The 230,686-nt window shown below is 39.8% G+C and carries 205 protein-coding genes, 2 pseudogenes and 1 riboswitch (1 of these 208 cut by a window edge); of the genes and pseudogenes, 128 read left to right on the plus strand and 79 right to left on the minus strand.

Features of this window, described 5'->3' with window-relative positions; all coding sequences use genetic code 11:
• Positions 1 to 754: 754 nt before the first annotated feature.
• Positions 755 to 1,678 carry a glutaminase B gene (glsB, locus tag MTF67_RS06975; RefSeq protein WP_248519121.1) on the plus strand — a complete coding sequence of 308 codons (924 nt, stop codon included), beginning with the start codon at positions 755 to 757 and terminating at the stop codon, positions 1,676 to 1,678.
• Positions 1,679 to 1,693: 15 nt separating this feature from the next.
• Here glsB and MTF67_RS06980 read toward each other — a convergent pair whose 3' ends face one another.
• Positions 1,694 to 2,998: an inosine/guanosine kinase gene (locus tag MTF67_RS06980; protein WP_010556927.1), complete on the minus strand. Its 1,305-nt coding sequence runs from the start codon at positions 2,996 to 2,998 to the stop codon at positions 1,694 to 1,696.
• A gap of 178 nt (positions 2,999 to 3,176) precedes the next feature.
• Between MTF67_RS06980 and tadA the strand changes: the two genes are divergently transcribed.
• Entirely contained in the window at positions 3,177 to 3,674 is a 498-nt protein-coding gene (gene tadA / locus MTF67_RS06985; RefSeq protein WP_248519122.1) for a tRNA adenosine(34) deaminase TadA, read from the plus strand.
• Positions 3,675 to 3,682: 8 nt separating this feature from the next.
• On the opposite strand, the gene MTF67_RS06990 is transcribed toward tadA, so the two are convergent.
• On the minus strand, positions 3,683 to 3,850 hold the full coding sequence (locus MTF67_RS06990; protein WP_006791597.1) for a hypothetical protein: 168 nt from the start codon (positions 3,848 to 3,850) through the stop codon (positions 3,683 to 3,685).
• A gap of 179 nt (positions 3,851 to 4,029) precedes the next feature.
• The gene (gene mltF, locus MTF67_RS06995) at positions 4,030 to 5,445 is read right to left on the minus strand and encodes a membrane-bound lytic murein transglycosylase MltF (RefSeq protein WP_248519123.1); all 1,416 of its coding nucleotides are present in this window, start codon (positions 5,443 to 5,445) and stop codon (positions 4,030 to 4,032) included.
• Positions 5,446 to 5,656: 211 nt separating this feature from the next.
• Here mltF and purL point away from each other — a divergent pair, with 211 nt between their 5' ends.
• The 4 genes from purL to MTF67_RS07015 all read left to right on the plus strand — a co-directional run bounded on the left by purL (position 5,657) and on the right by MTF67_RS07015 (position 12,677).
• Positions 5,657 to 9,547, plus strand: a complete 3,891-nt coding sequence (gene purL / locus MTF67_RS07000; RefSeq protein WP_248519124.1) for a phosphoribosylformylglycinamidine synthase — start codon at positions 5,657 to 5,659, stop codon at positions 9,545 to 9,547.
• A 133-nt stretch (positions 9,548 to 9,680) separates the two neighbouring features.
• On the plus strand, positions 9,681 to 12,137 hold the full coding sequence (locus MTF67_RS07005) for a YdbH domain-containing protein (protein WP_248519125.1): 2,457 nt from the start codon (positions 9,681 to 9,683) through the stop codon (positions 12,135 to 12,137).
• Between the two features lie 2 nt (positions 12,138 to 12,139).
• Complete coding sequence (locus MTF67_RS07010; protein ID WP_010556932.1) at positions 12,140 to 12,337, plus strand: YnbE family lipoprotein; 198 nt, start codon at positions 12,140 to 12,142, stop codon at positions 12,335 to 12,337.
• A gap of 10 nt (positions 12,338 to 12,347) precedes the next feature.
• Complete coding sequence (locus MTF67_RS07015; protein ID WP_006791592.1) at positions 12,348 to 12,677, plus strand: YdbL family protein; 330 nt, start codon at positions 12,348 to 12,350, stop codon at positions 12,675 to 12,677.
• Positions 12,678 to 12,707: 30 nt separating this feature from the next.
• Here the strand turns inward: MTF67_RS07015 and MTF67_RS07020 are convergent, their stop codons facing one another.
• Both MTF67_RS07020 and waaA read right to left on the minus strand, forming a co-directional pair.
• Positions 12,708 to 13,256, minus strand: coding sequence for a DUF1415 domain-containing protein (locus MTF67_RS07020; protein WP_248519126.1), 549 nt, complete (start codon positions 13,254 to 13,256; stop codon positions 12,708 to 12,710).
• Positions 13,253 to 14,536 (minus strand): lipid IV(A) 3-deoxy-D-manno-octulosonic acid transferase, encoded by a 1,284-nt coding sequence (gene waaA, locus MTF67_RS07025; RefSeq protein ID WP_248519127.1) that lies wholly within the window; start codon positions 14,534 to 14,536, stop codon positions 13,253 to 13,255. Before waaA ends, MTF67_RS07020 begins: the two co-directional genes overlap by 4 nt.
• A gap of 182 nt (positions 14,537 to 14,718) precedes the next feature.
• Between waaA and MTF67_RS07030 the strand changes: the two genes are divergently transcribed.
• Together MTF67_RS07030 and hldE are read left to right on the plus strand one after the other, a co-directional pair.
• A complete protein-coding gene (locus tag MTF67_RS07030; protein WP_006791589.1) occupies positions 14,719 to 15,309 on the plus strand; it encodes an SIS domain-containing protein in 591 nt (196 codons plus the stop codon).
• Positions 15,309 to 16,748 (plus strand): bifunctional D-glycero-beta-D-manno-heptose-7-phosphate kinase/D-glycero-beta-D-manno-heptose 1-phosphate adenylyltransferase HldE, encoded by a 1,440-nt coding sequence (hldE, locus tag MTF67_RS07035; protein WP_039037690.1) that lies wholly within the window; start codon positions 15,309 to 15,311, stop codon positions 16,746 to 16,748. The genes MTF67_RS07030 and hldE overlap by 1 nt, the downstream gene beginning before the upstream one ends.
• 85 nt (positions 16,749 to 16,833) lie before the next feature.
• On the opposite strand, the gene MTF67_RS07040 is transcribed toward hldE, so the two are convergent.
• Positions 16,834 to 18,381, minus strand: coding sequence for a capsule assembly Wzi family protein (locus tag MTF67_RS07040; protein WP_248519128.1), 1,548 nt, complete (start codon positions 18,379 to 18,381; stop codon positions 16,834 to 16,836).
• Positions 18,382 to 18,550: 169 nt separating this feature from the next.
• On the opposite strand from MTF67_RS07040, the gene MTF67_RS07045 reads away from it, so the two are divergent.
• Both MTF67_RS07045 and MTF67_RS07050 read left to right on the plus strand, forming a co-directional pair.
• Positions 18,551 to 19,624, plus strand: coding sequence for a glycosyltransferase family 1 protein (locus tag MTF67_RS07045; RefSeq protein ID WP_248519129.1), 1,074 nt, complete (start codon positions 18,551 to 18,553; stop codon positions 19,622 to 19,624).
• Positions 19,621 to 20,706 (plus strand): glycosyltransferase, encoded by a 1,086-nt coding sequence (locus MTF67_RS07050; protein ID WP_248519130.1) that lies wholly within the window; start codon positions 19,621 to 19,623, stop codon positions 20,704 to 20,706. Before MTF67_RS07045 ends, MTF67_RS07050 begins: the two co-directional genes overlap by 4 nt.
• Here MTF67_RS07050 and MTF67_RS07055 read toward each other — a convergent pair.
• Positions 20,695 to 21,417, minus strand: a complete 723-nt coding sequence (locus MTF67_RS07055; protein WP_248519131.1) for a 3-deoxy-D-manno-octulosonic acid kinase — start codon at positions 21,415 to 21,417, stop codon at positions 20,695 to 20,697. The two genes, MTF67_RS07050 and MTF67_RS07055, sit on opposite strands and share 12 nt — an antisense overlap.
• Positions 21,418 to 21,540: 123 nt before the next feature.
• On the opposite strand from MTF67_RS07055, the gene MTF67_RS07060 reads away from it, so the two are divergent.
• The 6 genes from MTF67_RS07060 to glpG all read left to right on the plus strand — a co-directional run bounded on the left by MTF67_RS07060 (position 21,541) and on the right by glpG (position 26,802).
• Positions 21,541 to 22,602: a glycosyltransferase family 9 protein gene (locus tag MTF67_RS07060; RefSeq protein ID WP_248519132.1), complete on the plus strand. Its 1,062-nt coding sequence runs from the start codon at positions 21,541 to 21,543 to the stop codon at positions 22,600 to 22,602.
• Positions 22,599 to 23,159 (plus strand): D-glycero-beta-D-manno-heptose 1,7-bisphosphate 7-phosphatase, encoded by a 561-nt coding sequence (gene gmhB, locus MTF67_RS07065; protein WP_248519133.1) that lies wholly within the window; start codon positions 22,599 to 22,601, stop codon positions 23,157 to 23,159. Before MTF67_RS07060 ends, gmhB begins: the two co-directional genes overlap by 4 nt.
• A gap of 168 nt (positions 23,160 to 23,327) precedes the next feature.
• Positions 23,328 to 24,524, plus strand: coding sequence for a glycine C-acetyltransferase (locus MTF67_RS07070; RefSeq protein ID WP_006791581.1), 1,197 nt, complete (start codon positions 23,328 to 23,330; stop codon positions 24,522 to 24,524).
• Between the two features lie 43 nt (positions 24,525 to 24,567).
• Entirely contained in the window at positions 24,568 to 25,593 is a 1,026-nt protein-coding gene (tdh, locus tag MTF67_RS07075; protein WP_006791580.1) for an L-threonine 3-dehydrogenase, read from the plus strand.
• A gap of 67 nt (positions 25,594 to 25,660) precedes the next feature.
• Complete coding sequence (gene glpE / locus MTF67_RS07080; RefSeq protein ID WP_004588558.1) at positions 25,661 to 25,978, plus strand: thiosulfate sulfurtransferase GlpE; 318 nt, start codon at positions 25,661 to 25,663, stop codon at positions 25,976 to 25,978.
• On the plus strand, positions 25,975 to 26,802 hold the full coding sequence (glpG, locus tag MTF67_RS07085; protein ID WP_248519134.1) for a rhomboid family intramembrane serine protease GlpG: 828 nt from the start codon (positions 25,975 to 25,977) through the stop codon (positions 26,800 to 26,802). The genes glpE and glpG overlap by 4 nt, the downstream gene beginning before the upstream one ends.
• A gap of 2 nt (positions 26,803 to 26,804) precedes the next feature.
• Here glpG and MTF67_RS07090 read toward each other — a convergent pair whose 3' ends face one another.
• Positions 26,805 to 27,203, minus strand: a complete 399-nt coding sequence (locus MTF67_RS07090; protein ID WP_248519135.1) for a flagellar basal body-associated protein FliL — start codon at positions 27,201 to 27,203, stop codon at positions 26,805 to 26,807.
• A gap of 167 nt (positions 27,204 to 27,370) precedes the next feature.
• Here MTF67_RS07090 and MTF67_RS07095 point away from each other — a divergent pair, with 167 nt between their 5' ends.
• Entirely contained in the window at positions 27,371 to 27,910 is a 540-nt protein-coding gene (locus tag MTF67_RS07095) for a chorismate lyase (protein WP_006791576.1), read from the plus strand.
• On the plus strand, positions 27,907 to 28,785 hold the full coding sequence (ubiA, locus tag MTF67_RS07100; protein ID WP_248519136.1) for a 4-hydroxybenzoate octaprenyltransferase: 879 nt from the start codon (positions 27,907 to 27,909) through the stop codon (positions 28,783 to 28,785). The genes MTF67_RS07095 and ubiA overlap by 4 nt, the downstream gene beginning before the upstream one ends.
• A 5-nt stretch (positions 28,786 to 28,790) precedes the next feature.
• On the opposite strand, the gene MTF67_RS07105 is transcribed toward ubiA, so the two are convergent.
• The 3 genes from MTF67_RS07105 to MTF67_RS07115 all read right to left on the minus strand — a co-directional run bounded on the left by MTF67_RS07105 (position 28,791) and on the right by MTF67_RS07115 (position 31,174).
• Positions 28,791 to 29,411: a 2OG-Fe(II) oxygenase gene (locus MTF67_RS07105; protein ID WP_248519137.1), complete on the minus strand. Its 621-nt coding sequence runs from the start codon at positions 29,409 to 29,411 to the stop codon at positions 28,791 to 28,793.
• Positions 29,412 to 29,507: 96 nt separating this feature from the next.
• The gene (locus tag MTF67_RS07110; RefSeq protein WP_006791573.1) at positions 29,508 to 30,392 is read right to left on the minus strand and encodes a LysR family transcriptional regulator; all 885 of its coding nucleotides are present in this window, start codon (positions 30,390 to 30,392) and stop codon (positions 29,508 to 29,510) included.
• A 350-nt stretch (positions 30,393 to 30,742) separates the two neighbouring features.
• On the minus strand, positions 30,743 to 31,174 hold the full coding sequence (locus MTF67_RS07115) for a DUF2721 domain-containing protein (protein WP_006791572.1): 432 nt from the start codon (positions 31,172 to 31,174) through the stop codon (positions 30,743 to 30,745).
• Between the two features lie 80 nt (positions 31,175 to 31,254).
• Between MTF67_RS07115 and MTF67_RS07120 the strand changes: the two genes are divergently transcribed.
• From MTF67_RS07120 to tsaD, 3 genes are read left to right on the plus strand one after another with little or no spacing between them, the layout of a single operon-like run.
• Complete coding sequence (locus MTF67_RS07120; RefSeq protein ID WP_006791571.1) at positions 31,255 to 31,602, plus strand: DUF2007 domain-containing protein; 348 nt, start codon at positions 31,255 to 31,257, stop codon at positions 31,600 to 31,602.
• Positions 31,595 to 32,185 carry a YjaG family protein gene (locus tag MTF67_RS07125; protein WP_008130596.1) on the plus strand — a complete coding sequence of 197 codons (591 nt, stop codon included), beginning with the start codon at positions 31,595 to 31,597 and terminating at the stop codon, positions 32,183 to 32,185. Before MTF67_RS07120 ends, MTF67_RS07125 begins: the two co-directional genes overlap by 8 nt.
• Positions 32,186 to 32,242: 57 nt before the next feature.
• Entirely contained in the window at positions 32,243 to 33,256 is a 1,014-nt protein-coding gene (tsaD, locus tag MTF67_RS07130; protein WP_039037702.1) for a tRNA (adenosine(37)-N6)-threonylcarbamoyltransferase complex transferase subunit TsaD, read from the plus strand.
• An 8-nt stretch (positions 33,257 to 33,264) separates the two neighbouring features.
• On the opposite strand, the gene plsY is transcribed toward tsaD, so the two are convergent.
• The gene (plsY, locus tag MTF67_RS07135) at positions 33,265 to 33,876 is read right to left on the minus strand and encodes a glycerol-3-phosphate 1-O-acyltransferase PlsY (protein ID WP_006791568.1); all 612 of its coding nucleotides are present in this window, start codon (positions 33,874 to 33,876) and stop codon (positions 33,265 to 33,267) included.
• 244 nt (positions 33,877 to 34,120) lie between these two features.
• Here plsY and folB point away from each other — a divergent pair, with 244 nt between their 5' ends.
• From folB to MTF67_RS07150, 3 genes are read left to right on the plus strand one after another with little or no spacing between them, the layout of a single operon-like run.
• Positions 34,121 to 34,480, plus strand: coding sequence for a dihydroneopterin aldolase (gene folB / locus MTF67_RS07140; RefSeq protein WP_248519138.1), 360 nt, complete (start codon positions 34,121 to 34,123; stop codon positions 34,478 to 34,480).
• Entirely contained in the window at positions 34,481 to 34,969 is a 489-nt protein-coding gene (folK, locus tag MTF67_RS07145; protein ID WP_248519139.1) for a 2-amino-4-hydroxy-6-hydroxymethyldihydropteridine diphosphokinase, read from the plus strand.
• Complete coding sequence (locus tag MTF67_RS07150; protein WP_006791565.1) at positions 34,966 to 35,766, plus strand: undecaprenyl-diphosphate phosphatase; 801 nt, start codon at positions 34,966 to 34,968, stop codon at positions 35,764 to 35,766. The genes folK and MTF67_RS07150 overlap by 4 nt, the downstream gene beginning before the upstream one ends.
• A gap of 52 nt (positions 35,767 to 35,818) precedes the next feature.
• Here MTF67_RS07150 and MTF67_RS07155 read toward each other — a convergent pair whose 3' ends face one another.
• Positions 35,819 to 36,607, minus strand: coding sequence for a hypothetical protein (locus MTF67_RS07155; protein WP_248519140.1), 789 nt, complete (start codon positions 36,605 to 36,607; stop codon positions 35,819 to 35,821).
• 246 nt (positions 36,608 to 36,853) lie between these two features.
• Here MTF67_RS07155 and mpl point away from each other — a divergent pair, with 246 nt between their 5' ends.
• From mpl to MTF67_RS07180, 5 genes are read left to right on the plus strand one after another with little or no spacing between them, the layout of a single operon-like run.
• On the plus strand, positions 36,854 to 38,209 hold the full coding sequence (gene mpl / locus MTF67_RS07160) for a UDP-N-acetylmuramate:L-alanyl-gamma-D-glutamyl-meso-diaminopimelate ligase (RefSeq protein WP_248519141.1): 1,356 nt from the start codon (positions 36,854 to 36,856) through the stop codon (positions 38,207 to 38,209).
• Position 38,210: 1 nt separating this feature from the next.
• The gene (locus MTF67_RS07165; RefSeq protein ID WP_006791563.1) at positions 38,211 to 38,831 is read left to right on the plus strand and encodes a flavin prenyltransferase UbiX; all 621 of its coding nucleotides are present in this window, start codon (positions 38,211 to 38,213) and stop codon (positions 38,829 to 38,831) included.
• On the plus strand, positions 38,831 to 39,760 hold the full coding sequence (locus MTF67_RS07170; protein ID WP_138740093.1) for an ABC transporter ATP-binding protein: 930 nt from the start codon (positions 38,831 to 38,833) through the stop codon (positions 39,758 to 39,760). Before MTF67_RS07165 ends, MTF67_RS07170 begins: the two co-directional genes overlap by 1 nt.
• Positions 39,761 to 40,528 (plus strand): ABC transporter permease, encoded by a 768-nt coding sequence (locus MTF67_RS07175; protein ID WP_006791561.1) that lies wholly within the window; start codon positions 39,761 to 39,763, stop codon positions 40,526 to 40,528.
• On the plus strand, positions 40,528 to 41,196 hold the full coding sequence (locus MTF67_RS07180; RefSeq protein ID WP_039037707.1) for an SAM-dependent methyltransferase: 669 nt from the start codon (positions 40,528 to 40,530) through the stop codon (positions 41,194 to 41,196). Before MTF67_RS07175 ends, MTF67_RS07180 begins: the two co-directional genes overlap by 1 nt.
• A 59-nt stretch (positions 41,197 to 41,255) precedes the next feature.
• Here MTF67_RS07180 and MTF67_RS07185 read toward each other — a convergent pair whose 3' ends face one another.
• Positions 41,256 to 43,139, minus strand: coding sequence for a GGDEF domain-containing protein (locus MTF67_RS07185; protein WP_248519142.1), 1,884 nt, complete (start codon positions 43,137 to 43,139; stop codon positions 41,256 to 41,258).
• 276 nt (positions 43,140 to 43,415) lie between these two features.
• On the opposite strand from MTF67_RS07185, the gene panP reads away from it, so the two are divergent.
• Positions 43,416 to 45,044 carry a pyridoxal-dependent aspartate 1-decarboxylase PanP gene (panP, locus tag MTF67_RS07190; protein WP_248519143.1) on the plus strand — a complete coding sequence of 543 codons (1,629 nt, stop codon included), beginning with the start codon at positions 43,416 to 43,418 and terminating at the stop codon, positions 45,042 to 45,044.
• A 55-nt stretch (positions 45,045 to 45,099) separates the two neighbouring features.
• On the opposite strand, the gene argE is transcribed toward panP, so the two are convergent.
• Complete coding sequence (argE, locus tag MTF67_RS07195; RefSeq protein WP_039037709.1) at positions 45,100 to 46,245, minus strand: acetylornithine deacetylase; 1,146 nt, start codon at positions 46,243 to 46,245, stop codon at positions 45,100 to 45,102.
• Positions 46,246 to 46,466: 221 nt separating this feature from the next.
• On the opposite strand from argE, the gene argC reads away from it, so the two are divergent.
• From argC to MTF67_RS07265, 14 genes and pseudogenes are all read left to right on the plus strand, one after another.
• Positions 46,467 to 47,477 carry an N-acetyl-gamma-glutamyl-phosphate reductase gene (gene argC, locus MTF67_RS07200; protein ID WP_248519144.1) on the plus strand — a complete coding sequence of 337 codons (1,011 nt, stop codon included), beginning with the start codon at positions 46,467 to 46,469 and terminating at the stop codon, positions 47,475 to 47,477.
• Complete coding sequence (argB, locus tag MTF67_RS07205) at positions 47,477 to 48,244, plus strand: acetylglutamate kinase (RefSeq protein ID WP_248519145.1); 768 nt, start codon at positions 47,477 to 47,479, stop codon at positions 48,242 to 48,244. Before argC ends, argB begins: the two co-directional genes overlap by 1 nt.
• Before the next feature lie 7 nt (positions 48,245 to 48,251).
• On the plus strand, positions 48,252 to 49,184 hold the full coding sequence (locus MTF67_RS07210) for an ornithine carbamoyltransferase (protein WP_248519146.1): 933 nt from the start codon (positions 48,252 to 48,254) through the stop codon (positions 49,182 to 49,184).
• Complete coding sequence (locus MTF67_RS07215) at positions 49,181 to 50,383, plus strand: argininosuccinate synthase (RefSeq protein WP_008130621.1); 1,203 nt, start codon at positions 49,181 to 49,183, stop codon at positions 50,381 to 50,383. Before MTF67_RS07210 ends, MTF67_RS07215 begins: the two co-directional genes overlap by 4 nt.
• A gap of 48 nt (positions 50,384 to 50,431) precedes the next feature.
• Positions 50,432 to 52,297 carry an argininosuccinate lyase gene (argH, locus tag MTF67_RS07220; RefSeq protein WP_248519147.1) on the plus strand — a complete coding sequence of 622 codons (1,866 nt, stop codon included), beginning with the start codon at positions 50,432 to 50,434 and terminating at the stop codon, positions 52,295 to 52,297.
• Positions 52,298 to 52,555: 258 nt separating this feature from the next.
• Positions 52,556 to 52,762: a hypothetical protein gene (locus MTF67_RS07225; protein ID WP_010556958.1), complete on the plus strand. Its 207-nt coding sequence runs from the start codon at positions 52,556 to 52,558 to the stop codon at positions 52,760 to 52,762.
• A 16-nt stretch (positions 52,763 to 52,778) separates the two neighbouring features.
• Entirely contained in the window at positions 52,779 to 53,312 is a 534-nt protein-coding gene (locus tag MTF67_RS07230; protein ID WP_248519148.1) for a hypothetical protein, read from the plus strand.
• A gap of 353 nt (positions 53,313 to 53,665) precedes the next feature.
• A pseudogene (locus MTF67_RS07235) lies at positions 53,666 to 54,171 on the plus strand (hypothetical protein).
• Positions 54,172 to 54,705 carry a hypothetical protein gene (locus MTF67_RS07240; protein ID WP_248519149.1) on the plus strand — a complete coding sequence of 178 codons (534 nt, stop codon included), beginning with the start codon at positions 54,172 to 54,174 and terminating at the stop codon, positions 54,703 to 54,705.
• A complete protein-coding gene (locus MTF67_RS07245) occupies positions 54,705 to 55,235 on the plus strand; it encodes a hypothetical protein (RefSeq protein WP_248519150.1) in 531 nt (176 codons plus the stop codon). Before MTF67_RS07240 ends, MTF67_RS07245 begins: the two co-directional genes overlap by 1 nt.
• Entirely contained in the window at positions 55,235 to 55,765 is a 531-nt protein-coding gene (locus MTF67_RS07250; protein ID WP_006791546.1) for a hypothetical protein, read from the plus strand. Before MTF67_RS07245 ends, MTF67_RS07250 begins: the two co-directional genes overlap by 1 nt.
• Complete coding sequence (locus MTF67_RS07255; protein ID WP_248519151.1) at positions 55,765 to 56,295, plus strand: hypothetical protein; 531 nt, start codon at positions 55,765 to 55,767, stop codon at positions 56,293 to 56,295. Before MTF67_RS07250 ends, MTF67_RS07255 begins: the two co-directional genes overlap by 1 nt.
• Positions 56,295 to 56,825 carry a hypothetical protein gene (locus MTF67_RS07260; RefSeq protein WP_248519152.1) on the plus strand — a complete coding sequence of 177 codons (531 nt, stop codon included), beginning with the start codon at positions 56,295 to 56,297 and terminating at the stop codon, positions 56,823 to 56,825. The genes MTF67_RS07255 and MTF67_RS07260 overlap by 1 nt, the downstream gene beginning before the upstream one ends.
• Positions 56,825 to 57,340: a hypothetical protein gene (locus MTF67_RS07265; protein ID WP_248519153.1), complete on the plus strand. Its 516-nt coding sequence runs from the start codon at positions 56,825 to 56,827 to the stop codon at positions 57,338 to 57,340. Before MTF67_RS07260 ends, MTF67_RS07265 begins: the two co-directional genes overlap by 1 nt.
• 59 nt (positions 57,341 to 57,399) lie before the next feature.
• Here the strand turns inward: MTF67_RS07265 and coaD are convergent, their stop codons facing one another.
• Positions 57,400 to 57,891: a pantetheine-phosphate adenylyltransferase gene (gene coaD / locus MTF67_RS07270; protein WP_006791542.1), complete on the minus strand. Its 492-nt coding sequence runs from the start codon at positions 57,889 to 57,891 to the stop codon at positions 57,400 to 57,402.
• Between the two features lie 188 nt (positions 57,892 to 58,079).
• Between coaD and MTF67_RS07275 the strand changes: the two genes are divergently transcribed.
• Both MTF67_RS07275 and thiI read left to right on the plus strand, forming a co-directional pair.
• Positions 58,080 to 58,733: a TetR/AcrR family transcriptional regulator gene (locus MTF67_RS07275; protein WP_006791540.1), complete on the plus strand. Its 654-nt coding sequence runs from the start codon at positions 58,080 to 58,082 to the stop codon at positions 58,731 to 58,733.
• 98 nt (positions 58,734 to 58,831) lie between these two features.
• Complete coding sequence (gene thiI / locus MTF67_RS07280; RefSeq protein ID WP_008129371.1) at positions 58,832 to 60,289, plus strand: tRNA uracil 4-sulfurtransferase ThiI; 1,458 nt, start codon at positions 58,832 to 58,834, stop codon at positions 60,287 to 60,289.
• Positions 60,290 to 60,327: 38 nt separating this feature from the next.
• Here the strand turns inward: thiI and MTF67_RS07285 are convergent, their stop codons facing one another.
• Entirely contained in the window at positions 60,328 to 61,230 is a 903-nt protein-coding gene (locus MTF67_RS07285) for a 2-dehydropantoate 2-reductase (protein ID WP_248519154.1), read from the minus strand.
• Positions 61,223 to 61,573, minus strand: a complete 351-nt coding sequence (locus MTF67_RS07290) for a VanZ family protein (RefSeq protein ID WP_006791537.1) — start codon at positions 61,571 to 61,573, stop codon at positions 61,223 to 61,225. Before MTF67_RS07290 ends, MTF67_RS07285 begins: the two co-directional genes overlap by 8 nt.
• 152 nt (positions 61,574 to 61,725) lie before the next feature.
• Between MTF67_RS07290 and MTF67_RS07295 the strand changes: the two genes are divergently transcribed.
• Both MTF67_RS07295 and MTF67_RS07300 read left to right on the plus strand, forming a co-directional pair.
• Entirely contained in the window at positions 61,726 to 62,208 is a 483-nt protein-coding gene (locus MTF67_RS07295) for a YajQ family cyclic di-GMP-binding protein (RefSeq protein WP_248519155.1), read from the plus strand.
• A gap of 178 nt (positions 62,209 to 62,386) precedes the next feature.
• Positions 62,387 to 62,550: riboswitch (cobalamin riboswitch) on the plus strand.
• A 32-nt stretch (positions 62,551 to 62,582) separates the two neighbouring features.
• Positions 62,583 to 64,409, plus strand: a complete 1,827-nt coding sequence (locus MTF67_RS07300; protein WP_248519156.1) for a TonB-dependent receptor — start codon at positions 62,583 to 62,585, stop codon at positions 64,407 to 64,409.
• A 45-nt stretch (positions 64,410 to 64,454) separates the two neighbouring features.
• Here the strand turns inward: MTF67_RS07300 and msrA are convergent, their stop codons facing one another.
• The 3 genes from msrA to MTF67_RS07315 form a co-directional block, all read right to left on the minus strand.
• Positions 64,455 to 64,991 carry a peptide-methionine (S)-S-oxide reductase MsrA gene (msrA, locus tag MTF67_RS07305; RefSeq protein ID WP_248519157.1) on the minus strand — a complete coding sequence of 179 codons (537 nt, stop codon included), beginning with the start codon at positions 64,989 to 64,991 and terminating at the stop codon, positions 64,455 to 64,457.
• Positions 64,992 to 65,073: 82 nt separating this feature from the next.
• The gene (locus MTF67_RS07310) at positions 65,074 to 68,172 is read right to left on the minus strand and encodes an efflux RND transporter permease subunit (protein ID WP_006791532.1); all 3,099 of its coding nucleotides are present in this window, start codon (positions 68,170 to 68,172) and stop codon (positions 65,074 to 65,076) included.
• Between the two features lie 3 nt (positions 68,173 to 68,175).
• Positions 68,176 to 69,228 (minus strand): efflux RND transporter periplasmic adaptor subunit, encoded by a 1,053-nt coding sequence (locus MTF67_RS07315; protein ID WP_008129354.1) that lies wholly within the window; start codon positions 69,226 to 69,228, stop codon positions 68,176 to 68,178.
• Between the two features lie 247 nt (positions 69,229 to 69,475).
• On the opposite strand from MTF67_RS07315, the gene MTF67_RS07320 reads away from it, so the two are divergent.
• From MTF67_RS07320 to MTF67_RS07345, 6 genes are all read left to right on the plus strand, one after another.
• A complete protein-coding gene (locus MTF67_RS07320; protein WP_248519158.1) occupies positions 69,476 to 70,183 on the plus strand; it encodes a DUF2982 domain-containing protein in 708 nt (235 codons plus the stop codon).
• Positions 70,184 to 70,205: 22 nt separating this feature from the next.
• A complete protein-coding gene (locus tag MTF67_RS07325) occupies positions 70,206 to 70,538 on the plus strand; it encodes a hypothetical protein (RefSeq protein ID WP_039037724.1) in 333 nt (110 codons plus the stop codon).
• A gap of 67 nt (positions 70,539 to 70,605) precedes the next feature.
• Positions 70,606 to 72,261 carry a DUF1566 domain-containing protein gene (locus MTF67_RS07330; RefSeq protein ID WP_248519159.1) on the plus strand — a complete coding sequence of 552 codons (1,656 nt, stop codon included), beginning with the start codon at positions 70,606 to 70,608 and terminating at the stop codon, positions 72,259 to 72,261.
• 9 nt (positions 72,262 to 72,270) lie between these two features.
• Complete coding sequence (locus MTF67_RS07335) at positions 72,271 to 72,786, plus strand: DUF1566 domain-containing protein (protein WP_248519160.1); 516 nt, start codon at positions 72,271 to 72,273, stop codon at positions 72,784 to 72,786.
• A gap of 173 nt (positions 72,787 to 72,959) precedes the next feature.
• The gene (locus MTF67_RS07340) at positions 72,960 to 73,877 is read left to right on the plus strand and encodes an AAA family ATPase (protein WP_010556976.1); all 918 of its coding nucleotides are present in this window, start codon (positions 72,960 to 72,962) and stop codon (positions 73,875 to 73,877) included.
• A gap of 11 nt (positions 73,878 to 73,888) precedes the next feature.
• Positions 73,889 to 74,911, plus strand: a complete 1,023-nt coding sequence (locus MTF67_RS07345; protein WP_248519161.1) for a general secretion pathway protein GspB — start codon at positions 73,889 to 73,891, stop codon at positions 74,909 to 74,911.
• Positions 74,912 to 74,961: 50 nt separating this feature from the next.
• On the opposite strand, the gene MTF67_RS07350 is transcribed toward MTF67_RS07345, so the two are convergent.
• Positions 74,962 to 76,155 (minus strand): HD-GYP domain-containing protein, encoded by a 1,194-nt coding sequence (locus MTF67_RS07350; protein WP_248519162.1) that lies wholly within the window; start codon positions 76,153 to 76,155, stop codon positions 74,962 to 74,964.
• Between the two features lie 118 nt (positions 76,156 to 76,273).
• Complete coding sequence (gene putA, locus MTF67_RS07355; RefSeq protein WP_248519163.1) at positions 76,274 to 80,077, minus strand: bifunctional proline dehydrogenase/L-glutamate gamma-semialdehyde dehydrogenase PutA; 3,804 nt, start codon at positions 80,075 to 80,077, stop codon at positions 76,274 to 76,276.
• 168 nt (positions 80,078 to 80,245) lie between these two features.
• Between putA and MTF67_RS07360 the strand changes: the two genes are divergently transcribed.
• From MTF67_RS07360 to MTF67_RS07370, 3 genes are all read left to right on the plus strand, one after another.
• Positions 80,246 to 80,728, plus strand: a complete 483-nt coding sequence (locus MTF67_RS07360; RefSeq protein WP_033035753.1) for a winged helix-turn-helix transcriptional regulator — start codon at positions 80,246 to 80,248, stop codon at positions 80,726 to 80,728.
• Between the two features lie 258 nt (positions 80,729 to 80,986).
• A complete protein-coding gene (locus MTF67_RS07365; RefSeq protein WP_010556981.1) occupies positions 80,987 to 82,339 on the plus strand; it encodes a magnesium transporter in 1,353 nt (450 codons plus the stop codon).
• A 21-nt stretch (positions 82,340 to 82,360) separates the two neighbouring features.
• Positions 82,361 to 83,428, plus strand: a complete 1,068-nt coding sequence (locus MTF67_RS07370) for a CNNM domain-containing protein (protein ID WP_006791520.1) — start codon at positions 82,361 to 82,363, stop codon at positions 83,426 to 83,428.
• Positions 83,429 to 83,546: 118 nt separating this feature from the next.
• Here MTF67_RS07370 and MTF67_RS07375 read toward each other — a convergent pair whose 3' ends face one another.
• On the minus strand, positions 83,547 to 84,155 hold the full coding sequence (locus MTF67_RS07375; RefSeq protein ID WP_248519164.1) for a TIGR04211 family SH3 domain-containing protein: 609 nt from the start codon (positions 84,153 to 84,155) through the stop codon (positions 83,547 to 83,549).
• A gap of 214 nt (positions 84,156 to 84,369) precedes the next feature.
• Between MTF67_RS07375 and MTF67_RS07380 the strand changes: the two genes are divergently transcribed.
• Together MTF67_RS07380 and MTF67_RS07385 are read left to right on the plus strand one after the other, a co-directional pair.
• Positions 84,370 to 85,893, plus strand: a complete 1,524-nt coding sequence (locus tag MTF67_RS07380; protein ID WP_248519165.1) for a CYTH and CHAD domain-containing protein — start codon at positions 84,370 to 84,372, stop codon at positions 85,891 to 85,893.
• On the plus strand, positions 85,893 to 86,585 hold the full coding sequence (locus MTF67_RS07385; protein ID WP_248519353.1) for an START domain-containing protein: 693 nt from the start codon (positions 85,893 to 85,895) through the stop codon (positions 86,583 to 86,585). The genes MTF67_RS07380 and MTF67_RS07385 overlap by 1 nt, the downstream gene beginning before the upstream one ends.
• A 74-nt stretch (positions 86,586 to 86,659) precedes the next feature.
• Here MTF67_RS07385 and MTF67_RS07390 read toward each other — a convergent pair.
• A pseudogene (locus MTF67_RS07390) lies at positions 86,660 to 88,184 on the minus strand (carboxypeptidase).
• A 378-nt stretch (positions 88,185 to 88,562) separates the two neighbouring features.
• Between MTF67_RS07390 and MTF67_RS07395 the strand changes: the two are divergent.
• From MTF67_RS07395 to MTF67_RS07405, 3 genes are all read left to right on the plus strand, one after another.
• Entirely contained in the window at positions 88,563 to 89,786 is a 1,224-nt protein-coding gene (locus tag MTF67_RS07395; RefSeq protein ID WP_006791513.1) for a response regulator, read from the plus strand.
• Positions 89,787 to 89,998: 212 nt separating this feature from the next.
• Positions 89,999 to 90,337, plus strand: coding sequence for a P-II family nitrogen regulator (locus tag MTF67_RS07400; protein ID WP_004587162.1), 339 nt, complete (start codon positions 89,999 to 90,001; stop codon positions 90,335 to 90,337).
• A 9-nt stretch (positions 90,338 to 90,346) separates the two neighbouring features.
• On the plus strand, positions 90,347 to 91,576 hold the full coding sequence (locus tag MTF67_RS07405; RefSeq protein ID WP_008130095.1) for an ammonium transporter: 1,230 nt from the start codon (positions 90,347 to 90,349) through the stop codon (positions 91,574 to 91,576).
• Positions 91,577 to 91,715: 139 nt separating this feature from the next.
• On the opposite strand, the gene MTF67_RS07410 is transcribed toward MTF67_RS07405, so the two are convergent.
• Positions 91,716 to 91,913: a hypothetical protein gene (locus MTF67_RS07410; protein WP_248519166.1), complete on the minus strand. Its 198-nt coding sequence runs from the start codon at positions 91,911 to 91,913 to the stop codon at positions 91,716 to 91,718.
• Here MTF67_RS07410 and mrcB point away from each other — a divergent pair.
• Positions 91,888 to 94,062 (plus strand): penicillin-binding protein 1B, encoded by a 2,175-nt coding sequence (mrcB, locus tag MTF67_RS07415; RefSeq protein WP_248519167.1) that lies wholly within the window; start codon positions 91,888 to 91,890, stop codon positions 94,060 to 94,062. The genes MTF67_RS07410 and mrcB overlap by 26 nt on opposite strands.
• A gap of 72 nt (positions 94,063 to 94,134) precedes the next feature.
• Here the strand turns inward: mrcB and MTF67_RS07420 are convergent, their stop codons facing one another.
• The 5 genes from MTF67_RS07420 to MTF67_RS07440 all read right to left on the minus strand — a co-directional run bounded on the left by MTF67_RS07420 (position 94,135) and on the right by MTF67_RS07440 (position 100,735).
• Positions 94,135 to 95,976, minus strand: coding sequence for a methyl-accepting chemotaxis protein (locus tag MTF67_RS07420; RefSeq protein WP_248519168.1), 1,842 nt, complete (start codon positions 95,974 to 95,976; stop codon positions 94,135 to 94,137).
• Positions 95,977 to 96,155: 179 nt separating this feature from the next.
• Entirely contained in the window at positions 96,156 to 97,436 is a 1,281-nt protein-coding gene (gene hemL, locus MTF67_RS07425; protein WP_248519169.1) for a glutamate-1-semialdehyde 2,1-aminomutase, read from the minus strand.
• A gap of 33 nt (positions 97,437 to 97,469) precedes the next feature.
• Positions 97,470 to 98,486, minus strand: a complete 1,017-nt coding sequence (locus MTF67_RS07430; RefSeq protein ID WP_006791507.1) for an aspartate carbamoyltransferase — start codon at positions 98,484 to 98,486, stop codon at positions 97,470 to 97,472.
• A gap of 116 nt (positions 98,487 to 98,602) precedes the next feature.
• Positions 98,603 to 99,037: a CopD family protein gene (locus MTF67_RS07435; RefSeq protein WP_006791506.1), complete on the minus strand. Its 435-nt coding sequence runs from the start codon at positions 99,035 to 99,037 to the stop codon at positions 98,603 to 98,605.
• Between the two features lie 15 nt (positions 99,038 to 99,052).
• On the minus strand, positions 99,053 to 100,735 hold the full coding sequence (locus tag MTF67_RS07440) for a chloride channel protein (RefSeq protein WP_006791505.1): 1,683 nt from the start codon (positions 100,733 to 100,735) through the stop codon (positions 99,053 to 99,055).
• Between the two features lie 321 nt (positions 100,736 to 101,056).
• Here MTF67_RS07440 and erpA point away from each other — a divergent pair, with 321 nt between their 5' ends.
• The gene (erpA, locus tag MTF67_RS07445) at positions 101,057 to 101,395 is read left to right on the plus strand and encodes an iron-sulfur cluster insertion protein ErpA (RefSeq protein ID WP_006791504.1); all 339 of its coding nucleotides are present in this window, start codon (positions 101,057 to 101,059) and stop codon (positions 101,393 to 101,395) included.
• 44 nt (positions 101,396 to 101,439) lie between these two features.
• Here erpA and MTF67_RS07450 read toward each other — a convergent pair whose 3' ends face one another.
• The gene (locus MTF67_RS07450; protein ID WP_006791503.1) at positions 101,440 to 101,628 is read right to left on the minus strand and encodes a hypothetical protein; all 189 of its coding nucleotides are present in this window, start codon (positions 101,626 to 101,628) and stop codon (positions 101,440 to 101,442) included.
• Between the two features lie 448 nt (positions 101,629 to 102,076).
• Between MTF67_RS07450 and MTF67_RS07455 the strand changes: the two genes are divergently transcribed.
• On the plus strand, positions 102,077 to 102,316 hold the full coding sequence (locus MTF67_RS07455; RefSeq protein WP_006791502.1) for a helix-turn-helix transcriptional regulator: 240 nt from the start codon (positions 102,077 to 102,079) through the stop codon (positions 102,314 to 102,316).
• Positions 102,317 to 102,390: 74 nt separating this feature from the next.
• Here MTF67_RS07455 and MTF67_RS07460 read toward each other — a convergent pair whose 3' ends face one another.
• Genes MTF67_RS07460 through MTF67_RS07475 form a run of 4 tightly spaced genes read right to left on the minus strand, consistent with a single transcriptional unit; the run spans position 102,391 to position 106,145 of the window.
• Positions 102,391 to 103,770, minus strand: coding sequence for an MFS transporter (locus tag MTF67_RS07460; protein ID WP_006791501.1), 1,380 nt, complete (start codon positions 103,768 to 103,770; stop codon positions 102,391 to 102,393).
• A gap of 46 nt (positions 103,771 to 103,816) precedes the next feature.
• Entirely contained in the window at positions 103,817 to 104,437 is a 621-nt protein-coding gene (locus tag MTF67_RS07465; protein WP_248519170.1) for a peptidylprolyl isomerase, read from the minus strand.
• A gap of 2 nt (positions 104,438 to 104,439) precedes the next feature.
• Positions 104,440 to 105,000, minus strand: coding sequence for a YajG family lipoprotein (locus MTF67_RS07470; protein WP_248519171.1), 561 nt, complete (start codon positions 104,998 to 105,000; stop codon positions 104,440 to 104,442).
• Positions 105,001 to 105,002: 2 nt separating this feature from the next.
• Entirely contained in the window at positions 105,003 to 106,145 is a 1,143-nt protein-coding gene (locus tag MTF67_RS07475; protein ID WP_248519172.1) for a methyltransferase, read from the minus strand.
• Between the two features lie 42 nt (positions 106,146 to 106,187).
• Between MTF67_RS07475 and MTF67_RS07480 the strand changes: the two genes are divergently transcribed.
• The 11 genes from MTF67_RS07480 to nqrM all read left to right on the plus strand — a co-directional run bounded on the left by MTF67_RS07480 (position 106,188) and on the right by nqrM (position 116,238).
• Positions 106,188 to 106,781: an alpha-ketoglutarate-dependent dioxygenase AlkB gene (locus MTF67_RS07480; protein WP_248519173.1), complete on the plus strand. Its 594-nt coding sequence runs from the start codon at positions 106,188 to 106,190 to the stop codon at positions 106,779 to 106,781.
• Between the two features lie 78 nt (positions 106,782 to 106,859).
• Entirely contained in the window at positions 106,860 to 107,171 is a 312-nt protein-coding gene (locus MTF67_RS07485) for a BolA/IbaG family iron-sulfur metabolism protein (protein WP_006791496.1), read from the plus strand.
• 113 nt (positions 107,172 to 107,284) lie between these two features.
• Positions 107,285 to 108,478, plus strand: coding sequence for an enoyl-ACP reductase FabV (fabV, locus tag MTF67_RS07490; protein WP_006791495.1), 1,194 nt, complete (start codon positions 107,285 to 107,287; stop codon positions 108,476 to 108,478).
• 510 nt (positions 108,479 to 108,988) lie between these two features.
• Positions 108,989 to 110,332 (plus strand): Na(+)-translocating NADH-quinone reductase subunit A, encoded by a 1,344-nt coding sequence (locus MTF67_RS07495; RefSeq protein WP_006791494.1) that lies wholly within the window; start codon positions 108,989 to 108,991, stop codon positions 110,330 to 110,332.
• 1 nt (position 110,333) lies between these two features.
• Complete coding sequence (locus tag MTF67_RS07500) at positions 110,334 to 111,548, plus strand: NADH:ubiquinone reductase (Na(+)-transporting) subunit B (protein ID WP_006791493.1); 1,215 nt, start codon at positions 110,334 to 110,336, stop codon at positions 111,546 to 111,548.
• A complete protein-coding gene (locus tag MTF67_RS07505) occupies positions 111,541 to 112,290 on the plus strand; it encodes a Na(+)-translocating NADH-quinone reductase subunit C (RefSeq protein WP_010556997.1) in 750 nt (249 codons plus the stop codon). Before MTF67_RS07500 ends, MTF67_RS07505 begins: the two co-directional genes overlap by 8 nt.
• Positions 112,290 to 112,922: an NADH:ubiquinone reductase (Na(+)-transporting) subunit D gene (locus MTF67_RS07510; RefSeq protein ID WP_006791491.1), complete on the plus strand. Its 633-nt coding sequence runs from the start codon at positions 112,290 to 112,292 to the stop codon at positions 112,920 to 112,922. The genes MTF67_RS07505 and MTF67_RS07510 overlap by 1 nt, the downstream gene beginning before the upstream one ends.
• A 10-nt stretch (positions 112,923 to 112,932) precedes the next feature.
• Positions 112,933 to 113,541: an NADH:ubiquinone reductase (Na(+)-transporting) subunit E gene (gene nqrE / locus MTF67_RS07515; RefSeq protein WP_006791490.1), complete on the plus strand. Its 609-nt coding sequence runs from the start codon at positions 112,933 to 112,935 to the stop codon at positions 113,539 to 113,541.
• Between the two features lie 17 nt (positions 113,542 to 113,558).
• Complete coding sequence (gene nqrF, locus MTF67_RS07520; RefSeq protein ID WP_010556998.1) at positions 113,559 to 114,782, plus strand: NADH:ubiquinone reductase (Na(+)-transporting) subunit F; 1,224 nt, start codon at positions 113,559 to 113,561, stop codon at positions 114,780 to 114,782.
• 113 nt (positions 114,783 to 114,895) lie between these two features.
• Positions 114,896 to 115,924 (plus strand): FAD:protein FMN transferase, encoded by a 1,029-nt coding sequence (locus MTF67_RS07525; RefSeq protein WP_248519174.1) that lies wholly within the window; start codon positions 114,896 to 114,898, stop codon positions 115,922 to 115,924.
• Between the two features lie 101 nt (positions 115,925 to 116,025).
• Positions 116,026 to 116,238, plus strand: coding sequence for a (Na+)-NQR maturation NqrM (gene nqrM, locus MTF67_RS07530; RefSeq protein WP_010557000.1), 213 nt, complete (start codon positions 116,026 to 116,028; stop codon positions 116,236 to 116,238).
• Between the two features lie 985 nt (positions 116,239 to 117,223).
• Here nqrM and MTF67_RS07535 read toward each other — a convergent pair.
• From MTF67_RS07535 to ettA, 5 genes are all read right to left on the minus strand, one after another.
• Positions 117,224 to 117,889, minus strand: a complete 666-nt coding sequence (locus MTF67_RS07535) for a hypothetical protein (RefSeq protein ID WP_248519175.1) — start codon at positions 117,887 to 117,889, stop codon at positions 117,224 to 117,226.
• 90 nt (positions 117,890 to 117,979) lie between these two features.
• Positions 117,980 to 118,477, minus strand: coding sequence for a TlpA disulfide reductase family protein (locus MTF67_RS07540; RefSeq protein WP_248519176.1), 498 nt, complete (start codon positions 118,475 to 118,477; stop codon positions 117,980 to 117,982).
• A 62-nt stretch (positions 118,478 to 118,539) separates the two neighbouring features.
• Positions 118,540 to 119,448, minus strand: coding sequence for a histone deacetylase (locus tag MTF67_RS07545; protein WP_248519177.1), 909 nt, complete (start codon positions 119,446 to 119,448; stop codon positions 118,540 to 118,542).
• 53 nt (positions 119,449 to 119,501) lie between these two features.
• Entirely contained in the window at positions 119,502 to 119,870 is a 369-nt protein-coding gene (locus MTF67_RS07550) for a PilZ domain-containing protein (RefSeq protein WP_248519178.1), read from the minus strand.
• Between the two features lie 136 nt (positions 119,871 to 120,006).
• Complete coding sequence (gene ettA, locus MTF67_RS07555) at positions 120,007 to 121,680, minus strand: energy-dependent translational throttle protein EttA (RefSeq protein WP_006791482.1); 1,674 nt, start codon at positions 121,678 to 121,680, stop codon at positions 120,007 to 120,009.
• Positions 121,681 to 121,856: 176 nt separating this feature from the next.
• Between ettA and MTF67_RS07560 the strand changes: the two genes are divergently transcribed.
• From MTF67_RS07560 to MTF67_RS07600, 9 genes are all read left to right on the plus strand, one after another.
• Positions 121,857 to 123,158 carry a M24 family metallopeptidase gene (locus MTF67_RS07560; RefSeq protein WP_248519179.1) on the plus strand — a complete coding sequence of 434 codons (1,302 nt, stop codon included), beginning with the start codon at positions 121,857 to 121,859 and terminating at the stop codon, positions 123,156 to 123,158.
• 175 nt (positions 123,159 to 123,333) lie between these two features.
• Entirely contained in the window at positions 123,334 to 124,281 is a 948-nt protein-coding gene (gene metA / locus MTF67_RS07565) for a homoserine O-succinyltransferase (RefSeq protein WP_006791480.1), read from the plus strand.
• The gene (locus MTF67_RS07570; RefSeq protein ID WP_248519180.1) at positions 124,271 to 125,341 is read left to right on the plus strand and encodes a homocysteine S-methyltransferase family protein; all 1,071 of its coding nucleotides are present in this window, start codon (positions 124,271 to 124,273) and stop codon (positions 125,339 to 125,341) included. The genes metA and MTF67_RS07570 overlap by 11 nt, the downstream gene beginning before the upstream one ends.
• A gap of 10 nt (positions 125,342 to 125,351) precedes the next feature.
• Positions 125,352 to 127,985, plus strand: coding sequence for a methionine synthase (metH, locus tag MTF67_RS07575; protein WP_248519181.1), 2,634 nt, complete (start codon positions 125,352 to 125,354; stop codon positions 127,983 to 127,985).
• 242 nt (positions 127,986 to 128,227) lie between these two features.
• On the plus strand, positions 128,228 to 128,596 hold the full coding sequence (locus tag MTF67_RS07580) for a hypothetical protein (RefSeq protein ID WP_039037748.1): 369 nt from the start codon (positions 128,228 to 128,230) through the stop codon (positions 128,594 to 128,596).
• Between the two features lie 80 nt (positions 128,597 to 128,676).
• Complete coding sequence (locus MTF67_RS07585) at positions 128,677 to 129,027, plus strand: hypothetical protein (protein ID WP_248519182.1); 351 nt, start codon at positions 128,677 to 128,679, stop codon at positions 129,025 to 129,027.
• 79 nt (positions 129,028 to 129,106) lie between these two features.
• Positions 129,107 to 129,802 (plus strand): aspartate/glutamate racemase family protein, encoded by a 696-nt coding sequence (locus MTF67_RS07590; RefSeq protein ID WP_248519183.1) that lies wholly within the window; start codon positions 129,107 to 129,109, stop codon positions 129,800 to 129,802.
• A 196-nt stretch (positions 129,803 to 129,998) separates the two neighbouring features.
• Complete coding sequence (locus MTF67_RS07595; RefSeq protein ID WP_024034278.1) at positions 129,999 to 130,496, plus strand: (2Fe-2S)-binding protein; 498 nt, start codon at positions 129,999 to 130,001, stop codon at positions 130,494 to 130,496.
• Positions 130,493 to 132,754, plus strand: coding sequence for a molybdopterin cofactor-binding domain-containing protein (locus MTF67_RS07600; RefSeq protein ID WP_248519184.1), 2,262 nt, complete (start codon positions 130,493 to 130,495; stop codon positions 132,752 to 132,754). Before MTF67_RS07595 ends, MTF67_RS07600 begins: the two co-directional genes overlap by 4 nt.
• Positions 132,755 to 132,821: 67 nt before the next feature.
• Here MTF67_RS07600 and MTF67_RS07605 read toward each other — a convergent pair whose 3' ends face one another.
• Positions 132,822 to 133,019: a CsbD family protein gene (locus tag MTF67_RS07605; protein ID WP_055016803.1), complete on the minus strand. Its 198-nt coding sequence runs from the start codon at positions 133,017 to 133,019 to the stop codon at positions 132,822 to 132,824.
• Positions 133,020 to 133,292: 273 nt separating this feature from the next.
• Between MTF67_RS07605 and hrpB the strand changes: the two genes are divergently transcribed.
• The 6 genes from hrpB to MTF67_RS07635 all read left to right on the plus strand — a co-directional run bounded on the left by hrpB (position 133,293) and on the right by MTF67_RS07635 (position 140,677).
• The gene (gene hrpB, locus MTF67_RS07610; protein WP_248519185.1) at positions 133,293 to 135,719 is read left to right on the plus strand and encodes an ATP-dependent helicase HrpB; all 2,427 of its coding nucleotides are present in this window, start codon (positions 133,293 to 133,295) and stop codon (positions 135,717 to 135,719) included.
• A 94-nt stretch (positions 135,720 to 135,813) separates the two neighbouring features.
• Positions 135,814 to 136,278 (plus strand): nuclear transport factor 2 family protein, encoded by a 465-nt coding sequence (locus tag MTF67_RS07615; protein WP_248519186.1) that lies wholly within the window; start codon positions 135,814 to 135,816, stop codon positions 136,276 to 136,278.
• Positions 136,279 to 136,387: 109 nt separating this feature from the next.
• Positions 136,388 to 137,503: an HDOD domain-containing protein gene (locus MTF67_RS07620; protein ID WP_248519187.1), complete on the plus strand. Its 1,116-nt coding sequence runs from the start codon at positions 136,388 to 136,390 to the stop codon at positions 137,501 to 137,503.
• A gap of 9 nt (positions 137,504 to 137,512) precedes the next feature.
• Positions 137,513 to 138,064 (plus strand): heme NO-binding domain-containing protein, encoded by a 552-nt coding sequence (locus MTF67_RS07625; RefSeq protein WP_006791471.1) that lies wholly within the window; start codon positions 137,513 to 137,515, stop codon positions 138,062 to 138,064.
• Positions 138,057 to 139,028: an ATP-binding protein gene (locus MTF67_RS07630; protein ID WP_008132344.1), complete on the plus strand. Its 972-nt coding sequence runs from the start codon at positions 138,057 to 138,059 to the stop codon at positions 139,026 to 139,028. Before MTF67_RS07625 ends, MTF67_RS07630 begins: the two co-directional genes overlap by 8 nt.
• A gap of 98 nt (positions 139,029 to 139,126) precedes the next feature.
• Entirely contained in the window at positions 139,127 to 140,677 is a 1,551-nt protein-coding gene (locus MTF67_RS07635; RefSeq protein ID WP_248519188.1) for a diguanylate cyclase, read from the plus strand.
• Between the two features lie 61 nt (positions 140,678 to 140,738).
• Here the strand turns inward: MTF67_RS07635 and MTF67_RS07640 are convergent, their stop codons facing one another.
• Positions 140,739 to 140,954: a hypothetical protein gene (locus MTF67_RS07640; RefSeq protein ID WP_006791468.1), complete on the minus strand. Its 216-nt coding sequence runs from the start codon at positions 140,952 to 140,954 to the stop codon at positions 140,739 to 140,741.
• A gap of 167 nt (positions 140,955 to 141,121) precedes the next feature.
• Here MTF67_RS07640 and MTF67_RS07645 point away from each other — a divergent pair, with 167 nt between their 5' ends.
• The 4 genes from MTF67_RS07645 (at position 141,122) to MTF67_RS07660 (ending at position 146,364) form a co-directional block, all read left to right on the plus strand.
• The gene (locus tag MTF67_RS07645; protein WP_248519189.1) at positions 141,122 to 143,029 is read left to right on the plus strand and encodes a DUF1800 domain-containing protein; all 1,908 of its coding nucleotides are present in this window, start codon (positions 141,122 to 141,124) and stop codon (positions 143,027 to 143,029) included.
• A gap of 10 nt (positions 143,030 to 143,039) precedes the next feature.
• Complete coding sequence (locus tag MTF67_RS07650; RefSeq protein ID WP_248519190.1) at positions 143,040 to 144,380, plus strand: DUF1501 domain-containing protein; 1,341 nt, start codon at positions 143,040 to 143,042, stop codon at positions 144,378 to 144,380.
• Positions 144,381 to 144,468: 88 nt separating this feature from the next.
• Positions 144,469 to 145,182: a DUF1499 domain-containing protein gene (locus MTF67_RS07655; RefSeq protein ID WP_248519191.1), complete on the plus strand. Its 714-nt coding sequence runs from the start codon at positions 144,469 to 144,471 to the stop codon at positions 145,180 to 145,182.
• Between the two features lie 135 nt (positions 145,183 to 145,317).
• Positions 145,318 to 146,364, plus strand: a complete 1,047-nt coding sequence (locus tag MTF67_RS07660) for an NAD(P)-dependent alcohol dehydrogenase (protein ID WP_282447136.1) — start codon at positions 145,318 to 145,320, stop codon at positions 146,362 to 146,364.
• 58 nt (positions 146,365 to 146,422) lie between these two features.
• Here the strand turns inward: MTF67_RS07660 and MTF67_RS07665 are convergent, their stop codons facing one another.
• Together MTF67_RS07665 and MTF67_RS07670 are read right to left on the minus strand one after the other, a co-directional pair.
• Complete coding sequence (locus MTF67_RS07665; protein WP_248519193.1) at positions 146,423 to 147,625, minus strand: MFS transporter; 1,203 nt, start codon at positions 147,623 to 147,625, stop codon at positions 146,423 to 146,425.
• Positions 147,626 to 147,924: 299 nt separating this feature from the next.
• Positions 147,925 to 149,841 carry a S9 family peptidase gene (locus tag MTF67_RS07670; RefSeq protein ID WP_039037761.1) on the minus strand — a complete coding sequence of 639 codons (1,917 nt, stop codon included), beginning with the start codon at positions 149,839 to 149,841 and terminating at the stop codon, positions 147,925 to 147,927.
• Between the two features lie 242 nt (positions 149,842 to 150,083).
• Between MTF67_RS07670 and MTF67_RS07675 the strand changes: the two genes are divergently transcribed.
• The 3 genes from MTF67_RS07675 to MTF67_RS07685 all read left to right on the plus strand — a co-directional run bounded on the left by MTF67_RS07675 (position 150,084) and on the right by MTF67_RS07685 (position 152,938).
• Positions 150,084 to 150,512: a hypothetical protein gene (locus MTF67_RS07675; protein ID WP_248519194.1), complete on the plus strand. Its 429-nt coding sequence runs from the start codon at positions 150,084 to 150,086 to the stop codon at positions 150,510 to 150,512.
• Positions 150,509 to 150,700: a helix-turn-helix transcriptional regulator gene (locus tag MTF67_RS07680; RefSeq protein WP_006791459.1), complete on the plus strand. Its 192-nt coding sequence runs from the start codon at positions 150,509 to 150,511 to the stop codon at positions 150,698 to 150,700. Before MTF67_RS07675 ends, MTF67_RS07680 begins: the two co-directional genes overlap by 4 nt.
• 108 nt (positions 150,701 to 150,808) lie before the next feature.
• Entirely contained in the window at positions 150,809 to 152,938 is a 2,130-nt protein-coding gene (locus MTF67_RS07685; protein WP_248519195.1) for a TonB-dependent receptor, read from the plus strand.
• Between the two features lie 31 nt (positions 152,939 to 152,969).
• Here the strand turns inward: MTF67_RS07685 and MTF67_RS07690 are convergent, their stop codons facing one another.
• A complete protein-coding gene (locus MTF67_RS07690; RefSeq protein WP_074210153.1) occupies positions 152,970 to 153,140 on the minus strand; it encodes a DUF2986 domain-containing protein in 171 nt (56 codons plus the stop codon).
• Positions 153,141 to 153,310: 170 nt separating this feature from the next.
• On the opposite strand from MTF67_RS07690, the gene MTF67_RS07695 reads away from it, so the two are divergent.
• The 4 genes from MTF67_RS07695 to MTF67_RS07710 all read left to right on the plus strand — a co-directional run bounded on the left by MTF67_RS07695 (position 153,311) and on the right by MTF67_RS07710 (position 163,375).
• A complete protein-coding gene (locus MTF67_RS07695; RefSeq protein WP_248519196.1) occupies positions 153,311 to 154,798 on the plus strand; it encodes a dipeptidase in 1,488 nt (495 codons plus the stop codon).
• 365 nt (positions 154,799 to 155,163) lie between these two features.
• On the plus strand, positions 155,164 to 155,799 hold the full coding sequence (locus tag MTF67_RS07700) for a DUF1449 domain-containing protein (protein ID WP_248519197.1): 636 nt from the start codon (positions 155,164 to 155,166) through the stop codon (positions 155,797 to 155,799).
• A 62-nt stretch (positions 155,800 to 155,861) separates the two neighbouring features.
• Positions 155,862 to 157,964, plus strand: a complete 2,103-nt coding sequence (locus MTF67_RS07705) for an SPFH domain-containing protein (RefSeq protein ID WP_058429577.1) — start codon at positions 155,862 to 155,864, stop codon at positions 157,962 to 157,964.
• Positions 157,965 to 158,047: 83 nt separating this feature from the next.
• Positions 158,048 to 163,375 (plus strand): DNA repair ATPase, encoded by a 5,328-nt coding sequence (locus tag MTF67_RS07710; protein WP_248519198.1) that lies wholly within the window; start codon positions 158,048 to 158,050, stop codon positions 163,373 to 163,375.
• Between the two features lie 87 nt (positions 163,376 to 163,462).
• Here MTF67_RS07710 and MTF67_RS07715 read toward each other — a convergent pair whose 3' ends face one another.
• The gene (locus MTF67_RS07715; RefSeq protein WP_006791452.1) at positions 163,463 to 164,227 is read right to left on the minus strand and encodes an EAL domain-containing protein; all 765 of its coding nucleotides are present in this window, start codon (positions 164,225 to 164,227) and stop codon (positions 163,463 to 163,465) included.
• Between the two features lie 218 nt (positions 164,228 to 164,445).
• Here MTF67_RS07715 and MTF67_RS07720 point away from each other — a divergent pair, with 218 nt between their 5' ends.
• Entirely contained in the window at positions 164,446 to 164,625 is a 180-nt protein-coding gene (locus MTF67_RS07720; protein WP_006791451.1) for a 2TM domain-containing protein, read from the plus strand.
• 69 nt (positions 164,626 to 164,694) lie between these two features.
• On the opposite strand, the gene MTF67_RS07725 is transcribed toward MTF67_RS07720, so the two are convergent.
• From MTF67_RS07725 to MTF67_RS07735, 3 genes are all read right to left on the minus strand, one after another.
• Entirely contained in the window at positions 164,695 to 165,132 is a 438-nt protein-coding gene (locus tag MTF67_RS07725; RefSeq protein ID WP_248519354.1) for an OsmC family protein, read from the minus strand.
• Positions 165,133 to 165,257: 125 nt separating this feature from the next.
• Positions 165,258 to 165,395 carry a DUF2256 domain-containing protein gene (locus MTF67_RS07730; RefSeq protein ID WP_248519199.1) on the minus strand — a complete coding sequence of 46 codons (138 nt, stop codon included), beginning with the start codon at positions 165,393 to 165,395 and terminating at the stop codon, positions 165,258 to 165,260.
• Between the two features lie 2 nt (positions 165,396 to 165,397).
• Complete coding sequence (locus MTF67_RS07735) at positions 165,398 to 166,927, minus strand: deoxyribodipyrimidine photo-lyase (protein ID WP_248519200.1); 1,530 nt, start codon at positions 166,925 to 166,927, stop codon at positions 165,398 to 165,400.
• 185 nt (positions 166,928 to 167,112) lie between these two features.
• On the opposite strand from MTF67_RS07735, the gene MTF67_RS07740 reads away from it, so the two are divergent.
• The 4 genes from MTF67_RS07740 to MTF67_RS07755 all read left to right on the plus strand — a co-directional run bounded on the left by MTF67_RS07740 (position 167,113) and on the right by MTF67_RS07755 (position 172,020).
• Entirely contained in the window at positions 167,113 to 167,721 is a 609-nt protein-coding gene (locus tag MTF67_RS07740) for a flavin reductase family protein (protein ID WP_248519201.1), read from the plus strand.
• Positions 167,722 to 167,764: 43 nt separating this feature from the next.
• Complete coding sequence (locus tag MTF67_RS07745) at positions 167,765 to 169,690, plus strand: S9 family peptidase (RefSeq protein ID WP_248519202.1); 1,926 nt, start codon at positions 167,765 to 167,767, stop codon at positions 169,688 to 169,690.
• A 141-nt stretch (positions 169,691 to 169,831) separates the two neighbouring features.
• On the plus strand, positions 169,832 to 171,274 hold the full coding sequence (locus MTF67_RS07750; protein WP_248519203.1) for an ATP-binding protein: 1,443 nt from the start codon (positions 169,832 to 169,834) through the stop codon (positions 171,272 to 171,274).
• A gap of 74 nt (positions 171,275 to 171,348) precedes the next feature.
• Complete coding sequence (locus tag MTF67_RS07755; protein WP_248519204.1) at positions 171,349 to 172,020, plus strand: response regulator; 672 nt, start codon at positions 171,349 to 171,351, stop codon at positions 172,018 to 172,020.
• A 33-nt stretch (positions 172,021 to 172,053) separates the two neighbouring features.
• On the opposite strand, the gene MTF67_RS07760 is transcribed toward MTF67_RS07755, so the two are convergent.
• Positions 172,054 to 172,908 carry a PA4780 family RIO1-like protein kinase gene (locus MTF67_RS07760; RefSeq protein WP_008132303.1) on the minus strand — a complete coding sequence of 285 codons (855 nt, stop codon included), beginning with the start codon at positions 172,906 to 172,908 and terminating at the stop codon, positions 172,054 to 172,056.
• Positions 172,909 to 173,200: 292 nt separating this feature from the next.
• On the opposite strand from MTF67_RS07760, the gene MTF67_RS07765 reads away from it, so the two are divergent.
• Positions 173,201 to 173,476, plus strand: a complete 276-nt coding sequence (locus tag MTF67_RS07765) for an EF-hand domain-containing protein (protein ID WP_008132299.1) — start codon at positions 173,201 to 173,203, stop codon at positions 173,474 to 173,476.
• Positions 173,477 to 173,488: 12 nt separating this feature from the next.
• Entirely contained in the window at positions 173,489 to 173,944 is a 456-nt protein-coding gene (locus MTF67_RS07770; RefSeq protein ID WP_248519205.1) for a hypothetical protein, read from the plus strand.
• A gap of 57 nt (positions 173,945 to 174,001) precedes the next feature.
• Here MTF67_RS07770 and MTF67_RS07775 read toward each other — a convergent pair whose 3' ends face one another.
• The 5 genes from MTF67_RS07775 to MTF67_RS07795 form a co-directional block, all read right to left on the minus strand.
• Positions 174,002 to 175,378 carry a VCBS repeat-containing protein gene (locus MTF67_RS07775; protein ID WP_248519206.1) on the minus strand — a complete coding sequence of 459 codons (1,377 nt, stop codon included), beginning with the start codon at positions 175,376 to 175,378 and terminating at the stop codon, positions 174,002 to 174,004.
• Between the two features lie 223 nt (positions 175,379 to 175,601).
• Positions 175,602 to 176,903: an MFS transporter gene (locus MTF67_RS07780; RefSeq protein WP_248519207.1), complete on the minus strand. Its 1,302-nt coding sequence runs from the start codon at positions 176,901 to 176,903 to the stop codon at positions 175,602 to 175,604.
• Positions 176,904 to 177,062: 159 nt separating this feature from the next.
• Positions 177,063 to 177,905 (minus strand): glutathione-dependent disulfide-bond oxidoreductase, encoded by an 843-nt coding sequence (gene yghU, locus MTF67_RS07785; protein ID WP_248519208.1) that lies wholly within the window; start codon positions 177,903 to 177,905, stop codon positions 177,063 to 177,065.
• 41 nt (positions 177,906 to 177,946) lie between these two features.
• Positions 177,947 to 178,528 (minus strand): rhomboid family intramembrane serine protease, encoded by a 582-nt coding sequence (locus MTF67_RS07790; RefSeq protein WP_248519209.1) that lies wholly within the window; start codon positions 178,526 to 178,528, stop codon positions 177,947 to 177,949.
• A gap of 130 nt (positions 178,529 to 178,658) precedes the next feature.
• On the minus strand, positions 178,659 to 179,342 hold the full coding sequence (locus tag MTF67_RS07795; protein ID WP_006791436.1) for a type 1 glutamine amidotransferase domain-containing protein: 684 nt from the start codon (positions 179,340 to 179,342) through the stop codon (positions 178,659 to 178,661).
• Between the two features lie 165 nt (positions 179,343 to 179,507).
• Here MTF67_RS07795 and MTF67_RS07800 point away from each other — a divergent pair, with 165 nt between their 5' ends.
• A complete protein-coding gene (locus MTF67_RS07800; protein ID WP_248519210.1) occupies positions 179,508 to 180,431 on the plus strand; it encodes a LysR family transcriptional regulator in 924 nt (307 codons plus the stop codon).
• Positions 180,432 to 180,450: 19 nt separating this feature from the next.
• Here MTF67_RS07800 and MTF67_RS07805 read toward each other — a convergent pair whose 3' ends face one another.
• The 4 genes from MTF67_RS07805 to MTF67_RS07820 form a co-directional block, all read right to left on the minus strand.
• Complete coding sequence (locus MTF67_RS07805; protein ID WP_248519211.1) at positions 180,451 to 181,185, minus strand: dienelactone hydrolase family protein; 735 nt, start codon at positions 181,183 to 181,185, stop codon at positions 180,451 to 180,453.
• 81 nt (positions 181,186 to 181,266) lie between these two features.
• On the minus strand, positions 181,267 to 182,592 hold the full coding sequence (locus MTF67_RS07810) for a glycerophosphodiester phosphodiesterase family protein (RefSeq protein ID WP_248519212.1): 1,326 nt from the start codon (positions 182,590 to 182,592) through the stop codon (positions 181,267 to 181,269).
• 74 nt (positions 182,593 to 182,666) lie between these two features.
• Positions 182,667 to 183,515 (minus strand): DMT family transporter, encoded by an 849-nt coding sequence (locus MTF67_RS07815; protein WP_248519213.1) that lies wholly within the window; start codon positions 183,513 to 183,515, stop codon positions 182,667 to 182,669.
• A gap of 101 nt (positions 183,516 to 183,616) precedes the next feature.
• Positions 183,617 to 185,758: a M3 family metallopeptidase gene (locus MTF67_RS07820; RefSeq protein ID WP_248519214.1), complete on the minus strand. Its 2,142-nt coding sequence runs from the start codon at positions 185,756 to 185,758 to the stop codon at positions 183,617 to 183,619.
• Positions 185,759 to 186,068: 310 nt separating this feature from the next.
• Between MTF67_RS07820 and MTF67_RS07825 the strand changes: the two genes are divergently transcribed.
• The 6 genes from MTF67_RS07825 to yegD all read left to right on the plus strand — a co-directional run bounded on the left by MTF67_RS07825 (position 186,069) and on the right by yegD (position 193,066).
• Entirely contained in the window at positions 186,069 to 186,929 is an 861-nt protein-coding gene (locus MTF67_RS07825) for a mechanosensitive ion channel domain-containing protein (protein ID WP_006791430.1), read from the plus strand.
• A 416-nt stretch (positions 186,930 to 187,345) separates the two neighbouring features.
• Entirely contained in the window at positions 187,346 to 189,628 is a 2,283-nt protein-coding gene (locus MTF67_RS07830) for a TonB-dependent receptor (protein WP_033018864.1), read from the plus strand.
• A gap of 114 nt (positions 189,629 to 189,742) precedes the next feature.
• Positions 189,743 to 190,042, plus strand: coding sequence for a hypothetical protein (locus tag MTF67_RS07835; protein WP_006791428.1), 300 nt, complete (start codon positions 189,743 to 189,745; stop codon positions 190,040 to 190,042).
• 63 nt (positions 190,043 to 190,105) lie between these two features.
• Positions 190,106 to 190,762, plus strand: coding sequence for an HAD family phosphatase (locus tag MTF67_RS07840; RefSeq protein WP_248519215.1), 657 nt, complete (start codon positions 190,106 to 190,108; stop codon positions 190,760 to 190,762).
• Between the two features lie 33 nt (positions 190,763 to 190,795).
• On the plus strand, positions 190,796 to 191,638 hold the full coding sequence (locus MTF67_RS07845) for a DNA ligase (protein WP_248519216.1): 843 nt from the start codon (positions 190,796 to 190,798) through the stop codon (positions 191,636 to 191,638).
• Between the two features lie 63 nt (positions 191,639 to 191,701).
• Positions 191,702 to 193,066 carry a molecular chaperone gene (gene yegD, locus MTF67_RS07850; RefSeq protein ID WP_248519217.1) on the plus strand — a complete coding sequence of 455 codons (1,365 nt, stop codon included), beginning with the start codon at positions 191,702 to 191,704 and terminating at the stop codon, positions 193,064 to 193,066.
• 10 nt (positions 193,067 to 193,076) lie between these two features.
• On the opposite strand, the gene MTF67_RS07855 is transcribed toward yegD, so the two are convergent.
• The 4 genes from MTF67_RS07855 to MTF67_RS07870 all read right to left on the minus strand — a co-directional run bounded on the left by MTF67_RS07855 (position 193,077) and on the right by MTF67_RS07870 (position 197,551).
• A complete protein-coding gene (locus MTF67_RS07855; protein WP_006791424.1) occupies positions 193,077 to 193,541 on the minus strand; it encodes a methylglyoxal synthase in 465 nt (154 codons plus the stop codon).
• Positions 193,542 to 193,607: 66 nt separating this feature from the next.
• Positions 193,608 to 194,252 (minus strand): LysE family translocator, encoded by a 645-nt coding sequence (locus MTF67_RS07860; protein ID WP_248519218.1) that lies wholly within the window; start codon positions 194,250 to 194,252, stop codon positions 193,608 to 193,610.
• 92 nt (positions 194,253 to 194,344) lie between these two features.
• The gene (locus MTF67_RS07865) at positions 194,345 to 196,189 is read right to left on the minus strand and encodes a S8 family serine peptidase (RefSeq protein ID WP_248519219.1); all 1,845 of its coding nucleotides are present in this window, start codon (positions 196,187 to 196,189) and stop codon (positions 194,345 to 194,347) included.
• A gap of 186 nt (positions 196,190 to 196,375) precedes the next feature.
• Positions 196,376 to 197,551: a multidrug effflux MFS transporter gene (locus tag MTF67_RS07870; RefSeq protein ID WP_203986427.1), complete on the minus strand. Its 1,176-nt coding sequence runs from the start codon at positions 197,549 to 197,551 to the stop codon at positions 196,376 to 196,378.
• Between the two features lie 182 nt (positions 197,552 to 197,733).
• On the opposite strand from MTF67_RS07870, the gene MTF67_RS07875 reads away from it, so the two are divergent.
• Positions 197,734 to 198,207, plus strand: a complete 474-nt coding sequence (locus MTF67_RS07875; protein WP_006791419.1) for a hotdog fold domain-containing protein — start codon at positions 197,734 to 197,736, stop codon at positions 198,205 to 198,207.
• Position 198,208: 1 nt separating this feature from the next.
• Here MTF67_RS07875 and MTF67_RS07880 read toward each other — a convergent pair whose 3' ends face one another.
• From MTF67_RS07880 to bcsR, 12 genes are all read right to left on the minus strand, one after another.
• Entirely contained in the window at positions 198,209 to 198,685 is a 477-nt protein-coding gene (locus MTF67_RS07880) for a polymer-forming cytoskeletal protein (RefSeq protein WP_010557060.1), read from the minus strand.
• Positions 198,675 to 199,835 carry a peptidoglycan DD-metalloendopeptidase family protein gene (locus MTF67_RS07885; protein WP_248519220.1) on the minus strand — a complete coding sequence of 387 codons (1,161 nt, stop codon included), beginning with the start codon at positions 199,833 to 199,835 and terminating at the stop codon, positions 198,675 to 198,677. The genes MTF67_RS07880 and MTF67_RS07885 overlap by 11 nt, the downstream gene beginning before the upstream one ends.
• Before the next feature lie 142 nt (positions 199,836 to 199,977).
• Complete coding sequence (fahA, locus tag MTF67_RS07890) at positions 199,978 to 201,291, minus strand: fumarylacetoacetase (RefSeq protein ID WP_248519221.1); 1,314 nt, start codon at positions 201,289 to 201,291, stop codon at positions 199,978 to 199,980.
• Positions 201,292 to 201,426: 135 nt separating this feature from the next.
• Positions 201,427 to 202,473, minus strand: coding sequence for a 4-hydroxyphenylpyruvate dioxygenase (gene hppD / locus MTF67_RS07895; protein WP_248519222.1), 1,047 nt, complete (start codon positions 202,471 to 202,473; stop codon positions 201,427 to 201,429).
• Positions 202,474 to 202,778: 305 nt separating this feature from the next.
• Complete coding sequence (locus tag MTF67_RS07900) at positions 202,779 to 205,532, minus strand: metallophosphoesterase (RefSeq protein ID WP_248519223.1); 2,754 nt, start codon at positions 205,530 to 205,532, stop codon at positions 202,779 to 202,781.
• Between the two features lie 175 nt (positions 205,533 to 205,707).
• A complete protein-coding gene (locus MTF67_RS07905) occupies positions 205,708 to 207,192 on the minus strand; it encodes a peptide MFS transporter (protein WP_006791412.1) in 1,485 nt (494 codons plus the stop codon).
• 248 nt (positions 207,193 to 207,440) lie between these two features.
• Positions 207,441 to 211,259 (minus strand): cellulose synthase subunit BcsC-related outer membrane protein, encoded by a 3,819-nt coding sequence (locus MTF67_RS07910; RefSeq protein WP_248519224.1) that lies wholly within the window; start codon positions 211,257 to 211,259, stop codon positions 207,441 to 207,443.
• Positions 211,250 to 212,380 (minus strand): cellulose synthase complex periplasmic endoglucanase BcsZ, encoded by a 1,131-nt coding sequence (bcsZ, locus tag MTF67_RS07915; protein ID WP_248519225.1) that lies wholly within the window; start codon positions 212,378 to 212,380, stop codon positions 211,250 to 211,252. The genes MTF67_RS07910 and bcsZ overlap by 10 nt, the downstream gene beginning before the upstream one ends.
• Positions 212,380 to 214,626: a cellulose biosynthesis cyclic di-GMP-binding regulatory protein BcsB gene (gene bcsB / locus MTF67_RS07920; RefSeq protein WP_248519226.1), complete on the minus strand. Its 2,247-nt coding sequence runs from the start codon at positions 214,624 to 214,626 to the stop codon at positions 212,380 to 212,382. The genes bcsZ and bcsB overlap by 1 nt, the downstream gene beginning before the upstream one ends.
• Positions 214,619 to 217,291, minus strand: a complete 2,673-nt coding sequence (gene bcsA, locus MTF67_RS07925; RefSeq protein ID WP_248519227.1) for a UDP-forming cellulose synthase catalytic subunit — start codon at positions 217,289 to 217,291, stop codon at positions 214,619 to 214,621. Before bcsA ends, bcsB begins: the two co-directional genes overlap by 8 nt.
• Before the next feature lie 2 nt (positions 217,292 to 217,293).
• Positions 217,294 to 218,007 carry a cellulose biosynthesis protein BcsQ gene (gene bcsQ, locus MTF67_RS07930; RefSeq protein ID WP_248519228.1) on the minus strand — a complete coding sequence of 238 codons (714 nt, stop codon included), beginning with the start codon at positions 218,005 to 218,007 and terminating at the stop codon, positions 217,294 to 217,296.
• Positions 218,008 to 218,022: 15 nt separating this feature from the next.
• Positions 218,023 to 218,217: a BcsR/BcsP family cellulose biosynthesis protein gene (bcsR, locus tag MTF67_RS07935; protein ID WP_058429545.1), complete on the minus strand. Its 195-nt coding sequence runs from the start codon at positions 218,215 to 218,217 to the stop codon at positions 218,023 to 218,025.
• A gap of 115 nt (positions 218,218 to 218,332) precedes the next feature.
• Here bcsR and bcsE point away from each other — a divergent pair, with 115 nt between their 5' ends.
• The 4 genes from bcsE (at position 218,333) to tyrR (ending at position 223,434) form a co-directional block, all read left to right on the plus strand.
• Complete coding sequence (gene bcsE, locus MTF67_RS07940; RefSeq protein ID WP_182724986.1) at positions 218,333 to 219,949, plus strand: cellulose biosynthesis protein BcsE; 1,617 nt, start codon at positions 218,333 to 218,335, stop codon at positions 219,947 to 219,949.
• A gap of 3 nt (positions 219,950 to 219,952) precedes the next feature.
• Positions 219,953 to 220,129, plus strand: coding sequence for a hypothetical protein (locus tag MTF67_RS07945; protein WP_006791404.1), 177 nt, complete (start codon positions 219,953 to 219,955; stop codon positions 220,127 to 220,129).
• On the plus strand, positions 220,126 to 221,706 hold the full coding sequence (gene bcsG, locus MTF67_RS07950) for a cellulose biosynthesis protein BcsG (RefSeq protein WP_248519229.1): 1,581 nt from the start codon (positions 220,126 to 220,128) through the stop codon (positions 221,704 to 221,706). The genes MTF67_RS07945 and bcsG overlap by 4 nt, the downstream gene beginning before the upstream one ends.
• A gap of 171 nt (positions 221,707 to 221,877) precedes the next feature.
• Positions 221,878 to 223,434, plus strand: a complete 1,557-nt coding sequence (gene tyrR, locus MTF67_RS07955) for a transcriptional regulator TyrR (protein WP_006791402.1) — start codon at positions 221,878 to 221,880, stop codon at positions 223,432 to 223,434.
• Positions 223,435 to 223,460: 26 nt separating this feature from the next.
• On the opposite strand, the gene MTF67_RS07960 is transcribed toward tyrR, so the two are convergent.
• Positions 223,461 to 223,955 (minus strand): hypothetical protein, encoded by a 495-nt coding sequence (locus MTF67_RS07960; RefSeq protein WP_008127581.1) that lies wholly within the window; start codon positions 223,953 to 223,955, stop codon positions 223,461 to 223,463.
• Positions 223,956 to 224,062: 107 nt separating this feature from the next.
• Between MTF67_RS07960 and MTF67_RS07965 the strand changes: the two genes are divergently transcribed.
• Complete coding sequence (locus MTF67_RS07965; protein WP_006791400.1) at positions 224,063 to 224,599, plus strand: thioesterase family protein; 537 nt, start codon at positions 224,063 to 224,065, stop codon at positions 224,597 to 224,599.
• A 31-nt stretch (positions 224,600 to 224,630) separates the two neighbouring features.
• Here MTF67_RS07965 and MTF67_RS07970 read toward each other — a convergent pair whose 3' ends face one another.
• Complete coding sequence (locus MTF67_RS07970; protein ID WP_008127583.1) at positions 224,631 to 224,939, minus strand: EscU/YscU/HrcU family type III secretion system export apparatus switch protein; 309 nt, start codon at positions 224,937 to 224,939, stop codon at positions 224,631 to 224,633.
• A 2-nt stretch (positions 224,940 to 224,941) separates the two neighbouring features.
• Positions 224,942 to 227,569 (minus strand): flagellar hook-length control protein FliK, encoded by a 2,628-nt coding sequence (locus tag MTF67_RS07975; RefSeq protein WP_248519230.1) that lies wholly within the window; start codon positions 227,567 to 227,569, stop codon positions 224,942 to 224,944.
• A gap of 113 nt (positions 227,570 to 227,682) precedes the next feature.
• Here MTF67_RS07975 and ccmA point away from each other — a divergent pair, with 113 nt between their 5' ends.
• The 6 genes in view from ccmA to MTF67_RS08005 are tightly spaced (at most 2 nt apart) and all read left to right on the plus strand, a layout consistent with a single transcriptional unit that may run on beyond the window.
• Positions 227,683 to 228,303, plus strand: a complete 621-nt coding sequence (gene ccmA, locus MTF67_RS07980) for a cytochrome c biogenesis heme-transporting ATPase CcmA (RefSeq protein WP_086007393.1) — start codon at positions 227,683 to 227,685, stop codon at positions 228,301 to 228,303.
• Positions 228,303 to 228,989 (plus strand): heme exporter protein CcmB, encoded by a 687-nt coding sequence (gene ccmB, locus MTF67_RS07985; protein WP_248519231.1) that lies wholly within the window; start codon positions 228,303 to 228,305, stop codon positions 228,987 to 228,989. The genes ccmA and ccmB overlap by 1 nt, the downstream gene beginning before the upstream one ends.
• Positions 228,989 to 229,726, plus strand: coding sequence for a heme ABC transporter permease (locus MTF67_RS07990; protein ID WP_008127600.1), 738 nt, complete (start codon positions 228,989 to 228,991; stop codon positions 229,724 to 229,726). Before ccmB ends, MTF67_RS07990 begins: the two co-directional genes overlap by 1 nt.
• 2 nt (positions 229,727 to 229,728) lie before the next feature.
• A complete protein-coding gene (gene ccmD / locus MTF67_RS07995) occupies positions 229,729 to 229,932 on the plus strand; it encodes a heme exporter protein CcmD (RefSeq protein WP_006791394.1) in 204 nt (67 codons plus the stop codon).
• Complete coding sequence (ccmE, locus tag MTF67_RS08000; protein ID WP_248519232.1) at positions 229,929 to 230,408, plus strand: cytochrome c maturation protein CcmE; 480 nt, start codon at positions 229,929 to 229,931, stop codon at positions 230,406 to 230,408. Before ccmD ends, ccmE begins: the two co-directional genes overlap by 4 nt.
• A 2-nt stretch (positions 230,409 to 230,410) precedes the next feature.
• Positions 230,411 to 230,686, plus strand: partial view of a heme lyase CcmF/NrfE family subunit gene (locus MTF67_RS08005; protein WP_008127604.1) — the start only. Its footprint extends 1,695 nt past the window's final position; only the first 276 of its 1,971 coding nucleotides appear in the window; it begins with the start codon at positions 230,411 to 230,413; its stop codon lies off the right edge, out of view.

Genomic DNA, 230,686 nt, shown 5'->3' on the forward strand with positions numbered 1-230,686 from the left:
TGCCGAACTCAGTAGTGAAACGAAACAGCGCCGATGATAGTGTAGCATTTGCTATGTGAAAGTAGGACATTACCAGGATTTAATTAAGAGAAACCCGTTACAGCTATGTAACGGGTTTTTTGCTGTCTGGGGTTTAGCAAATTGGCGTTAAGCATACCGAGCTCAGTAACAATACCAATTCTAAAGTGAGCTTATATAAGACCGACCAACACAATGAAAGTATGCTATCAGCGATGTGACTTTTTATCCCTCGGGTATTCAAGTGAGTGGTGCAACGACTTTAATTAAGTGAAGCCTGTTGCAGTAAAGTGACGCTTTTTGTATTTTGAAATGAAGTAAATCAATTAAGTTACAATTTCAAGGTGAGCTTTACTAATTCGTATAATTAAAGGATCTAGTCTTAAGTAAGGTAATAATATAAACAACAAGGTTATATTATTTATCTCTGTCTATTAACTGATACCTTTAACCCTATAAGCGTCAGCTTTTCTATCAGGGGTTGATTAAATATTACTGTTAAAGAGTTTAAGGTTTGGTGAATAATAGCCTTATGTTTAGGTGATATAAATAGGTTATTGAATTTGCCAATTAGTGGTACTTATCATTAATTGTTTTTTCTTGTCGTTTGACCTCGCTTTAGAATGTTTATTGCGAATATAATTCACAATACAATTAATTTCATCTAACTAAACTAGCTCGTTTAATCTGAGGCATGGTAATATTTTCATTTAGCTAAATCTATTTGAGGTGTTAATTGCCTACTACAGATTACCAACGTGTATTAAATGAAATTACTCAAGAAGTCGCCCCTTTACTGTCTAAAGGGAAAGTAGCCGATTATATCCCTGCACTTGCTGAGGTTGACCCTGAGCAGTTTTCTATTGCCATATACACTACTGAGGGTGAAATCATTTGCGCAGGTGATTGTTCTCAGCGATTTACCATTCAATCAGTATCTAAAGTGATGACATTAACTATGGCGTTACAGCGTTATGGTGACGAACTTTGGGGCAGGGTAGGTAAGGAGCCCTCTGGTACAGCGTTTAACTCGCTTACACAACTTGAATTTGAAAAAGGTGTACCGCGTAACCCATTCATAAATGCGGGTGCTATTGTTACTTGTGATGCGCTTTATAGCCGATTGTCTGCACCTATGCACTCGATGCTCGAAACATTCAGATTACTATCAGGTAATCGCGGCATTGTGATTGATAAAAAAGTGGCTAATTCTGAGTATGAATTTAGACACCGCAATGCTGCTATGGCGCATTTGATGAAATCGTTTGGTAATTTTGAGAATGACGTTGATGATGTGCTTTGGTCATATTTCAATTTTTGCTCTATTGAGCTTAATTGTGTTGAACTTGCTAAGGCATATAGCTTTTTGGCAAATAAAGGAGTTGATCAGCTATCTGGTGAGCAGGTTTTAAGTAGTCGTCAAAATAAACAGCTTAATTCATTATTATTTACCAGTGGTTTATATGATGCTGCGGGTGATTTTGGGTATAGGGTCGGTATGCCAGGTAAATCAGGGGTGTCAGGGACTATTCTTGCGGTATTACCTAATAAGTTTACAGTAGCCGTTTATTCCCCAGGTCTTAATTCGTTTGGTAACTCAGTGGCAGGAATAGCAGCATTAGAGCTGCTATCTAAAAAGCTTGATATTTCTATCTTTTAGAGAGATGAAGGGAGCTTATTGCTCCCAATAAACCTGTTCTAAACAATCTTCACGCTCAGGTAATCCACGCGATAAGCGGGGAGAGTGCTGAACAAGTACTTCATAACTTGCTCTGTTTGCATATTTACTAATTTGTGCAAGAGATGAGTATGTAATAGCTTGTTGATCGTGCTTTGCTGAGTTAGCGACATTAAGCTTATGATAAACATTTGCTGATAAGTCATGTAGTACAGCAGCGAGTGCACAGTCGCCAGCGCCATTAGTATTTTTGATTGAGTCAGGTCCGCCCATAAAAGGAGCTGTATGGCTGTATGCTCTTATAGGGTTTTCGCAATCAGCTTTACGCATAGCGCGTGAAAATTCATAGCGATTAAAGTCTGCAATAGCACCAGGCAGTAGTGGATATTCGGTTTCACGTTTAAAGCTGTCGTCAACATGGCCTGCCATGAATAGCCCTTTTTCACCTGCAGTGCATATAACAAGATCTACCCAGTCTAGTGCTTTGTCTGCTGCTAAAAGCGGGTCTTCAAACCCTGTAATAGCAAAGCCTTCTTCTTCGTTCATAGCAAGAATATCTACATGCTTTTCAACAAAGTTTGCCCACCAAGCAGGGTCTTGCTCAATTAAGAATTTAGTGCCGAGTGTAAGAACAACAGGTACGCCAGCATCGTTAGCATATTTAACTGCTTGCATAGTTGCATCTGTCATGGTTTCGTCATCTTGTGTTCGCATAAGGTATGCACTAATGACTAAAGCCGATGAGTTTTCTATCAACGATTTATCTATTGATTCTGGGCGTAGGTAATTCATTAAACCCGCACTGATTGCAAAGGTGCGTTCGCCTGTTTCATCAATAAGAGTGAAACAACGGCCTATTGGACCATCAACAGGTTGTAAATAATCTAAGTCTACACGGCTTGAGGTATTACATAAAAAGCGGTATGCGTAACTGCCAATTTTAATGTTTTCACTCATTACGCCTAATAAAACAGAGCGATCATCTGCAAGTACAGAATAGTTGTGCATTGTGTTACCAATGGTTCCACCTGCAAATTCATAATCAACCATGTCGTTTAATTTTAAGCGGTCGTATAGAGCATTTGTTATGTCACTGTCAATAACCTGTGACATACCTCTGCGTAGTTGAAACTCATCAAGGAAAGCTTGATCAACTTTTGCTTCTATATCAACAACGATTTGATCGATACCCGTAATATAGCTACGTTGTAATCTATCTGTTGCGTTAAGTTGATTAGTTAGTGGATCTTTGGCTTCCACTGGAAAATAATGTTTATGCCTGCGGCGTCCAGGAAATTTCATTCGCTACCCGTGTTGTGAGCTAAATAAAAAAAGCGAGAGATTATAACGTAAATCAGCGTCAGTGAGCCATTATTAACAGCTAAATAGTGTTTTATTTTTGCAATAAAGTAATCATTGCCGCGCTTTAGGATGTTAACTAGGTATAATTAAAGCATAAAACGTAATTAAAGAAGAAATAATGAACAAGCCATTTGACGACGATTATTGGATGGGACAAGCGCTTTTGTATGCAAAACAAGCCGAGCAGCTTAATGAGATCCCAGTAGGTGCTGTTTTAGTAAAAGATAATCAACTTATAGCATCTGGATACAATCGTTCTATAACTGATAATGACCCTTCAGCTCATGCCGAAATGATTGCAGTACGAGAAGCTGGCAAAGCACTCAATAATTATCGCTTAATTGACTGCACGTTATATGTAACACTTGAGCCATGCTCTATGTGTGCAGGATTATTAGTGCATAGCAGAATAAAGCGTTTAGTATTTGGAGCTCCAGATGCAAAAACTGGTTCAGCTGGCTCTATTATGAATTTACTGCAGGAGCCAAGGCTTAACCATCAAGTTGAAGTTATTGGAGGAGTATTAGCCGATAAATGTGGTAACACTATATCTGAATTTTTTAAGCGAAGAAGGGCGCAAATTAAAGCAGCCAAGAAGGCTGCTCGTGGGGCTTAGAAATATTATTAATTGCCCGCTGGTATAGTGTCTTGTGCTTCCATTTGTTGCATAGCAAACATACGGCGACGCCAAATTATTTTTTTGTGTAAACCACGTAACATGATACGACGACGTGTTGCCGTTGAATAAATAACGTTTCTTTTTAATTTTTGTGTGCGTCTACGTTTTAGCATGTGTTCTCCTAATGCGTGAGAGTGAGAAAGGCACAAGATATATCTTTGAAAAAATTGAAATATACAATTACCACACATTAGTGATCATTTAATGACAAGTAAACAGATATTTTAGTTACCCACTACTTTGAAGCCGTAAACTTTCATAATTAATAAATATCGCATTAATCCATAATCCGCTATGGCGATTCATCTTGTTTTATATTGCTGGTGTCATCACGCTCTGTAGTGATATTTTCTTCGGTCATCGCATTGTTTTCATCAAGCCATACCAGCGCGTCGTAGTATCTGCGAATATTATCAACATATTTTACAGCCACATCGCCACGGGCATAGCCATAACGTGTATTACGGTAATATCGTTTTTTGATTAATAGCGGTAAGCGTTTTTTTACATCGGCCCATTTATCTGGGCTTGCCCCTTGTTGTTGGGTGATAATCCGCGCGTCGTTCACATGACCCCAACCAACATTATAAGCAGCCAAAGCAAGCCACGTCCTGTCTGGTTGAGGAATTCTATCAGGAATACGGGTTATTAATTTGCTTAGATACTGAGCACCGCCACGAATATTTTGTTCAGGCTCGAGACGATTTGTTACACCAACTTGTTTAGCTGTAATGCGTGTAAGCATCATAATACCGCGAACTCCCGTTGGTGATTTAGCGCGAGGGTTCCACATCGACTCTTGATAACTTAATGCAGCTAATAAACGCCAATCAAGATCTCCTGCGTATTGTTCAAACCATGGCTGATATGTAGGTAACGTTTCTTTTATTGCCTCTATGTAAGCTAATGTATTTACGTAGTTAAACTGGCGTACATGACCAAAATATTTTTCTTCGAGTACATAAAGTTGGTTGTTTTGTTTTACTTCACCAAAAAATGGCACGAGCAGCGCATATAAAGAATCATCTTTTGACTTGCGAAGTATCCACGCAATTGGGTCATTATGACTTACTGAGAAGCCAATACTTAAATTAGGGTGATACCGGCGAAATAACGAAAGAGTGTGGGAATCAGCAAGGGTGTAGTCTATTTCACCATCTATAACCGCTTGCAAAAGTTCTTCTTCGTCAAATTCTTCACTTTCTATCCAGCTGAGTGATGGGTTGTTCTTTTGAGCTTTTTGCAGGGTAAGTGAGTGGCTACTTTTTGCTATAACCGTAAAGTTTCCATCTAGATCGTCAAACTTACGAGGACGAACGCGGCCTTGTTTATATACTAATTTTTGACTGATTGTTCTGTAAGTTGGGCCATACCTATATTGCTGCGCACGCGTTTTATTGTAAGTAAGTCCTGAGGCAATTAAGTCTAAGTCACCACTTTCAAGGCGATCAAACATATCAGATAAATTAAAAAAGGGGACTATTTCAAGTTCAACACCTAAGTAATCAGCAAAAGCCTGAGAAAGCTCATATTCAAAGCCTTGCTCGCCCTGAACTGCTTGATAATAATTGCTCGCACTTGCTAACGTGCCAACACGTATTTTGTTTTGCTCTTTGATGTGGGCAAGTTGAGTTGGCTGTTCTTGCATATTACATGCACATAACAGTATAACTAAAGTGATGATTATTATTAGCTTTTCTTTGAACATTGAGTGCCCCTTTAACACGCTAACACCCGTTATAACAAAACTTAGCCATTTCGTCACTTTCCCTTTTATTTTATTAGCTAAAACGGATTATAAATAAAGCTAAAAAGTTAATTTTATGAAAAGCTAAATTTGGAGTTAAATATGATGGCTAATTGGACTATAATGCGTGCCTAAAATATCGTTCAATCCCTAACCCCGGATGAAATTATCTATGTTGATCCTTCGTGGTGCACCAGCACTGTCAGAGTTCAGAGTTAATAAAATTTTAGCGCGTTGCAAACAATCGCAACTTCCAGTCACCAACGTATATGCCGAGTATGCTCATTTTGCCGATTTAACATCGCCTTTGAGTATTGATGAGCAGACCAAGCTTGAAAAGCTATTAACTTACGGTCCTACTATTGCCGAGCATACCCCAGCTGGCACACTTATTTTAGTTACACCTCGCCCTGGTACCATTTCTCCTTGGGCATCTAAAGCAACCGATATAGCGCATAACTGTGGCCTTAAACAGGTTCACCGTGTAGAGCGTGGTATTGCTTATTATATAGAAGGTGAACTAAGTGCAGAGCAACTTGCACAAGCAAAGGCGTTATTACACGACCGTATGACTGAAGCTACACACACTGAGCTTGAAGCTGCAGCACAGTTGTTCCGTAATGATTCTCCTCGTGAAATGTCATCAGTTGATATTTTAGGTGGCGGACGCGAAGCATTAGCTGCCGCAAATATTGAGCAAGGTTTTGCCCTTGCCGATGACGAAATTGACTACCTAGTAGAAAACTTTAAAAAGCTAGGTCGTAATCCTAACGACATAGAATTATTTATGTTTGCCCAAGCAAACTCAGAGCATTGTCGTCATAAAATATTTAATGCTGATTGGACAATTGATGGCATTGAACAGCCAAAATCGCTGTTTAAAATGATCAAAAATACATTTGAGCACAATCCTGAAAATGTATTGTCGGCGTATAAAGATAACGCGGCAGTAATGAAGGGCTCAAAAGCGGGTCGCTTCTTCCCGAATGCGCAAGGTGAATATGCGTATCATCAAGAAGACATAGAAATATTAATGAAGGTAGAAACGCATAACCACCCAACGGCTATTGCACCGTTTTCGGGGGCGGCTACCGGCTCAGGTGGTGAAATTCGTGACGAAGGTGCAACAGGTCGTGGTTCTAAGCCAAAAGCCGGTTTAGTTGGCTTTACGGTTTCTAACTTACGTATTCCGGGTTACGAGCAACCGTGGGAAAGCGATTTTGGTAAGCCAGGTCGTATAGTCAACGCGCTTGATATTATGATGGATGGCCCACTGGGTGGTGCTGCATTTAATAATGAGTTTGGTCGTCCTAACTTATTGGGTTACTTCCGCACGTATGAAGAAAAAGTAACAAGCCACAATGGTGAAGAGGTACGTGGTTACCACAAACCAATTATGCTTGCCGGTGGTTTAGGTAATATTCGTGCTGATCATGTTCAAAAAGGCGAGATTCCAGTAGGCGCAAAATTAATTGCGCTAGGCGGCCCTGCTATGAACATTGGTTTAGGCGGTGGTGCTGCATCAAGTATGGCGTCGGGCCAATCAAACGAAGACTTAGACTTTGCTTCTGTACAGCGTGAAAACCCTGAAATGGAACGTCGTTGCCAAGAAGTCATCGACAAATGCTGGCAGTTAGGCGACGAAAACCCAATTGCGTTTATACATGATGTAGGCGCCGGTGGTTTATCAAATGCGTTTCCTGAACTGGTAAACGATGGTGGCCGTGGTGGTAAATTCCAACTACGTGATATCCCTAACGATGAGCCTGGCATGGCACCACATGAAATTTGGTGTAACGAATCGCAAGAGCGCTATGTACTTGCTGTAGGTATTGAAGATTTTGATCGCTTTGAAGCAATTTGTAAGCGTGAACGTGCACAGTATGCAGTAATTGGTGAAGCAACTGCTGAACCTCATTTAACTGTAGCAGATAACCATTTTGATAATAACCCTGTCGATTTACCGCTTGATGTTTTATTAGGTAAAGCGCCTAAAATGCACCGCGATGTAACATCTCAGCAAGTAAATGGTACTGCCATAGATGCAAGCGCTATTGACGTAGCTGATGCCGCGCAGCGTTTGTTACGCTTACCTACTATTGCAGAAAAAACATTCTTAATTACCATTGGCGACCGCTCGGTTACCGGTTTAGTAGCACGGGATCAAATGGTTGGCCCTTGGCAAGTACCTGTAGCTAACTGTGCGGTTACTGCGGCAACGTACGACACTTACCACGGTGAAGCTATGTCTCTGGGTGAGCGCACGCCGGCGGCACTATTAAATTATGGAGCTTCGGCGCGTTTGGCTGTGGCTGAGTCACTCACTAATATTGCTTGTGCAAACATTGGCAGCCTTGAGAACATTAAGCTATCTGCTAACTGGATGGCTGCAGCGGGTCACCCAGGTGAAGACGCCGGCCTTTACGAAGCCGTAAAAGCGGTAGGCGAAGAGCTTTGCCCAGCACTTGGTTTAACTATACCTGTGGGTAAAGATTCTATGTCGATGAAAACGACATGGAAAAACGAAGACGATAGTGCTGAGCAATCAGTAACGTCGCCGTTATCGCTTATTATTACAGCCTTTGGCCGTGTTGACGATGTACGTAAAACAGTAACGCCACAGTTACGCACTGATAAAGGCGACACTTCGCTTGTTTTAGTTGATTTAGGTGCTGGCAAAAACCGCATGGGTGCATCAAGCCTTGCACAGGTTTATAAGCAACTTGGTGATGTTACTCCTGATGTAGACAGCCCTGAATTACTGAAAGGCTTTTACAATGCCATGCAAGCACTAGTAGCAGATAGCAAACTACTTGCTTATCATGACCGTTCAGACGGTGGTTTATTTACTACCGTAACTGAAATGGCATTTGCAGGGCATACAGGTGTGACTGTTGATTTAGCTGGTTTAACAGGCTCAGACTTAGAAGCACTTTATAACGAAGAGCTTGGCGCGGTAATTCAAGTGGCTAACAGCGATTTAGATGCCGTAAATGCTGTATTTGAGCAACACGGTGTTGCTGCAATTAGCCACGTGATTGGCTCGCTTAATAGCGACGATAGCATTGTATTTAACCGTGGTGAGCAAACAGTACTTAATCATACTCGTACTGAATTACGTACTATTTGGGCCGAAACAACGTACCAAATGCAAGCACGTCGTGATAACCCTGATTGTGCTAAGCAGGAGTTTGATGCCAAGTTTGATGCAAAAGATCCAGGCTTAAACGTAAAACTTAACTTTGACTTAAACGAAGATATAGCCGCACCTTACATTGCAACGGGCGCTAAGCCGCAAATGGCTATTTTACGTGAGCAAGGCGTTAACTCGCATTTAGAAATGGCTGCTGCGTTTAACCGTGCTGGTTTTGCCGCTGTTGATGTACACATGAGCGATATCCTCGAAGGGCGTTTAACTCTTGAGCAGTTTAAAGGCTTAGTGGCATGTGGTGGTTTCTCTTATGGTGACGTATTAGGCGCCGGTGAAGGCTGGGCTAAGTCTATATTGTTTAACGATATGGCACGCGATCAGTTCCAAAACTTCTTCCACCGTGAAGACACCTTTAGCTTAGGTGTGTGTAATGGTTGTCAAATGTTATCAACATTGAAAGAGTTAATTCCGGGTACTGAGAATTGGCCACGTTTTGTAACAAATAAGTCAGAGCGTTTTGAAGCACGCTTTAGCTTAGTTGAAATACAAGAAAACCCGTCTGTGTTCTTTAATGGAATGGCTGGTTCGCGTATGCCAATTGCTGTATCTCATGGTGAAGGCCATGCAGAATTTGCAAACGATGCCGCCACTCAAGCTGCACTTGAAAGCGGCACTGTTGCGGTTAAATTTGTAGATAACTATGGTAACCCGACAACGCAATATCCGGCTAACCCAAATGGTTCACCAGAAGGTATTACGGGTATTACCTCTACTGATGGCCGTGCCACTGTAATGATGCCGCACCCTGAGCGTGTGTTCCGCGCTGTTGCTAACTCGTGGCACCCAGATGAGTGGAAAGAGGATAGCCCATGGATGCGTATGTTCCGCAACGCACGTAAAAATGTAGGTTAAAAACGACATATACAAGTTAGATTCATAATCTAGCTGTAAAATAAAAAAGGCTGCACTGTGCAGCCTTTTTTGATTGCGTAGATTTAAAATTACGATAGTTTGTAAGGTATGAATAAAAGCTTATAAGGATAGTATGTTAAAGCGCGTTGGTTTAATTATGGGTGCTGTATTGCTAAGTATAGTTTTGCTTGGCTATGTATTTCGTTTGCCACTATTACAATGGGTTGTAGCGCCTGAACTTGAAAAAGCAGGTGTTACCTTAAGCTGCTTAGATTTTTCGCTTACGAGCAAGTTAAATGTGCACGTACAAAAAGCCTGTTTAAGTTACCAAAATCAAGAGTTTGCTCTTACAGGTATTACTGCTAATACCAAGCATGTTAAAGTTAAACACGCAGTACTTAATGTAAATCCATTTCCTCAAAGTAGTAAAACAAGCACTCCTGCCACAATTTTAGATTTAGCACTTCCTAAAAAAAGGCCAACAATTACAGTTGAGCATTTAACTATAAACAGTGCGTTTTTAAAGCGCCCGCTAATGCTAAATATCACCGAGCCCACGCTTAACCAGTTTGTAGTCAATGGTGACTTAAACGTAAGCGCAACGCTTTACAATAATAAGGTACAAGGGCAGCTTAAAGTTAATGATGGATCATTAAAGCAATTACTTAAAACAGATAATGAGTTATTAAGTGGACTTAGCTTTAATGCAGCGCAGGCATTTAGCTTCAACGGAGTAGAGGCAAGCCTTACTGGTGATTTACAAGCCCAGTATGACTATAAAATACAAAGCTGTGGTATAACAAATAGCTCAAAAGGTGTACTAAGCGCTACATATAACTTAAATAGCCAAAAGCTTGATATAGACCCAAGCCAGCTTAAAAACAATGTAACGATTAGTAATAACTGCCAATCTCTTATTCCTGAAAGTGCCTACAAGTCATTTGCTATAAAGCAGCTTCCACTTAATTGGCAATGGGCTTTAGCTAAACCAATTAATTTTGCACATAACAACCTAACCTTACCGTTAATAACGCTCAAAAACGCAGAGCAAGCCAAGCAAAATATAGATATGAGGTTTACAGATACGTTTATAAATACTGCTGCACCGTTACAAAGCGCACGCACGCAGCTAAAGGTACAGCTACATACAGATGAAATAGACGCTATAACGCTAAATACGCAGCTTAAAAACTCTCAATTAAGTGGTAATTACGATATTACGCTTACCTCTTTGCCTGAATTTTTACCGGCTGAGGCTAATAATATTAAAGCCAAAGGGGATTTTACAGTTATTCAACTTATTGACTTTAAGCCCGTTGGAAACGCACGTATTGAGTTTAGCGTTGATAGCGCAGCTGCTTATGGCAGCGCTTTTAACGGCTACACAGGTAACCTTGAAGCAAGTATGAATGAAAAGCTCGATGCAAAAGTAACGCTTAAAAGTAAGCTTAAAAGCGTGCAATACAACGAGTATAAACTCACCGGTATTAATAACACTCTTAGTGCAAGAGCAAACTTAGGTGTGGGTGAGTTATTTGCAAACTTAAATGCAAACACCCAAATAAATACACTGACAAGCCTAAATGTCGATTTAAATACAATAAACGTAACGTCAACCGGGCTGCAAAGTCGCGCGCTTACGGCGTCTCATCATGTGTTTGTAAATGGTGTTGAGCTGGTGGCCAATCACCATGTTTCAAAGGTAGCTCATCCGTTTGAAGTGATTATACCGCAGCAAAATGTGCCTTCGTTAAATTCACTCGTTAGCCAATTTGAACCGTTAGCTCAACTTACTCAGGGCAAGTTTGGTGGGCGTATTAGTGGTGATGTGAATTTACAAAAAGCCAATTTTAATTTAACTATTGATGATACCAGCGCGCTTTATAACGATTACTTAGCTAATCAGTTTAAGGCGCAACTTAGTGGGCAATATGATTCAGGGCAGCTTAATGTTGAGCCAACTACCTTTAACCTCAATGAATTAAGAGCGGGCGCAGTAGTTAATAATATCAACGGTAAAATAAAAGTGGTTAACAATAGCGCGCAAGCATTTGATATAAGCGGTAATGTGTTTGATGGAGTTTTTGAATTAGACAAATACACGCTTTTAAAGCAACAGCAAACAGCCAATGTTACTTTTAAAGATATTGATGCGAGTAAACTCATTACCCTTGATGATAAGTCGGGAATTACCTTAACGGGCCGATTAAAAGGGTGGCTGCCACTTCATTTTAGTGACAGTGGCGTAGAGGTTACAAACGGCAACTTATTAAACCAAGGTGAAGGTAAGCTTATTATTAGCAATAACACAGCGTTTGACTCTGTTATGCAACAGCAGCAAGAGTTACAGCCTGTACTGAGCTTACTTAAAAACCTTGATATACAAAAACTTAATAGTACAGTAGCACTTAACAGTGATGGTTGGTTAAATTTAGGTGTTAATTTACAAGGCTTTAATGAGCCACAACAGCAGCAAGTTAATTTTAATTATAATCACGAAGAAAACGTGTTTACGCTACTAAGAGCGCTAAGATTAAGTGACGAAATAACACAAAAAGTTGAGCAGCAATATTCTCAAAAAGGAAACTAATGATGAAAAATTCGTTAAGCATTAAGGCAATCATAGCCCTTGCTGCTATCAGCGCATTGAGCGCATGTACACACAGAGTAGAAGTAGCAGCTAAAGAGCCAATAACTATCAACCTCAATGTAAAGGTTGATCACGAAATTCGTGTAAAGGTAGATAAAGAACTCGATACCCTGTTCAGTGACGACAGCGAATTATTTTAGGAGCTAAATGATGACTATAAAAAATAAATTAAGTATTGCCACTTTAATTGGTGCAGTGTGTATGTCGTTTTCGGCGTGGGCGATTAGTTTAGATGATGCTAAAAGCCAAGGATTAGTGGGTGAGAACAGTTCGGGTTATTTAGGCTTAGTAGTACAAAATAGCGAAGCTAAAGCCGTTGTTGAAGAAATTAACGCAAAGCGTAAAGCTCAGTATTTAAAACTAGCTAAAAAGAACAATCTATCGCTCGCCCAAGTAGAAGCACTCGCAGCGGCTAAAACAATCGAAAAAACCCAAAGTGGTCATTATGTTGAAGTAAATGGCAGCTGGGTTAAAAAGTAACATTGAATTTGATACTTAAAAGCCGAGCCGTTATGCGCTCGGTTTTTTTATGCCTTCTAAAAGTTGCTGCCAAAAGTCGAATCCTTTGCGCCTTGCAAGTTTTATATTGTGCTCTGGTATAGATTCTGGTTCGTTATAGTTATCAAGCGCTTCGCTCATACTTAATTCGCGAATTAAATGCAATGTAGGGTAGGGAGCTCGGTTTGTGTAATTTGCTGCATCATCTTCGTCGCTGTCGGCAAACACGTAATCGGGATGAAAACTAGCAATTTGATATTTACCTTCAAAGCCTTGTGCAACCAGTAGCGCATTGGCTAAATCAACTAAATCTAAAAAGTCTTCAAAATCGCTAAAGCCGTTATCAAACAGTATTAATGTGGTTTCGCGCTCTGGATTTTGATTAAGCTGTGTGCATTGCTCAAGCATATCCATTACCGCATCATCAATTTTTACTGCTGGGCTAAGTACATAATGAATGCAGTTGTTCTCAACTTCTTTGCGGGCAAATGGGCAAAAGTTATATTTTACAATAACAGACGATACCCACTCACGGGTTTGAGTAATAGCTAAATTGGTCATGCTTGTGGCTCTAAATACTGATTAATTATGGTTAATGTTTTTTTAATGGCGCCTTGGTTTTTTAATACGCACTGCTGCGCTTTATTCCCTAAAGTTTGGCAAGCTTTAGTGTTTTGGCTTAAGTTAATTAATTGTGTAGCAAGTTCATCGGTATTTTCAACAGCCACAGCGCCTTTTAATTTTATAAGCTCAGGGTAGATATGGTCGAAATTATACGTATGTGGGCCAGTTATAACACCGACCGAAAAAGCAGCCGCTTCAAGTGGGTTATGCCCGCCGCGGCGAATTAAACTGCCGCCTACATAACTGACATTACCAGCCCCATATAAACATTGCAGCTCGCCAAGTGTATCAGCTAATAGTACTTGCTCGTTTTGATAGTTGTTGTTGCTGCGACGACTAAAGCTAAGCGTGCTTTGAGCTAACGTATCGGCTACTTTATCAAATTGCTCAGGGTGTCTAGGGGCAATAACTAAAAGCGAATTAGGGTGTTTTTTTAATAGTTGCTGGTGGGCATTTAATATCATTTCGTGCTCAAGCGGATGAGTAGAGCCTGCTACCCATACAAAACGCTCTTGGGTTTTATATTGTGCTTTAAGGTTTGCAACTGAGGCTAGTTGCTCATTGCTTGGGCTTATATCAAACTTAATTGAGCCTGTAACATGGCTTTTTGAGGAGGTTAAACCGAGCTCAATAAACCGCTCGGCATCTTTTTTATTATGGCTTGCAAGTACCGTGATTGAACGCATAATTATTTGCGTTAACTTGGGCACCTTTTGGTACCCTTGTTGCGATTTTTCGCTCAAGCGAGCATTAAGTACCAGTACCGGAATATTCTTTTTATGGCTTATTGCCATTAAGTTTGGCCAAAGCTCGGTTTCTAATATGCATAGCGCTTGTGGGTTTATACGTTTTAAAAATCGGGCGGTCGAAAACGCAAAGTCCATAGGTAAATAACTACACGCCACGGTATTTTTAAACTGATTAATTATTTGCTCGCGACCTGTAGGGGTATTGCAGGTTATGAGTATATTAAGCTGTGGGTGTTGTTTTTGCAGCGCTTTAATAAGAGGTGCAGCTGCAAGTACTTCACCTACAGAGGCGCAGTGCACAACTAACGGTTTGCCTTTGATTGTAAATAAGCTTTTGCTCACAAAGCCAAAACGCTCTTTAAAGTGTGCGCGATAGCCCTTGTTTTTTTTACCTCTTAATACATATAAGTAAAATACAATCAGCGGGCTAATTAAAATTAAAGCGAATGAGTAAAAAATGCGTGCCATACTGAACTTTTATTGAGGTAAGTGCCCTTAGTTTAACGCGAAAGTGATAATTTCTGAACATGTGAAGCACTAAATTATGTTCCAGTTCAGCTATATTCCTATAAAATACACACAACTAAATAAAACTGTGGAATAATGGATTTAATTTTTTCCTGCCATTTCAGTTCCTAGAGGAATTTTTCATGTCAATTATCGATTCTGTGGCAACAAGCTACGTTGAAAGTTTAAACCGTCATCAAGCCTTATTTGAAACGATGGAGGCTTATCATCAAGAGTCTATGCAGTTATTAGAAGTATGCCATAGTGCATTACAAGCTGGTGGTAAGGTTATTTGGTTTGGTAACGGCGGAAGTGCAGCGGATGCTCAGCATTTGGCGGCCGAATTTGTAGTACGTTATAAATTAGAGCGTGGACCGCTTGCGTCTATGGCACTCACAACCGATACGTCAATTCTTACTGCGCACAGTAACGACTACCATTTTGATACCGTGTTTGAACGCCAAGTTCAGGCACTGTGTAAACCAGAAGATTTAGTGATTGGTTTAACAACCTCAGGTACCAGTGCAAATATCAATTTAGCACTTGAAGCGGCTAATAAAATTGGCGCATTTACAGTTGCATTAACAGGCCGTGATGGCGGAAAAGTAAAAGACATTGCCAAGCTGCCAATTATTATCAAAAACGATGAAACAGCACGTATTCAAGAAGCGCATATGTTTATTGGCCACTGGTTATGTGAAGCCATAGATATGGTTGTTGCGGAGCAGCAGTAATGGATTTATCGCTATTAAAAAACTTATCTAAAGCGCGTATTTTAGTGGTGGGCGATGTAATGCTTGATCGCTACTGGTACGGTGACACTGGGCGTATCTCGCCTGAAGCGCCAGTACCTGTTGTTAAGGTAAGCAAGTTTGAAGACAAAGCCGGTGGCGCCGCCAATGTTGCTAAAAACATTGCTAGGCTTGATGCCAAAGTAGGGCTACTTGGCTTAATTGGGGAAGATGAAAGCGGGCAAATTTTAGAAACAATTTTAAAAGGTGAAAAAATAAGTTCACAACTTGTGAGTGTATGTGATTTACCGACTATTTCTAAAATGCGTGTTATTAGCCGCCATCAACAACTTGTACGCCTTGATTTAGAAGAAACCTTTAGCGAGCAGCATAGCCAACTGTTATTAAATCGCTTAGAGCTGGTGCTTGATGAATACGACTTTGTGGTGTTTTCTGATTACAGTAAAGGCTCGCTCAGCTTAATTAAAGAAATGGTTAGCGTTGCTAAAGCGGCGGGTAAAACTGTACTTATAGATCCTAAATCGCCAGACTTACACTTATACGAGGGCGCAGACTACATTACGCCTAACTTGCATGAGTTTAATTTAGCAGGTGGTAAAACCGGCTCTGAGGACATTTTAGCGCAAAGTGCCCGTGAGCTTATTAGTAAAAATGGTATTAAAGCCATGCTACTTACACGCTCAGAGCAAGGTATGTCGTTAATTAATGCCGATGAAAAACACGACTTTGCAGCTCAGCAATTAGAAGTGAGCGATGTAACTGGCGCAGGCGATACCGTAATTGCAACTTTAGCTGTAATGCTTGGTGCAGGTATGGAGCCTAAAGATGCAGTAGAAATTGCTAATTTAGCCGCCGGTATTGTAGTAAGTAAGCTTGGGGCAGCCACAGTGTCACCAGAAGAGCTAAGCCAAAAGCTAGGCCAATACTTACACACTAATGGCGAGCACTACCAAACTCCGTTTGATGACGTACTGCAGCATATTGAGTTTGCAAAGCAAAACGGCGAAACCATTGTATTTACCAATGGTTGTTTTGATATTTTACACGCAGGTCACGTGCGCTACTTAGCACAAGCTAAAGCGCGTGGAGATAGGCTCGTTGTTGGACTAAATAATGATGATTCAATCACTCGCTTAAAAGGCCCCGAGCGCCCGATAAACCCGCTTGATGAGCGCGCAATGGTATTAAGTGCACTTGCCTCTGTAGATTGGGTTATTCCGTTTGGCAGCGCTGAGGAAAACGACACACCCGCTAAATTAATCGAGCAAATAAGCCCTGATATTTTAGTGAAAGGTGGCGATTATACCGTAGAGCAAATAGCCGGTGCCGATCATGTACTGCGCCATGGCGGCAAAGTAGAAGTGCTGACATTTTTAGATGGCTGTTCAACGTCAAAAGTGATTAGCAAAATAAAGCAATAAGTATATTTTGCGTATTAAAAAGGGATGAAAGTGTTGCTTTCATCCCTTTTTTTAAAGCCTGAATAAAGTGTATTTAAAATACTGGCTAAAAGTTATATTCGTATTTAGCAAAGGCAGATGTGTCATTTTCTGCATCGTCATTTTGAGATGCAAAAGCACCTAATGTTAAACGCCCACCCATAGTGATTTTTCTATAGCGAAGCTCAAGCTGTTTAGAACTGTAGCCAGTCTTGGTTATTGAATTACCAATGTCAGGATTGTTCGGGTATAAATCACTGTTGTCGCTGTTGTAATCAACGCTACGTACTTTTACTTGCCAATCATCACCGTTTGAAAGTTGCCCAAGTATTGTTAACACCACTGATTGCGCATCGTTATCAAACGTTGAGCCTATGGTGCGGCCATGGTAACGGTAACCTGATTTATAATCTGAGTGTTCGTAATAACAGTTTTCATTGGTTGATTCTGCTGCGCACGAAACACCCGTATCTATGTATTCTACATTCACTAATACATTTTGATCGTAAATACGTTGGGTCGTTTGGACACCAAATAAATAAGCTCGGTCAGCAGGTTTAAATTGTGAGCTGGCATCCTCACCTATGGTGCTGGCATAAATGGCGTATGGGTGGCTAAACAATGTGTCAGACCAACGAATATCGAGGCCTGCAAGTTGATTTCCAATTTTAGACTCTAGCTGACTGTCGCAATTTTCATTACCATTAATGCAAGTTGTTTGCCCTGTAATGACATCAATAAAATCACCAGCAGAACTTGGCTGACCTTCACCTGCCCACTGCGCCGACCAACTTACTGCAATTTCTAATTGTTGTAGTGGGCGTATATTTAAGCGACTACTCCACAGCAATGCATCAGGAATCACTCTGGTTGATTCGAGCTTTGCCATTTGTGCTGTAAAACTCCATTGGCCTATCCAGTTTAACCAAGGTGTTTTAAAGGCGGTGCTTTGTTCACGCGTAATACTTAAAGCGGGAAGCGGCTTAGCATTGCTAGACATTATCAGGCTATTGTCGATACCAGGTCCCCAAAATTGTTCAACAGCACCGCCTCTAAATATCCAATTACCTAGCCTATAGGCTACGTAACTATCATCAAATGAGGTATCGTCACAATCAGTTAATGCTTGCTCATCTTTTACAATGTCATCGTTAGTTTTTCCGTTAATGAAGCATTTTTTACCGTCTTTTCTAGAGCTTAGTGCAATTTTGGCGGCAAAATTATCACCTAGGTAGGCATACGCTGCCGAAAGCGCTGATTTTTGAGTGTTGGTCGCGCCAAAGCTCGTTGTATGTATTGGATCTGTGGCTGCATATGCTGATAGTTGCACACTATGTGAACTTGCGTTTTCAGATTTATAACGATGCTTTACACGCAGCAGTGCGTCTTGCAAGCTTGGAGATAATTGCTCGATGGGCATACTGTTAACATCATTAATAAAGCTCTTCCACATTAATGGGTATGTTGTTACCGGCGCTAAAATAATACCGGCGTCGGCTAGCTGTTGTATGTCAGCTTTTAGTCCGTAGTCATCTGGTTTAACCCATGGTTCAGCATTAACAGATAAACTGATAGCACTAAATAATGTTGAAAGAATAAAAATTCTGTGTCGCAAAGTTCAGGTCCTTGTGATTAAGATTGCTGGCAAGTTTACCAATCTAAGTATGTTATTGCAGTAAATATTCAAATTTATAGGGTCAATTAAATGTATAAAAATGTAACCTATCTATCGTAACAAAGGCCTGATTGATATACTAAAGATCAAATAGGAAATTGAGAATGCAATGAGCAACAAACGACTTTTATTTATTCCAGTATCGTCACCAGAAGGAATTGGTGAATATATGCGCTCGTTGCTGTTGGCTAATGGGTTGCTCGCTGAGTTTGCTGGGATGCTTGATATTCATTTTATTTTAAACAAGCACACAACTTACGCCGATGTTTGCCCTTTTGATACCACTTTACTTGAGAGCTCAGCAACCAAAGAAGTTGCATTAGTGTGTGACTTTATCACTGCATACAAACCCGACGTTGTTGTTTTTGATTGTGCTGGGCGCGCAGCACATATGAAAGCGGCAAAAGAGGTGGGTGCTAAAGTTGTTTTTATTTCTCAACATGAAAAAAAGCGCGCAAAAGGGTTAAAGCTCAATCGTGCAAATTTAATTGATGTACATTGGGTTGTACAGCCAGACTATTGTATTGCGCCTTTAAGTTGGGTGGAAACTACAAAGCTAGACATGTTTCCCCTTGCTCATCCACGCAATGTTGGGCCTTTTGTTGCACACGCTTCAGAGGAGCAAAAAAAGCAAGTGTTGAACAAGTACGGGCTTGAAGAGAATAATTACTTACTAGTAAATGCAGGTTCTGGTGGGCATACATTTAATAATTTAAATTGTGCAGATACCTATTTCGATACCGCGCTCAAAGCGGGTAAAAAAACGGGTTTAAAAACAGTGGTTGTGTTTGGTTCTAATTATACAAAAATATTACCAAAAACAAGCGAGATTATTTGTTTAACAAGTTTAGAGGGAACTGATTTTTTAGCTTTATTGAGTCAAGCAAAGTTAGCTTTATTGAGTGCTGGTGATACTTTGTTGCAGGCTATTGCATTGCAAACTCCTGTTATAGCTTGTGCTATTTCAAAAGACCAACATACCCGCTTAGAAAATTGCGTTAATGCAGGCGTAGCAATCAAAGCAAGCCTTAATCCTGATGATATAGTGTCTAAAATTGAATACGCAATAGATGACAGGCACTATAAACCTCTCTTGGCTAAATATCGTAAATTAGACAGTCCTCAAAGTTATAGTGTAATTACAAGTGCGGTAAAAAATATGCTTGCAGGAAGCCGTGCATGAACATTGTGATTGTTATTGACTCCCTTGTTGGCGGTGGCGCAGAAAAAGTTATGCTTACTTTAGCTGAGCAACTTGTTGAACTTGAGCATCACGTTACTTTATTGTCACTTGCAAGCTCCATTGAATATGACATCCCTGAATGCATTAATGTCGATAGTTTATTTCCTGATAGGGCTTCAAAAGTCGATCGCTTTTGGAACATAAATAAAAGCGTTGCGAAGTTAGAAGCCTGGTTTAACAATAAACAAAAAGATATAGGTACTATAGATTTAGTACTTTCAAACCTTGATAGAAGCAATAATTTACTCGCTAAAAGCACGGTTAAAAATGTGCATTTTGTTGTGCATAACTCAGTAAATTCAGAGCTTGCTAGGCAAAAAAAGTTAGGTCCGTTCTCTTATCGCTATCTTAAAAAATCAAAGCAAAACTTAAATGGTAAGTCACTCGTTTGTGTATCTAAAGGGGTAGAGCAAGAAATCACTCAAGGCGATTTAATTACGCCAAGTGAAATAACCACTATTTATAACCCCTTTAATTTAGCCGAAATAAAACGCCAATCTGATGACGTTAATATAGCTATTCCGCAGTCGCCTTATTTGATTCATGTAGGACGCTTAGCGAAACAAAAACGCCACGATATTTTATTTTCGGCATTTGCCAAGCTTGATAAAAAATACAAATTGGTTCTTTTATGTAACAAGCCTAGTAAAGCATTTAAGCTTGCAAAAGAGTATGGCATTGAAGAGCAGCTGATTGTCCCTGGGTTTGAACAAAATCCGTATAATTGGATTAATCAGGCTGAAGCATTGGTGTTGAGTTCTGACTTTGAAGGGTTGCCAACAGTATTAATTGAAGCATTAGCTGTTGGCACGCCGGTAGTAAGTACTAATTGTACGTTTGGGCCCAGCGAAATACTAACAGGCGAGCTGGCTAATTACTTAGTACCTATAGGAAATAGCGAAGAGCTATCGGCTAAAATAAAACACGTTTTAGCAAATAAGCCGAGTGTGGAAAGCGCCGATATTTTGCAAAAAGTGGATGCTAAGCTAGTAGCTCAGCAGTATTTGGCTCTACGCAGATAGTTTTTGGCTATAAAGGGCATTTAACGTTGCCCAATCATTGCTTTGCCAATTAAAGACGCTATTACGGCCTTGTTCTTTTGAGAATGAACGCTTTAAGCGCGCCATATTATTTTGTTGCCATTGCGGATTAGGTATTTTTAACTCCCCGCGATCAAAGTCGATAATATATACGTCGCCGTCTTCATTAAATAAAATATTATTTATATTTAAATCGGCGTGATACACCCCTTTGTTATGAAATAGCGCAATAGTGTTAGCTATGCTTTCAAGCTCACTACTATTTAAAGGGCGCTCAATTAGAACGTCGAGCAGGCTTTTAGCCCCTTTTATAGCCTCTGTAATTATATCGCCTCGATAAATTAAGCCTGCGGTTGTTACCTTGGCGGCAATGGGTTTTGGCACATTTAAGCCAAGCTCAATAAGCTTTACCATTAAGCTGAACTCTTTATACACGCGGGTGTTTTTAAGGCCAGGGTAGAGGTATTGATCGCTTAATACCTTACCAACTAAACCGCCACGCCAATAATGCCTAAGTACAGCAGTTAAATCATCGTGTTTAAAAAACCATGCTGTAGCGCGGCCTTTTTTAGCGCCCACTATTTTATTTTGCTTTTGCCAATAAGTTGCATCAAACCAGTTTATATCAACAAGGTTAAAATAATCTGGGTGACTTAAAATAGTGTGCTTGCCGTGCGTTAGTGTTTTAAACATAGCTCGTTAAAATAATTCAATAATAGGTATATATTAACGTGTTTTATGGCGCAGGATAAGTGCTTGCATTAACGCGAGTATAATTTAAGATCCCAGCATATTATTTAAAGCCTAACGGAATGCGTGACTCAAGTGCCTAACTACTCCTCTATTTGTATTTTAAGACTCTCTGCTATTGGTGATGTATGTCATGCTGTTAGTGCTGTTCAAGCAATTCAAAAAGCGCACCCTAATGCAAAAATAACCTGGGTAATGGGTAAAGTAGAGGCTATGTTACTTGCTGATTTACCGGGAGTAGAGCTGGTGATCTTTGATAAAAAAGAAGGTAAGGCTGCGCTTAAAAAATTAAAAAACACCTTTAATGGTAAGCAGTTTGACGTGCTTCTTAATATGCAGGTGGCATTAAGAGCAGGCTTTGTAGCACGCTGTATACCTGCAAAAGTAAAAATAGGCTTTGATTGGGCACGCTCAAAAGAACTACACAGTTTGTTTATAAATAAACGTATAGCCCCACAAAAAGAAGCGCATGTGCTAGAGGGATTTAAAGGCTTTGCGGGTGCAATTGGTGTAGATGATTACACACCTAGTTGGCAAATCCCTTACAGCGCACAAGATCAAAACAAAGCAGATGAGTTACTAGGGCAAGAGTATTTAGCCAACAAGCTATTTGTAATTTCGCCAGCGGCTAGTAAAGCTCAGCGAAACTGGTTGCCTGAACGTTATGCTGTACTTGCTGACTACGCGCGCGAGCAAGGCTTTAATGTTGCTTTAACCGGCGGACCTACTGAGCTTGAAGTAAATTTAGCGAATAACATTATAAAACATAGCAATAGCCCAATTTTAAATTTAGTTGGTAAAACAAAGCTTAAAGAGCTGCTATGTGTTTTAAAAAGAGCTGATTTAGTCCTTGCCCCCGATACTGGCCCTGCTCATATGGCAGTAACCGTTGGCACACCAGTTGTTGGTTTATATGCTCACTCGAACCCTGCACGCACTGGCCCTTATTTATATCAAGATTATGTGGTAGAGGTCTATCATCAAAATTTACTTGAGCAAACGGGTAAAACTGCGCAGCAAGTCCCCTGGGGTACCCGAGTTAAAGGGGATGATTTAATGAGCCAAATAACGACAGATAGCGTAAAAACAATGTTTGACCATGTTGTGAACAAAGAGGGGCTTGAATGAGTATTAAACTACATAAAGCGCTTTTTTTAGACCGTGACGGCGTGGTTAATGTAGACCACGGCTATGTATATCAAAGTGAAAAGTTTGAATTTATTAAGGGCATTTTTAGCACCTGTAAAAAGTTTTATGATGCAGGCTACAAAATTATAGTAGTGACTAACCAATCAGGTATTGGGCGTGGTTATTATACCGAAGCTGATTTTTTAGCGCTCACCCAGTGGATGAAAACGCAATTTAGTAACCACAACATTGAAATTGCCGATGTTTATTTTTGTCCTCATCACCCTAAAAAGGCTTTACCAGAATATTTAAAGCAATGTGATTGCAGAAAGCCAGCCCCAGGCATGTTGCTGCAAGGCATTAAGGAGCATAATATCGATCCTGAGCAGAGTATTATGGTTGGTGATAAGCTCAGTGACATGCAAGCAGCTCAAAAAGCCGGTATTGCAACCCAAGTATTAGTGCGGTCGGGGCAAAGCTTTGACGAAAGCGCAAAGCAAAATGCCGATTTAGTGATTGATTCAATAGATGATTTAACTAAACGTTTACCGTTATAAAAACACGCTTTATTTAAGCGTGTAAACTGGCACATATTCCTTACATTGAGCGCGTTTGCGACGAACTGCAAACCGTGCATTTTTCTCGTTAAACTTTTACAATACACACCATCATAAACAGTGGCATAAACGTTGTTGTTTACCCGTTCAATTAAATGGAGACTACAGATGAGAGCATCTGCTTTTTTTAGCCAATTACAAGAGCAAATTGAAGACGTTAAAGCCCAAGGCCTTTATAAAAGCGAGCGTATAATTACCTCGCAGCAACAAGCTCAAATTGAAGTAGCATCTGGCGATAAAGTTATTAACTTTTGTGCTAACAACTACTTAGGTCTAGCAAATAGCCCTGAGTTAATTAAAGCAGCGCAAGGCGGTTTAGACGACCACGGTTTTGGTGTGGCCTCTGTGCGTTTCATCTGTGGTACGCAAGACATTCACAAAACACTTGAGCAAAAAATTAGTGCATTTTTAGAAACCGAAGACACCATTTTATACTCTTCTTGTTTTGATGCTAATACAGGCTTGTTTGAAACCATTTTAGGTGCTGAAGATGCAATTATTTCTGATTCACTTAACCATGCTTCGATTATCGATGGCGTTCGTTTATGTAAAGCTAAGCGTTTTCGCTATGCAAATAACGACATGGCTGACCTAGAAAAGCAATTAATTGCCGCAGACGAAGCTGGCGCTAAAACAAAGTTAATTGCCACTGACGGCGTGTTTTCTATGGACGGGGTAATTTGTAATTTAGAAGCCGTGTGCGATTTAGCAGATAAGTACGATGCGCTTGTTATGGTTGATGACTCTCACGCTGTAGGTTTTGTTGGCGAAAACGGTAAGGGTACACCTGAATACTGTAACGTACTTGACCGTGTAGATATAATTACTGGTACATTGGGTAAAGCGCTGGGCGGCGCATCAGGTGGTTACACCTCAGGTAAAAAAGAAATTGTTGAGTGGTTACGTCAGCGTTCTCGCCCATACTTATTCTCAAATTCATTAGCGCCTTCAATTGTAACTGCATCAATTAAAGTACTAGAGATGCTTGAAAATGGCGGCGAACTTCGCGCTAAGCTTTGGTCAAATGCGAAGTACTTCCGTGAGCAAATGGAAGCAGCAGGCTTTACCTGTGCAGGTAAAGATCATGCCATCATTCCTGTAATGCTAGGTGACGCTAAAGTAGCCTCACTTATGGCTGATAAATTACTTGCAGAAGGTATTTATGTGACTGGTTTTTCATTCCCTGTTGTACCAAAAGGCCAAGCACGTATTCGTACGCAAATATCAGCAGCGCACAGTATAGAGCAGCTAGATACAGCTATTGCAGCCTTTACCCGCATTGGTAAAGAAATGGGCGTTATTTAATTTTTAAAACTAAGAAATGACTTGGTTTTTGTGAGCGTAAATTATGAAAGCATTATCTAAATTAAAAGCAGAACCGGGTATCTGGATGACAGATGCACCTAAGCCTGAAGTGGGCCATAACGATCTGTTAATTAAAATACGTAAAACAGCGATTTGTGGCACCGACGTTCATATTTATAAATGGGACGAGTGGGCGAGTAAAACAATTCCTACACCAATGGTTGTTGGTCATGAGTACGTTGGTGAAGTGGTTGATATGGGTCAAGAAGTTCGCGGCTTTTCAGTGGGTGATCGGGTATCTGGCGAAGGTCATATTACCTGTGGGCATTGTCGAAATTGTCGTGCTGGGCGTGTGCATTTATGCCGTAACACCACAGGAGTTGGTGTTAACCGCGAAGGCGCGTTTGCTGAGTACTTAGTCATTCCAGCATTTAATGCATTTAAAATTCCAGACAACATATCTGACGAATTAGCCTCTATTTTTGACCCATTTGGCAATGCTGTACACACAGCACTTTCGTTTGATCTAGTAGGAGAAGATGTACTAATTACTGGTGCCGGTCCTATAGGTATTATGGCTGCAGCTGTTGCAAAACATGTAGGCGCGCGTCATGTAGTAATTACTGATGTTAACGAGTACCGATTAGAGCTTGCCCGCAAAATGGGCGCAACTCGCGCGGTGAATGTTGCAAATGAAAAGCTTGAAGATGTTATGACCGACCTAGGCATGACAGAAGGCTTTGATATTGGTCTCGAAATGTCGGGTGTGCCAAGTGCATTTAATTCGATGCTTAATAATATGAACCATGGTGGAAAAATTGCCATGCTCGGTATTCCACCATCAGACATGGCAGTAGATTGGAACCAAGTTATTTTTAAAGGTTTAGTGATTAAAGGTATTTATGGTCGCGAAATGTTTGAAACCTGGTACAAAATGGCAAGTTTAATACAGTCAGGTCTTAATTTAAGCCCAATCATTACACATCAATATTCTGTAGATGACTTCCAAGCTGGCTTTGATATGATGATTTCAGGTCAGTCAGGAAAAGTAATTTTAAACTGGGATTAATTCCAAAAAAATTGCAAGAAGGGCGGCTATGGCCGCCTTTTTTATTTTATTTATTAAAGAGAGTTCAATGGCATTTAAACATATATCTATTGCGCAAACGCATGAGTTATTAGACAAAGAAGACGTAGTAATTGCAGATATACGCGATCCTAACTCATATCAAGCAGGTCATATTCCGGGGTCCGAAGCACTATCGAACGCAAATATTGCCCAGTTTATGATGGAAAAAGAGTTTGATCAGCCCATTATTATTGTTTGTTATCACGGCATGAGTTCGCAAGGTGCTGCTAGTTACTTAGTTGAGCAAGGTTTTGAGGATGTATACAGCATGGATGGTGGCTTTACAGCCTGGGAAGCGGCCTACAGCGAGAAAGTTGAACGATGATAGAGCTTGGCAGTTTAAATAACCCGCGTGCCGCACAAGGCTTTATAGATTATTTAAAAAGCCAAGGTTTAGACGGGCAATTACATTCAACTGATGGTAGCCACGTTATTATTAGCGTATCTGAAGAGCATTTTCATCAGGTACAGCCGCTTTGGGCTGAGTTTACTCAAAACCCAGGCCATTCTCGTTACCAGCAAGCTTCTTGGAGTGTAGGTAGTACGCAATCACCTTTAAAATACCAAGGGCAATCGCTTAACCTTAAAGCGCGGTTCAAAGCGCTGAGTTGGCTTAATCAATCGGTAAGTGTACTCAGTATTGTTATTTATATTGCATTTTTACTGGGTGGTTTCGAGAGCATTTATTCTGCATTACAGTTTAACCCCTCATACCCATTGACGTGGTTTACGCCAGCCTTGGTTCACTTTAGTGCTATACATATTGTGTTTAACTTAATTTGGTGGATATCGCTTGGTGACAATATTGAAAAACAATGCGGAAAATTGAGCTTAATTGGCCTGTTTTTTATTACTGCTTTAATTAGTAGTTGGGCGCAATATTTAATTGTTGGGCCTAATTTTGGTGGGCTAAGTGGCGTGGTATACGGCTTACTGGGGTATTGCTGGATCCATAGCTTTTTAAATCCAGAAAAACCCGCATTGGTGAGTACCTCAATTATAGGTTTTATGCTTGTTTGGTTAGTACTTGGTTTTGCTGATGTGTTGTTTATTGGAATGGCTAATTGGGCACATTTAGGGGGGCTAGTGAGCGGAATGGCGTTTGCCTACACCGCTCAACTGTTTACTAAAAAGCATACAAGTAGTTGAATTTAGTGGTACAAATACTTTGTAAATAGTACTTCACGTATAATTTCTTGGCCTGTTTCTTCTTTTAACAGGCTTTTTAATTTTTCTATACATTTTGCGCGAATTTCTTCTCGACCAGTCAATGACTTTATTTTTTCTTCTGGCTCTTTCGAAAAAATCTCTACAATAGCATCTCTTAATAAAGGGGTATGATGTTCAACAATGGCAATGTCTGAATTGTTACTAAGCATTAGGTCAACGGTAACGCGCACGTAACCCATTTTTTTACTTGATGCGCCAATATAGTTAGTAATTATGTCAGGTTCAAAACCAAAATAACCAACCGTTGACTCTGCACGGGCACTTAGGCTCACTAAATTCATAATTAATGTAAGAAGACCTACGTATACTATTTTTTTCATATTTAAAGCGTTTCCGAAAACCTGTTGTAAATAGTTTATACTTAATAATAGGTAATAAACAGCGCCAAGCAATTATTTATATTAGTTACTTAGGTTGGTGAATAGGTACTTTTTCAAATGCTTAGGCAATGTTATCATTTGCTTGGATTATATTTTATTGAGTTATTGTGACAACTTTTCCTTTATCTTTATCAGCTAACTGGCTATCGGATATACAAACCGATGACTTAACACCTACAGAGCAAGAATGGCTTTTTGAGCCGCATTCTTTAACCGCTAAGCTAAAAAGTAAAGCAACCTCTTTTAGTGTAAAAGTACTCAGCGAACAGGCGTTTAATTTAAGTCATGAACAACAGCAATTACTAGGCTGTAAAACGTCATCGGCGTTAAACCGAGAGGTGCTTTTGTTGTGCGATAATAACCCCATGGTTTACGCTCAAAGTTGGCTGCCAAATAACCAAACGCACAACTCGCTTCATAATATGGGGGAGCGCCCTTTAGGCGATGTTATTTTTCAACAACCTGAGCTTGTTCGTCAAAATATTGAAATTGCGCGTTTTGATAGCAAACATTCATTACAGAATTTGGTTACCCAGCTAAATTTACCAACTCAAACTCTATTAGGCAGGCGTAGCGTGTTTTCGTTAAATGATTACCAATTTTTGGTGGCGGAAGTATTTTTACCTGGGGCGTACCTTTACTCATGAAATTAGCAGGTTTAAAAGCAAAACATTTTTCTTATTATTTACAGCTTATGCGTGTTGATAAGCCCATAGGTACTTTATTGCTTTTATGGCCAACCTATTGGGCTTTATGGCTCGCAAATAGTGGGATGCCGAGCTTAATTAATTTTATAGTGTTTACTTTGGGGGTTGTAGTAATGCGTAGTGCAGGCTGCGTGATAAATGATTTTGCAGATAGAAAAATAGATGGTTCTGTAAAACGCACAGCCCAACGTCCTCTTGCATCTGGTACTGTCGCAAGCGGCGAAGCGCTAAGTCTATTTTTATTACTGATCACTTTAGCGTTTATTTTGGTTTTAATGCTGAGCGTTAACACTATTTTATTGTCTGTTGGAGCACTTGCTCTCGCGTTTTGCTATCCGTTTATGAAGCGATATACCCAGTTGCCACAAGTCGTGCTGGGTGCAGCATTTGGTTGGGCAATTCCTATGGCTTATATGGCATCTATTGATGCATTACCTCTTCAGGCTTGGTTGCTGTTTGTTGCTAATGTATGCTGGACGGTTGCGTACGATACCATGTATGCCATGGTCGATAGAGATGATGATATTAAAATTGGTGTTAAATCTACCGCTATTTTATTTGGTCGCTTTGACCGCCATATCATTTTTATATTAAATGCTCTATTTATCGCACTTGTTGCTTATATTGGGTTAATTAACCAGTTAAATATGGCTTTTTGGGCTGGATTACTTATAGCCACAGCATTACTCGCTTACCAACAAGTATTAATTTTAAAGCGTAATAGAGACGCATGCTTTAAAGCTTTTTTAAATAATCATTATGTGGGTATGGCTATTTTTATTGGTTTATTGCTCTCGTACCCCATTAGCATTTAGTTATATTAACGAGGTGGATCAACTATTCCGCTAATGGATGCGTTTTTTCTAAACCAGCCAGCAATTGAATACCGATTATCTACTGCTGGTAATACTTCGTGAACAAAGCGTTCGCTTTCAAATAAAACTAATGTCCCCGCTTCTGGCGAAATGCTCACTTCAACCACTTTGCTTTTGGGTTTATAAATAACAAGCTCACCGCCCTCATTGGGCGTGTTTAAGTATAAAACGCTAGTAAATACCCTATTAGAGCGCCCTTTAAATGCATCGACATGTTTTTTATAAAAATCACCGTGAGTGTATTTTGCGTAGTGGCATTCGTAATCAAACAGCCCCATAAAAAAAGTGCGATTGAGCGTTGTGCGAATACTTTCCATAACAGCTAGGTAGGTTAATTGTGCTTGGGACGAACCATCAAACCAATAAGTTTTATCTTTTCGAATATTATCGTCAATTTGTAAATGATTTAAGCGACCAATACCAGCATGGCTAAAATGCGGATTTATGCGATAACAATCAGCCATTAAATTAGCTATCAATTCTTTGTTTAAGGCATCAGGAATAACTGTATAACCGCGGCTTTCAATATCGTTATAAAACGGGCCATCGGTTGAAAAGTTGATCATTTAGGAGGTTCTTTTTTTGAAGGTGCGCCAGTTTAGCCGAAAAAGAGTAAAAAGCTATTGTTTTGTGTCGCACCTGTCTCAAAAAAGAACGCTGAATTAATTAAGGGTTGTGGCTGCTTTTTTAATAAGCGAAAGCAAATGTGCTAAGTGCTCCGTAACTGTGGTTTGTTGGTTTGTTTGAACAATTAGTTGCTCATGGCTTAAATCTTTATTTGTTTTTAACTGAACAAGGTCGGTGTGTTCTGCCACAGTGTTTGCATGCTCAATGCTGGCGATTGCAAAACTATCGGATTTAATAATGCCAGAGATAACCTGTTCAATACTGCCCATTTTGATAGTTGATGATTTATTTAAAGAATCAATGGCCTCGTTCAGCATGCTTTGAACTTGTTTTGATTGAGAGAAACAACCAAAGGCTGAATAGGAGTCTAGTTGGTGTTTGCTTATGTCATTTTTTTGGGCAAGCGGGTGATGCTTAGATACAAATAAAATAAGTTGATCAGGCAAATGAATATCACTACCAATACTATTTACAGCTTGAGAATAAACGCTAATGTCTATTTCACCTTCCTGAAGCTTGCGTGTTAACTCATGCTGTTCTTGCAATTGCATTTCGATTTTTACATGTGGGTATTGCGCTAAAAATTGACCGCATGAAATAGGCACAATGTTACTCGCTTTATTAGTGTAACCAATAATGAGTTTTTCATCGGCATTGCCATGAACAGACTGAAACAGGCGTTTTTTGGTGTTTTCTAATTCGCCAAGTGTATTTTTGGCGTAATCTAAAAATAGTTCGCCTTCAGGAGTCAGTTTTACTGAGCGGGTTGAGCGCGTAACTAACTCATAGCCCATTTCATCTTCTAGGGTCTGAATACTGCGGGTAAGTGCAGAAGTACTAATTTTTGTTTTTTCTGCGGCTTGTCTGAAGTGGCGTAACACACCCAGTGCTACAAATTGTTCTAATTGGTCAAATCTCACTTTATAGTCCCTTTTTATAAGTAAGTTGTGATGTACTAACACATCAATTTTCTGTCTGTCTAAGCTATTAATAAATATATGTAAATTTAAAAAAGATAAACTACACAATATATTTGTTTGCACAATAATAAAAGTGTAAAGATGTTAAAAAGTATTAACCTTTAGACTAAAGACTAATAATTTTTTATTTACCTAACATCCTTATCTGGCAAAGTTAATACTAAAAAGCAGGTATAAATCTATAAATAAAAATATTAGGTAAATTTATTATGCTAATTAATGAAAAAGTATGCCACAAAGTAGGGCATTGATTAAGCAATAATTAAAATATTTGCACGAATTTTAGTCTTTTAGCTTGTTTTATTATCAAAGTTTTTGTTTGCTCTGTTACTTAATGGTTTGTTTTCAATATTTTGAAGTTCAATTTCTATTGCATCACATGAAATATGAATTTCAAATAAAGACGTTAGTAAAGATAAACTTAAACAGGTTAGGCTTACGCCAAATAAAATAATTCCTGTGGTATTAAACTCAATAAAAAGAGCAAACATAGACAAGGTACATAATAAAAAAGAGCCTACACCGTAAACTTGCATGGTTCTTATGAGCTTTATGCGCTTTCTTAAATTGGTAATTTGCGCAACCACCACAGGGCGAATTGACTCGCCTTCTCTGGCATTTAACTCTCTTATTAATTGCGCAAGTACTAAAAATCGGTTTGTATAAGCAAGAAGTAACAAAGATATAGCTGGAAAAAGTAGACCCGGAGTTGTAAGTGTCATGCTTGCGCCTTTTTGAATATTGTTTAATAAATTTCTCAATACCTCAAGGTATTGTACACACAAAATAATCGAGGTCGATATTGCAAACTTATAAAAACACAACAGATAGTGCTTTTAATTGGATAACAATTTATAAGGCAGCCAACACGTTAGAGGCTAATATTGTTAAGGGGTTAATTCAAGCGGGTGGAATAGAGTGTAAAGTTGTAGGAGAAATGCTTCAAGGTGCACTTGGGGAAATTCCTTTCGATCAGGCGCAAGTGAGTATACAGGTTTATGCGATAAAAGAGCGCCATGCGCGACAAATATTGGTAAACTATCAGCAAGTAAAACAATCCGCTCCAGATTGGGTTTGTCCTAACTGTAATGAGCATAATGGATCAACATTTGATTTTTGTTGGTCATGTGAGACGTTAAAGAATGACTAAAGCAAATAATTTTCAGCGTATTAGAGAGCTAAACTATTTACAAAAAGCGGTATTAGCAAGTGCGCTAATTGAACGTATGTTGCCAAATTATGGCTTATTTAGTGAGGCTACGGGGTTTGGTGATGAAACGTTACTTCGTAATGCGCTTAATGTTTGTTGGGAAAAAATCTTACTGCCAAAAAGTAAGATTGACTTAGAAAAGCAAGTTGAAAAAGTGGAACCTAATGTTCCAGAACTCGCTGATTTTGATATGTTTGGTACATACCCAGCTATTGATGCGGCAACGTCATTACTGAGCTTGATGCATGGTTTAATGGCACAAGACGATAAAGAGTTTGTAAGTGTAAGTAAAATTTCGCAAGCAACCGTTGCGCGCTTTATTGAATACCAGATGACAGTTGAAGGTGAAATTGCAGACAACACGGCTGTTAGGGAGCACCCTTTAATGCAGTACGAAATTGAAGTGCTAGCCGAGCTTATTGACTTTGTTGAAAGTATGGGGCGTATTACTTCAGAAAGTGTAAAGGCGCTGAAAAAATTTGCTGTTGTTGATGGTCAAACAAATATTGGTTTGGCGTTATAAACAAATTAAGTAACTTGAACTTTGGTTAAGTAGTGATAAAAAAGCAGGAGAAGTACAGTGCGAATTTTAGGCATTGAGTCGTCATGTGATGAAACAGGTATAGCAATATATGATGACGAGAAAGGCTTATTAGCTCATCAGTTATATAGCCAAGTAAAAGTACATGCTGACTACGGTGGCGTGGTTCCCGAACTGGCGTCACGCGATCATGTTCGTAAAACGCTTCCGCTTATTGATGCTGCTTTTGCTCAAGCGGGTTGTGGTCCTGAAGACATAGACGGTATTGCTTATACAGCCGGCCCTGGTTTAGTTGGGGCGCTATTAGTGGGTACTTCAATTGGTCGCTCATTGGCTTACGGATGGGATATCCCTGCTGTTGCGGTTCATCATATGGAGGGGCACCTACTTGCTCCCATGCTTGAAGACAAGGTGCCAGAGTTTCCGTTTATTGCTTTACTCGTTTCTGGTGGCCACACCATGATGGTAAAAGTTGAAGGAATTGGCCAATACGAAGTATTGGGCGAGTCTGTTGATGACGCTGCAGGTGAAGCCTTTGACAAAACAGCTAAGTTATTAGGTCTTGATTACCCGGGTGGTCCCCGCTTAGCAAAATTAGCAGAGCAAGGTATTCCAAAGCGATTTATCTTTCCTCGCCCAATGACTGATAAACCCGGGCTTGATTTTAGTTTTAGTGGATTAAAAACTGCGGCGTCGATTACCATTCGTGAAAATGACGATGACGAGCAAACTAAAGCTGATATTGCGCATGCATTTCAAACCGCTGTTATTGATACCTTGGTTATTAAATGTAAGCGAGCGCTAAAGCAAACAGGTATCAAGCGTTTAGTGATTGCGGGCGGTGTAAGTGCAAATACCCAGCTTAGGCTTCAGCTTGAAAGAGTCATGCAGGGTATGAAGGGCGAAGTGTATTATCCGCGTACGGAGTTTTGTACTGATAACGGTGCAATGATTGCTTATGCCGGTATGCAACGTTTAAAAGCAGGGCAGTTTGCAACCCTTGATATGAAAACTAAGCCTCGGTGGCCAATAGACAGCCTCGAGCCTATTTAAGTGCTTGGTTATGTTGGTTTGTTTTCATCAGTGGGGGCTTTTTTAGCTCCCACTTTTGGTTCTTCACCAGCAAATAGTCTCACTATGTTTGTTCGATGGCGAAAAATAATAAGCACCGTAATAAAAACCACTGGCAGCGTATAGAGTGGCTTAATTAACCACGTATAAAGCGGTGCGAGTAAAACGGTGACTAGGGCGGCAAGAGAAGAATAGCGACTCACTGCGACTATAATTAGCCAAGTAGTAATTAATAACCCAGCTAGGGATAAACCTATTGGGAGTAAAGCCCCAAATGCTGTTGCAACGGCTTTACCTCCTTTAAAATTAAAAAATACAGGGTACATGTGGCCTAAACAGGCGCCAACGGCAACTAAGCCAAGTACCAAAGGCTCAAGTTGTAAAAAATAAGCCCCCCACACGGGTATCGTGCCTTTTAAAATATCAAAAACAAGAACTAAAACAGCAGGAAAAGCGCCACCTAAGCGGTAAACATTAGTTGCGCCTGGATTATTTGAGCCATGTGTACGGGGATCTTGAAGTTTAAATAGACGCGACACTAAGATAGCCGATGAAATCGACCCAAGTAGGTACGCTAAAACAAACATCAAAATAGCTAACACATAGTTCCTTATATTTTTATCGTTATACCCATTACATTTAATGCAATTAACATCGTTTTTGGGCTATTATTGGCGGCAAAATTTATCGTGAAAATTAATATACTTCTACCAAATTTAGCTAAACGCGTTATTTTGCTATTGTAGAAGGAATTTTTACATATTTAAACACTGATTAAAGCATATACAATATTAATTTTTAATTAGTTTATGTGGTTAGAACAGTTGTTGGTCTTTTGGAGTATCAATGGATAAGGTATTTATATCTCAATTGCACGTCGACACTATTATTGGAGTGTACGACTTTGAAAAAGAAAGTAAACAGAGCCTTTATTTTGATATTGAAATGCTAAGTGATATTAAACCAGCCGCCGCAAATGATGACATTAATCTAGCACTTGATTACGCAAAAGTAAGCGAGCGTGTCATTGCGCATAGCACAGCTAAACCTGTTGAGTTACTTGAAACACTTGTTGAACAATTGGCAGACATTATTTTAACTGAGTTTAATACAACACAAGTTAAAATAAGAGTGTGTAAACCTGCTGCAGTTGCGCAAGCGCAAACTGTTGGAGTAGAAATAACACGTAATAAGGCAAGCGTTTAAATGGCGCAAATATTTATTAGCCTTGGGTCAAATATCAACAAAGAGCACTATATGCAAAGTGCCTTAAAAGCACTTAAAGTTCACTTTAAAAATATAGAGCATTCGTCTGTTTTTGAAAGCGAAGCTGTTGGTTTCGTAGGTAATAACTTTTATAATTCGGTCGTTGGGGCAAAAACAGACAAGCCGTTAGCTGAAGTGTGTGCATTACTAAAAAAAATAGAGCGTGATAATGGTCGCACACCAAACGATAAAAAGTTCAGCCCAAGAACCCTTGATTTAGATTTATTGTTTTACGACGATGTTATTTGCGATAGCCCCGCGCAATTACCACGTGACGAAATAACTAAAAATGCATTTGTATTACAGCCCCTCAGTGAGGTTGCCCCCGGTTTTTATCACCCTGTAGCTAAGCAAACAATTGCTCAATTATGGAATGCATATAATAACCCTCAACAAAAACTATGGAAGGTGGAGTTTTCTAACCCATGAGTATTTTAGAAATAATAATTTTAGCGCTAATTCAAGGTTTTACTGAGTTTTTACCCATATCTAGCTCGGCACATTTAATTTTACCCTCACAAATATTAGGGTGGGAAGACCAAGGACTTGCTTTTGATGTTGCAGTGCATGTAGGGACATTAATAGCGGTTGTTATTTATTTTCGTAAAGAGGTGGCTGACATTCTGAGTGCGTGGTTTAAATCGTTTGGCACACAAGGCAAAACAGACGACAGTAAACTCGGCTGGTGGATTATTTTAGGGACAATACCAGCGGCTGTATTTGGTTTGTTACTTAAGGATTTTGTTGAGTTATACCTACGAAGTGCATGGGTCATTGCAGCCACAACGATTATTTTTGGCCTATTGCTTTGGTACGCCGATGCTAAAGGGAAACAAGTTAAAACAATTTATCAACTTAATTGGAAGTCGGCTTTAATGATTGGCTTAGCGCAAGCCGTTGCTATGATCCCGGGTACCTCTCGTTCAGGTATTACAATGACAGCGGGTTTAATGCTAGGCATGAATAAGCAAAGTGCAGCGCGCTTTTCGTTTTTACTCGCTATTCCTGTAATTTCAATGATGGGGCTTTATTACACAATAGAACTTGCATTGGGTGACCACGTTGTTGAATGGGGTACATTGCTGCTAGGTGTGGTACTGTCTTTTTTATCTGCTTATGCGTGTATTTATTTATTTTTAAAAGTGATTGAACGAATGGGAATGTTACCTTTTGTAATTTACCGGTTAGTTTTAGGCTTGGGTTTAATTGTTTTTTTAAGTATGTAATTTAATAGCCTCAGCATTATGAAAAAAAAGCACCGTTAGGTGCTTTTTTGACTTATAAATTAAGTAGATAAGCCTCAATAAATTGACTTTGATTAGGTGCTTTAGGTGATGTTTTAAACGTTAATACATCGTCGTTTTGGCGAAGCTTTAGTTTATCGCTAAATTGACAGTTGATTGTGTTGAAGTGCGCTATATCTTTTTTAAACTTTATATCTTTTTTACACATATTAACCATTTCATCTGCTACTTGAGCACAAAAGGAACCAACCGCATAAGTCTGCAGAAGAGTGTCATCAATTGAATCCCATTGTATAGTCGTTTTAATACTTAGGCCGCACTGATTTGTGACTGAATCGTTTGCGGTATCTATTTTTGATTGTTGATACTTTAAATGCTTTTGACGGTTAAAAAGAGCAAGTTCGGCTTGAGTCCCTTTATTGATATGCTGTTGATACTGAGCCTTCAAATCTTCAACAATAGCAGGGTTAGCCCCTTCTTTTTTTGCTAAATAAATACCTTCTCTCGTGTCTGGTATGTATAAAGTATAGCTGCAACAACGGTAACCCTTATCAATGCTTATTAAGCTTCGCTCAGTTCCATCGTATGTAAATTTATAAGCTTTATTACTCCCTCGTGGCTTTAGATCCATTAAAAATGTGATGCCATCAATATCGTGGTTGATCCCGGTTACTTTAACAAGTGCTTGTTTTTGATCTTTAGTAGGAGCTATGACAACACTGTAGCCTTCTTGAGAAGTAAGCTCTATAGGATATTTTGCAAGATCGAGGGCAAAACTCTGCGACGATAAAAATAGAAAGGTCAAAAATAATAACTTCTTCATAGAAAATCCTTTTCAATAATTAAAAACGTATGCGCATATGAGTTTATAGCATTGATACAACTTGATCAAAAGTGAGTACAGTTAGCTAAGTTGAACGAATAACAGTTAAAAGTTAAAGGCGATGATATGCACTTTTTAACCCATCGAAATACCTACATATAATGGTAAGTAAGCGCGAAGTTTGGCATTATAGCGCCATTAAACTTTGCACAGCTGCAAAGTGAGCATACGGTTTAAGGAAAGTATATGCATATTCATATTTTGGGCATTTGCGGTACGTTTATGGGTGGTATTGCAGCCATTGCTAAGTCGCTTGGCCATAAAGTAACAGGTTCAGACCAAAACGTTTACCCACCTATGAGCACCCAGCTTGAAGATCTTGGTATTGAGCTCACTCAAGGTTACGACGTATCTCAATTAGAGCCAAAACCCGATATGGTAGTGATTGGTAATGCGATGAGCCGAGGTAATCCGTGTGTTGAATATGTGTTAGACAACAGCTTACCTTATACCTCAGGTCCAGAGTGGTTAAAGCATAACTTATTGCAAAACTCGTGGGTGCTTGCGGTAGCTGGTACGCATGGTAAAACAACCACAGCGAGTATGCTTGCCTGGATATTAGAATATGCTGGTTTAAAACCGGGGTTTTTAATTGGCGGCATAGTGCAAAATTTTGGTCTGTCGGCAAAGGTAGGTGAAACCCCTTTTTTCGTTATTGAGGCAGATGAATACGATACCGCTTTTTTTGATAAGCGCAGCAAGTTTGTCCATTACTTACCGCGTACATTAATTTTGAATAATTTAGAGTTTGATCACGCCGATATTTTTGATGATTTAAACGCAATTAAAAAACAATTTCACCACTTAATGCGTACACTACCTCACAGCGGTAAAGTAATTTGGCCAAAACAAGACAAAGCACTTGAAGACGTTATATCGCAAGGGTTATGGAGTGAAAGCGAAACGCTAGGAATTGATTGGGGTTACGAACTAATTAAACCCGATGGCAGCGAGTTTAATGTACTTTTGAATAACGAACGGCAAGGTACGGTTAATTGGGGCACAATTGGCGAACATAATGTTAAAAATGCGATTATGGCAATTGCTGCAGCGCGCCATGTAGGGATTGCTGTTAGCCACAGTATTGAGGCACTTGCCGAGTTTATAAGTCCGAAAAGGCGAATGGAACTCAAGGCCGACATAAACAGTATTAAGGTTTATGACGATTTTGCTCATCACCCAACAGCGATTAAAACAACCTTAGCGGGTTTACGCGCTAACGTTGGCGATGAAAAAATTATTGCTATTTTAGAGCCCCGCTCAAACACCATGAAAATGGGTGTACATCAGCATACGCTACTCGCTTCATTAGCTGATGCTGATGACGTACTTTTGTTTGAACCAGATAACTTAGGCTGGTCGCTTAACGAGCAAGCTCAAAAAGCGGGCATGCAGTGCTTTAATAGTACGCAAGCTATTATAAATACGGTGCTTGAAAATGTGCAGCCTGATCAACATATTTTAATTATGAGTAATGGCGGTTTTAACGGCCTTCATCAGCAACTAGTAGATGGTTTGGCTGATAAATTCAGCGGAGAATAATTTGCAATTTAAAGATAAAATCACCTTAGCGTTTAGTGGTGCCTCTGGCGCACCATATGGTTTAAAGCTGCTTGAAGTGTTACTGGAGCAGCAATACCAAGTGTATGTACTTATTTCTAGCGCAGCCCGGGTTGTGCTTGATACTGAGTCAAACATAAAGCTCTCGGCAAATGAAGACAAAGCCACTGAGCAGTTAAATACGCTATTTGATGCACAGCCACAACAATTACAAGTATTTGGTAAAGATAACTGGTTTAGTCCTGTAGCCTCTGGCTCTGCAGCGCCTAAAAAAATGGTTGTGTGTCCATGCAGTGCGGGGTCAGTATCGGCGATTGCTGTAGGCGCATCTGATAATTTACTAGAGCGTGCGGCCGATGTAGTGATTAAAGAACGTGGCCAGCTTATTTTAGTACCGCGTGAAACGCCTTTTAGCGAGATTCATTTAGAGAATATGTTAAAGCTATCGCGTTTGGGCGTTACCATTATGCCTGCAGCGCCGGGCTTTTATCATAAGCCGCAAAGCATAGAAGATTTAGTCGATTTTATGGTGGCTCGCATTTTAGATCATTTAAACATTGAGCATACACTAACAAAACGTTGGGGTTATGGTGAGGGTAAGTAATGAGTAAGCAAAGTATTGCATTAAATATTGAAGGCCTTACCAAGGTATACAAAAACGGCGTAGAGGCCGTTAAAGGTGTTGATTTACAGGTAGAAGAGGGCGACTTTTTTGCATTACTTGGGCCAAATGGCGCAGGTAAATCAACAACGATTGGTGTTATTTCGTCTTTGGTCAATAAAACTGAAGGTAAAGTGGAGGTATTTGGTTACGATATAGATACCCATCTTGAAGCTGCCAAGGCGCATTTAGGCTTAGTACCACAAGAATTCAACTTCAGCCAATTTGAAACGTTGACCCAAATATTAGTAAACCAAGCCGGTTATTACGGTGTACCGCGTAGCGAGGCACACAAGCGTGCTGATAAATATTTAGCCCAGCTTGGTTTGCTTGAGAAAAAAGATAAACAAGCGCGTACTTTATCAGGCGGTATGAAGCGTCGTTTAATGATTGCACGCGCACTGATGCACGAGCCAAAGCTACTTATACTTGATGAACCAACAGCGGGTGTAGATATAGAGTTACGACGCTCTATGTGGGAGTTTTTACGCAAAATTAATGAACAAGGCGTAACTATTATTTTAACTACCCATTACTTAGAAGAAGCAGAACTGTTGTGTAAAAACATTGCGATTATCGATACCGGTCGCATTGTTGAAAACACGACGATAAAAGCACTGCTTGCAAAGCTTGATAAAGAAACGTTTGTACTTGATTTAAAAATGCCAGCTAAGCCAGTCACGTTGCAAGGTTATAAATTTACCATGACGGACGATCACACTATTGAGGTTGAAGTGGCTAAATCACAGGGCTTAAATGCAGTGTTTAGTGCGCTTACAGAGCAAGGCAATACTGTATTAAGTATGCGTAACAAGGCCAATCGATTAGAAGAGCTATTTGTAGGATTACTAGAGCAAGGGCGGGGCGAATAAATGTTTAAATATGGCGTAGCGCTAAAAAGTATATGGATTAAAGAGTGTATTCGTTTTCTACGTATTTGGGTGCAAACTCTAGTACCACCTGCCATAACAATGAGTTTGTATTTTGTTATTTTTGGTAACCTCATAGGTTCGCGCATTGGTGAAATGGGTGGATTTAGTTATATGGAGTTTATTGTACCGGGCTTAATAATGATGTCGGTTATTACAAACTCATATTCTAATGTAGCTTCTAGTTTTTACTCAACTAAATTTCAAAAAAGTATAGAAGAGCTGCTTGTTGCGCCAGTGCCTAATTACATAATTGTACTTGGTTATATGGGCGGTGGTATGACGCGTGGCATGATGGTGGGCTTTATTGTTACCTGTGTATCGCTGTTGTTTGTTGATATTCAAATACACAATATATTTGTAATTATGGCAACGGTAATTTTAACCTCGGCGGTGTTTGCGCTAGGTGGTTTAATTAACGCTATTTATGCTAATAGCTTTGATGACATTAGTATTATTCCTACATTTATACTTACTCCGCTAACGTACTTGGGTGGCGTATTTTATTCAATTACTTTGCTACCTGAGTTTTGGCAAAATGTATCGCAAATAAACCCCATCATCTATATGGTTAACGCATTTAGGTACGGGTTTTTAGGTGTATCGGATGTTGATTTAACCGTCGCATTAGGTGTGATTTTAGTGTTTATTACCGTGCTATTTACTGTTGCGCTTACATTAATCAAAAAAGGTGTGGGGCTAAGGCACTAATGAGTGATGCAAATTCTCGAAGTATTGTATCTAATCAGGCCGGTATTCACGAAAAGCTTGATGAAATAGTAAATAAGCATTTAAGCGCCGAGTTTAAAAAGCCCATTGCAGCACACACGCAAGCGGCATTTGATGAGGTTAATGAAAAAGTTAAGGCATTCAATGGCCCTCTTATTTTAGACTCTTGCTGTGGTGTAGGTGAAAGTACAGCTAACTTAGCTAAGCTTCATCCTGATGCTCTTGTGGTCGGGATTGATAAGTCGTCGCATAGGCTTGATAAACACGACGTTCAATATAAGCAAAGCGATAGTGGTCAGTATATTTTGGTACAGGCTGATTTAAATGATTTTTGGCGCTTAGCAGTTGCAGCAAATTGGCAGCCTAGCCACCACTATTTGTTGTATCCAAATCCATGGCCTAAATCTAAACATATTCAACGCAGATGGCACGGTGCAGCTATATTTCCTTATATTGTTAAGTTAGGTGGCTTATTAGAAGTACGCAGTAACTGGGACATATATGTTAAAGAATTTGCAAGGGCGCTTGAACTAACCAGCCATATTTGTGAAGTGCAGCCTTATCACAGCGACGATGCAATCACCCCGTTTGAGCGAAAGTATTGGGCCAGTGGTCAGCAAAGTCACCGGCTTGTTATTGATTTAACCTAAGTTATTTTTAAGCGTTTTTCTATCGGCTAAAAATAGCTTTACCACTAACGTTTGGTTAATTAACTGATTAAGTCGGCATTTTCTGGTGTAGCAAATTGTGGCGCAGGTTGGGCAAAATGGTTACCCTGCATTAGCGTCACATTTGCTTTTTCTAACGCATTTACGATGGCTGCATTTTCGACAGATTCAGCTATAAGCAGTAAATCTAATTGGTTAGCAAATGCTGCTATATGCTCAATAAATAAGTAAATGTCGTTATCGTGTATTATCTGTTTTATCAATCCGCCATCTAACTTAATACCGTCAACTTCAAGTTTTAGAACATTTGAAATATTTGAATAACCGCTACCAAAGTCATCAATTATTACCTTAACCCCTTTACTTTTAACCATAGAAATAAATGCTTTAACTTCAGAATAATTTGCAATCGCTTGGGTTTCTATTAACTCTAAAGTGATATTGCTTGGGTGCGGATAGCGTTTTAGCTCTTTAGTGATGAACTCATTCAAGCTTGGGTCTAACATGTCTTGCGCTGTTATATTTAAGCTCCAACAAATGTTCGTTTTTCTAAAGCGGCTAATGCACTGTGAAAATATAGTGCGGGTTAATAACCCGTCCATTCTGGAGCGAGTAACTACATTTAAAAACGCATCGGGTTTTAAAATCTCTCCGCTTGCGGTAACCATTCGCGCCAAACATTCGTACTGCACTATCTGATTTGTTTTGGTATCTATTATTGGCTGAAAGTAAGGCACAATGCGGTTGTTATCAAATGCATCATGCACTTCTTTGGCCATTTCTACATTATATTGATATTGAGTTTTAACATCGTGAAGTGCTTTAGAATAATTAATAACTGTGTGTCTACCTTGCTTTGCTTGTAGTGCAGCAATATGAGCATTTTCAAGTAATAGCGATTTATTACCCGTCGCAATACCAGCACACAATGTAATGTATATAAATGGATCAATTAATAAAGGCGTATTGGCATTATAGGTTTCGATTAAATCGCTCAGCTCTTCATAAGGTGTTTCTTTAGGTGATAGCAGCACCAATTTATTGGTGGCTAAGCGGTATAAATGACAGTTGGCAGAGCAGCGGCTCTTAAAATGCATAAGCAAGTTTTTCATTACTTTGTCGCCGATTTCGGTGCCGTAAAAGCTATTTATATCTTCAATTTCATTAACCCAGACAACAGCTAACTGCATATGATGACTGTTACTTTTTTTAAGTAAGTACTCCAACGCAATGTGGTTTTCAAACCCAGTACTGGAGTCGGTTGCTAATGAGCGCTTAAGTAAGTAAACATAAATAGCGGCAACGAGTACAGCTATAAAAAAGAAGAAGCTTGCCATAGCTGCTGCTTTGGAGACGCTTTCGCTTAGCTTTTGGTTAAGATCAAGAATCGTTATATCAGCGCCAGTAAGGTAAGTTTTACCTGTTTTATCGTCAACAAAAGGGATAAATATAGTTTTAAAGTGTCCCCATTGATCGGCCGACACTTCAAATACCGGCTCAGTGGAGTAAAAAGCGCTTATGTTGAGATCGGTTGCTTCTGGGTATATATCTAAATATTGCGTTATTTTGCCATTGTTCATATCGTCTTGCGTATAGCTTGATGCAGTAAAGTATACGCGGTTGTTTTTTAATATCATTGCATATACATATGCCACATCTAGCGCTTGTGCAAACTCAGAAAGTTGCCTGCTTTTGACTTCATAGTCAAAAAAATTAATTTGACCGTTTTGGTTCATGGTATTTAGGTAGTCATCACCGAGTATATGCTTAACACTGGCTGCGGCATTAAGAAGGCGCGCATCAACAGATTCCATAATTTCAGCGCGGGTTGTGTGGTAGGTGTAGTAAATATAGACCACTAAACTGACTAAAAATAAAGCAAAACCAGCCACTAACCAGCTCACTTTCACTCTTCCCTTAAGCATTGCCTGTCCCTTTTTTGTTGTTTTAATGATTATACTTAAAATACAAAATTGCCCAATAAATAATTAGTATTTATTAGATTAAATAAAATTTTAATTAAATTAACACTTTTTTGTCATGCGTGGTGTTGCTTTTAAGGCTTTTAACGAGACATTTTACTTATATTGCAGTACAGTTAGCGCAATTATTTAGAAACACTATTGCTTAACTTACCGCCATATTTGGGCGTTTTTACTAGTTAAACAGGTGTTTTAGCAACACACACACTAGGTATTAAGATGGATCAAAAGCGTTGTGCCGTCGCCTCTAAAGAAAGCCTCAAGCGTATATTTACTGTACCTGAAGCGCCTGACTCAACTTTAAGCAAAATTGAGCTTGAAATATCGAGTAATTTAGCAGGTTTTTTAAACGAAAATATAGCGGCAATCGAAAAACCATTACATGAAATTGAAAAAGACTTTCAAGCTGCGGTGATCCCAGAAAACCCAACGTTTGTATCTGCTTATGCTCAAGACATAATGGAACAACTTGTTGCTCATTCTGTGCATACGGCTGCACCAAGTTTTATTGGTCATATGACATCAGCTTTACCGCATTTTTTACTGCCACTTTCAAAGTTGATGGTGGGACTAAATCAAAATCTAGTAAAAATTGAGACATCTAAGGCATTTACCCCCCTTGAGCGTCAGGTGTTAGGTATGATGCATCATTTAGCCTATGGCCAAAACGATGCGTTTTACTCTAAATGGATGCACAGCGCTAAAACTTCATTAGGTGCATTTTGCTCTGGCGGTACGGTTGCAAACATTACTGCGCTTTGGATTGCTCGAAATCGTTTGTTAAAAGCCGATGGTGAATTTACCGGTATTGCATCGCAAGGAATTGTGGCAGGTATGCTGCACTATGGATACAGAGGTCTTGCGGTATTAATTTCAGAACGTGGTCATTATTCATTAGGTAAATCGGTTGATTTATTAGGGATAGGGCGCGACAACTTAGTTGGTATTAAAACAACTGATGACAACAAGGTCGATGTAAATGCCATGCGAGACAAAGCCCGCGAGCTTGAGTCTAAAGGCATTAAAGTAATGGCAATTATTGGTGTTGCAGGTACAACCGAAACCGGCAATATTGATCCCCTCAACGAAATGGCTGATTTAGCGCAAGAGATTAACTGTCATTTTCATGTTGATGCGGCTTGGGGTGGGGCAACGTTATTATCTAATACTTATCGTCCTCTGCTCAATGGTATTGAGCGAGCAGACTCAATAACAATTGATGCCCACAAACAAATGTATGTCCCGATGGGCGCAGGTTTAGTGCTGTTTAAAGATCCCGCTGCAACCGATGCAATAGAGCATCATGCTGAGTATATATTGCGTAAGGGCTCTAAAGATTTAGGTAGCCACACACTAGAGGGTAGCCGCCCTGGTATGGCTATGTTAGTGCATGCTTGCTTACGTGTTATTGGCCGTAAAGGCTATGAAATGCTAATCGATCGAAGTATAAAAAAGGCAAAGTATTTTGCTGATTTAATCAAGGAAGACGAAGATTTTGAACTTATTTCAGAGCCTGAGCTATGTTTGCTTACTTATCGCTATGTGCCTAAGCAAATAAAACAAGCGATTGCTGAGGCTGATGAAAAAACACGGATTGATATTTTTGCTTCACTAAATCGTTTTACAGCCAGTATGCAAAAACGCCAGCGTGAATCTGGACGCTCGTTTGTATCGCGTACTCGCTTGACCCCAGCTCAATACGATAATCAACCTACGGTTGTGTTTAGGGTTGTACTGGCTAATCCGCTTACCTCGGGTGTGATTTTAAAAGAGATATTAGCTGAGCAAAAAGAGCTTGCTAAAACAGACCCAGTATTTAAAAAGTATTTAAGCAAATACATGAAATAGTAAATTTAGCATTTATAAAAAAAGACGCTGTTAAGCGTCTTTTTTTATTGCTTAGCTAAAAGCAACAGGCTTTTATAATATTGCTAATGATGTGCTGTGAAGGCTTTATTTTTTCCATTGCTAAAAATTCGTCAGGCTGATGCGCCTGATTAATAGAACCTGGTCCCATAACTATGGTTTCACAACCCAGTTGCTGAATAAAAGGTGCTTCTGTGCAGTAATTAACAGCAATGGCTTTTTGGCCCGCTACCTTTTCAGCTAGTTGAACTAGCGCGCTGTCGGTTCTGCCAGTAAATGCGGGTATTGGGTCATGTAGGTCAATAACACTTACTGAGTTTGGGTATTGCTCGTTTATGTCTTTTGTTGCATCTAGCAGCAGTGCTTGTAGCTCTTGTACGCTCAACCCTGGCAATGGGCGCATATCAATATGCATTTCACAACACCCACATATTCTATTTGCGTTGTCACCACCATGAATATTACCCAAATTTAAAGTAGGATAAGGTATTTCAAAGTGGCTTAGTGAATACTTATTCTTTAATTGCTCTTTTAAGATCAGTAATTTTGAAGTCACTTTATGCATAACTTCAATGGCGTTAAGACCACGTTCGGGATCGGAGCTATGGCCAGAACGACCGACAACTCTTATTGCAGTACTCATATGCCCTTTGTGTGTAAATACTGGTGTCATATCAGTGGGTTCGCCAATAATACAGCGTGCCGGCTTTAAGTTAGGATGTTTGCAAATTTGCTGTGCGCCTGCCATGGTGGTTTCTTCATCTGCAGTGGCAAGTATTAAAATTGGCTGTGTTTGTTGTTTTTCATCTAGTTCGCTTATAGCTTGTAATACGAAAGCAAAAAATCCTTTCATATCAATACTGCCTAGCCCATACAGTTTGTTGTCGAGTTCTGTTAATTTAAACGGATCATGATTCCAGCGGCTGTCATCAAACGGCACTGTGTCGGTATGCCCAGCAAGCATTAAACCACCATCCCCGACGCCACGTTTAGCTAATAAGTTATAACGCCCTTTTTTACCTTCCAGTTCTATTATTTCACAGGTAAAACCGAGCGTTTCACACCAGTGGGCAAGTAACTCGATAACGTTTTTATTACTCATGCATTCGCTGTCTTCAATTGCACTGATAGACGGGGCTGCAATTAATTGCTGGTACATAGAAATAAACGAAGGCAAAGACATAAAAAATTCCAAAATAACTATTCAATTTAATTGCATAACAATATAAAAGTATTTATGATGAATATCAATTCACTTTTTAAGCATAAATATATTAAGTAACACAATGATGATAATGCGACGATAATCAAAATTCATTAACAAAAAAGACTTACTTAGCACCTAAGCTAGTGTAAGCGAACACACAAATAAGTAGTAATAGATTTTAAGATAATGAGTAAATAATGAATGTAGCGATTATTGGCGCAAGTGGATACAGCGGCGCAGAACTAGCAAGCCTTGTGGCTAAACACCCAAATTTAAAACTGTCAGGTAGCTATGTATCTGAAGGAAGCCTAGATAAACAGAAATTACTGAGTGATTTATATCCAGAGCACCTAGGTTTGCTTGATACTCCTTTACTTCCTCTTACAAAGTCAGCGTTCGACGACATTAATGCGAATGCAGATTACGTATGCCTGTGTACCGACCATAAAGTAAGCGTAGATTTAGCCCCGCAATTTTTAGCGATGGGCAAAAAGGTGTTTGACCTATCGGGTGGTTATCGCCTAGCAAGCAATGATGATTACGTTACTTATTACGGCTTTGAACATAAGCACCCTGAGTTATTAAATGAATCGGCCTATGGTTTAGCTGAATGGAATAGCAACGACATTGCAAATGCAAATTTAGTGGCTGTTGCCGGCTGTTATCCTACTGCAGCGCTGAATGCGTTAAAGCCACTACAGCAAGCAGGTTTGTTAAGCGACGACAAAATTATTATTAATGCAGTGTCGGGTGTAACTGGCGCAGGGCGTAAAGCCAGTATAGGTACTCATTTTTGTGAAGTGTCGCTAGCGCCATATGGTTTATTTAATCATCGCCACGGACCAGAAATAGAGCAACACCTTGGTCACCAGGTTTTATTTACCCCTCATTTAGGTAACTTTGCTCGCGGTATTTTAGAAACCATTTACGTGCAACTAAAACCTAATGTTACAAGTGAGCAAGTGGCTAAGGCCTACAGCGTGCTTGAAAACGAGCCTTTAATCCGCTTGTTAGGTAGTAAGATCCCGTCAATTAAGGGAGTTGCAAAGCAGCCTTATGTTGATATTGGTTGGCAGCAGCAAGGCTCTCAACTCATTGTTATGGCAGCCATTGATAATTTACTAAAAGGTGCTGCAGGGCAAGCTCTGCAGTGTATTAATTTATCAATGAATTTAGACCACTCCACAGGCTTAAAAGGAGCGTTTTAATGGCTAAAAAAACGTGGGTAATAAAGCTTGGCGGCGCTGTACTTAACACTGAAAATGCAGCTCATGCGTTATTTGATGTGTTGTCTAATCAGCCAAGTCATAACTTCGTAATTGTGCATGGTGGCGGGGCATTAGTCGATACATGGTTAAAAGAAGCCGGTTTTGTTAGCGCTAAGCATCAAGGTTTACGTATTAGCCCAGCAGAACAAATGCCCCATATAGTTGGTGCACTTGCAGGCTGTGCAAACAAGCAGCTAATGGCTCAAGCTATTGCTGCTGGCCACAAACCTGTGGGTTTAAGCCTTTACGAAGCAGGCGTAACCGCATCGCAAAAGCTCAAAGCATTGTGCCTAGTAGGAAAATGCGAAAGCAACAACGACTCTATTATTAACGATTTACTAAACGTCGGGCGCTTACCAATTGTTAGCTCTATAGGTTTTGACGAGCAAGGGCTTTGGTACAACGTTAATGCAGACGAGGCAGCGGCAGCTATCGCCAATAATTTAAATGCAGAACTTATTTTTATGACTGATGTAGAGGCCGTGCTTGACGCTAATAAGCAGCCATTACATCAATTAGATACAAAACACATTGAGACTTTAATTGCAGAGGGAGTAATTGTGGGCGGGATGGAGGTCAAAGTTAAGACCAGTCTTCACGCTGCCCTACACTTACGACGCGGTGTGTATATTTCCAGCTGGCAAAAGCCAGAAAATTTAACTGCTTTGCTGCAAGGCGAGCATGTCGGAACGAAGATTACACCATAGGGTTACCATGTTAGAGAATTTTTTAACCGGTCTAGAGTTAGACCAACAAGGCGCACTTAATTTATTAAAGCTGGCGCGTGATTTAAAGGCAAAGCCAGAAAAATACAGTCAAGTATTAGCGGGCAAATCAGTTGTTACACTATTTGAAAAGCAAAGCTTACGTACACGTTTATCGTTTGATATTGGCATTAATCGTTTAGGTGGTCATGCGGTTTATTTAGATCAGCAAAATGGCGCTATGGGCGCACGTGAATCAGTAAAAGACTTCGCGCTTAATATTTCTACATGGGCTGATGGTATTGTAGCGCGTGTAAACCAGCATACTACGTTAACCACCTTAGGTGAGTACTCGAGTGTACCTGTAGTTAATAGTTTGTGTGATTTATATCACCCATGCCAAGCATTGGCAGACTTTTTAACGCTTCAAGAAGTACATGGCGATGTGAGCGAGCTTAAAGTAGCTTACCTAGGCGAGGGCAATAATGTAACTCATTCACTTATGTTACTTGCTGCAACACTGGGTACTGATTTTGTGGCAGTAACGCCAAAAGGCAGTTCTCCGGATTCGCAAATTCTTAAAAAAGCAGAGCAAATAGCAGCTATGAATGGCGCATCAGTAATGGTGAGTGACCGTGTAGAAGCGGCGGTTGGCGCAAACGTTGTTTACGCCGATACATGGGTGTCTATGGGCGATGATACGCCTCTTGAGCAAGTCAAAGAAAAATATATGCCTTATCAGTTAAACCAAGCATTGCTAGATCAAACAGGGGCTACTACGGTATTACATTGCCAACCGGCACACCGTGAGTTTGAAATTACCTCTGAGGTAATGGATGGCCCAGCATCAAAAATTATTCAACAAGCAGAAAATCGCATGCATGCGCAAAATGCTCTGCTAGTGACATTACTAAATCCAAATTTTGTTAAGGAACACCTATGAGTTCAATTAAAAAAGTCGTTTTAGCCTATTCAGGTGGTCTAGATACATCGGCTATCGTGCCATGGTTAAAAGAAAATTACGGCTGTGAAGTAATCGCGTTTGTTGCCGATGTAGGCCAAGGCGCAGAAGAGCTTGAAGGCGTTGAAGAAAAAGCCATCGCATCAGGCGCATCAGAGTGTTACGTAGTTGACTTAAAAGATGAAATGGTAAGTGAATACATTTACCCAACGCTTAAAACGGGCTCTATTTACGAAGGTACTTACTTACTAGGTACTTCAATGGCGCGTCCAATCATTGCTAAAGCGCAAGTTGAAATTGCACGTAAAGTAGGTGCCGATGCGCTGTCGCATGGTTGTACGGGTAAGGGTAACGACCAAGTTCGTTTTGAATCGTGCTTTGCAGCGCTTGCACCCGATTTAAAAGTCATTGCTCCATGGCGAGAGTGGGACTTATCAAGCCGTGAATCACTCCTCGATTACTTAGCCGAGCGTGATATTCCGTGTTCTGCTTCAGCAACAAAAATTTACAGCCGTGATGCTAACGCATGGCACATTTCGCACGAAGGCGGCGAGCTTGAAGACCCATGGTGTGAGCCTAGCGATCAAGTATGGACCTGGACTAACTCTCCTGAGCAAGCACCCGATAAAGCCGAGCTAGTAACATTAAAAGTTGTTGAAGGTGAAGTGGTTGCCGTCAATGGCGAAGAGCTTAAACCTTATGATTGTTTAGTTAAATTAAACGACATTGCGTCACCGCATGGTGTTGGCCGTGTTGATATAGTGGAAAACCGTTTAGTCGGCATGAAATCGCGTGGTTGTTACGAAACCCCAGGTGGTACGGTGATCATGGCGGCCCTTCAAGCAATAGACGAGCTAGTACTTGATAAATCAAGCCGTAAGTGGAAAGAAGTATTAGGTGGCGAATTTTCGCACTTAGTGTACGACGGACGTTGGTTCACGCCACTTAAAGACTCTATTTTAGCGGGCGCCGAGGCGTTATCTACATTAGCAACGGGTGAAGTGGTACTTAAGCTTTATAAAGGCCAAGTGACTGCGGTTCAGAAAAAATCACCTAACAGCCTATACAGCGAAGACTTTGCGACCTTTGGCGAAGATGATGTGTATGACCAATCACATGCTGAAGGCTTTATTCGTTTATTCTCGCTTTCAAGCAGAATTTCGGCGTTGTCTAAAAAGTAAATTTTACGCCCCTTGTAAAAGGGGCATTTCAGGGTTTGGAGATATTTCATGGCATTATGGGGCGGACGTTTTTCTACGGGTCCAGACGAGGCGTTTAAGCAATTTAACGACTCTCTTCCATTTGACTACCAACTAGCAGAGCAAGATATTATTGGCTCTGTTGCATGGGCTGGCGCACTTGAACAAGTTAACGTGTTATCAAACGATGAGCACAAAGAATTAGTATCGGCATTATACGAGCTACTCGAAGAGGTAAAAGCAGACCCAACGGCTGTAGCTACATCCGGTGCTGAAGATATTCATTCGCATGTTGAAGCGGCTCTAATTGATAAAGTGGGTGACCTAGCTAAAAAGTTACACACAGGTCGCAGTCGAAATGATCAAGTAGCCACCGACTTTAGATTATGGTGCCGTGATACTGCCGATCATATTTTAAAAGCCATTGCGCAATTAAAAGCTGAATTTGTTGCGTTGGCCGAACGCGAACTAGGTACTATTTTACCTGGTTATACCCATTTGCAACGTGCACAACCCGTACTATTTAGCCACTGGTGCATGGCTTATGTTGAAATGCTAGAACGCGACGAAAGCCGTTTGCAAGACGCTAAAGCCCGTATGAACTATTGCCCGCTAGGCAGCGGCGCATTGGCAGGCACTGCTTACCCAATTGACCGCCAAACACTTGCACAAGGCTTAGGCTTTACAGGTGCAACTAAAAACAGCCTTGATGGCGTTTCAGACCGTGACTTTGTTGTTGAGTTATTGAGTTGTGCTTCCATCTCAATGATTCATTTATCACGTATGTCTGAAGATTTAATTTTTTATAACTCAGGTGAAGCGGGTTTTATTGAGCTTGCCGACAATGTTACATCTGGCTCGTCTTTAATGCCGCAAAAAAAGAACCCAGATGCACTTGAGCTTATCCGTGGTAAAACAGGTCGTGTATTTGGTGCCTTTAGCGCCATGATGATGACCCTTAAAGCACTCCCTCTTGCTTACAATAAAGATATGCAAGAAGACAAAGAAGGCATTTTTGATGCGATGCCAACATGGCTTGCGTGTATTCACATGGCACAAGCGTGTATTAAAGGCGTAAAGGTAAAAGGTGAGCGTACATTAGCTGCGGCAAAAGGTGGCCATGCAAATGCAACCGAGCTGGCTGATTACTTAGTTGCTAAGGGGGTACCTTTTAGAGAGGGGCATCATATTGTAGGTGTGTTGGTGCAGCTTGCAATAAGTGAAGATAAAACGCTTGAGGAGCTCTCACTTGAACAATATAAATCAGTAAATGATGTGTTTGAAGACGATGTTTATCCGGTACTTGAAATAGACGCCTGTATTAAAGCGCGTCAAGCAGTTGGCGGCACCTCCATTGAGCAAGTTACTAGCGCAATTAAAGCAGCCAAAAAAAAACAGCAGATAACGGTTCGTGATGCCAACCTAGACGACGTTGAATCAATTGCAAAACTTATTCAACACTGGGCAACGGTAGGCGAAAACTTGCCGCGTGCTAAAAGCGACATGGTGCATTCGATTAATGAGTTTGCTGTAACCGAAATAGACGGCAAAGTGTCTGGCTGTGCATCGTTGTATATATACGATACTGGCCTTGCAGAAATACGCTCTTTGGGTATTGACCCGCAAAGTGCGGTAACTGGGCAAGGGCGGCAATTAGTTGACCATTTACTAATAAAAGCCAAAAAATTGGCACTTAATCGCGTAATTGTACTTACTCGCGTGCCAGACTTTTTTGAAAAACAAGATTTTGCTTTTTGCAGTAAAGACAGCCTGCCAGAAAAAGTAATGAAAGATTGTGAATTGTGCCTTCGTAAAGAAAACTGCGACGAAGTAGCAATGGAATACATTTTAAAGCCAAGTAATAAAGCGGCGATCCCGTGTAAATTCGTGGCTTAAACTCCCTGGATACAAAAAACGTACGGTTACCCCTGTGCGTTTTTTTATGCCTGAGTTTGTCTGGTCGGAGGTGTTTTGATTGTGTCAATTCCTAGTAATTTACTTAAAAATAAAATTTAAATAAAAGTTGGTACATAGCTTGCAAGTAGCTATGTGGTTATAAATAGCAACTACCGCCATGAGTAGTGCATATACCTACACAATGGTGTGATTTAGTTTTACGCCAATTAAATTTAAACTTTTATAAGGATCAATTACATGCAAATTTCAGCTAATAGCCAAGTGCAAATGCAAGCATACAACAAAACACAACAATTACAGCCTTTGGCTCAACAAACTACTAGCACTAAAACCCTACAATCTGATACAGTGAGTTTCTCGCAAGAAGGTTTGAGTGCAGCGAGTGCTGATTTAAGCCGTTCTGCCATTTTGTTACCAGAATTAGTTCCTAAAAAACCAAAGTGATAATTTAAGGCGTTAGATGTTATTACAAGATTTGTTTGGGCTGTTTTCACTCTCTGCTTTTTTTATGTGGGGATTTTTAATGGCTTTTTTTTTTAATGCATTTGTTTATTCACTGGATGTTAAAAGAGGCACAACCCTCTTACTAAGTTCTTTTGTTATGATGTGTTCATACACCTTATCAGATTACTTTTTTACTTGGCTTTCCCTAAAAAATTCACTCTACTTAAATTTCGCCTTATATGATATAGCTACAATTACCGCTCTTCTGTGCTTATATAAAATAGTAAAAAAAACTACCCAATCATTTTTATATTTAATAATAGGTCTCAGTATCAATACCGTCTTCTTTGCGTTAATGCATATCGATATATACATTTATGAAAACAAACAACATTGGTGGTTGTGGGAGGCATTCTTATACACTGTAAACCTAGTTGATATTACAATGATTGTAGCTTTGATAGTTGATAGAGATATTTTAGGGCTTCATAAACTTAAAAATGCAATCCGCACTTTACTAAATCCAAGCGCTAATTCAAAAATGCCCTAGCTTAAAATTCATTTTTATTTTTACGATGAAAAAACGTCAAAGCATAAATTTAAGGGCGGTTACTTTATTTCTAATAACTGTATTTTTGACAACTATACTTTATAAAGTATTAAGCCACATGTCACTCAGCTTTAGACTGTAAAATAAAAGCATACTCCTAAAACTTGGTAAACAACTAAATCATGAAACGCTTTAAAACTAGCCCCAATTATCTATGTACATTAGTGCATTTTTATAATGGGTATTTTTAATGACTTTTTTATTCAGATTGGTTTCAAACATATGCAAACCTATCAAATTAAACGTGCACTTACCGACCAGAATGACCTGCTCTTATTACATTAGCGATTATTATGTTAGATGACCTGATGTTAAGTCCTGATGTAAGTTTTTATATTGGAGCATTGGTACAGTGGGGGTTTTTAATGGCCTTTTTGTATTCATTCGTTTCTAGCATTAATAAGGCTGACAAAAAGCGTGTTTGGTTATCTTTAGTGATGACTGTTTCATATCTATCAAGCCTTTTTATAGATATTCAAACAATACGGTACCTCGATTTTTTTATTTTGATATAGCCACTATTTTTGCCCTAGTGATGCTTAATTTATTTATTAAAGAGAGGCTTATATCCGCCTATTTATTAACGGGGCTCTCAGTGAATGCCATCCTATTTTTAGGAATGCATTTAGATACCGTGGTTTATAAAAGCTACGAACCGTGGCTTTTTACAGTACTTTACTCTTGGCTAGTTAACTTTAACGACTTTGCCATGGTTGCTGTTTTCTTCATTAAAAAAGACTTCTTGGGTTTGGTTAAAGCAAAATCATACATATACAAACAATTGAGTCGAAGTTTATAAATGCTTGAACATGCCACATTAATGCTTGGTTCAATCAATGCCCATTTGAGTATTTTTATCACATGGTTTTTTGCTGTTGCATTTCTTTATAATTTAACAATAAGCATAAATGTTAAAAACAGAAGCGTTATGTTTCTGTCTTTAATAATGATGGTGTCGTATACGCTGACCTTAATAATGGGAAAAGCGCAGTTAATGATTACGACTTCGTTTTATTTAGATTTTGCTCTATCTGACGTGGTTGCTATTTTTGCAATCGTGACCTTTTCACACTTTTACAAAGCGCCTTACTCAATTGCATATTATTATCTTATTCTTGGTTTGAGTCTTAACGCTATGCTGTTTTTGGTTATGCATTACGATTATGCTGTTTCGGCTAATTATGATTATTGGTGGGGTTGGGGATTGTATGCTATTGGACAGGTTTCTAGTGATATAATAATGGCTTTAGTACTCATTATTAACAAAGATATTTTAGGTTTGGTTAAATTGAAAAATGCTGTGTTGAATCGTAAAACACCGGTGGCTAGGTAATGGGTAGTTTTTTGGAGGACTTCTTTTGGAGTCTCGCTGCAATTAGTAATCTCTTAGGTATACCTATCACATGTTTATTTGTTTTTGCATTTTTATATAATCTGTCTACGGCCATTAATAAATCAGACAATAGCCGTACTCAACTGTCATTAATTATGATGGTTTCTTATACGTTGAGTTTGTTCATTGACATGTCTACTCTATTACTGTTCCTAAAATTATTTGCCTTTGATGTGGTCACTATTGCCGTTATTTTTATTTGGCGGCTGTGCTTAGGTAAAGTGATCCCTATTAGTTTTTATTATTTAATAGTAGGGCTCTGTATTAACGCATCGCTTTTTATGGCCATGCATATCGATACTATAGTAAATCCAACACATGAATTTTGGTGGTTATGGATGCTTTATAGCTTTTCAGCACCTATTGTTGATTTCATAATGGCTTTAGTACTTATTGCCAATAAAGATATTTTAGGGTTGGTTAAATTGAAAAGTGTTGTCTTGAATCGTAAAACACCGATGGCTAGGTAATGGATAGTAATTTGGAAAGTATTTTTTTAAGCCTAGCTGAAATTGGTGATCTACTCGGTATTTTTATTACGTGGCTATTTGTTTTTACTTTTCTATATAATTTATCTGCTGCTATTAATAAACCTGATAATAGCCGAACTCAATTGTCATTCATTATGATGATTTCCTATACGTTGACACTGTACATATATGCATATACGCCATCAGTTTACTTGCAACTATTTGCCTTTGATGTCGCTACCATTATCGTTATTTTTATTTGGCGGAAGTGCTTTGGTAAAATAATTTCAATTGGCTTTTATTATTTAATCGTAGGGCTCACTACTAATGCAATATTTTTTATGGCTATGCATATTGATACAATAATACAGCCTTATGATGGATATTGGTGGTTATGGGGGGTATACGGATTAGTGGTACCACTTGTTGATTTAACGATGGCTTTAGTACTTATTGTCAATAAAGATATTTTAGGGTTGGTTAAATTAAAAAATGTTATGTTGAATCGTAAAACACAGGCAGTTATGTAATGGGGAATAAATTGGAAGACTTTTTCTGGTTTATGGTCTCTATCGGTGAACTTTATGGTATTTTTATAGCTTGGCTATTTGTTTTTACTTTTTTATATAATTTGTCTGCGGCTATTAATAAACCTGATAATAGCCGAACTCAACTGTCATTAATTATGATGGTTTCTTATACGTTGAGTTTATATATAGATATAAGCCAATACTCTGCTCACCTTCAGGTGTTAGCTTTTGATGTAGTTACCATTGCCGTTATTTTTATTTGGCGGTTTTGTTTTGTCAAAGTACCTCCCATTGCTTTTTACTATTTAATTGCAGGGCTATGCATTAACGCATCGCTTTTTTTGGCCATGCATATCGATAATGGAATCAATCAGAATTACAAATTTTGGTGGTTATGGGGGGTATACTGTTTATTGATGCCTTTTGACGAATTAATCATGGCTTTAGTACTCATTATCAATAAAGATATTTTAGGCTTGGTTAAATTGAAAAATGTTGTGTTGAATCGAAAAGCACCGGTGGCTAGGTAATGGGGAGTTTTTTGGAAAACAACTTTTTTAGCCTCGCTGAAATTGCTGAGCCCTTTGGCATACTCATTACATGGCTATTTGTTTTCACATTTTTATATAATTTGTCTGCGGCCATTAATAAACCTGATAATAGCCGCACTCAACTGTCATTCATTATGATGATTTCTTATTCGTTGAGTTTGTACATAGATGTATATACGCCATCAGTTCATTTACAGTTATTTGCCTTTGATGTCGTCACCATTATCGTCATTTTTATTTGGCGACTGTGCTTTGGTAAAATCATACCAATTAGTTTTTATTACTTAATAGTAGGGCTCACTATAAATGCGACACTTTTTATGGCGGTATATATTGAATCAATTGTAAGGCTATATGATGGATATTGGTGGTTATGGGGAGTTTACGGGTTAGTGATGCCGCTTGTTGATATAACGATGGCTGTAGTACTTATTACAAATAAAGATATTTTAGGTTTGGTTAAATTAAAAAACAGTGTGCTGAATCGTAAACCACTGGTGGCTAGGTAATGGGTAGTTTTTTGGAAGATTACTTTTGGATGATGGTTTCAATAGCTGAACCTTTTGGTATTTTTATAACGTGGCTATTTGTTTTCACCTTTTTATATAACTTGTCTGCGGCTATTAATAAAACCGATAATAGCCGAACTCAACTCTCATTCATTATGATGGTTTCGTACACTTTGTGTTTATACATAGATATGTATACACCACTTAGGCATTTACAGTTATTTATTTTTGATGCGGTTACGATTGCGGCTATTATTATTTGGCGTTACAGCCTAGGAAAAGTGATCCCTGTCAGCTTTTACTACTTGGTAGGGGGGTTGTCTATTAACGCCACGCTTTTTCTGGCAATGCATGTTGATTTTATAGTAAACCCATATTGCGGTTATTGGTGGTTATGGGGAGTTTACGGGTTAGTGATGCCGCTTGTTGATATAACAATGGCTGTCGTACTTGTTACTAATAAAGATTTGTTAAAACTGGTGTGGTTAACTAAAAAACTAACCACACGTGCTTAATGTATTATTAGAGGCTTAATACCCCTATATTTTTTGCTTTGGTAAAGCACTCACTAGGCTTAATTAGTATTGCAGCCTACTTTTTCTTTGAGTGCTTTTACAATAATAGGGTCTACAAATTCGCTTACATCGCCATGATGACGCGCCACTTCTTTAACTAAAGTAGATGAAATAAAAGAATTTTTTTCAGCCGGTGTTAAAAATACACTTTCAAGGTCGGGGTTTAGGCGGCGATTCATGTTTGCTAATTGAAATTCATAATCAAAGTCAGACACCGCTCTTATACCGCGAATAAGTACGTGTGCATTGTGATCGCGTGCTAAATCGGCCAGTAATCCAGAAAAACCAATGACCTTTACGTTATCTAAGTGGCTTAATATTGTGTTTGCTAGCGCCACACGTTCTTCAAGGTTAAAACATGGCTGCTTACTTGGGTTATTAGCAACAGCAACCAAAACAGTGTCAAACATTTTGGCAGCACGCTGTATTAGGTCTGTATGCCCATTAGTAAGTGGATCAAAAGTGCCGGGGTAAATTGCAGTAACGTTCATAAGGTTCACAAATTATAATTTTGTAGCAGTTTAACAGTGTTTACAGAACAAATCAGCCCAGTTGCTAGTGCTGCCATTAGCGGTAATTTTAAGCGTTGTTTAGGGCGTGTTTTAATTGTTAATTTTGTTTATACTGCCTATCCAAATTTGAGTGTAATGTAGCCAATAGACTATTTGAGTATTAGCATATGAATACCAAGGAAAAAATAATACACACCAGTATTTCGTTGTTTAATGAAAATGGTGAGCGTGCAATCACAACGAACCATATTGCATCGAGTTTAGGGATGAGTCCGGGTAATCTTTATTATCACTTTAAAAATAAAGAAGACATTATTCGCCATATTTTTGCGCTTTACCGTGATCACTTAAGTACACATTTTAAACCTATTGATAAAGACGATGATGCATTTAGTCATTTAACTGCTTATCTCGACTCGCTATTTGAACTTATGTGGCGTTTTCACTTTTTTTACGACAACCTTGGCGATATCCTCTCTAGAGATACCGACTTAAAACAAGCGTATATTGATTTTCAGCTTGAGTTATTAGAGCAAGTTCGTAACGTTATTTTGGGATTGCGTGATAAAGGCATGATAGCCATTGACGAACAAGACGTGACCGAATTAGCCCACACGCTTAAACTCACTGTTAGCTTTTGGACACCTTACATAAAAGCACGAAGACCCAGTGGCTCGCTTGCTGAGCAAGATATTTATTATGGTATTTTAAAAGTATTGGCTTTATTTAGGGCCTACAGCACAGAAAAAAGCAGCGTACAGATGAACCAACTTCGCGAAAAGTACACGGCACTTGCACAGCAAGCACCGGCAGTAGCATAACGCCTCATTTATTGGCTGTTTCCTAGACGTTAAAATTTTTGCTATAATCGCGCGCCAAATGCCTGGGAGCGCGAATTCCCGCAGTCTAAGAGTGAACTATGCTTAAATTTATCGTCAAACTACACCCCGAAATAGCTATCAAAAGCCGCTCGGTTCGTAAACGCTTTACTAAAGTGTTAGAAAATAACATTAAAATTGTATTGCGTCGTATTGACGAAAAAGTACAAGTAAGAAACAACTGGGATAACATTTCAGTTGTCACCAAATTAACTGACGCGCAAACTCGGTTAGACTTTATTGATGGTTTGCAACGCATTCCAGGTATAGTGCAATTTATTGAAGTGACCGAAGTCGAATTTAGTACGTTGGACGAAATTTATCAAAAAACCTTTGAGTTAATTGGCCACACAATTGCGGGTAAAACATTTTGTGTACGTGCAAAACGTATAGGCCAACACGACTTTACCTCAACTGATTTAGAGCGTTACGTTGGTGGTGGTTTAAACCAACACGTTGAAGGTGCCCGCGTAAAACTTAGCCGCCCAGAGGTGACTATTCGTCTAGAAGTAAAAGACGACAAAGCCTACATTGTAACGCAAACACATTTGGGTATGGCAGGCTTCCCTTTGCCAACTCAAGAAGATGTGCTGTCGTTAATGTCGGGTGGGTTTGACTCAGGCGTAGCTAGCTACCAAATGATACGAAAAGGCGCGCGTACGCACTTTTTGTTCTTTAATTTAGGTGGCGCTGCCCACGAAATTGGCGTTAAACAAGCGAGTTACTTTTTATGGAAAAAATACAGCTCTACTCATAAAGTAAAATTTATTACGGTCGACTTTGAACCTGTTGTTGCCGAAATTTTAGAAAACGTTGAGAACAGCCAAATGGGCGTTGTACTCAAGCGTATGATGATGCGTGCCGGTAGCGCAGTGGCCGAAAAGCTAAATATTCAAGCGCTTGTAACGGGTGAAAGTATTGGGCAGGTGTCCAGCCAAACGTTGGCTAATTTAAGTGTAATTGACCGCGTAACCGAAACCCTTATTTTACGCCCGCTAATTCAGCATGATAAGCAAGAGATTATAAACATTGCGCGCCAAATCGGTACCGCTGAAATGGCCGAAACTATGCCAGAATACTGTGGTGTTATATCTAAAAAGCCAACGGTAAAAGCAAAAATAGACGTGATTAAAGGCGAAGAAGAAAAGTTCGACTTTGATGTACTTGATACCGTTATAGATAACGCGCGTGTTATGGATGTTCGTGATATCGACGTAGAAGCTAAGCAAGAGCTTAAAGAGGCTGAGTCGGTTGCCGATTTACCGCCAGGTTCAGTTGTTGTTGATATTCGCTCGCCAGAAGAAGAAGACGCGGCGCCGCTTGAAATTGAAGGTATTGAAGTAATTCACCTACCGTTTTTCCGCTTAGCTACGAAGTTTGGCGACCTACCAAAAGATAAAGACTACTACCTATATTGTGATAGAGGTGTAATGAGCCAGTTGCAAGCGCTTATTTTACACGAGCAAGGCTTTACAACTGTAAAAGTGTATCGTCCTTAAAGGGTAAGTAAATACGTTAATAGTTTATAAAGCGTGGTTTAAACCACGCTTTTTTTTGCCTGAATTTTAGCAAGTAACTCATTATTAGTTGGGGTTTTGATGTTGTAACGTTTGCCTTGCTCGCTAATATACCCACAAATAGCCATTATTTCTGTTGGCCTGTTATTAGCAATATCTTGCTGCATTGAAGAATAATTTTCAGCGGTAAGCGACATTACGGTGTAAGCGTTATTTAACGCATCAGCTAAAGCAATATTCAACCCTTTTGCGTTAGCAACCCTACAGCCCTCATAGAGTAAACTCATTATCGTTGCGCTAAATGCAGGGGCACGCAATTGGCCGTTTTTTATATTGTGAAGTGCAGTTAGTGGGTTAATAGCCACATTAACCAACAGCTTTTCAAAGCGAAGTTGCTCAATGTTATTGACCATTTTTAAATTCGGAATTGCTTGAAGTAGTGGTGATATAAATTGTGGATTTTTAGCTGCAAGTTTATTACAGCCACCAATCACGCTTTGCCCTTCACCGGTATGTTGCACAATGTACTGGGTAGACTTAAATCCGGCCATGCTGGTGGTTAAAAAGTATAGTGCTTGCTGAGTGTTCAGCTGAGGAATAAGCTCTTCAATATTTCCCATTCCATTATGAGAAACGACTAATATTGAATTTGCAGCAAGATAAGGTTTTACTTGTGAAAATGCATCTTGAACCTGAAAAGCTTTAACTGTAAAAATAACAACATCATAACTAGGTTGTTGCGCCAGATCGCTTAAATTAATAAAGCGTGCATTAATGTTATCTGACGGAGCGTTTTTACGGCTATAAAAACGCGTATTGCAGGTTGGTTTGCGTGTTAAAGCATGAACATTATTTTTGTGACTTAAAAAGTGGCTTAGTAACAAGCCAATAGCGCCATCGCCTACAATTAAAATATTAGTCATAGGGATTCTTTTTTCGAGGTGTAAAAATAACTCTTAGTAAAAAGTAACTAGCAGCACCAGCAAAATCAGCTATAAAATCGCCAATAGAGGCCTGCCTGTAAGGGAGCGCGTCTTGCATTATTTCAATTGATGCGCCGTAACCGGCCAATAACAAAATTTGTGCGTATAAGGGAAGCTTAAACGCTTTATCCATAATGATGGCAAGCACAAAAAAAATCCCAAAATGGGCTACTTTATCAATGTGTGGAAATAGGTTAGCTGCGCCTTTTATTTCTTTGGCAAATAAAAAAGTAAACGCTACGATGCTGAGCAAAAAAACAGCTTGGTAAACACGCCTTGTCACGTAAAATCCTAGAGTCGCTTAAAAAAGAAGCTTAAGTATATCAAACTAAATTAGTATCGCACCTGAACAAGATGCAGAAAAATGTAAAGATTTATAATTTTAGCGTTATAATTGCGCCATAAAATTAAGATTGAATAGTTAGGAGAAAACCAATGCCTTCATTTGATATTGTATCTGAAGTAGAAATGAACGAAGCACAAAATGCGGTAGATAATGCAAACCGTGAACTTGAGACTCGCTTTGACTTTAGAGGTGTTGATGCATCTATTGAGCTAAACGACAAAACAATTAAGCTAAAAGCTGAAGCTGATTCACAGGTTATGCAATTGTTTGATATTTTAGCGGGTAAAATTTCTAAGCGTGGTATGGATGTAGCGAGCTTAGAGTTACAAGATATTAGCCGTGCAGGTAAAAATGTTTTTCGTAACGTTGCGCTAAAGCAAGGTATTGAAAAAGATGTGGCTAAAAAAGTAGTAAAAGCCATTAAAGATTCTAAAGTAAAAGTGCAAGCGGCTATTCAAGGCGAGGAAGTACGCGTAACGGGTAAAAAGCGTGATGACTTACAAGCTGCTATGCAAGTAGTGCGTACTGCCGATTTAGGTCAGCCATTTCAGTTTAAAAACTTCCGCGATTAATTATAAAAGCCTTTTTGGGCGCTTTATAAATAAAAAGCCAAATAGCCGCGCAGGTTATTTGGCTTTTTTTATGAACGCGGCATCGTTTTTGTTTTTAATTGATTTTCTTTTTAGCTGTATAGACGTCCGTTGACATTTTTTATTAAACTCCTCACAATAGCGGCCTATTTTCAAGGTGCTTATTAATCTTTTCAATGGTTTGATTTTTTTAATAAGATAATCGGGAAGTTGGTGCGTTTTCATGATGACTACAATCCCAACACTGCCCCCGCAACGGTAAAGTAATACATAAAGCTATGTATTTACTGAGTCCGGAGACCGGCCTTGATGTAATCTTACTTAGTTCTTTGCGGTGGGCAAAGAAGGGGAACTTCATGTTAAAAAAAACAACTCTTGGCGTTGCAATTACTGCTGCGCTGTCACTATCTGTATCTGCTGCAGAGCAATCAATCGAAACCATTACGGTAACCGCTAATAAGTTTGAACAATCAATTACTAATGTATTAGCGAGTGTAAATGTTATAACTCGTAATGACATTGAAACCAGTAATGTTCGCGACTTACCAACGCTACTAACCACTCAAGTTGGGTTTCAGGTCAACCCTAACGGCGGTTTTGGTCAAAATGCCGGTGTTTCATTGCGCGGTACAGGGTCAGGTGATACGCTCATTTTAATAGACGGTGTACGCACCGGTTCGGCAACGCTTGGTCAAAAAGCATTAAGTAATGTGCCATTAAATAGTATTGAACGCATAGAAATAATTAAAGGTTCACGTGCAGCTATTTATGGCTCTGATGCGTTAGCAGGTGTTATTAATATTATTACTCGGGAGTCAGATAACCTTTCGGTCAGTGCTACGTTTGGATCTGACGCGTACCAAGACTACCAGATTGCTGGTTCTGTAAAAGCAGGCGATGTAACAACGGCTTTTAATGCAGGGTTTGAAAAGACGGACAACTTTGATGTACTTCAGGGCGCAGCACCCGATGAAGACGGTTTTGAAAATAAAAACCTTGGCTTTAAAGTAAACTACACCGACACACATTTCGGCAACTTTAAGTTACTAGGGCAATACAGCGAAGGCTTTGCTGATTACGACAGCCGCTTTAGTCCTGCCGATAGTACGATTGAGCGAGGGGATTTTAAAAATTACCAGCTTTCGGCTGGTTGGAATAAAGACTATAAAAATCAAACTCACAGCCTTGATATAGCATTTGCAACGGATGACTCAGACAATCGTTATGTTGATTTTTCTCAAGGGCCAACAACAAGTACGTTTGTTACTAAGCGCTCACAAATTGACTACAACGGCCAATACCGCTTAAACGACACGTTAAACATTAGTGGTGGTATTAATTGGTACAATGATGACGTATCACAAAGCTCAACCACGTTTGAAGTGCAAGAGCGCGATGTATTAGCTGTATTTGTTGGCGCATATTACGATGCGGATGAGTTGCTTGCCAATTTAACTGTTCGTCAAGATGACGATGAGCAATTTGGTAATGAAACAACGTACACAGCGGCAGCTGGCTATCACTTATCTGAAGACGCAACTTTCAGAATAAGCCAAAGCACGGGCTTTAAAGCGCCAACATTTAATGATTTGTACTTTCCTCTTTACGGCAATGCCAACCTTCAACCTGAAACGTCAGTGAATCGTGAGCTTGGCTTAAACGTCGACTTTGATACTGTACGTGTCGATGTCGCTATTTTTAGAAATGAAATTGAGGATAAAATTGATTATGACGCTAATTTTGCACTCACCAATATTAATGAGGCCCAATATGAAGGTGTTGAATTTAGTTTAGCCAATCAAATTTTGGGTTTTGATAGTAATGTGAATTTTGCTTACCTAAGTGCCGAAGATAAAGAAACAGGCGAAGCGCTTAGAAACGTTGCCAAACGAACCTTTAATTGGGAGCTTACAAAACAGTTTGGTGCATTTGATACAAGCATAGCAATGCAATATCGCGGTGAGCGAGCAGGGGCGGTTTCGCAATTGGGTTCGTATACGCTTTGGAATTTAGCAGGCAATTACCAAGTAAATGATGAAATTACGGTGTCGCTTCGTATAGAAAACGTATTCGATAAGGAATACAACGCAGTCGATTCTAACGCTGATTTTACAACAGGGCAGGTGTATTACTACAACACGCCAGAGCGCCGCTTTTTTGCTGGCATAGATTACCAGTTTTAAATAATCTAAATAAAAAGCTCGGTTTTACCGGGCTTTTTTGTGTTTTTACTCAGCTAAAAACTCTTTAAATACGGTTTCAAACTTATGTAATTTTGGTGCGATTAACATACTGCAATAACCCTGTTGCGGGTTTTCGTTGTAGTAATCTTGATGATAGTGCTCAGCAGGGTAGTAAGTTGTCACCGGGCTGACTTCGGTAACAATAGGCTCACTAACATGGGTTTGTAGCTGTTCAATCATAGTGTTAGTAAGCGAAAGTTGTTCGTCATTATGGTAGTAAACAACACTTCGGTATTGTGTGCCAATATCGTTACCTTGGCGATTTAATTGCGTAGCATCGTGCAGTGTAAAAAACATAGCGAGCAATGTTTCAAAGCTTACAATAGTGCTATCAAATTCAACTTTTACTACTTCGGCATGGCCCGTTGTACCACTGCATACTGATTTGTATGTTGGATTGTCAGTATTGCCACCGGTATAACCCGAGCTTACATCAGACACGCCATTTACACGCCTAAATGCTGCGTCAATACACCAAAAACAGCCACCACCAAAGGTTGCTACTTGCGTTGTTGAACTCATAATTATTCCTAATATTTGACAAAGGTCACGCAAAGCATAAAGCTTAGCGCCATAACAACAAGGTTACGACGCGTTAGCTTGCTTAGATCTCTTCAAGCGGTTTTTCGGCTGCTTGTTTATTAAGTTTTTGTTGTAAATATTCAGGCGATTGTGTGTTACGAGCAAGCGCATAATACGCTGCTGGCACAACAAATAAAGTAAGTAGCGTTGAAACAATAACCCCGGTAAATACCACAACACCAATTACCATACGGCTTTCAGCGCCAGGGCCTGATGCTAATACCAATGGCACTGAGCTCATAACCGTTGTTAGCGATGTCATTATTATTGGGCGTAAACGTTGTGTAGCCGCTTGTAATATTGCTTCGCTAAATTCTACACCTTTGTCGCGTAACTGGTTGGTAAATTCAACAATGAGTATCCCATTTTTAGCGCTTAACCCTATGAGCATAACAATACCAATTTGGCTGTAAATATTAAGCGTAAGTCCGGTAGACCAAAGGCCAAACATCGCGCCCATTAAACCAAGCGGTACTGTTAGCATGATTACAAATGGGTGCATAAAGCTTTCAAATTGCGCTGCCAATACCAAAAAGGTGACTGTTAGCGCTAATACAAATACGTAGGTCATTGCTGATGCGCCTTCGTAATAAAGCTGAGATTCACCTTTGTAGTCTATTGCGCCGTCAATGTCGTTTTCTTCTGCGGCAACATTATTTAAAAAGTTAAGTGCTTGTTCAAGTGTGTAACCATCGGCTAAGTTTGCGCTTAAGGTTATTGAGCGCATACGGTTGTAACGGTTTAAGCGTGAGGCCGTTGCTTCTTCTTTTAAGCTGATTAAGCTGTCTAGCGGAACAAGCTCACCACTGCGTGATTTAAGGTATATATTTGAAATATCGGTCGGGTTATTAAAGTCTTCTTTTGTACCTTTCAAAATGACATCGTATTCTTCACCTCTATCTATAAAGGTTGTCACACGACGCTGACCCAGCATGGTTTCGAGTGTACGACCAACATCAGACACAGACACCCCTAAATCGGCCGCTTTATTTTTATCAATGCTTACTAAAAACTGTGGAAATGTTTCTTTGTAATCATGATCGATTCTAACAAGGCCTGGGTTTTGTTCTGCACGTTTAATAATGCGGTCACGCCAATCGGCAAGCTGAGCATAATCATTACCTTGTAGAACAAATTCAATAGGGCGAGATGAACCGCCACCGCCAATACCTCGGCGCATAATAGCAAACGCACGTACATCGGTGACTTCGCGCATTTTGCCACTAATTTCATCCATTACTTCCCACGTAGAGCGCTTGCGTTTGTCCCAATCAGCCATACCAACAATAGCAACACCGCCGCTACCGCCCCAGCCAGGAACACGAACAAGCACACGGCTTAGCTCGCCAGACTCAGAGTAAGGCATAAGGCGTTCTTCAATTTTTGCCATATTGGCGGCATTATTTTCGTAGCTAGCACCCTCAGGCCCGCTCATCATAATGAAAAAGGTGCCGCGGTCTTCTTTAGGTGTTAGCTCTGATGGCACTTGCAGTAACAGTGAATAACTCACAAAACCCGCTAAAACTAAGCTGACTAACAAGCCCCATTTTTTGGTCATATTTGTTGAAAGTGAATTACGGTAACTGCGCTCTAATTTAGTAAACTGGCGGTCCATCCATTGGCTGAATTTATTAGGCTTGTCGGCGCTTTTTAGAACTTTTGAACACAATGCTGGTGCAAGCGTAAGCGCGGTCACACTTGAGAAAAAAACAGCTGCGCTTACAGCCATTGCAAATTCGGTGAATAACGCGCCTATCCGGCCATCCATAAATACTAAAGGAACAAACACCGAAATAAGCACAAGTGTAGTTGCTACAATTGCAAAGCCAACTTCTCGTGCGCCTCTATACGCTGCAAGTAATGGTGGCTCGCCAAGCTCTATGCGGCGGTGAATGTTTTCAAGCATTACAATAGCGTCATCAACAACTAAACCAATGGCAAGTACTAACGCAAGTAGTGTTAGCAAGTTGATTGAATACCCCATAGCGAGCAAAAACATAAAGCTACCTACCAAAGCTACCGGTACGGTAACAGCGGGAATAAGCGTTGCACGAATGTTGCCTAAAAACAAAAATATCACTAAAACAACTAAGCCCATTGAAATGGCAAGCGTGCTATATACTTCGCTAATCGATTCTTTAATGAATACAGACGAGTCGTAACTGTCTTGAATTGTTGTGCCTTCAGGTAGGTTTCGTTTGATTTTTTCTAGCTCACTTCGTGCGTTGTCTACCACGGTTAATGTGTTTGCTTTAGCTTGTTTTACAATACCCAGGCCAATCATGTTGCGGCCGTTACCACGGAACAAACTTTCGTCGTCGGCGGCCTCTAGTTGAACATCGGCTACTTCGCCAAGGCGAACTAAATAGCCATCTTCACCGCGTTTAATAACTAAATTTTTAAAGTCGCGCTGATCTTTGTAGCTTCGGGCCGTACGTACCGTAAAGTCGCGATCAATTGATTCAATTTCACCAGCAGGTAACTCAACATTTTCTGTGCGCAGAGTGTTTTCTATGTCGCTTGAAGTTATGCCGCGCGCAGCCATTGCTTGGCGGTTTAACCAAATTTTCATAGCGTATTGACGCTCGCCGCCAATTCGTACATTAGATACGCCATCCACAACGGCTAAGCGGTCAACAATAAAGCGCTGTGCATAATCAGAAAGCTGTAATGAGTCCATGGTTTCACTATTAAGCACAAACCATGCAATAGGGCTTTCATCACTGTTTGATTTAGATACCTCAGGCGGACGAACTTGCTCAGGTAGGCTGTCGAGTGCACGTGCAACACGTTCGCGTACATCGTTAGATGCTGCATCTATATCGCGGCTAATATTGAATTCAATAGTAATGTTTGAGCGACCATTACGGCTCGACGAATTAATACTTTTAATACCCTCAATACCCGATATACGGTTTTCGATAACTTGGGTTATTTTAGTTTCGATTATCTCCGCTGATGCCCCGGTATATGAGGTGCTAATATTTACAATCGGAGTTTCAATGTCAGGGTATTCGCGTAGCGGTAACATGCTAAATGCTACTAAACCAAAGGTTAGTAGCAATAAGTTAATTACAATCGCAAAAACGGGGCGTTTAACGCTAGTGTCGGTAATTTTCACGTATTACCCCTTAACGCTAACTTTACTGCCCGAGCGAATTTTAATCAGCCCTTCAGTAATAATTTGCTGGCCATCGGTTAAGCCTTCATCAATAGCTACCCAACCGTTATTTCTGCTTGCAACGTGTACTTCTATTTTGTTTGCTACGCCATCTGTAATTTTAAACACGTAGTGTTTATCTTGCAGTGGTATAACGGCCTTTTCTGGGACCATAAGTGCTTGGCTTGTACTTAACTCAAGTGCGGTATTTAGCAGCATGCCTGGACGTAATAAGCCAGATTTGTTGGCAAAACTAGCGGTTACTTCAATGCTGCGTGTAACGGCGTCAATACGCGAACTAATATGCGTGACTTTGCCTGTAAATGTTTGGCCAGGGTAAGCGTCATTTTGCGTTAATACTTTCATTCCAATGGCTAGTTGCGCTAAATATTTTTCAGGAACTTTAAAGTCTACTTTTATAATACTAATATCATCAAGGGTAGTGAGTATGGTTGCATTATTAACATAAGCGCCTATGGATATTTCGCGTTTTCCTAATAAGCCAGAAAAAGGTGCACGAATGGTCATTTCGCTTAACGTTGTTTTAGCACTTTCTAATTGTGACTTGGTTGCGTCTACGACAGATAACTGCTCTTCTAAAAGCGATTTAGCTGTAGACTGTGTACGTGATAGTTCTGTAAGGCGGTTAAGCTGACGCTTTTCTTCTTGTAAATTGATACTGAGTTCTTCAACGGCCAATTCTTCTTGTCTGCTTTGCAGTTGCACAAGTTTTTGACCTTTACTCACTAAGTCACCATCTTTGAAAAATATGTCGGTAACGTAGTCGTTTTGTGCGCTTTTGATATAAATAGCTTGATTTGCGCGTGCGCTACCAATTGCTTCTATCATTACAGCGTTTTCTTGCGAAGTTACTGTATGTGCAGAAACCTGTGTAGACATGTTAGAAAAATTAGCTTGTTCGCCATGGCTAGAGGGTAAGTATAAATAAACACTAAATATTAAAAGTAGTGTAATAATGAATGGAAAAAGAGCTTTGCCTGATTGTCTAGAGTACATCGTTTTCATACCTGAAAATTAATTATAAGTATTGTACGAAATAAGACCGGATAAAGTCTGTTATGTGTCTCATAATTTTGTGCGTTAAGCGTAAAAATAAGTAATATTAAATATGTGTACCGGTTTTTGTTTAATTAAAGCGATAAATATATGAATTTTAAAACATCTTGCAAGGCCTGTATGACAGCCAGGAAAGTGATTTTATGGGCTATTATTATGTTTATATTTTATATGGTTTTTTATCAATATGGATAAACATACTAAAAAGCGTATTAATTACCGTCCGAAAGGTGCACGCAATGGTATTGAAATATTAATAGTAGGCGCTATTGGCTTAGTATTTATTATGGCATTTAATTTACTAAGATCAGGCACTATTAGCATTGTTGAAATTTTTTTGGTCAGTGCCTGCCTTGGGGCTATTTTTGTGGGTTTTTTAAAAACCCAAGAACCTTATTACAGCTTAATTTTGAGCGAGTCTGCTATTGAATATAGGCATAAATATGGGGGCTGGTGTTTATCTCATAAAAACTTTCATTCTTGCGGTGTTCCAAAAGTAGAAAAAGGCTTTGAGTACTTAGAGCTAAACGCGGTTGGACTAAAACTAAATGATATTGATGAATTTCTAATGAGTATAACCCCTAGAATTGCGGGTAAATTACTTATAGAACAACGACACTTTTTTATGCAGGTTGTTCAAAATCATTGCAAAAATGGCAATTGCCCATCAGAATGGTTAGTAGAAGATACACAACATCGATCTGCGCGCGGAATTAGCTATAATGGTTTAATAGCAATGTTTGCAAACAGAACTAAGCACCTCAAGCTGCTAACAGGGTATGATTTATTACTACCTGCCAGTGTACTAGATACAGATATTTGGGCTTTTAGCGCTAATTTAAATAAGTGGAAGCGCGAGCCACATCAGTTTATAGCGTCGCAGCTTAAAGATTAAACTGCGACTGTAGGAAAAGACAATGAGCCAAGAAAGAGCCTTTTTAAAAAGTGGTCGTAATACCATAATACATAAAGACAAAAAACTTGATTTAGTGATTGTTAACGCTGAAAATCAGCCACGAATTAAAGTGACTCAAAACGGATTAGAGCCGTTTAAAGAGGAGCTACCAAAAAATAGACGCGACGCAAAAGACCGTTACCTAGAAATGGTATATATAAGCAGCGCTGAAGTATTTGGTGAAGAAAAACAGTTAGTATTTATTCAGTCGTTAGATGGTCGTGAATATAAAGTTGATTACAGCAAAGTTGGCACTAAATTGTTCGTTCGTATCCATCAAGACGCCTACATGTAAGCTTTAGTGGCACCTTTTTTGCTTGTGATTACCTCATGGTAATTATTTGACACACAAGGTGCTACGAATGAAAGCGTTAGCGTTAATCCCTCTTTTTTCCTGCATTTTTATTACAGCATGCGGCGGTGGCGGCGGTGGTGACAGTACCACAAATATTGAATCCTCTGTGAATGCTGGCACAGACATACAAGTAATCGAAAAAATTGATTTTACAATTACCGCCCAAGGCTCACCTGCTGACGGTACATTTACGTGGCAGCAAGTAAGCGGGCCAAGTATTGACGGCTTTCCACTTGAAGGCGCAGAGCAAACACTTACGGCACCGGATGTTAAAGCAGACAGTGAAATTGTACTAAGGGTCAGCTATCAAAGCACTGGCAATAGCACAGTAAGTGACGACGTTTTAATTTCGGTTAGCTCTAATAATCAGCTCCCTATTGCTGTAATAACACAAACAGCACCAGATACACTCCCTTCTGTATACCAAGATACCATTATACTGAGCGGCGTTGATTCCAGTGATCCGGATGAAAATGGGATGGTTAATAGCTATTTTTGGGAACTTATATCAGGCCCTGACTTAGATATTTCCAGTTTTGATGATTCAACATTAAGCTTTACTCACCCTTTATTAGAAGCAAACACGACATTACTTTGGCGTTTAACGGTTACAGACGATGAGGGTGGCGAAGCCAGTACTCAATTCACGATGAGCCTTAATAAAACCAATGAATTGGTTGCGGCAAATGCAGGGGATGATCAAAATGTTGAAGAATTTGATCAGGTAACATTAGATGCAAGCAATAGCGAAACAGTAACTGATACATATCAGTGTGAATGGCAACAATTAACTGGGAATGCCGAAACACTCAGCAATAGCAAACAATGTGTATCTAGCTTTTTTGCCTCCGATGTGGACACCAATACCACGCTTAGCTTTGAAGTAACCGTTACCGATTCGAAAGGACGAACCGATACAGATACTGTGTTTATTGATATATCGCCAAAGGCGCTTGGCCTGATAAACGATAGTGGTATGGGAGAATGTTACAACAATACGCAGCGCATAAATTGTGGCAGTGATGACTTTCCTGAGCAAGACGCAGAGCTCGGTCGAGATAGCTTTGCTAACCGCATAGATAAAGCAGGCATAGGTAATCTCGCGTTTGATTATACAAAGCTTAATCAGTTTGCCGACGAGGTGGATGACTCAAGTGAAGACTTTAGCTGTATTCGTGACAACGTCACAGGGCTTGTTTGGGAAGTTAAATCACCGTCGTCTGGTTCTTTACCAAACACAACGTTACGGGATGCACAAAACAGCTATTATTGGGACATTGGCGACACAACTACCGATGCAGACAGTTCAGCAAATACAACATGCCCTAACGATACAAGCTGTGGCCTACAAACCTATATAAATGAAGTTAATGCTATCGATTTTTGTGGGGGAACAAATTGGCGAGTACCCACGTATACAGAGCTTTTGGGGTTAATTGATTATGGGAAACAAGGGCAAAGCGTTTTAATTGACTTAGCTTTCTTTCCAAATATGCCAGAAGCGGGTGCTATCGATAATGTTAATTTACCTTATTGGACATCTCAAACTGCAGCAGATGGCACCAGTTTATCGCAAGCTTATATTATTGATATGAGCAATGGTAATGACCTTGCCTATCCAAAAGAGAACAACGCATATGTTCGTTTAGTCAGAAGCCGATAGGAGAGTGTTATGAAATTAAAATTATTAAATACGTTTATAGTTTTTGGCTTTAGTTTTAATGTAGCTGCGCAAACATGTTATGGCGGTGCTGACACAACAACCCCAACCGATAGGTTTACCGTTAATGCTGATGGTACAGTATCTGACACTGAAACTGGCCTAATGTGGCAGCGTTGTAGTTATTCTCAAACCTATAATACAGAAACATTAGTCTGCGAAGGGTCTACGCCTGCAGTGACGTGGCAAGAAGCTTTACGAGGCGCGACTAACGATACAACTGCAAATTATGATGATTGGCAGGTGCCTAATATTAAAGAGCTAGCCAGTATTTTAGAGCACAGTTGTACAGAGCCAAGCATAAATGAAGTTGTTTTTTTAGGCACTAAATCTCAAAACTATTGGTCTAGCACATCGGGTGTTAGCAGTATGAGTTCGGCCTGGGTGTATCAGTTTGACAGCGGGCTAAATAGTTTACGTCCTAAAACCAGTGATGTTTATTTACGCCTAGTTCGCTACGAAAAATAAAGACCAAATAAGTTTGATTAAAAAGCGTAGTTATTGGAGGTCACTTCTGTAGCTGCGCTTTTTTGTTTTTACATAAATTTACTTTATTTCAACAATAAAGCGCTTACAACGATGTTACTGTGCGCGTTTTTTTGCCATTATAGGCGGTGATTTAATTACGAAGGAACATCGCGGTGTATTTAAGCTATTTTGGCCTGAACGAAAAACCTTTTTCGATTTCGCCTAACCCTCATTATTTATTTTTAAGCGAGCGCCATAAAGAAGCCTTAGCACACTTAACCTATGGATTGGGTGAAGACGGTGGTTTTGTATTACTAACGGGCGAAGTAGGCACCGGAAAAACAACAATTACCCGCAGCATGCTAGAGCAATTACCTGAAAACACACAAGTAGCGATGATTCATAATCCTGCGCTGTCAGAACTTGAGTTGTTAGCCAGTATTTGCGATGAATTGAAAATTAGTTATGACGCACAAAATGCGACGCTTAAAAGTTTAACCGATATAATAAAAAAACACTTAGAGAGTAATAATAAGGCGGGTGGCCATACTATTTTAATTATTGACGAGGCACAGCTTCTTGCCCCCAATGTGCTTGAGCAACTTCGTTTATTAACTAATATAGAAACCGACCACAAAAAGCTATTGCAAATCGTGCTTGTAGGTCAGCCAGAACTTCAAGATTTACTAAAACGTAATGAGTTAAGGCAGCTTGCTCAACGGATCACCGCGCGTTATCACTTATTACCTTTAACACAAGGCCAAACAGTGGCGTATATCAAGCACCGGTTACACATTGCTGGGTGCGATAAAGGATTGTTTTCGATGGATGCAATGCAGATGGTTCATAAAATGACAGGCGGTATACCTCGCTTGATGAACCTAGTGTGTGAACGAGCTTTAGTGGGTACTTTTTCGAAGCAGCAACTTGTTGTAGATGCTGAAATTGTTAAACAATCTGCGCAAGAATCACTACCTTCTGACTTTGTTGCAACAACGAATAAGCCTGAGCAGTCGCCATCGATTTTAATTTATTGCTTTGCTTTCGGCGCTTTGTTTGCCGCAGGTATTGGGCTTTCCTTTATTTTATAGTTAGGTGATTTATGTCTTATTTATTAGATGCGTTAAAGCAATCTCAACAAGCTGATATGAGCGCCGAGCAATACGATTTACAGTCGGAGCAGTTAAAACAGCAACAAGCACTCGCTCGCTACCGCCGTATCGCCTTTGTTTTGGGGGGCAGCTTGGCGGCCTTTGTAACGGTGGCGGCCGGATTTAGTTTTGGTAAATGGGTCCAATCACCTGGCTCTGTTGAACCCTCAAATGTAGTTAGCACTCAAAGTAATGAACAAGTAACGACTGAGTTACAGACAGCAGCATTACCTGCCACTGAACAAGCTGAGGTGAATGTAAAGCCTAAACCTGAAAAAGCGCCAAGCAACACCGCAACTATTGAAGGGCAGTTAGTGCACGTGCAAACACCCACGGGTATTCAGCAAATGTTGTTAACACCAACTGGGCAGTATATTCCAATGCCATCAACAGGTGCAGCCAGTGGCATCCAACAAACTTTTAATCAACCTTCGCTTGTAAATACGCAAAATTATAATCAGCCAAACCAAGGTCAACTTAATTCAAATACACAGCTAACTTATAACCAAGGCGGTTTTGAACAAACTCAAAGTACGTCGTCAGCAACTATTGATATGAGTAAATATAAAGTGTTGGGTAAGCCAATTAGTGGTGTAACGCAAGCTGAACCTAAAAGTGACCCTGAGCTTGATGCTGTGCCAACTACACTAAAAAATGCGTTTGCGCAGGCAGTGCAAGATGTCGATAAAAACCAAGATTATGAGGTAACTCAGGCCTCTAAATCGTCATCTCGAGTAGAGCCTGTAGAATTGTTACCAGATGGCCTACAAGCCATGCTACCTAGCATAAAGTATCAAGCACATATCTATTCATCAAGTGCAGATAAACGCTGGATAAAGTTAAATGGGCGAGAGCTTCACGAAGGTGAGAGCATTGGTGCATTAATGGTAAAAGAAATTACACCTGAGCAAAGCGTAATAGATTTTGACGGTTACGAGTTTAGTTTAAAAGCCTTGCAGGATTGGCCAGAGTAACAAAAAGTATAAGCTCAATGAGTAAGTAACATTGAGCCTATATTGACTATTTAAGGTAATACAGAGTTTTTGTAAAAGCGCTCTAAATCAATGTTGAAGTCGCTGGCTTTTACGGTTGTTTCGAGTGAGTCTTCAATTCGCTTGTTCGACAAATCAATATCGAGCACTTCTGTATAACGACTGTGCTTCGCACTATAAAAGGTTTTAACAATCGGCTTTAATGGCATCGCGGGATTACTTTCTGTCACAAGCCCGACTTTCTGGCTTGAAAGCTTCACTAATGTGCCTACAGGGTGAATTCCAATACACTGAATAAACTTAGTTAGCAACTCGCCGTCAAAGCTATTAGGGCAGCCATCTTTTAATATTTTAAATGCCTTAATGGGTTCCATGCCCGATTTATAAACTCGCTCTGCTGTTAGGGCGTCGTATACATCTACAATAGAGGCCATGCGAACATACTGGCTTATTTCATTTCCTTTTTTACCAAAAGGGTAACCAGTTCCGTCTATGCGTTCATGGTGCATGCCTGCAATATCTACAGCAATACCAGTTAAACCTGACTCTTCCAAAATTTGTTTAGAGTAAACCGCATGCTGCTTCATTATTTCAAATTCGGCTTCGGTTAAGCGCCCTGGCTTATTGAGGACTTCATCTGGCGTTTTTATTTTACCAATATCATGCAGCAGCGCACCTGTGGTGAGCTCTACAATAATGTTTTTTTCAATATTAAGGTGCTTTGCAAAAATCCCCATTAAGATAGATACGTTTATAGAGTGCTCTAGTAAGTAAGCATCTTTTTGGCGCATTTGCGTGAGGCAGGCTAGGGCGTCTTGGTTTCTAAAAACTGAATCCATAAAACCAGTAGCAAGCTCTCTAAATGGAGCAATATCAATGTTCAGGCCGGACTTTATATCTTTAAATGCTTTTATTTGCAGCGTTTTAGCTTCGTCATAAAGCTTTTTAGCTTTATTCATTTCTTGAGCTGCATTATGCGTTTTTTGCCAAGGATCGCGTTTTATTTTTGTGGCAGGTGTTTTGGTTTGTTCTTTTTCAGGTACTGTTTTGGTGAGTGTTTTATCTGGGTCGATTTCGACTTCTAAAATACCCGCTTTAATAAGCTTATCAATACTCGTTTGGGTTTTTACCCAGCCTTGGCTTTTTATTTTTACTCTGCCAGTTTGTTTTGTGACGCTTTGCACAAACATACCAGGGAGTAATTTAGAAACAGGGAGCTTTTTCAATTTAACTACTTAACTAATAAATCTATATTGAAAATAGCAAACTTTACGAACTTTAAATAGAAAAAAGGCACCAAAAGATGCCTTTAATAAACATTATAAGTAATTAGTATTAGCTTAATTAATCATCATCTTCAACTAAGGTCATCAAGGATGTATTACCACCTGATGCCGTTGTATCTACACTAATTGTTTTTTCAGTAATGAGACGCTTGATTAATGTGTCGTAATATTCAGAACTGATCACAGGTAATATAGCGCCCTTACGTTGTGCAAGTTGCTGGCTGAAGTAACCTAAACGCGACGAACGCGCTGCAACAACTGCACCTGCTAAATGAGGGTGACCCAAAATAGCTTGTAACTGATTAGGTTTAGCTACCTGAAATACCCCTTCGGCAACACCTGTGGCAATAAACTTCTCTCTGAATGCTTCAGCTTCTTCGTAAAACATTTCAGAGGCAACTGTAATTACCGTATTACCCGCAGCTAATGCAGTGATAATAGATAACGCCCAAAAGTTAAAAGAGGTACTCTTATCTGCATAACAAACAACACAGCCGCGAGCTTCTAAGTGAAGCGTGTTAGACTCACCCGTTGGCCCAGGCAATGTTGTAAATTTACGCATGTGCTTTTCAAGGCGGTTTAGCTGTGCACGCGCATCGGCTAGCGTTAAAGCTAAATCGTCAGCAAGGTCATCAATAATTTCAACCGTAGCAATTTTGGCTAGTAGCTGACGAACAGCAGATACACGATCGTTTAGCGGGGTTGCTCGCCAAATTTTTTCATCGCGCATTGAATTAGCCATTAGCTTTTCTACTTGAGCATTTGCGCCACTGTAGTGGTGTAAATCAAGCTCATCTGGCGTTAGGTTTGTCATTTGTACGTTTTCTGGCGATGCTTTTTCTTTCACCAAACGTTGTAGATAGTTAGGGCCACCGGCTTTAGGACCCGTGCCCGATAGGCCTCGGCCACCAAATGGCTGCACACCAACAATTGCGCCTATCATGTTACGGTTTACGTATACATTTCCCGCACGAGACATTTTAGCAAGATACTCGCAACGCTCTTCAATACGTGAATGCACACCCATTGTTAAACCGTAACCTGTATTGTTTATTTGATCAATTACGTCATCAAGTTGATTCGCTTTGAAGCGAATAATATGAACACATGGACCAAATACTTCGCGCTTAAGTACAGAAAGGTCTTTTATTTCGTAAAGGCGTGGCGCAAAGAAGTACGCACCATTTTCACTGTTGTCCGGAATTTTACATTCGTAATGAAGTGTTGCGTTGCCTTTTAAATACTCAACATGGTTTGTTAAGTTTTTAAGTGCTTTTTCATCGATTACAGGTCCTACATCGGTAGATAACAATGATGGATCGCCAATGTGTAATTCAGCCAAAGCACCTTTAATCATTTCAATGATGCCGTCGGCTACGTCTTCTTGAATAAACAATACACGTAGAGCTGAACAGCGCTGACCAGCGCTTTGGAAACCAGAACTTATAACATCATCAACTACTTGCTCAGGCAGTGCTGTTGAGTCAACAATCATACAGTTTTGACCACCTGTTTCGGCGATTAATGGCACTTGTATGTCGTTTCGTGCTGCAAGCGTTTGAGAAATTAATGTGCCGGTTTCAGTTGAACCTGTAAACATAACTGCTTGAATGCGTTCATCAGGAACAATTGTTTTACCCACTTCACTACCGCGTGCGATAACAGGTTGAACAACGTGCTCTGGTAAACCCACAGATAGCATTAGTTCAATTGTACGCAGTGCAATTAAGCTTGTTTGTTCAGCCGGTTTGGCAATAACAGTGTTACCCGTAACAATGGCAGCAGCCACTTGGCCTAAAAATATAGCGAGTGGGAAGTTCCATGGACTAATACACAGAATTACACCCCGTGCTTCAAAGCGCTCATCTTCTGAGAGTTCTTCGGCTCGTGCAGCGTAGTAACGACAAAAGTCGACTGCTTCACGTACTTCGTCTATGCCATCTTGAGCTACTTTACCCGCTTCTTTGATACAAATAGCAACGAGCTCGTCGTGATGACGTTCTAAAATATCAGCAATGCGGCGTAATAAATTAGCGCGGTCTTTAACCGGTGTTTGCGACCATGACTCAAACGCTGCTTCTGCATTAGCAAGTAGTGTTTTCATCTCATCGCCGCTTTGTAGTTTTACATGGCCGATGATTTCTTTATGGTTTGCTGGGTTTTTAACAGCAAGTGATCCATCAGGGACTTGGCTTTGATCTATTAGGTGCTCGCTAAACCAGTTGTCTAGGTTGTCTTTAAACGGGGTAATTACGTTTATATCGGTTAAATCCATGCCTTTAGAGTTGGCGCGTTCTTCGCCGTATAAATCAATTGGCATTTTAATTTGCGTGTTGTATTTGTTGCGGAGCCCTTGCAGCGTTTCTACCGGATCTGGCAGCAGTGTTTCTACCGGTTTAGAGGTATCAACTATGGCATTTACAAACGATGAGTTTGCACCATTTTCAAGTAAACGACGCACAAGATACGCCAGTAGGTCTTCGTGTTGGCCAACGGGAGCGTATACACGACACTGAATTTTCTCTGCATTTACAATTTGGTCAAATAATGATTCACCCATGCCGTGTAAACGTTGGAATTCAAATCCGGTGTTATCGCCTTTAGCCACTTCTAGAATAGTTGCTGCAGTGTATGCATTGTGCGTTGCAAATTGTGGGTATAGCACATCACGTGCTTCTAGCATTTTAATTGCACATGCTTTATATGATACGTCGGTTGTCGCTTTTCGGGTGAATACAGGGTAGTGATCTAAACCATCTTGCTGTGTAGTTTTAATTTCAGTATCCCAATATGCGCCTTTAACTAAGCGCACCATTAGTTTACGACCTACACGTGTAGCAAGCTCTGTTAGCCACTCAATAACAAAAATCGCACGTTTTTGATACGCTTGAACAGCTAAGCCAAACCCTTGCCAGCCATCTAAATCTTTATCGCTAAATACGGCTTCGATAATATCCAGTGAAATATCTAAACGGTCAGCTTCTTCTGCATCAACGGTAAAACCAATGTCGTACTGTTTTGCAGCCAGAGCAAGCTCTTTTAGCTTAGGTACAATTTCAGCCATTACACGGTCTTTATGCGTAAATTCATAGCGCGGATGAATAGCAGAAAGCTTTACAGAAATACCTGGGCTTTTAATAGGGCCACGGCCATTTGCCGCTTTACCAATTGAGTGAATGGCATTCATATAGCTGTCAAAGTAGCGTTTAGCATCTTTACTTGTGCGCGCGCCTTCACCCAACATATCGTAAGAATATACATAGCCTTTTTGCTCTGTGTCGGCAGCACGTTCAATTGCTTCGTTTATGGTACGACCCATAACGAATTGCTTGCCCATAATTTTCATTGCAAAGTTTACAGACTTACGAATAACAGGCTCACCTAAGCGACCAATGGTTTTTTTAAGCATACCAAACTGTTGGTCTTTGGTTTTATCTGTGTAGTTAACCATTTTACCAGTTACTAATAGGCCCCAAGATGATGCATTTACGAATAAAGAGTCGCTACTGCCTAAATGAGAGCTCCAATCACCTTTTGCTAACTTGTCGCGAATAAGGGCTTCTTGGGTTTCTTTGTCTGGTACACGAAGCAACGCTTCGGCTAAACACATCAACACTACGCCTTCTTCACTTGAAAGCGAGAATTCATTCAGTAGCGCATCTACACCGCCTTGACCATCTTGTTCTTTACGAATGTTTAAAACAATTTGGCGGGCTCTTTCCCAGGCACGGCTTCGTGCTTTAACGCCTACTTCTGCAAGCGGTAAAATATGATCGATAACCGCATTTTCGTCTATGCGGTAAAAGTCACGGATTTTTTGTCTTATAGGACAGTCAGTTGTTAAATCGCCGTTGAATAACATAAGCAACCCTTAGCAGTGTTAAGATTTAAAGTAAATTTAATTACCAATAAAATACCAGTGATATTGAGAGTGCATTCTAATTAAAATTCAGCAGAATATGCTGGTTAAATTTGTCGATTTACGATAATTTACAGGGCATAAATTTAACTTATCCGCATAAAATTCTGTATGACAAATCCAAATAGATTACGCATGCTAGATCGCATTGATTTAGCAATTTTAGACGTTTTGCAAAAAAACGGCAGAATTTCTAACGTTAACTTAGCAAAACAAGTTAATTTAAGCCCAAGCCCATGCCTTGATCGCGTAAAGCGATTAGAGCAAGAAGGCTATATTGAGGGTTATTATGCTAAATTAAGCGAAGCTAAGTTAAACCAAAGCTTAGTGGCTCATGTTCAAGTGTCGTTGGTTACCTCAAATACTGCTGTATTTAAAGTATTTAAAGAACACATATTAAAAATGGAACAAGTTGTAGAATGTGACATGGTTGCAGGCGGTTACGACTACTTATTAAAAATACGTGTATCTAACATGGAAGAGTACAGGCAAGTGTTGGGTGACTTAGTTGATATCCCCGGTGTAGGCACACACCATACTTATATGGTTATTGAAAAAGTAAAAAAAGACAAAGGGTTATTAATCGAAATTTAATCCCACCTATTTAAAGCATACAAAATAATGCTTGTATGCTTTAGTATTCATAGTTGCCCAACTTCTTTCCCTTTTGTTTTCTAATACCTTAATTTCATACTTTTAATTTATATAAAAATAAATAGTACTGCCTTTGTTTTGCCCATACAATGCGCAAAATAGCATGCACATCTTTAATTAAAGTACCGTTTTTTCTGCAATTTTTAATTGGGAAGGTAAACTGTAAATAATGTGCTTTTTAATTTTAAGGTTTTTTTAATGATTGAGTATCCGGTAGATCAGCTTCCACAACTCATAAACGACTTACTGCAATGCGACACCACAGAACGTAAGAATAAACTGTTGATCGACGCACAAAGCACACTTTCTACAGAGCATCTATCTTTATTGTTTGAAGCAATACCCAAAGAGCAGCGACTCGAAATTTGGCAATTACTTGACGAAGATACACAGCATGAAATTTTTGTAAATTTAAGCCCTGACAGTTGTTTATGGTTACTGCAAACACTTGATGACAGTGATGCATTTAAATTACTTGATGAAGTAAATGTAGAAGAGCTACTCGAATTAGAAGAAGTTATACCAGAGCGATTTGTCGACTATGCAAAAAAGCAGCTAGATGAAGCGCAAACCAAGCAGTACGATTTAGCACAGCAATACCCACCAGAACAATTAGGTCACTGGCTAGGTTTTGATATTTTAAAGGTGTCTGACAAGTTAACAGCTGGTGGTGCAAAAAAACTTTTATTCAAAGGTGTACCGCAATACAGCGAAGTTATTTATTTAGTGACCCGCAAAGGCAGTTTAATTGGTGAAGTGGCCATTAACGATCTTATCAAAGCACACGATAACGATAATTTAATGACACTGGCAAATCATGATTTTTCATCATTGCATGCAGACGATGATTTATATGAAGCTGCTGAAGTCGTAATTCACTCTGAGCAAATGGCTATGCCGGTTGTAAATTCAGATAATAAATTATTAGGGCGATTAACAATTGCCTCTGCTTATGAACTTCGCCAAGAAATAACCGATGAAGCCACCGCAAAGGCCGGTGGTTTACGAGAGGACGAAGATTTATTTGCCAGTGTACGAAAAAGTGCCAAAAACCGTGGTATTTGGCTAGGTATAAACTTGGCCACTGCATTTTTAGCATCGTGGTTCATTGGTTTATTTGGCGCCACTATAGAACAAGTGGTTGCTTTAGCGGTGCTTATGCCGGTTGTAGCCTCAATGGGAGGAATTGCGGGTAGTCAAACATTAACCGTTATCGTGCGTGGTTTGGCTTTGGGGCAGGTGACTGATTCAAACCGCAATGCGTTACTTAAAAAAGAACTAAGAGTCGGGGCTGTTAACGGTTTAGTGTGGGCATTTGTAATTGGTTTACTCACCTACTTATGGTTTAACGATTTGATGTTAAGTGTAACGATTACAGTCGCTATTTTATTAAACTTAGTAGCGGCCTCGCTCGCGGGCGTTGTAATACCATCGATTTTAGACAAAATGAAAATAGATCCAGCGTTATCTGGCTCTGTTATTTTAACAACGGTTACCGACATTGTTGGGTTTGTGACCTTTTTAGGTTTAGGCAGTTTGTTGCTGCTATAAACTTTTTAACAGGAAAATAAAATGACGTTTGATGTCATGATTTGGTGTGCTATTGCTCTGTGTATTTCGCAATCGGCAATATTTTCGGGCTTGAATTTGGCGTTCTTTTCGTTAAGCCGATTACAGCTTGAAATGGAAAGTTCAAAAAGAAACGAAGCGGCAATTAAGGTTATGGCACTTCGTAACGACTCTAACTTTTTACTAGCAACCATTTTGTGGGGTAACGTGGGTATTAACGTTTTACTCACGTTGCTCTCTGATTCTGTATTAATGGGCGCTAGCTCGTTTTTATTTTCAACGATTGCGATTACGATAATCGGTGAGATAACACCTCAAGCTTATTTTTCTCGTAATGCATTAAAAATGGCGAGTATGCTTTCGCCATTAATAAAGTTTTATCAAGTTTTGTTTTATGTTGTTGCTAAACCAACGGCCTTGGTACTTGATGCATGGCTGGGCAAAGAAGGTATTACCTATTTTGCTGAAAGCGAGCTTAGAGGAATAATACGTAAACACATTGAGGCAGAAGAAGCTGATGTGCAACATGTTGAAGGTATTGGTGCACTTAACTTTTTTAGCTTAGACGAAATCAGTGTAACTAAAGAAGGGGAAATAATTGATCCAGATTCTATAATCTCTTTACCTACTAAACTTGATTTACCTATTTTTCCTGAACTGACATTATCAGCCGATAATGAGTTTTTACGTAAATTACACAAATCGGGCTATAACTGGGTAATTTTGACTAACAACGATGGGTGGCCGTTATTAGTGGTTGATGCAGATGGTTTTTTACGGTCAGCATTATTTGAGCCAGATATTTTTGACCCTTACCATTTTTGCCACAGACCTATTATTGTAACGGATGAAACACTGCGTTTAAGTGAGGTTATTTTAAAAATACGCGCAAATCATTCGCTCGATAAATCGTTTGATGGTGCTATTGATCACGACGTTGTGCTGGTATGGGGTGATGAGAAGCGTATTATTACTGGTGCTGATATATTCGGTCGTTTATTAAAGGGAATGAATGCGCCAAAGTTAGAGATGAACGAAAATAAAGAAGTACAGCCGCTGGCAAAATCGTAAGTTAATCTATTTTTTTATAGTTAAGCCAGTGCTATATATGCATAGCTCAATATTTGATATGCGAATAAAAAAGCCGCTAATAGCGGCTTTTTTATTGAACAACATTTATTCAATTAATTTATGCCCAGCCTTCGTAACGCTTACGGCGCGACAAAACAATGGTTAAAATAATTCCCAAAAACAACCCTAAAAATGCAATCGCACCGCCGTAGGTAAGTAGTTGTCGTTTTTCTTTTGAACTAGCGGCTTCTTTTTGCGTGCGTTCTTGCGCGAGTGTTGTTTGCAGGCTTGTAATTTTCGCAGATAATTGCAGGTTTTGATCGGTTAAAGTTTGGTTTTGTTTTTGTAGCTGTGGCAGCTCTATTTGAGCAAGGCGTAAATTTTCCTGCATGGTGCTCATTTCGCTGCTTAAAGCTTGGTATTGCTGATGTAACCCAGGTGTAGTAGAGATAAATTTAGTTTCAATCCAACCTTCACGGTCTTTGTCGTCTTTTATTTTAATGAAGCCGTTTTCTTCGCTAGATAGTACGGTTATTTTTGTTCCTGCGTCTACAGAGCCAAGTAGTCGATAATTTTTGCTCGCGCCTGAACGCATAAATGTATACAAATTATCAATAACGTAAGCGGTATTTGCATCTGATGAGCTCGCTGTTTGTGCTTCATCTTGTGCGTAGCTTATAAACGTAGTGGCTGTTAAAAGTAGCCCGAATAAACAATGTTTTAGCATTTATCTACCTTGTTGTTCTTACTGAGTCCGTTATGAACATGGTTTTTTAATTCACATATAATGCAAGATAGTAGGGATTTAGCCTTTTAAAAGCAAGGCTGATATTGTAACCCTGACATGATTAAAGCACTTAATAAGCCTAAAAAATTTGCATTGTTAGAGCGCTTTGTTTATTTTGACCACTTATTTATTTTAAAGGTAATCCGCAGACCGAATGGATACTGAGATAGAACTGAAATTTTTGGTATCAGATGCCGTTGTTCCACTGATCCCCTCACTAATTACTCAATTTGCTAAAACGGTTATAAATAAACCATCGCGTAGTTTGCAAAATGCCTATTATGATACGCCAAGCCGTGAACTACGAGCTCTTGATATTGGCTTTAGAACCCGTTGTTCTGACAATCAGTGCGAACAAACTATCAAGCTTGCCGGCGAAGTTGTAGGGGGCCTTCATCAGCGCCCAGAATATAACTTACCTATTGATTCCAGCCGCCCTAATTTAATGGCGTTTAGTGCTGATATTTGGCCACATGGCATGCAAGTAGATGCAATTTCACAAAATTTGTACCCTATTTTTAGCACTAACTTTATTCGCCGTACGTGGTTAATTGAAACGCAAGCTGGTGCAAAAATTGAAGTGGTGCTTGATAAAGGCGAAATTGCGGCCTCGGGTCAAGTTGAGATGATCAGCGAGCTGGAAATAGAATTAATTGAAGGCAGCCGCAATGAGCTGTTTGCTTTGGCTGATATTTTAGTTAGCCAAAACTGTATTCGACTCGGTTTGTATTCAAAAGCAGCACGCGGCTACCGTTTAGCCGACGACAATCCGCTTAAGCCTAGTAAGTCGATTGGCTTTGTTAAGCTTCCTCGTTCTGCAACTCAAGAAAGCGCTTTAAAAGAAGCAATGAACTTTGGTATTCGGTTTGTGCAAAAGCATGAGCAGTGTTATTTCGATAAACCGAGTTTAAAAACCTTAAAAAGGGTGACTGATGGTATTAGTTTAATTCGCCATACTTTTTGGTTGTTTGACGATATAGTTTCTAAAGACAGTACCGAACAGCTTCGTACCGAGCTTAAGTGGCTTTTGAGTGAGTTAGCATGGGTAGAAAATGCAATTCAGTTAAAAACTTATACGTCAAAACGCCATGCATTTTATAAAAAAATAAATGCGGCGCCAGCTTTGGCGCAAGTTATTAACGATTTAAAAGAGCTGCAGCCTAGTATTGATGACATTAATGCGCTTTTTCATAGTGCTCGTTATAATCGTTTATTGCTCTCGTTAACAACGTGGTTGATTGACAAGCAATGGCGAAAAGATTGGGGGCAGGTAGAGCTCCAAGCTGCAGAAAATCCAGTGTCTTCTATTGCTGAAAGATTGTTTAATAAAGATTGGAAAAACCTGCATCAATTATTGCCTAAAGAGCAAACGCTTGGTGTAGTTGACTACCTTAATTTACGAATGCAGCTTGAAAACAGCTTGCTAAGTGGTAATTGCTTAGGATCGATGTTCGATAAAGAAGAACGTCTTGAGTTTAGGTTGCCGTGGTTAGATATTTCGCATGGTGTTTATGAACTCAGTACCCTAGAGTACTTAAAGCAATTATGCGCAGGTCAAGACGATGAGCAACTTGCAAAAATTCAATCTTGGCTGGAGCAAAAGTCTGAATATTTAGTCAGTGCAATGGAGCAAAGTAGACTTGCTTCGTATGACATAGCGCCTTATTGGCAAAAATGATGATAAAGCACTTTTGTAAGTTAACCCCTATGCAAAAGTGCATTAGTTTATTAATTATTTTGTTAAGCTTTAATACTTACTCTGAGCCCCGTTGGCAATTATACAAAAACGAGCAAGGAGTAAACATTGAATATCAGGAATTCTCTGATGATACGTTTATTGTAAAAGGTCAGCTTAATATTGAAGATGTAACAGCCAATGACTTTTTAGATTTATTAAGTGATACGCGTATTGCTTCAAGCTGGCTTGAAAACACGTCTAAAGTACGTGTAATTAAAGCTTTAAGCCCTTCAGAAAACCTTGTTTATAGTTATATCGACTCCCCTTGGCCAGTGGCAAACCGTGATGCCGTTACCTATTCGTGTTACTCAAGACTCTCCCCTCAGCAAACCAAGCTTTCTATTGAATCGCGTCCTAAAGAGTTACCATTAACTAAGCGGGTAGTTAGAATAAAAACGCTAAACGCACATTGGTTACTTACACAAAAGGGCGAAGATTTAAATGTTGAGTATCAGGTTTACGCTTTACCAGGGGGAAATATACCAACGTGGCTATACAATAAAGTGGGTCTTAAAAGTACCTTCAAAACGCTCGTTAATTTACGGACAATGTTAGAAACTAAAAGCTACACCGCAATCGAACCGGTTATTAAAGTTGGAAGTTGTAATTTACGCGAACTAACCGTTAAATAAGTTATTGTAAAACTGGAAGGTTGTTCACCTATAAATGACTCAGGTACGCCATTTATAGGTGGTTGATCAATATTTTAATATTTGGCTGCTTTAGAATCTTTAGGCAGTGAGTTTTGTATAAACTCCCTTAAGTCGTTATTTGAGCTTTCTAAATCAGCATGGCGAAGGTACATCATGTGCCCACTTCTGTAGCCTTTAAAGCTTAGACGGTCTTTCATTTTTCCACTTGGGTCTAATTGCCACATTGTGTATTTGGCATCAAAGTAATTAGTTGCACCATCGTAATAACCCGCCTGTACCATTACATTCAAGTAAGGGTTTTGAGCCATCGCAAGACGGAGGTTTTCACCAGTATTATTGCCACTTCTATCCCAAGGATGAACGTTGCCAAATAAGTTATATTTGATGTCAGTTTTATAGTTTAACTCCTCGCGTAGGTAGTAATTAATCGCTGGCGTAAAGGAGTGCAACCATGAAGTCAGCTCTGCCCAGTAATCAGGTGAGTCACCAGCATCGCGTTTGTCTATACCAAGGTAGCGAGAGTCTAAACGGCCGACTGTTTGTCCTCGGTCACGCAATAATTCCTTCCAAAAGTATTGTGTAGGGATATCGAGGTTGTTTTGATCGACAAAGGTTTCTGAAAGGCCTGCATACTCAGCCATTTTTTTAATAATACGACGCTTTTCGTCTTGCGCTAAAAAACCGCCCTTTGCTAATGCGGGTATTAGTTCATTTAAAGTAAACTGCTCAACTTCAGGAAGGAGTTCATCTAAGTCCTTTGCTTGTAAGTCGGCGATTAGTGCTTTGTGATACCACGCTGTGGCTGCAAAATACGGCAAGCGATTTGCCGCTTTAACGGGGCCTTCGCGTTTGATACCAATGTCTGTTGGTGACACTAATACAACACCGTTGATATACATCCATTGGCTATTTTGTAATTCATGTGCAAGGCCTGATACGCGTGTTGTGCCATAACTTTCGCCAATTAAAAACTTTGGAGAGCGCCAACGCTCTGTTCTATTTACAAAAGTATTTAACCACTCGCCAAGGTATTTAATGTCGGCGTTAACACCAAAAAACATGTCTTTTTGTTGAGCTTTAGAAAGCATTTCGCCTTTTTCGTTTTCAATAACTCGCGAATAGCCAGTATTTACTGGGTTTACGTAAACAATATCGGCAACATCAAGCACAGAGTAAGGGTTGTCTTTTACACCATAGGGCTGAATAGGATAGCCTTCATCATCAATTTTTAATACGCGAGGGCCTGTGTAGGCTAAGTGCATCCAAACTGAGGCTGAGCCAGGGCCACCATTAAAAGAAATGAGCAACGGGCGTTTGGCTCTATCATCAACTTTATCGCGCGTGTAATACGTGTATTGTAGTGTAGCAACGGCATCACCTTTGTTGTCCCATACGGGTTGAGTGCCTGTGGCAACCGTATAATTAAAGCGTTGACCATTAATTTTAGCTTTGTGTTGGGTGACTACTTTACTGTCTACATCAATACGGCGTTGATTATCAGCATCAGCAAGCGGGCTGAGCATTAATGCAAAAACCGTGATTGGTAAAATACGACTAAGCTTCATGGGGAGTCCTTATTATATTTGATAATGTATTAAAGATAAAAATAAGTAAAATAACAAAAGTAATGAGACTAGCTGCCGATATTATTGGTTGAGTTAATTAACATAAGCCGATAAGTAAAATAATCAGTTATTTATGGTGTAAATTTTTGTTTAATTATTTAGCTAAGAATTAAAATCGGGTATATTTGCCATCATGCTTGTTTTTATTACAATTATTGATTTACAAGCTGGTTAATGGAATGTGCTTTAGTATTTAAAGCGTTAAATAACAATGGCTCTGGGATGTTTTTTATTTACTTATTTTTGCTGCTTAAAGTGTGGTACCAGTAAGTTTTATTATTTTGTGTTTGCAGCAGATGTTGCAAAAATAATGAGAACAAAGAGAAGGTCTATGCAAAGAGTATTAGTGGTTGAAGACAGTAAAGTAGTCCAGCAGGTTTTACGCCACTTAACCGCCCAGTATTTAGATGTTGCCGTTGATTTTGCCTGGTCATTAGCTGAATGCCAGGAGCACGTAGAAAAGTATGACTATTCCCTAGCACTTGTTGACTTAACTCTCCCCGATGCCCCAAATGGCGAAGTTGCCAAATATACACTTTCTAAAGCAATTCCTACGGTTGTGCTTACATCAAAGATAGACGAGTACAAACGTCAGCAAATGCTAGAAGATGGTGTGGTAGATTACGTTATAAAAGATAACCGTGATTCTTATCATTATGCCGTTAAATTGGTTTCTCAACTTTTAAGAAACCAAGGTTGTAAGGCATTAATTGCGGACGATTCTATGTTGAGTCGTTCGTTAATGAAGCAAATGCTCGAAAAGCAATTGTTTGATGTAAGCACCGCGAATGACGGCCAGCAAGCGCTTGAAATATTAAAAGCTGATCCAGATATAAAGCTGCTAATGACCGATTACGCCATGCCAACAATGGATGGCTTTGAGCTAGTTAAAGCAGTTCGTAATTTTAGAGGCCGAGACGATTTAGCTGTAATTGGTTTATCTGGAGCGGGCAAGCACGGTTTATCAGCACGCTTTATAAAATATGGCGCAAACGACTTTTTGACTAAACCCTTTATGAATGAAGAGTTTCATTGCAGGGTGTTGCAAACAATGGAGCAGTTATCACTGATTGCAGATATCAAAGAAAGTGCTTTTAGAGATCACTTAACCGGTTTATACAATCGACGTTATTTTTATCAATATGCTGAAAAGTTATTAAAAAATCAAAATCAAAATAATACGCTAGCGCTACTCGACGTAGACTTTTTTAAAAATATAAACGATACATTTGGTCACGAAGGCGGCGATCAGGCGCTTAAGCAGGTTGGGTCTCTTATTCGCTCAACTTTTGCAAAATTTACTGTAGCAAGGGTGGGTGGTGAAGAATTTGCCATTGTTCTACCTGATATCGATTTAGCCAGAGCACGCGAATATTTAGAAGCGTTTAGAAAAAAAATGGCGAGTTACGATTTTTCTATTAGTGACAAGTCTTGCACGATAACAGCGAGTATTGGGCTTGCAGAGTTTCAAAATACCAATTTAAAAGATGCAATGCGTGTTGCCGATAAAGCGTTATACGAAGCAAAAAGCAAAGGCAGAAACTGTATCGGGTAACTGTTTATATTATAGCGCAATTTGGGGGTCGTTTTTATATGTGCACCAATGTAGCTGAGTTGTTAAAAAAACGCACCTAAATGGTGCGTTTTTTTTATGGTGAGTTTAGTTTTAAAGATTAAGTTGTTGTTTTTAAATTAAATTAAATAGTGGCACAAAGGTTGGATTATGTTACCCAACAGGATAACAATAAAGAGTCCGAGGGGGCCGCTATGAAAATGATTAGTGCAATCATAAAACCATTTAAATTAGACGATGTGCGTGAAGCGCTCGCTGATTTAGGAATTGAGGGGATGACTGTAGTTGATGTTAAAGGTTTTGGACGTCAACGAGGTCATACAGAGCTATATCGTGGTGCAGAGTACCAAGTCGATTTTATTCCAAAGATCAAACTTGAAATTGCAACTCGTACAGAAAATTGTCAGCGCGTTGTTGAAGCAATCACAAAAATTGCATCAACAGGCAAAATTGGTGACGGCAAAATTTTTGTGTACGACTTAGATCAAATAGTTCGTATCCGTACTGGCGAACTTGACGAAGAGGCAATTTAAGAGGGGCTTATGGAAAATACAATTGTAGAACTTAAATTTTCACTCGATACATTTTACTTTTTGATATCGGGTATATTAGTTATGTGGATGGCTGCTGGTTTTGCCATGTTAGAAGCGGGCTTAGTTCGTTCTAAAAACACCACTGAAATTTTAACTAAAAACATCGCGCTTTATTCAATCGCGTGTACCATGTTTTTGTTAGTTGGTTACAACATTATGTATGTAGACAACGCTGAAGGCGGAATTATGCCATCACTGGGCGCGTTAATTGGTACGCAAGCTGCTGATGCCGACCACTCTTTAGAGTCTGACTTTTTCTTCCAAGTAGTTTTCGTTGCAACAGCCATGTCAATTGTATCTGGTGCGGTTGCTGAACGAATGAAACTATGGGCTTTCTTAGCATTTACTGTTGTTTTAACTGGTTTTATCTACCCAATGGAAGGTTACTGGACATGGGGCGGTGGTTTCTTGTCTGAAATGGGCTTTGTTGATTTTGCAGGGTCTGCCATTGTTCATGGTGCAGGTGCAGCAGCAGCACTCGCTGGTGTAATTTTACTAGGTGCTCGTAAAGGTAAATACGGAAAAAATGGTGAAGTTTACCCAATTCCAGGTTCTAACTTACCGCTTGCAACTTTAGGTACATTTATTTTGTGGATGGGTTGGTTTGGTTTTAACGGTGGTTCACAGTTATTACTATCTGATAAAGAAAACGCAACGGCTGTAGGTCAAATCTTACTTAACACTAACGCGGCTGCGGCAATGGGTGCAATTGCAGCACTATTTGTTTGTAAAGTATTATGGGGCAAAGCTGATTTAACAATGGTACTTAACGGTGCGTTAGCGGGCTTAGTTGTTATTACTGCAGACCCTCTTTCACCTTCTCCATTAATGGCTTGTCTACTAGGCTTACTAGGCGGTTCATTAGTTGTATTTAGCATTATAGCTCTAGACAAAATTAAGATTGATGACCCAGTAGGTGCTATTTCTGTACACGGTGTATGTGGTGCACTAGGTATTATGCTGGTTCCACTTTCAAACGGTGATGCAAGCGTTGTTAATCAGTTAATCGGCTTAGTAACTATATTGGCATTTGTTTTTGTAGCGTCACTTATTGTGTGGGCTATATTAAAATACACAATGGGTATACGTGTTACAGAAGAAGAAGAGCTTAACGGTATGGATCAACACGACTGTGGTGTAGAAGCTTACCCTGAGTTTGTATCTGTTCGTAATAACTAAATTTATATAGTGTGTTCATCAAAGCTCTACTTTAGGTAGAGCTTTTTTCGTTTCAGGGAAGGTTAATTTTTCAGGTGTTAGGGTTATGGCCAATATGCTAAGCTCCCCTTTGTAAATAAACCGTTGGAACACATTACACTTACATGGCTGATAATAAAAAAACACCTAGTAGTAAACCCCCTTCAAAGCGTGCAACGAAAGCAAGCAGTTCGCCACGTAAAGCTAAACCCAAATCCACAAAAAAAACGGCAACTACTGTTGTTAAACGCTCATTTATGAGAAAAACATGGTCAGTTTTTTGGAAGCTAAGTTTGGCTGTTTTTATTGCTATGGCCATGTACTTTATTTATTTAGATTCAAAAACCACACGTGTATTTGAAGGAAATAAATGGCAACTCCCCGCTCAAGTGTATGCGCGTGCAATGCAGTTTTACCCTGGGCAATTCTTATCACGTCAAGAAGTAGAATTTGAGCTCGAACGTCTAAATTATTCATCTGTTAATAGGCTCAGCCGGACCGGCCAATACGTAAAAACGGCCGATAGTATTAAAATTTACCGACGAGAGTTTGAATTTTATGATGGGCTGGAGAAGTCTAAGATTGTTGAACTGCGTTTTGCAGGACAAAAGGTAGCCTCTGTAAAAGATAAATTTGGTAGGCGCTTGAACAACGCTCGATTAGAACCTGTTCAAATAGCCCGCATTGGTAACGATTCGAAGCAAGATAGAGAATTTGTTCCCCTTGATAAGTTTCCTGCTATGTTAAAAGACACTTTGCTAGTAGTGGAAGACCGTAATTTTTATGAGCACCACGGTGTATCTGTTTTTTCTATTTTACGCGCTCTATATACCAATATTAGAGCAGGGCGAACAGTCCAAGGCGGTAGCACGTTAACGCAGCAACTCGCTAAAAATATATATTTAACCCGTGAACGTTCGCTGCTGCGAAAAATCAATGAGGCGTTTATTGCGCTTATTCTTGATTATCGTTACTCAAAAGACCAAATATTAGAAGCCTACTTAAACGAGGTTTATTTAGGTCAATCTTATAACCAAGGCGTGCATGGCATGGGCTTGGCGTCTGAGTTTTATTTTTCAAAACCAGTAGATGAGCTTGAATACGATCAAATAGCGTTGCTAGTAGCGATGGTGAAAGGGCCGTCATATTACAACCCTCGCCGCTACAAAGAGCGCACTATGGAGCGTCGCGATTTAGTACTTCGCCTCATGGTTGAAAATAAATTAATAAGCACAAAAGAATACCGAGCATCACTTAAGCGCTCAATTGACATTGCGCCAATGAAAGAAAGTTTACAAAAATCATACCCAGGGTATTTAGAACTGGTGAACCGTGAATTAAATAAATTACTACCCGATCAGCAGATACTAGATGCTGGGGTTAGGGTGTTTACTTACTTTGATTTACAAAAACAAACAGCAATGGAAAACTCGGTTGAGAAAAGCTTACCTTATTTAGAGAAACGCCCTAAAACAGATAAGCTTGAGGTTGCTATGATCTCTGTAAATTCAGATAAAGGTGGCGTATCGGCCCTTGTAGCAGGGCGTGACGTTCGATATTCGGGCTTTAATAGAGTGCTGGATACAAAGAGAAATATAGGGTCTTTAGTTAAGCCCGCAGTTTATTTAACAGCACTACAATCACCAAATTATAATTTAGCCACATTACTTGATGATTCGCCGTTACAGGTAACAAACGAAGAAGGTAATGTATGGCAGCCTGAAAATTTTGATCGCCAATACCGTGGTGCAATCCCGCTTTATCAAGCATTTAGTAATAGTATTAATATACCTGCTGTTAATTTAGGCTTAGATATAGGAGTGGATAAAGTTGCAAACACGCTTAAATCACTCGGAGTGGAAGATCAAATAGATGAATACCCGTCTTTACTCTTAGGTGCTTTAGAGTTATCTAGTTTTGATGTTGCCCAGCTTTACACCACCATAGCAAATGACGGTGAGTATAAGAAGTTAACGTCCATATCAGCACTTACTGACTCTGTAGGTAACGTGCTATACAAACATCAAGTAAGTGCAGAGCCTCGTTTTGATGAAGCCTCTGTGTACATGACCAAATATGCAATGAAGCGTGTAACGAAAGACGGCACAGCAAAGCGGTTAAACTTACACTTTCCGTCTATTCAACTAGCCGGTAAAACAGGGACTAGCAATGATTTACGTGACAGCTGGTTTGCAGGGTTTGATCAAAACACGGTAACCGTTGCATGGCTTGGCCGCGATGATAATAAAAGCACCGGTTTAACTGGCAGTGTCGGGGCGCTAGAAGCCTATATCCGTTATTTAAAACCACTCAACCCACAAGCCATTGCCGATACTCGCCCCCCTTCAATCCGTTGGGCCTTTGTAAACGAGCACACAGGTAAACAAGCTCCTCCAGGATGTGGCAAAGTGATACAGCTCCCATTAAGAGTGAGTGAATTTGAGCCAAGGCCTCGCTGTATAAAATGATAACTCAAATAACAAAGCCGCTATTTAGCGGCTTTGTTATTTATAGATATTTAGAGCTATAGATATTAAAAGTTAAGACTTAAAAAAGCGCATTGACGTTGTTAAATCATTCGATAAGCGTGAAAGCTGCTCGGCGTCTTGCAGCGTTGATTGAGCTGACACTAATGTATGATCAGCTAAGTTATTAACTTCTTGCGAGTCATTAAGTGCCTGAGTCGTCGCGTTGGCTTGCTGTTTAACTCGTTCAGCGATGACTTCGCCTTGATGCTTTATATCACCCATACTACTTTCTGCACTTTGCAGTACTGTATTTGTTTGGTTTGCGGCTTCGACAGATAACTCCATTTTTTCAACGCTTGAACGCATTTTAACTTGTGTATCGTCAGATGCCTTTTGCAGTGAGCTAATAATTTGGTGAATTTCTTGTGTTTGTGTTTGTGTGCGTAATGCAAGTGTTCTTACTTCGTCTGCAACTACCGCAAAACCACGTCCGTGTTCACCCGCTCTAGCTGCTTCTATTGCAGCATTGAGTGCTAATAGGTTTGTTTGGTCGGCAATTTCACTGATCCCTTTACTTACTTTACTAATTTCTTGGCTATCTTGAGCTAGTCGGTCAAGTGCTTGCTGACTTTCGGTAAACTCCATTTTTAAATCTTGCATGTATTGAGCAAGCTCCATGGTATTGCTCGACCCCTGTTTTACATGCTCAGCGGCATTTTGTGCAGTAAGTGTTGCCTGATGGGCTGATTCTTCAATTGTATGTGCAGTTTGCGCCATGTCACTTAATGCATGGCTAATTGCATTTACCCGTGTTTGCTGTTTTATTACGTCGTCACTGGTTTGACTGCTGGCATGCGAAAGAGACTGAGTGGCATCGCATAACTCTTTGGTGCTGGCTTTAACATCTGAAAGTAGATGTGAAAAGGCATTGAGTAGGGCGTTGTATTGCTCAGCAATAACGCTCATTTCGTCATTCCCGATTGAGTTAAGGGTTGCCTTTAAGTCACCGTTAGCTGCTTTAGTGGCTGCTTTAGTGAAGCGACTTATGGTGTCAACGACTGCAAAATAAAACCCAACCATTAAATAAAGAGCAAACAGTAAACTTATTATAGAGGCGATCAGAACAGTGTTTCTGGTCCACTGCTGGGTTTGTATTTTATTACTAATTAACGATTCTAGAGTTGGAATACTGATGTTGATTAAAGCGCTAATATTTTTTTGAACATTGTCAGTGAGTGCTGAAAATTCACGCTGAGTTAACTCTATGTCGTCGGGTTCCAGTAGTTTTTTATCTATCGCGTTCTTAAATGCTGAGACTGATTTTTGTAGTTCATTTAAAGTGGGAGAGAGCGCTTTATTTACCGATTTATCCGCTGACGTTGCAATAGCTAGTGTTTTTAAAAGTTGCTGCTCAAATTGGGGTAACGATTTACTTAGGTTTGAAAGTGCAATAAAGGTATCTGGAGTAAATTGGTTATTGTTCAGTACTGTATTTGCGCTCGCGGCGGTTAGGTTTATTTGAGTGATAAAAGCAGGGACACGGGTTACCAATGCACGATTTAAATAGGCGCTGGCAAGTTCGCTATCTAGCGCTAAATTAGATTGAATAGACACAAGCTCAAGTACATCGTCTACTTCGCTGTCTTTAATTTTAAAGCCCAGTGAGCGTGCCACATTTATATTTTTATCGGTTGTCCCTTGTATTTCATTGGTAAGTATTGCCCGATAGCCTTTTAAACCTTGCTGTTCCATTTTCGACACATCAATACTTTTACTCAATAACGACACCAAAAAAAACATGCTTAGTGCAAGTGGGATCAAGAGAATGCCAAACGTGATGCTTATTTTAGTTTTGTATTTTAGATTCGCCATTAAGCGCATTGCAGGCGCAGCTAACTGCCGTAATCCAGACATAAGACTCTCTTGTATTTAATAAAGTAGGGTGAAGATAAGTAGACCTTGTTATGCTTAATTATCATTCAATTATATCAATTTACAAATAAAAAAAGCCCTTAAAGGGCTTTTTCAATCTTTAGTATTGATTGCCTGTTTTAAAAGTAGGTATATAAACCCCGTTTAGGCAATACTTGCGATTAAAGCTTTGCGAAACAGCGCTCTGCTGCAGCTATAGTTTCTTGTACTTCCTGTTCCGTGTGCGCAGCACATACAAAACCAGCTTCAAATGCTGATGGCGCAAGGTATACGCCTTCTTCAAGCATAAGATGGAAAAAGCGTTTAAAACGCGCTAAGTCACACTCAGTCGCTTGTTTGTAAGTGGTTACCTTTTCAGCATCAGTAAAGAAAAAGCCATACATGCCGCCCGCGTAGTTTGTTGTAAGTGCGATACCTGCTTTTTTAGCGCCTGCTTCAAAGCCTTCACATATTGCTTTTGAAATAGCTTCTAGTTTGTCGTGTAATCCAGGCTCACTTAATAGCTCTAATGATTTTAAACCTGCAGCCATAGCTATTGGATTACCAGACAGTGTTCCGGCTTGATATACTGGGCCAACAGGAGCAATGTAATCCATAATTTCAGTTTTGCCGCCAAATGCGCCTACCGGCATGCCGCCGCCTATTACTTTACCTAAACATGTTAGGTCAGGTTTTATGTTGTAATACGCTTGTGCACCACCAAGAGCTACACGAAAACCGGTCATTACTTCGTCAAAAATAAGCACCGATTTGTATTCATCACATACTGCGCGCAGGCCTTCTAAAAAGCCTTCAACAGGTGGAATACAGTTCATGTTACCCGCTACCGGCTCAACGATAATACAGGCAATTTCGTCAGCGTATTTTTCAAAAATAGCTTTCACTTCTTCAATGTTATTAAACGATACTGTTAATGTGTGTTTAGCAAAGTCTTCAGGAATACCTGGTGAATTAGGCACGCCCATAGTTAAAGCACCTGAGCCCGCTTTAACTAAAAGTGAGTCGGCATGGCCGTGGTAACAGCCTTCAAATTTAAGAATTTTGTCACGATTAGTAAAGCCACGCGCTAGGCGAATTGCGCTCATAGTTGCTTCGGTACCTGAGCTAACCATGCGTACTTTTTCTATTGAAGGTACAAGCGCTTTTACTTTCTCAGCCATTAAAATTTCAGCTTCAGTTGGCGCGCCATAGCTAAGGCCGTTTTCAACTGCTTCATGAACCGCTTGTTTTATAGCAGGGTGATTGTGGCCCATGATCATTGGGCCCCACGAACCTACGTAATCGATATAACGATTACCATCGGCATCAAAGGTGAATGCACCTTCTGCTTTTGTGATAAATAATGGTGTGCCACCTACGCCATTAAAAGCGCGCACTGGTGAGTTTACGCCACCAGGAATAGAGGTTTGAGCGCGTTCAAATAAGTCTTGGCTAATTGTCATGAAAAATCCTATAAATTGTCACTTAAAAAAGGGTTAGCTGTCGCGTTTGCGGCTAAACCAAGGCACGTCTACTTCATATTGCTCAACTTTGTTTTCTACGCCGAGTGTTAAAGCAAACAATGCCATACGAATTAATACGCCGTTTTGTACTTGGCGAAATATAGCTAAATTGTCGTTGCTGTTTAAGTCGTTATCAAGCTCGTTAGCTTCAGTACGACTATCACGAGGAAGCGGATGCATTAGCACTGAATTAGGCTTACAGTGTGCATTATAAATTGACTGGCTAATTCTAAATCCGCCACGGTATTTATTTGCTTCTTCTTGAGATGGAAAGCGTTCTTCTTGAATACGTGTTTGATACACGATATCGGCCGCTAAGTTACCTTCCATTTTGTTCACTAGTTCTATTTTATGGCCAGCATTTTCTACTGCATCTAAAATACTGGTTGGCATTTGCAAGCCATCGGGTGCCACCATTGAAAATTTAACGTTTTTGTAATGGCACAATAGTTTTGATAACGAATGAACAGTACGACCGTATTTTAAATCGCCAACCAAAGCGATGTGCATACCATCAATGTTTTGATCAAAGCGGTGTAACTCACGTTCTATAGTAAGTAAATCTAGCAGTGCTTGAGTGGGGTGTTCATTTGGGCCGTCACCGCCATTAATTACAGGTACGGTACAGCCTTCGGCAAATTCACTAACCGAGCCTGCGTCTGGGTGGCGCATAGCAACCGCATCTGCATAAGCTGAAATAACACGCGCTGTATCGTATAAAGATTCACCTTTAGCAAGAGCTGAACTTTGCATGCCTGTTGTTTCACGCACGCCTCCACCAAGCAGGTTAAACGCGGTTCCAAAACTAACGCGCGTACGTGTGCTGGGTTCAAAAAACAAATTAGCTAAAATGGCGCCCTCAAGCACCGTTGTTTGCTTTTGCTTTTTAGCATAAGGCTCCATCTTTTTTGCTACTGCAAAAATACGTTCAATGCAGTCTCTGTCTAACTGATTAACAGACAGAATATGTTCACCTTGGAAACTTAACATGGGGTTATTCCTAGTTTTTCAAAAGGGCGCGATAATCCATAATATGGGGCACGCAATCGCGCATATTAGATTTTAAGTCGTGTGTAATTAATACGGTATTTTTTATACCAAATAGCTCAAAGGCTCGGCTTAATTACTGCCAGTGCAACTATAATAAGTAATGCAATAACAGGTAATTCATTAAAAATTCGGTAAAAACGATCTGTTTTAGTATTTCTGTCGTGTTTAAAGTCGGCTAGTAATTTAAAGCAGTACGCGTGGTATAAATATAAAATTATAACTAGCACTAGTTTATAGTGCAGCCACATACTGTATTTAAACCATTCACGGCCATATTCCACAATCGTTAGTACACCAAAAACAGCCGTTAAAATAGCAAATGGCGTTACAAAATAAAGGAGCCTGCGTTCCATTACTTTTAGCATAGAGTTACATGCACGCTCTTGGCTCATTGCGTGGTAAACAAATAACCGTGGTAAGTAAAAAATGCCTGCAAACCATGCAATCATAAAAAATATATGCAGCGTTTTATAAATCAGTAATGCGCTCATAATAACCCTTATTATTTATAGTAAGCTGTTACGGATGGTTAAAATATGATGAATTTGATCCCAACGTAACAGCCCCATTATTTGTTGATTATCTAACAGGTTGTATACATATAAAGCGCCACTGCGCTTATCTTTTAGTATATCAAAGGCATCAGCTAACGTTGCTTGACTGCTAATACCTTGTAAGTTTACATAGTTCAGGTTGATTGCTTGATCAGACATTAAGCTTAAATCGTATTCTGCAAGTCGATACCCGTTTTCTTCGTCAAACACAATCAATGGCGTTTGGCTGTCCATGGCATCGAGTGTATTTTTTATTTGCTCTTTGTCGTTTGAAAAAAGCAATTTAAAGTTTTCATCCATATCATCCATTATTCCCACCTTTTGTAGCGCCTCTGTGGCAGGGGAAACATGATAGGGAAGCCCCTGAAAATCAAGTTGCTGCAAAAATATAGAGCGATTACCAAAAACTTGTAATGCGGTTACATAAGCTGTTGTTATCACAAGCATGGCTGGGACAATTATTTCTGGCGACGATGTAAGCTCCATTACTGTTGTTAACGCTGCAAGTGGTGCATGTAATGTGGCGGCCATTAACCCCGCCATGCCCAATACACCATAAGTTCCGGCAATATCAGTACCAGGGCTAATAAACTGAGCAAAAAACGCCATCATAGTCCCAACTAAAACACCTAACCCAATAACAGGACCAATTAACCCTCCCGGTATACCCAAACCTATAGCAAATAAAGTTGCTAGTAATTTAGCAATTAAAATAGTGGTGAGTAATTGCACATTATCTGGCGACTCCACCGCAATAGCTATCGCGCTCATGCCAGATCCCATTGCTTGTGGAACGGCATAAGCAATTAAACTTGCGATACAACCTGCAATGAGTAAACGAGGAAACATACTTAAAGGTTTAAATGTTTTAATAATTAACATTAAGTTTTGATTAAAGCTGTATGCAATAGCGCCCAGTGCCATACCGCATAAAATTAAATATGGATAGTGCCAACCACTCAAAGGAGCAATTGTTATGAGTGCAAGTTCTGACCCTCCCCCAAATACGAACTGAGTAGCAAGTGCACCTGTTACTGCAGCAAGCATAATAGGGACAAAAATATGAACTTTGTATTCTCTTAACACGACTTCCATAACAAAAATAACGGCGGCAAGAGGCGTGTTAAAGGATGCTGCAATACCCGCAGCAACACCACAGCCGCTTAATGTACGCATGGCATTGTGGGGTAAGTGGAGTTTATCGGCTAAAATACTGGCGCCCGTTGCTCCCATATGTACCGATGGGCCTTCTCGCCCAACCGAAAAACCACTGATTAATGCCAAAGCCCCCCCAACAAATTGGTTGAGTGTATTGTATAAAGGCATTTGCCCGTAATGGCGTTTAATACGATGAATAACGAATGGGATACCTAACCGATAATGTTTGAAACCAGTAAAAGCGGCAAATGACGCAATTAAAAATGCTGCAATTAAAGGCATTAAAACACGTTCAAGAGTTGGCAAGGTTGTAAAGTCGTCTGGGGTTTCTAAAAATAAACTTTGAAAAAAGAGAATTGTTAAGCGGAATAAAATAATAAAAAATGCAGCAATTAACCCAGCAACTACGCCTAAAAGGCATAATTGTACAGATGTTTTAGGTTGTGCGAGTCGACGCCTGAGCTGCTCCAGCCACATGCATTTTTTCCTCAGTGCATTTTTCAGCTGTATTTTAGCAAAAGCCAACCACTAAGTCCTTGTGATTTTATAAAATTATTAACTTAAATTAGCTATTTATGGCAAATAATAAAACGAAGTTTTTTTAGTTAAAATAATTACTTGTTTAACATGCCACTAGTTGCATATTAAAGTGCTGTTTTTTTCAGTCAATATAAGCGATATACAGTCATTTTTAATGTATTTATGGGTATAACTTAGAGCAAAGCGTTAATTGACTATACTTGATTAAAACACTCGGGTATTAGATAATCACGCCATTACGATATTGAGGGTTTTAAAATGTCAGAAGAATTACCAATTCAGTTTAGCGATGCAGCAGCTGTTCGTGTTAAACAATTAATCGATGAAGAAGAAAACCCAGAACTAAAACTGCGTGTTTACGTAACGGGTGGTGGATGTTCTGGCTTTCAGTACGGTTTTACTTTTGATGAAAAAGCAAATCCTGGCGATTTAGAAATTGTAAAAAATGGCGTAACGCTAGTGGTTGACCCTATGAGTATTCAATATTTAGTTGACGGTGTAGTTGACTATACTGAGGGCTTAGAAGGTGCACGCTTTTTTGTATCTAACCCGAACGCAACAACCACATGTGGTTGTGGTGCAAGTTTTAGTGTGTAAACACAGACTAATAAAAAAAGCCGCATTAGCGGCTTTTTTTATGCCTATAAATTAGAGGGGGCATACTCTGTGATCTGCATCATCAATACAAAAAAGCCCAGTACAAATGCAGATAGTACTAAAATATACATAAACCCTTTTTTACCTTGCTTAATTGGCACGCCATTATGGCGCAAGAATAAGTACCACCCTGCACATAAAATAATCGGTAATAAAAAAAGAAGCCTGAACATTATGTAACCTTTTTTGTGTTGATTATTGCCCAATATTAAACGAATAACATTAACATGAAATAAATTTGTTATAAAAATGCCTATTTATATTTTTATAATAAAAATATTATTTTTAATGTTTTTGATAACTTAGCTGAAATATTCAGTGTTTGTAAATGTTCACTGGGGTTGATTTTGACTAAGGCGAGCAATTAACTATTTAACCAAAGTGTTAATAGTATATAATGTATCCAAGAATGAGACGGGCAAAATTTCATTCTAATAACAAAAACCTTTTACCACATTTTAAGCGTCGTTTTTAGCTATGTGGGTGGGAGTGAGTAGCAACCAGTGCTTTGAGAAGCGATAGATTGCTATTTAAAACATAAGTTACTGCTTACTTGCCTACAGCTATGGTAACGACTGCTGCTTTTGTGGTGTTGTCTAATCGTCTAGTAGGAGATGTAAAATGATGGGGAAAACTGTTTCTTCAGAAGAGAACGCTAAGTTAACAACATGGCTTAAAAGCAAACGCCATGAAAAAGGCCATACAATGAGAAGCCTTGCACAGGTGCTTGGAACACCTCACTCGTTTATCGGCAAAATTGAAAATCAAGAACGCCGTTTAGATGTAGTTGAGTTTGTTCGTTATTGTACAGCGCTAGAAGTTGACCCACATGAAGCACTAAGCCTGCTTAAAGTAGATTAATAGTGTGTTGCTTAGTTCATTCAGGGGCATATTAAATGTGCTAAGCAAAATATTAATGCATGGATGCATTAAGCTTAATAGCTACTATGGTAGTTTTTCTCAAGCTCATACAATTTGTGTCTTATTGCATACAAAAATAGTAAAGAGGGGAGCACCATTAAAGCGGTTAATACAAAAAATAACGACCAATTTCCCATTAGCCAATCATCAATTACAACCCCACTGTAACTCGAAAGTAATGTTCTTCCTAAATTCCCCAGCGACGCCAACAACGCATAATGTGTTGCACTAAACGCTCTGTCACATAGCATAGATATAAACGCGACCATAGCAACGAGAGACCATGCTTGTGTAAAGCCATCAATTACTATAGCAAAAGCATATAAACCTAAGTTAGGGCCCACTAATGCAATAGCAGAAAAAGCTAAATTAGATGCAGCCATGGCTACACCACTAACAAATAACCCTTTCACAATGCCATATTTTTGATTAAATAAGCTGCCTACAAAGGTAAAGGCAATGGTGAGCACTGCGGTGCCAACTTTTGAAAAAGTAGCTATATCGCTATTGCTAAAGCCTATTTCTTTATAAAAAACAATCGACATTCGTCCTAAAAACGCTTCGCCAATTTTAAATAAGAAAATAAAAGCAAGTAATGCGAGTGCAGTTTTAACCCCGTTCTTTGCAAAAAATGTTCTAAAAGGGTCAATTACTGTAACAACCAACCAGGCAACGACTTTATTGAGAGGTGTTTGATTAATAGTAGCAAGCTTTTCAATGTAAACACGTTCTAGTTCTTCGTGAACGGCTTCTCTATTAGAGGCGGGCTCTTTAGCAAATAGCACTCCTCCCATTAATACCAATATTACAGCAGCTAAAAAGTAGTAAACTTGTGGCCAACCGAGTGAAGGAATATCTGCCATATAAAATGGAATCGCACCCAATAACGCGTAGCCTGTCCACCATCCTGAGGTGGCCATGGCTGCGGCAGCTGTTGCTTTGTGTGATTCACTTTCGCTTAGGGTATCTATTCTAAATGCGTCTATCGCAATGTCTTGTGTGGCAGATGCAATTGCAATTAATAAACACAGTGCTGCAGCAATCGCCAAGTTAGCTTTGAGGTCAAGGCCAGCAAGAAGTAATGTGCCTAAAAACATAAAGCTTTGGCAAAACAATATCCAGCTACGGCGTTGGCCTAGCCACTTATATAAAATAGGCAGTTTTGTACGATCGATTAAGGGCGACCACAAAAAGTTGATGCTGTAGGCACCAAATACAATACCAAATAAGCCTATCATGCTTCGGCTCAGGCCTTCATCCTTTAGCCATGCCGACATTACAGAGCCAATTAATACCCAGGGAAAACCACTGCTAATACCAAAAATAAACACATTAATTAAACGTTTATCTTTAAAATACGAAAAGTATTCGCTGAAAGAGAGAGTGTTGCTCATAGGGCCTTCATTGGCGAGTGGGTGCAGCTATACCGCACCTCATTAATTATAATGGTGTTGGCTCAATCATTTTAATATTTAAAATGACCACTGGTGTTTCTGGCACAAAGTCATAACCAATTTTTTCGTTGTAAATTGTTTTAACAGCCATAATTTTATCAAGGGTTTCGTATCCATCCATTACAGTACCAAACACCGCAAATCCCCAGTCTCTTCCAGGATTTAAATGGTCATTGTTATCCATATTAAAGAAAAACTGACGAGTACCTGAATGCGGCTGTCTGTCTTGGTATGCCATGGCAATACTGTACATATCATTTTTTAGACCATTCCCGCTTTCATTAAAAATAGGATCGTTTTGATGTAAGCCTTCCATGTCTTTATCATACCCACCACCTTGTATAACAAAATCGCGTTCGTTTTCTTCGTCGCGCTCAACACGATGAAAAATACTACCCTGATAACTTTTATCTGATACATAAGTCAAAAAGTTATTAACTGTAATAGGGGCCCGAGAGCGGTCTAGCTCAACAATAATACTGCCTAGTGATGTCACTATTTCAACACGTGGAAACATATTGTCTTTTTGTACAAATCTGCCCTCTTGGGCTGCTAAACTTGCTGCACTAAAACAAAGAGCTAAACAAAGTGTAAAAAGTCGTTTCATGGTTAACCTTCTAAAAACTGTATTAATTCAGGATCTGACACAATGCGGGTTATCATTTGTTCAGTCAACTTATTGAGTTGACCTTCTATTTTAGCTCTGTCATGGCCAAGCGGGCCTTCTAGCGCTGCATTACCGCTATACTTTTTTGTAAAATTACTTGTAGCACGGATTACGCGAACACTCAGTTCAATTTTTGCTTCACTTTTATGGCTTACTAAGGTTTCAGTAACCACTGCTTGTAAGGCATTTATATCTAGCTCAAATCGAGTGGTGGCTAAATTTGAAATGCTCGCGCCATTACGACTAAGTGCACTGTCTAGTGCACTTTTAATCGACTCTGTAATACCTTGGCTTGCAAATGTTTTGGTTTTGTCTGACTCAACTAGAGTTAGGGTAGAAGTATCGCCACGTACATCAATAACACTCGTGCTCAGGCTACTATTTATAGTGCTCACTTGGCCACTTTGGTAAACCGGGTTAAGTATGACTTGGCTTGGTTGGTTTGCACAGCCTGCTAAAATACAAAATGCAGTACAGCCAAATATACGGTTTATTATTGTCATTGTTATAACACCCCACTATTTTTAGTTGAACTTAAAACCACAAATTTTTTGTTTGAACCTAATAGCTTACAGTTACCAAACATACGGTTTAACTTGTCATGATAATCTAAATGACGATTACCAATAATACGCAGCTCACCACCTTCTTTTAACGTGTCTTTAGCTTGTTTAAACATTTGCCAAGCAATGTGATCAGTAACCGCTTGTGCTTGGTGAAATGGTGGATTACATAGCACCATATCTACACTGTTTTTTTCAAAGCCGGTTAAGCAATCGTTTTCGATAAATTCGCAATCATCAAATCGTTCTGCCATGTTTTGCTCTACGTTAAGTCGTGCAGACTCGACCGCCATGTACGATTCATCAACAAACGTTACAGAGGCTTTAGGGCAGCGCGCTAAGGTCATAACACCAACTACGCCATTACCACAGCCTAAATCAATAATTTGTTTAGCTTTTGGTGTTTGCGGCAAGTAGTTAAAAAAGAAGCGCGCACCAATATCTAACGAATCACGCGAAAACACATTTGCATGGTTTGTAATAGTAAACTCGGTGCCTTCAAGTTGCCATGAAACAGGGTAATCAGCAGCTTTATAGCCGCCTTTTGCGCTACTTAAAATAAGGCGTGACTTTTTCACCGCTAAGCTTGTTTTAGTTTCACCAATAAACTGTTCAAACGCCTTAATTGTTGAGTTGTGAATATCTTTCGTTTTACCAGCTGCAATAACAGGTGTGCCTGGTGCAAGAACTTCGCTTAACTCACTTAATTGAAACTGCAAAAAGCCAACATTACGTGGTATTTTGATTAACACTAAATCTACGTCTTCTAGAAGTGCCGAGAGGCTGTCCAATTGCGTAAATTGCACAGTAGACAGCTTATTCTCTTGTAAATTATATGCTGCAGCTTGGTGGCTAATATACGAGTCATTAACTGAACAAACCGTTAATTGATTAAAACTACAGGCAAGAGCACCAAAGCTGTCATTTAAAATAAGCAATGAGCGACAATCAGGATGATGTTCGTTAACATAATTGATAAGGTACTCATCGCCCGAATCCCACGCTTGTAAACTGCGGTTTTTTTGATCCAAAGGGAAGCGTTCAAGAGTAAAAGTTTTATCGCCTAGCTGGGCTTGCGTCGTCATAGTGGTTTTTGTATCAGTAAACTAATGTAGGTAAATTCTAACATGCAACGGCAAAACGCCAACCCCCAACAGTTGCCTAATGGCTTTTCTTATCAAACAAAGGCGCTTAGCGCACAAAAAAGCCTCGATTTATTTTATTATCTGCAAAAAAACCTTAAGTGGCAGCAGCCAGAAGTCACGGTTTACTCTAAAACTGGACCAATCCCACGCCTGCAATGCTTTATTGGCGACCATAAAATTGAATACGGCTATTCAAACAGTAAGTTAATAACTGAACCTTGGCCTAGTACATTAATGGCAATGCGAAAAAGGTTAGAGGCACATTTAAACCAGCCATTTAATTCTTTATTAGTCAACTATTATCGCGATGGCAACGACACCATGGGGTGGCACAGTGATGATGAAATTGAGTTAGGCCAGCAGCCCACTATAGTGTGTATATCGCTTGGAGCAGAGCGGGTATTAAAGCTAAAAGACAAAACCAGTAATAAAATAACGGATTTAAAATTACACAGTGGTAGTTGTTTGGTCATGAGTGGCAATAGCCAGCGAGACTTTCAGCATGCTATTTTAAAGCAAACCAGCTTAGTGCACCCGCGAATAAGTTTAACCTTTAGGCATATAAAACAAGGCTAGTTGCGTAATTTAGTTAGCCAACGGGCAGGGCTGCTTGCTATGATAAGTTCATAAATTAGCTATAAATAATGGTTTTATATGTCAATGCAGCAACAAATCCAAGAAAAAATCAGCAATGCTATTGCGTGTAAGCATTTAAATGTTATTAACGAAAGTCATATGCACAGCAAAGGCACTGACTCGCACTTTAAGGTTATTGTGGTAAGCGAAGAGTTTTTAGGTAAACGCCTTTTGCAGCGCCATCGTCAAATTAATGAGATTTTAAAAGAAGAGCTTGCAAACCATATACATGCATTGGCTATTCATACTTACACTCCTGACGAATACACTGAACATGACAGCGAAGCGCCAGCATCGCCAAACTGTTTAGGCGGATCTAAATTAGATTGATTAATTGAGGTTTGACAGTTATTTACAACCGTATTTAACTGATCAGATCAGTGTTTTAAGTATTAGCCTTTAAACTAGCGCTAATTTTTATAGTAAAAGATATAGGATCATCAATGGTCATTAAGCCAAAAATTCGTGGATTCATTTGTACAAACGCTCACCCAGTAGGCTGTAGTGAACATGTACAAGAACAAATTAACTATGTAAAACAACAAGGTGCATTAAAAAGCGCGCCAAAAAATGTGTTAGTTATTGGTGCATCTACAGGCTACGGCTTGGCATCGCGTATTACGGCAGCATTTGGTGGCGGTGCTAAAACATTGGGTATTTTCTTTGAAAAAGAAGGTACCGAGCGTAAAACAGGGTCAGCAGGTTGGTATAATACGGCTGCTTTTCAAAATGCGGCAGACGAAGCCGGTTTATGGTCTAAAAATATCAACGGTGATGCCTTCTCAAACGAAATAAAACAAAAAGCAATTGATACAATTAAAGCAGATTTAGGCAAGGTTGATCTGGTCATTTACAGTTTAGCGTCGCCTCGTCGTACTGACCCAAACACGGGTGAAGTTTACTCATCAACGTTAAAGCCAATCGGCAATGCAGTTACAACAAAAAATCTAAATACGTCAAAGCGTGAAATTGACGAAATTACTGTAGAGGCTGCAACACAAGACGATATCGACAACACCATTAAAGTAATGGGTGGTGAAGATTGGGAAATGTGGATTAATGCACTTCAAGACGCTGACGTGCTAGCAGATGACTTTAAAACCACAGCTTACACATACATAGGCAAAGAATTAACGTGGCCAATATACGGGCACGCGACTATTGGTAAAGCAAAAGAAGACTTAGACCGTGCAACGGTTGCGATAAAAGAGTCAACTAAAGCGTTAAATGGTCAAGCGTATGTTTCATCACTTAATGCTGTTGTAACACAAGCGAGTTCTGCTATACCAATTATGCCATTGTATATTTCTGCTTTATTCAAGGTAATGAAGGCGGACGGAACATACGAAGGCACCATTGAGCAAATTCATGGCTTATTTACCGAAAACCTGTACGGTGAAACGCCGCGTTTTGATGATGGCGGACACTTATTTCAAAACTACAAAGAACTTGAAGACGATGTTCAAGCACGTATCCAAGCAGTATGGGACAAAGTAGATACCAGCACGATTGACGAGTTGACAGATTACGTTGGTTACCACAATGAGTTTTTACGCTTATTTGGTTTTGGCATTGAGTCAGTTGATTACGACCAAGATGTAGAGCCAGTTCAAGCAATTGCAAATATGATTGATTAATCAATTAAGTGAATAGTCAGGGCTTGTTTGTCTTTTTTGGTAAAATGTTAAGTATCCTGTTTGGCATTTCGGTAATACAGAACTGATGTTGTGTGGTTATTGCCCATAAATAAGTATTATTGCTAAACAGGTACCGCCTTAAGATTCAGTAAGCTTTAACCCTATAAAGTCAACATGCCCTAATTTAAAAGTCGCTTCATGCGACTTTTATCAATTAAAAAACCTCATTCTTTGCTTAAGCTACCACTTTGGTCTAACTTAAATTTTATTAAATCTAGCTAACAAAACCAAATAAGCGTTTCAGTCGTATAATTTTCATAAATACACTCGCATAGTCACCCACAATGGTGTTAAAATTAAGGCAATATGTGAAGAGTTTTTACCGCGTTGCCTGTTTAATGACCAAAGCGAGTTTTTCTTTTATACATTGAAATAACTTGGGGTAGCTTAAATGGCGACGTGGTTGGTACGATTTTTCAGTTTCTTTCCGTTAATGTAGTGCAAGTGCGTATGATCAACATAAAAAAAGGTCTGGATTTACCATTAGATGGCGCACCTCAGCAAGTTATTCACGACGGTTCACCCGTCAAAAGAGTAGCCGTGCTAGGTGAAGAGTTTATAGGTATGCGTCCAACCATGCATATTCGTATGGATGACCAAGTTAAAAAAGGCCAGGTACTTTTTGAAGACAAAAAGAACCCAGGCGTCCTGTTTACCGCACCAGCTTCTGGTGTTGTAAAAGAAATAAATCGTGGTGCTAAACGTGTGCTGCAATCTGTTGTTATTGAAGTAAACGGCAGTGAGCAAATCACCTTTGACTCTTTCTCTGAATCTGAGCTTACAAGCTTGGATCGTGAAAAAGCTAAAGAAGTACTTATTCAGTCAGGTCAATGGACAGCACTACGTGCTCGCCCATTCAGCAAAGTAGCGGCTGTGGATGCAAATCCTAGCTCTATATTTGTTACCGCTATAGACACTAATCCTCTTGCTGCAGACCCTGCAGTGATTATTGCTGAAAATGCGCAAGCGTTTGAAGCAGGCTTAGCTGTTGTATCGCGTTTGACCGATGGAAAAGTATTTGTTTGTAAGCAAGCTGGCAGCCAAATCCCTAGCTCATCTATTGCTCAAGTAGAAGTACATGAGTTTGGTGGTGTGCATCCGGCTGGCCTTGTAGGCACTCATATTCACAACCTTGACCCTGTATCTGCTAGCAAGCAAGTTTGGCATATCGGTTACCAAGACGTTATTGCGTATGGTCACCTATTCCTTACTGGTGAAATTTACACAGATCGTGTTGTTTCTCTTGCAGGTCCTCGCGTTAAAAATCCACGTTTAGTGAAAACACAATTAGGTGCTTCATTAGATGACTTAGTGGCAGGGGAATTAGAAGACGGTGATAACCGTGTTATTTCTGGTTCTGTACTTGCAGGTGCTACGTCGTCTGGTGTTCATGCATTCTTAGGTCGTTACCATGTTCAAGTATCTGTTTTACTTGAAGGTCGCGAAAAGGAATTGTTTGGCTGGATTGCACCAGGTAGTGATAAATTCTCTGTAACGCGTACATTCTTGTCTCACCTTACTCCGAGTCGTTTATTCAAAATGACAACGTCTACGGGTGGTTCAAAACGTGCCATGGTTCCACTTGGAAGCTACGAGCGTGTTATGCCACTTGATATTTTGCCAACGCTATTATTACGTGACTTATTGTCTCGTGATTTAGACAGTGCAATTTCATTAGGTGCGCTTGAATTAGATGAAGAAGATTTAGCGTTATGCACCTTCGTTTGTCCTGGCAAATACGAGTACGGCGCAGCCCTACGCGATTGCTTAACTACGATCGAGAAGGAAGGCTAAAATGGGTTTAAAAACTTTCTTAGAAGATATCGAGCCGCATTTTGAACCAGGTGGAAAACACGAAAAATGGTACGCACTGTATGAAGCAGCCGCGACTATTTTTTACACACCAGGTTATGTAAACAAAGGTTCAACTCACGTTCGCGATAACATCGACCTAAAACGTATGATGATTTTAGTGTGGATGGCGACGTTCCCTGCCATGTTTTTTGGTATGTTCAACATCGGTCATCAAGCAGCTATGGCGCTTGGTAATGGTTTTGAGCTAGCTAACATTTGGCAAGTAGGTTTGTTCCAGCTACTAGGTGGTGATTTGACTGCCGATGCAGGTTGGGGCGCAAAAATGTTCTACGGAGCGTGTTTCTTCCTACCTATTTATGCAACAACGTTTGTTGTTGGTGGTTTTTGGGAAGTGTTGTTTGCTTCTGTGCGTAAGCATGAAGTAAATGAAGGTTTCTTCGTAACATCAGTGCTATTTGCACTAATTTTGCCTGCCACAATTCCTTTATGGCAAGTTGCACTAGGTATTACTTTCGGTGTTGTAATCGCAAAAGAAATATTTGGTGGTACTGGTCGTAACTTCTTAAACCCTGCCCTAGCAGGTCGTGCGTTCTTATTCTTCGCATACCCAGCGCAAATTTCAGGTGACACAGTATGGACTGCCGTAGACTCGTTCTCTGGTGCAACTATGCTAGGTCAAGCATTTGCAGGTACGTTAGGTGGTGACTTAGGTTACGCTAACATGCAAATGTGGTGGAATGCGTTCTACGGCTTTATCCAAGGTTCTATGGGTGAAACGTCAACGCTTGCTGTACTTATTGGTGGTTTATTCTTAATTTACGTTCGCATTGCTTCGTGGCGTATTGTGCTAGGTGTATTCCTAGGTATGGTGATCACTTCATCAATACTAAACACAATTGGCTCAGAAACTAATGCAATGTTTGCTATGCCTTGGTACTGGCACATGGTGCTAGGTGGCTTTGCATTTGGTATGTTCTTTATGGCTACTGACCCTGTATCTGCTGCATTTACTGATAAAGGTAAATTAGCATACGGTGCGCTTATTGGCTTTATGGTTATCATGATCCGTGTTGTTAACCCTGCATACCCTGAAGGCATCATGCTGGCAATCTTGTTTGCTAACTTGTTTGCACCATTATTCGATCACTTTGTAGTGCAAGCTAATATCAAGCGGAGGTTGGCACGTAATGTCTAGTAATAACGAATCAATTGGCAAAACGCTAGCTGTTGTTGTCTCATTATGTTTGGTGTGTGCAGTAATTGTATCGCTAACGTCAGTGCAACTTCGCCCTTTGCAAAAAGCAAACAAAGCAAAAGATATTCAAAGCAATATTTTAGCAGCCGCGGGTATTAGCAAAGTTGATAACGTTGCTGAAACGTTTGAAGCTAAAATCGAAACACGCTTTATTGATATGCAAAGCGGTGATTTTGCAGACCCTGTAGAAGACTTTGACTTTGAAAAAAGCAAATATGATGCAGAGCTGAGCAAATCTTTAAAAGAGAATGGAATTAAGGACATCGCTGGTATACAACGTATCACTAAGCGTGCACCTGTTTACATCTCTAAAAAAGACGATGGCTCTACAGATGCAATTATTCTTCCTATCCAGGGTTATGGTTTATGGGGTTTGATGTACGGTTTTATTTCGCTTGAAAGCGATGGTGAAACAATTAAAGACATCATCTTTTATAAGCACAACGAAACACCTGGTCTAGGTGGTGAAATTCAAAACCCACAGTGGACTGCAACGTGGGAAGGTAAAGAATTACCAATCCAGATCGTTAAAGGAACTGCGGGCGGTGATGAGCATAAAATCGATGGTCTTTCAGGTGCTACATTAACATCTAACGGTGTTGATCACGCGGTTGATTTTTGGACTGGCGAAAACGGCTTTGGCCCTTTCCTTGCTAAAGTACGTAATGGAGCATTGAAATAATGGCTGATACTAAAGAAATGAAGGCGGTCCTGTTTGGGCCAGTTTTCGCTAACAACCCAATTGCACTTCAAGTACTCGGTATTTGTTCTGCGTTGGCTGTAACGTCTAGCTTAAAAAACGCATTAATCATGTCAATCGCATTGACCTTGGTAACCGCATTTTCAAGCCTTTTTATCTCGACTATTCGTAATCACATCCCATCGTCAGTGCGTATTATCGTACAAATGACGATTATTGCGTCATTAGTAATTGTTGTTGACCAAGTACTGCAGGCTTTCTCTTATGCTACGGCAAAAGAGCTTTCTGTATTCGTTGGTCTGATTATTACTAACTGTATCGTAATGGGTCGTGCTGAAGCATACGCGATGAAGTCACCACCATTAATGTCTTTCCTTGATGGTATTGGTAACGGCTTAGGTTACTCTGTAGTTCTTCTTACTGTTGGTTTCATTCGTGAGCTATTCGGTAAGGGTTCACTATTCGGTGTTGATATTATTCCATTAGTACAAAATGGTGGTTGGTACCAACCTATGGGTCTATTGATCTTACCACCGAGTGCATTCTTCATCATTGGTTTATTCATTTGGGTACTTCGTACTTATAAGAAAGACCAAGTAGAAGCTAAAGCGTAAGGGGCGATAAGTGGAACATTATATTAGTTTATTTGTAAAAGCCGTTTTTATTGAAAACTTAGCTTTAGCGTTCTTCCTAGGTATGTGTACATTTTTAGCCGTGTCTAAAAAAGTAACTACATCAATTGGCCTAGGCGTAGCGGTTATTGTTGTACTTGGTATTTCTGTACCAGTTAACAACTTGGTTTACCACGCGGTATTAGCTCCAGGTTCACTTGAGTGGCTTGGTTACCCAGAAGCTGATCTTAGCTTTTTACGTTTCTTAACTTTCATTGGTGTTATTGCAGCACTAGTGCAAATTCTTGAAATGGCATTAGATAAGTTCTTTCCACCATTATACAACGCATTAGGTATTTTCTTACCATTGATCACAGTTAACTGTGCAATCTTTGGTGCGGTAGCCTTCATGGTTGAGCGTAACTATAACTTCGGCGAGTCTGTTGTATATGGTATTGGCGCTGGTGTGGGCTGGGCGCTTGCAATTACATTACTTGCAGGTATCCGTGAGAAAATGAAGTATTCAGACGTACCAGATGGTTTACGTGGTTTAGGTATTACCTTTATCACTGTTGGCTTGATGGGTCTTGGCTTTATGTCATTCTCTGGTATTTCACTGTAATAATAGCGAGGTCAATCATGGATATTTTCTTAGGCGTTGGTGTTTTTATCGCTATCGTTGTAATACTAGTTTTAATCATCATTGGTGCTAAGTCTAAACTAGTTGCAAGCGGTGATATCATCATCGGTATTAATGGCGATGCAGACAAAGCCATTAAAACATCAGCAGGTAGTAAGCTATTAGGTGCACTATCTGAGTCGGGTATTTTCGTATCTTCTGCATGTGGTGGCGGTGGCTCTTGTGGTCAGTGTCGCGTTCACATTAAAGAAGGTGGCGGCGATATTCTACCAACTGAACTTGATCACATCTCTAAAGGTGAAGCCCGCGAAGGTTGTCGTTTAGCGTGTCAGGTAAATGTTAAAAATGACATGGAAATTGAACTTGAAGAGTCAATTTTCGGTGTTAAAAAATGGGACTGTGAAGTTATCTCTAACGATAACAAAGCAACTTTCATTAAAGAACTTAAGCTACAAATTCCAGATGGCGAATCAGTGCCTTTCCGTGCGGGTGGTTACATCCAAATAGAAGCACCAGCTCACCATGTTAAATACGCAGATTTCGATGTTCCTGAAGAGTATCGTGGCGACTGGAATCATTTTGGTTTCTTTGACCTGGAGTCAAAAGTAGACGAAGAAACAATTCGTGCTTACTCTATGGCTAACTACCCAGAAGAAGAAGGCATCATCATGCTTAACGTGCGTATCGCTACGCCGCCGCCAAGAAACCTAAGCTTACCTTGTGGTAAAATGTCTTCGTACATTTGGTCACTTAAAGAAGGTGACAAGGTGACTATTTCAGGTCCATTTGGTGAGTTCTTCGCTAAAGAAACTGACGCTGAAATGGTATTTGTAGGTGGTGGTGCAGGTATGGCACCGATGCGTTCACATATCTTTGACCAACTTAAACGTTTAAATTCTAAGCGTAAAATGAGTTTTTGGTATGGTGCGCGTTCTAAGCGTGAAATGTTCTACGTTGAAGATTTTGACGGCCTAGCTGCTGAAAACGATAACTTCGTTTGGCACACAGCGCTTTCAGATCCACAACCTGAAGATAACTGGGAAGGCTATACTGGCTTTATCCACAACGTGTTATTTGAGAACTATCTTAAAGACCACGAAGCGCCGGAAGATTGTGAGTTCTACATGTGTGGTCCTCCAATGATGAACGCGGCAGTTATCAATATGCTTAAAGACTTAGGTGTTGAAGACGAAAATATCTTATTAGATGATTTCGGTGGCTAACACGCATATCAAAACAGATTAGTTTTGGTTAAAATATCAGCCTCGTAGCACTCTGTGTTACGAGGCTTTTTTATTTTTATTTATTAATTTTTAACCTATTAAGTAGGGTTGTTATGAACAAAGTAAATACTCCCCAGGGCATAATCGCCTTATTTATTATTACGCTGACTTTACTGTTATCTGGATGCGCAGAATCGGTCCCAAAGGAAACCTATTTAGAAGGTAAAACCATGGGGACTACCTATCATATTAAATATTATGACGAGCAAGAGGCAATGCCTGCTCTTCAAATACAAGAACAAATAGATGCTGTATTAGTCGATGTAAACCAGTCTATGTCTACATACATTAAAGACTCGGAGATAAATACATTTAATCGTTTGCCAGCAAATCAATTTATGCCAATAAGTGAAGACTTCAGAGCCGTTATAAGCGAATCCATTCGTATAGGAGAGTCTACCAATACACTTGATGTAACAATGGGACCATTGATTGATTTATGGGGATTTGGCCCTGATAAAAAGCCGACCAAACGACCCACTGATGATGAGCTTCAGGCAATGGTTGCAAATATTGGTGTAGATAAGCTTGTATTAAATGAACAAGGTTTAGCAAAAACAGTTGATGGACTAGAACTATCATTTTCTGCAACTGCTAAAGGGTACGGCATAGACAAAGTGGCGCAATTACTAGAAAGCCATAGCATTACTAATTACATGGTTGAGATTGGCGGTGAGCTGCGTATGTCTGGCGAAAAGCCAAATGGACAAGGCTGGGTAATTGCAATAGAACAACCAGATGCAGAGCCAGGTAAGCGTGAAGTGCACCGAATTTTACTACCAGGCACTATGGGAATTGCTACATCTGGGGATTACCGTATCTTTTATATAATGGATGGCGAAACATACACCCATTTGATTGACCCTGTAACAGGAATGCCAATTAAGCACGACTTAGTTTCTGTAACAGTATTACACCCAAGTGCAATGACCGCAGATGGCTTAGCAACTGCTTTAACAGTTATGGGTATGGAAAAAGCACAAGCTTATGCACAAGCTAATAACTTAGCAGTGTATTTAATTGCTAAATCGCCTGATGGCTTAGTCACGTATTCAAGCCCTGCATTTGAACCCTACTTGTAAGTATTCAAAGCTGGTTTATTTCCATAGAGGTTGGGTATATAATATTAACTGCTCAAAAATAGTTTGGGCTTAATTTATTGCTGATCAATAGGGGCTAAGCAATGTCACTTTTTTTTCTTACTTTTGGCTTACTAATTTTAATTGTTACAGCAATGGCTGTAGGTATGATCGTGCAAAGAAAATCGATGGCCAGCAGCTGCGGTGGATTAGGCTCGGTAGGCATCGATAAAGCCTGTGATTGCGATGATCCTTGTGACAAGCGAAAAAAGCGCTTAGCTAAAGAGCAAGCTTGGAAAGAAAACCAAATAATTTAAATATTTTTTTAGAACAAAAAGCGCTTTTATAGCGCTTTTTTTGTGCCTGCTGTTCAGGGAACGAATACACATTCAACTTAAAAATTCATTTTACTTAATAAGAAACAGACTGGTTTTGCCATAAATAACATTAAAGAATAATGGTTTACTTAGTTTCATACAGGGGCATTGAGTTGTTCTATGCCTAATAGAGTAAAGATTTACCGAGTGCCTTACAGGCAAATATTTCGTTACTTAAAGCATGGCTATTAGACTAAGGTCTATAGTTTAGTTTTTTTCATCTATCAGGTTTATTTTTATCGCTTGTGAAATTTGAGTAATAACTCTAAAGTTAACCCATAGACACGGCTAAGAGCTTAATCAGTAGCTTTAGCAAAGTAAAATGTGTTTATAGGCAATGGCCAGAATTCGTTAGTGTATAACTAACACAAAGAATCTTTATATTGTGTGTGAAGATGTTGTCAGTGTGAAAGGCAACTCAAGCTCGGTGGTGACTTAGCTTGGGTTGTTTTTATTTCCCTACAATTGCCACGCAGTTAGAACCAGAATCTTTATATTGTGTGTGAAGATGTTGTCAGTGTGAAAGGCAACTCAAGTTCGGTGGTGACTTAGCTTGGGTTGTTTTTATTTCCCTACAATTGCCACGCAATCTAAAACCAGAATCTTTATATTGTGTGTGAAGATGTTGTCAGTGTGAAAGGCAACTCAAGTTCGGTGGTGACTTAGCTTGGGTTGTTTTTATTTCCCTACAATTGCCACGCAGTTAAAACCAGAATCTTTATATTGTGTGTGAAGATATTATTAGTGTGTAAACGGCTTAAATTCAATTATGTTGAGTTTAAGCCGTTTTTATTTTGCTGCCCCAAAGCTAAGTTTTGTTCCCTATAGCTACTAATCAACAGTATATGTAACAGTTTTAAATACCTTTTCTTTCATTTTTTCTTATTAACTTCGTACCTATCAATCATACCTAGGCATAATTATTTTATTTAAGTAAACTTTCGCCATCGTAAAAAAGAGGTTTTAAGGTTCCGCAGTTTATAAATTTATAAGTAAGTTCGTTTTCAGGAGGAACTCGTTTTGATGTGCGAACTTTCTGCATACAGGCATTAACCAGGTCCACAAAAATTAGGTGGTTAAAGCTTGGTGCTTTTTGAATTTTATGTACATAAATACGCTCTGTACCATTTAGCTCAATCATATCGTACTCATGCCATTGCGAAGATTCGCTTAGCTCATTGAGTTCTCTGGCGTACAGTTGCTTATCAAGCTCAAGTTGTTTAGCTTCATAAATTAAAGTGCCCCCTTGGCGGTAATCACCTTCGTATATGTCGGCTGTAATTGTTATTTCATCCCCGCGCATTAAATGTTGAATATTAAACTTTTGCGGCTTAATAGTGATCATGTCGGCATTTTTCGCAAAGTTTAAAAAAGCAACGTTTGAATTTTTAACTTCGTAGACAACTTGCAAGTCATGTGGCGATCTATAAGAAGGAAGATTAATAGCAAAAATAGAAGACCCTCTATTCACAAGTGCCATGGGGTGAACTGCATTATAGCTAGGATCTAATGGTGGAAGTTCTACTTTTTCTTCTTCAGCAAACGCTGTAGTACTTAGCAAAAGCAATAATAAACTAAATAGTAAACGCATAATAACCCCAATTAATTTATGAGCTTAAATTGTAGTATAAAGTTTATATAACTCATATTTTAATACGCATTAACTCCCTTAATTATTAAGCTATTTAGCTTTAATTGAGTTTAGTAGAGTGCGGGCTTTCAAATGTATATTTGCATTATCTGGGTTTGATGAATTGGTCACCCAAACAACATGCCCTTTTTCATTTATAAATAACGTAGTGGGTGTGCCGTGTACTCCTAGTTGTGTCGCAATTTTATCTGCTTGTATTGCGGTTTTAAATGTATAGCCTCTATTGGTTAATGCTTTGGCGGGGAAGGCGTTATCATCTTCTTTAAAACTTACAGCTATTACGTTTAAGCCCATGTCGTGTATTTTTTGAAGGGCGGGTTGTAACTTTTTGCAATAAGGGCACCATGTAGCCCAAAAGTGCAGAATGTACGGTTCGCCTAATAGGTTTTGTGTTTTTATACTTGTACCATCGGCCATGTTTAATGTTAAGGGGGGGAGTTCAGGATGGTTTGAGTCTTGAATAGATTGCTCTGCAAATACCGCAAAACTAAAAATGGTAAGTGTTATAACTATAAAAATGTGTTTCATTGTGGTGTCTTTTTTATTCTAGTTAGCAAATAAGAACGACAATATTAAGTTTTTATTTCATATTAAAAGCGTGCTGCTTGTTCAACTACAATGCCATGGCGCTGTGCAAGGCGAAGATGATCTTTATCGTAACCACCACCAATAACTGTTGCCACTGGTATGTTGTGCTCAAGGCAGCGTTTTAAAACCAAATGATCGCGTTTAGCTATCCCATCCCAACTTATATCTAATTTACCTAAGCCATCGTTTTGCCAAATATCTACACCGGCATCGTACAGTACTAAGCTTGGGTTCAGTTCTTTAAGTAAGTAGCTTAAGGTATCGTCAACAATGGCTAAGTATTCGGCATTTTGCATATGATTTGCTAAGCCAATATCTAAATCGCTAGCCGATTTCCTAAACGGGAAGTTTTTTTCGCAGTGTATTGAACAGGTATAAGCATAGGGCTGATGCGCAAGCATAGCAGCGGTGCCATCACCTTGATGTACGTCTAAATCAAAAATAAGCACGTTGGTTACTTCGCCGCTATTAATCAAGGTCTGGGTGGTAAAGGCTAAGTCGTTCACCATGCAATATCCTGAGCCAAAATCAAAGTGCGCATGGTGCGTGCCTCCTGCTAGATGACAGGCTATGCCGTGTTTTAGCGCTAAGCGAGCGGTTTGTAATGTGCCCTGCGGGGCAGTAAATGTGCGCGCCATTAATTGAGCTGACCAAGGTAATCCTATACGACGCATGGCTTTATCGTCTAAGCGATTGTTCCATAAATCGTGAATGTAGTTGTCGCAATGCACTAACTCTAAAGGCTCGGGAGAGCCTAAAACAGGTTGTGTGAGGTTATTACCAATTAAGCCTAGTTTTTTAACGTGTGTGTATAGATTAGCAAACTTACTCATTGCAAAGCGGTGCTTAGGATCAAAACTAAACGAGTAGTTTGGATGGTAAACTAATGGTAAATGAGGGTTTAGAGTCATATTCACACAGGCTATAAAGTTTTCCCTATGGTAATCAACTCCCCTCAAAGTGTCTATTTTTGTGAGTCGTGAATAAGCATGGCTAATTCGCGGTGAAGTAATTCATCGTCCGCTAAGTTGAGTTCAATGAGTCTTTTTAGATAGGTAATACTATCAATATCAATATGCTTACACTTTAAACCAATGTGATTGGCTTCTATATGGCAAATCGTTGTCTCCATTTTTATTTCAATTTCGCTGTCGGGTAAAATAAAACGCAGTATTGCATCGTTCTCTGTTTGATCATTTAACACATCACATTTACTGATCAACGCGCCGTGCAATGAAATATCAAGCAGGGTACATGGGTACTCATTTTCTTGAAAAATTATGTGTGCATCGGTTGAAAATAAAATACGAGAAAATTGACGACGTTCTTGCATAACTTTGCCTTATTGTTTTTTATTAATCATAGCCTGTAATTAAATAGATGCTAGCACGAAATTAACGGATGTTTTTCGGTTATAAAAAAACCCTGCGTAAAGCAGGGTTTTAAAGGTATTTCAGTTAATTTAGCAATTAACCAATTTTTTTGTATTTTATACGCTTAGGTTGTGCAGCTTCTGCACCGTAGGTCTTTTTGAGCCACTCTTCATATTCAGTATAGTTACCATCGAAAAAGTTAATTTGTCCTTCGTCGCGGTAATCTAAAATGTGTGTGGCAATACGGTCAAGGAACCAACGATCATGCGATATACACATTACACAGCCTGGGAATTCTAAAATAGCATTCTCAAGTGCACGTAATGTTTCAACGTCCAAGTCATTGGTAGGCTCATCCAGTAGCACTACGTTACCACCGGCTTTTAATAATTTAGCAAGGTGTAAACGGTTACGCTCACCGCCCGATAAGTCTTTTACAAACTTTTGCTGATCGTTACCTTTAAAGTTAAAACGGCTAACGTAAGCACGGCTTGGGAATTCAAAGTTACCAATTTTTAAAACGTCTTGTCCGTCAGATATTTCTTGAAAAACTGTTTTGCTTTCGTCCATATCGTCGCGGAACTGATCAACCGTTGCTAGTTGTACGGTTTCACCAACGTTAACACTACCGCTATCTGGCTGCTCTTCGCCACTTAACATTTTAAATAGTGTAGATTTACCCGCGCCGTTGGCACCAATAATGCCCACAATAGCGCCTTTAGGCATGGTAAAGCTTAAGTCGTCTATTAATACGCGGTCGCCAAAGCTTTTACGTAAGTTAGTAACTTCTAATACTTGGTCGCCTAAACGTGGGCCAGGTGGAATAAATAGCTCGTTTGTTTCGTTACGTTTTTGGTAATCTGATTGTTGTAGCTCGCTAAACTGCGCCATACGTGCTTTAGACTTAGCCTGACGACCTTTAGGGTTTGAACGCACCCATTCAAGTTCTTGCGCAATTGATTTTTGACGTGCTTTTTCAGATTTTTGTTCTTGCTGTAAGCGCGCGTCTTTTTGTTCTAGCCAAGAAGAGTAGTTACCTTCCCATGGAATACCTTCACCACGGTCAAGCTCTAATATCCAGCCAGCAACATTATCAAGGAAGTAACGGTCATGCGTTACTGCCACAACAGTACCTTCGTAATCATGTAAGAAGCGCTCTAACCATGCAACCGACTCTGCATCCAAGTGGTTAGTTGGTTCATCAAGAATAAGCATGTCTGGTTTTTCGAGTAACAAACGACAAATAGCAACACGGCGGCGTTCACCACCTGAAAGGTGCTCAATTTTAGCATCCCACTCAGGTAAGCGAAGTGCATCGGCAGCGCGCTCTAGTACGTTATCGATATTATGGCCATCGTGCGCTTGAATAACTGCTTCTAATTCACCTTGTTCTTTAGCCAGTGCGTCAAAGTCAGCACCTTCCATTGCGTACTCATTGTACACCTCATCAAGGCGATTAAGGGCGTGTTTTACCTCGCCAACAGCTTCTTCAACTATTTCTCGTACTGTTTTGCTTTCGTCTAGTACTGGCTCTTGTGGTAAGTAACCAATTTTAGTACCAGGCTGAGGACGTGCCTCACCTTCAAAGTCTTGGTCAACACCGGCCATAATACGTAGCAATGATGATTTACCAGAACCATTTAAACCAAGCACACCAATTTTGGCGCCAGGAAAAAAGTGCAACGAAATATCTTTTAAAATTGTACGCTTAGGCGGCACAACTTTAGATACTCGACTCATCGAGAAAATAAACTTATCAGGTAAAACCATGGAGGAAAGCCTTCAAATAATAATAAAAATTTTAATGTTGTATTGTAGTTGTTGAGAGGTGAAACAGTCAACGAATGGCGGGTGGGAATATATCTTTATCGTTTTATCTCGTTAAATGTATAGTTTTATTTGGGTGTGCTAACGTATTTAAACCATAGTAAAAATAAGAAAAACCCATGACTATAGAAAAAGTAATAACAATGTTGGCTTTACTTACGTTATTTACCACAAACCCCAAAGCTAACGCAGTCGATTCTCCTTGGCCCGAAATAAGAAAACAAAGAATAAATAAACTCCTGCCAAACGCTTTAAAAGCAGCTAAGGTAGATGCTTGGCTTATTGTTTGTAGAGAAAATAACAACGACCCATTGGCTGACCATATTGGCTGTGAAAACGCAGGTTCGCCAGCGGCATATTTATTTTATTTTAATAAAGGGGCGTTTCATTCGGTAGCCTACTCACCTTCAAGCGAAGCAAAAGCACTCGACGAGCTAAACATACATGAAAAAGTGATCTCGGTGCCACGCAGTGTGTCTGCGTTAAAATACGCGGCTGAGTTTATAAAAAAACAACCTTTTGAGCGTATAGCAATAAATGTCTCTGATCTTAATGCACAGGCAGATGGGTTATCGCACTCGCAATACAAGCAATTAGCTAACTTATTAGGCGCAAAGCAAACAGCAAAGCTCGTATCGTCTGAAGAAGTTGTTTATCAATGGCTTTCAATTAAGTTACCTGCTGAAGTTGAAATAATGAAAGAGGCCGCAATGCTTTCAGCAACGTGGCAAATAGAGGCTTATAAAACTATTATTCCGGGTAAAACCACCGATGCCGAGGTAGCTAAATTTTTAAAAGCTAAAATGAAAGCACAAGGTGTAACCGATGCATGGGCTGCCGATCAAAATCCTAACGTAAATTCAGGTCCCGATCGCGGGCATTCGCATTCTACAAATAAAGTCATTATGCCGGGCGACGTAATTCAAATTGATTTTGGCGTAAAGCTCTACAATCGCTGGGTAAGTGACATTCAGCGTTTTGCTTATGTACTTAAAGAAGGGGAAACCTCTGCACCAGCCAACATTCAGCAATATTGGATTAATGCCCGAGATAGCGGTTTTGCGGCATTTAATGCAATGAAACCCGGCGTAAAGGGTATAGACGTAGATCAAGCTCAAACCGTATTAATGAATAAATACAACTCAGAACCTGTGCCATGGAGTACCGGCCATCCAGTTGGGTATGTTGCACACGATACCGGGCCCAATTTAGGTGGCTCTCGCAGTGCCCAAGTAAGGCCTGCTGCTCATCGTAAACTTAAAGAAGGAATGGTGTTTGCTTTTGATGGCTTTTTTAGTTGGCCTTTAGACAACACCGAGTTTAAAACCATTTCTGTTGAAGAAATGGCTGTAATTACCAAAAACGGCGCTGAATATTTAATTCCCCCTCAGCAAAATTTAATATTAGTGGGCAATAATTAGTTCATTATTTTAAATGCAGTGAGTTAAGCCTCTTTTTAAGGGGGTGACTCATTGCTTGCCACATACTTAAGTAATAATGAATAAATTTCATTTAGACATCTATACATCTAGAGGTTGATATTTTTTGCTTTCAGTTCATAATTAGCACAAGTTTTTATGAGTAGGAGTTAAAAATATGCCAATTACCGTAAAGGATGAGCTTCCAGCCATTGCACGTTTGCGCCAAGAAAACGTATTCGTAATGCCAAAAAGCCGTGCAAAAACGCAAGAAATCCGCCCAATGCGTTTGGCTATATTAAACTTAATGCCTAATAAAGTAGAAACCGAAGTACAGTTTATTCGTTTACTTGCAAATTCTCCTTTGCAAGTAAACGTAGAGCTGCTGCGCCTAGACACTCACCGTAGCAGTAATAACTCAGAAGAACACCTAGATACCTTTTACCGCTATTTTTCAGAGGTAAAAAATAACAACTACGATGCGCTTATTGTTACAGGCGCACCGCTTGCGCACTTAGAGTATGAAGATGTTGCTTACTGGGAAGAGCTAAAAGTCATTATTGATTGGGCAGAGCAACATGTTACCTCAACATTGTTTTCGTGTTGGGCGGCTCATGCAGCGCTATTCCATAGCTATAATTTAAAGCGCGACTTAAAACCCAATAAGCTGTGTGGTGTATTTACTCACCAATGCCATTTTAAACACGGGGCATTAACTCGCGGTTTTGACGATACCTTTTTAGTACCACACTCACGTTATGGGCACATTGATATAAAAAAAATAAATGCGTGTGATGATCTCGTTGTATTAGCAGGCTCTGAAAGAGTGGGTGCTTACTTATTAAAAAACAAATCGGGTAGCCAAGTATTTATAACAGGCCACCCAGAATACGATGCCGACACCCTAAAAGGGGAGTACGAGCGTGATTTACAAAAAAGCCCAGATGCGCCAAAACCTGAAAACTATTTTCCCGATGATGATGCAAGCAAGCAACCGTCAAAAACGTGGCAAAGCCATGCTTTTTTACTTTTTTCGAACTGGTTAAATTACTACGTGTATCAAACCACACCGTATGATATTAATTTAGTTAGCCAAGATGTGAGGACTAACAACTATGCCGAATAATACAGCCGCCAACAAACAAGCCGAACTAAGTGAAGCGCTTAAAGAGCGTATTTTAATTTTAGACGGCGCTATGGGCACTATGATCCAAACTCATAAACTTGAAGAAGAAGACTACCGAGGCGAGCGTTTTAAAGATTGGCACGTGCTAATAAAAGGCAATAACGATTTATTAAGCCTCACCAAACCCGAGTTAATTGCCGATATACACCGCGGCTTTTTAACTGCCGGTGCAGATATTATTGAAACCAATACCTTTAACTCAACCACCATTTCGATGGAAGATTACGACATGGCAAGCATAAGCCGTGAAGTAAACCTTGAGTCGGCCAAACTCGCGCGCGCAATATGTGACGAGTTCACCGCTATAAATCCAGAAAAACCACGTTATGTAGCCGGTGTTTTAGGGCCAACATCTAAAACCTGTTCTATCTCGCCAGATGTAAACGACCCAGGTTACCGAAACGTAACGTTTGATAAGCTGGTTACTGCGTATGTAGAGTCTACCCTTGCATTAATGGAAGGCGGCGCTGATTTAATACTTATTGAAACCATATTCGACACCCTAAATGCAAAAGCCGCCTCATTCGCAGTAGAAGAAGCCTTTGAGCAAGCAGGGCGCACATTACCTGTAATGATCTCAGGCACTATTACCGATGCCTCAGGGCGTACGCTTTCGGGGCAAACAACCGAAGCATTTTATAATTCTATTCGCCATATTAAGCCTATTTCAATTGGCCTTAACTGTGCCCTTGGGCCAGATTTACTGCGCCAATACGTAGAAGAGCTTTCGCGGGTATGCGAAACATTTACCTCAGTACACCCAAATGCCGGTTTACCTAACGAATTTGGTGAGTACGACCTACAGGCTCCTGAAATGGCTGCCGAGATTATAGATTGGGGCAAATCGGGCTTTATTAATATTGTGGGTGGTTGCTGTGGTACAACGCCTGCGCATATTCGTGCGTTCGCTAAAGGGCTTGAAGGGGTAAAACCTCGCGCATTGCCAGAGCTTGATGTTCGCATGCGTTTATCAGGCCTTGAAGCCTGTAACTTAAATTAAGGAGCCGCCAATGACCCAACAAATTGCAGTATTTACCAATGTCGGCGAGCGTACCAACGTAACAGGCTCTGCCATGTTTAAACGCTTAATCATGGAAGAAGATTACGAAACCGCCCTGAATGTTGCCCGCGAACAAGTAGAAAACGGCGCCCAAGTTATTGATATAAACATGGACGAAGCCATGCTGGACTCAAAAGCGGCCATGGTGAAGTTTTTAAATTTAATTGCCTCAGAACCTGATATCTCAAAAGTGCCTATTATGGTCGACTCTTCTAAATGGGAAGTAATAGAAGCAGGCCTTAAATGTATTCAAGGCAAGGCTATTGTTAACTCAATATCGCTTAAAGAAGGTGAGGAGCCGTTTAAACACCAAGCTAAAATTATTAAACGTTTTGGCGCAGCCGCTGTTGTTATGGCGTTTGATACCGACGGCCAAGCCGACACCGCAGACCGCAAATACGAAATCTGTGCACGCAGTTACAAAATATTAGTCGAAGAAATTGGCTTCCCGCCAGAAGACATTATTTTTGACCCAAATATATTTGCCGTGGCCACCGGTATAGAAGAGCACGACAACTACGCCGTAGAATTTATTGAAGGCACTCGCCGCATTAAGCAAAACTTACCACACTGTAAAGTGTCGGGCGGGGTGTCTAATGTATCGTTTTCGTTTAGGGGTAATAACCCTGTACGCGAGGCCATTCACTCGGTGTTTTTATACCACGCGATAAAAGCGGGCATGGATATGGGTATTGTAAACGCAGGTCAGCTTGCGGTTTACGACGATATCCCCGAGGAACTTCGTAAAGCCGTAGAAGACGTAATACTTAACACCGACCCCGGTGCTGGTGAGCGTTTAGTAGAGCTTGCACCTAAATATTCAGGTATGGCACAAGCTGAGCGGGTAGAAGATTTAGAATGGCGCACATGGCCTGTTGAAAAACGCCTAGAACACGCTCTTGTAAAAGGCATAACCACCTTTATAGATGAAGACACAGAAGAATGCCGCGCAGCCGCCGATAAACCTATTCACGTAATTGAAGGGCCACTCATGGACGGCATGAACGTGGTAGGGGATTTATTTGGCGCAGGTAAAATGTTTTTACCACAAGTTGTTAAATCGGCCCGCGTTATGAAGCGCGCCGTTGCCTACCTAGACCCATTTATAGAAGCCGAAAAAGAAGAAGGCGCCACCAACGGTAAAGTGGTTATGGCCACCGTAAAAGGCGACGTGCACGACATAGGTAAAAACATTGTAGGTGTAGTACTGCAATGTAATAACTACGAAGTAATTGACTTAGGTGTAATGGTACCTGCCGAAAAAATACTGCAAACAGCCATTGACGAAAAAGCCGACATAATCGGCCTTTCGGGTTTAATTACCCCATCGCTTGACGAAATGGTACACGTAGCCAAAGAAATGACCCGCCGAGGCTTTGAACTCCCACTTATGATTGGCGGCGCAACTACCTCTAAAGCGCATACTGCCGTTAAAATTGAGCCACAGTACGACAAAGGCGTAGTGTACGTAAATAACGCCAGCCGTGCAGTGGGTGTGGTATCGAGCTTGTTATCTAAAGAGCTAAAACCTGCCTTTTTAGAAAAAACTAAAGCCGAGTACGTAAAAGTGCGCGAGCAACAAGCGCGTAAAAAACCACGTTCAAAACCGGTTACAATCCAGCGTGCCCGCGATAACGCAGCACAGCTTGATTGGGATAACTACACGCCACCAGTACCTAAAAAGCTGGGCGTGACTGAGTTTAAAAATGTATCAATCGCCACGTTGCGTAAGTATATAGATTGGACCCCATACTTTATGACGTGGTCAATCGCTGGTAAATACCCGCGCATAATGACCGATGAAGTCGTTGGCGAACAAGCACAAAGCTTATTTAAAGACGCTAACGACATGCTCGACGACCTTGAAAAAGCAGGCAGTTTACAGCCATTGGGTGTAATAGGTTTATTCCCTGCAAACCGCGTGGGCGATGATATAGAAATTTACACCGACGAAACCCGCAAAGAGCTGTTAAACACCTCGTGCCATTTACGCCAGCAAACCGAAAAAACCGACTTTGCTAACTATTGTTTGGCTGACTACATTGCGCCAAAAGGTACACCTGATTATTTTGGTGCGTTTGCAGTAACGGGCGGTTTAGAAGAAGACGATTTAGCCAATGCGTTTGACGCACAGCAAGACGACTACAATAAAATAATGGTAAAAGCGGTTGCCGACAGGCTTGCCGAGGCGTTTGCAGAATACCTGCACGAACAAGTGCGTAAAGAGTATTGGGGTTATGCACCCGATGAAAACCTCGGTAACGATGAGCTAATTCGCGAAAACTACCAAGGTATACGCCCAGCGCCGGGTTACCCAGCGTGCCCAGAGCACACTGAGAAAAAGAAAATTTGGCAGTTACTCGATACTGAAAAACGCATTGGTATGCAGCTAACTAGTTCGTACGCTATGTGGCCAGGGGCTGCTGTTTCGGGCTGGTATTTCTCACACCCAGAGGCAAAATACTACGCCGTAGCCGCTGTGCAAAAGGATCAGGTAGAAGACTACGCCAAGCGAACGAATATGACACTCGCAGAGGTCGAAAGGTGGCTATCGCCGAACTTGGGGTATGAGCCGGAATCATAGCGAAGTGGTTGAATAGTGAAGCGGTTAGTTTTTAGCTGTCAGCTATCATTAAAAGAAAAACGAGCCAAATTAGGCTCGTTTTTTATTACGTAGCACTATCTAATATCTTTTCAAATTTAGGTAATTACTTGTTTACAATAAGTTTATTAAGTGAAATTATTGGTTGAGGAAATGGAAACCATTTTGAAGGAACCTCAAATGGTATTTGATAAGCTGTTTATACTTTATTAATAAGGGATATTATGACTAAAGAAACTATTCAACTAAATAAAACTAAACATGAATTTAGTTTTTCGACTCTGGGTTTTTTCGTAAAGCTTTTTCTGGTCGGACTTTGCGTTTTGTCACTAATTCTTGCTTCTGGAATGGTATTTATTGTTCTCAAAAAAGGGAGTGTACATCCATTTGCGCTAGTTTTGGCAGTACTTGGCCTTTGTAGTTATGCTTTTTGGCATTTATGGGCTGTATCTAAGAGAAAAGTTAATCAAATAACTACTTTAGCCATACTCAATTTATTAATAGGTGGGAATATTGCAGGCTGCGTAATAATGTTTTTTATTCGCCAATCTGCAGTTAAAGAAAGAGCTTTAATAAACAAAGAAAAGCTTTAAATACTGGTTTTTTATCTCAACCTCAATTAACGTCATTTGGTTAATTGCCTGTTTAAGTTTAAATAATTTAAAGGAATAAAATGAAATTTATACTCTGCATTATGATATGGGTTGCAAGCTCATTATTGGCATACGCTCAGCCTATAGAAACAGTCACTGCACAAAATGAGCAAAGTGAAAAAATTATGCTATTAACTAAAAAGGTCAACGAGTTAGAGAATGAGCTATCGAGCTTGTCTTACGACACAGAAAAGTTAGAAGAGGAATTTAATCGTAGTGCATTGGCTGTATTCTTTTTTGCTTTTTTCAGTGCTTGGTGGGCTAAATCTACAGGTCGAAGTGCTTTACTTTGGTTTGTTCTTGGTATTTTCTTTAATTTTATTACCGCTATTGTAATCGTTTGTAAAACCGAACGAGGCATAAAAAAATAGCTATAGCTTAATCCCTCAGCTAATCAAGATATTTTAGGATGACTGCTTAGTTCTTTTAGTAAACTAAAAAGGCAATTTTATGAAAACGATTGGCATGCTCGGTGGTATGAGTTGGGAGTCAACAGCCAGCTATTACAAGGCTTTAAACGAAGGCGTTAAACACTCATTGGGCGGGCTGCATAGTGCCAAAATTTGTATGGTGAGTGTTGATTTTGCCGAAATTGAAACGCTGCAGCATCAAGGTGATTGGCAACAAACAGCTAAGTTACTTACCGAGGCGGCTAAATCGGTAGAGGCAGCTGGTGCTAATTTTTTACTTATTTGTACCAACACCATGCACAAAGTGGCTGACCATATCGCCAGTAATATTAGTATTCCTATTTTACATATCGCTGACGCAACCGCAGATCAGTTAAAACACGATAAAATAACGCGAGTAGGGTTGCTGGGCACGCAATTTACAATGGAGCAAAGCTTTTACAAAGGGCGGTTAACCAATAAGCATAACATTGAAGTGTTAATACCCGAGCCTAATGAGCGAGAGCGTGTTCACGACATAATTTACAATCAGTTATGCCTAGGTATTATTAATGATGAAGCCCGAACTGAGTTTATAAATATTATTGAGCGTATGTTTGAAAAAGGCGCACAGGCCATTGTTTTAGGCTGTACTGAAATTGCTTTATTGGTAGAGCCGCAACATACAACCGTGCCACTTTACGATACCACGCAAATTCATGCGCATGCCGCGATTAAATTAGCACTAACTAAATAATCAGCGCTTTACTTATTAATAAAACCGCCATAGGACGGTTTTTGCGTTTAGTGACTTGGCAAAGCTTATTAAAGCCACTTACCGATAAAAATTTCAATAAACCAATCCTAAGTGGTAGGCTAAAAAAGTAGCAAGTATTCAAACCGTTCTCGCGCAATAAGGAATTTCTTTAAAGCGCTTTGCCAAGGAGTTAAATATGATCACGCTTACCGTAAATGGTAATAAACATGAGTTTACAGGCGATCCGTCAACGCCGGTGCTTTGGTATCTTCGAGATGAATTAAATTTAACAGGGCCTAAATTTGGCTGTGGTATGGCGCAGTGTGGTGCGTGCACCATACACATTGATGGCGTAGCGCAGCGCTCGTGCATATTACCTGTATCGGCTGTGGCTGGGCGTGCTATTACCTCTATTGAAGGGTTAAGCGAGCAAGGCGACCACCCTGTACAAAAAGCGTGGGTTGAGCATAAAGTGCCGCAGTGTGGGTTTTGTCAGTGCGGGCAAATAATGCAAGCGGCAAGCTTATTAGCAGCTAACCCCAATCCAACTGATGATGAAATAGTGAGTAATATGTCGGGCAATATTTGCCGTTGTGGTACGTATCCGCGTATTCATAAAGCGATTAAGTCGGCGGCTAAAACCATTGCGGGCGTTGAGTATTTTGACCCAAATGAACAAGGGGAAGAGGTATGAAAAACGACAATACGTACTTTGACCTAAACCGTCGCCAATTTTTAAAAACCAGCGCAATAGGCGCATTAGTATTAGGCACTTATTTTGTAGGCAGTGCACCAAAAGCGTTTGCAGGCGTGTTAGAACAACCCTCTGATCAAGCAAAACGCGCTAACTTATTTATAGCGCTGCGCCCCGATGGCATGGTTGAAATAACCTGTCATCGCTCTGAAATGGGCCAACAAATTCGTACCGCCATTGCCCAAATTGTGGCAGACGAAATGGAAGCTGCGTGGGACAAAGTAGTGGTTATTCAAGGTAAGGGCGACCCTAAATATGGGGATCAAAATACCGATGGCTCGCGCAGTATTCGATACAACATGCAGCGCTTGCGCGAAATGGGCGCAAGCGTACGTTATATGATGCAGCACGCAGCTGCTAAATATTGGAAAGTTGAGCCGCAAACCTGTACAGCTAATCAGCACGTGGTTACCCACAGCTCGGGTAAAACGCTGGCTTATAAAGATTTAATTGACCTCGCGCTTGGCATTACCCCACCAGAGCCAGACAAGTTAACACTCAAAACACGTAAAGAATGGCGCTATATAAATACCGGTATGGCGCACATAGATTTAACCGATTTAGTAACCGGTAAAGCCATATTTGCTGCCGATGTACGCGAGCCAAAAGCGCTGGTGGCTATTATTGAGCGCCCGCCGGTAGTTGGTGGTGTGGTTAAATCGTTTGATGCAAGTACCGCTAAAGCAATTAATGGCGTAGTTGATGTTATTGAAATGCCTGTACCAAAAGGCGCGCCGCAATTTCAGCCAAAAGGCGGTATTGCTATTGTTGCTAAAAATACCTGGGCTGCATGGCAGGCGCGTAAAGCACTAAACGTGGTGTGGGATGATGGTAAAAATGGCGATTATAATTCAGAGAGCTTTAAAAAGTCGTTACTGCAAACAGTGAATGAGCCGCAAGCGCATGTGCGCGAAAAAGGCGATACCACCAGCGTATTGGCTAAATCGAGCAATAAATTAGCTGCCGACTATTACGCGCCGCACTTAACTCAAGCACCTATGGAGCCACCTTGTGCCACTGCAATGTACAATAAAGACCGCGTTGATATTTGGGCTGCAACACAAAACCCACAAGCCGATATGAAAACTGTGGCCGCACTACTTGGTATGGACGAGAGTAAAATTAACGTACATGTCACCATGTTAGGTGGCGGGTTTGGGCGTAAATCAAAACCTGATTTTTCGGCAGAAGCTGCTTACATTTCAATGAAAGTAGGACAACCTATTCGCGTTCAATGGACGCGAGAGGATGATATTCAGCACAGTTTTTATCATGCGGTATCGGCTCAACATATTGAAGCGTCATTAGATGAAAAAGGTAATATTGAAGCTTACTTACATCGCACGGCGTTTTCGCCAATTATGTCGACCTTTCAAGAAGGGGCAACATCGCCTGCAGGTTTTGAACTGCGTTTAGGCTTTACCGATAACCCTATAAACTCACCTAACTTAAAGTTAGAAAATGGCGAAGCACCCGCTAAAACAAGAGTTGGCTGGATGCGCTCGGTATCAAATATTTTTCATGCTTTTGCTATTCAGTCATTTATTGCTGAAGCGGCGCACAAAGCAGGGCGCGACCAAAAAGACTATTTACTTGAAACCATCGGCCCTGATCGTATTTTAGATGTAACCGAGCAAAATGCCTCGTACGATAATTATGGCGCCGATAAAGACGTTTACCCTTTAGATATTGGTAAGTTACGCCATGTTATTGAAAAAGTAGCTGAGATAAGTAAATGGGGCCGAGAGCTTCCAAAAGGGCGCGGGTTAGGCATTGCAGCGCACCGCAGCTTTTTAACGTATGTGGCAACAGTGGTTGAGGTAGAGGTATCGGATACTGGTAATTTAAACGTGATTAAATCGTGGGTGGCTATTGATGCGGGTACGGTTGTAAACACCGATACCGTTAAAAACCAAACGCAAGGTGGCTCTATTTACGGTATTACCACTGCAATTAGCGATGGTATTACTTTTGATAAAGGCCGCGTACAGCAAAGTAACTTTCATGATTACCGCGTGCCGCGTATGAGCGATTCACCTTTAGAGGTAGAAGTAGAAATAATACAAAGCGATGCACCACCAGCAGGTGTAGGAGAGCCCGCAACACCGGTTTATGCCCCTGCTCTGTGTAACGCTATTTTTGCCGCTTGTGGTAAGCGCATTAGGCAACTGCCTATTGGTAATCAATTAAAAGCGTAAATAACGCCCTTTTTTAGCTATTAAACAAAAAAACCGCCAAATGGCGGTTCTTTTTAGAAGTTAGCGATTAGTGCGTTTTTTCAAACTCATCTACTTCACGCTCTGCTTCCTCTTTAGATTTACCGTATTGCTGCTGGATTTTACCCACTAGCTCCTTACGGCTACCTTCAATTTTGTCTAAATCGTCGTCAGTAAGATCGCCCCATTTTTGTTGCGCCTTACCTTTAAGTTCGTTCCAATTACCTTTCATACGATCGCTGTTCATAAGTTTCTCCTTACTTAGATTTATTTAACGTTCACTATAAAAGGAGCAAGGCGTGTACCAATAAGTTAAATTTAAATTTTGTATTTATAATCATGGTGTTATGTTTTTATTGAGGCAGTAATAATTAATATAGCGCGCATGTCCTTAAAAAATGTACAGAGCGGTCTGTAATTATTTCTGATTATGATGCCCTTTATAACCACACAGCTTTAGCGGCGCGTTTATTTTTGGTTTTTGTTACAATGCATACAAAGCAATTTTGGGTAAATAGCAGTGCTGCCGGTTCAAAACATATATCAACAACTTCTAACTACATTACAAAGTAACCCTATAACGTTATTACAAGCACCGCCTGGTGCAGGTAAATCAACCTGGTTGCCGCTACAGCTTATGCGCGACGGCCATTTTAAACGTATTGTAATGCTGGAGCCGCGCCGCTTAGCAGCACGTAATATTGCCAGTTACTTAGCACAGTGCCAAAACGAAAAAGTGGGCCAGAGTGTTGGTTTGCGAGTACGCGGCGAGAGTAAAGTAAGCAGTAATACGCGCCTTGAAATAGTCACCGAGGGTATGCTTACCCGCATGCTACAAAACGACCCTGAATTAAGCGACATTGATTTACTGATATTTGATGAATTTCATGAGCGCTCAATTGCAGCCGATACCTCACTGGCCTTTGCTTTAGAGACCCAAAGTGCACTGCGTGACGATTTAACCATACTACTTATGTCGGCCACCCTTGATACCGAGCGCTATACACAATTTTTTGATTGCCCAGTTATACAATCAAGCGGGCGCAGTTACCCCATAGACGAAGTATATATACCCATAAAAGATGAAAGTCGATGGCTTGATGCTATTCCCTCTTTAATAAAACAAGCACTAAACGAGCAAAGCGGCAGTGCATTAGTATTTTTACCTGGTCAATTTGAAATATCACGCGTACAACAGGCCCTTAATGATTTACCAAGTAATTGCTTAGTTGCCACATTATTTGGCGAACAAGATAAAGCTAATCAGCAAGCGGCGATTGCTCCTGCGCCTGAGGGCATGCGCAAAGTTGTGCTTACTACTAATGTAGCCGAAACCAGCTTAACCATTGAAGGCATTCGCATTGTTATTGATAGCGGTAAACGCCGCGCGGCCAGTTATAACTTAAAAACAGGCGTAACGGAGCTTACAACACAAAGTATATCGCGCTCCTCTGCCGTGCAGCGAGCAGGGCGTGCAGGGCGAATAGAGCCAGGTGTGGTGTACAGGCTTGGTTCAAAGCAAACCTTTGAGCGACGTAATAGCCACGACAACCCCGAAATACTCACCTCAGACATAAGCCAACTTATGCTTGAAGCAAAGCAGTGGGGCGCAAACATTAGCGAACTCACCTTGCTTGATACGCCAACAACGCAGCAATGCACACAAGCAATGAGCTTACTAACTATGCTTGAAGCCATCGATAGCAAAGGCAAGCTAACCAAATTGGGCAGTAACATGCTGGGTTTTGGGGCGGATATTCGCTTAGCGCATATGCTTTTAAAAGCGCAGGCGCTTGAGGCAGAACTCCCTGGTATTTACCGTTTAGCACTTTATTTAGTGGCGCTGCTTGAGAGCAGAATAAACAGCGCCAACGAGCTAAGCTTAACGCTACATAGCCAACAGCAAAGGCCACACCCAGTATTTAAACAGCAGTTAAAATACTGGCAAAGCCGCTTGAAAGCAACCGACAGTAACAGCGAGCTAAACACAGAGTATTTAGGTTTGCTGGTGGCATTAGCTTACCCCGACCGCATTGCAAAAAAACGCGGCAATGGCTACTTACTTGCCAATGGTGCGGGCGCTGATTTAAACACCGATTACTGGCATAACGATGACTACCTTGCTATTGCAAGTATGGGCGGCCATAAAGGCACGCGTATTTTTGCAGCCACCGCACTTAGCCCATTTGAGCTAAAAGATTACTTACCGCATTTATTTACTTCGCTCACCCGCTGTGAATTTGATGAAAAAACCGCGCGCTTTATTCATCAAGACGAAGTAAAGCTCGGCGCCATTACGCTTACAAGCCAACCAAGTAAGCAAAAGCTTGATAAAACCGAGCGTGCCAAAGCGTGGCTTAATTTATTTACTAAGCATGGTTTTGCATTATTTAATGAACAACCCGACGCGCAGCAATTATTAATTCGCATGAGTTTAGCCAGTCAGTTTATGCCTGATACGTTCCCGGCAATAAGCGAGCAGCAACTTATAGAAACAGCTGATGATTGGTTAGGCGTATATTTACAGGATATAAAAACGCTGGAGCAGCTTAAAAAGTTTAACTACTTTGAAGCACTGCAAAATTGTTTTGACTGGACACAGCAAACAGCCCTAAAAACATTGTTACCGCTTAGGTTAACGGTACCGAGTGGCTCAAATATAAAAATTAATTACCAGTTAGATGGTCCCGCAAAACTTAGCGTGCGCATGCAAGAAGTGTATGGCTTAACAAGTACGCCAATGCTTGCAAATGGCAAGCTGCCACTGCTTATGGAATTACTCTCGCCTGGTAAGCGTTCTTTACAACTTACTCAAGATCTAGCGCACTTTTGGGCTAGTAGTTATCGCGATGTACAAAAAGAAATGAAGGGTCGTTACCCTAAACATTTTTGGCCTGACGATCCAGCCAACAGCGTGGCAACCAATAGAGTAAAAAGCAAAATGTAGGTTTATTAACTTAAAAATATTTGTTTTATTTTTGAGCATATGAATATAGTGTACCTATAAATAAATCAATACTTTTAACTACAAGGAAGAAGTGATGAAACGACTATTTACATTTGGTTTGCTATTAGTGAGTACCTTTTTGGTTGATGCTGAAGAGGCACTGGACTTAAACAAATTTGCACAGCATTACTACAGCGCCATGACCGCAACGCAAGCGCCTAACGCAAGTGAAAAAGAGCTTGAAGCCTACCTTAGCTTATTAACGGACGATGTTGGCAGTCAGCACATACCGTATCAAGTAAATGACTCTCGCACTGCCGATGGCAAAAAACTAATGCGCAAAGGCATGAGCTTTTACTTAGGCGCGCATACCCACTATGAAAGTGAGCTACTCAATACTTTTATATTTAACGATAGCGGTTTTGCGATTCGTTATAAAAACCACGCTAAAGGCATTCACCCACAAAGTAAGCAGCCAATAGAGTACACATCAGTAATGATGGAAGTAATAGAAGTTGAAAACGGTAAAGTGGCGATGATCCGTAAATATCATGAATAAAACCATGCATTTACTTTTTATTAATTAGCGCCTTTGAAAGTAGGGGTATTGATAAAAATATACTACGCTTTAATTATAAACTAGTACGTTATAGCTTTAGGTGTAGTAGATGCATGATTTAAAAATCAATATTCTTATTATTGATGACGACGAACTGCTGTTACGTGCGTTAATACGCACGCTTAACCGTTTATGCCCCAGTGCTCATGTGTGCACAGTTCAAGTTGCTACTCAATTTGAACAGCAAATAAATAACAACGCCTTACCTGATATTATTTTTTGTGATTCGATGATGCAACTTCCCACGGGGAAAAACGTTTTAGAACAAGCTAAAGAGCTCTGCCCATCTGCGCTTAGGTGTTTATTAACAGGTGATATGAGTGGAAATTACCAGCTACAATTAAATAATGTAATCCATTTTCACCTAGTTAAGCCTTTTGCTCAGTCACATTTAGAGAGCGTAATAAATAGTGCTGTTGTTTTAAAAACACTACCTATTAGCAGTGAGCATCGCGTTATTTTAGGGCAACTCTCTGAGCTTCCGTTTTTAGGTGAGGTAACGCAAAACCTACTCAATGAGCTCAATAAAAGCGAGCCTAATATTTCTATTTTAGAAAAAGATGTTAGGCACGATCCTTTACTGGCTGGTAAGGTTTTACAAATTGCTAATTCGGCTTTTATGGGGTTTGATAGTAGCACCTCAAGTGTAAAAGAAGCGATTGTGAGGATTGGCTTAATAAACCTTAGAGCAATTGTGGTTTTTTCAGAGTTATCTCATCAGTTACTTAGTAAAAATAAACAAAAAGCAATTAATCACCTAATAGACAAAGGTTATAAAAAAGCAGAGTTATCGCAATCGTTAGCAAAATATATAAAGCAAGATCGTCAAACTCAATTACTCGCATGTGCTGTAGGGTTATTAAGTGTTATAGGTGAGTTAATTATAACGAGTGATCCTCATGGCGACTTAGATAACGAAGTTGTACCTAAGTTTGTGTTAAGTGCTTATTTACTAGCGCTTTGGGGGTTTGACCAAAAAATAGTCGACGCGCAATTGATTGATGAATTACCCTCAAAAAAAAGCATATCATTAACCGTGATTCACATAATTGTTGAACATATGTTTTGCAATAATGCGTTGAACTTTAATCTTGAAGAGTTTGATTTTATAGATGACTTAGCGCTATTTCCCGACATAGAGCAATGGTGGTTAAGTAATAAATAAGGATAAAACATGAAAGGCATAATTTTTAGAGGCTTAGAGGCACTGGTTATTGAAAAGTGCGGTATGGCGGCATGGGATGAGTTACTTGAAAAAAACGCCCCTGATGGCCGTGTGTATATTTCTGCACAAAGTTACCCAGATGAAGAGATAATTGGTTTAGCCCAGGATGTAGCGACAGCCCTATCGATGACTATGCCCGAAGTATTAAAAGCATTTGGTGAGTATTTGTTTGGCCACTTAAACAGAAGCCACCCAACGGTTGCGAAAGGCTTTAATAGTTTTGCAGAGTTAATAATGGGGATTGATAAGGTCATTCATGTTGAAGTCGCTAAGCTATACCATGAACCAAACCTACCAGAAATAGAGTCTAAACTGATTGAAGATGGATTTATTTTAATGCATTACCGTTCTAAAAGGCAGTTATGTATGTGCGCAGAAGGGCTTATTTATGGTGCGGCTTCGCACTACGGTATTGATGTTTCTTTAAACCATGTTGAATGTATGCACGACGGCTGCGACAAGTGCGTTATTGAAGTGAAGTATGAGGCTTTAAATGGCTGAAGACGACTATAACTACAAAAAAGCGTATTTGCGTGAAAAAGCGGCAAGAGATCAGTTAGAAGTTTTACTTGAAGATAAAACACGTAAGTTATTTTGCGCTAATCAAGAGTTAAAAGAAAAGCTGAGCATGCTAAAAAGCCAGCAGGTAACCATAATGCAAACCGATAAAATGGCAACACTCGGTACGTTATCGGCAGGCGTAGCACATGAAATAAATAACCCGCTTGCTTATGTAATGAGTAATGTAGAAAGCATCAAGTACTTTAAACCAACACTTCATTCATTAATGCAGATATCTAAGCAGTTTATAGATAAGTCTATCTCGGCTTCAGAGCTTGAAGCACAATTGGTTAAGCTCGACCAAGAAACGAATATAGATTTTATTTTAGAAGATTTAGATGAACTGCTCGGCGACACTCATGAGGGACTTCAACGTATCGCTGCCATAGTAAATAATTTGCTTAACTTTGCCAGACCGAAAAATAACTTATTGGCTATGGCTGATATTACTGAGTCATTAAATGGTGCCATTAAGTTACTCGCCAATCAGCTAAAAAGTTGTCAGGTGGAATGTGATTATGAAGAGCTGCCATTGAGTTATTGTAATTTATCGGCAATTAACCAAGTGTTTGTAAATATATTGCTAAATGCAAAGTATGCGTGTGATTTAGTTGATGGCAAGCAAGGTAAAATAGTCATCAAGTTATTTTCAGACGAAAAAAATATTTATATTGAAATTGCAGATAATGGCTGTGGAATGGACGAGCAAACTAAAAGCCATATTTTTGAACCTTTCTATACAACAAAACCAGTAGGGAAGGGAACGGGGATGGGAATGGCCATCGTTTATAACGTGCTAAAAGAGCATAATGGTTCAATTGAGGTAGAAAGTGAGCTTGGCGAAGGTACGCTAATGCGCTGTACTATGCCAATAACATTAATGCCGGAATCATCGTTAAACTAATTATATTGGCGCAGAATAAACCCAAGCACACTTAAAAAACTATAGATTAGCGCTATTTATAAAATGAATTAAGCTACTTCACACCCTGGGGACTAATAATGACATTAAGATTTTTTGTAATAATAGGTACCTTAATCTTAATGTGCTTTGTAACTAGTTTATTGGTTAGCTATCGATACTTTTTTACGTTACCAACTATAAATGAAAACATTAAAGACTACCAAAATAGAGAGCTATTGAGCCTAGAAATTGCTTTAAACAGAGAGTTTGTTTTCTTAAAAACCATAAATTACGATTATGCGGTGTGGGATGACTCTTACGATTACATGACGAGCTTTGATAAAGACTATATTGAGTCAAATTATGTGGACGATACCTTTAAATCACTCAAAATAGATGGTGTATTTATTTACGACATGAACTTTAAACAAGTTTATGGGCATACTTTTGATTACATTCAGGAGCAATCCTTTGAGCTGCCAGAATTTGATCTAAATACTCATTTACCTAACCGTACTATCCTACCTTATAAAAAAAATACGTCAGAACGCTTCGGTTTTTTAAGAACAGAGCATGGCCCTGTTATGTTTGCATCGCACGCAATACAACGAACAAATAAAACAGGAGAGCCTGTTGGTAGTATTGTTTTTATTAAAAAAGTAAGGAAATCACAAGTTGCTATGATGGCAGAAGTAGCACAAGTAAAACTTAGCTACTCAATAATAAATGACGATAGCGCAACACAAAATTTACTTGTTTTAAATGGTGGAATCCAAAATGAGGGAATAGCCACTGAGCGACAAAGAATATTGCTAGACATAAATGGTAACCCCTTATTGACAATGAATATTGAGCATCACCATCAAAGGTTGCCTGTGTTATTTGACTTGTATTTAATTATTATTTTAATAATGTTTTTTGTAGCCTCTTTAATAGGTTTTTTTGTTGTTAATCGTTTTTTTATTACACCATTAATTAATGGTGCATCGGCAATCAATTTAATGTTACTTAAAAATGACCTTCAACCGCTTCATTTTAAAAATCAGTTTTTAGAAATGCGTGTACTTATAAATGGTTTTAATTCCTTAATAAAAGAGGTCAAAAAACAAAACGAACAACTTGAAAAAATAAGTAAAATAGACGAGTTAACGCAAATTTATAACCGACGTGCCTTTGAAGAAATTTACACATTACAGTGGCATGATGCCCACAATCAAAAAACAACGTTGGGATTAATGCTAATTGATGTTGATTACTTTAAGTTGTACAACGACTTTTATGGTCATCAAGAAGGAGATTGTGCCTTACAAGCACTATGTCGTGTTTTAAAAGAAACCGCCCAATCAAATAATGGTATAGCAGCACGCTATGGAGGTGAGGAATTTATACTGCTGTTTAACCAGCTTTCGTTTGAGCAATTTGAACTAATATCTCAACAATTACGAAAAAATGTAAATGCGCTTAAACTACCTCACAAAGGCTCTAAAGTAAGTGATGTTTTAACTATAAGTGTAGGCTGTGCTTTTGCAACGGCAAAGGCTATGGATAATGAAAGCATCACAGCCAAATCATTAATTAAAGATGCAGACGTTATGCTGTACGAGGCAAAAAACACCGGAAGAGATAGAGCCTTAATTAAATCAATATAATTAAACCACCATCGCGAATTGTTACTATTAATGCTAAAAGTTTAATACATATTACGTTGCGCTAAACTTCTTTTCCTCCATGTTGCTCGGCTAAATCATCAAGCTCGGCAATGGTATAATCGAAGCCTGTTTCGTCGTAATCATAGCTTACTTTTACGCTATCACCTCCATTAAAAAGACGTGTTTTAACATCGTTCACTGGCCAGTTTTTTAACTCATGTAAAAAACGGTTGGCCACTTGCGATGATTCAAAACGATAACTAATTTCTGTTTTCATGTGTGAGTCTCTGGCTGTTTAACCCCCGTAGTTTGTGCAATTTTGAACGTTAGTCAAGTTTCGATTACAAAAAATAAAAGGAAAAAATGTAAATTTTGTGTTTCAATTAATGCATTAAACTAAGTAGGCAATTGCTTACTTAAACCAAAATATCATGGCGATTTAACATGCATTATAAATTAGTTTTGATAGTAAGCTCAGTCTTTTTTCTTAGTGCCTGCGGTGGTTCTGGCTCAGATGATACCCCAACCGTTAATGGTAACAAGCTTCCTTCTTTAACCCTGTCGGGCTTACCCAGTGATATCACAAAAAGCCAAACTATTGAGCTAAAAGCAACAGCCAGCGATGCTGACGGCAGCATCGCAAGTGTAATTTGGCAACAAACTTCGGGGCCTACGGTGTTAAGTGAGCCAGTAAACGCAAGCTCAGTTAGCGTTAAATTGGCTGATGCACTAACTTACACGCCTTCAGAGTATGCGTTTAATGTTACCGCGACCGATAACGAAGGGGCCACTACCGTTAAAACGGTCAATTTTTTTGCCCGCAATAGCATGAATGCATTTTCTGCAGCTCGGTTGTTGCATCAAGGAAGCATGGGGCCAACGCTTGTAGAAATACAAAACGCGCAAGGCCAAAGTGAGCTGCAATGGCTTGATGCCCAACTGGCATTGCCCATTAACTATCATCGTGACTATATGGTGTTTACTAATGATGATGAAGATTTTAGGTATATAAGCCGAATAGACGCGTGGTGGAAAGCCGTAATGCAAAGCGACGATCAACTCCGCCAGCGCGTGGCCTTTGCGCTGAGTGAAATACTTGTAGTGTCTGATCTCAATAACGATTTACGCTCTCAGCCTGAGGGCATGGTGACATATTATGATTTATTGCTTACTCATGCATTTGGTAATTTTCATGATTTACTTGAGGCGGTAACTTTATCGCCAATCATGGGCACTTACCTTAGTCATTTGGGTAACGAAAAGGCTGATGATGCACTTAATATTCGCCCCGATGAAAACTATGCCCGTGAGGTTATGCAGTTATTTACTATCGGGCTTGATGAGCTAAACCAAGACGGTACCGCTAAATTAGACGCTAACGGTAATACTATTGCAACGTATGGCCAAGCAGAAATAGAAGGGTTTGCTCGTGTATTTACAGGGTGGACATTTGCAGGCAGTGAAACATTTAAGCGCAAAAGTCGTGATTATGTTGCGCCTATGCAAGCATTTGAAGAGTACCATTCACAAAAGCAAAAAACGTTATTAAACGGCGACATTATTCCCCAAGGGTATAGTGCGCAAGAGTCGTTACAACTAGCGATTGATAATTTATTTAACCATCAAAATGTAGCGCCTTTTATCAGTAAGCAGTTAATACAACGACTAATTACATCAAACCCTACACCGCAATATGTAGAGCGAATTGCCAGTGTGTTTAATGATAATGGCGAAGGCGTTCGAGGTGATCTAGCAGCAGTAGTAAAAGCTATATATTTAGATGATGAAGCTCGTCATTATGGCAGTGTATTGAGCTACCAAGGTAAAATAAAAGAACCGCTTCTTAAAACAGTCCAATTTTGGCGAAACCTAAACGCAAGGTCACCCGAAGGTTATTACAAAACATGGAATTTAGTTGACCGATATGGGCAAGGGCCTATGCAGTCGAGTTCGGTGTTTAACTTTTTTAGACCTGACTACCAGCCTGCTCAGTTGCGAACAAATTCATTAGTGGCTCCTGAGCTACAAATAGCCGGCGATGCAACGATTATAGGCACCATGAACGAGCACTTTGCCGATTTGGTGTGGAGTACTGCCGAGGCGCACACCGATTTAAATCCAAGCGGTATTTATGTTTACATCATTAACGATATGAATACCTTGCAAAGCAATGGGGTTAACTACTTACTCGATCAATACAACGTACTGTATTTTGCAGGCTCTATGAGTAGCGACACACGCCAAGCATTATTAGATTTAGATGCTTATTTTGATGACGATCAATATCGCGAACGGGTATCGTATTTACTTTATATGATTGCTATTTCACCTGAATTTAATTTGCAGTATTAGGAGAGACATAATGAGCATTAATAGAAGGCAATTTTTGTCGTTATGTTTAAAAGGCGGTGTATCGGCAGCCGCACTGACTAGTTTGCAACTACAAGCGCTTACAGGCTCTGTTAATGCAGTTGAACTAGGCGACTACAAAGCACTAGTATGCATTTTTTTATACGGCGGTAACGATTCACTCAACATGTTGGTACCCCTTGAAGGTGAGCAGCGTAGCTTGTACGAACAAAGCCGACAAAATTTAGCTGTTGCATCGCCAATTACTTTAAATACTGCAACCCAATTTGCAGGTGGTGTAGGGTTGCACCCATCATTGTCGCCTATTCAACGTGTTTTTAATGAATCTAATTTAGCGTTTGTTGGTGGGGTGGGTACCTTGCTTGCGCCAACAAGTTATAACGATTACAAAAATAATGCAGTGGCATTACCTAAGCACTTATTTTCTCATAATGATCAGCAAGCATCTTGGATGTATGGCCGTGAAAAACAGTCGCTGAACAGTGGTTGGGGAGCACGTTTGTTAGAGCGCTTAAATCAGCAGGATCAGTTTGCTGCCAATGTGTCGTTAGATGGAACGAATCTGTGGCAAACAGGCAGCCAAACAAAAGCGTTTACACTAAATAAAAGTGGGATTAGTCGTATAAATGCATTTGGCGGTTATCAACCACGCACAGACCACGTAACTAACATTATGAGTCGTATAATGGGCAATACTCATCATCCGCTTAGTGATGCTTATGCAAAAAGCTTTAATTCGGCTATTAACAATACTCAAACTATGAACAATGCGTTAGAGACAGCCCCAGAGCTGATAACACCATTCAGCGATTCTAGTGTTTCTCAGCAATTGGCCGCAGTGGCAAAAGCAATTAGTGTGCAGTCTACTTTAGCAACACAGCGCCAAGTGTTTTTTGTTTCAATGGGCGGGTTTGACACCCACGACAACCAATTAGAAACCCACCCGCTTTTGTTAAATTCATTAGCGCAAAGCTTGAGCGAATTTAATAGCGCAATGCAAGAGCTAAATATGGCAGACAAAGTAACGACCTTTACGATGTCGGACTTTGGTAGAACGCTGACCTCAAATGGTGATGGCACCGATCATGGTTGGGCTGGCAATCAACTAGTAATGGGAGGAGCGGTTAAAGGAGGTGATATCTATGGTGAATTTTTAACGCAGCATTTAGACGGCCCGCAAGACGTTGGCAGTGGCAGGCTCATCCCAAGCGTGGCAAATGAGCAATACTTTGCCTCATTGGCGCAATGGTTTGGCGTTCCATCATCTGAATTGAGCGATATTTTTCCTAATCTTACTAACTTTGATCGCACAACATTGGACTTTTTTATGTAATTAGTTGCTAATGGTAAACCAAAATCAAGCACGTGCAGTATAAGTGCTGTTTACAAAATAACAATTACACACAAAATGGAGCACAATAATGAAGATTTTAGTCAGCTTGGTGAGTTTAATCGCCTTTTTACTGGTTGTATTACCTGGCCCTTTATACAAGTTTGGCGTGGTTGATTTAGGCCTTGCTTTTACAGGCTTTAGATACGGCGTGTATGTGGGTGGTGCAGCACTTGTTTTACTGCTAGTACAGTTAATATTTATGCGTAAAACCGCTTCATTTGGTAGTGCTATCGTTGCTGTAGTATTTTCTGTGGTTGCTATTGCTATGCCGCTTAACATGATGAATAAAGCTAAAAGTGTGCCGCCAATTCATGATATTTCGACCGACTTGGTTAACCCGCCTAAATTTGTTGCTATTGCACCACTTCGCGCTGACGCACCAAACCCAGTTGAATATGCAGGGGAAGAAACCGCGGTACAACAACGTAAAGCTTACCCAGAACTAACAACCCTTAACTTTGCGCAGTCGCAAAGTGATTTAATTGCAGCAACTGAGCAAGCAATTAAAAATTTAGGCTGGGAATTGGTAAGCGCTAATAAATCACTTGGTTTAATAGAAGCAACAGACACCACAACGTGGTTTGGTTTTAAAGATGATGTTGTTGTTCGTATTGTTGATGAAGGTACTGAGCGCTTTGTTGATATAAGGAGTAAATCACGTGTTGGTCGCAGCGATTTAGGTAAAAATGCCGATCGCATTAATACTTTAATTGACGAAATTAACGCAGAGCTTACTAAGTAGCACTGCTTTAAATAGTAGTATGTGATTGAGCCCAAATAATATTTGGGCTTTTTTGTGGCTGCTTTTCAGTTTGTATTCACTCCTCAAAGTACATACTCAATGCGTTTTAAATTTTTAAACAACTATGGAGTTATGATGAAAACAGTAGGATATGCAGCAAAAAGCCAAGGGTCTGAGCTTACAGAGTTTGAGTTTGAACGCCGCGATTTACGAAATAACGATGTAGAAATTGAAATTTTATACTGCGGAGTGTGCCATTCAGATTTACACGCCGTCAGAAATGATTGGGGCGGTGTAAAATACCCACTCGTTCCAGGCCATGAAATTGTTGGCAGAGTTAAGTCGGTTGGTAGCGATGTTAAAAAATACAAACAAGGTGACACCGTTGGCGTAGGCTGTATGGTTGATTCATGTAAAAGCTGTGATCAGTGCGACAATAATGAAGAGCAATTTTGCCGTGAGGGCATGGTTGGCACTTATGCCGGTAAAGACAGAGAAACCGGTGAAATGACCCAAGGCGGGTACTCTAAGCATGTTGTAGTTCGTGAAGAGTTTGTACTTTCAATACCAAAAAGTTTAGATCTCTCACGCGTAGCACCGTTGTTATGTGCAGGTATTACTACGTATTCCCCACTACATAAATGGGGCGTTAAAAAAGGCAGCCGAGTTGCAGTTGTAGGCCTGGGTGGCTTAGGTCATATGGCGGTAAAAAATGCCGTAGCAATGGGGGCTGAGGTAACTGTTGTTGGCCGAAGCGAATCTAAAAAAGAGGATGCTGTTAAACTTGGTGCCCAGCATTACTTGGTTTCAACAAATGATGACGAAATGAAAGAGTCACAGTCAGCATTTGATGTGATCATTGATACAGTGCCTGTTAAGCACGACCTATCAATTTATACACCGCTATTAGACATAGATGGAGCATTAATTATTGTTGGTCAAGTGGGGCCTGTTGAAGAGTTAAATACAGTGCCATTATTAATGGGACGACGTCAGGTTGCAGGTTCACTTATAGGGGGTATAGCAGAAACTCAGCAAATGCTCGATTTTTGTGGTGAAAACAATGTATTGCCTGAGTGTGAAATGATTAACATTGACGAAATTAACACCGCATACGAACGTATGGAAAATTCAGATGTACGTTATCGTTTTGTCATTGATATGGCGTCGTTAGATTCGTAAAAATTTATTGATATGAAAGTAAAAGAGCGGCTTATCAGTCGCTCTTTTTGTGTTGTGATTAATTAACTGTGTTTAAATCGGGTGACTTATTAAGTTGTAGATAGCTCAGCAACCACATTCCTAAGCCACCTAAAAATAATGCCGCAGCGACATAGCCAGTTTGATTTGGCGCAGCCCCTTTGGCAATAGCGATTCCACCTACCCACGGGCCAATTGCGTTTGCTGTATTAAATGCACATTGAACTAATGCGCCTATCATCGCGTGACCCTCAGGTGCTACATCCATGAGTAGGCTTTGAATTAATGTCGCTAAACCGACACTACAACCGATGAAAAAAATAACCGCATAAAGCACCCAAATATTATAACTTGCCGTAACATAAGCAAATGCAAAAATAATGGTGCATACTAGCGCAAAGCCTGTCGTTTTTATTGCCGACTTATCTGCAGCTTTTCCTAAAACGTAATTACCCAGTGTACAGCCAATGCCAAACATTACCATTGCCACCGAGATAGTATAAGGCGCTGTATTTGTTACATCTAAAATGGTGTCAGCAATGTAGGTATAAATACAAAAAACACCACCAAAGCCAATAATAACAATGCCTAGAATTGACCATACGAGCTTGTTTTTGAGCACACCAAACTCGTTTAATAAGTTAGAGGGTTTAGCGTTGTCTATGTTGGGCACGACTTTATAAACTAAAATAAATGCAACAAAAGCAATCGCTGCAGCACCAGCTAAACAGTAACGCCAACTTAAATTTTGGCCTACCAATGTTACAACGGGCACACCAACAATAGTTGCAATGGTTAATCCCATAAATACTTTTGACATAAAGCTGGCTCGTTTACCTTGTGGCGCAATATCAGATGCAAGCAAAATGGCAGCACCAAAATAAGCGCCATGAGGCAATCCACTCAAAAACCTAAATATAATTAACTGCTCTAACGACGTAGCCAATGCACTAAGCCCATTAGATACACACATTAAACTTAAAAAAATCAGCAGTGCTTTTCGTTTTCGCATATTAGCCGTTGAAAGCATTAACACAGGTGCACCAACCACTACGCCTATAGCATACGCGCTTATAGCATAACCACTTTGAGAAGGTGTAGTACCAAATGTTTCGCTTATAAGGGGCAACATTGGCATCATCGAAAATTCAGATAAACCTAAAATAAAGGTGCCTAACGCCAGCACAATTAAAATAGCCGTTTTATTTAGCTGGTTGGGTATAGATGTGACATCAGGTTTCATAAACCCCCTTTGAATTTGATGTTTAAATATAAAAAAGTAACGCCAGAACAAAAAAGCACTATGGGTTATAAATGTAAAAAATTATGAAATGAATATAGAAAAACTTGAGGCATTTAGTTTAAGTGAAGCGGTAGGCTAAGTCATTAGATAGAGTTAAATAAATACGATTTATATTATTTAATGTTTGTGGGCATAGCTGTTGGATGCAATTAAAAAACAGTGGAAGCTACGTAAAATTGTTTTTTTAGTGGTGCGGATATAAGTGCCAGCGTTTATGCTGGCACAATTTTATTAGCGTATTATTTTAGGCTTTCTGCAAAAAACTCAGCCATTTTTGTGTAGAAATCAGTGATGTTTTTAGGTTGATGAAATCCATGTCCTTCATCTCTAACCATTGACTCATATGGATAGCCTATTTTATCAAGCGCTGATGTTAATGCTTCATATTGTTCCATAGGAACCCTTACATCGTCCTCGCCATGGGCAATAAACAGCTTGGCTTTAATTTTATCAACATTAAATGAAGGAGAGCGAGCTTGCATATCTTCCATGTCGGTACCATGAACCATGTCTAAATACTTTCGACCTGACTCTCTGGTGGGGATATCGCCGCTTTCTTTCATTTCTGGAATTGAATATACACCCACATAACCAATTGCACACTTATAAAGGTCTGGCTCTCTAATAACGCCCATTAACGTAGTGTAACCACCGTAGCTACCACCATAGATACATATTTTATCTTTATCTATTATCCCTTCATTAATAGCCCAGTAAGTGGCATCGGTAACGTCGTCTTGCATTTCGCGTCCCCATTTTTTATAACCACTTTCCTCAAACTCGCTGCCATAGCCACCAGAGCCTCTAAAGTTTACTTGAAGCACAGCGTAACCTAATGAAGCCATGTACTGAGTTTCAGGGTTGTATTGCCAGAAATCTCTAGGTCCATGTGGGCCGCCATGCAAGTAAACAATTGCAGGTAAGTTTTTATCAGCAGCTCCTTTTGGTATGGTTAAATAGCCGTTTAATTCAACGCCATCTCTTGCTTTTATTTTAAAAGGTTCAGTCATAGAGAGGCTTTTTTTATCTATCTGAGGAGCACTTGAGGCAATAAAAGTAGCTTTTTTATTTTTAGTATCGTACAAGTAAAAAGTAGTTGGCGAATTGTCTGCTTCTACAGAAAAGACAGAGAGACCTTTTTCTTTAGAGTGGCTTGTAAATTGTAATCGGTAATTTTTAAAAGTATCACTTAGCTCTTTAAATATCGCATTTTCACCCTTTGCATCAAAGTATTGATATTGAGGGTAATCAGGGTCAAACGTAGCCCCTATAACATCTCTGTTAGGGCCAAATATTGGCGTTGTAATATTAACACTGTCATTTGCCGCTAAAAGGGTAAGTTCTTCATTTTCAAAGTTAAGGCTGTAAATAGCAGTAGTTTTTCTGCCCGAGTCACTCATTAAGAAGGCCTCGTTACCCTCTAGGTTCATACCTAAAAAACCTAGCGCATCTCCTTTTTCATAGCTTAGTTTAGCAAGATTTAAAGACTGCCAATCGCTGTTCACTTTTTTCTTAAAATAAACACTTAAATCGCCTTTGCCAAGCTCTTGCTCTTCATCTTCTTCATAATGAAATGCCAATCTAGGGTTACCCGAAATATCGGTAGTTATACCAAAGACATCGTCTTTGGGTTGGCCGCCTACATAATCCATTTTTCCGTTATAAATATTTAATTTATGAACATTAACGGCAAAGTCATCATTAAAGTGACCTTTGGCGACTAGAATGTTTTCTTTATCATTTGGAAGGGTGCTAATGACTTCTAAAACTGACGTGTTTGAGAATAGAATTTCACGTCTTTTTGAACCATCGTAATTAGCAACAACATAATATGGGCGTCCGCCTTTGGTATCTAAAAAGCCAACTGTTTTAGCTACTGACATCATAAATCTTTCGTCATTTAACCAGGTAACATTACGTATTTTTTGATTTTCACCAAATGCAAATGCGGCCGTTGTTTTTCCTGATTCTCTTTCAAGGATGACCAGCTTTACTTCGGTATCTTCTCTGTAAGTGAGTGAATAATATTTCCCACTAGGTGAAATTTTAACTTGAACGTATCCGCTTTTATCAAAGAAATCTTCTAACGTATTTTTACTATATGAGTTAAAGCTTAATAACAATAAGCATAAAACTATAAGCCTTGTAATTAACATTTTATATCCTTAATTTTTTAGAGTATTTATTAAATATCATGGCTACTTGTTACTTAATATTTAATAACGTAATTCTATTGTTATTTTTATCTTTTTAGAAGTGCTGCTGGATACATTTTACTGGAGATTTGTAACACATTGTAATGTCAATAAAGCCAATCTTTATGTAAAGCTTATTTGACTTGCGGTTGTTTTTGTACAAGTATAGTAAAGTACACTTTACTTTTTGAGAGAGTTAAAAAATGCAAACACAATTAACGTTAAAGCAGCGTCAAAAAATAAACACGACTAATTTAGCTAAGTGGACGCTTATTTGGTTACTATCGCTAGCCATTTGCTCGTTTGGTCCGGTTTTAATTTGGGATCATAATAACGCAATGAGTGGCTTTTTTATTGTCGTAAATGTTGTTGTGGGCATTGCAATGATCATAGCTAATAAACGCAACTTACAGGGGCTTGATGAGTTACAGCAAAAAATACATTTAAGTGCAATGGGTTTTACGCTTGGGGCGGTTGTGGTCGGTGGGCTTGCATATAGTAACTTACAATTAAGTGGCATTATTAGCGTACGGGCTGACATACCTGACTTGATGTTTTTAATGGGCTCAGTGTATTTAATTAGCACCTACATACTTAACAAATGCTACAGCTGTGATGAGGGCGACGAATGAAAAACCGCTTAAAAGTACTCAGAGCTGAGCAAAATCTAACACAGGCTAAACTAGCTGAATTATTAGATGTATCGCGCCAAACCATTAATGCAATTGAAAAAGGTAAGTTTGATCCCAGTTTACCGCTGGCGTTTAAAGCCGCGCGGTTATTTGAATTAAAAATAGAAGATATTTTTGATGATGAATAACGCAGGCATATTTAAAATAAAATGAGCAAAGTGCGACAATTTGTCGCGCTTTTATTCTAGCCTCAAGAATTATAATTAGTCCAACTATTACAGTGGCATAATTATAAAATGGCAGATTTAAGCAACACTCCAAACACATATTTATTAACGCCTTTGGCTTTTTTTATAGGCAGCATATTTTCTTCAGCAGTCTTTGCAGACGACACCTCTTTAGAAGTTATTGAGGTTCATGGACATTCGCAAAATAAACATCTTGCAATTGGTTCTGCAGAATCATTACTAAATGATTTAGGTGTGGATTTTTCTGCTGCAGGTGGGGTGTCTAACTTGCCTATTTTAAATGGCTTGATGGGCGATAGAGTAAAAGTATTAGTCGATGGGGCTGATGTTACAGCGGCATGTGCTAATCATATGAACCCTCCGCTTTCGTATGTTTCTGCTAATCAAATTACGGCTTATCATGTTATTGCGGGTATATCAGCGGTAAGTGCCGGTGGCGATAATATTGCAGGGGTGATAAGCGTAAATACTATTTCACCACAGTATAGCGAAAGTAGTGGCCTAGGGTGGCATTCGGGTTATGTATCGGCTCAATACAACAGCGTAAACAATGCGCGGAAAGTGGGGGTAGGAGCACGTATTGCGAGCAATACCCTGAGTTTTAATTACCAAGGTGCGTTTAGTGATGCCAAAAGTTACGACGACGGAAATGGAGACTTGGTATTAGATACCTTGTATCGCGTGCAAAATCACATGCTATCTGCAGCAATACGAGACGAAAAACAACAGTTTGTTATTAAGCTTACACATCAAAAAATACCTTATCAGGGCTTTGCTAATCAGTATATGGATATGACTGATAATACAAGTTATGGCGCTACTGCTCAGTACAAGCGTGTATTGGAAAACAGTGAGTTGGAAGCCCAACTTAATTGGCATGATGTTAAACACGAAATGGGTTTTTTTAGCCCTGAAAAAACAGGTATGATGCCAATGAATACCGATGCGCGCGATGTAAGCTCTCAAATTAAATGGCGTTTAAACCTTGATAGCAATAGCAGCTTATTACTTGGGCAAGCATTTTATGATTACCGAATTGATGATTGGTGGTCTGCTGTTGAAGGTTCCGCCATGATGGGCCCTAACGATTACATTAATATAAATAATGGTCAGCGTAAGCGTATTGCAGCATTTGCAGAATTTGAGAGCCAAATAAATACTCAGTTGTGGTTAAATTCAGGTATACGTGTTGAGCATGTAAATACTCGTGCTGACGATGTTCAGCCATATAACGAAGGTATGGCAATGATGACTATGAGCGCCATGCCAATGCAGCCTAGTAACGCAAGTGCCGCTGCTGCTTTTAATAGCAAAGAGCACGATAAATCAGACACGGTGGTTGATATTAGTGTATTACTTAATTATCAGCTTACTCATACTGACGAGCTACAGCTTGGTCTTGCTCGCAAAAACAGAGCACCTAATTTGTATGAGCGATACAGCTGGGGTGTGAGCAATATGGCAACCACCATGATTGGTTGGTACGGTGATGGCAATGGCTATATAGGCAACCAAAATTTAGAAGTAGAAACCGCGCATACAATAAGCTCTACTTATATTAAATCGGCTCAAAACGACGACTGGCAAGTAAGTGCTAACATTTGGTATACCAATACATCTGACTACATTGATGCGGACCTCGTCAGGTCTTTCAATCGATTTGGCTTAGAAAACACAGCACGTAACATACTTAAATTTACTAATACGGATGCCGTATTGTATGGGGTTAAGTTAGATTTAGCCGCTAATATTCATCAATCTAAAGCACTCGGTAATTGGCAATTAAATGCCAATATTACTAATACACGTGCAAAGCGAGATGATACCAACCAGCCGCTTTATCAAATAAAACCACTGCATACTAAGCTTGCAATTAACCATCAACTCGGCCGCTTTGAAAATACGCTGTCGTGGCAATGGAATGATGCTAAAACACGCGTCGATAACAACCGATTAGAAAACCAAACCGATAGCTATAACATTGTAAATTTAGGTTCAAAAGCGTCATGGGGCGACTTAACGTTAAGTGCACAAGTGAGTAATTTATTTGACGAGTACTATCAACTACCGCTTGGTGGGGTGAGCATTGCGCAGCTTAAAAAAGGCGAAAGCACTGGTTTTGAGCAGCTCGCAGGGCAGGGGCGTTCGTTTAATATAGGGATGAGTGTCGCATTTTAAGGTGATTATATAATTTACAACTAAGAGCAGGTTACGGCTGCTCTTGGTTTTGTTCAATTTGGGTTGATTGTTCTGCTTGTTGTTCTAGCTTCTCACGATCAGCTTTTGATATATACGCGGGCTTATTACTTTTATGTAATTTAGCGTTAGCGCGTTTGTCTTTCTTTTGAAACTTTGTGACTATTTTTTTACGACGATTCACACTGATTTACCCCAATTATTTTAAGCCGCTTATTATACCGCTATCCATATTAAAGCTGCCATATAAATATTTACACTTAATAGTTTGTTAAATTACCGCAAAGCGCTATTTGTAATGCTGTGTGGGCGCTATAATTAAAGCCCTTAGTTATTAATTAAATGGAATAAGTTTTGAAAAAGTTAGCTTTAGCCAGTGCTCTCTTGTTCGCGTTTAGCGCGCACGCACAGTTACATAAAAATATTGATAATGTTGCCGATTACGCTGTAAATACCTACCAAAATGCGCAAGTACACACGCTAACTAACTTAGTTGCTTTTCCTACAGTAAATAGAGATTCAATACCCGCACCACAAAACCCAAATTTTATTAACTTTAAATCGGTATTAAAAATGAAAGCTGCAGAGCTTGGGTTCGACTACCAAGACCTTGGTTACACCGTGCTTATTGGCATGGGTAAACAAACAGACAAGGTAACAGTGGTAACACACGGTGATGTGCAGCCAGCTAATGCGAGTAAGTGGAAGCAAAACCCCTTTATTATTGATACCTCAGAGCCGGGTAAATTAGTAGGCCGTGGTACCGAAGATGACAAAGGCGCTATCGCTACTGCGCTTTACGCCATGAAAGCGATTAAAGATAAAGGTATTGAGCTCAATAACCGCATTGAGCTGATGATTTATCTGGCTGAGGAGTCTGATTGGGGCCCACTTACTGAGTTCATGAAAACATACGAGCAACCAAAGTATGCAGTAACCATTGATGCATCATACCCGGTAGTGGTTGCTGAAAAAGGTTGGAGCTTAATTTCTCCTACATTTAATGCCATATCAGATCAAAAAGCAGTGTATGTAAGCGACCTTGCTGGTGGTGCTTTCAAAAGCCAAATACCAGAAGATGCAAGTTTAGTACTGCATAATGCAAACAATGCGCTAGTTAACCAACTAAAAACAAGAGCCAAGCAACTAAATCAAGTTGAATTTAACTTTAGTAAAAAAAATAACGCCATTGCCATTAATGTAAAGGGCATGTCTGCCCATTCTTCTGAGCCCGAATCTGGCGTGAACGCCATTGCACATTTAGCCGAGCTATTTGATGGAATAGCGCTTGAAAACAACAGCGATGGACAGCTTATTAAATTTGTAAATCAACTGATAGGGTTAGATCTTCACGGTAAGCAGTTTGGCGATATTGCCTATAAACATGACTTTATGGGCCCAATGACCGTAGCCCCAACCGTCATTGAGCGCAGCGGGAATAAACTAACGTTAGCTGTTAATGCTCGTCGCCCTGTTGGTAAAAGTGAAGATGTATTAAAGCAACAAATAGAGACAGCCGTTAATCAATGGCAAGCTAACAATAACGTTACACTCGAGAGTATAGATACAGTGATAGGTAATCCTATGCTGTTAGACAATGCGCCGCATGCGCAAAAGCTACTTGATATATTTAAGCACTTTACCGGCGACGAAAAAGCCGATTTTGTATCAATTGGTGGAGGCACTAACGCAAAACTATTTGATAATGCAGTCTCGTTTGGACCTTCAATGCCAGGAAAACGTTATACAGGCCACTCTGAGCATGAATTTATTACACTTGAGCAATTAGAGCTTAATTTACGCATGTATACCGCAATGATGATTGAGCTAGGTAATATGTAAGTCATCAGTGTTTTAATATGAAAGCCGCCTTGCTTAACTCGCAAAGCGGCTTTTTTATATCTATTAAAATTGGGCCACGAAGCGAATATTGTATTGATCGTAGTTATTATTATCGGTGTAACTTGCAGTGAAATAGTAGCTATCGTTAAAAAGTCATACGTGCAGATAGAACACTTCAATCTAGAAGTAAGTGAGCTAAATTGACCGTTGAAAAATACCTACAAATAGTGGGGTTATAATGAGGTAATTAAAATAGAGGTGAGCTATTTACAATTCTTTATAAACCACTGGCTAATTATTATAAAAAACTTAACAAACTCTCTTCAAAATGGTAAAAATCATACTGTGTAAATGTATTAATACAGATGGATAGCAGTAATATGGACTTTTTGAATTTAGCACTTACGTTTCCTACCATAATTTTCACGGCCCTGCTTTTGGTTGTAATCCTTTTTTGGGTGATCACTTTATTAGGCTTTGCTGACATTGATATGTTTGAATCTGATTTAGACATAGAGCCCAGTTCATCTAATTCAAATAGCGCCCATTCAGCGCCAAACTTTGGTTTTGGCAGTATTCCTATTACGGTATCAATTAGTTTAGTGGTTATGCTTAGCTGGCTAATTAGTATCTATGCACATAAGTTTTTTGCTTACCTACTTGGTGATGGTGTTTTATTTTATGTGTTTGGCTTTGTAATGCTGGTAGTAAGCGCGATTATTGCTTTACCAATTGCAGTTATTATTTCAAAACCATTACAACGCTTTTTCTCAAGTGTAGAAACCTCTCGCAGTAGCGACTTATTGGCTCTTGAATGCACCGTTGTTACTGGAAAGGTGACGCCAACGTTTGGTCAAGGCAGAGTTAATTTTCAAGGCACTGAGCAACTCATTGAAATTAGATCGCATGACGAATACCCCTTCAGCGCAGGTGATACGGTAATATTACTTGAGCATATAAAAAAGCAGCATTGTTATATTGTTACTGCCAAACCTTGGTAACACAACGCCGTTTTTTACTGTAAATAACACATAATAAATCGATAATTACGTTAGGACATAACATGGAATTTTTAGATAACTTACTACCTATATTAACGTTTGTAGGTATAGCGATAGCGGTCATTTTTGCTATTTTGTTAATTGTTGGCAAGTTTTATCGCAAAGTGGAACAAGGCCAAGCTCTCATTATAAATAAAATGAAAAGTGAGCCAGACGTTACCACTACCGGTGGCATTGTTTACCCTGTTATCCATAAAATGGAAGTGATGGATATTTCAACAAAGCGCATGGTACTTGAACGTAAAGACAAAGGCGGCTTGATTTGTAGAGACAATATACGTGCCGATATCGCCATTACGTTTTATATTCGTGTTAATGAAAACAAAGACGATATTTTACGTGTAGCAAAGCAAGTAGGTTGTGCACGTGCATCAGAGCATGAAACGCTGCAAGAATTATTTGAAGCTAAGTTTTCAGAGGCACTTAAAACGGTTGGTAAGCGAATGGATTTTGTTGAGTTATTTACTCACCGAAACGAATTTAGAGACAACATTAAAGAGGTGATAGGGCAAGACTTATCTGGCTATACGCTTGAAGATGTTGCCATTGATTACCTAGAGCAAACGTCGATTGAAAAGCTTGATTCACAAAATATTCTTGATGCAGAAGGAATTCGCCGTATTACCGAAATGACAGCAGCGCAAAATGTATTAACCAATCAATTAAAATGTGATGAGCGCGCAAAAGTAGAAATACAAAACCAAGAAGCCACTGAAAAATCACTTGAAATAGAACGCCAAAAACAAGATGCAATGTCGCGTCAAGTTCGTGAAATTGAAACCGTTAAAGCGCGTGAACACGCCGAAGCTGAAAAAGTACGCCACGAAGAGCGTTTAAAATCAGAACAGGCTCGAATTCAATCTGAAGAGTCAATTGGAATTAGCGAGCAAAACAAGCAACGTGAGCTTGATATTGCAGAGCAAAACCGACTGCGAGTACTGGGTATTGAAGAAGAAAAAGTTTTACGCTCTCGTGAAATAGAAGTGATTGAACGAGAAAGAGAAACTGAAATTTTACGTATTAACAAAGAAAAAGCACTTGAAGTTGAACGCAAAGAAATTGCAGATGTAGTGCGCGATCGCGTAATAGTCGAAAAGTCGGTAGCTGAAGAGCAAGAGCGTATTAAAGATGTACAGGTTATAGCCGGTGCAGAGCGTGAAAAAGACGCCATTATTATCCGTGCAAAAGCGGAGGCAGAAGAAGCACTAGTTAAAGATATTGAAGCTGCAAAAGCGCAAGATCAAGCTGCTGAATTTAAAGCTCGTGAACTTGAAACAATGGCCAATGCAGAACTGCGCATTGCTAACCAGCAAGCAGAGTCTAAAAAGATACTTGCTCAAGCACAACAAGTTGAAACCGCAGCGCAGGGCTTAGCTGAAGCTGACGTTATAACAGCTAAAGCACAAGCAAACGCAATGCAGGGTGAAGTAGATGCCAAGGTACTTCGTCAAAAATTAGAAGCAGAAGCACAAGGTAACCGTGAAATAGGGCTATCTCAAGCGCAAGTACAAACAGCCATGGCTGATGCGAATGAGAAGCAAGGTGAAGTTGAAGCCATTAACCTTGAGCGTAAGATGCTTGCTGAGGCCAAAGGTCTTGAAGAAAAACTACAAGCGCTTAATGCGATGGACCAAGATGCCCGTGACTACGAAAGCTTTACACTACAACTAAACCAGCAAAAAGAGCTAGTGCTGGCTAAAATTGAGGCAGGCAAAGATATAGCAGAGCATCAAGCTCAAGTGATGAGCAAAGCACTAGGCGATGCCGATATTAATATTATGGGCGGCGATGGCCAGTTCTTTAACCAGTTTATGAGTGCTATTAGCTTAGGTAAATCAATAGATGGTTTAGTAGATGAAAGCAAAACAGTACAAACTGTATTTAAAGATCACTTAAATGGCGATCGCAATTTAATTGAGGATTTGAAAGGAGTATTAGCGGGCGCTAACGGTTCAGCTGAAACCATGAAAAACCTTAATATGAGTAAATTATTAAAGCAATTGAGTAACACCACAGCGGCTGAAAAAAGCCAATTACTAAGTATGCTAGGGAGCAATATGGGCAGCGGCCTTGACGAGAAAATAAAACTCGACCCGCAAGACTAACTCCCTCTCAATCTATAGCCGTAATTTATAATTTACGGCTTTTTTGATCACACATACAAAAGTAATACTGCAGGAAAGGTTTAATGACGGACTCAACACAACATGCTTTAGAGCAGGGATCGTACGATTTAATCAAGCGTCGTTTAAATAATTTTGGCGTAACACTAAAAACGCAAACAGATAAAGTTAATGCCTCGCGCATTAACGAGTTTGGTAGTACAGAGCTTCAGGTTAAAGGGCGCGTGCGTGCGCGAACTGAGCAAAACTGTACGCCACGCGATATTGTTATTGTGGGCGACAAAGTTATTTTTGCTTACAACGTGTTTTTGGGTCTGAAAAAAGAAACCTCAATTGATGATGTATTTAGTGTGCACAAATTGGTTCAGCAAGAGGACCACTTTGAGATTGAACCCTACCCAGAAAAAACCTTATTTTTAACCGATACCCGTTTTATTAGAGATTTTGAAGAGCTTTATACTTACTACAAGCAAACTAAGCTGCAGCACCTATATCAGCAAAACGGTAAGTTATTTGCGCTGTTTCAGATTGGTGAAAAGCTCTCTGACGTGCGAGTGTTTAGATGGGAGATACACCCAGATAACACTATTCATTATATTGATAATCGCGGTGAACGCGATATAAAGCACGCACACGATTATGATTTTGAATGGCAAGAAACAGACCGCAGTGACCATGTTGAAGGGCGTCACGGTCATATAAATATTGCCGATACCGTGTTTGTTGAAACCATTGGTGGCACACTCACCATAAAAATAGAAAACAGCACCGAAACCGGCGAAGGCATTCATCAAGAACCTGTTGAAGATAAAAACCAATCGCTTGCTGATAGCGAGGTTGAATACGCGCAAGTGGGTGACTTGATTTTACTTAAAATTTTGCCATACCGAGAAAAGCAGTGGCGCTATTTTATTTTTAACAGCCGCACTTTGCAGGTCATGCGCCAAGATGCCATTGGTAGCGCATGTGTTACGCTGCCTGAGGACCATGGTATTATTTTCCCCGGTGGTTACTATTTGCAGTCGGGACAGGCTCGCTCATTTGAAGAACAAATTGATGATTTAGAATTTCATCGCCAAGTTAAATCGCCCAATGGCGAAGATGTATTGTATGTATTTTATGAGCCAAGCGAAGGACGCTATGCTTTATTTGCCTACAACATTATTGATAAAAACTTACAAAACCCAATCTACTGTCACGGTTATGGTATTTACAACGATGGCATAGCGTTAACCTTCAAAGCCGATAACGAACAAGCTGAACGCGTACACCCAATCCAAATATGGCAAAGCCCATTTGTATCAGCTGAGTTTGCCGCCAATGCACCTGCTTTAACGAGTTTTTTTGGAAAAATTGGTAACCCCGATTTAGTACGCGGTATTTCAGATTTATATAGCGTATGCAAAGCGATTAACGAACAAAGCCCAAGTTTGTTTCACTACGAAGATATGATTTCGCTGAGCCGAAATATATTTGATCGCTACCATTGGCTCAACGAAAGTGAGTTTGCTGACATAGCGCAAAGCTTGCACAGTATTTTTGAGACAGCAGAACAAGTACTTGATGAATTTGAAAAAGTAACTGAAATACAGAACAAAGCTAAGCAAGCACTTGCAGATATAACTAAACAGTACACAGAAGTAACACGAGAGGTCCGCCCCGATAGCTTTAAAGCAGTGTCTGAATTTGTTACGGCAATAGACGCGTTAAAAGTACTAAAAGGGCAAATAATCAGCCTTGAAGATATTAAGTATATAGACACAGATGCACTTAACCAGTTACAAGCTGATGTAGATGAGCATTTGAGCGGCGTAAGCCAAGCTACTGCTGCTTTTTTACAGCAATCAACAGCACTTGAGCCGTATCATAAAAAATTAAAAGAACTCGAAGAGCTAAGCGCTAAGAGTGAAAGCGTAACCGAACTTAAAACCTATGTTGCCGAGCTTGATAAACAAAGTGTAGAGCTTGATTTACTCAACCACACAATGCTTGATTTAGACATAGACGATAGCCGTATTCGCACTCAAATTTTAGAAGATATTAGCGGTGTATATGCGTTAGTTAATAGGGCAAAAGCAGGCATAGAAATACGTCAAAAAAGCTTAGGCAGTGTTGAGGCTAAAGCTGAGTTTGCCGCTCGTTTTAAACTATTTTCACAAAGTATTACTAATGCATTAAATAATGCAAAAACCCCTGAGGCGTGTGACGATCAATTATCGCGTTTGCTAATACAGCTAGAAGAGCTCGAGTCGCAATTTAGCGATTTTGATGAATACCTCAGCGAAATAATAGCCAAGCGAGACGACGTTTACGAAAGCTTTGAAGCACATAAGCAAAGCTTAATTGATGCGCGTCAGCGACGTGCGCTTAATTTAGCAAATGCCGCAGAGCGTATTTTACAAGGCGTTAATCGACGTTCGCAAAGCTTCACTGAGTTAGATGCGTTAAACACCTACTTTGCAGCTGATCCGATGATCAGTAAGTTACGAGCACTTACGCAAGAGTTAAAAGATATTGGCGACGAAATACGTGCCGATGATATTCAGTCAAAACTAAAAGCAAGCAAAGATCAGGGCATTCGCTCATTACGTGATAAACAAGATATATTTACCGATGGCGGTAATACGGTAAGTATAGGTAAACACGCATTTAGTGTTAATAAGCAATTACTTGATTTAACGTTACTGCCTCGCGATGAGCAGCTAATGCTGCATTTAACAGGGACCGATTACTTTGAGCCGATTACCGACGCAAAAAGTGTTGAAACATTAGCGCAAAGCCGTCACTTGTGGCAGCAAGCGCTCGTGTCTGAAAACAGCACTATTTATCGTGGTGAATATTTAGCTGCGCAAATTTTATTAGCCTGCGAAAATAGTGAGCATACACTTACATTTACACAATTACAGCAAGCTAAAGACAACGGTACGCTTTTAAATGTAGTGCAAAAATTTGCAGAGCCCCGTTACCAAGAAGGTTACGAAAAGGGCATTCACGATCATGACGCAAGCGCAATAATAGAGTCTTTACTTAATCAAAAAAGCACCCTCGATTCACTCATTTACCCAGTGAGTTGTAGGGTAGTTGCGCAGCTTTACAGCGCACAATTGTCAGCAGAACAGTTGGCTACTTTTTATCACCAAGCAAAAAATGCATTGTTGATGGAAACGCACTTTGGTGCAATTAACTTTATTAGCGCTTTAACATCTCAACTGAGTGAATATATCAGCGAGTTTTTAAATACGATACCTCGTATGCTTGTGCACTTTAGTAATTTATCAAGTGAGCTCAGCGCAGCATATTTAATTAAGCAATTGGCGCAGCAAAAAAGTGCAGATGAACCTCTATTTATAGTATCTCAGCAAGCTAAAAACCTCGCCGAGCAGTTTAATAGTGATGCAAATAGTAAGGGGTTTAGCAAAGAGCTGACCCAAGCTAATACCACTCTAAACAGCACAGATGAGCGCGGTCTACTTTATTTAAGTTGGCTAAATGCCTATTGTTTACAACACAGTAATATTAGCGCTGAAGTTCAAGCTGAAGCTGCGAATTACCTTCATTTAACAGCCTCTACTTCTTTCAAATATAGCGTTTTAGATGTAAATGCCGATTACACTGTTAGTGGATTAATGGGGCAGCATAAGCAAATAAGTGAGCAAACACTTCAAGTTGATTATGCGTCGTTTTATGCACGCACGCGAGAGTATATTACTGAACAAGTCCCTGCCTTTGAGCAATACCATTCTCTACGCAGTGAAATTTTAGCTGAGCAAAAAGAGCGCTTACAATTAGATGAATTTAAAGCGCGGCCTTTGAGTTCATTTGTGCGAAACCAGCTTATTAATAAAGTGTACTTTCCAATTATTGGCGATAACTTAGCAAAACAAATTGGCTCAGCGGGTAAAAACAAACGCACCGATTTAATGGGGATGCTATTACTTATATCGCCGCCTGGTTATGGTAAAACTACGCTAGTTGAATACGTGGCTAACCGCCTAGGCTTAACATTTGTAAAAGTAAATTGCCCGTCAATAGGGCACGACCAAGTATCACTTGACCCATCTCAAGCCATTAACGCAACTGCCGAAAAAGAGATTGCTAAAATCAATCAAAGCTTTGAAATGGGCAATAACGTAATGCTTTATTTAGATGATATTCAGCATACAAACCCTGAATTTTTACAAAAGTTTATTTCGCTATGTGATGGCTCGCGCCGAATTGATGGCGTGTGGAATGGCAAAAGTAAAACGTATGATTTACGCGGTAAAAAGTTTGCTGTGGTTATGGCGGGTAACCCTTATACCGAATCGGGTGAGAGCTTTAAAATACCGGATATGCTTGCTAACCGTGCCGATATTTATAACTTAGGTGATACGTTAGCAGGGTGCGAGCAAGAGTTTGCAATGAGCTTTATAGAAAATGCCCTTACATCTAACTCCGTGCTTGCACCGCTGGCAAACAGAAATATGGACGATTTATACAAATTTGTGCGTATTTGCCAAGGTGAAGATATACCACTAAATGAGCTTGAGTATGGTTATTCACAAGCTGAGGCCAACGAAATTAAAGCGGTAATTAATAAACTGATCACTATTAGAGACACCGTATTAAAAGTAAATGCGCAATATATTGCTTCAGCTGCGCAAGATAACAACTACCGTACAGAGCCGCCGTTCAAGTTACAAGGTAGCTACCGTAATATGAATAAAATGGCTGAAAAAGTTGTTGCAGCTATGAATGACGAAGAGCTCGAAAACTTAATTTGCGATCATTACCGAGGTGAGGCTCAAACACTCAGTAAAGGTTCTGAAGAGAATCTACTTAAGTTAGGTGAACTGCGAGGTACCGCCACAGCGCAAGAACAAGCGCGCTATGAGCAAATTAAAGGTGACTTTGTTAGGTTAAATAAACTTGATGGTGCAGGTAGCCCGGTAATGATGGCGGTTGAGCAAATAGGATATTTGCATGAGGCGTTAGAGGGCATTGCAAGTAAGCTTAGTAAAAGTAACTTAAGTTATGATTACAATGCATCAATTGGCACGGTTGGCGAAGGTTTGGCCAATTTAGATAGCTCTCAGGGCTTTAATGTACTTAATGAAACACTTCAAAGCTTATTACACCAAGCGCCAGATAAAAGCAGTGTTGCAGAGCTAGTTAGTGTCATTGAGAAAAGTAGCGCACATTCTCATTTAAGCGAACTCAATAAAACACTCAATGCTAACAATGTTAATCAAACAATTACGATGTTTGGGCAGCAGTTAGGTGAGGTTATTGCACAAAATAGTAATCAGGACGAAATTAAAGTGTTAACTGAAACCCTAGGTCAGGCAATTGCTAGTAATGATATAAAACAGCAATTAACCCAATTAGTGCAGGCATGGTCAGGTAAGCAGTAGGTTAGACTTAATAGATTAATGCCGCTTTACAATGAGCGGCATTAATCAAGCTTTGTATAAATTTAAGGTGTGCGATTATTCTCTACTTTACAAATCAAGGTTCACATTGGGTAAGCACTCAAAGCCAGGCTTTGCAAATAAATACCCCTGCATGAGCTCAACCCCCGCGTGTTTAAGCCACACGTATTCTTCTACTGTTTCTATACCTTCAGCCAGTGCTGTAATATTTAAATCTTTAAACATATTTAGGCAGTGGGTTACTATTAATTGGCGTTTTTTATCGCTGTTTATATCTCGTATAAGTGCCATATCTAGCTTAATGATATCTGTTTGAAAGTCAGCAAGTAGATTTAAGCCAGAGTAACCTGCACCAAAGTCGTCTGTGGCGGTTTTAAAGCCTAATGATTGGTAATAATCAACTACACGCTTTATATGTGCAGTATCTTCTACTTTTTCTACCTCGGTAAATTCAAACATGATGTTTTTAATAGGAAAATTATACTTTTTAGCCGCCTCTAATGTAGTACGTATGCAGCGCTCAGGCTTATAAATAGCGTTGGGTAAAAAGTTAATGCTTAGCATTGAGGTAATGCCTAGTTTGGCAGCAAGTTCAATTGCTTTAATGCGGCAAAGCTGGTCAAACGCATAGCGGTTACTTTCGTTTACCTTAGAAATAATAGAATAAGCAGATTCGCCGTTTAGTCCCCTCACTAATGCCTCGTAGCCAAAAATATTGTTGCTTTGGCAATTTATGATCGGTTGAAACGCCATTGAAAAATCAAACTCAAGTGTGTTTGCATCTTCACAGTTACTGCAGGTAACTTTTGTGCAATTTGTTGATTTTTCATTCATTTAGTTCGGCCTTTTTAATATAAGTATTTAAGGTTAGTTTAAGATGGATCTTAACACAAACAAGTTAAAGTATGGGTTTTTATACTTTAACTAGTAATAAGTAACTAATAAGTAAGCCCTAATTAATGACACTTGTTATAATATTGAGTGACTTTAAACAGCTGTATTTGTTTTGTTTATGCTTAAAAATAACCCTATACACAAAGAGGAGAGTAAATATGAATACATCAACATTTTTTGAAAATCTAAAGCGTTATTTAGCTGTATTAGCATTGTTAACAGTCATTAATTTAATTACCTCGCCAAATTATTTATGGGTAATATGGCCTGCGTTGGGTATGGGGATTGCACTACTTAACGATTTACTAGATTTAAACAACTCAAAAAGGGTTGGCTAATGAATGCAAAGCCAAGTGAAAAACTTACTTGGCTTAAGTTGCATATTATTGAAAATAACTATGAGTCGGTTATGAGGCGCTATCGAGTGTTGCATTAAGCGACATTTCGGTATTGAGCAGCTTTGAGATAGGGCAGCCTTTTTTAGTTTGCTCACATAAGGCCTGAAACTGCTCATTAGCTATGTCACTAATACGTGCTTTTACTTCAAGTGCTATATGCGTCACTGCAAAGCCATCGTCTACTTCATCAAGGCTTACCGTTGCTTTGGTATCAATTTTATCTGCTGTAAAACCAGCATCACCTAATGCAAGCGACAGCGCCATGCTAAAACAGGCACTGTGTGCGGCACCTACTAGCTCCTCAGGGTTTGAGCCTGGCTCATCTTCAAAACGGGTATTAAAGCCGTACGGCTGTTTATCAAGTGCACCACTTTGCGTTGAAATACTGCCTTTGCCTGTTTTAATATCGCCAGACCAGATTGAGTTTGCCGTTTTTTTAATCGTCATCATCTTCTCCTTGTTTAAATGTAAGTTTTTCAGATTAGGTAAGCGTTATTTACAAAAAGCTTAAATAAAACCGAAAAAACATTAATTTCAGATGATGTTGCAAAATAGACGCCAGTAAATTGCAATCACTTTTTATTTCGTTTACACCGATCTGAGCAATAAATGACATTGTCCCAATCTCGTTGCCATTTTTTACGCCACGCAAACGGTTTATTACAGATAGGGCAAATTTTTTGCGGTAGGTTTAGTTTTTTATGCGCCATAGTTACTTAACCTGAGTGTTATTTTTAGCGGTGTTTTTATTTTTTACTTTGCTTGTGTTTGGTGTGATTGCAACATGCTTTCTAAGTATTTTTCCTATGGCACGTTTAACTTCAGGACGATCTCGGTATTGCCATAATCGCTCGCGGGCGTCTTTTGAGGCGAGTGTTAAATCAAGCATAGGCTCGGGGTAATCTTCACCCAGTTTAAAATCGTTAAAAAGCGCTTCCATTGGTGTTTGCTCCCACGGCTCGTGTAAATATTCAATAGGGAGCTTTTCAAGTTCAGGGCACCACTTTTTTATAAAGGCGCCTGTTGGGTCCTGATCTTCAGATTGCTTTATCGGGTTGTAATGGCGAATGGTATTAATACCCGTAACCGATGCCTGCATTTGAATTTGCGGATAATGAATACCTGGTTCAAAGTCTAAAAAATAATTAGCTAATGGAAAGCTTGCTTGCTGCCAGCTTATATTTAAATGGTGTGTTACAAAGCTCACCAACATAGCGCGCATTCTAAAGTTAATATAACCGGTGGCCTTTAAACAGCGCATGCATGCATCTATTATAGGCACGCCTGTTTGCCCCTGCGCCCAGCGCTCAATGTCACGCTTTACATGTTTATCGGTACGATACGGAAATGAATGATAGCCCGGGTTTAATGCTTTAAACTCCATAGTGCATTCGCTTTCAAATTTTTGCATAAAGTGGCAATGCCAATGCAAGCGAGATACAAAAGCAGCAAGCGGGCGCTTCCAACCTTTTTTATCGGGATGGTTTGAATGATAAGCGTCTATCGCAGTTTGATAAACTTGCCTAAGGCTTATATTTCCCCATGCTAAATATGGCGATAGTCTAGAGCAATGGGTGCGGCTCAAGCTAGGGCTAGATATTCCTTTTTGATAGCCTTTACCGCGTTGAGTAAAAAAACTTTGCATAACTTCTCTTGCATGAAGCGGGCCGCCCTGCTGAAAATTGTCATCATCTTGAGTGTAGGTTTCAGGTAATTCTGGATTTTTATAATTTTTAAGTTTGACGGAATTAACATTCTTCCAATTGGGTATAGCAAGCGGAGCCTGCATTGTTTTTTGCCAGCGTTCGTTCCAATTGTCACGGTTTTTTTTACCACGAATAACAGCGCCTGTTGGCGATTCTTGCCAGTTAATATGGTTATGGTGGCACCAAGCTTTAATTGCTAAATCGCGTTCAAAGGTATTATTTAGCCCTATTTCTTGGTGGCTAAAAATATGTGATATTTCAAACTGCTCATTAAGCTTTTGAAACAGAGTTTGCATGTTTTCATTAAATGTATACACCTTTGCATTAAAGCGCGCTAATTGAGAGTTTAAATCAACAATAGACTGGTACACAAAGCGCCAGTGTCGTTCATTATAATGAGCATCCTCCAGCAGAAGTGGTTCAAAGTTGTACATTAGTAAGGTAGGTAGGCCAGTATCAAACGCACTTTTTAATGGCTGATGATCGCTTAAGCGTAAATCGCGTTTAAACCACACTATATTTATTTTTTCACGCATTTAATTTACGACTCTTAGCTTAAATTAGTATATTGATGTTCACGTTATTTGATGTTTTATTTCGTTTGCATTTTTATTAACGGGTACTGTTTGCTACAAAAAACGCACTAAAATAAAAAAGTTAAAGTTATTAGTACGTAAAGGTTTTAAATTGCGATTTAGTTTTAATAATAAAAAGGAAAAACATGTTTTTAGATTTAACTAGCAATGCTGATCACAATGTATATTCATATTTAGTGGGCGGTATAAGCCCGCGCCCCATTGCATGGATCAGCACGTTAAGCGAAAAAGGGATTGCGAACATTGCTCCGTACTCATTTTTTACCGTAGCAAGCTGTAATCCCCCTGTATTAAGTGTTACTCAGGTAAATCCGCGTGATCACGCTAACAAAGACACGTTAACTAATTTACTGGCGACTAAAGAGTGCGTGGTCAATATTGTTAGCCATAGCTTAGTTGAACAAATGAACCAAAGCTGTGCCAATTACCCCAATAACGTGAGCGAGTTTGATGAAGTAAATATACAACAGACGCCAAGTTTATTAGTGAGTCCGCCAAGTGTAGAGGCTTCTAAAGTTCGCTATGAATGTACCTTGCGTGATGTAATTACGGTTTCAGAAAAAGCCGGTGGCGGAAAAATGATATTATTGGATATTGTTGGTATATGTGTTGATGATGAAATATTAGTAAACGGTTATATTGATCCTGCTCGATTAGAGGCTGTAGGGAAAATGGGTGGCGATTACTTTAGTACGACAAAAGATAAATTTGTTCTTAAGCGCCCTCAGTTATAGAATACGGACCTGATTTAAAAACATAAAAATAAAAGGACTTTTGATGCGTAAACTTATTGCTGCTGCATTGATCACTCTTATTAGCTTTAATACTCTCGCCGAACAAGATAAAAAATTGCCGATAGAAGCCTTTGCGGGCTTAAAAGACTTTAGCCAAGTAAAGCTTTCGCCTAATGGTGAAAACCTTGCCTTTGTAAGAAACAGCAAAGGCACTTTAATTCTAATGGTAAAAAACTTTAAAACAGGTGTTATTACCCCTATTTTACAGTCTGACAACCAAACTGTATTTTTTGACTGGTATAGCTGGGCGAATGATGATGTTCTGTTGCTAGGTGCACGCCATATAAAGTACCAATTTGGTGGTGCTAAATATACTTCAACTCTTATGTATGCTTATAACTTAACTAACGATAAAGGCATTAAGTTGGCTATGAGGGGAAATGCCGCTCGTGGCGAGAGACAGCCACAGTTTGCCGATAAAATTGTTAGTTTTTTACCTAAGCAAAAAAATAAAATTTTAGTGCAGGGTGACTTTAAAATAGCTAATACTCCTGCGGTATACGAGTTAGACCTAACCACATTGCGCAGAACGCAAATACAAAGGCCTCGTAATAATGTTACAGCGTGGTTTTCCGACAGACAAGGCAATGTGCGAATCGCTAAAATAATGGACGATACTCAATTTACTTATGAATTACTTAACGCTGAGACCGGAGACTGGGACACGTTATTTGATTACGAAGTATTTAGTGAGCAAAGTATTTCTATATTAGGGTTTGATAAAAACCCTAACCTTTTATATATCTCGGCTTTGCACAACGGGCGAGATGCATTGTTTAGACTTAACCTAACTACTAAAGAGCGCGAGTTAATTTACAGTAATGATAAATACGACTTTGATGGTTCTATTTTTTATTCTAGCAAAACAGGTGAGGTTGCAGGCTTTACTGATTCTCATTTAGAGGACGGGGTAAACTACTGGGATGCAGATTTAGATAAATTGTACCGTTCGTTACGTGCATCGCTCGCTAAAGATGAGTACGATCTTGACATTGTAAGCACCACCGAAGACCAACAAAAGTATATTGTTTACTTTACCTCAGACAGCACCTCTGGCATGTACCTTCTTGGCGATAGAACTAAAAATGAATTGTCTTTACTTGCTCATGCTTATCCGAAAATTGATGAAACAGTATACGGCGGTAAAGAACGCATTAGTTATAAAGCGCGAGATGGATTAACCATTGAAGGTTATTTAACGTTGCCTGTAGGTTATAAAAAAGGCGATAAATTACCCACTATAATATTCCCGCATGGTGGTCCAATGGCGCGAGATTACGCTAACTTTGATTATTGGACTGCATTATTGGCTTATCATGGTTACGCTGTACTACAGCCAAACTTTAGAGGTTCAAGCGGATATGGTTATGAGTTTTTAATGCAATCTATTCAGGGTTTTGGTTTAGCCATGCAAGACGATTTACAAGATGGCGCCAATTGGCTTATTGAACAAGGTATTGCACAACCTGAAAAAATTTGTATTGGTGGCGCAAGTTATGGTGGTTATGCAGCGTTAATGGCGGTTGTTAAGCACCCTGAAACATTTAAATGTGCTGCCAGTTTTGCAGGCGTAAGTGATTTAGAACACCTTGTTTTTAAAGCGCGTTACTTTACCAATAAAGAAATAGTCAGAAAGCAGTTTGGTACAGACGACGATATGCTAGAAGCTAACTCTCCTGTAACGTATGCAAAGCAGATTAACCGACCTATATTATTAGTTCATGGCAGCGATGACAGTGTAGTGCCTGTTTACCATAGCCGGGAAATGGAAGATGAATTAGACGATGAAAATAAAGACGTTACTTATATTGAGTTAGAAGATGGCGATCATTATTTATCGCATCAAGCACATCGCGTTAAAACGCTGCAGGCTTTTTTAGATTTTTTTGATAAGCATTTAAAAAACTAAACAATACAAAGGCGACTTAGGTCGCCTTTTTTGTACAATTTTTTTAAGTAGGTGCACATTGTTTGCACGTTTAGTTGTTAAACTTATTTAAATATGGCCAAGTTATAAGTGGCGGTTTAATTTTAAGGTGAACGCTTCCCCATGAAAATTCACAATAAACTATTTTTAATTTTGTTTAGCTTTACCTTTAGCATTATTGCGGGGCTGGTGGTGCTTATACAATGGAGCATAGGCCAAGGTGTTATTGATTATGTGAATGCAAAAGAAATAAAAGCACTTGAGCCGCTTGTTACAAAGCTCGCAAAGCAATATGAAAGCAGTGCCTCGTGGGACGAAGTCATTCGTGACAATAAAAGTTTTAGACGCCTTGTTGAAGCCGAGTTACAAAGCAGCCAATTTTCTGAATTTGCAGAGCGCCCAAGTCCTAGAGGCCGGTCAATGAGGCCACCACCACCTGAACGCGGTCGCTTTGATATGAAAGGCCCTCCCAGACCAAACGATATTGCTCATTACGCGTTACTTAATAAAAATAAGCAACCGATAAGAGGGCGTTATCTCGATGAACTCACCTATATCAATACGCCAATTACTGTTAACAATATAGTCATTGGTTATTTAGCTGTTTCAAAAAGAGATAATTTAGTTGATGGCTACGAGCTTGATTTTTTAGAACAGCAAACAGACTACTTATGGTTTATTGCTATAGCTGCTGCTTTATTTACGTTGCTGTTAACTTTTTTACTATCACGGCATTTAGTAAGCCCGGTGAAAAAAATAGCAACCGGGATGCATCAGCTTACGCAAGGGCACTTCACTACTAAGCTGACTCTTGATAGAAAAGACGAATTAGGCCAATTAAGTGAAGATTTTAATACACTGGCCTTTACACTAGCTAAAGATGAGCAAGTACGTAAACGCTGGTTAGCTAATATTTCTCACGAATTAAGAACACCAATGAGTATTTTGCTGGGTGAACTTGAAGCAATGTTACTTGGCGTACGTGAGCCTAACGCCAAAAATATTAGTTCAGCTAATGATGAGGCGATGCATTTAAAGCGCCTAATAGATGATTTACATATGCTAAATAGTGCCGAATTAGGGGGGATGCACTACACCATGCAGCCAACCGATTTAACAATACTGTTAAATACAATCGAGCAAAAATATCAGGTTATATTTGAGCAGCATACAATCAAACTTTATCTATTAAATAGTGCTCAATACGCCAATGTTGAGGCTGATAAAACACGGCTACTGCAGTTGTTTGATAATATTTTAATGAATGCAGTTCATTATGCTCAGTGCACGACTATTTCAATAACTGCTAAAAACATAAGTAAAAAAGGGCAGTCATTTATTGAGCTGAGTATTGAGGATAACGGAGTTGGGGTAGAGTCTTCACATTTAGCGCATTTGTTTGAATACCTGTATCGAGTTGATGGTGCGCGTAACCGCCAAGAAGGTGGCTCAGGCCTTGGTTTATCAATCTGTAAACATATAGTTGAAGGCCATAATGGTGAGATAGTCGCAGAAAAAGCGGACCTAGGTGGTTTAGCTATTATTATACGCCTGCCAACCATTTAACAATGTTTAAACCTAACCTTTAAATTGCCTACTTTATTAAGTGGTTTGAATTTACGTTACGAATAGAGGTGCCAATGAGTGAACACATTTTAATAGTTGAAGATGAAGAAAAGTTGTCTAATTTAATGAGTGATTTTTTAATGAATCATCATTTTAATACTCATCAAATACACCATGGGAATGACGTACTTCCATGGCTTGAAATTAATAGGCCAAGCCTTATTTTGCTAGACGTAATGTTACCAGGTCAAAGCGGAATCGAATTATGTAAAGCGATTAGGCGTTCTTCCAATGTGCCTATTATTATGGTATCGGCCAAAGTAGAAGAGATAGATCGCTTGCTAGGGCTTGAGTTAGGCGCAGATGATTATATTTGTAAGCCGTTTAGTTACGCAGAGTTGGTTGCGCGGGTAAAAGCTATTTTAAGGCGTCTCAACGTTTCAGCAGTACAAACATCGGTAATGCAATTAGATGAAACCACCTATAAAGTAAAATACCAAGATAACGACATTGAGCTAACTAACTTTGAGTTTCAGTTGTTTAAACCTTTGTTTAATAACCCAAGTAGAATTTATTCACGAGATAGCTTAATGGATACCATGTACACCGATCAGCGTATTGTGAGTCATAGAACGATTGACAGCCACATAAAAAAATTGCGTAAAAAGCTGGATGAATTAACTAAAACAGAGAGTGTGATTCAATCTGTTTATGGGGTAGGTTATCGCTTTGTACACCCGCAATAAGGGAGCAAAGCGATTAACATAAACGTTGGCGTTTTATTCTTCGTCTGAAAAGTTAATGCGCGCTAGTCGCTCTTGCTCTTCATCGGCTGCAGCTTGTATCTCGTCTAGTACTGAATCAACGTCAGCTTCTTCGCTGTCATCTTCAAATTCACCGGTGAGTATAGAATTAGGTGTAAGTTTTGCCTCTTCAAATAGTGCCCACATTTCTTTAGCGTATTGGGTATTTAACAACTCAGGTGCAAACTCACTATAGTAACGACGCATGTTGTTTACGTCACGAGCAAACATGGCTTCAGCGCTATTGTTAGCAGACGCATTTACAGCTTGCGGTAAATCAATAATCACAGGGCCTTTATCGTCAACAAGCACGTTAAACTCTGATAAGTCTCCATGAATAATACCCGCGCACAGCATAAGCATAATGTAATGCATCATCAGTGTATGTTGTTTGATAGCTTCCTCTTTACTCATACTTACATGGCCTAGCTGCGGCGCAACATCGCCTTCGCTGTCAGACACAAGCTCCATGAGTAAAACACCATCAACACAAAAATATGTATCGGGTACACGCACACCGGCTCTAGCTAAACGAGAAAGAGCATCAACCTCAGCATTTTGCCAAATCTCTTCTTCTAACTGGCGCCCGTAACTTGAGCGTTTTCCCATTGCGCGAGCTTGGCGACCACCGCGAACTTTTCGGCCTTCTTGGTATTGTGCGGCTTTTTTAAAACTGCGTTTAACAGCATCTTTATAAACCTTTGCACACCGAATGTGTTCACCACAGCGAACTACAAATACATCGGCTTCTTTACCGCTCATTAGTCGGCTAAGTACTTCATCAATTAAACCGTCATCGATAAGGGGTTGTAAGCGTTTTGGTGTTTTCACAGCTTGCCTGCTAAGTGGAGTTGGTTATTAATCATTATTTAAGAAAGTGCTCTGTAATTAGTTGTTTTATATACTCAAGCAGTATATCAGCTTTAAGAATTAAGGGCAGTATTACGCGCATTTACACATGCTTGCGTTAGCTTATCTGCTGATTGTAAATTGAGCAACCAGAACGCCCTAGAACACATCAATTTTTTAAATTATTTAATACTTCCTTATTGTTTGCACATTTTTTGCGTTTTTAAGGTGTAAGTTTACGGTATCAACACGCCCTAAATATAAGGTTATTACTATGAAGCATTTAACATCAACGGCAATGATTGTATTACTTAGCATTGTTTTTTCGGCCAATATTGCTGCAAAAGGAAGTAATAACAAACCGCCTAAGCCAGACTTTTCAACTCTCGACACCGATGGCAATGGTGCAATTAGTTTTGATGAATTTAATACTAAAAAGCCACCTCACGGTGACGCACAGACTATTTTTGATGAAATTGATGCTGACGGTAATGGGGAAATCAGCGAGCAAGAATTAAGTGAACATAAACCACCTCGTCGTGAACGTTGAAAGGAAACTAACATGATCAATTCAATAAACAATAACGCTACTAATTTTATGCCGCAGCAAAAAAGCCAAGCTGTATCGCTAACATCAGAACAAAGTGATTTTGTAAAAGAAACGCTAGCGCAATTTGATCCCGAAAACTTAACCTCTGAAGATGCAAAGAGCATTCAAGTTGCGTTTGAAGAGCAGGGTATTTCACCGACTAAAGAGCTGGCAGAATTGATGAGCGAGCTTGAATTTGATGCTAAAAGTATTGGTGATGCTGGCCGACCTGAAGGGCAAAGACCGCCTCCACCGCCACAAAATTCACTAGAGCAAGTTAATACAGAAGATGTAGTAAGTTACCTTGATGAATTACTCGAGCAGTATTCAAGCCAAATAAACGATGAAGATAAAGACGCTATACTATCGGCTGTTCAAGAAAAGTTTGGCTTGTCTGAATCTGATTCGTTACTCAGTATTAAAGCGTAAATATGTGTAAAAGCTGACACAAAAAGCCCAGTAATACTGGGCTTTTTGTGTAGGTGGTTAGTTTAAGCGGGTTTTAATTTTACTGGTGCCATCTTCTTCGGTAAATTTAAATACAAAGTCTTTTTTACCGTCTTGGTTAATGTCAACTAACAAAATATCTTTACTTTTTTTAGGTAGGGTTAACTTTATTTTTTTACGCTTTTTGTTCAGCAAATTGTTCTCTTCGCCGTAGTAAACATAGAGCGTTTTTTTGCTGTATTTATATACCGCATCAGTTTTGTCATCCCCGTTTATATCGCCTATGTATAAAGGTGGGGTTGCATCGCCATTGCTCATATTTATTTCCATCTCAAGGTCAATTTCTATACTTGATTTACTAGCAAATGAGCCATCGGTTTGTTGCTTATAAATATTCATCTCTACATCTACGTCAGTTTTACCACCGCCCATAGCCATAGAGGCAATAGTGCCAAGGCCAATGTCTAAGTCCATTGTTTGCAGGTCTATTAAGCCATCGTTATTAAAGTCTGTTTCAAATACAAGCTGACTAGGGCCGCTGGTATTTAACAATTTAATAGGTGTTTGACTAAACCCTGTTTTATTACCTAAATAAAGGTTATGCGCTATGTCAATATCGAGCGAATCCATACCTTCCACTGGTTTATATTGCTTGGTAATAAAGTCTAAATAGCCATCGTTGTTTATATCAAGAAGCTGCTTTATTTTGCGTTTTTCACCGTTACTAAGCTCGCCCAACTCAATATTAAAATTAACGTCAGCCATGGCTTTGTTGTAACCATTAGTATTTGCGTAAAGCACATCGGCGCCTTGTTTATTTAAAAACACTAAGTCATTTAGGCCGTCGTGATTAAAATCCGTAATTGTAGGTTGGTTATTAATATCAACCTCAAGGGTGAGACCATCTTTTGAAAAATCACCAGTAAACTGCGTCTTTTTTTCAAAAGTATGAGGGGTAAATTGGCCGTTGTTAGTTTGAATATAAAGGGTTGTTTGGTTTAAGTCTGGGAGCAAAATATCACTCAGGCCATCTTTGTTGGCATCAATGATAAAGTTTATTTTTTCAAACTCTGTTACTTCTAACTGGTTTATTACTGATGTATATGCAAATAAAAGTGAAGGTTTTTCTTTATCCGCTTTGTAAATGCCATCGCTAGCTACCACAAGCGCTTGCTTATCGCTTGTATTCGCAAGTGTTGCCACGTCAAAACCAATTGCATTGTCAGGCAGAGCGAGCTGAGAGTTTTGTGCTGATAGTAAATCAATGCGTTCTAGCTGTTTAAGCTCTTTGTTAAAAGCAAATAACGTTGTCGAGTCGGTTGTTACTAACCCTTCAGTGGTTTTAATCGACATGGTTTGCGCTAATAAAGTACTAGGCGCAAGCAATATAAGTAATGCACTAAACGGTTTTAACATGGTAAATCCCTTTGTATAGTTTTAAGTAGGCGAATATTTAACTCTTTTCAGCTTACGGCAAAAACTAACGTTAGGGTGTAAGTAATTGTAATAAAATGTTTATGCTAGTTAGCTTAATTAACCTAAGCGCTGAACATATTTGCTAAAGATAGGTTTATTGTCCACAGTGCAGTTTAATCAACTAAGTTGTTTTAGGTATTTGTGCAAGTTGGTATGGTTAGAATTACTCTATTTTAGGTAAAAATAATGCACTAATGGCGCCACAAAACCCAAGCAGGCTGTAGAGCAAAATAAGTTCAGCGGTAGATAAGAAGCTTTCAAGTAATCCAAGGCTGCCTAACATGAGTAAAAGCACGCCAATAACCGTGTTACTTACTGCAACATAGTCGGTGCGCTTGTTTCCTTGTGCCATATCGACTAAGTACGTTTTGCGGCCAAGGCGTACACCTTGGTGAGCAACAGAGAGTAAAAAGTAAAGTGTAGGCAGCAACCACCAAGCACTCAACAAATGGTTAAACCAGGTTGCAATAACAAATACCGTTAAGCCATTAAAAGTTACAAGCATGGCACTAAGCACTAAAACTCGTTGGCTTGATAGGTCGCTTAATCGCCCCCAAATTGGCGCGGACACTAAACTGGCTAACCCCGATACAGCAATAAATGTTGCAAGTAACGAAAACTCAAACGATTGGCGACTCGCTAAAATAATATAAAATGGCGCGCTTAAAGCTGAGCACAATAAAAAAGCACGTGTGACAACAAAGTGGGCAAATTGCTTATCTTGGTAAAGGAGTTTAAGTTTTGTAAATGCATGCAGTAATCCGTTTTTCCCACCGTCGGTGGCCCCTTTGTATTCATTTATGCGGCTATAAAAAAAGGCCGCCACAATCCACATTATTGCGCCCAATACCAAGGCAATTAATACCGTGTTTTGTTCCTTCTGCTGTGAAAAAAACCACATCAGTAGTCCAAAGGTTAGGGTTGCCAAACCTGCAATACTTGCCGCTAAGCCGCTAATATTGCCTCGCTGTTTTTTTGGAATTACTTTACCCAGTACATCTTTTGCTGCTACTGAATTAAAGCCTCGTGCTAAACTAAATAATATTAACAAACCTAAAATAGCGAAGCCTGCTTGTTTTCCCTCTAATACAAAAGCAACGCCTACCATGGCTAATATACATATCGATTGCGCAATAGCGCCAATTACCCACACCCATTTACGAACAGATAATTTGCGGATCACATCGGCAATGGCCAACTGCGGAAGTAAAGAGCCAGACTCCCTTATTGGCACAAGCCACGCTATAAAGCTGCCAGGTACGTTTAAGCTATGCATTAACCAGGGAAGCGTAACTTTGGGGTTGAGTAGTGCGTCTGCAAACTTACTAAACAGCTGACTCAGTAATAAAATAATGAAGTTACCGGGCACCTCTTTACATGCAGACTCATCAATTTCTTTGCAAGCTTTAGCATCTTCTTCATTGTTAAGGCGCTTATAAATTTGCTCTTTTGTTAGTTTGACCACGGCTTTACACTGCTTTTAGGTAAGTAAATTTATACTAGGTTGATATGTTTAAATATTCTACTTTCAGGCAGGTTAATGTGATCATTTTAGTAGCGCCATATTTATAGCGGACATAAAAAACCAGCATTTAAGCTGGCTTTTTTGATACATTCTAGCACTTTATTTAAAGTCGTCTGCGCTATGTCGTTCGGCTAACTGTTCTTCCTCGGGCCCCCATGTGCGATTAACTCGACGACCTCTTTTAACCGCTGGACGCTCAGAAATTTGTTTGGCCCATCTAACAACATGCGTATAAGAGGCAACGTCTAAAAACTCAGCAGCATCGTATAAGTCGCCTAAAACCAGTGAGCCATACCAAGGCCAAATGGCAATGTCGGCAATAGAATATTCATCACCTGCCATATAATCGTTACTGCTCAAATGCTGATTAAGTACATCGAGTTGGCGTTTGGTTTCCATAGTAAAGCGGTCAATGGGGTATTGCATTTTACTTGGCGCATAGCTATAAAAGTGGCCAAAACCACCACCTAAGTAGGGAGCTGATCCCATTTGCCAAAATAACCAGTTACGGCACTCGGTTTTTGCTACAAGGCTTTTGGGTATAAGTGCGTTAAATTTTTCACCTAAATATTGCAAAATAGAGCCAGACTCAAATACACGAGTTGGCGGTGTTGTTGAGTGATCGAGTAACGCAGGAATTTTTGAGTTTGGATTAATATCAACAAAGTCAGAACCAAACTGATCTCCCTCGCCAATATTAATTAGATAAGCATCGTATTGCGCATCATTAAGGCCAAGCTCTAAAAGTTCTTCAAGCATAATAGCGGCTTTTTGGCCATTAGGCGTTGCCAGCGAGTACAGTTGAAATGAATGCTCGCCAATAGGCAAGGTTTTGTCATGAGTTGCCCCAGCTATGGGTCTATTAATACTGGCAAACTTACCGCCACTTTCACTTTCCCACGTCCACACTTTAGCTGGTGTGTAATCGTTTGTATCGCTCATAAATAACCTCACTGTTAGATTGATTCACTTAAAATAGTTTTTTACAAACCTTTTTGTCTATCTGCTTTTGCTAATTTATAACCCAAAAACAACCCGCTTAGGGTTCCGAATAAGTGGCTTTCAAACGAAATATGAAAGCGTTGCGGCAATACGCCCCAAATAAATCCGCTATAAAGTATGGCAACAACGATAGCGATTATGATTGATTTTAGCGAACGCCTGACCACGCCATAGCAGAGAATAAAACCCCACAACCCGTATATTACGCCGCTCAAACCAACATGAAGGCTACTACGGCCAAATGCCCAAACTAATAACCCGCCCAAAAGTGCGGTGAAAATAAATACAGAGTAGAACCGTTTAACACTGTATTGACAAATGAGCCAGCTGAGCACTGCAAAAGGCAGCATGTTACTGGCAAAGTGCCACCAGCTACCGTGTAAAAAGGGAGCGCAAAGTATGCCTATTAATCCTTGTATGCTGCGCGGGTAAATACCTAAACCATTAAGGTTTATACCAGGAAGGCTATTAATAACTTGAAGTACAAAGCAAGCAGCGACAATGCTAAATATAGCAAAGCGAGTCGTTGTTAGTAATGACAGAGACGAAGGCTTGGTTGTCATAAATTTCCCTAATTGACCTTAAACAGTTGCCAGTATAGGAATTGTATTTGGTAATGAAAAGCAAATAAAAAGCACAGCTCAAATGCTGTGCTTAATTAAGGCCGCGTTGGCCTTTAGTATTTAAATGCTATTAACCCAATTTAGTTAATAGTTTTTTAGCAGCAAGCTCTGAGCTTGCAGGGTTTTGACCCGTTATTAGCAAACCGTCTTCTAGGGCAAGTACACCCCAATCTTCAGTTTTTTGGTAGTCGCCACCTTTTTTGATTAGCTCGTCTTCCACTAAAAAAGGAACTACGTCGGTCAGTTGTACGGCTTCTTCTTCGCTATTAGTAAAGCCAGTTACTTTTTTACCTGCTACCAATGCGTTGCCGTCTGCATCTTTAACATTTAAAAACACAGCACTTGCATGGCAAACGCCCGCAACTGGTTTTTCTTCTTTAACAAAACTTTCAATTAGTGATACAGAATCGGTGTTATCTACTAAATCCCATAATGGGCCGTGGCCGCCTGGGTAAAATACTGCGTCGTAATCGCTTGAGTTTACTTCGCTTAGTGCATGTGTGTTGGCCATTAGCGCTTGTGCTGCGCTGTCTGCATCGTAACGTTTAGTTGCATCGGTTTGAAAATCAGCAAGTGTGCTTGTAGGGTCAATTGGCGGTTGGCCACCAGCAGGAGACGCAAGTGTCACTTCAGCGCCAGCATCGACAAATGCATAGTAAGGTGCTGCAAATTCTTCAACCCAAAAACCGGTTTTTTCACCTGTGTTACCAAGATCCGCATGTGAAGTAAGTACCATAAGTATTTTTTTAGCCATAACTATATTCCTTCGATAATTGAGTTAATTAGTATTTGGTATTCACCAAACTCGTATCATTACTATATGCATTTAAATTACTTTAAACAACGATGATAAATTTGACTTTATTGGTTTAATAATTGATACAATTAATGGGTTGAATTTTAACTAGGTGGAAAAGCCATGAAAGTGTCGTTCGAGCAATTAAAAAGTATGGTGGTGTTTGCGCAAATTGTAGAGCAGGGAAGTTTAACAGCCGCCGCTAAGCAATTAGGTTTAACACGCGCTGTGGCAAGCTATCACTTAAAAAAATTAGAAACCCAGCTTGAAGTTACACTTTTAAACCGCTCTACTCGCACAATGACACTTACAGAGGCCGGTATAGCGTACTACGAGCGTTGTCGCGTTATTACTGAGCAAGCCAATGCCGCTAATCAACAGATAGAGAATATAAAAAGCGAGCCGCAAGGTTTACTTAAAGTGAGTTGCCCCGTTAATGTAGGGATGCAATTAATTGTACCCGCTATAAATACGTTTAAGCGCCAATATCCAAAAATTGAAATCGACCTACAGCTAACCGACGACGTAGTAGATATAATAAAAAATGGTTTTGATATTGCCATTCGAGGTGTTGCGTTAAGTGACTCAAACTTACAAGCGACAAAACTGACCACAATGAGTACCTGTATTTGTGGCTCTTCAGATTACTTTAACTATTTTGGTAAACCTAAAACGCCAGCTGAGTTAAGAGCGCATAAATGGGTTGTGTATCAGCTGGGGAGTAAAACTTTAACGCTTCAAAAAGATGGCAAAAAGCACGACATTACAATGCAAGGTGGTTTAAGCACAAATAATGCGGCAGCACGCACGGCATTTGTAGAGGCAGGGCATGGTCTTGGCCGTATTCCCTTATATGATGCCTGGCCAAAGGTGCAAGCTGGGCTACTAGAGATCATATTAGACGATTACAAAACTAAAGATATTGAGCTTTACGGGGTGTTTCCGCCAGGTGCTACAGGCTCTAAAAAACTTAGGTTATTTATTGATTATTTAAAAGCGTACTTTGTAAAGCAGCATACCGCGCTGGGTATGCTGAAAAGTACTTAGTAAGACGTTTTTTAAGTGTTTATAAAGTGCGATTAAATAGCGTCACGGCTTGTTGGTACATTGCGATTGCCAATGCACCGTCGTATCGCTCACCTTCATCACGCATAAAGGCATGTTGCGCGTTAACTTCTTGCCACTGGTAGTTAATGCCTGTCGTTACACATTGCTGATAAATTTTACTGCGGCCTTCTTGTGGTACATGAGGGTCTTGTTTACCCCAAATAAAATGTATTTCACCTTGTATATCGGCCATGCGCTCAAATGAATTGTTTCCTTCTTGAGCTGGTAATGTATTGCTGTGAATATCCGTTGCGTATAAGCAAAACGCTGCTTTAATTTGGGGATTAAGTGCAGCTCTATAAGCTAAATGTCCGCCAATACATACGCCCATCGCCCCCACTGAACCTGAGCAATACCGCTGCGATTTTACAAAATCGATTAATGTTTGTGTGTCGCTATCGTGATGCTCAAGCGATTTTTTCCACTTATCCGCATTGCCTTTGTCTTTACCTGCATCATCGTAAGCAAGTACAGTCCCGATAGGATTTAACTCATGAAATACCTCAGGCACGAGTACAACAAAACCATGGCTTGCTAAAAGTGCAGCACTTCGAGCAATAGGAGCCGTTTGCTGAAAAATCTCAGAATAAAAAATAATGGCAGGAAACTGACCATCGGCTTGTGGACGATACACTGTGGTTCGCATTAGGCCTGTTGGCGTTGGTAAGTCGGTATTATGTTGTTGGATGATCATAAAAGCGCTCAGTTAAAAAGGTTTGGTAATTTCTTTATGGTAACTGAGCGCAGCAGAATAAACGACCGCTGAAATGCGTTTTTAAATGCTGGCTGGCATTTTATTACAGCTTGCGTAGTAGCTTACCGTGGCTGGCCAATCAGAAAATATACCCATTACACCCACTTGTTTTGCTAACACATCAACTACAGTCATCATATCGCCATCGTTATTGATTACATCAGCAATTGACTGATAATAATAACCACCCCCTTCATTTAGCGGCCCTGAGCGCTCAAGGCTCCATGCTATGAGCTTCAAACCTGCCGCTTTTGCTTCAATTGCGTATTGTGAAGGAACAATATTGTTATCGTTATCGATGGTAAGCATCATCCAAATGGGAGGCGCAAGTATTTTAACGTCGTCAGCAACCAGTTCAGCCATGCTTGGTTGCCATGTTGCTGGATTGCTCGGGTCAAAACCAGCTTCACTATCGCGACCATCTAAATAAACACTTTGATCTGCAAATTCAGGGTTGGTGTTAATCCAATATTTAACATCGTCTAAATTAAACGATTGTGGGTATACCTGATTTGCGGGGACATCTAATTGCGTGTATTCATCAAGCATTTTTTGTGCGTATTGTTCTTGGCTCATACCATCAAAAGGCATGCTAACTTGAGGCGACTTAAGCTCTGGGGTCATTTTTACACCCAACTCTTTAAATAACTCAACACTTTGCTTGTGGGTTAATAGCGTTCCTGTTTTTGAGTATAAATCGGTACGCCAATTTGGGGTGCCGTCAAGGTATTCTGCCACTGTGCTGGCTTTAGGGTTCGCACCATCCATTTTTCCTTCAAGGGTTAAAAATTCGCTCAGGCTAATATCGCTTGTACAGCACTTTGCTGAAGCGGGAGTCCCGGTATTTGGATCGGCTGGGGTAAATGGCACACTGCATTTGGCGGCAAGTTCTGGGATAGCTAAAATGTTAGTGGTAGTATGTAAGTCACATTGTGAGTGGCGACACACTAGTTCTTTATCGTTTGTAAACGTTACATCGCACTCTACAATACCTGCGCCCATTCGCGCTGCTGCAATATAAGATTCTTTAGTATGTTCAGGGTATTGCATTGGCGCACCGCGATGCCCAATTGAAAAGTCTGTCTTATAAAATGGGCCATCTTGGCATGATGCTAATTGTGTTTTTAACTCGCTTGGCGCCATGTCGTTAATTAAATAATCAGGGCGTGTGCCAAGTTGAACATTGCTACCTTGGGCAACTTCTACAACGACTGGCGTGGGTACTTCTACAATTTCAACTTCAGTGTTAGTTACTAAAACGTCTTTTTCGACTACTTTAACTTCATCGTCACAACCGGTAAGTGCAACAATTAGAAGGCAACTGGCAGATAAGGTAATACGCTTCATTGTTTATCCTTAAAAAATAAAAGTTGCACTACCTTAGTAACTCTTAATGACAATTAAACGACAGAAAAGTGAACTTATTTTTTCGTCATTATCTGATTAACCACTAACGCTAAAAGCATTATTGCTGCACCAATACTTAGCCTAAAAATATCGGCATCTCTATTCCAAATAACAATATTAACAATAATACCGGCAGGGATGAGCAAGTTATTCATGACCGCCAACGCCCCAACATTGACAAGCGTTGCGCCTTTATTCCATAAAAAATAACCCAAGCCTGAGGCCACTATCCCTAAATAAATTAAAATCCCCCATTGTGTATTTGTGCTTGGCAGCTTACTCGAGTTACCAAATAATGCGTAACATAAGCCTGCAACAATAAGGGCGCCAATAAAAAACCAGCTAAATGCCGCCTTGTCGTCAAGCTGCTTGCCTTGCATTAACCGTTTGTAAGTAACTTGCCCAGTTGCAAAACTTAAATTGGCTCCTTGCACAAGCAACAGTCCTAGCCAAAAGTCATTGTCGAGATTTTCATAACGAATTGCTACTGCACCCAGCACGGCAATTAAGGCAACAATAAAAAATTGCGGATTAAACTGTTTGTTAAGGGTATCGTTTAATAAAGTAATATAGAGCGGCGTCATAACAGTAAAAAGCAATACTTCAGGGACGCTTAAAAACAAAAATGAGTGGTAGTAAAAACTGTACATAACCCCAAGTTGCACAGCGCCTATTAACATAAGTTTGATTGCGGTGGCGGGAGGAAGGCGTTTGATAAACGGTAAAAATACCAATGTAGCTAGCGCAACACGGATTAATACGCTAAACCATGCATCAACGTGCCCAGCTAAATATACGCCAATTAAACTAAACGAAAATGCCCAAAGCAGGGTCACTGCAAATAAATAGCCCATAACCATCATTGTGTAATAACTAATTGGCTAAGTTTATCTGTTATAAATTAAGGTATAAACAATAAAAGCCCGCAAGCGGGCTTTTATATTAAAAATAATAAGTTAAGTTATTATTCTACTAAACCACGGCGCTTAAGTAGTGCGTCGGTTGTTGGTTTTTGACCTCTAAACTCAATGTAGCTTTGCATTAAGTCACGGCTATTACCTTTTGATAGGATTTCTTTACGGAAGTTATCGCCGTTTTCACGTGTTAAACCACCGTTGTTTTCCATGTGTGCAAATGCATCGGCTGCAAATACTTCAGTCCAAAGGTATGCGTAGTAACCCGCAGAGTAACCGCCGGCAAAGGTATGGCTAAAGTAGTTTGATTTATAACGCGGTGGTACAGGGTAGTAATCAATACCATGAGCTTTTAGCGCTGCGTTTTCAAACTCTTGAACATCACTGATTTTCTTATCTGAACCAAATGAGTGCCATTCCATATCCAGTAAAGCAGCCGCTAAATATTCAGTCGTACCAAAACCTTGGTTGAATTTTTGCGATGCTAATACTTTATCAAGTAATGCTTGTGGAATTGGCTCACCTGTTTTGTAGTGCTTAGCGTAATTAGCAAGTACGCTAGGCTCAATCATCCAATCTTCATGTGCTTGAGATGGAAACTCAACAAAGTCACGCGCTGTTGCAGTGCCTGCAAGACTTGGGTATTTAACATCTGAGAATAAACCGTGAGCCGCATGACCAAATTCATGGAACATAGTCGACACTTCGTCAAAGGTCATAAGCGTTGGCTCGCCTTCAGCAGGCTTTGGAATATTTTGCGCGTTGTAAATAACAGGTTTAGTGCCTTTTAAGCCGCTTTGGCTTACGTATGCACTCATCCATGCGCCGCCACGCTTGCCTTCACGTGCGTATGGGTCCATGTAAAATAAACCAATTGCACTGCCGTCAGCGTTAAATACTTCATAAACGGTTACATCTTCGTGGTAAACCGGTAAGTCTTGACGTTCTTTGAACGTAATACCGTATAGTTTATTCATCGCAAAGAATAAACCATCGTTAATTACTGAGCTCATTTCAAAGTAAGGTTTAACTAACGCAGGGTCTAGGTCGTATTTTTCAGCACGTACTTTTTCAGCGTAAAATGCCCAATCCCAAGGTTTAAGTTCGAAGCTTTCGCCCGAATCATTAATTACTTTTTGAATAGCTGCTGCTTCAATTTTCGCTTTTTCAACTGCTTTAGGGGCAAGGTCATCTAAAATGCCGTATACATTTTCAGTTGTTTGCGCCATACGCGAGGTCATTACATACGAAGCCCAATCTTTGTAGCCTAAAAGCTCTGCTTTTTGTGCACGTAAGTTTGTTTCTTCAATGATGATAGGGCCATTTGTTTGTGCTGCACGGTTTGCTGACGCAGTAAAAATTTGCTCACGTAACTCGCGGTTTTCAAGGCTTGATAAAATAGGCTGTTGCGTGGTGTTCACAAGCGTGATCATGTAGCCTTCTTTGCCTGCTTTTTTAGCTGCAGCTGCTAGGCCTGCAATTTCACCTTCAGAAAGGCCTGCAAGTTTAGACTTGTCAGTAACAACAATCACGTCTTCTTTAAACGATTTTAAAACGTTTTGCGAAAACGCAGTAGATAAGTTAGCAAGTTGTGCGTTAATTTCGCGCATTTTTGCTTTTTCTTCGTCACTTAATTTAGCACCGGCTTTTACAAACTGCTTGTAGTAAAAGTCAACAAGGCGTTGATCTTCAGCGCTTAGTGTTGCTTGGTTATCGTAGATTGTTTGAACGCGCTCAAATAAAGCACCGTTTAAATAAATGTCATCAGAGTGAGCCGATAATACTGGCGCCATTTTTTTACTAATGCGCTGGTATTCGTCATCTGAAATTAAGCCCGATAAGTTATAAAATGCCGTTGATACACGGTTCAATAACTCACCAGATAGTTCCATTTCAACTAATGTGTTTTTAAATGTTGCTGGCTCTGGGTTATTAGCAATTGCTTGAATTTGAGCTGTATGCTCTGCAATACCCGCGTCGAAGACAGCTTCGTAATCTTTAGTACCAAATTTATCAAACTCAGGTGCCATGTATTGTAAAGGACTTGGTTTGAATAACACATTGCTTGCGTTTACGTCTTGCACTTGTGCTGCGCTTTCTTTTGCCATTGTTTGTGTTTCTGATTTATTTTCTGAACAGGCAGATAGTAATAATGCACTAGCAATTGTAGTGGCGATTAGGGTTTTACGCATAATAACTCCATAGAAAGATTAGCCGGGATAGGCTTTTCGAGTCGAAAAACCCACTTAACTTACCAAATTTTGATTTATATACAATAAAGTTTATCGAGATTAAGCAGGATTTAAACGCAAATTAGCTAAAAATAGATGTTTAGGTAGGTAAAAGTAGCTTGTGTTGTTTGTTTTTTGGTGGCACAAGTACTGCAAAGTAACAAAGTGCAATTTTTAAAGTCAGTTAAATTGCATTGTGGCGTGCTAATGTTAGTTAATTAAAACACATTCACTCTATAATAATATTAAAGACCCCCTGATTGGAAAATAAATGAATTTAGAACAAATAAACGAAATCCTTTCTTTTGTTGTATTTAGTTACAACGATATACAACTCACAGTGGCAAAAATAATTCAGGTGCCACTTATTTTATTTGCAATGTGGTTTGTGGTGACACACATTGGTAAGTTAATAAAAAGAACTTTACTCGCCAAGAAAATAAGCCAAGATGCTGTTCATTTATTTACGCGTATTTATTTTATTTTAAGTATCGCCATATTAGTTTTTACCTCGCTAGAAGTATTAAATATTCCATTGACGGCTTTTGCATTTGTATCGGGTGCTATTGCAATAGGTGTGGGGTTTGGTGCGCAAAATATAATTAATAACTTTATAAGCGGTTGGATATTAATGTGGGAGCGTCCTATTCGAATAGGTGACTTTTTAGAAGTAGGCAGTGCCAAGGGTGTCGTCGAAACTATTAATACACGTTCAACGCGGATTCGTCGAAATGATGGCGTACATATGTTGATCCCCAACAGCCAATTATTAGAAAACACCGTAACAAACTGGACGTTAATTGATGGGAATGCACGCTCGTCGGTAAGCGTAGGTGTTGCTTATGGATCGGATGTAGTTTTAGTTAAAAAGCTCATCCAACAGGTGCTTGATGAGCATAAAGCGATTTTAAAAACACCAAAATCGGCAGTGCTATTTGACGACTTTGCCGATAGCTCATTAGTTTTTAACGCTGTTTTTTGGGTATGTGCTGAATCTGAAACCATGCTTAGAACCGTGCGCAGTGATATTCGCTTTAGTCTGTACGATGTATTTGAGCAAAATAATGTAGTGATTGCGTTCCCTCAACGAGACATTCACATAGATGGAGAAATAGCCTTAAAACGAACGTGATAAAGCATTGAGGAAAAAACCGGCTAGTGCGGTTTTTCACCTTAGCAAAAACTGTTCCTAAGTTAGGTTTTTTAGTTAAAACGTTAAAACTGCTACTTTATTTGTAGTTTTATTGATAAGGACATATGTCCTTATATTTGGGTTTTTACATCTAAAAAGTAATAAAAAGTCGCTATCTTGTGGTTAAATGTTGCAAAAAAGTTTCAGAAATTGAAAAGTTTTATGCAGTAAATTTATTACACAGTGGTATAATCTCTTACGTTCGTTCAGCCTTATTATTTCGTTTTTGTACTCTCGATAATGAGGTCCGCGCGCATATAGCCAAGTCGCGAAAAATTGTACGAGCCCGCAATGAATACATTGCGCAACACAAAAAACCGTTGAACAAGAGTGCATACAAAAGGTTAAAACCCGACATGAAAGCAATTAAAAAATCTGCAATAGCGACAATCATTAATGCCGCACTATTATCTGCTGCTGGCACTTCTGTTTCTTCATTTGCTGCTGAAGAAGAAACGGCTAAAAAAAATAACCAATTAGAAGTTATTCAAGTTACTGCGCGTAAACGTGTAGAAAATGCTCAAGAGGTTCCTGTAGCTGTATCTGCACTGCAAGGTGATAACCTTGATGCATACAGCTCGGCAGGCATGGATATTCGTTTTATGAACGCAAAAATTCCAAGCTTGTCTATCGAATCTTCATTTGGCCGTTCTTTCCCACGTTTTTACGTACGTGGTTTAGGTAACACAGATTTCGATTTAAATGCGTCTCAACCTGTATCGTTAGTTGTTGATGAAGTTGTTCAAGAAAATGCGATTTTAAAAGGCTTTCCTGTATTTGATGTTGAACGCGTAGAAGTGTTACGTGGTCCGCAAGGTACTTTATTTGGCCGTAATACGCCTGCAGGCCTTGTTAAATTTGACTCAGTTAAACCTAGCCAAGAGTTTGACGGTTACGGTGCGGTTTCATACGGTAGCCGTGGCGCTGTAGATACTGAAGGTGCTGTAGGTGGTGCGTTAACAGATCGTTTATCTGCTCGCGTTTCATTATTATGGCAAGATAAAGATGATTACATTGATAACCAAGCACCTGGTTTTGAAGCTAAAGATCAACAGGGCGGTTATACTGAAAAAGCAGCACGTATTCAGTTTTTATACGAAGGCGATGATTTTTCTGCTTTATTAAACTATCACACACGTGATTTAGATGGTTCACCTATCGCGTTCCGTGCAAATGTTATTGAGTCTGGTTCTAACGAATTAGTCGATAACTACGAGCACGATGTTGTATACCAAGATGCCGGTGCTCGTTCTACTCAACAAGTAGAATCTGAAGGTATGAGCCTAAGACTTGAATGGGATCTTGAAAACCACACTGTAACGTCTATCTCTGCATGGGAAAGCGCTGAAATATACTCTCGTGGTGATATTGACGGTGGTTACGGTGCTGTATTCCTTCCTGATTACATGGGGCCTGGCTTTATTCCTTTCCCTTCAGAAAGTGCTGATGGTATTCCTGAGCAAGATCAAATTACTCAAGAGCTTCGTTTATCAAGTAACTTTGATGGCGACTTAAACTATCAAGTAGGTGTTTTTTACTTTGACGAAGAGCTAACAATTGAAAACTTTAGCTATGACACGTTTTCATCACCGGCCGGCGCTTTAAATGGGTATGTTAAACAGCAACAAGATACAACTGCTTGGGCAGTATTTGGCTCTGTTGATTATGTTGTATCTGATGATTTAAAAATAACAGCGGGCCTTCGTTACTCTGATGATGAAAAAGACTTCTCTGCAGATCGTACACTAAGCCCTATTGGCGGTGGTGCTTTATTTATCGAGCAAGATGTTAGCGATAGCCACGTGAGCTGGGATTTATCTGCTAACTACAAAGTAAACGAAGACGTAAACTGGTACAGCCGTGTAGCTAACACATTCCGTGCACCAAGCTTGCAAGGTCGTATTTTGTTTGGTGATGAAGTAACAACCGCTGATTCTGAAACAGTGACTTCATTCGAAACAGGTATTAAATCAGACGTGCTAGACGGACAAGGTCGTGTAAATGCAACTGTGTTCTACTACACAATGAGCGATCAGCAATTGACTGCTGTAGGTGGTGGTGCAAACTTTAACCGCTTAATTAATGCAGACAAAACGACAGGCTACGGTTTTGAGTTAGACACTGAGTGGGTATTAAGCGACGAGCTAAATGCAACATTTAACTTAAGCTATAACAAAACTGAGCTTAAAGATAATGACTTAGCGGTAGCTGTGTGTGGCCAATGTACAGTGACAGATCCAACTTTCCAAGTTGCAGGTGCCTTTGGGCCTGAAGATCGTGCAATTTTAGACGGTAACAGCTTACCGCATGCACCAGAGTGGATCTCTAACTTTACGCTTCGTTACACTAAAGAGCTTGAAGATGGTGATTTCTTTGCAAACGGTGATATTTCTTACCGCAGCAAAATTAACATGTTCTTATATGAATCTGTAGAGTTTGAAGGCAAGCCTTTAACTGAAGTTGGTCTTCGTGCAGGTTACAGATGGGCAGAAGGTGACTACGAATATGAAGTTGCTGGTTTTGTTCGTAACTTATTTGATGAGCAACAAGCAATAGGCGCTATCGACTTTAACAATAACACGGGTATTGTTAATGAAGAGCGTTATGTTGGTGCTGAATTTAAAGTTAAATTTTTCTAATTAATAGATTAGAAATTTACATTTAAAAGCCTGCCTTGTGCAGGCTTTTTATTTTGTGATCCCTTTTAGAGCTGTTAAAGTAGCGCATAATTGGTTTATTGATAGAGAAATATAATGGCTGGATTTTGGAATTACCGTGTGATTTTTTGTGAAGCAACAAAAGATGAAGCAGCGCAATATCAAATACACGAAGTAGAATATAACCTAAATGGTAAAGTAACTAACTGGTCAGAAACAGGCGCAGCACCGTTTGGTACAACGCTTGATGAATTAAAAGATGACTCGGAGCGCTTAAAAACTGCTTTTGAAAAACCTGTACTTAAGGTGGTTCGTAAAGCCCGTGGCTATGAGTTAGTTGATATTGAAACCGGTGAAGAAGCTTTTGGTGAGCCGCCGGCGGGTTTAACGCAGTAATAATGAAAAAACAAAAAAGGTGCTCTAGCACCTTTTTTTAGCACTTTAATTTAAGGAGAGATCATGAGCTTACAGGCCGTTTTATTTGATATGGATGGCACGCTAGTCGATTCAGAAGCGATGCATTTTGTATGTTGGAGCACATTGTTAGCGCCATTTGAGGTAAGTTATTTAGATGATGAATTTTGTCAGCGGTTTTCAGGGCGTCCTACACTAGAAGCGGCAATTGAAATTAAAAGTGAGAATAATTTATCAGTCAGTGCTGAGTTTTTAGCTGCTGAAAAATATCGATTATTTGGTGAATACGTCAAAACGAACTTACCACCGCTTATGCCATATGTAGAACAAACGCTAAAAGCGGTTAAAAATAGTGGCTTAAAAATGGCGCTTGTCACCGGAAGTGCAACAAGCGAAGCTATGCCAATTCTAAAAGGGTTAGGGTTTTATGAGCTGTTTGATACTCTTGTTACTAAAGACGATGTAATTAGCCCTAAGCCTGCAGGCGACCCGTATTTACTCGCTTTAAAGCAAATAAACGTAAAGTCAGAAAATGCGATAGCCGTAGAAGATACATTTACAGGCGTAAGCGCCGCAAATAATGCAAGTTTAAGGGTGGTTGCTATTGCTAATAGCCACACCAAAGATCATGACTTTAGCAAAGCGACCTATTGCATGGGTAACCTTGATGAGTTTTGGCAATGGGTGCAATCTCAACTATAGTGTAAGTCACTATTACCTAGCTTGGATGCGCTAATGATTGCTATAAAATGGATGTTATTTATTACGGTTATTTTGTTTAGCTGCCCGGCTTATACTTCTCAGCCTTCTGCATTATTAGCCAAAGTGTATGATGAAGAAAAGCACAATGATATTAGTGCGTATTTAGTCAGCGAAAAATTTGACGGTGTAAGAGCCATATGGACGGGCACACAGTTTGTTACTCGCAAAGGGAATATAATTAATGCACCACATTGGTTTACTGCATCCCTGCCTAATACGTGGTTAGATGGCGAGCTTTGGACTAAACGAGAACACTTTGCTGCATTAAGCGGTATAGTAAGAACTAAAATCCCAAATAACAAAGACTGGCAAGCCGTCACTTACAAGATATTTGATATGCCAGATAAAACCTTAGCTTTTAGCGAGCGTTATAAAAATTATTCCCAACTTGTTACACATATTAATCAGCCTCATATCCAAGCTGTTAAACAGCGTCGATTTAAAAATAACAAACAGCTTTCTGACTATTTTAATAACATAACTGCGCAGGGTGCTGAAGGCGTTATGTTGCACTTAGCTGATGCAAAACACAAAAGTGGACGAAGTGGGGCTTTGTTAAAGTTAAAGCCTTACCTTGATGCTGAGGCGGTTGTCATTGCTCATTTGCCGGGTAAAGGGAAATACACGGGGATGCTGGGTGCGCTGCGCGTTAAGTCAGCCTCTGGGCAGCTATTTTCAATTGGTACAGGATTTAGCGATGCACAACGTCAAAACCCACCGGCCATTGGTAGCACCGTTACCTATCGTTTTCATGGGTTGACTAAAAATGGCCTTCCTCGCTTTGCTAGCTTTTTAAGAGTGCGAGAAAGCATATAGCAATTTAAAAGTGATCTTAAATATGCTAAATTGCGCGGCCTTTTTGGTAATGTGTGGTGGTATATGTTTGTAGGTTTTGATTACGGTAGTTCAAATTGTGCTATGGGTGTAATGAACAATAATAATGTTCAGTTAGTGCCTTTAGAGCAAGGCAAGCATTACTTACCTTCTACACTTTATACGCATCACAGTGCTTTGGTGGTTGATTTTGTTGCTAAGCATTTGAAAGGAAACGCGCATGAACAAGATTTTAAATCTCAGCGCCAAGCCCTTTTAAACTCATTGCCTCGAATTAAATCCGACCTTGATTTACAACCTTCAGATGAGACCTTATTTATTGGCCGTGAAGCAATTAGTGAATACGTTCAATTTCCTGAAGAAGGATACTTTGTTAAGTCACCCAAATCGTTTTTTGGTGCAACCGGTTTAAAGCAAGGCCAAATTAACTTTTTTGAAGACATTGCAACAGCAATGATTTTAAAAATAAAACAACGCGCAGAGCAGTCTTTAGAAAAAGTACTTACTCAAACTGTTATTGGCCGGCCTGTAAACTTTCAGGCGGTGGGCGGTGAACAGTCGAACCAGCAAGCTGTGGGTATTTTAGAGCGAGCTGCAAAACGTGCAGGCTTTAAAGACGTTAATTTTTTATACGAACCGCTAGCAGCAGGTATCGATTACGAAAGTGATTTAACACACGATCAGAAAGTGTTGGTTATAGATATTGGTGGGGGGACCAGTGATTGTTCGTTTGTGCAAATGGGTCCAAGTTTTAGAGGAAATAGTCAGCGCGATAACGACTTTTTAGCTCACAGCGGTAAACGTGTTGGCGGAAACGATTTAGATATTGCATTGAGCTTTCATGGGTTAATGCCCTTATTAGGGCTCGGCAGTACATTTAAGTCGGGATTGCCTTTGCCAAATCAGCCGTTTTGGCAGGCATGTAAAATTAACGATGTTAATTTGCAAAGCCAATTTTACAGTGAAAGTCAGGCGCGTGAACTTAATTCACAGTTGCGAGATGTAAGTGCACCAGACCTTTATAAACGCTTAATTCACTTACAACAAAATAAGCAAGGGCATCAACTTGTTCAACAAGGTGAAGCCGCAAAAATAGCCCTTTCGTCAACACCTGACTTTAACTGTGACTTGCGCTTTTTAGATACTGAACTTAGTAAAAACTTATCTGTTCATGATTTATCGTTAGCTGTAGAAAGTAGTATTAGCCAAATAGTCACTTTGGCAAAACAAGCAATAAACGATGCACAAACAACACCAGACGTTATTTATTTAACGGGGGGCAGTGCGCAGTCTCCACTAATCAAAGCAGCACTTAGCGAGCACTTAGGTAATATTAATATGGTCAATGGTGACCATTTTGGTAGTGTAACTGCTGGCCTGACGAAATGGGCCAGCATGCTTTACAAGTAACTTAAAAGGCTTAAAGACTTATTTGTCGGGTTGCGAGGTATTTTTCGTAATCTGGCAAGGTACGCTCAAGCTCGTTTTCCATTAAAGGAGAGCTTAACAGCATATCAGCACTTACCTCGTTACACGCTACAGGAATATTCCACACTGCCGCTAAGCGCAGTAATGCTTTTACATCAGGGTCATGAGGCTGAGAAGCTAAAGGGTCCCAAAAAAATATTAAAACATGAATTTCATGCTCTGCTATTTTTGCGCCCAATTGCTGGTCGCCACCCATTGGGCCACTTAAAAGCTGAACAACATCAAGCCCTGTACTTTTTTGAATTAAATGCCCCGTTGTACCTGTGCCGTATAAGGTGTGCTTGCTCAGTGTGTTTTTATGTTTGTCGCACCACAGCTTTAGCGCGGCTTTTTTGCCATCGTGAGCAACAAGGGCAATATTTTTCTTTGCAGGGAGAGATTGCGTTTTTTGTTCCATATTAATTCTTTTTATTTGTGCCTAAATGCTCATAGTTACATCAACTGTTAGCAAAATTTAGGAAAGTTATAATAGTAGATTAATAGCGAGAGCAATAAATATCATTCCCGTTACTCTATCAATCCAAAGTTGACTGTTTGGATGCTGCCTAAAAAACTGTGCGATTTTGTCGCCAAAATAAATATACGTGCAGTCTATTGGAAAAGCAAAAATAGGGTATAGCAGGCCAAAAAATGCGAGCTGAAAAGTGGCTGATGATAAGCTCGGGTCTACAAACTGTGGAATAAAAGCAATAAAAAATAAAGCGACCTTAGGGTTAAGTACCTCGGTCATCATGGCTTGAAACATCACATTAGATTTTTTAGCGGTGCTTACGTGTGGCTTATCTTCACTTTGTGTTTGTGTGGCAGTAGCTGTGTTTTTTAGCGTGCTTTTTATCATCATAAAGCCCAAATAACACAAATAAGCTGCACCAGCATATTGAACAGCACTATAGGCAGCGGGTGATGCTTTTAAAATAGCACTTAAGCCTATTACGGCAAAAAAAGTATGCACAACACCACCTAATGCAAAACCAAGTGCACTTTGCATACCCGCCGTACGGCCATTTGCAAATGTTTGTGCCATTAAAAATGCATTCGAAGGGCCTGGGGCAACCGCCATTAAAAAACTAGCAATTAAAAAAGAGAAGAGAAAATCGGGATTAATCATTATTAGAATTGATTGTTAAATATGAGTGAGTTTATCAAGCAACTAGGTAAATAAAAAGCGGGCTGTTGCCCGCTTTTTTAAGTTACGTTTTATTAAAAAGTAACGGTTGAGTTGTTAGAGCAAGCGCTTGTGCTTTGAGCTTCACATACTTGATAGGTATATGTGCCGCCACCTTTGGTAGATATTCTATCAGTGAAGCTATTAGTATTAGCTGTACTTGTCACCTTGCTTCCGTTGCGGTAAACATCAACTTGGCTTGTTGCTGCGTCAGCCCAATTAAGGTCAACATACTTGGTGCCTTTTGATTTATAACCTGAAGCAGAAAGCGTTATGTCACCTACAGGCTCTGGGTCGGTACCGCCGCCCCCATTACCACTACCTGCACAACCATTCGCAGTTAAATAGGCATCAGCATCGGCTGCTTTTACAATACCGTGTCCAAAGTAATCATCACGCCCTGTTGCGCCTTGATCTTGTGCAGTTGCTTTTAGAGCATCACGAATCTCTGTACCCGTACAGTCAGTATGATTTGACCATACAAGAGCTGCAATACCCGACACTGCAGGCGTTGCCATTGATGTACCACTCATGAATCCATAATCTGATGCGCCAATATCTATTGTAATCGTTGTGCTGCCAAGCAGTGCAGTGCGATCTTCAAATGCGGCACCCACAGCCGGAATTGTTGTATTGTTTGTATCGCCTAGTGTTGCGTAAAGCATACCAGCTTCGTTGTTAATGATAACAGCGCCTATTCCACCTGAGTTTTCACAGTTTGCTACTTTGTCATAAAAAGAAACGACACCACGGTCTATTAAACATACTTTCCCAGCAGCACCATTATCAATATTTTGTGCAGTTCCCATAAAGTACGCAGATGCTGATGCTTGACCAGTATTTTCCATTGCGGATGAAGCGTAGGGTGTGCCGTCAGCAGACATATTTGCTGCGGATGCCATGCCAGCAGGGTATGTTGAAAGCGTATCTACACCACCAGCAGTCACTTCAACACATACTGTTTCGTCAGTTGTAACACGTCTACCTTTACCTGATGAGCAGCTTGGAAATTGTGAAAAGTCAGCAATTTGATTATCTGCATCATTTGCGCCTACCATCATAACTGATGGATAACCAGCTGGATATGAACGAACGTTATTGCCATCGTTACCTGCCGCTGCAACTACAAGGCCTCCAGCGTTAGTGAAATTAGCAAAAGCGTTTGACTCAGTACTATTTGAGCCACCACCACCTAAACTCATGCTGATGATATTTGCACCTGCCTGAGAACATAAGTTAGCAGCTTGTGCTAAGTCTGATGAATAACCCCAGCCAGATTCGTTAAACACTTTTATTATGTGCATAGCAACGCCTGGTGCCATGCCTACAACACCTAAGTTGTTATCTGCAGCACCTATAGTACCCGCCACATGAGTCCCGTGTGGTCCGCCATTATCGAACCAGTTACCTGTGCCGCTGTCATTATCGCCAGTGATATTTCCCCAAATGAAATCAGGGTTTGTGCTGTCTAAACCGGAGTCAATAACACATACTTTCATACCCGCATTCGCGTCAAATGTTACCTGATCAGCTTGAGATTGATAAACAGCATACGGTGTAATTTGTTGTTGCATTGCATTGCCGGCGTCATCATTGAATAATGATAAAGGAACACGTTTTTGGTCTTCTTCAATAAGTTTTATGTGAGGGTTATTTAGTAAACCTTTTAAGCTTGTTAAATCGTGACCAGTAAATTTAGCGGCAATAAACCCATTACCGTCAACTTTTATATCACCACCGAGTTTTTTAGTAAGTGCTTTTACCACACCTTTTTTGTTGTTATCGACTTGAATTATGAAACGATCGTTTTGTGCACTTGCATTACCTGCAGTACATAGACCAGATAAAATTAATGCTAAGGCAAGTTTATTTTTTTTCATTTTTACATCCTAGAATTATCTTGTTAACCATGTGTTAACTTAATTCAACGATAGAGCAGTTGTACCTAGATTGCAATAGTGAATTGTTAATAAAAATGAAATAATTCTGATTGGGTGATTAATGTGCAGTGAAAGGGGTAAATAAAAATTACTTACCCATTAATGATGTATTTTTGTTGGGGGGGGTTATGAAAACTGCGCTTTGCGAAACAATAAATAGCTAAAAGGGACCAATAATAAAAAGTGGACGCCAATTAATATAGGGGTCTGCAACTGTAAAAATTGAGTAATAAATACCAGCAAACTTGCCCCACTCATTTGCATTGCACCAAGCAACGCTGAAGCTGTGCCCGCTTGTTTAGGGAACAAGCTTAATGCTCTTCCTGCTGCAGAGCCAAGAGTGAGCGCAAAACCAAATGCAGCCACAAACATGGGGATCATTAACGCCAAAGCTGATTTATATTGGCTAAACAGGAACATAAGTAACCCCGAGCCAACCAATAGCAGTAACCCTATTTTTAAAGCACGTTTGGGGTGGCGTTTGATGTACAGTGGCATAATAAAACTGGCAATAATGCTTAAAACGGCATTAAGTGAAAACCAAAATGTAAAATTAGCTACGCTTCCGCCAAGCTCAGTAATTATCCAGCCAGGTGCGAGGGTGACAAACACTAAAATAACCGACATAGTAACCATGCAAAGCAAGCTATTAAATAAAAATAGTGGCGTTGAAATAATAGGTATAAAGCGTCTTAAATCGAGAATATGCCCCTGATAAACGCTATCGGCTGGTCGTGTTTCTCTAAAAAAGAAAAACGTAACAATAAAGCCTACCAATGCAAACCCAGTTAAAAATAAGAAGTTCATTTCCCAGCCAAACTTAACAGTTAACCAAGCACCTAAAATGGGCGCTAAAGCAGGAATAAAGCACACAATGCCATTTAAGTAAGTAATAATTTGGCCGCTACGTTCGCTACCAAATTTGTCTCTTACAATAGCGAAAGCGACAACAAATGTGGCGCATGCACCTAACCCTTGTAATGCTCGAGCAGAAAGTAATACTTCAAACGAAGGGGCACAGTAAGCAAGTAACGCAGAGCCTGCATATAAGCTAATACCCACTAATGCGACAGGCTTTCGGCCAAATCTATCTGCTAATGGCCCTGCAATTAACTGACCTAGTCCAACGGTTAACATAAAAATGGCAACAGTTTGCTGCACTTGTTGCTCAGTCACCAAAAATTGCTCTGCTATGGTAGGAAAAGCGGGCAGATAAATATCAATAGCCATAGGGCAAAAAATAACGAGCAACGCTAAGATAAGTAATAAAGTTAGATTAGGTTTTGCGGGCTGTGTATGCATTGAGTCTCCTTTTTCGCGTATTTTAGGGGGGCACTCGTAAAAAAGAAAGGGCTTTTGGCCTATGCATACGTCGTCATTCGTATTTTTTGTTAAACACATAATAAAAGCAGTAATTAAAACGGCTTTTTTAAACTGGTCTGATGTGTTAGCGTTAATAAAGTAACTGTAACTGGATAATAAAAATGGCAAATCAATCACCACTAGTTAAAACGTGGCATAAATTTAAAAACTTACCCTTTGGCAATTGGCTTTTTACTAAAGCTGTTTGTTTTAAAGCACCTTACTTTGGCTCAATGAAGCCCTACGTATTAGATCTGCGAGAAGGGCACTGTAGTGCTGTTGTTAAAAATCGTCGTAGTGTTCATAACCACATTGGAACCATTCATGCAATTGCGCAGTGTAATTTGGCTGAGTTATGTGCAGGGGTGATGGTTGACGCGACTGTACCGGTAAAAACCCATCGTTGGATACCCAAGGGAATGACCGTACAATATTTGGCAAAGGTTGATACAGACGTTACGGCTATTGCTGAAATTGATTTGCCACGCCAGTGGATTGATAAAGAAGATTTAGTAGTACCAGTAAAGCTTTATAATACCCGCAACGAACTCGTGTTCACTGCAGATATTACAATGTATATTACTGAGAAAAAATAGCCTACCGCTCGCTTTTATCTGTGGCTTGTTTATTTACAAACGACAAGCCGCTGTCATCTTCTTCAATCAGTGTTTTAACTTCTTTTTCAGTTGGTTCAGCAGTTAACTCTACTGTCTCTTTTTCAGTGCGTTGCTTTAAGTTGCCTTCAATTATAGCGCCAGCATCTATACTCAATGAATCATGAAATACGTCGCCATGGACGTGAGCACCACTTTGTATTTTTACTTCGCTTGCATTGATAGAACCAATAACAGTGCCTTTAACAACAATGCCTACTGCTTCAACAATTCCTTCAACTACACCGGAGGAGCCTATAACTAATTGCTCGGCTTTTATGTCGCCATCTATGCGACCATCAAGTTGAACCTCACCTTGGCTTATTAAAGTGCCAGTAAGGCGCACATCTTCAGAAATAATAGAGGGGGTATGATTAACCTTTCTTAGGTTAGTACTTGTTGATTTTTTTCTACCGAACACGAGAAAGCGCCTTTGTTATTTTTAGAGGATTGACTTGTTCGCCATTAACCAATACTTCGTAGTGTAAATGAGTGCTAGTACTTCTACCAGTGCTCCCCATTAAACCAATTACATCGTGCTTGGCAATGTGCTGGCCTTTTTTCACTTTTATTTTATTTAAATGGCCAAAGCGAGTTACTAAGCCATTTTTGTGTTCAAGTTCAATAAAGTTACCATATCCGCCATTACGCCCTGCACGAAGAACCACAGCGTCGGCCGGAGCAAAAATTTCGGTTTTGTGCCAACCCGCTAAGTCTACGCCTTTGTGAAATGCTCGGCGATTATTCATTGGGTCTTTGCGTAAGCCAAAGCTACTTGAAATATAATATTTTGCAGCGGGTAAGGGCAGGGTGTTAGGTAATTCAGTTAATAAATTTTCTAGATTATTTAACGCGACTAACTTATCAACTATAGCCAAAAAATGACCGGGTATATTTGTTTCATCGAATACATCAAACGGGCCACCTTGAGCAATATGCAAAGAGTTAATTGCTAGGTGTTCTTCCAAAGCGGCATCAAGGCCTGCGCCTTTAAGCATGGCTAAAATAGCGTTATGTCGTTCGTTTATTTTTTTGTCTAGATAATTAAAGCTTTGTTCGTATTGCTCATTTAAATGTGCCAAACGTGTTTCAAAACTAATAGGCTTACCTAAATTAACTTGCTTAGCATTCGGGTTTTCATCTACTAAAGGTTCATGAAATTCGTTTTTATTTTCGTTAATAGGTGACTCAAGCTCTTCACCTAACTGAATAACGTCTTGACTGATTGAAGCAGGTAAAGATTCGATCATGCTTTGAAGTAGCGCTTGTTTTTGTTCAAGAGTTACTAGCTGTTTGAGTTGCTGTTCGTGAAGACGTTGTTGCTCGCTAACTTTTTGTTCCCATAGTACTTGTTTGTTAAGCTGATTTTTTTCTATGTCAGAGATATGGTTAGTTTGTGTATATACACGAAAGCTAGAAATGCTCACCCATACAAGTGTTGCTAAAATAAGCACTATTGCAAAAAGTTGTAACCAAGGCGCTAAAACAACATGCTTAACCTCGCCATTTTGACGAATAAGGAGTTGGCGAGCTGGAAAAAGTTTTTTGTAAGACTTTATAAATACTGACATGGCATATAAACACTGGCTACTAACCGGAATAATGTATCAATCTGAGCTTAAAAAGCCAGAAAAAAATTGTAACTGTTCAAAAATTAATAAAAAAGGGCTGCTTTTAAAAGCAGCCCTTTCATTTAAGTATGTTTGATTGAGATTATTTTGCGGCTAAAACCGTGCTTTCAACTGAACCAAAACCAATACGCGCAAAGCCTTCTTTTTCACACCAGCCGCGCATAATAACGTTATCGCCATCTTCTAAAAAGCTGCGTTGTTCGCCATTGCTTAGCGTTATTTTTTCTTTACCGCCACGAGAAAGTTCAAGTAAAGAACCCGCTTCTTCATGTGTTGGGCCAGATTGCGTACCCGAACCCAGCATATCACCTGGCATAAAGTTACACCCGTTAACTGTGTGGTGAGTTACCATTTGAGCTACAGTCCAGTAAGAGTGCTTAAAGCTAGAGGTAGATACGCGGGTAGGAGAGTGCCCTTCGCTACGCATTTTTTCGGTTTGAATTTTTACATCCATTTGAATATCAAACGCACCTTGCTCGCGATTAGCGGCAGATTCTAGATATTCCATAGGTTGAGGATCGTTTTCATCACGGGTCCAACTTGTTCTGTACGGTGCGAGTGCTTCTGTTGTAACAATCCAAGGAGACACTGTTGATGCAAAGTTTTTCGCTAAAAAAGGCCCTAATGGTTGGTATTCCCAAGCTTGTAAGTCGCGGGCAGACCAGTCGTTAAATACACAAAAACCAAATACATGGTTTTCTGCATTTTCGATTGCAATTGCATCGCCTAGCGCATTTCCTTTACCTAAGTAAATGCCAAGCTCTAGCTCGTAATCAAGGCGTTTACATGGACCAAACGAGGGAGCGTCTGCATCGGGTGCTTTAGTTTGTCCTTTAGGACGGTGAAATGTTTGCCCAGACACATCAATAGATGAAGAGCGGCCATGGTAACCAATCGGTACCCATTTATAGTTAGGTAATAGTGGGTTATCAGGGCGAAATAAACTACCTACTGCCGTAGCATGATAAATAGAGGTATAAAAGTCGGTGTAGTCACCAATACGACATGGTAATGAAAATTCAATATCAGCTTGCGATATTAATACGCTCGCAATATCTTTTTGACATTCAGCGCCTTCGCGTAATGCTTTTGAAAGGGCTAAACGAAGTGCTGACCAATATTGCTGCCCTAAACCCATAAATGTATTTAGCGTTGACTCGCTCGCTGCATCGAGTGCTATTTTAGCGTCGCCTGTAAATACATTTAGCTCATTTAGTTTTGCAAGGTCGATAACCTGATCACCTATCGCAACACCGCCACGAAATACTTCGTTAGTGCCTTTGCGACGAAACTCGGCAAATGGCAAGTTTTGAATAGGGAAGTCGCAATTGGCAACATTCGCTGACTCTACCCAGCTTGTTAAATTAATATCATGGGTTTCGTTAATTAGGCTCATTACATTTCCTTTGGTTTAACTGTATGGCAACAATGGAGTATTTATTTAAGCATACTTGCACTTTAAGCCATACATTTTAAATATTAAAACGACAAAAAGCAGCGAAGGTCGCTGCTTTTAATTTACTCAAAAAGATTATAAAACGCCGCGGCGCTCTTGATCGCGTTCAATTGATTCAAATAACGCTTGGAAATTACCTTCACCAAAACCGCCATCATCAACGCGTTGAATCATCTCTATAAAAATTGGGCCAAATAAGTTTTTAGAGAAAATTTGTAGTAGGTAACAATTTTCGCTTTGGCTATCAACCAGTATTTGGTGTTCGCGAATTTTGTCTTTGTCTTCTTTTACCCACGGCACACGGTCGAAAATGGTGTCGTAGTATTCAGGAATAATATCAAGCGTTGCAATAGTTGATTTATCTAGTTTGTCTAGCGAGCTAACTAAATCGTCAGTTAAAAATGCTAAATGTTGAACGCCTGGGCCATTGTATTCACCTAAGTATTCGTCAATTTGGTTGTTGTCGTTGCCTTTACCTTCATTGATTGGAATTGAGAAGGTGCCACATGGAGATTTAAGCGCATATGAAATTAGCGCCGTTTTTTGACCTTTGATGTCAAAGTAACGTACTTCTGTAAAACCAAACACATCTTTATAAAAGTTTGCCCATGTTTTCATTGTGCCTTTATAAACATTATTAGTTAGGTGGTCGATGCGCTTAAAGCCTTTGTCTTCAACAACCGTTTGCGTTGCTAAATCTTCAAAGTCACTTTCATAAATGGTGCCTTTATCGCCAAATTGGTCAATAAAGTAAATTAGGCTATCGCCAATACCGTAAATTGCAGGGTAAGGAAGGTTTTTGTGTGTAGAATCGGTTGCAGGTTTTGCACCGCGCTCTACTGCAGTTTCAAATGCTTTTTGAGCATCTTCAACACGCCAACCCATTGAACAAATTGCAGGGCCATGGCTTTTAGCAAATTCGGCTGAAAAACCTTCACGCTCGTTGTTCAGTAAAAAGTGAATGTCGTTTTGATTGTAATAAACAATGTCTTTGCCTTTAAACTTTTTAAGCTTTGAAAAGCCAAAGTCAGTAAATACTTTGTCCATGTAATCTGCATCAGGCGTGGCGTATTCAGTAAATTCAATACCGACTAAACCTAAATAGTTAGTTACTTCACTCATTTTAATTACTCCCACAATGTAAGCACTGTGATTATTTGTTGTTGTGTTAATGGCAAGATAATTAACCAGAATTAGATTTAGGGGAAGAGCAGCCAGGTATTTAGTAATTGAGTGGTGTGTAAATTTTATAGGACGTTTGTGTCCAAGTTGTTTTGAGTCAATACAGTAGAAAATTTTTACGCTGTAAAAGTAAACAGTTTTAGTGACTGTTTTTTGATTAAGTTTATGAATTATAGTAATAAAAAAGAGAGTTTAAGTAGCTAAACTCTCTTTTTTGAAGTGGTATGAAATAGGGTTAAGTGTAATTAATTGTTTACATTTTTGACGTGTTCACCAAAAAACTTGCTACGCTGTTGTAACCACACGTTTGGTTTTATTTCAGGCGCAGCTTGGTAATGGCGTTCAATGGTTTGATTAAGTACGCGTGTTGCTTGCTCGTAAGTGAGTTTTTGCTGCGCATTACCTAAGCTTTTTATTTCGTCGCGGCTCATTGCACGGCCGGCATAAAGCATGGCATTTAAGTAGCCTGGCTCGGTTTCAAAGTTGTCATCATTAAACAGCAGCACTGCGTCTTTGAGTGCCCAGCGGTTGTTTATTTCTCCATCTTCCTTTACACCCACTAGTTCGCCATCTATGTACACTTCAAATACGCCATTGGTAGGTGCAGTATAAAATACTAAAGCGACACGATGCCAAGAGTCGGATTGTGTATTGCCAAAATAGCCGCTGTCGCTGGTTGATTTACCATAACCACCACTTGGGTCAATAAATATGTCGGCATCGTCGGTTAAGTAGTTAACGGTATCCGCTTGAACAACCGCACGGTAAATATCTTGGCCTTCTGCTGGCCAGTATAAATCCATTACAAGTGTGTAGTCTGAAACCATGCCATCAGCGGCATAATCGCCGTTAGCGGGTGTGTTTAAGTTAATATGTAGGCCTTCGGTTGGTGCATGCCTTGAAAATGCCATTACACCTGACGGCCCATCACTCAAATCACTAATGCCGAGTTCGGTAGTGGTTTTATATTGAGTTTCTTCTGGGCCCCAGTCTTTTTCTTCAGGATCGAAGTAACTGAGTACTGAAGGTCCAAAATCTGCTGTAAGTGGGCTTGCTGTATTATCAAAATTCCATACCGTTATGTTTTCTTCGTTTGTACATGAAAACAGTTGATTGTTGGTATCTAGGTATAAGCACTGGCTTGTTCTAAATCGGGCGTACTGATCTAGTAACCACCATGCTTCGGCAATGGGTTCTACGTTTGAAAATGTAACACCATTAAAAAATAATTCAGGGTTAAGCGCTGCGCCTTTAAATAAAGCGACATCATAATTGCTGGTTGCTTGAATGTTTTCGGGTGTCAGTAAAAACCAGTCCGGTTGGCTTGCATACATAGATGTTAAGTCTGTACCTGTTACTGTCACTTTATATATTGCATTAAAACCGGGTGTATTTGAAGGCTGTCTTTCTACATAAAATGCTTCGTGAAAATCTTCTTGTGTGAGCGTGCCGGGTGTCCAACGTTTTTGAACCAGTTCGGGGTTTAAAAGTGCAGCTGTGATTGAACTTTCGTGTTGCGCGGCTAATGCTGTTATTTCAGCTAACTCAATTGCACTAGGGTAGTTTTCTGAAATAGCTATTTCGGTTTGTGCATCAGGCGCGTAACGGCCCATAATTTCATCTATGGCTTGCTTTGTTGGTTCATCACGTTCAGTAATAGTTTCAGTGGCAATCGTTTGATAGTTCACAACAGGTGATGTTTTATCAGCTAAATTAAACTCAAGTGTTAAGTCGGTTATCCCTTTTGCATAAAAGTCAGGTTGAATAACAATGGCGCCATTTTCTAGTGTATCAAAGCTTTCGCCGCCATGGGTATGGCCCCCTAATACTAAATCAATACCTGCAACGTCAGTTGCCATATCTGTGTCTAGGCCTACTCCTAGATGGCTTAGCATTACCATGTAATCAACATCATCACGGTATTGGTTTACAATGCTTTGTGCGACTTGTTGCCACTCCCAGCTCATTTTAAATTGTTTTATAAAATCTGGGATTGGATCGTCTTGCTGTGGCTCATCTAATTCATTCCATGGCACCGACGTCATGCCAAATACACCTAAGGTAACACAGCCCACTTGCACTTTTGCAAAGCTCACAGCGGCAAAATCTTGAAGTTGCTCCCCTTCATAGCGAGTGTTACTTGCAAGCACAATCGCTTTATCATCTTGCGAATAGCTCAGTAGCTTTTCTGGCCCCCATGCATAGTCGTGGTTTCCCACAACACGGATATCAAACTGCATCGCTTTAATGGCTTCTTCGGTTGCTGTACCTTGTGAAAGTTGCTCTGCTACCGTGCCTTTTTCATAATCGTCACCACCATTGGTAAATAGGGTATGTGGTGTTTGGTTGGCGACTTGATTGTAATAGGCTTTAATACGGCTAAAGTATTGTTCCTGATACCCAAAACGAGCATGTAAGTCTGCTACATGAACAAAGCGTACCGATTGTGTTGTTGCGCTCGCTTCACATGTTGGACCAATATCGGCGAATGCTTCTTTACGCTGCATTTGAATTGCATAAGTGCCGACTTGATTCACTTGTGCACTGACATAATCATCGCTTACGGTTGAGTTAGTAATCGTTTCCCACCTATTTAGGCCTAACTGTCTGGCTATGAATAATTGCCCACCGAGTACATAGTCTTCAGGTATTTTTATTCTAATAGTAAAGGACTCTGAAAATGAAATGTCAGGGTCGGGTATAAGGGTGTGTAAATCAGAGATAATGTTTAACTGTGCGTTGGCATCATCTAGCGTCGTTTTTTCGTAAGTGATTTCGCTATTTGATGAAGCTATATTTGCAGGGATAATTAATTCAAAACCCCCGTTATCTAACGTTGAGTTTAAGCCGTTAGCAGCAGTTAAAGAAAGTAGGGTTGGCTCGGGTTCAACAGGATCATTTGGATTAACCGTTACTGCATCACTCGCACCACCGCATGCACTTAACATAAAGAGCAAAAATGGTATTGCAGCTATTTTTAATAACTTGTCCAATAACATATACAGCAGTCCTCGGGTGTCTAATTTAACAATTTATTAATGCATAATATCAGTTAAAAGTATGGGAGCATAGCTGTATAAAAATGCCCCCATAGCAATTATGGGGGCATTTTTTATTTGTTACTACATTTGGAATATGCAGTAAATAATTATTAGTACAAAAGGATTAACCGAATTAGGTCTCTAATCCTTGTTTTTCCCATATTTTCGCTTTAAAGCTCATAAGCACTAAAACAATACCTACACCAATGCTAAATAATGCAATTTGTAAGTATAGGGTAGGGATTTCTTGAACGTTATTTGGATCAAAGTTACCAGCAAGTAAACCTGCGATAATATTACCAATAGAGTAAGTTAAAACAAACACACCCATCATTTGACCCGTATAGCGACGCGGCGATAACTTGCTTACTGCACTTAATGCAACAGGGCTTAAACAAAGCTCACCCACTGTGTGTAAAAAGTACGTAGTAACCAACCAGTAAGGCGCTACTTTTAAGCCTTCTGCTGCATAATGTGCTGCCATAAACATGACTAAAAAGCCTGAGGCCATGATGATCAGGCCAAATGCACATTTTACGCTGTAAGTAGGCGATATCATTTTTTTAGATAGGTTTATCCAAAGCGCAGCAAAAAATGGCGATAAAACAATAATAAATAGTGAATTTAAAGATTGAAACCATGTAGTTGGAATTTCAAAAGTACCTATAAGTCGGTCGGTGTAATCGCGGGCAAATAGGTTTAATGAAGAACCTGCTTGCTCAAAACCAGACCAAAAACATGCAGAGGCAACACACACTAAAAATAGTGCCCACATTCTTTGTTTTTCTTCGCCTGTTAATTTACCTTTAAAATAAATAAGGCCAAAGTACACAAAGAATATAATAGTAAATGCAACAGCTGTATAACCGGCTACAACCGAAGGGTTTATAATGATAGCACCCGTCATAGCGGCTATGGTAACGCCCGCAACAACAGCCACAAATAATGCGATAGCACCCCATGTACGTGAAGTGCCTTTAGCGCTTAACGGATTAGCAGGTAAAGCGCTGTGCTCTGGTAAGTTATTAAGGGTAATTTTGTATTGTACTAAACCAATGGCCATACCAACAGCTGCTGCACCAAATGCCCAGTGCCAACCTACGTTCTCCATAAAGTAACCACATACGTAGTAACCTATTAAAGAACCCATGTTAATACCCATGTAATAAATAGCGTAACCGCCATCACGACGCTCATCAGCATCGCTGTATAACTGGCCTACCATTGCGCTGATATTTGGCTTGAGTAAGCCCGTACCTGTTGCAACAAAAATTAAACCAATAAAAAATGAATATTCATGTGGAACGGCCAAAATAATGTGGCCACACATAATGATAATACCACCGTACCAAACCGCTTTTTGGCCGCCAAATAACCTATCCGCTAACCAACCGCCAGGTAAGCCTAAAAAGTATACTGCACCTGTGTATAAACCATAAATAGCAGCCGCTGATGCAACCGTAAAGCCAAGGCCTTCTTGTTGTAAGCTTGCTGTCATGAATAATACGAGCATAGCTCGCATACCGTAATAACTCATTCGTTCCCACATTTCAGTGAAGAACAATGTCGAAAGTCCTTTAGGGTGGCCAAACCAGCCACTATCTGGAGCTGAACTCATATTTACTTCCTAACTTAAAGAATTGTTGTGGTGGCCTTATAATTTTTTGCTTTAGCTAAGTTAGCCTATTTATAAGGTTAAAGTGCTCGACCACCAGTATATTATTTGTATCTAAGATAATGATTTGCTGTATGGGTATAACACCACAAGGTAAGAGACACACCCTTATCCTAGCTACAATTGCGCTCAAGTATACATACACCTCAAGGCGAGGGGAAGTACTGAGCGGTGTATCACCTTATGCTAAGTTAGAACTCAGCATAAGGGATAATAGGTGTACCCGGAAATTCGAGTGTCCCGTAGACAGGATTGAAGTAGTAACGGATATACAGTTGGCCAAAATTAGGTTCGTAAAAGTCAGAACGATCAATAGCTAAATAACCACCAAAGAACCAATGTGGGGTTATTCTGTATTCAAAGCTGCCTTCTAAGTTGTACGATACGCCCGCACTGGTATCTGAATCAAAGGCAGGGTCTACACCGGTTTCAAGTTGGCGAACAAAGGCTTCAGCTTGAAGGTCAGGATCATTAGGGAAAAAGTCGATGGCTTGCGTTTTAGTTTGCGAATACGACACGCCTGTTTTTACGCGGTATACAAAGTCATCACCCCATCGTGCATCGTAGGTCAAAGGAACCGATAACCCAATATAGTTCTGTGGGCTGTAGTAGCCGCCGTGGCCCCAGGTTTCTTCACTTAAATTAAATTTATACGTCCAATGCAATAAACTTGCACCCACTGTAAATTCGCGGTCTTGATTACTTATTACACGATAATAGGTACCGCCCATCAAGCGGTAGCGCTGGTTATCTTTTACGTTTTGACCTTTATATAATGTAAAGTCAGCACTAGACCAAAACCCCCAATCGCCGCCTAAATCATGAGAAACATTAGCGGTTAAACCGGTTGAGCGAACCCCCCCCCAAATTTTACCGGTATTAACGTCTTCAAGGCCTGCATAGGCGAGTACTGAGCTGGTTACTGGTCGTTTTTCTAATTCAAAGCTATAACCAAAGTCACCAAAGTCGTCAGAGTAATTAACACCCCATACAATGTCTTCGATTAAAAAGCCCAGTGGTGTTGTGCCAATATCTACGCGCCAGTTTTCGTTTTGCCAACCAATACCAATATCAACGCCACCTTGCTCAGGACTTACTTCGTCAATACCACAGGTAAATATACACAAAGCGCCTTGTCCGTATCGACTGCCAGCAAATTGCTCGTCAAATCGTGTTGTTTGAGCGCTAATACTTGTAGGATCTATTTTTACAAAGCCTTGCCCTTGCCAAAGCGGAAAGTACGCTTCAATAGGGACTAAACCAGCGCCTAATGTAGCCTCACTTTCAGTACTTACTTGTCCGCTAAAATTTACACCAACAGCAATGTAGGCTTGGTTTTTGTTTTGTTGGCTGAGTAGTTCTCGTTTGGCACCGTTTATATACCACTCGTCGTTTTCATTAATGCGCGAAAGTGATGCGTAGAGTTCTTTTTCATTTAGTTGACGATTAGGTGAAAGCGTTTGTGCGTACCACGTTTGTGCTTGCTCTGTTTCATTAAAATTAGCAGCAACTTGCGCGCCTAAATAACGAAGCTCTAAATCATTAGGTGCTTTTTGAATAAGTTGCTCGGCTAAGTAAAGGGCATCACCTGCGTAATTAAAATCGTTTAACGATTCCATAATTTGACGCTGAAAATAACTTTCTTGCGTTGTACTTTGTTCAATGGCGAGCTGTGTGACCTCTTTTGCTTGGAAATCATCCCCAAGTGCTCTATAGGCTTTGGATATTGCCATTAAAGCTTGAGGTTCAATTAACTGATTATTTTTTAGTTTTTGTTCGTATAAAATAATCGCTGATTGGTTTTGATCAAGTGCTAAGTTTGCATTTATTAGCGCAGTTGTTGTTGCTGATGAACTTGGGTATTTTTGATCAAGCTGATTTAGCTTCGCAATAAGATCACTGCCACTAAAATACTCAGAATAATAGGCATTTTGTAATTGCACAAACTGATCTATTTCACTCTCAGAGGCATTTTCAGGAAGCCGATAACGATTAAACCAATCCGTAGTCTGAGCTTTATTACCCTGTGCTAAAAGCCATTCTCCATACAACATATGCCAATAGGCTGATAATGAGGGGTCTTCAGCTAATGCGTCACGCATGAGTTTTAAAGCGTGGTTTTGTTCTTCTATGCTAAACCAGCTTCGTGCTAGCTCCGCTTTCATTGGTGGCGTTAAATTTTGTGCTTCTAACGCACTTAAGTGATAAATAGCAGCCGCTTTATTTTGAGAATTAATAAAACGTTCGCTTTGTGCTAAAGACTCATTAAGTTGTAACTGTTGTTCAAGAGATACAATGTCAGCATCGCGAGATTTAAATGGAATATACTGAAGCGTAGCAAGCGCACCTTGGTAATCGTCTAAAGCACGCAAAAACAGTGCATGGCTATACCTAAGCTGTGAATTTAGCGGAAATTGCCACAATACATTATTAAACAATGAGCGGGCTTTGTCGGTGAGTCCTTTTTGTTGATATATAAACGCTAAGTCGTAATATAACCAAGGCTCTTCTGGTGTTGCTTGAATAGCCTCTTTTAATATTTTTTCAGCCTCTTCTAATTCACCAGCTTCAGTTAGCTTTGTTGCCTTAGTTCTATACACGCTACTTAATGAGCTTAAATATGACGCTCTTAATATTTCTTTTTGTGAAAATGAAAGTCGATTAAAGAAAGAGGTGAGCGTTTTTTCACTTTGTTCAAGCTTTGCAATTTCAAGTAAGCCAAATAGGGCGCCTTCGTTTAACGGCTCGCTTTTAAGCACCACTTGGTAGGTAAGCGCAGCTTGTGAATATAGCCCTTGGGTAAATTGTAAGGTGCCACGATTCGCCAATACAGTATTAGGTTCTTCTTCTAATGCGGCGGCTAAATCGAGTTTTAATTTGGCAACTCTAAATTCACTGCTGTCTATAGCGTCTCTTGCTTGGCGAATATACAGCCAAAACTTAGCTGTTTTAGCCATGCTTTTAAGGGTATTTCGCTCTGCAAAGTCGGCAGTGTATTTTTGTGCACGTGTAAAATAGTTATAGGCTTTACCATGCTCACCTAGCTGTAGGTAAAGCATGCCTAAGCTGTTCATTATTTCGCCGTCAGTAGGGCGGCCTTTTAATGCTTTTAATAGAAGAGGTTCTGCTGCATTTAACCTTTCTTGTTCGAGTAGCTTATTGCCTTTTAACCAAAGCTGATAAGCCGGGTCGGCTAATAATTTTTGGCGTGCTTTTAATTGCTTTTTAAAATCTTGATACTGTAACTCTCCCTTGTTACTAAACGGGTAAAGTATAAAGTATTGCTGAAATTGCTTGTCAGTATTACTGTTTATTGGCATATTTTTTAGTGCAGAGAGCCAAATACCTTCAACTTCATCACTAAAACCCGATGTCGATCCATACTTACCTAAAATACGCATAGCTGCTTTATCGCGTGGGTTACGTCTTAGCAAATGTCTGGCATAAGCAACTTCTATAGTGCCTAGGTTGTCATAGCGTTTTAATAATTGCTTGTAACCATTTTTAACCCCTTGCCATTGAGCGCTGTCTTGTGCATACCAGCTTAAATGCTCAAGCTCAAAGTTTAAAGTAGGATAAACATCATTAAATATTTTATTGTAAATTTGACGTGCTTGTTCATATCTGCCGGCACGAGCAAGGAGCTTTGCTTCTTGAATTACTGCCTTGTCTTTACCTTGAATACGAGACATAACCTTGAGTTTTTTTACGCAAGGTGTTTGTTGTGTTAGTTGGTTATCAAGCTTACTTAATAACAAGTTTGCCTGGTCTGTATTGCCATTCGTAAAGTCGTAATGTGCAAGCGCACATTGCGTTTCTATTCGCGTAGGGGCAATTGCAACCAATTTTTGCAGGCTATCTTCAACAAGTCTTTTGTTTTGTTGTGCTTCACCAATACTAATTTGGTTTAATAACCAATCAACCGATTGTGTATCAATATCATTTATTGTTGCGGCATTTAAATTAGTGCTTAGTGCCAATGTACAAGCTAAGGCCAACCTTAACGACATTCAGTGCTCCAAGTCGGTTGTAGCGTTCCATCAGCCGTTATTTTAAAGCGCTTGTTTACAGCACTTTCACCAAATAAATGCAATACACTGTCGTAATAACGTGTTTGCGTAAAAGACTTATCAATCATTAGCTTTTGCTGAATGGCCATTACTAGCTCATCATTACCTTGCTCTGCTAACAAAGGCAACAGGGCAGCGTTAAAGCCCAAAGGCCCTCTTTTTTCAGATTTACCTGATTGAGCATACGTATTTAAAGGGACATGGCTACGCTCTTCAATGGTGTCCACAAACGGTGTAAACTGAGCAACAAGCTCTTGTTTGTAGGGTGCATCTTTTGCCATCATACTTGCCCAAAGGTAAACACGAATTGCATTATAACTACCTAAATCTGTATTTTTTCTGTCGTAGTAAAAACCGCGGTTTGAATCAAACATAACCCAATCAGGGCTAACGCCTTGCTGTGCGGTATCTAAAATTAACTTAGCTGATCCTTCGTGCAGTTGGTGCCACGGTGAATGTGGATAAAGCTTTTTAAATTGCTGGTAAATAAATAACGGCGAGTAGCTAGGATTTAGCTTATAGCGCTCATTGTCAAACTCAAAACCGGCAGGTGCGGGTAGTAAAGAAAGGCCAAGGCCCGTTATGTAGGCGGTTTCTTCTCTGATTATACGTTGAGCAAGCACTGCGGCTAAAATACTATAGCGGCGTTCATCCCATAAAATTGCCGCTTGCGATAAACTGTAGGCAATCCATAGGTCTGAATCTGACGCCGGGTTTGAATCTAAAATCCCCCCTACGCGGTTTTTATCTAGTCCCCATTTCCATGCTGGTAAACGCGTACTTAAATCGCCCTCTGATAAATGCTCTTGGGTCCAATTTAAAACAGAATCAAAAGCGGCTTTATCGTTGGCAATAAGCGCAAAAAATAGTGCATATGATTGGCCTTCAGAGGTTGTGATACTTTGATCACTGCCCAAGTCAATAACGCGGCCGTCTTGGCTTATAAAATGATTTTTAAACACTTGCCACGACTGCCAAGGTTCGCACTGTTCAACTTGTGCGTTGGCATTGAAAGCAAATAGTGCCATCACAGTAAAAAACATATTAACGAGTGATTTCATTATTCGTCTCCTTCAGCTAAACGCTTGTAAGTTAGTGCTTGTAATAATCGCCATAAGATAAATGAGATCAGCAATAGCGTTAAAATAGACAGTAATGCCAAAATAAATGGATGATCAGATAAGTGAAACCACACTAATGTATGGACTGGGATATGGCCTACAAAGTATTGCTCATCTACTTGAATGGTTTTAATACCCTGTGAGTTGATAATGGCTGCACTACCTTTTACTTGAGCTAATTTTTCTGAGCTCATTAGAACATCGTCAAGTATAGTAAATGCATTTTGCGTCGTAGCACTCAACGAGACGATAGAGCGGTCTGAGTCAAACGGTGATTGAAACCCTGTTATAACAGCCATATCGCCACTACTTTTAATACTAACCTCTACTTTATTGGTCGTTTGTTCGTCGTATGCACCATTATAAATTGCTTGTTTAATTGCGCGCTGATTATTGTTAAGCAAAACATTTGTTTGTGCATCTTCATCTAAGTCATTAGCAATACTGTTAGGTTTAGCTATAACGAGTATATCTTTATCATCTAAATCAGCGTCCTCATTTAAATGAGCAACACTCATTCTATGGGTTGGGTAACCGGTGATCGCGCCAAAGTGACCCGTTAAGTTAAATAAAACGGTTAAAGCATTTGTTGTTGGGTTCTCATCAATAAGCACAAGTGTTTGTTGTAAATCAGCATATTTGGTAAAAGGAAAGCCACTATTAGCAAATACGTTCAGATCTGGTAATGCGATATAGTGATCAAATTCACTTACGTCAATGCTTGAATCGCCATCAATAACACCAAACTCACCGCCAGGAGGTGCAACAGCACATTCGCCTTTTTTGAGTACACCAAACCTAAAGTCAAAGTTAAGCTCATTTCTGTTAGCTAAATTAATGCCATTTACAGAAAAGCCTTCAGTGCTTTGTGTGGTGTCGGTATTGGCAACTAGTGGCAACAACGCTTGTGTTGTTTGTAATAAATCGTTGTTTTTATCGAGTAAAAAACCACTTATAAATTCTTGGTTTATTAGCATATTTAAACGAGAGTCGATGGCTTCTGATTCTGGCGTGCTACGGTACTGAAGAGTAATAGGTATTCCTCTTTCACGCCACGTGAATAGATCAGGTGCAAAGCGAATGTTTAGTTTTACAGGACCATTATTAAGACCTTGCGCCTGTAGTTGTGTAGGGTAGTCAATAAGCTCGTCAAAATGCACTGGACGATCGCTTCTAAGCCAGCGTGGTGCATCATACGCTTTTCGAAGTGGCAACTGATTTATGGCTTCAATACTTGCGCTTCTTCCTGTCATTACTTTGTGGCCAAATGCAAGGCCAGTCACCGCTGTTTTTAAATCAGCTTCATCACGGCCCAATATGAGTAACATTTTATAATAACGATTAAATGGGTTTGAAATGATTTCAATTGTTGGTTTTTCAACATCTGGGTAATCTTTCAAAAAATCAGGTTTTGAATCATTAGTAATAAAAACCACACTGTGTTGATCAGGCGATTTATTTAACGTTACGGGAAAATTAAATCCACGCCAATCAGCTTGGGCTCCAAACCAACTCGATAGCGTTGCTGCTGCCTCAATAGCTTGGGTATTGGGTGTTTTAGCAAATACAAATGGAAGGTTAAGCTTGTTGTAATCCTTTTCATCAAAAAACGGCTCAGGAAGGTATTCTAAACGACTATCAATAGCAAGCTGCTTTTGGTCGAGCATAATGTTGCTTGATCTATTAATTTCAGTCCAAATGGTGCGGCTGAAATAATCTTGACAACGAAGGTCATAATAACCAACTAACTCAAAGCGTACTTGGTTGTAATCTTGAATGTATTTAGCGTTAAGATCGAGGCTATGCTGCACTGTGTTCTTTACAATACTAAGTTGTTCGTTAATAGGTAAAACAGTGACTAAATTATCATTAAAGTATACTTTTAAGTGCGAAACATTCGCGATTAATGAAGGCGAGTTAGTATACGAAAAGTTAAGCTTTAAATTGGTGCTCAATTTATCTATTCGGTTTGTAAAGTCAACGCGGGAGTTATTATTTACCCCGTTGAGCCTAAAGCCTGTAAAGCCTAACGCTTCAAACTCTAAGCGTAAACTCGACACCTGAGCGCTCTCAGGGTATCCATTAATGAACATTGATTTATTTTGTAATGGCTCAATTGCATGCGCAAAATAAGCGCAACAAATAAGCGACAATGTTAGGGATATATTAAGCAACTTTTTAATCATAATTATTATGCACTATTGGTCTTTTTGGAGTAAATGAGTTTACGTATACAACTAAATTAGTCATAAACTGAATGATAGGTTGAAGCACTCTTGGTGCGTGGAAGAGCAAGTTACTAAACCCTCTGAGGCTTGTTTTTTGCACTTCTTTAAAACTGTAAGATGGGCGGTCATGTCTAAAGTTATTTTGCCAGTCAAGCCACGCATCAGCTCGTGAAAATGTACATTGTATAAACGCGCGCTGTTTTTCAAGAGATAAATCTTTAATGGTTAAGCCAATTTGATTACCCCGAGTATTACAAACATGGGTAGTAAACGAAAATTGCTTATTACCGCGGCTCATTAATAATTCTATTTTATCGTTTACACGACAAGCATGTGCATGGTCGGTTTCTATTCCTACGCCGTTATCGGAGTAATCTGTAATTCTTACTTTTAACGTGTGGCCATTTGCTAAACGAACTCCCGCTGGGAAGTTCGCTTTAATGCGGTGTGAATGCCTAACTTGGCGTGCTTCTGCTGCCACGGCAACCGCAGCACCCAAAATGATAATATTATAAAGCGCCCACCCCATACTAATCAGCAGTACACCAACTTGCGTAGGGTCGCCAAAAAACAGGCGCAAAATACCGACTAACATACCGACTAAATTAATAGCGAGTAAAACCAAATATGGCTTAGAAATACCCCAGTCATAATGCTCTTTATCGTTTAATCCACCTTTTTCGGTAACGTTAAATTTACCTTTGTTTGGATTAAACAAAGCAACTGTTGTTGGCTTTAATATGTACCAAGCAAGCACAGATTCGTAAACTTCGCCCCAGAACGAATAGCGATACTTACCTTGTATTCGTGAGTTAGTTGCTTTTATTTGAATAAGTGTAGGTACAACGTAGATAAAAATAGCTAAAAATGGCGCGTAAATAATGTATGCATTAAAGTATATGAGTGCTAGGGGCGCGGTTAAAAATACAATGCGCGGAATACCTGATAGAAAATGCAGCATAGCGTTTAAGTAGCAAAGTCGCTGAGGGATGTTCAAGCCTTTGCCTAACAGCGGGTTATCGAGCCTAAATATTTGCGCCATGCCCCGTGCCCAACGTATTCGCTGGCCAATATGAGCCGATAAGCTATCAGTGGCAAGGCCAGCAGCTTGAGGAATATTTATATAGGCAGTTTTATAACCTGCGCGTTGCATTCGCAGTGCAGTATGGGCATCTTCGGTGACGGTTTCAAAAGCAAAGCCACCTATTTCATCAAGCGCTTCTCTTTTGAGTACCGCACACGAACCACAAAAGAACGTAGCATCCCACATATCGTTTCCGTCTTGAATAAGCCCGTAAAACAACATGTTTTCATTTGGAATTTGACTGTGGTTATTTAAGTTTCTCTCAAATGGGTCTGCGGAGAAAAAATGATGTGGTGTTTGTACTAAACACACTTTACTGTCTTTTAAAAACTGTCCCATAGTCATTTGCAAAAATGAACGAGCAGGTACGTGGTCGCAATCAAAAATGGCAATATAATCACCATCTGTGTAGCGCATAGCACTATTCATGTTACCGGCTTTTGCATGGTTATTATCTGGTCTTGTTAAATAACCTGCACCCACTTGTTTAGCAAATTCACCAAACTCAGGGCGTTTACCATCATCTAAAATATAGACTTTTAGTTTATCTGCTGGCCAATCTATGCTTAATGCGGCAAGGGTAGTCGGCCTTACAACACTTAAAGGCTCGTTGTAAGTAGGAATGTAAATATCTACCGTTGGCCATAAGTCAGTATTTTTTGGCAACATGACAGGTTTTCTTTCAAGTGGGTTAATAGTTTGAAAAAAACCTAAAATAAGTACCATCCATGCGTATGTTTCTGCTAGTAACAAGCCTGCACCTAATGTAAGTGCTAAAGGGTCATCCCAATTAAGTGTTTCAGTGTATCGCCACCACAAGTACCGCGAAGATGTAGTGACAGATAAGGTAATCATTACAATCGTGGCCATATGGCCTTTAACGCGTTTGAGCGCGTAAGCAACCAGTAAAATAAAGCTAATAAACACTGCTTGCGCTTCAAGGCTAAAGGGAATGGTAACAAATATGGCAAGCAAGAATAATATCAGTGCAACAACGATGTATTTAATTAGTTTGTTCTGCCAAATACGAGCGTCGGCCATTGTTTTAAAAGCACTTTTTTTAGGTTTGTTGTTTTTGGAAAAAAGGCGCCTTATTAATCGGCCTAATTTAAGGTCGTACCAACGAAGTTGCCTTAGGCTATAACTGACTCCATTATAAAAGTAATTTACAGCATGCTTTTTTATAGACACTGATTTTTTTTTGGGTTTATGAACAGCAAAAAGCAGAAATATGCTCTGAATAACAAAGCGTATAATATTAGAATAGATATAAGTTCTGTATGGCAACCTTAAGTGTGGATAATAGTTATATAACGCTAACTCAAAGTTTTCTTTGTTCTTTTTTATATTCACAAATAATGAACCGAACAAAGTTATGAAGGGCATTAAAAAGGCTTCAATTACATTTACTTTGTGCTGATTAAAGTAACTATGAAATTTAAATAAAATATAGCGCACAAGCTTATCAGTGAATAATATACTCAAAAGAATATACAATGTACTGTGTATAGGCCTTTTATAAAAAAGAGTAAAGCTCATCGTCAGTTAGCCGCCTTACTTACAAGCCAACCGGCAAGTGTTTCAAAGTCATCGTTCGCTACACTGTATGGAGCGCAATTAAGGGCTACATTACGATTAGCTGTGGCCTCTTTAATAACTTCATCGCTGTTAATAAAAAACGGCGCCATAAATGGCAATGTAGATTGCCAAAGAGAAAATAGATCAAATTCTAACACTGAGGCTGCGTTGTAACGATTAACGACAAAAAAGTGTTTCCAACTTGACTCTACTGACTTAAGGGTTTGCAGGCGCTTGTATATGAGGCTATGACAAATTGCATCGCAAGTGACTAGCTCAATAACAATATCGTTTTCTTGTAACGGGTAGTGAGAAATATTAATGTGTGAAGGGCAGTCGAATATTATCCAAGCAGATTCTTTATAATCCAGCTTTTTACAATTGTTAATTGTGGCTATAATTTCATCTAACGTTGCTTCGTTATCGCCATGGGGTAAAAAAAGAACGCCATCGCTGTCTTTGCGAAAATGCAATAACGCATCGTCAAAAGTACTCTCGTTGCTCCAACCTTTTGTGGCTGTCCACTTAAGGCCAAAGTGCAAACCAAGGTCACTTTTAGCATCTAGGTCTATGGCAACCACATCAACATCAGATTTTTTCAAAACGCACGCTAAATTTGCAACAACTGATGTGCTACCTATGCCGCCTTTGATACCTTTAATAAAAATCCTTTGCAATGGAGTTTACCTTTTTTATTTTTTTTCTTTAGATGTTTTTATCGCGTCATCAATTTCTTTCAATAGCGCATACTTGTTAATTGTTTTTTGATTTTTTTGTGTATTCATAATTTCTATATAGTCGTCACTTTTCCCACCAAAACGGCGAGCTAGGTTTTCTATGTCACTTGATGTGAGTATTTGTGAGCTTTTTGTAGCTAAATTATTCATTACAACCTTTGTAAGCGTAATATTTATTTTTATTAAAAGTGGACAATATTTGGCTATTATATATAGAATAGCAGGCAAAACTAGTAAAAAAGTATTTTTTTTGAGGGCTTTTTAAGTGCATAACTTTAACATAACGGGTTTAGAGCCGGCTGCAAAAGAGTTAAAATCGGCTTCAAGTTATGCTGTTTTAGCCCCTTTAGATAATTTTGTAGTTGAATTTGCTCTACATGCAATTAACCAAAATTGCGCAAACGATATTTACATTGTTTCTCAAGACGTTGAATCTTTCTTTGAGTCGTCATTTTCTGCAGCAATTAATACTGCGTACAAACGCAGTAAAGTTCATCCATTTTCTCTCTCATCTGAGACACAGCATTACTCAATAGAGCGAATAAACAAAGGTATAATTAAAGAGATAGGCGCGTATAAAAAATTAAAAAATGCGCTAGTGTTTATTCACTTCAACACAGAGCTACTTAGTGCAGCAACCGAAGCTAGCACAAAAACAATAATGAACGATTACAGTGAGTTTGCAAAAAAAACAGGGGTTACCTTATTATTTTTGTTATCTGGTCCAGAAGTAACACACTATCGATTTTTAATAAGGCAGCTTAATAAATCTTTTGATGGATTAATTTTTGTAGATAATGATTCCGCTACCCGCGTGTTAGAGTACGATTACTGGCACCACACTACGGGTGTATTTGCTGATATGCAGTTTCAACTGTCGCTTGAAGATAATAAGTTTTTGGTACAAGAGGGAACTGTAAACGATCTAAAAGTATTCAATGGCTCGCATTTTCCAGATGAGGACGATGTCTGGTTAGTGCAAAGCGCGGTGCCAATCGGTACAAAATTGCCTACGCATTATTATACCGCAAAAGACAATAATGAGCTGTTTGACAAAGGCCCCAAATTAAAAGCGGCAACATTGGTGTTTGCTGTTACGCGTTACACAGATTTAGCACTGCTTGGTAAACAGTGCTTTGAACTGAGGAAAAGCTGCGGTCGTTGGTTGAAATTGGTAGTACAAAATGTTGATGGCGTTATTCGCCATCAAGATGAATGTTTATTTTTAACTTTAGGCGTTAACCTTATTTTGTATAGCTTTTCTGAACCTTCGCGATTATTATCTCAAATTCAATCTATTCAAGGGTTTCAATTTTCTAGACCGTTACCGCCATCTGTCGAGCACGTTCTGAAATATACTGAAAATACGTTTTCTAAAGGCTATTTACCTTTTGATGAATTTACGCGCCAAGTAGAGGTTCATAGTGACTCGGCTGTTAATCTGGGTGTTAGCGGCGTGTTGGTTAAGCTTGAGTTATTACCCCGCATAGAGCCCATTCACCCTTTACACTTGTTTCATATTAAGCGTGAAGGGGATGTATTTAGCCTTGCAGATAATACCGTGTATTTGTACTTGCATGCGTGTAGAGAGAACGACGTAAATAATGCAATTAAGCATTTATTCAAGCTACAAACGAGTGACTTTTTTGTGCAGCAAAATGTTATTTCAGATCATTTTCATATACAGCAAGAATGTAAGCAATTAAGGCGGCTTTATAGCGGTAAACAGGTTACTGATTATTCTAAACAGTTAACAGAGAATGATAGCTATAAGTTTGAACCCGGTGTGTCAAAAGGGATTACTGAGTCATTAGACACACCCGAGTTTACAAATGATGCGCGCCCCGATGCTGTGTCATTTGTAATGAGATTAAAGGCTTAACCAATGAGTATTAATCAGCTTTTTATTACCGTTATTTTGGCAATTATAGTCGGTATTGTGCTTTGTATGTCGGCAACTCAAATATTGGCCAGAGTAAAAACATATTATTACAAGCTTACTTTTAAACACGAAGTACTTGAACCTTATACACCGAATAAAAAAAAGAAGGATGAGCAGTGAAATTATCAGGTTTAGGAGTGTGGAATCTTTATTTCTTAGCTAAATTTTCCTTGTTTTATTACGGCGCAATTGATTTTAATGTATTAACCAATGCAGCCCTTGCAGCACTTTTAGCAATCAAATTTAAAAAAGCGATTATTGAAAAGTTAAAACATGTACTTGGTGGTATTTTTGCGATTGTCATACTTTACCAAGACTCTTGGTTGCCCCCAATAAATAGGCTGACAAAGCAAGCTGGTAATGTTCAAGATTTCAGTTTTGGCTATTTTTTTGAACTTTTAGCACGTGTCATCAGTGTAGATATGCTATTGGCATTATTCGTTATTACCGTGTGTTTTTGGTATACATCTCAGTGGTTACGTTTTACAACAATAACAATTGTTGGGCTCCTTTTGATAGGATGGCAAGGAGAGGGTGAACAATCAGGCACAGTAGTAAATGCCTACTCTACAAATACAACAATTAGAAATGAGCCTACTAATCAAGCACAAGTCATTACGCGCGAAAGCCAAACACCTGATCAAAAATTGTCAGACTTTTATCAACAACAAAGCCATTTAATTAGCCATTTTCCTTCGCAAGTTAATGGCGAACTGTTCGATGTCATCGTTTTAAATATTTGTTCAATGGCGATTGATGACTTGAACGCTATTGGCGTTAGTGTTGAAGACATGTTTAATGATTTTGATGTGGTGTTTTCAGATTTTAACTCAGCAACATCTTACAGTGGGCCTGCAGCTATAAGGCTTTTACGCGCAAGTTGTGGGCAAACAAGCCAAACAGCTTTATTTAGTGATGCACCAGAGCAATGTTATCTATTTAAAAATTTAGAAAAATTAGGGTATCAAAGCAGGGTTGTGATGAACCACGATGGCCACTTCGATGACTTTAAAGGTTTGGTTAATCGCTTTGGTGGCCTAAACGATAAACCACTTAATATTGATTCACTTCCAGTAGCGCAATACGGCTTTGATGACAGTCCTATTTATTCTGACGGTGCGGTGCTAGATAGTTGGCTTAAAAATGAAGCGCAAGATTGTGAGCCGTGTGCAATGTATTACAACACAACAAGCCTTCACGATGGTAACCAGCTTGCCAATAAAAAACGCATGAATAGCCTTGAAAGTTACCCAATCAGGCACGCTAATTTATTATCTGATATTAAGCGTTTTATTCAAAACCTTGAAAAGCGCGGCCGTAATGTCATGTTAATGGTAGTACCCGAACATGGTGCAGCATTAAAAGGTGACAAGGTACAGTTTGCTGGCCTTCGTGAAATACCAAGCCCTACTATTGTATCTGTACCAGCTGCTATAAAATTTATTGGCCCAGACGTTAAAAGTTATTCGCAAATTATGATTAACGAATCGACTAGTTACTTTGCCTTATCTGAAATTGTTGCAAAAACACTTGAGACAAATGTTTTTGGGGGTAATAACAGCATTGCCAATTTAGTTGAAAACTTGCCAAAAGCACCAAAAGTTGCTGAAAATGCCGGCACAATCATGATGTATGTTAATAAACGACCTTACATACAACTTGATGGCGAAGAATGGTCTGCTTACCCTCAAGGTTAAAAGTAATTTAGCTACGCAGCAGGCTAGCTCTGCTGTGTAGCGTGTTTATGTTGTTATTCTTATGTGTTAATTTAAACGCAGACTTGTCCAAAAATGTTTACAATAAGCTACCTTATCAAAGCGACTTAGCGTATTATTCGGCTAATTTAGTTTTTCCTGCTTTGAGGATGTATGCGTCTAGATATTCACTGTGCTGATAGGATCGGTATAGCCCAAGAAATCCTTAATATTTTAGTTAACTACAGTGTTGATTTAAAAGGTATTGAGGTCGATTCTGTCAATTGCCGTATGTATGTGAGCTTTCCAGAAATAGAGTTTGAGCAGTTTCAAAAAATCATGCCTTCTATCCGTCTGATTGATGGTGTGCATGATGTTCGCACTACCGCATTTCTCCCTTCTGAGCGAGAGCATAACGAATTAAATACCTTGTTACGTGCATTACCTGATGGTGTTATTTCTATTGATGCTAAGGGCTGGGTTCGTTTATGCAACGATGCTGCGTGTAAAGACCTGCAGTTAAGTGAAAAAGAGGTTATTGGCGCTAACATAAATAACCTACTAAAGGGCTTTAACTTTACGCGTTGGTTAGAGGGCAAGGAAGTGTTAGGCCAAACCACTCGGGTTGAAGTAGCTGGCGAAGACTTTATTGCAGATATTTTACCAATTGCCGTGCCACAAGGCAGTGAAGGCGATGTTTTAGCTGGTGCGGTTATTAACATTAAGTCGCAAAGCCGTTTAGGTCAGCAAGTTAGTGCATTTAGACGCTACGGACAAGAAAGCTTTGCCACCATTCATAACTTTAGTACTGCTATGCGCCGTGTTGTGCGTGAAGCACGAAAAATGGCACAGTTAGAAGCACCCATACTCATTACGGGTGAAACAGGCACAGGTAAAGAGCTACTTGCGCGAGCGTGTCATTATGCGTCAAACCGTTCTGTTAAGCCGTTTATTGCGCTTTCGTGCGCGTCGTTACCTGATGATGTAGCGGAGTCTGAACTTTTTGGTTATGCAGGCTACGAAGAAAATGCAGCGCCTAAACGTGGTGTACTCGAGCAAGCCGATGGCGGTACCGTATTTTTAGATGAAGTGGGTGAAATGTCGACCCAGCTACAAACTAAACTTTTGCGCTTTTTACAAGACGGAACGTTTAGAAAAGTAGGCGATGAGAACGAAGTAAAGGTTAATGTTCGTATTGTAGCCGCTACTCAAAAAGACTTGCCCGCAATGGTTCAAGAAGGTGTGTTTAGAGAGGACCTATACTACCGAATTAATGTATTAACTCTCGAAATTGCTCCATTACGAGATCGCAAAGCCGATGTGGGTCCTCTGGCAGAGCATTTTATCCAAAAATATGCCCAGCAAAATGGCCATGCTATTCCGTTATTATCACAAGAGTGTTTGAGTTTTTTACAAGAATATCCGTGGCCTGGTAATGTTCGCCAACTTGAAAATGCTATTTACCGCGCAGTCTCATTGTTAGATGATAGCGAGTTACGTTTAGAGCATTTACAACTACCTACGTTTACGCATGAATTAGGGTATTTGGAGTCAGACTTTGAAGGCTCGCTTGATCAAGCTGTGAAGCGTTTTGAGGCAACGTTGCTGCGTAAACTTTACCCTGCTTATCCAAGCTCAAGGCAACTTGCTAAACGTTTAGGGCTTAGTCATACCGCAGTGGCAAATAAGTTGCGTGACTACGGTATAAACAGAAAAACCGTTAAGGTTTAGATTACTCTAAAATTAAAACAGGGGGACTAGCTTTTAGTCCCCATGTTTTTTGTAACACCATCAATAGCAATCGTTTCTATACCGTCTTCATTAAAGTTAATAACAATACTGGCATTGTTGCGCGTAAAAAAGTAACTACGGTTGTTAAGCTCAATTACATAGTCGCCTTTTACTCGGTCGCTAAACTTTTGTTTTTTTAGTGAGACAGTATGCTCACCAATTTGCCAATTAAACCCTTCAATAAAACCATTGTTAAACTCTTGAACCCATACCTGGCTTTCATCTTTTGATAGTGTAATTGCTACTGAGTATGAACTTGGAATACTTTGCATATTGTAGCTTTTAGCGCCAATTTTAAACTGTTCAGCTTTTTGTTGCCAAGCAAAACCAAAGTCAAATTCTTTTTGTATACCCGTTGAGTAGGTAATAGTGCCTTTGCCGGGTAATGAAAAATCAGCTAGCGCTGAATAGCTTGGTACGAGTAATCCAATAAACGTAATTATATGTAGTAGAGGTTTCATAAGCATTTTATTTTTATATATATGAGTGATAAAGAGTAAGGGAGAACATACGTCTTAGCAAGTGCTTGTGATACACTCAGTAAAATTTTGCTGGTAAGACCTTTGTTGTGAACTTATATATTCGACTCCTATTATTATTTTTTAAAATTAAGCGTAATAAACACTATCAAGATTTACTCGATACGGTAGATATTGATTACAAAGCACTTCCTACTGATTGTGATATTAATTTACATTTAACTAATTCGCGCTATTTAGCCATGATGGACTTGTCGCGTACGTGGATGACTGAGCGAGTAGGTTTGCTAAAACAAATAATGAAACGACGTTGGTTTCCTATTGTTAATGCAACAGCTATTACTTACATTCGTGATATTAAGCCCATGCAAAAATACACTATTAGCACTAAGTTAGTGGGCTGGGATCATAAGTATTTTTACATCGAGCAGAAATTTCATTCTGATCGTGGTTTGCATGCGATTGCGTACGTACGTGGCGTATTTAAAAGCAAAAAAGGTGTTATAAGTATTGAAGAGATGCTTGAAGTGGCTGGCTTTGAAGGTAAAACTCCTATTTTACCCAGCGAAGTAATGCACTGGAAAGAAATGCTTGAGCAGAAAAAAATGACTAATTTACCAAAGTAAATGAAAAAAGTGCTTTGCGCCTTTTTCAATTTTAAGCTTTTATATTTAGCTTACCTTGAAAGTCCTGCCACCCTGGTGGGAACTGCCCACGTAATACATACGAAAACGCAATCAGTTCTGCAATCACAAAATAAAGCTCTTTTGGAATCTCTTCACCTAATTCGAGGTGCGATAAGGTTTTAGCTAAATCGGGATCTTCGTGGATCATGATCCCTTTTTGTTTTGCTGCAGCGATTATTTCTTCCGCCAACTCCCCAAACCCCTTAACACTCACTGAAGGCGTGCTTCCTGCTTCGTATAAAAGGCCAATTGCCGACTTGCTCTTAGGGGAATCACTCATAGCTACACCTTAATATTAATAATTGCATGGGATTTATAAAAAGCAGCATGGGTTGCCTCCCCTCGTTTTAGGTTTAGTTCAGCAACTTGTAAGCCGTGTTTAGCCAGTTTTGAGCGCAGGTTATCAAGGTGAGGGTGGGCAATGGCACTCACTTCTTGGCTTGATGCTAATAATTGGCAATCGAGCGATTTGTCCATTAGCTCGGCGGTAATTTGTAGTTGACCGAGATCAGCATAATCAAAATTTAATCTAACAAACCAGACATTTTTAGGCTCTAGCTTATCGGCCGATGGTTTTTTATATTGCCCTAGTGTTATTTCTGTTTGGGCTGCTTCTGGCGGTAATTTCATCGGAAGTAAAAACTGTGCCAGCGGGTTACTTTCGGGTTGCTGACTTGGTGTTGAAACACTTACCTGTGTGAGCGTGTTTTTAACCTGAGTAAGCTCTCCAGCAAGTGCTTGCACTTGTGATTGCTGAAGTTGCTCTAGTATTTTTGAACTTGCTTTGCCAGCTTTAAACGTAGGCATAAGCACCTGTAGTAATGCATCAATGCCTGTTTTTGAGTCAAAGGTAATTGGGGTTACAGACTGGTTAATAATAGGCGCCGCCAAAATACTAACCGCTAGCTGCTCAAGCCCTTTGGTAAAGCTACTTTGCAGGGTGTCATGCGTGAGGCTGTGAGGTTGCAGTGTCGCTAATATCTCTCTTTGCACGGCAGTCGGGCTAACGTTGCTGCTTGATACCATACGATTAAAAGCTTGATTAACCAGCGCATTGAGGTCAGGTGTTTGCTTAGTCGCTTTAACTTGAATATCGGCTATTTGACTGCTCAATGAAATTTTTTCTTCAGTGAGTGTGTGAGTTGAATCATGCGTTGGTGGCAGCTTTAAAAGCGGCGTTAATATTTTAGCTTCAATAGGTTGCAGCATTTGGCTTGGTGATGCAATAGTCGTTGTGTTACTAAATACTGCATTAAATAAGGTGTTACTTGCTGGTATAGAGGCTACAGCATGTGTTTGTTGGATTGCTGGGCTAGTGGCTTTTAGGGTAGGGAGTGTTGTGGCCAGTTTATTATCTGCATTAGCTTGTTGAGTATGGCTAAGCCCCGCTTTTGTAACAGGAAGAGAATTCAGCTCTTTAATTGTAGTTTGTTTTTGTAGGTCGTTACTCAAGGTGGATTGAACTTGCACTGTTTGGGTTTTTAATACTTGCTCTGTATTTTTGGTTGCGGGTTCTGCCTTTATTTGAGTGCTTAACAGTGCACCTGATTGTGTACCTACCTCTGTTTTACTGTGGGCTGAGACTTTTTCGATTGGTGGCTGCTTATTTTCTGGTGTATTTGTTGTATTAGCATTGGGTATATGCAAATGACTACTGATAACTTTGCCACCAGGAGGCTGCCAAACAGCAACATTTGCTTTTATTAGCTGTGTTAACTGCACAATAGGGGGTAATTGAGAGAAATGCTTAGGTAAAATATTAACAAGTTCAGTACTTGGCTTTTGCGCACTATTAGCAACTTGTATACCTGCATTTTCAATTAAATTAATTCTACTTGTTAGTGAGGACGGGGCGATAAACTGTTTTTGTAAGGTGAGTGATGGTGCGATTTGAGTTTTGTTTTCGTTTGCAAACGATTTGTTTTCAAAATAATTTACTGCATCATTTATTCGTGTTTTTAAATCACTAAAACTAGTTTGCAGCCAAGACTTTATAGGGCTATGGCTACTCACCAGCGGACTTACTTTCGTGGTGTTATTGAACTGCGCTGGCGCGGTTTGTAAATTAGCGTGTTGCGCAGTAAGTAATTCATTAAAAGGTTTAGTGAAGGAGTTACTCAGCATAACTTTTACGCTTTGAGCTTGTGTTGTTATTACAAGCTTATCGGCTTGATTTGCAACAGTCACTTTCACAGGCGAGTTAGGCAGTTCAGCAAGCTGCGTGTTTGATACTTGCGTGGTGAAAGAGCCTGATTTTTGCGGATGCGTTAAAATGGCTAATTTAGGCGTTGCCTGTAGTTGTGCATTGGGTAACAAGCTTGCTAGCATTTTAACCAGCTTTGTTTGGCTTAACGGTTGGGTGTGAACGGTATCAGCAAAGCGGTTAATAACATCAATTTGTGCGCCTTTACTGTTGGTACTTATGGCTAGTTTTAAAGGTTGCTCTGTGCTGAGTAGCTGAGCAACCTCTTTATTTATGGCAACACTAGCATTGAGCTTATCAATAATTAGCTTTGGTGCAGGCGCTAAAGCAAGCTGAACTGAAAGTGGCTTGCTTTCAACCTCTGCACCGGTACTAATAAAATTTAATAAGCGTTGTAATTGGGCAGGCTGGTTAAGTTTAATTGTTGCTACATTTGGCAAAATAGATAGCTGCTTTCCGTCTGCGCTAAGTTGTATGCGCGCGCTAGCAATTTTATCTAAAGATTGAGGGGCATTGCTTGTGCCTAGTCTGAGCGTTTGCCATTGCTTATTAACCAGCACTTCTAGCGTGATAGAGTCTTTTGAAAATTGAATGTTTTTAGCCGCAAGTACTTCACTTGGTATTTGTGGTAACTCATTGGTTTGGTTATTAGTTGATGAATTGATAACCAATGAATTGGATAATGTTATTTGCGTTGGCGTATTCATTATTTTAAATCAAGTTTTCTCTATTTTAAGTGAATCGATTTTAAAGCAATATTCGTATTACCCTATCATTATGGTAGACTAACGCCTAATTTTTGGCAGAGAGAATCGTCATCTTGTTACACATTAAGTCCGTCTCCTGCATCAAGCAAGAACGTTGTTTGTTTGCGGACCTTAATTTTAGCCTTAAAAGCGGTCAAATCATGCAATTAGCGGGTCCTAATGGGGCTGGTAAAACATCGTTATTGCGTATCATCGCTGGCTTTTCTGCGCCTGATGAAGGCGAGGTTTTGTATCAAGAACGCTCAATAAATAAATACTATGAAGAGTTCGCCCACGACTTACTTTTTATAGGCCATAAAACGGGTGTTAACATTCAGTTGAGCGCTGTTGAAAATGTACGCTTTTGGTTACGGATCAACGGTTATTCAAATGAGCCTGACCTTTACCCAATTTTAGCAAAACTAGGCTTGGTCGGTCTTGAAGATGTGCCTGTTAGAATGCTGTCGGCAGGCCAGCAACGACGAGTTGCATTAGTTAGACTTTGGCTAAGCGACGCAAATTTATGGGTGTTAGACGAGCCATTTACTGCGCTCGATAAAAGCGGTGTTGCGTTTTTGCAGCAGCGATTTACTCAACATCTAAATAATAATGGCGCCATATTATTAACCACCCACCAAGACCTAACTACTCACTTTAGTGATTTACAAACAATCACATTGGAGTACCGCCACTGATGACTCGTCAACACTCTTATTGGTTACTATTCAGTGCGGTTTTTACTAAAGATATAAAGCTTGCTTTTCGCCAGCGAGCTGAAATTGTAAACCCAATATTGTTTTTTTTAATTGTTATTTCTTTGTTTCCGTTAGCAATAGGTCCTGAGCCCGGTCTACTTGCTAGAATGGCGGCCGGTATCATTTGGGTTGCAGCTTTACTCTCTACCATGTTGGGCTTAGATAAACTGTTTAGAGATGACTTTAATGATGGATCTCTCGAACAGTTAATTGCCTCATCGTACCCATTGTCACTTACAGTGCTTGCAAAAGTGGCTGCACATTGGGTTGTGACGGGGTTGCCCCTTGTATTAATGACACCGTTATTCGCGTTATTACTTAATTTAGATAGTAATGCGCTGGTGGCCACTGTTTTAACGTTATTATTGGGTACACCGTTATTAAGTTTTATTGGTGCAATAGGTGCTGGGCTTACTGTTGGGCTACAAAAAGGGGGTATTTTGATGAGTTTACTCGTACTGCCTTTGTATATTCCTGTTCTAATTTTTGCAACGTCGGCTATCGACACCAGTGTTATGTCGCTGGATTATAGCGGGCAACTTGCCATCCTTGGTGCTATGTTAGTCATCGCTATTATTAGCGCACCAATCGCCATATCGTCAGCTTTAAAAGTGAGTATAAGTTAATGTGGAAGTGGTTACATCCCTATGCTAAAGCAGAGCGTGCATACCAGTTATGCAATACGTTACTGCCTTATTTTGCCGTAGTTACGGTTGTTAGTATGCTCGTTGGTTGGGTGTGGGGGCTTGGTTTTGCACCTGCCGATTACCAACAAAAAGACAGCTACCGTATCATTTTTATTCACGTTCCTTCTGCCATTTTATCAATGGGGGCATATTCCTCTATGGCCATTGCTGCCATTGTTGCGCTTGTATGGCAACTCAGAAACGCAGAACTTGCCGTTATAGCAATTGCACCTGTTGGCGCATGTATGACTGCAATAGCACTTATAACCGGGGCTGCTTGGGGTAAACCTATGTGGGGCGCTTGGTGGGTGTGGGATGCACGACTCACATCGGAGCTTATTTTATTATTTTTATATTTGGGCGTAATTTCGTTATACCACGCTTTTGAAGATAAAAAGTCAGCGGGCCGCGCTGCATCTATCTTAGCGATTGTAGGGGTGATCAATTTACCAATCATTCACTTTTCGGTTGAGTGGTGGAACACCCTCCATCAGGGAGCAAGCATCACTAAATTTAATACCAATGCGGTTGACCCAAGCATGTTTTGGCCATTAATGGTAAATATTTTAGCCTTTGCAGCGTTTGTTGGCACAGTCACTTTAATTCGTCTTAAAAATGAAATTTTGCAACGTGAAAAGCATCGCCCATGGGTGCGCCAGTTGCTTAATAGGGGGTAATTATGCAGTTTGACTCTTTTTCTGATTTTATTGCAATGGGGGGCTATGGGTTTTATGTATGGCTTTCATTTGGCACATGCGCACTTATTTTACTGGGTATTTTAGTGAGCTCTTTAAGAGATACTAAGCATATTATGGCTTCAGTAGAGCAACAAATTGTTCGTGAAGAGCGTATAAAACAAGCCAAGCAGGAGCAAGCATCATGAACCCGAGACGTAAAAAACGCTTATTAGTGATTGTTGCTATTTTATTTGGTTTGGGTTCTGCCATAGGCTTAGTGCTTTATGCTTTACAAGAAAACATAAACCTATTTTATACCCCAAGCGAATTGATTGATGGCAAAGGCCCAAACAAAGAAAAACCTTTTATTGGTCAAAAGCTTCGTATTGGCGGCATGGTAGTCCCAGGATCTGTTGAAAGAAACGAGCAAAGCTTAGAAGTGAGTTTTAAATTAATTGATACAGGTCCATTAGTGACTGTGAAATATCAGGGGATATTGCCTGATCTGTTTCGTGAGGGGCAGGGTATTGTTGCGCAAGGTGTTTTAATTGAGCCTAATGTCATTGAAGCGTTTGAAGTACTGGCCAAGCATGATGAAGAATACATGCCTGCAGAAGTTGCTGAAGCGGTTAAAGGTATTAAGCATGAAAAACCAAAATACAACTTAGATAGTGGTGATTAGCTATGATCCCAGAAATTGGTTATTTTTCTTTAACGCTTGCCATGGTGCTGAGCGTTTTATTATGTATTTTTCCACTTTGGGGCGCGCATACAGGTAATCTTCGCTTAATGCGTGCTGCCCCCTCTTTAGCTATTGGTCAGTTTGCGTTTGTATTAATTTCGTTTGCTGCACTTATTTACGCAAGTTTAACTGACGACTTTACCGTATCTTATGTGGCGTATCATTCGAGTAGCACACTGCCATGGTATTACAAAATAACATCGACTTGGGGCGGCCAT

Source organism: Pseudoalteromonas sp. 2CM32C (assembly GCF_023161925.1).
Taxonomy (GTDB): Bacteria; Pseudomonadota; Gammaproteobacteria; order Enterobacterales; family Alteromonadaceae; genus Pseudoalteromonas; species Pseudoalteromonas marina.

Excerpts from the sequence above, each read along its gene's own strand:
- MTF67_RS06980 (WP_010556927.1), bottom strand. The coding sequence starts at position 2,998 with ATGAAATTTCCTGGACGCCGCAGGCATAAACATTATTTTCCAGTGGAA.
- tadA (WP_248519122.1), top strand. The coding sequence starts at position 3,177 with ATGAACAAGCCATTTGACGACGATTATTGGATGGGACAAGCGCTTTTG.
- MTF67_RS06990 (WP_006791597.1), bottom strand. The coding sequence starts at position 3,850 with ATGCTAAAACGTAGACGCACACAAAAATTAAAAAGAAACGTTATTTAT.
- mltF (WP_248519123.1), bottom strand. The coding sequence starts at position 5,445 with ATGTTCAAAGAAAAGCTAATAATAATCATCACTTTAGTTATACTGTTA.
- purL (WP_248519124.1), top strand. The coding sequence starts at position 5,657 with ATGTTGATCCTTCGTGGTGCACCAGCACTGTCAGAGTTCAGAGTTAAT.
- MTF67_RS07005 (WP_248519125.1), top strand. The coding sequence starts at position 9,681 with ATGTTAAAGCGCGTTGGTTTAATTATGGGTGCTGTATTGCTAAGTATA.
- MTF67_RS07010 (WP_010556932.1), top strand. The coding sequence starts at position 12,140 with ATGAAAAATTCGTTAAGCATTAAGGCAATCATAGCCCTTGCTGCTATC.
- MTF67_RS07015 (WP_006791592.1), top strand. The coding sequence starts at position 12,348 with ATGACTATAAAAAATAAATTAAGTATTGCCACTTTAATTGGTGCAGTG.
- MTF67_RS07020 (WP_248519126.1), bottom strand. The coding sequence starts at position 13,256 with ATGACCAATTTAGCTATTACTCAAACCCGTGAGTGGGTATCGTCTGTT.
- waaA (WP_248519127.1), bottom strand. The coding sequence starts at position 14,536 with ATGGCACGCATTTTTTACTCATTCGCTTTAATTTTAATTAGCCCGCTG.
- MTF67_RS07030 (WP_006791589.1), top strand. The coding sequence starts at position 14,719 with ATGTCAATTATCGATTCTGTGGCAACAAGCTACGTTGAAAGTTTAAAC.
- hldE (WP_039037690.1), top strand. The coding sequence starts at position 15,309 with ATGGATTTATCGCTATTAAAAAACTTATCTAAAGCGCGTATTTTAGTG.
- MTF67_RS07045 (WP_248519129.1), top strand. The coding sequence starts at position 18,551 with ATGAGCAACAAACGACTTTTATTTATTCCAGTATCGTCACCAGAAGGA.
- MTF67_RS07050 (WP_248519130.1), top strand. The coding sequence starts at position 19,621 with ATGAACATTGTGATTGTTATTGACTCCCTTGTTGGCGGTGGCGCAGAA.
- MTF67_RS07055 (WP_248519131.1), bottom strand. The coding sequence starts at position 21,417 with ATGTTTAAAACACTAACGCACGGCAAGCACACTATTTTAAGTCACCCA.
- gmhB (WP_248519133.1), top strand. The coding sequence starts at position 22,599 with ATGAGTATTAAACTACATAAAGCGCTTTTTTTAGACCGTGACGGCGTG.
- MTF67_RS07070 (WP_006791581.1), top strand. The coding sequence starts at position 23,328 with ATGAGAGCATCTGCTTTTTTTAGCCAATTACAAGAGCAAATTGAAGAC.
- tdh (WP_006791580.1), top strand. The coding sequence starts at position 24,568 with ATGAAAGCATTATCTAAATTAAAAGCAGAACCGGGTATCTGGATGACA.
- glpE (WP_004588558.1), top strand. The coding sequence starts at position 25,661 with ATGGCATTTAAACATATATCTATTGCGCAAACGCATGAGTTATTAGAC.
- glpG (WP_248519134.1), top strand. The coding sequence starts at position 25,975 with ATGATAGAGCTTGGCAGTTTAAATAACCCGCGTGCCGCACAAGGCTTT.
- MTF67_RS07090 (WP_248519135.1), bottom strand. The coding sequence starts at position 27,203 with ATGAAAAAAATAGTATACGTAGGTCTTCTTACATTAATTATGAATTTA.
- ubiA (WP_248519136.1), top strand. The coding sequence starts at position 27,907 with ATGAAATTAGCAGGTTTAAAAGCAAAACATTTTTCTTATTATTTACAG.
- MTF67_RS07105 (WP_248519137.1), bottom strand. The coding sequence starts at position 29,411 with ATGATCAACTTTTCAACCGATGGCCCGTTTTATAACGATATTGAAAGC.
- MTF67_RS07115 (WP_006791572.1), bottom strand. The coding sequence starts at position 31,174 with ATGACACTTACAACTCCGGGTCTACTTTTTCCAGCTATATCTTTGTTA.
- MTF67_RS07125 (WP_008130596.1), top strand. The coding sequence starts at position 31,595 with ATGACTAAAGCAAATAATTTTCAGCGTATTAGAGAGCTAAACTATTTA.
- folB (WP_248519138.1), top strand. The coding sequence starts at position 34,121 with ATGGATAAGGTATTTATATCTCAATTGCACGTCGACACTATTATTGGA.
- folK (WP_248519139.1), top strand. The coding sequence starts at position 34,481 with ATGGCGCAAATATTTATTAGCCTTGGGTCAAATATCAACAAAGAGCAC.
- MTF67_RS07150 (WP_006791565.1), top strand. The coding sequence starts at position 34,966 with ATGAGTATTTTAGAAATAATAATTTTAGCGCTAATTCAAGGTTTTACT.
- MTF67_RS07155 (WP_248519140.1), bottom strand. The coding sequence starts at position 36,607 with ATGAAGAAGTTATTATTTTTGACCTTTCTATTTTTATCGTCGCAGAGT.
- mpl (WP_248519141.1), top strand. The coding sequence starts at position 36,854 with ATGCATATTCATATTTTGGGCATTTGCGGTACGTTTATGGGTGGTATT.
- MTF67_RS07170 (WP_138740093.1), top strand. The coding sequence starts at position 38,831 with ATGAGTAAGCAAAGTATTGCATTAAATATTGAAGGCCTTACCAAGGTA.
- MTF67_RS07175 (WP_006791561.1), top strand. The coding sequence starts at position 39,761 with ATGTTTAAATATGGCGTAGCGCTAAAAAGTATATGGATTAAAGAGTGT.
- MTF67_RS07180 (WP_039037707.1), top strand. The coding sequence starts at position 40,528 with ATGAGTGATGCAAATTCTCGAAGTATTGTATCTAATCAGGCCGGTATT.
- MTF67_RS07185 (WP_248519142.1), bottom strand. The coding sequence starts at position 43,139 with ATGCTTAAGGGAAGAGTGAAAGTGAGCTGGTTAGTGGCTGGTTTTGCT.
- panP (WP_248519143.1), top strand. The coding sequence starts at position 43,416 with ATGGATCAAAAGCGTTGTGCCGTCGCCTCTAAAGAAAGCCTCAAGCGT.
- argE (WP_039037709.1), bottom strand. The coding sequence starts at position 46,245 with ATGTCTTTGCCTTCGTTTATTTCTATGTACCAGCAATTAATTGCAGCC.
- argC (WP_248519144.1), top strand. The coding sequence starts at position 46,467 with ATGAATGTAGCGATTATTGGCGCAAGTGGATACAGCGGCGCAGAACTA.
- argB (WP_248519145.1), top strand. The coding sequence starts at position 47,477 with ATGGCTAAAAAAACGTGGGTAATAAAGCTTGGCGGCGCTGTACTTAAC.
- MTF67_RS07210 (WP_248519146.1), top strand. The coding sequence starts at position 48,252 with ATGTTAGAGAATTTTTTAACCGGTCTAGAGTTAGACCAACAAGGCGCA.
- MTF67_RS07215 (WP_008130621.1), top strand. The coding sequence starts at position 49,181 with ATGAGTTCAATTAAAAAAGTCGTTTTAGCCTATTCAGGTGGTCTAGAT.
- argH (WP_248519147.1), top strand. The coding sequence starts at position 50,432 with ATGGCATTATGGGGCGGACGTTTTTCTACGGGTCCAGACGAGGCGTTT.
- MTF67_RS07225 (WP_010556958.1), top strand. The coding sequence starts at position 52,556 with ATGCAAATTTCAGCTAATAGCCAAGTGCAAATGCAAGCATACAACAAA.
- MTF67_RS07230 (WP_248519148.1), top strand. The coding sequence starts at position 52,779 with ATGTTATTACAAGATTTGTTTGGGCTGTTTTCACTCTCTGCTTTTTTT.
- MTF67_RS07240 (WP_248519149.1), top strand. The coding sequence starts at position 54,172 with ATGCTTGAACATGCCACATTAATGCTTGGTTCAATCAATGCCCATTTG.
- MTF67_RS07245 (WP_248519150.1), top strand. The coding sequence starts at position 54,705 with ATGGGTAGTTTTTTGGAGGACTTCTTTTGGAGTCTCGCTGCAATTAGT.
- MTF67_RS07250 (WP_006791546.1), top strand. The coding sequence starts at position 55,235 with ATGGATAGTAATTTGGAAAGTATTTTTTTAAGCCTAGCTGAAATTGGT.
- MTF67_RS07255 (WP_248519151.1), top strand. The coding sequence starts at position 55,765 with ATGGGGAATAAATTGGAAGACTTTTTCTGGTTTATGGTCTCTATCGGT.
- MTF67_RS07260 (WP_248519152.1), top strand. The coding sequence starts at position 56,295 with ATGGGGAGTTTTTTGGAAAACAACTTTTTTAGCCTCGCTGAAATTGCT.
- MTF67_RS07265 (WP_248519153.1), top strand. The coding sequence starts at position 56,825 with ATGGGTAGTTTTTTGGAAGATTACTTTTGGATGATGGTTTCAATAGCT.
- coaD (WP_006791542.1), bottom strand. The coding sequence starts at position 57,891 with ATGAACGTTACTGCAATTTACCCCGGCACTTTTGATCCACTTACTAAT.
- MTF67_RS07275 (WP_006791540.1), top strand. The coding sequence starts at position 58,080 with ATGAATACCAAGGAAAAAATAATACACACCAGTATTTCGTTGTTTAAT.
- thiI (WP_008129371.1), top strand. The coding sequence starts at position 58,832 with ATGCTTAAATTTATCGTCAAACTACACCCCGAAATAGCTATCAAAAGC.
- MTF67_RS07285 (WP_248519154.1), bottom strand. The coding sequence starts at position 61,230 with ATGACTAATATTTTAATTGTAGGCGATGGCGCTATTGGCTTGTTACTA.
- MTF67_RS07295 (WP_248519155.1), top strand. The coding sequence starts at position 61,726 with ATGCCTTCATTTGATATTGTATCTGAAGTAGAAATGAACGAAGCACAA.
- MTF67_RS07300 (WP_248519156.1), top strand. The coding sequence starts at position 62,583 with ATGTTAAAAAAAACAACTCTTGGCGTTGCAATTACTGCTGCGCTGTCA.
- msrA (WP_248519157.1), bottom strand. The coding sequence starts at position 64,991 with ATGAGTTCAACAACGCAAGTAGCAACCTTTGGTGGTGGCTGTTTTTGG.
- MTF67_RS07315 (WP_008129354.1), bottom strand. The coding sequence starts at position 69,228 with ATGTACTCTAGACAATCAGGCAAAGCTCTTTTTCCATTCATTATTACA.
- MTF67_RS07320 (WP_248519158.1), top strand. The coding sequence starts at position 69,476 with ATGGATAAACATACTAAAAAGCGTATTAATTACCGTCCGAAAGGTGCA.
- MTF67_RS07325 (WP_039037724.1), top strand. The coding sequence starts at position 70,206 with ATGAGCCAAGAAAGAGCCTTTTTAAAAAGTGGTCGTAATACCATAATA.
- MTF67_RS07330 (WP_248519159.1), top strand. The coding sequence starts at position 70,606 with ATGAAAGCGTTAGCGTTAATCCCTCTTTTTTCCTGCATTTTTATTACA.
- MTF67_RS07335 (WP_248519160.1), top strand. The coding sequence starts at position 72,271 with ATGAAATTAAAATTATTAAATACGTTTATAGTTTTTGGCTTTAGTTTT.
- MTF67_RS07345 (WP_248519161.1), top strand. The coding sequence starts at position 73,889 with ATGTCTTATTTATTAGATGCGTTAAAGCAATCTCAACAAGCTGATATG.
- putA (WP_248519163.1), bottom strand. The coding sequence starts at position 80,077 with ATGTTATTCAACGGCGATTTAACAACTGACTGTCCTATAAGACAAAAA.
- MTF67_RS07360 (WP_033035753.1), top strand. The coding sequence starts at position 80,246 with ATGACAAATCCAAATAGATTACGCATGCTAGATCGCATTGATTTAGCA.
- MTF67_RS07365 (WP_010556981.1), top strand. The coding sequence starts at position 80,987 with ATGATTGAGTATCCGGTAGATCAGCTTCCACAACTCATAAACGACTTA.
- MTF67_RS07370 (WP_006791520.1), top strand. The coding sequence starts at position 82,361 with ATGACGTTTGATGTCATGATTTGGTGTGCTATTGCTCTGTGTATTTCG.
- MTF67_RS07375 (WP_248519164.1), bottom strand. The coding sequence starts at position 84,155 with ATGCTAAAACATTGTTTATTCGGGCTACTTTTAACAGCCACTACGTTT.
- MTF67_RS07380 (WP_248519165.1), top strand. The coding sequence starts at position 84,370 with ATGGATACTGAGATAGAACTGAAATTTTTGGTATCAGATGCCGTTGTT.
- MTF67_RS07385 (WP_248519353.1), top strand. The coding sequence starts at position 85,893 with ATGATAAAGCACTTTTGTAAGTTAACCCCTATGCAAAAGTGCATTAGT.
- MTF67_RS07395 (WP_006791513.1), top strand. The coding sequence starts at position 88,563 with ATGCAAAGAGTATTAGTGGTTGAAGACAGTAAAGTAGTCCAGCAGGTT.
- MTF67_RS07400 (WP_004587162.1), top strand. The coding sequence starts at position 89,999 with ATGAAAATGATTAGTGCAATCATAAAACCATTTAAATTAGACGATGTG.
- MTF67_RS07405 (WP_008130095.1), top strand. The coding sequence starts at position 90,347 with ATGGAAAATACAATTGTAGAACTTAAATTTTCACTCGATACATTTTAC.
- MTF67_RS07410 (WP_248519166.1), bottom strand. The coding sequence starts at position 91,913 with ATGGCCATAGCAATAAAAACAGCCAAACTTAGCTTCCAAAAAACTGAC.
- MTF67_RS07420 (WP_248519168.1), bottom strand. The coding sequence starts at position 95,976 with ATGTCTGGATTACGGCAGTTAGCTGCGCCTGCAATGCGCTTAATGGCG.
- hemL (WP_248519169.1), bottom strand. The coding sequence starts at position 97,436 with ATGACAATTAGCCAAGACTTATTTGAACGCGCTCAAACCTCTATTCCT.
- MTF67_RS07430 (WP_006791507.1), bottom strand. The coding sequence starts at position 98,486 with ATGTTAAGTTTCCAAGGTGAACATATTCTGTCTGTTAATCAGTTAGAC.
- MTF67_RS07435 (WP_006791506.1), bottom strand. The coding sequence starts at position 99,037 with ATGAGCGCATTACTGATTTATAAAACGCTGCATATATTTTTTATGATT.
- MTF67_RS07440 (WP_006791505.1), bottom strand. The coding sequence starts at position 100,735 with ATGTGGCTGGAGCAGCTCAGGCGTCGACTCGCACAACCTAAAACATCT.
- erpA (WP_006791504.1), top strand. The coding sequence starts at position 101,057 with ATGTCAGAAGAATTACCAATTCAGTTTAGCGATGCAGCAGCTGTTCGT.
- MTF67_RS07450 (WP_006791503.1), bottom strand. The coding sequence starts at position 101,628 with ATGTTCAGGCTTCTTTTTTTATTACCGATTATTTTATGTGCAGGGTGG.
- MTF67_RS07455 (WP_006791502.1), top strand. The coding sequence starts at position 102,077 with ATGATGGGGAAAACTGTTTCTTCAGAAGAGAACGCTAAGTTAACAACA.
- MTF67_RS07460 (WP_006791501.1), bottom strand. The coding sequence starts at position 103,770 with ATGAGCAACACTCTCTCTTTCAGCGAATACTTTTCGTATTTTAAAGAT.
- MTF67_RS07465 (WP_248519170.1), bottom strand. The coding sequence starts at position 104,437 with ATGAAACGACTTTTTACACTTTGTTTAGCTCTTTGTTTTAGTGCAGCA.
- MTF67_RS07470 (WP_248519171.1), bottom strand. The coding sequence starts at position 105,000 with ATGACAATAATAAACCGTATATTTGGCTGTACTGCATTTTGTATTTTA.
- MTF67_RS07475 (WP_248519172.1), bottom strand. The coding sequence starts at position 106,145 with ATGACGACGCAAGCCCAGCTAGGCGATAAAACTTTTACTCTTGAACGC.
- MTF67_RS07480 (WP_248519173.1), top strand. The coding sequence starts at position 106,188 with ATGCAACGGCAAAACGCCAACCCCCAACAGTTGCCTAATGGCTTTTCT.
- MTF67_RS07485 (WP_006791496.1), top strand. The coding sequence starts at position 106,860 with ATGTCAATGCAGCAACAAATCCAAGAAAAAATCAGCAATGCTATTGCG.
- fabV (WP_006791495.1), top strand. The coding sequence starts at position 107,285 with ATGGTCATTAAGCCAAAAATTCGTGGATTCATTTGTACAAACGCTCAC.
- MTF67_RS07495 (WP_006791494.1), top strand. The coding sequence starts at position 108,989 with ATGATCAACATAAAAAAAGGTCTGGATTTACCATTAGATGGCGCACCT.
- MTF67_RS07500 (WP_006791493.1), top strand. The coding sequence starts at position 110,334 with ATGGGTTTAAAAACTTTCTTAGAAGATATCGAGCCGCATTTTGAACCA.
- MTF67_RS07505 (WP_010556997.1), top strand. The coding sequence starts at position 111,541 with ATGTCTAGTAATAACGAATCAATTGGCAAAACGCTAGCTGTTGTTGTC.
- MTF67_RS07510 (WP_006791491.1), top strand. The coding sequence starts at position 112,290 with ATGGCTGATACTAAAGAAATGAAGGCGGTCCTGTTTGGGCCAGTTTTC.
- nqrF (WP_010556998.1), top strand. The coding sequence starts at position 113,559 with ATGGATATTTTCTTAGGCGTTGGTGTTTTTATCGCTATCGTTGTAATA.
- MTF67_RS07525 (WP_248519174.1), top strand. The coding sequence starts at position 114,896 with ATGAACAAAGTAAATACTCCCCAGGGCATAATCGCCTTATTTATTATT.
- nqrM (WP_010557000.1), top strand. The coding sequence starts at position 116,026 with ATGTCACTTTTTTTTCTTACTTTTGGCTTACTAATTTTAATTGTTACA.
- MTF67_RS07535 (WP_248519175.1), bottom strand. The coding sequence starts at position 117,889 with ATGCGTTTACTATTTAGTTTATTATTGCTTTTGCTAAGTACTACAGCG.
- MTF67_RS07540 (WP_248519176.1), bottom strand. The coding sequence starts at position 118,477 with ATGAAACACATTTTTATAGTTATAACACTTACCATTTTTAGTTTTGCG.
- MTF67_RS07545 (WP_248519177.1), bottom strand. The coding sequence starts at position 119,448 with ATGACTCTAAACCCTCATTTACCATTAGTTTACCATCCAAACTACTCG.
- MTF67_RS07550 (WP_248519178.1), bottom strand. The coding sequence starts at position 119,870 with ATGCAAGAACGTCGTCAATTTTCTCGTATTTTATTTTCAACCGATGCA.
- ettA (WP_006791482.1), bottom strand. The coding sequence starts at position 121,680 with ATGGTTTTACCTGATAAGTTTATTTTCTCGATGAGTCGAGTATCTAAA.
- MTF67_RS07560 (WP_248519179.1), top strand. The coding sequence starts at position 121,857 with ATGACTATAGAAAAAGTAATAACAATGTTGGCTTTACTTACGTTATTT.
- metA (WP_006791480.1), top strand. The coding sequence starts at position 123,334 with ATGCCAATTACCGTAAAGGATGAGCTTCCAGCCATTGCACGTTTGCGC.
- MTF67_RS07570 (WP_248519180.1), top strand. The coding sequence starts at position 124,271 with ATGCCGAATAATACAGCCGCCAACAAACAAGCCGAACTAAGTGAAGCG.
- metH (WP_248519181.1), top strand. The coding sequence starts at position 125,352 with ATGACCCAACAAATTGCAGTATTTACCAATGTCGGCGAGCGTACCAAC.
- MTF67_RS07580 (WP_039037748.1), top strand. The coding sequence starts at position 128,228 with ATGACTAAAGAAACTATTCAACTAAATAAAACTAAACATGAATTTAGT.
- MTF67_RS07585 (WP_248519182.1), top strand. The coding sequence starts at position 128,677 with ATGAAATTTATACTCTGCATTATGATATGGGTTGCAAGCTCATTATTG.
- MTF67_RS07590 (WP_248519183.1), top strand. The coding sequence starts at position 129,107 with ATGAAAACGATTGGCATGCTCGGTGGTATGAGTTGGGAGTCAACAGCC.
- MTF67_RS07595 (WP_024034278.1), top strand. The coding sequence starts at position 129,999 with ATGATCACGCTTACCGTAAATGGTAATAAACATGAGTTTACAGGCGAT.
- MTF67_RS07600 (WP_248519184.1), top strand. The coding sequence starts at position 130,493 with ATGAAAAACGACAATACGTACTTTGACCTAAACCGTCGCCAATTTTTA.
- MTF67_RS07605 (WP_055016803.1), bottom strand. The coding sequence starts at position 133,019 with ATGAACAGCGATCGTATGAAAGGTAATTGGAACGAACTTAAAGGTAAG.
- MTF67_RS07615 (WP_248519186.1), top strand. The coding sequence starts at position 135,814 with ATGAAACGACTATTTACATTTGGTTTGCTATTAGTGAGTACCTTTTTG.
- MTF67_RS07620 (WP_248519187.1), top strand. The coding sequence starts at position 136,388 with ATGCATGATTTAAAAATCAATATTCTTATTATTGATGACGACGAACTG.
- MTF67_RS07625 (WP_006791471.1), top strand. The coding sequence starts at position 137,513 with ATGAAAGGCATAATTTTTAGAGGCTTAGAGGCACTGGTTATTGAAAAG.
- MTF67_RS07630 (WP_008132344.1), top strand. The coding sequence starts at position 138,057 with ATGGCTGAAGACGACTATAACTACAAAAAAGCGTATTTGCGTGAAAAA.
- MTF67_RS07635 (WP_248519188.1), top strand. The coding sequence starts at position 139,127 with ATGACATTAAGATTTTTTGTAATAATAGGTACCTTAATCTTAATGTGC.
- MTF67_RS07640 (WP_006791468.1), bottom strand. The coding sequence starts at position 140,954 with ATGAAAACAGAAATTAGTTATCGTTTTGAATCATCGCAAGTGGCCAAC.
- MTF67_RS07645 (WP_248519189.1), top strand. The coding sequence starts at position 141,122 with ATGCATTATAAATTAGTTTTGATAGTAAGCTCAGTCTTTTTTCTTAGT.
- MTF67_RS07650 (WP_248519190.1), top strand. The coding sequence starts at position 143,040 with ATGAGCATTAATAGAAGGCAATTTTTGTCGTTATGTTTAAAAGGCGGT.
- MTF67_RS07655 (WP_248519191.1), top strand. The coding sequence starts at position 144,469 with ATGAAGATTTTAGTCAGCTTGGTGAGTTTAATCGCCTTTTTACTGGTT.
- MTF67_RS07660 (WP_282447136.1), top strand. The coding sequence starts at position 145,318 with ATGAAAACAGTAGGATATGCAGCAAAAAGCCAAGGGTCTGAGCTTACA.
- MTF67_RS07665 (WP_248519193.1), bottom strand. The coding sequence starts at position 147,625 with ATGAAACCTGATGTCACATCTATACCCAACCAGCTAAATAAAACGGCT.
- MTF67_RS07670 (WP_039037761.1), bottom strand. The coding sequence starts at position 149,841 with ATGTTAATTACAAGGCTTATAGTTTTATGCTTATTGTTATTAAGCTTT.
- MTF67_RS07675 (WP_248519194.1), top strand. The coding sequence starts at position 150,084 with ATGCAAACACAATTAACGTTAAAGCAGCGTCAAAAAATAAACACGACT.
- MTF67_RS07680 (WP_006791459.1), top strand. The coding sequence starts at position 150,509 with ATGAAAAACCGCTTAAAAGTACTCAGAGCTGAGCAAAATCTAACACAG.
- MTF67_RS07685 (WP_248519195.1), top strand. The coding sequence starts at position 150,809 with ATGGCAGATTTAAGCAACACTCCAAACACATATTTATTAACGCCTTTG.
- MTF67_RS07700 (WP_248519197.1), top strand. The coding sequence starts at position 155,164 with ATGGATAGCAGTAATATGGACTTTTTGAATTTAGCACTTACGTTTCCT.
- MTF67_RS07705 (WP_058429577.1), top strand. The coding sequence starts at position 155,862 with ATGGAATTTTTAGATAACTTACTACCTATATTAACGTTTGTAGGTATA.
- MTF67_RS07710 (WP_248519198.1), top strand. The coding sequence starts at position 158,048 with ATGACGGACTCAACACAACATGCTTTAGAGCAGGGATCGTACGATTTA.
- MTF67_RS07715 (WP_006791452.1), bottom strand. The coding sequence starts at position 164,227 with ATGAATGAAAAATCAACAAATTGCACAAAAGTTACCTGCAGTAACTGT.
- MTF67_RS07720 (WP_006791451.1), top strand. The coding sequence starts at position 164,446 with ATGAATACATCAACATTTTTTGAAAATCTAAAGCGTTATTTAGCTGTA.
- MTF67_RS07725 (WP_248519354.1), bottom strand. The coding sequence starts at position 165,132 with ATGACGATTAAAAAAACGGCAAACTCAATCTGGTCTGGCGATATTAAA.
- MTF67_RS07730 (WP_248519199.1), bottom strand. The coding sequence starts at position 165,395 with ATGGCGCATAAAAAACTAAACCTACCGCAAAAAATTTGCCCTATCTGT.
- MTF67_RS07735 (WP_248519200.1), bottom strand. The coding sequence starts at position 166,927 with ATGCGTGAAAAAATAAATATAGTGTGGTTTAAACGCGATTTACGCTTA.
- MTF67_RS07740 (WP_248519201.1), top strand. The coding sequence starts at position 167,113 with ATGTTTTTAGATTTAACTAGCAATGCTGATCACAATGTATATTCATAT.
- MTF67_RS07745 (WP_248519202.1), top strand. The coding sequence starts at position 167,765 with ATGCGTAAACTTATTGCTGCTGCATTGATCACTCTTATTAGCTTTAAT.
- MTF67_RS07750 (WP_248519203.1), top strand. The coding sequence starts at position 169,832 with ATGAAAATTCACAATAAACTATTTTTAATTTTGTTTAGCTTTACCTTT.
- MTF67_RS07755 (WP_248519204.1), top strand. The coding sequence starts at position 171,349 with ATGAGTGAACACATTTTAATAGTTGAAGATGAAGAAAAGTTGTCTAAT.
- MTF67_RS07765 (WP_008132299.1), top strand. The coding sequence starts at position 173,201 with ATGAAGCATTTAACATCAACGGCAATGATTGTATTACTTAGCATTGTT.
- MTF67_RS07770 (WP_248519205.1), top strand. The coding sequence starts at position 173,489 with ATGATCAATTCAATAAACAATAACGCTACTAATTTTATGCCGCAGCAA.
- MTF67_RS07775 (WP_248519206.1), bottom strand. The coding sequence starts at position 175,378 with ATGTTAAAACCGTTTAGTGCATTACTTATATTGCTTGCGCCTAGTACT.
- yghU (WP_248519208.1), bottom strand. The coding sequence starts at position 177,905 with ATGAGCGATACAAACGATTACACACCAGCTAAAGTGTGGACGTGGGAA.
- MTF67_RS07790 (WP_248519209.1), bottom strand. The coding sequence starts at position 178,528 with ATGACAACCAAGCCTTCGTCTCTGTCATTACTAACAACGACTCGCTTT.
- MTF67_RS07795 (WP_006791436.1), bottom strand. The coding sequence starts at position 179,342 with ATGGCTAAAAAAATACTTATGGTACTTACTTCACATGCGGATCTTGGT.
- MTF67_RS07800 (WP_248519210.1), top strand. The coding sequence starts at position 179,508 with ATGAAAGTGTCGTTCGAGCAATTAAAAAGTATGGTGGTGTTTGCGCAA.
- MTF67_RS07805 (WP_248519211.1), bottom strand. The coding sequence starts at position 181,185 with ATGATCATCCAACAACATAATACCGACTTACCAACGCCAACAGGCCTA.
- MTF67_RS07810 (WP_248519212.1), bottom strand. The coding sequence starts at position 182,592 with ATGAAGCGTATTACCTTATCTGCCAGTTGCCTTCTAATTGTTGCACTT.
- MTF67_RS07815 (WP_248519213.1), bottom strand. The coding sequence starts at position 183,515 with ATGATGGTTATGGGCTATTTATTTGCAGTGACCCTGCTTTGGGCATTT.
- MTF67_RS07820 (WP_248519214.1), bottom strand. The coding sequence starts at position 185,758 with ATGCGTAAAACCCTAATCGCCACTACAATTGCTAGTGCATTATTACTA.
- MTF67_RS07825 (WP_006791430.1), top strand. The coding sequence starts at position 186,069 with ATGAATTTAGAACAAATAAACGAAATCCTTTCTTTTGTTGTATTTAGT.
- MTF67_RS07830 (WP_033018864.1), top strand. The coding sequence starts at position 187,346 with ATGAAAGCAATTAAAAAATCTGCAATAGCGACAATCATTAATGCCGCA.
- MTF67_RS07835 (WP_006791428.1), top strand. The coding sequence starts at position 189,743 with ATGGCTGGATTTTGGAATTACCGTGTGATTTTTTGTGAAGCAACAAAA.
- MTF67_RS07840 (WP_248519215.1), top strand. The coding sequence starts at position 190,106 with ATGAGCTTACAGGCCGTTTTATTTGATATGGATGGCACGCTAGTCGAT.
- MTF67_RS07845 (WP_248519216.1), top strand. The coding sequence starts at position 190,796 with ATGATTGCTATAAAATGGATGTTATTTATTACGGTTATTTTGTTTAGC.
- yegD (WP_248519217.1), top strand. The coding sequence starts at position 191,702 with ATGTTTGTAGGTTTTGATTACGGTAGTTCAAATTGTGCTATGGGTGTA.
- MTF67_RS07855 (WP_006791424.1), bottom strand. The coding sequence starts at position 193,541 with ATGGAACAAAAAACGCAATCTCTCCCTGCAAAGAAAAATATTGCCCTT.
- MTF67_RS07860 (WP_248519218.1), bottom strand. The coding sequence starts at position 194,252 with ATGATTAATCCCGATTTTCTCTTCTCTTTTTTAATTGCTAGTTTTTTA.
- MTF67_RS07865 (WP_248519219.1), bottom strand. The coding sequence starts at position 196,189 with ATGAAAAAAAATAAACTTGCCTTAGCATTAATTTTATCTGGTCTATGT.
- MTF67_RS07870 (WP_203986427.1), bottom strand. The coding sequence starts at position 197,551 with ATGCATACACAGCCCGCAAAACCTAATCTAACTTTATTACTTATCTTA.
- MTF67_RS07875 (WP_006791419.1), top strand. The coding sequence starts at position 197,734 with ATGGCAAATCAATCACCACTAGTTAAAACGTGGCATAAATTTAAAAAC.
- MTF67_RS07885 (WP_248519220.1), bottom strand. The coding sequence starts at position 199,835 with ATGTCAGTATTTATAAAGTCTTACAAAAAACTTTTTCCAGCTCGCCAA.
- fahA (WP_248519221.1), bottom strand. The coding sequence starts at position 201,291 with ATGAGCCTAATTAACGAAACCCATGATATTAATTTAACAAGCTGGGTA.
- hppD (WP_248519222.1), bottom strand. The coding sequence starts at position 202,473 with ATGAGTGAAGTAACTAACTATTTAGGTTTAGTCGGTATTGAATTTACT.
- MTF67_RS07900 (WP_248519223.1), bottom strand. The coding sequence starts at position 205,532 with ATGTTATTGGACAAGTTATTAAAAATAGCTGCAATACCATTTTTGCTC.
- MTF67_RS07905 (WP_006791412.1), bottom strand. The coding sequence starts at position 207,192 with ATGAGTTCAGCTCCAGATAGTGGCTGGTTTGGCCACCCTAAAGGACTT.
- MTF67_RS07910 (WP_248519224.1), bottom strand. The coding sequence starts at position 211,259 with ATGTCGTTAAGGTTGGCCTTAGCTTGTACATTGGCACTAAGCACTAAT.
- bcsZ (WP_248519225.1), bottom strand. The coding sequence starts at position 212,380 with ATGAAATCACTCGTTAATATGTTTTTTACTGTGATGGCACTATTTGCT.
- bcsB (WP_248519226.1), bottom strand. The coding sequence starts at position 214,626 with ATGATTAAAAAGTTGCTTAATATATCCCTAACATTGTCGCTTATTTGT.
- bcsA (WP_248519227.1), bottom strand. The coding sequence starts at position 217,291 with ATGAGCTTTACTCTTTTTTATAAAAGGCCTATACACAGTACATTGTAT.
- bcsR (WP_058429545.1), bottom strand. The coding sequence starts at position 218,217 with ATGAATAATTTAGCTACAAAAAGCTCACAAATACTCACATCAAGTGAC.
- MTF67_RS07945 (WP_006791404.1), top strand. The coding sequence starts at position 219,953 with ATGAGTATTAATCAGCTTTTTATTACCGTTATTTTGGCAATTATAGTC.
- tyrR (WP_006791402.1), top strand. The coding sequence starts at position 221,878 with ATGCGTCTAGATATTCACTGTGCTGATAGGATCGGTATAGCCCAAGAA.
- MTF67_RS07960 (WP_008127581.1), bottom strand. The coding sequence starts at position 223,955 with ATGAAACCTCTACTACATATAATTACGTTTATTGGATTACTCGTACCA.
- MTF67_RS07970 (WP_008127583.1), bottom strand. The coding sequence starts at position 224,939 with ATGAGTGATTCCCCTAAGAGCAAGTCGGCAATTGGCCTTTTATACGAA.
- MTF67_RS07975 (WP_248519230.1), bottom strand. The coding sequence starts at position 227,569 with ATGAATACGCCAACGCAAATAACATTATCCAATTCATTGGTTATCAAT.
- ccmB (WP_248519231.1), top strand. The coding sequence starts at position 228,303 with ATGACTCGTCAACACTCTTATTGGTTACTATTCAGTGCGGTTTTTACT.
- MTF67_RS07990 (WP_008127600.1), top strand. The coding sequence starts at position 228,989 with ATGTGGAAGTGGTTACATCCCTATGCTAAAGCAGAGCGTGCATACCAG.
- ccmD (WP_006791394.1), top strand. The coding sequence starts at position 229,729 with ATGCAGTTTGACTCTTTTTCTGATTTTATTGCAATGGGGGGCTATGGG.
- ccmE (WP_248519232.1), top strand. The coding sequence starts at position 229,929 with ATGAACCCGAGACGTAAAAAACGCTTATTAGTGATTGTTGCTATTTTA.